The organism is Nannocystis bainbridge (assembly GCF_028368995.1).
GTDB lineage: Bacteria > Myxococcota_A > Polyangia > Nannocystales > Nannocystaceae > Nannocystis > Nannocystis bainbridge.
The window spans coordinates 860,257-1,090,942 of the sequence record NZ_JAQNDL010000001.1 but is presented as its reverse complement, the minus strand read 5'-3'; the positions used below and the strand labels follow the sequence as shown (position 1 = coordinate 1,090,942).

Genomic DNA, 230,686 nt, shown 5'->3' with positions numbered 1-230,686 from the left:
GTCGAGGTCGTGCCGACGGTCGGGTGAGATGCCTCGAAGGGCATGTCCGAAGGGTCATGTTCAAATCGCCATGTGTCGACGACTCGACGGGCGCTGTCGAGCACGTCGGGCGGAGCGAGGCGAAGGATCCGCCCCCGTCTTTGCTGTGAGCCGGGTATAGAGACCGGCGATGCATGTCCGCCACCCCGCATTCGGCGTCGCGTCCCCCACCGTCTCGGAGATTCGGGCGCGCTGTGACCTGGACGCGCGCCGGCTGTGGGACGCTGCGGGGTCGCTCGCGGGCTGGCGGGTGGCGCAGGAGGAGGCGCTCGCCGCTGCGCCGTACGGCGGGCCGCACCCCGAGGCGGGAGCCATCGAGCCCGGTGACCTTGCGCGTGCGATCGTCGCGTTGCACCCCGAGCTGCTCGGTCCGACCGTCTCGGGTGCGCCCCTGGACCGCGCTCACGCGATCTGGCGCCAGAGGATCGCCGGGGCGAGCGACCTGCCGCTGACTTACAGCTGGGGGCGTCGCTGGGCGGCCCACGAGGCGGCCGGCGCGTCTGTGGATGCCGGGGTGCTGCTGCGCAGCCTGCCGGACCGCACGCTATGGACGCTGTCGGCCCTCGACCCGCGGTGCGCCGAGGGATTGATGACGGCCCGTGAGACGTACTGCGCGCTGTTCGACCAACTCGGCGCGCGGGGGCACGTCGGGGTCGCCGTGGAGCCGGCCTGGCTCGAGCGGGAGCCGGACGCCGTCTGGCGCGAGCGCCTCGTCGACGGGCCGGGGTTCGCCATCATCGGCGAGGCGTGTTCGGGGCGACGCGCGCTGATCCGGCAGCTTCGCCGCCTCGCGCCGCAGACGCGCGGGGTGAACGTCGACAACTGGCACGGCGGGGGCTTGCCCGATCTGCGGTACCGCGCCCGACCCGACGCCGTGCCCGCCTCGATCGCGCCGGGCCTCGTGTGCGCGTGGACCCGTGTGCCGGACGACCCGCAGCTGCTGCGCTACGCCGCGGAGATGGCCCTCGATCCGGACGCCGCGTTCCAGCTGATCCTCGTCACGACCGGGGCAGCGTGGGCACGGCTGCGCGAGGTGGCGCCGGACCTCGCGCGCTGGCGGGTCGTGCCGATGCCGCCGCTGACCGACGACGAGCTCCTGCCGATCTGGCTGTGCCAGCGCCCCTACGTCGAGGATGTGCTCGGCGAGCGGATCGACCTGGGCCGCCTCCTGCCGCTGGCGCCGGACCGGCTGCGCCGCTTGCTCGCGAGGATCGATCCGCACGACCTCACCATCCCTGAGCACGGCCACGCGGTGCGGCTCCGCGAGGGGCTGGCGGAGCTGCTCTGCGAGCGGTCGCGGGCGACGAGGCGCCAGCTCCGGGAACACCCCGCGCTCGCGGCGGTGGACGCCGGGCTCTCGGGGGACGGCTCGCGCTGACCACGGCGTCGCCGACACACTCGGCGTCGATGATATGGCTCGAGGTACATGTCTGAAGAGACATGTTTTTGGCGGACCGCGAGCGAGCGTTTCCCGGCCATTCCGAGGCAGAGTGCCTCGGTGCCGAGTGGAACGAGATGTCTTTCGCGCTTTGAATGTCTGAAGAGACATGGCCGTTTAGCCATGTCTAGAGGGTCATGTTCAGCAGTTGTCGCCGAGCGTGCCGTTGGGGCCGCCGGTCGGCGGGAGCTGGAGGAGGTTGCCGTTGAAACAGCCGGGCTTCTCCTCCTCCTCGGTGGTGGCGGGGGCGGTGGTCTCGACCTCCGCGGTGCCGCCGCTGGTGGTGCTGTCGTCCTCGCCGCCGGTCGAGTCGTCGCCGGTGTCGTCGACCTTCTTGTCGCTGTCGGGGTCGTCGCAGGCGACGGTGGCGGTGAGGGAGAGGGCGATGAGCAGGGCTGAGAAGATCTTGGACATGACGCGGGTCTCCGTGACGTCGCGCGAGCAGCGGCTCGCGCGGCGCGATCGAGCTGGGTAGAGGGGCGGACCGCACGAGCGGCCCGGCGATGGGGACGGACGAGGGCCGCGCTCGCAGACGGGCGCGGCCGTCGCGGCGAGGCACGCCCTGGGCGCGTACTCGGTCAGCGGGACGAAATAGGTTAGGGGACGAGCCGCGGCGCACGTGGGCGCGCGCGGCTCGGTGGCGCGCCGGTCATCATCGTGGCGCGGCGGTCGGTGGCGTCAGAGGCTGGCCCGGAGGACAGGTCCCAAAGGACTTGTGCATATCGACGTCCAGTGAGACCGGGCCGCCCGAGCCGGAGTTTTCGCGGTGCAGCGAACTGGAAGCGCGTGCAGGGAGCGGCCGCCTGTGGCAGGATACGTAGCTATGGAGCACCGCACCCGAACAGTCGCGCAAAACGAACAATGCACCGTGCAGCAGTGCACGTGCGGGATGCTGCACGTGAGCGTCGGGTCGGTCACGGTGCGCATGCGTCCGGCCGCGGCGGCCGGGCTGCGCGACGCGATGGCAGCGGCGCTGCAGAAGATCGAGGCCGACGAGCGGGCCCCGCGAGTGACGGCGCGCGGCGAGGAGCTGCCCTCGTGACAGCCGCGGCGGGTCGCGGGCGAGGACCTGCGTTCGTGATGCCCGCGGCGGGTCGCGGGCGAGGGTCTCGCGCCGCGACGCTGCCGCCGGCCCCGCGATCGCGCCGCGGCCCGGGGCTGCATGTACAAGCCGCGGGCTCGAACTCGCGCTGCAGCGGCGGCCTGCAGGCGAATTGGGGCGAAAAGGGGGCTCGTCACGGCTGTGGGGCGGTCCAGGAATTCGAGTAGAGTGGGCCCCGGTAGCCCGCCATGAGCGAAGAGCAGCCTGTCGTCGACCGCAGCCCCAAGGCGAGGATCGGGAACGTCTTCGCCGACGAGTTCAAGATCCTCCAGCACCTCGCGCGCGGCGACGTGGCCGACACGTTCCTGGCCGAGTTCATCGATCCGCCGACGCCGGTGTGGATCAAGATCGTGCGCCAGGAGTTCTCGCAGGACCGCGCGCAGGCCGAGCGGCTGCTGCACGAGGCGCGGGACGCGGCGGCGGTGCTGCACGTCAACGTGCTCGAGGTGCTCGACGCCGACATCGCCCCCGAGGGCGACGTCTACGTGGTGACCGAGGCGTTCGCGGGCGAGGACCTCGGGCTGCTGCTGCGCCGCAGCGGGCGGCAGCCGTGGCCGCGCGTGCGGGCGATCGCGCTGCAGATCGCGGAGGGCCTGCAGGCGGCGCACGCGGCCGGGGTGATCCACCGCGCGATCAAGCCCGGCAACGTGATCGTCGGCGAGGACGACCACGTCAAGGTGGCCGACTTCGGGATGGTCGCGGTCGAGGCGGTGACGCAGGACCGCGAGGCGGGCACGGTGGTGCTCGGCGACGCGGTCCACTTCATCGCGCCGGAGCAGGCGCTCGGCGAGGCGGTCGACCAGCGCAGCGACATCTATTCGCTCGGGGTGTTGATGTACACGCTGCTGAGCGGGCGCGTGCCGTTCTTCGGCCGGCCGACGCAGGTGACGATGCAGCACAAGTTCGCGGCCGCGGCGGCGCTCGGCAGCGTGGCGCCCGAGGCCGAGATCCCGCCGCTGGTGGAGTCGCTGGTGCTGAAGGCGATGTCGAAGCGCCGCGAGGACCGGTTCCAGGACATGGGCGCGCTGGTGGCCGCGCTGCAGCAGATCGACGAGGACGGGGCGCGCGAGGGCGACGCCAGGGCCAAGGCGGCGGCGCGCGGCAAGCAGCAGCCGACCACCGACAGCGCGATGTTCTATTCGCTCGAGGCGCTGCAGACGGCGCTCGGGCAGACGGCGGAGCCGCGGGCGCAGATCGACATCCTGCACAAGATGCAGAAGGCGCTGACGCAATTGGCGGGCGGCGCGGGCGGCAAGGAGGGCCAGGCCTGGCAGCAGTGGATCGCGCAGGGCCTCGACTACGCGTATTACAACCTGGCGGCCCAGCACCTCGCGGCCGAGCAGTGGCAGGAGCTGGTCCAGGCGTACCGCGAGCACGCGGAGCGGACTGGCGACCGCGCGCTGAAGACCGGGCTGTACGGGGCGATGGGCTACGTGCTCGACAAGTCGCTCGGCGAAATCCCGGGGGCGATCGCGGCCTATCGGGCGATGATCCAGCTCGACCCGACGTCGCAGGACGCCGTGCTGGCGCTGGCGCGGCTGTACGAGCGCGGGCAGCAGTGGGACGCGGCGGTGCAGACGCTCGACCACTTCCTGTCGCTGTGCGCCGACCCGGGCCTGCGCACCGAAGAACTGACGCACGTCGGCAAGCTGCTGCACGAGAAGCTGGTGGCCTCGGAGCGGGCCGAGCTGTACCTGCGCGGGGCGCTCGAGCACACGCCCGGGCACGTGCCGGCGCTGACGCTGCTGGCCGACATGTACCGCGGTCGCAAGGACTGGCGCGAGCTGGCGGCGGTGTGCGAGGCGCTGCTGACCCACGCGACCAGCTACTACGAGCGGGTCGAGTTCGGCATCGAGGCCGCGTTCCTCCATTATCGCCAGCTCGGCGACGTCGCCAAGGCGACCGAGATCTTCGCCCGCGTGATCGAGCTCGACCCCGAGAACGTGCGCGTCGGCACCGTGCTTTCGAAGATCTACTACGAGGCCGGCAACTACGTCGGCGCCGCGCCGATCTACGAGATGCTGGTGCGCAAGGCCCCGGGCGCGCCGATCAGCGTCAAGGCCCACGTCGAGCTGTGCCTGCGCGCGGCCCGGGTCGAGCGCCTGCTCGGCCGCTCGACCCGGGCGCTCAAGCTGTTCAAGAAGGCGCTCGACCTCGAGCCCGGCAACTGGACGGCGATGCTCGGCCGCGCCGACCTGACCTTCGAGGCAGGCGAGTGGGAGGCGGCGTTCGGCTACTACGATCAATTGCTGGCGGCGCCCGCCAAGGAGAAGACCGACAAGGTGTCGGCGGCGATCCACGTGCGCCTGGCCGAGGTGTGCAAGCGGCGCGGTCAGACGCAAAAGGCGCCGGGTTACCTGCGCAAGGCGCTCGAGCTCGACGCCAACAACTGGCAGGCGCTCGAGGCGACGCTCGAGCACCAGCTGGCCGCGGAGGACTGGCAGGGCGCGCTCAACACCCGCCGGGCGATGATCAACAGCGCGGGCGACGACGGCGTCAAGTTCGAGCTGTTCGTCGCCAGCGGCAAGCTGTTCAATGGCCGCCTGCGCGACCCGCAGAAGGCCGTGATCGCGTTCCAGCGCGCGCTCGAGCTGCGGCCGCGCGACCTGGTGGTGCTGCACCTCCTGCTCGACACGTTCACCGAGCGCAAGATGTGGCAGGAGGCCGTCGGCGTGCTCGACCGGATCGTCGAGGTCGAGCCCGACGCGGCCCGCCGGGCCCGCTTCCACTACACGGCGGCGGTGCTGCTGCGCGACAACCTGGCCCAGGTCGACGCCGCGCTGGCGCGGCTGGACCGCGTGCTCGACGACGATCCGGGCCAGCTCAAGGCGTTCCAGGCGATCGACAAGCTGCTGACGCAGCGCAAGGAGTGGAAGGGCCTCGATCGCGCCTACCGCAAGATGATCAACCGCCTGCCGCCCGACGGCGAGACGCCGCTGCGGACGATGCTGTGGACCAACCTGGCCGAGATCTACCGCACCCGCCTGGGCGACTTCCGGGCCGCGGCCAAGGCGTTCGAGGTCGCGGCGGCGCTCGACCCGGGCAACGTCGACCGCTGGCAGATCCTGGTCGAGCTGTACGAGGCGCTGGTCCGCAACAACAACGCGCGCGAGTTCGGCGAGCCGCTGATCCGCGCCCACTTCACGCTGCTGCGCCTGGAGCCGCACCGCTACGTCAGCTATCACCGGCTGTTCGACATCTACGTGGCCCGCCGCGAGCTCGACAAGGCGTTCTGCGTCGCCCGCACGCTGGTGTTCCTCAAGCAGGCGACCGCGCAGGAGACGACGCTCTACCACCGCTACCCGCAGCCGGAGTTCCGCCGGATCAAGCAGCGGCTCGGCGAGGAGCTGCTGCGTCGCTGTGTGTTCCACGCCGACGAGGACGCCGGGGTCGGCGCGGTGCTCGGGCTGCTGGCGCCGGTGCTGGCCGGCTGGCGGCCGAAGATGCTGCCGTACCCGCTGCGCCCGTCCGACCGCGTCGACCCCGAAGACGACGGCTCGCTGGTCAGCAAGAGCTTCGTCTACGTGACTTCGGTCTACGGCCTGCCGCAGCCCGACCTGTACTTTCGGCCAGACGAGCCCGGCGACGCGGCGGTGCTGAACGTCGAGCGCGGCGGCAGCGTGCGGCCGACGATCATCGCCCTGGCCGGGGCGCTGGCCGAGAAGTCGGAGAACAACCTGGCGTTCATGCTCGGCCGCCACGCGCTCGACCTGTACCCGCCGCACTACGCGTTCATGATCATCGACCGCTCGCCCGAGAACCTCAAGGACGTGCTGATGGCGAGCATGCACGTGTGCAAGGTCGGGGCGCCGGAGCTGTCCGGCGGGGCGCAGGCGCTGGCGCGCGAGGTGACGAAGCACCTGCCGGCGGCGGCGATCGAGCGGTTGACGGCGGCGCTGCAGCGGCTGGTCAAGGGCGGCGAGGTCGACGTCAAGCGCTGGGCCCGGGCGGCCGAGCTGGCGAGCTACCGCGCGGGGTTCGTGTTCTGCAACGACCTCGCCACCGCGGCCCACGCGATCGGGCAGGAGCAGCGGGTGTTCGGCTCGCTGCTGGCGCCCAAGGAGGCGCTGCGCGAGCTGGTGGTCTACAGCGTCAGCGAGGAGTACTTCGAGGTCCGCCGCGGCCTCGGGCTGCACGTCGCGTGAGGCCGCGCGGGCGAGGACGGCCGCGCGGCCATTGTCGTGAGGCGGGCCCGCCTCGCGATCGCGCCGGCGAATGGCACGAGGGCGACGCTCGCACGATCACGCGCCGCACCTGCAGCCAAACGCGGCGCGGCGCCGGTGCGAGGGCCCGCTGGCGCGGGGGCGCGCTTGCCGGCCCGTGCGAAGGGTGATAGGACCGCTCGATGATGCGAGCGAAGCAGTGGATGCGTTGGCCTCTCGGGTGCGGGCGTGCGGCGGCGTTGGCGACGGTGCTGGCGGTCACGGGCGTGGCCGGCTGCAGCAAGTCGAACGAGCAGGCGGCCGCGCAGGCACTGGCAGATGCCGGCGTGCAGGAGCTGCTGCGCAAGATCCCGGCCGACACGCCGTACGCGTTCATCAGCTTCGGCGGCTCGGCGCGGCAGATGATCGAGAAGGTCTACGCGAGCGTCAGCCCGCTCATGGAGCGCGTCGGGCCGATGATCGAGCAGATGCCGACGGACGACGAGTGGGCCCCGCTGGCCAAGGCGATCTTCGCCGAGTTCCGCGCGGTGGTGAAGGAAGGCGGCATCGATCGCACCGGCATCGACGTCGACGGCAAGGCGGCGCTGTACGGCATCGGCGTGCTGCCGGCGATGCGCGTGTCGCTGAAGGACCCGCAGGCATTCCGCGACCTGCTGGGTCGGGTCCAGACCGCCGGCAACGTGACGATCCCGGTGTGCAAGCTCGGCGACGCCGACTACTGGTGCGGCACCGCCGGCGAGTTCAAGATCGCGGCGGCGATCGTCAGCGGCGAGCTGGTGATGGGCGTCGCGCCGGCGGCGATGGCCGACCGGGTGTTCGAGCTGCTGTTCGGCAAGACGGCGCCGGAGCGGTCGCTGGCCGACTCGCCCAAGCTGCGCGACCTGCTGACGACGTACCAGCTCGGCAAGCACAACGCCGGCTACATCGACGCGCGGGTGATCGTCGAGGGGTTCCTCGGCGAGGGCGACCCGCTCAACAAAGAGATCCTGGCGGCCCTGTCGCCGAAGCTGGTCGAGAAGTGGCCGCAGCTGACCCAGGTGTGCAAGGACGAGGTCCGCGGGCTCGCCGGGGTCGCGCCGATGCTGGTGTTCGGCACCGAGGCGATGGACGCGAGCGGCTTCACGGCCAAGTTCGCGGTCGAGCTGCGCTCCGACCTGGCGCAGGAGATCAAGGCGCTGCGCGCGTCGGTGCCGGGGCTGTCGAAGGAGGTCCGCGGCGAGGCGATGTTCGCCATGGGCGGCGGCATCGACGTCGGCAAGACGATCGAGATGACGCTGCGCAAGGGCGCCGAGGTGACGAAGGCGCCGTATCAGTGCCCGGAGCTGGCGGAGCTCAACCAGATGGCGGCCAAGATCGGGCAGGACACGTCGTCGATCCCGAAGTGGGTGCCGGGGCTGCGCGGCGGCAGCCTGGTGCTGACCGACATCAAGATGTCGGGCTTCCTGCCGTCGTCGATCACGGCTCACGCGGTGCTGGCGGCGAGCGACCCGCGGGCGATCTACGAGGCGGTGCGCCCGGAGCTGCCGATGATCGCGGCCTACGAGTTCAGCGACGACGGCGCGGTCAAGACGCTGCCCGATAACACGATCCCGTTCGTCAACGGCATCGCCTACGGGGCCAAGGCCGGGACCGGCTTCGTGCTGGCGGTCGGGCCGGGCTCGGAGGCCACGGTCAGCAAGCTGCTGGCGGCGCCGGAGGTCAAGGATCCGCCGATGGCGCTGTTCGCCTACGACTTGGCCCGCATGATGGCGCAGCTCGAGCCGCTGCTCGGCATGGCGGGGCAACAGGAAGAGCTCAAGGCGCTCTTCGGCATGTACCAGGTGTTCGGTCCCTCGGGCTACGAGATGTACGCCGAGGACAGCGGGCTCGTGTTCACGGCAGGAATGACGCTACGCTGAGCGCGAGGTCGTTGGCCGCTTGCGTGCGCATGCAGGCGTCGCGCAGGCGGCCGACCACGACGTCGCCGTACCACGCGCCGTGGGCCGGGAGCTCGCGCTCGCGCAGGGCCTCGAGCAGGGCCGGCAGCTCGTAGACGCCGGCGCGCACCAGATCCTCGATCTCGCGCTCGGTCCTCTGCTCGTTGCGATCCTGCAGGACGCGGCGGATGGCGGCGCCGAGGTGCGGCAGGCGCTGGTCGTTGGCGGCCCGACGCAGGCGCAGGGCGATGCCGGCCGGGTCGTTGTCGCAGAAATCGAACCACAAGGCGGCGGCGAAGAACCGCAGCGACTCGGCGTTGCGGCGAGCGACGAAGGCGGCCTGCAGCTCGCTCGGGGTCAGCTCGGTCACCGCCCGGCTCAGCGGCACGATCGAACATGGCCCATCGGACATGTACGCCAGCAGCTCGACGAGCTGGAGCTGCTCCCACGGGTCGGGACCGAACCACAACACACGCTCGCAATCGGACGGCAGCTCCTCGGCCCGCTGGATCTCCGCGAGGTCCGTCTGCCAGAACGCCATGCGGAGGAACACGTGCCGGCCGCGCTCGCGCGAGACCGGTCCGACCGCGGCGCTGTCGCGCCAACCGAGCACTTCGCCTTCGAGGTCGATCTCGCGAGCGAACCCGGCGGCGCAGTCACCTGCATGGATGTGAAGGATCGGTAGCACGACCCGGTAATGGACCTGGTCCCGGGGGGGTGCAACTGGAGCGCGCCACTGTCGGCGCTCCGGTTTCCGATCGTCAGGGAGCGAGACCTCCAGCGTTCTGCGGGGCGACGCGTCCGTCTGTGCCGGTGATCGCCGGCACGCGGGGCTGGATAGGGCGCGAACGCGGCTGCAGGCGGCAAAGAGGCGAAAAACCCGGCCATGATGGATTCTTGATGGGCTGCGCAAAACCCGAAGCTCATCCGGGGGCACCTGGCGGCAGATCGGGGCCCTGGCGGCGTTTCGGCGTGGCGGCGCGCGACCCCGCCGTGGGGCCGGTTCTGGAGGCATGGGAGGGCTGAAGGATCCGCGTACGGAGCGCCGGGTGGGGCGGCGTCACTGTCGCGATGGACGTGTCCTATCAGACATGGTCTTCGTGACAGCCCTGCCGAACGTTCGCGCGCGGAGGTGCGAACGCGAATTGCTCCACCGGCCCGGCCGGGACCGCGACGAGGGGAGGGAGACGGCCGCGGAACGGCCCGGCGCGCGAGCTGGCGCGGGTGAGCGCTCGCAAGGGGCGAGCCACAGGGCGAGTCGGCGGGCCGTGCTCGCGGTCGAGGCCGGCAGCGCGGTTGGTGGTTCGCGCGTGGACCAGCGGGCTCGACAGGGGCGGTGGCAGATCTGCGGGACCCGGGCCGGCCCCGGGGCTCGACGGTCGCGCTCGCTGGGCGCGTATGGCCCGCCGGGTCGCGCCGCGATCTACTCGGCGAGCGTGGCCACCACGGTGTGCGCGCCGGGGCCGAGCTTGAGGCGCAGGGTGCCGCCGAGGTCGCTGCCGTGGAACCAGCCGTCGGGGGCGGCGTCGAGCGCAGGGGCGTCGGGGTGTTGGCTCAGCGGGGCGTCGTCGACGGTGACGGCGGCGATCGGCGGGAGCGCGTGGATCTCGAGGTCGAAGCCGCTGGTGAACACCGCGCCGGGGCTGACCTCGAGGTGCAGCGCGGCCTTGCCGAGGCGCTGGTGCAGAGCTGTCCCATCGTACAGGTCGAAGCGGCTGCCGAGCGGGCCGGGGGCGATGCGGGCGTGGAGGATCCCGGGGTCGCCGACGAACGAGTCGACGTCGGCCGCGGTGGCCTCCGCGAGCGTGTCGATGGTCGGGCGCAGCATCGGCACGATCCCGCCGACCCGCAGGAACAGCGGCAGGGTGGCCAGCGGGGCGGCGACGGTGACCTCCTGGTCGCCCTGCAGGACCTCGCCGGTCCACCAGTCGAGCCAGGCACCGGGCGGCAGGGACAGCTTGCGCGAGGTGGCGCCGCGAGCGACGACGGGCGCGACGAGCAGGTTGTTGCCGAGCAGATAGGCGTCGGACGGGTGGACGCCGAGCTCGGGGAAGGCGAGGCCGAGCGGGCGCTGGAGCGGGCGGCCGCCGGTGGCCAGCGCCTGCGCGTGCGTCCACACGTACGGGAACAGGCGCAGGTGCAGCCGCGCGTATTGGCGGTACCAGGCCAGGCTCTCGTCGTCGAGGCCGTTGGCCGGGGTGAACTCCCACGGCACGTCGGACGAGCCGGTGCCGACCTGCATGACCGGGGTGAGCGCGGTGTACTGGAACCAGCGGACGAAGGTCTCGCGATCGGGCGGCGCGTGGCGATAGCCGCCGGTGTCGGAGGCGAAGAAGGGGAAGCCGCTGGGGCCGAGGCTGAGCGAGGCGGTGAGGGCCGCTGGCAAGCCGCCGACCGCCACGTACGTGTCGCCGTCGTCGTCGACCTGCTCGCGGTGCGCGGCCATGTTGGCGTCGAGGTCGCCGGGCCAGATCACGCTGACGTTCTGCTGATCGCCGTAGGTGCCGGCGCGGCACAGCAGGAAGCCGCCGGCCTCGGGCAGCAGCTCGGCGTAGGCGCGGTGGTAGAGCAGCTGGTAGAGCTTGTGCATGGTCCGCTCGCTGCTGCCGTCGGCGAATTGCCAGACCGTGCGCGCGCCGCCGAGGCCGACCGTGATGTCCTCGGCGTAGTCGAGCTTGAAGCCGTCGATCCCGTGGTCGGTGTATTCGCGGATGTGGTCCTGCCACCATTCGAACGCGTCGGGATTGGTGAGATCGAGCGGCTCACCCCAATCGGAGGTGATGAGGCCGACCTCGGGCGGGAAGAAATCATTGGCCTCGGCCTCGTCGCGCATGGCGGCGGCGGCCGGGACGTCGTCGACGTAGGGCACGTGCCACAGCGCGAGCCGCAGGCCGAGGTCGTGGATCTTGCCGATCATCGCCTGCGGGGCGGGGAACTGGGTCGCGTGCCAGTCGAACACCCCGACGGCGCTCTGGTAGGGGCGATCGATCCAGATCGCCGAGGTCGCCAGGTCGAGCTCGCGGATGGTGGCGATGTCTTCCTCGACCTGGGCCTGGTCGTCGTTCTCGTCGCGCCAGATCCACGGGCCCAGCGCCCACGGGGCCGGCAGCTTCGGCGCGCCGGTGGTGGCGTAGTAGTGGCGCGTGACGTCGAGCGGGTGGTCGGCGGCGTAGAGGTGAAAGACCAGGCCGGCGGCGGTGTCGGGGCCGGTGCCGAAGGTCGCCTCGACGCGGTCGGCGGCGGCGGCGGCGACGTCGAACACCGCGGCGTGCGGGTCGGCGACGAACATGCCCCAGCCGCGCGTGCCGGTGACGAACGGGACCGGCACGTGGGCCTCGTTGTACTGGCTCTCGATCTGGGGGTCGTACTCGAGCTGCATCGCCCGCACGCGCCCGCGGTGCTCGGCGGCGTCGAAGTACTCGCCGAGGCCATAAAAGCCCTCGCCCGGGTCGACGACGGGGCGCAGGCGCATGTACGCGAGGGCCGGTCCGCCGGGCTCGGGGATCAGGCTGGCGGCGAACCGCCCGGGGGCGGCCTCGGTGACGGTCAGGCGCGCGTGCAGATCTGTCCCGAAGGACAGGCGCACGTCGACCGCGGCGTCGCTGGCGAGCTCCTCGGCGGCGGTGACGGTGCGCCAGGCGTCGGGCGCCAGGAACACCGGGTCGTACGACGAGTCGTCGTCGAGGGCCGCGACCACGCCGAGCTGGAAGCCGTCGGCCGGGAAGCGCAGCAGGACGTCGCCGCCGCGGATCAGGCGCAGCTCGAGCTCGGACCACTCGACGGTGACCGGCTGTTCGGGCTCGCTTTCGGTCTCCTCCTCCCAGGCGGTGGTCCCGCTGGTGGTCGGCGCGGCCTCCGAGGTCGCGCTGGCGGCGGTGGTCGTATCGGTGTCGCTGTCGGTGGCGCCGGCGTCGTCGGCCGGTTCATCGCCGCAGGCGACGGCGCAGGCGAGCGCGAGGAGCGGGAGCGGCGAGGGACGGAGGGCGCGGCGCTGCGGCATGCGTGGCGATGATCGCAGGATGGCGGTGAGTCCGGCTCGCTGTCCACCGCGATCGTGCGTCGGCGGGCCGTGGCGATTTCGGCCCGTGGGGGCTGGCACAGGGGGATGCGCGGCCGGTTGTCGGCGCGACGCGGCGGGTCATCCTGATCGATGGCCCCTGGCCCGGAGGATCGCATGTTCGTCGCGTCTCGTCGCTCCGTGATCGCGCTCGTGTGCGCCGCGTCGTGCCTGGTGCCGCTGCCCGCCGCGGCCGCCCCGAAGCAGCCGCGGCGACCTGCTGTCGCCCGGGCGGAGCCGATCGATCCGGTCGCGGTGGCGGCCGGCGAGCGCGACGCGCTGATCGCCAGGATCGGCGAGCTCGAGGCCATCCAGGGCGTCGAGCACTGCGCCCGCTGGCTCAGCGGCCAGGCCTGGGACACGCAAGATCCGTGGATTCATCTCATGGCCGCCAGGACATGGCTCAAAGTACAGACCTCGACCGCCAGCCTCGATCGCGCGGCCTTCCACGCCCGCGAGGCCGTCGCCCTGGCCGACGCGTCGCCGGTGCCGCGGATCGCCGCGGCCGACGTCGCGCGGGTCCACGCCGAGTCGGCGTCGCTGCAGCGGTCGGTGACGCAGCGGCGGGCGGAGATCCGGCGCGCTCGCGCCGATCGCCGCGCGGGCGACCGCCAGATCCGCCGCGGTCGGCGTGAGCTCGTCGCGGGCGGGGCGATGATGGTCGTGGCGGCGCTGGGCGGCGGGCTCGCGCTCGGCGGGGCGAGCTCCAAGCGGCGCTTCGACGAGGCGATCGCGCCGGTGTTGGCGGCCGGGTTGCCGGTCGACCTCGCGCCGCTGCGCGCGCTCGACGTCGAGGGCGACCGCATGCTGATCGCGGGCGCGGTGCTGGCGGCCATCGGCGTGGCCGCGGGTGTGCCGCTGCTGGTGCTCGGCGGCCGCGATGTCCGCCTCGGTCGCCGGCTGCGCGGGGGCCTGTCGCTGCAGCCGGGTCTGGGCAGCCTGAGCCTCGTCGGTCGGTTCGGCGCGCGTTGAGGCTACACTGGCGGCGATGCGCTCCGCTCCGCTGCGCCTGATGCTGTTCGACCGCACCTGCACCGGCAAGCGCCTGCGGCCGGGCCTGTCGCACGCGTGGGGGGCCGGCGCGCACCTGTACCGCGGGCTGTCGCGGTTCGACGCGGCGCACGGGGTGACCTGCTGGGAGGACGGGCTCGAGTGGTTGGCCACGACCCACCCCGGGCGCGAGATCGCCGAGATCCAGTACTGGGGGCACGGCCACTGGGGCGAGCTGTTCGTCGATCGCAAGGGGTTGACCGCCGACGCGCTGCTGCCGACGCACCCGCTGCACGTCAAGCTCGCGGCGATCCGCGAGCGCATGGTGCCCGATCACCTGTGGTGGTTTCGCACCTGCGAGGCGTTCGGGGCGGCGCGCGGGCAGGAGTTCGCGCGCCGCTTCACCGATTTCTTCGGCGGGCGCGCGGCCGGGCACACGTACATCATCGGCGTGTGGCAGAGCGGGCTGCACAGCCTGCGCGCCGGCGAGGTGCCGGGCTGGTCGACGCAGGAGGGCCTGTCCCGAGGGACAGCCGACACTCCGGTCGAGGCGCTGTGGTCGCGGCGGCGCGAGCCGAACACGATCCATTTCTTGAACGGCAAGATCCCCGACGGATACTGACATTCGCGGGCGATGGCCCCAGGCCGGCCGCCGCCGCGCAGGTCCGCGCGCAGGTCAGGTCACGCGGCTCGCGCGGCGCGGGGCGGCCGGAGGTGTCACAATGCGCGGGTGTTCGACCTCGGGACCTTCCTCGACTGGTTCGTGGTGTTGGTGTTCGCCCACGCCGCCGTCACGCTGGTGACGGTGGCGCTCGGTCGCGCGGCCGAGCGGGCGCCGAGCAGCAAGCGGATCCAGGGCGACCCCGTGCCGGACGGCCAGGTCGAGCGGGAGATCCGGGCCAACATCCGCTTCTGCTTGTTGATCCCGCTGGCGCTGGCGCTGGCGCTGCAGGGGCGGTGGATCGTCTGGGGGCCCGACACGATCGGCTGGGCGGTCGCCAGCTTCTTTTTGTGCAGCGTCGTATTCGACGTCTACTTCTACGGCTTGCACCGGCTGCTGCACACCCGGGCGATGATGCGGTTTCACCGGCACCACCATCTGTCGCGGGTGACGAGCCCGTGGAGCGCCCAGTCGGTGTCGACGGTCGAGGCGCTGGGGTGGGCGCTCGGCTACGTCGGCGTTCCATGGCTCTTGGGACATGTCGCACCGGTCAGCCTGATCGGCTACCTCGTGTACCTGTTCTACAACGTGTTCGGCAACGTCATCGGCCACGCCAACGTCGAGCTCGGGCCGCCGGCGCTGACGCGCAGCCCTGCGGTGTGGCTGGCGCACCCGTACACGTTCCACGCGCTGCACCACGCGCGCTTCACGGGGCACTTCGGGTTCGGCTCGACCTTCATGGACCGGCTGGCCGGGACCGAGTGGCCCGACTGGGTGCCCGCGTACGAGCGGGTGATGGCGGGCGAGCCGCTGCGCCAGCACGGGAAGACCGAGCCGCGCGCCTGAGGAACGGTGGTAGCCTGGTGGGGTGAACCCACGACGATCTTTCTACGTGTGCGCGCTGGCGCTCGCCGGCTGCCCCGACGGCGGCTCGGACACGACGGCCACCGGGAGCACCGGCGGGCCGACCAGCACCGGCGCCGAGACCGAGACCGGGCCGACCACGGGCGGCTCCACCATGACCTCGGGGCCAGGTACTTCGGGACCTGTCCCGACGACCAGCACCGGCGACGAGCCGACGACCGGCGAGCCGACGACCTCGACCGGCGACACCGACACCGACACCACCGGCGAGCCCGGCGAGCTGGCGCCGAACTGGGCGCTGGTCGACGTGAACCCCGAGTCGGCGACCTACGAGCAGACGCGGGCCCGCAGCGACTACGCGGGCCAGGTGTCCGGCTGGTACTTCGCGCACGCGACTTGAGGCTATTGCCGTAGCCAGTTCGGCTACCTGAATGACCTGCAGATCGAGCTCGACGGCGAGTTCCCGGCCCTGGGGATCGCGCTGCTGGGAGTGAACGGGATCGGCTACGAGTCGGCGATCCCGCAAATGGCCGGGGGACGGAAGATCCCGCTGCTGCAAGACGTGGCCGAGGTCGACGCGTGGACCCAGTGGGAGGTGGTCTATCGCGATGTCATCATCCTCGACCGCGACGGCGCGCCGGTCGGCGTGTTCAACCTGACCGAGCACGACCTGTCGATGATGGGCGAGTACGCGGCGCTCAAGGGCCTGCTGCTCGACGTGGCGATGATGTGACGAGAGGACATGTCCGTGTGGACATGTCCTTCGGGCCATGGGCTCGGGGACATGCCCTTCGGGGCATGTCCTCGCGGCCATGCTTCAGTTCGCCGTCTCGCGCAGGGCCTTCTGCCACGGGGCGATCTCGAGCTTGAAGCGCTCGAGCGAGGTGCCCTTGAGCGGGGCGCCGACCACGGCGGGGCGGCGGTCGCCGCCGGCGGCCAGCAGCAGCGGGTCGAGCACGCTGGCCTCGCCGTTGTCCTCGCGCCACAGCTCGAGGCGGACGCGGTCGGTCGCGGTCTTGCCGGAGTGGCCGGCGAGGCCGACGAGCTGGGCCTGGCGGACCGGCTGGCCCGGGCGCAGATCGCCGAGCGTGCGCGAGAGGTGGGCGTAGCGGGCCACGGTGCCGTCCTCGTAGGCGAGCTCGAGCACCAGGCCGGCGTCGCCTTGCTCGCCGAGCGAGCGGACCACGCCGTCGCCGAGCGCGACCACGGGCGCGCCCTCGGGGCGGCGGTAGAGCGCGCCGGCGCGGCCGGCCACGACCTCGACGGACGGCGGCATCATCGCCCGCGCGCCGGAGTGCAGCGCGTGGAAGGCCAGCGGCGAGCGCAGCAGGGTGCGGCGCACCGGCTTGCCCTCGGCGTCGAAGTAGGCCGCCTGACCGCCGCCGGTCTGGAAGCGGAACGAGAGGAAGCGGCCGGCCTCGCCGCGGAAGCGCACCGCCAGCAGGCTGCCGTAGCGGTGGAACTGCTTGCCGAGGAAGCGGCGCTCGATGACGAGGTCGATGCGGTCGCGCGGGCGGGCGTCGGCGACCAGGTCGACCTCGAACGCCAGCGCCGCGGCGATCCGGTCGGCGAGCTCCGGCCGCTCGCCGGCCCCGACCACGGCGGCGCGCAGATCGGCGTCGGCCCCGAGCTCGAGGTGGACCGCGACCACGTCGCTGACGGGCGGGTGCTGGATCGCCCGGACCGTGATGCCGCTCTGGCCGCCGGCGCGACAGGCCTGCAGCAGGCGGCCCTCGGCTTGCTCGATCTCCACCGCGAGGATCGCGCCGTGGCGGTCGGTGGCGAAGCGCAGCGGGGCACCTGTCCCGGCGACCAGGCCGAGGTCGATGGTGGGGCGTAGGGCCGCCTCGAGCGCGTCGATCTCGGCCGCGGCGACGCCGAGCTCGAGCAGCGCGAGGCGCAGGGTCCGGCCCTTGTCGAGCGTGGTGGCCTGGTGGATCTGGTCGTGCAGGCCCTCGAAGATGCGCACCGGGTCGCTGCCGCAGGCGGTCTCGGGCGGCTCGGCGAAGGCGCCGAGCGGGCCGTGGCCGCGGTCGTCGTGCTCGACGATCGCGGCGGCCCGCGGGGCCCCGAGCTCGAGCACGCTGGTGCCTTCACGCCACACGAACACGTAGAGGTTGACCACCGCCAGCAGCATCAGCAGCGCGACGGTCCGGTTGCGGGTCTTCCGCTCGACCGGGTCGACGTAGGCCCGCGCGGCCTTTTGCCGCTGCTCCTCGGTCATCCGGCGGTTGCGGGTCATCCGCGTCGCCGGCCGGCTGGAGGTCTGCAGGCCGAGCCACGCGCGCAGACCCTCGGTCCGGCGAGTGGTCTTGCGCCGGCCCGTGGCCATCCGGCGGTTCTTGCTGCTGGGCACCTGGGCGGCGCTATCAGATCGGGCGCCGCGGGGGCAACAATTCGGGGAATTCAGGGGCCTAGGAGCCCGCCTACGGGCTCGCGCGGGCTGAATAACTGTGCAGTTGGCGCCGGTCGCGAGCGGGCCTTTGACTTCCACGAGGCGAATTTGACAGCGCGTGACTGCGCGCTCCGCCGCACGCCCGAGGATGCGGACTCATGGCTCGTGGCCGCGCATGATCCGGGCGGGACCACGCGCTAGTTCACGAGCGCCGCGCGCCCCGCGAGGGCCCGGGTTGGCTTAGCATCCCGGGCAATGGCGAATATCCCGCTCGTGCTGACGTGCGCCGGACGGCGGATCGGCGTCGGCACCGACGAGTTCTCGATCGGCCGCACCCGCGACAACGACCTCCCGATCCGCAGCGGGGCCGTCTCGCGCAAGCACTGCAAGATCGTGCGGCGCGGCGACAATTTTTACATGGTCGACCAGAACTCGACCACCGGGCTCGAGCTGCGCGGCTGCAAGGTCACCAACTACCGCATCGAGGACGGCGACGTGTTCTTGCTGGCCGAGGACATCAACCTCCGCTGCTCGCTGAGCCCGGCGCCGCTGACCGAGCTGCACCTCGACGACCTGCGCGTCATCACCGTCGACCCCGGCCCGCTGCAGGTCCCGGCCCAGGCCGCCGACCTGCGCCACCGCGAGGCCCTGCCGTTCGACGTCCGCGGGGTGTTGCTCGCCGGTCCGAAGGGCGCGACGGTGTTCTGGCGCGACGATAGCACCGGCCGCTCCGGCCTGGCCCGCGGCCTCGAGTCGTACGTGTGGAGCACGGCCGCGTTCCCGCTGCTGCGCGCCGACGCGGCGCCCGACGGCATCACCTTGCGGCTGATGCCGTCGCGCACCGCCGAGCCGGTGACGCTGCTCGAGACGACCACGCGGGTCGAGGAGGCGACCTGGCGGGTCGTGCAGGACATCGTCTATCTGGTGTCGCGGGTGTTCCCCGCCGGCGCCAAGACCGGCGACGAGATCGAGCGCCAGCTGACCTCGTCGCGGCTGTGATCTACGGCGCGGCCAGAGCGTCGAGGTTGCCGCCGCTCTCGGCGATCAGCTTGATCACGAAGGCCTCGCCCTCGCGGCGGTAGTCGGCGACCTTGTCGCGCTCGGCGGCCGCGAGCGCGGCCCGCAGCGCGCCGGCCTCGAGGTCCTTGCAGTAGGCCGGGCTGCCGACCTGCTGCCGCCACGAGTCGGCCAGGGTGCCGCCGTCGACGCCGTCGAAGCCGAGCTCGTCGATCAGCTGCAGGACCCGCCGCTTGGCCTGCTCGTCGTCGCCGGCGGCCGACAGGGCGATCCGCCCGGGCGCGCCCGCCGGCAGGCCGCCGCGGAACAGGGTGCGGGCCACGACGTTGTTGAAGGCCTTGATCACCGGGCGACCGAGCTGACGCGCGACCCACTCGCTGTCGTTCAGGCCGGCCTCGAGCTCGGCGATCGGGCCGTCGCGCAGCTCGGGGTAGTAGTTGCCGGTGTCGACGATGACGGCGCCGGCGGGTGTCGCGGCGAACAGGTCGCGCGGCAGCCTCGGGATCGCCTTTTGCGGGATGGTGACGACGACGAGGTCGCGCGCGCGGGCGGCCTCCTCGACGGTGGCCGCGGTCGCGCCGGTCTCGGCCGCGAGCGCGGCGAGGCTGGCGGGGCCGCGCGAGTTGGCGACGCGGACCTGGTGCCCGAGCGCGGTGAGCCGCCGGGTGAGGCTGCCGCCGATGTGTCCTGAACCGATGATGCCGATGTCCATGCCTGCTCCTGAGGTCGCCCGCGAGGGCGGGCGGGTAACTGTATCTCTTATAGAACTATTTCCGGGCGGCGCCACGAAAATCAAGCGAGCGGGCGCGCGCGGCCCGATGTGTTCTTGTCATGCTTGCAGTTAAAAATGAAGTGAGCTAGTCAATGTCACAGATGGCTGGACAAACTGGTTCTCTCCTGTTGGAACGGCTGCGGCTCGGCGCGCTCGAGCTGCCGAACCGGGTGATCATGGCGCCGATGACCCGGCTGCGCTCCGACGTCGGGCTGGCGCCGACCGAGCTGATGGCCGAGTACTACGCGCAGCGGGCCGGGGCCGGGCTCATCATCAGCGAGGCGCTGGCGGTGCGGCCGTTCGGGGCCGGCTTCCCCGACCTGGCGGCGATCTACACGCCCGAGCAGCAGGCGGGGTGGGGCCGCGTGGTCCGGCAGGTGCACGCGGCCGGCGGCCGGATCGCCGCGCAGTTGTTCGACGTCGGGCTCGCGCGCGCCGAGCGGCCGGGAGCGCCGCCGTGGTGGGCGGTCACCGACGAAGTCCGGCCGGCGATGCTCTCGGATGACGACATCGCCGGCGCGGTCGCGGGCTTCGAGCGGGCCGCGCGGGTCGTGCACGACCTCGGCTTCGACATGATCGAGATGCACGCGAGCAGCGGCAATTTGTTCGATCGCTTCTTGAGGGCGGCCACCAACGCCCGCACCGACGCCTACGGCGGCTCGCTGACGGGCAGGCTGCGGCTGCTGAACGAGCTGCTCGATCGCCTGCAGGCGGTCGTGGGCGCGGGGCGGCTCGGGCTCAAGCTGTCGCCGAGCGCGATGGTCGACGGCAAGCCCGATCCGGCCGGGCAGGCCGAATTCCCGGCGATCTTGCAGGCGCTCTCGCGGCGCGAGCTGGCGTACGTGCACGTGACGCGCACGACCGCCGACGACCGCGAGCGCGGCAGCGGCCCGGGGCTGTCGTTCGCCCAGCTGCGCCCGCACTACCGCGGCACGCTGCTGGGCGCCGGCGATCTCTCGCAGGGCGAGGCCGAGGTGCTGGTGGCGGAGCGGCAGATCGACGGCGCGGTGTTCGGGCGGCTGTTCATCGCCAACCCCGATCTGCCGGCCCGCTTCGCCGCGCGTGCGGCGCTCAACGAGCCCCAGCGGGCCACTTTCTACTCGCCGGGCGCGGCCGGCCTCACCGACTATCCGCGGCTACCGGGCTGAGGGCCCGCGTGCTACACCTCGCGCATGGTGGACGTTCGGTTCGCCTCGGCGCTGCAGCTGATGCTCATGCTGGCGCTCGCCGAGCGCGAGGACGCGGGCTTGCTCTCGTCCTCGGCGCTGGCCGAGGGGCTGGCGACCAACCCGTCGCTGATCCGCAAGCTGCTGGCGACGCTGGCGGCGGCGGGCCTGATCGTCACGACGATGGGGGTCAAGGGCGGCTCGCGCCTGGCCCGGCCGGCCGGGGCGATCACGCTGCGCGAGGTCTATCTGGCGGTGCTCGGCGAGCGCGGCCTGTTCGCCGGCCGCTCCGACATCCCGCGCCGCTGCGTCGTCACGGCCAACATGGAGCTGATGTTCAGCGAGCTGTCGCACGAGCTCGAGCAGGCGAGCCTGGCGGTGCTGGCCGAGCGCACCCTGGCGGGGGAGCTGGCGCGGCTGGAGAAGCGCGGCGGGCCGTGCTCGCACAAGAAGAAGAAGAGCGCGAAGAAGCCGGCCGCGCGGCGGGCGTGAGCGCGGGTGTCCGCCCGGACATGCGCGATCGGGCATGTTCTCGCGGACATGCTGTTTAAAATATGTCCCCGGGGACATGTTCGTCCGTGCGCGCCGACGTCGCCGCCCTGACGCGCGATGACATGGCCCATTGGACATGTCTTAAGAGACATTTTCGCGCGATGTGTTCAGGGGTTCCACGGGGCGACAGGCCGGCGATGGCGGGCGCGAGCGCGCGCGCGTCCGGCCCGCGAATTGTGGTACCAAGTCGCGCCGATGACCGCCGCCAGCCCGCCCCGTCCCGAGCACGTCCCGGCCTCCGCCACCTACGATCCCGAGTCCGCGCAGTGGCGCGAGGACAGCGAGACCGTGGTCCGCCGCTGGTATCGCGACGGCCAGCCGCTGCTCGACGCCAACCTGCGCGCCGGCAAGCTCCACGGCGCGGTCGAGTGGGTCACCAACCACCCCGAGTTCAACTACGGCGAGGAGCCGCGGCGGGCCGCGATCGCGCTGCAGCAGCAGTACGGGCTCCCGATCGGCCCGTCGCTGACCACCCGCATCGAGGCGGTGTACGAGGACGGCGCGATCGTCCGCGCGACCTTTCACGGCTATCCGTTCGGCGCGGTCGCCCTGGTCGCGTCGTGGCGCGGCGGTCGGCTGCACGGCCGCTTCGACTGGCTGAAGATCACCGAGGGCGAGATCCTCCGCTTCGGTGACACGGTGATCGGCGCACACGACGTCAAGCTGCCGAAGCCGCATCCGCACCGCGGGGTGTCCGAGTTCGTCGACGGCAAGCGCAAGAGCACCGCGTTCTTCGACCGCGACGGGCAGGAGATCGTGCAACCGAAGCCGATCAAGGCGTGGGGCCAGGAGGCGACGCCAGCGAGCCTGCCGGGCTACGTGGCGCGCGGCGAGTTCGAGCGCGACCTGGCGGCGTTCTTCCCGAACGGCCGTCGCGTCACCGAGCTGGCCGCCGACTCCCGTCCGCTGGCGCAGTGGATCGACCGCCTGCCGGAGGGGCATCGCGCGGCCGCCCGGGCCTTCGACGCGCTGGTCCGCAGCGGCCGGTTCCCGTGGCTCGGGCAGCGCTTCGACGTGTCGGGCACGTACGGCTTCGACTGCGTGAAGCAGGGGCTGGCGGGCGCGGCCGACGAGCGCTACGTCGGCCTGTCCGCCGACGGCTCCGGCAACATGCACCTGCTCGACACCACCACCGGCCGCGTGCTCGGCTACGAGCACGAGAGCGACTCGTTCGACGCGGAGCGCGGCTTCGCCGACCTCGACGCGTTCGCGTTCGCCATGCCGCGCGTCGAGGCCGCGGCGAGCAAGCGGATCCCCGCCAAGAAGCTGGCCGAGCTGTTCAAGGCGCTGGGCCTGACCGGCGGCCTGGCCGAGCTCGGGTAGGCCGCCGCGCAGGCGCGCGCAGGCTGCTCGAGAGGTCCGCGGGGACATCCTGCCCAGGGCAGGCCCCCGAGATCATGCTCCGCGAGAACATGCCCTCGGAGACATGCCTGTCGGGACATGCCCCCGAGAGCATGCCCGGGAGCATGCCTCGCGAGAACATGTCCTCGGAGACATGCCTGTCGGGACATGCCCCCGAGATCATGCCGCGGGAGCATGCCTCGCGATAACATGTACTCGGAGACATGCCTGTCGTGCCATGCCCCCGAGAACATGCCCCGAGAGACATGCGCGGGCCGGCCGCGTGGAGCCGGTGATCAGCCGCGCAGCAGCGCCTCGATGCGGGCGCGCGGCTGGTTGCCGACGAGCTGGCCGATCGGCTGGCCGTCGCGGAAGGCGACCAGGGTCGGGATGCTGCGCACGCCGAACCGCTCGGCGAGGGCGTGGCTGGCGTCGACGTCGACGTCGAACACCGCGAGGTCGCTGCGGTCGCGGGCGATCGCGTCGAGGGTCGGCTGGAGCGCGCGGCAGGGCGGGCACCAGGCGCCGGCGAACTTGACGAGGACGTAGGGCGAGGCCGCGACGTCGGCGGCGAACGAGGCGTCATCGCTGCGGTGATGGGGCGAGGAATTGGGCGAGGTCGTCATCGAAGAGCGGTCCTTTCGTGGGGCTCGTCGATGCAGTGCGGCCGCGGGCCGGCGGTGTGTCACGATTTTCGAGGGCGGCGCGCAGGACCTTGCGGGCGCGCTTGAGCCGGCTGCGCACGGCGTCGTGTGTGAGCGAGAAGCGCTCGGCGATCTCGACGCTGCTGACGCCCTCGGCGGCGAGCAAGAAGGCCAGGCGATCGGTGCGCGACAGGGTCATGAGCGCGTCGCCGAGGCTGGCGCCGAGCTCGCGCCGCTCGGCGACCTCGGCCGGGTCGTCGCAGGTGCAGGGGACGTCGTCGAGGTCGGCGGTCGCCGCGGCCTTGCGGTTCATCCGCCAGCAGGTGCGGGCGACGAGGGTCGAGAGCCACGCCAGCGGAGAGCCCTCGCCGCGGTAGCCGGTCATCGCCGCGCCGGCCGCGAGCAGGGCCTGCTGCACGGCGTCCTCGGCGTCCTCGCGCAGGTCGCAGCGCCGCCGCGCGACCGCGAGCAGCCGCTCGCCGTAAGCCCGCGCGAGGTGGTCGAGCGCGCGCAGGTCGCCGCGCTGCATCAACGCGAGCAGCGCCTCGACGGACGGAGCGGGCCGGGAGCTGGGCATGTCGGGTGAGTGCGAGCCGGGAGCCCGAGTGTGTCACGAAAAAATGCGCCGCGCGCCTGGCGCGGAATCGGAGCGCGCGGGCCCTGCGCGCTGGGCAAACGCGGACGGTTCGAACGCGGGAATTCAGCGCGCCGCGGGTGCGTCTCTTCTTTGAAGAGGCGGGAGCAGGAAGTCGGCGGCGATCACTCTCGACGACGCGATCGCCAGCATTCGAGCCAACCGTGGGATCGATGAATTTCGGTGAGCGTCTGCTTTGAGCAGAGGTTCGTCGCGTTCACGGCGCCTACGTGAGGCGAACGGGGCCCAGGGTCACCGGCTCACTTCCACGAGCAGCCTGGTGCCCGCGGTGCCGTCGGCGTGGGTCATGGTCTGGACCAGGCATTGCACAACCCGTCCGCGCACTCGGCTCTCCACCTCCACGTCGTCCTCTTCCCAGGGCGGCGTATCGCCTTCGTTGACCCACGGCATGTACACCACGCCGGTCACCAGGTCGGTCAGCAGCTGGTACTTCGCCGTGTGGGTCATGAGCAGCACCTTGCTCGTCTTCGTGTAGGTCACGCACTCGATCTCGTGGCCCACCGGAATGGCCGCGGTGCCCATGATGAAGAGGTTCCTCAGGTCTTTGGTACGCGGAGCGGATGCGTTCATGGCGGCGCGAGCTTGCCGCAAGCATCGCGGGCTGTCTGCGCTGGCGCGCTGCGTGGCGCCGTTCAGGCTCAGGGTCCTGCGGTCGCTCGCGCCGGGCACCGTGGTCGCCGGGCTGAGGCTGCTGACGCGTGGGGCTGTGCTCTTCGAACATGTCGTGAAGAACATGTTCTAAAGTGCATGGCTCTCAGGACATCTGTATCCGCGGCGCTCTCGGGTCTCGCGGACGGCTTCGGCGCGAGCGAGGCGTCGGCGCGGACCTGGGAGCGGTCGCCTTGGCCACAGGCGTGCGGCGGCGAAGATTGACAGGTCGCTCCGGGGGCGGCCATCATGAGGAGATGCGAGCGAGCCGGATGCTGGCGCTGGTGTGGATCGTGGGCTGTGGGCCCGAAAAGGGCGGTGGGACGGACAGCGGCGATCAGGGGTCGTCGATAGCGACAGGCCAGGGGACGACTGCTTCGACGGGGACGACTGCTTCGATGGAGCCGACGACGACGTCGGAGGGGACGACGGCGCCCGAGCCGACGACGGCGCCCGAGCCGGACCCGGAGCCGGCGGTCGACCTGGGCGACGGGCTCGGCCAGCATGGGCCGTGCCCGCAGGGCGACGAGTGCAAGCTGTGCGTGAAGGCGCCGGAGGGCTCGGTATGCGGGCCGTCCTGCGACGAGTTCGGGCCTGGCTTTGTCCGCTGCCCGCCGTCGCCGCTGCAGATGCAGTCGATCTGCCCGTTGGACGCGGAGGTCCCGGGGGTCTGTCTGGTCCTCTGTGACGTCGACGCCGATTGCCCTGACGCCGCGATGCGCTGCGTCGAGTGTCCGGAGCCGTTCGCGTCCGCGTGCACCAATCTTTGGGCGTTCACGGAGACCGGGCCGCGCATGTGCGTGTGGCCCGGGTGACGCTGCCGGCCCGGATCGCCATTCCCGGGAGGTCCGGGGAGGCCGGCGGTGCGACGTAAGAAGGGGCATGTTTTTGAAAACATGCCCCTTCCGACATGCTCTTCAGCACATGCCCCGGAGGGCATGTCCTTCAGTTCAGGCCGAGGTCCTTGAGCGCGGCCATCGCGGCGTTGTGGCCGCCGCAGCCGATCACGCCGCCGCCGGGGTGGGTGCCGGCGGAGGCGGCGTAGAGGCCGGCGATCGGCTGGCGGTAGGGCACGCGCTGGTCGAAGCCGTAGGTGTTGTCGACGTGGAGGATGTGGCCGCGGGTGATGCCGAAGTGTTGCTCGATCTTCGGCGGAGGGAGCACGAACGTGTCGACCACCAGGTCGCTGGTGCCGGGGGCGAAGCGGTCGCAGATCGACAGCAGGTGCTTGACGTAGCGGCTCTCCTCTTGCTCCCAGGTGGTGCCGGCGAGCTCGTAGGGGACCCATGACACGAACAGGGCCGAGTTGTGGTGGCCGTGTTGGTCGCGCATGGTCGGGTCGACGGTGGTGTGGATGTACCAGTCGATGACCGGGAAGTCGGGCAGCTTGCCGGCCTGGACCGCGCGGAACGCCTCGCCGAAGCTGCGGATCACCACCTCCTCGTCGGGCAGCAGGTGGATCGTCGGGCCGTACTGGCCGCGGTCGACCGGCAGGCAGGTGAACTGCGGCAGGCCCTTGAGCGCGAGGTTGACCTTGAGCGAGGTGCCGTCGCGGCGCATCGAGTCGAGGCGGGTGTTGTAGTCGGCGGGGAAGTTGTCGCGGCCGGCCATGTCGCGCATGCGGAACGGGTCGGCGCCGACGAGCACCACGCGCGCGCGCAGCTCCTCGCCCTTGTGGGTGAGCACGCCGACGGCGGCGCCGTTTTCGACCAGGATCTGCTGGACGCCGTTGTTCGTGTCGATGACGGCGCCGGCGGCCCGCGCGGCGGCGGCGAACTTCTGCGACACGGTGCCCATGCCGCCCTCGACCAGCATCCACGTGCCGGCCGCGCCGGGCAGGCGGCACATGTTGTGGACGAGGAAGTTCATGCCGGTGCCCGGCGTGTCCCAGGTGCCGTAGACGCCGGTGAAGCCGTCGGTCGAGGCGTACATCGCCCGGATCAGGTCGCTCTTGAACGGGAAGCGATCGATGTAGTCGCCGACCGGCTTGCGGCACAGGTCGACGAACACCTGGCGCATCGAGCTGCGGACGTAGCGCTCGGCGGTGTCCTCGAGCGACAGCGGCTCGTGAAACCACGACGGCGCCAGGTCCTCGCGCAGCTGGGCCAGCTCGGCCTGCATCGCCTGGTCGGCGTGCCAGTCGGCCTCGGAGGAGAAGGCGGCGTACTGGCGCCGGGTCTCGGCGGCGTCGGAGCCGAGCAGCAGGTAGCGGCCGTCGGTGGTCGGCAGGAAGTAGTGCGGGTCGCGGCGCCGCAGCGGCAGGTCGACGCCGGTGATCTTCAGCAGCTCCGGCTGCATCAGTCCGAGCAGGTAGGCGCCGGTCGAGATCGCAAGGTCGGGAGCGCGCGCGAACGGCTTCTCGGTGCGGACGGCGCCGCCGACGACGTCCTTCTCCTCGAGCACCCGCACTCGCAGGCCGCGCCTGGCGAGCAACAGCGCCGCGACCAACCCGTTGTGGCCGGCGCCGACGACGATCACGTCCGTGTCCGTTTTCATGGCCGGCACGATACTCAATGCCCGCCGCTCGCGCGACCGCCGGCGCTCACCACGACGTGACGCGGCGGCACTAACGCTGTTCGAGCGCGATCTTCCGGGCCGTGGCCGGGCCGCGGGCGGCGATCCACGCGAGCAGCGCGACCGCCACCAGCGCAAGGCCGACGGTGAGGCCCCACCACAGCCCGGCGATGCCGTGGCCGCGCTCGAACGCCAGCCACCACGCGAGCGGCAGGGCGACCGCGTAGTAGCCGAAGAAGTTGATGACCGCGGCGTAACGCGTGCGGCCCATGGCGCGCAGGACCCCGAAGCCGACCACCTGGACGCCGTCGAACAGCTGGAACGCGGCGGCGATCGGCAGGCTGGCCGCCGCCAGCGCATAGACCTCGGCGTCGGCCTTGAACAGCGCCGGCAGCTCGCTGCGCAGGCCGTACATCAGCACCGCCGAGGCGCACATGACAGCCGCCCCGAGACCCAGGGCGACCCACGCCGCGCGCTCGGCCTCGCGGAGGCGGTCCGAGCCGAGCAGGTTGCCGACGCGGGTCACTGCCGCCATGGCGATCCCGACCGGGATCATGAAGCTGACGGAGGCGAGGTTGAGGACGATCGTGTAGGCCGCGAGCGGGGCGTCGCCCAGCCAGCCGGCGAACAGCATCGCCGCCTGGAAGGCCCAGATCTCGAGCCCGAGCTGGAGGCCGATGCCGACGCCGACGCCGGCGATCGCAAGGAGGGCGGTGCGGTCGAGCGCGGCCCGCGACCACGGCACCCACGCGCCGTGGTGCATGCCGCGGCGCACGATCAACCAGGCGAGCGCCGCGGCCATGAGCACGCGCACCACGCCGGTGGCGATGCCGGCGCCGACGGCCCCGAGCGCGGGCACGCCGAGGCCGCCGAAGATGAGCCAGTAGTTGAGGCCGACGTTGACGATGTTGGCCGCCAGCATGACGACCAGCGCCGGGCCGGTGATCCCGCGGCCCTGCAAGTACGAGCGCATGGCCACGTACAGCAGCACCGCCGGCGCGCCGGGCAGCTGCGCGAGCAGGTACTCGTGGGCCTGGACCGCGAGGTGCGGGGCCTGGCCGAGCAGCTGCAGGCCGGGGCCGGCGAGCAGCCACAGCAGCATCACCGGCACGCTCGCGATCACCGCCAGGACCACGCCGCGCTGCAGCGTGAGGCCGAGGGTGCGGCCGTCGCCGGCGCCGTGGGCCTGGGCGATGAACGGGTCGCAGCCGAGCACCATGCCCATGCCGATCGTCAGGACCGCGTAGCCCCACAGGTTGCCGAGCGCCGCGGCGTCGAGGGCCTCGCGACCGACGCGCCCGAGCATCAGCATGTCGACGATGCCGAGCATCATGTTGCCGAGCTGGGTCAGCGCCAGCGGCACGGCGAGGACGGCGAGCCGCCTCAACTCTGCGAGGACCTCGCCCACGAGGAGCAGGCTCTTAGCCCAAGCGCGGCCGGGCCCGCCAGGGCGCGCCTACGTGCTCCTGCGCACGCGCGGGCGCGAAACCGGCGATCTGGGCTAGGATCGCCGCGTGCGCCGCAGCATCCCCGAGCAGGACCACACCACCGGCCGCGATGAGCGCCCGAGCTTCTCGTTCGCCCCGATCGGCGTGGTGCGCTCGCCGTACACCGAGCGGTTCGGGACCCCGCGCCAGCCGACGATCACCACCCAGGTCAAGGAAGATCGGGCGCTGCCCGGCCGCATCGAGGTGCTGCCCGAGTTCGCGGCCGGCCTGCAGGACCTGGCCGAGTTCGAGCGGATCTGGTGCCTGTTCGTGTTCCACCTCAACCAGGGATATGGCCTGAAGGTCAGGTCGCCGCGCGACCCGGGGCGATCGGTCGGGCTGTTCTCGACCCGCGCGCCGCACCGGCCGAGCCCGATCGGGCTGTCGTGCCTGCGGATCACCGCGATCGAGGCCGGCGTGGTCCACGTGCTCGGGCTCGACATCCTCGACGGCACCCCGGTGCTCGACCTCAAGCCGTACGTGCCGTACGCCGACGCGTTCCCCGACGCGCGCGCTGGCTGGCTCGAGGGCCGCGTGCAGGACGAGCCCGACGCGTTCCGCCCGCGCTGACCGATCGTGAATGTCCCTTCGGGCATGTCCCTTCGGGCATGTCTATCCGGGCATGTCCGAAGAAAAATGTTCGATCGGGAATGTCCTCGCGGACAGGTGCCAGCGACGCCGACCGCCGGCCGCGCCGGGGCCACGGTCGAGCTCGCTGCTCGGTGATTGACGACCGTCACAACCCGCGCGGTCCTGCGAGTTCGCGTCCGGGGCCTGCGGCCCGCAGGCGTCGTGTCGCGGCCGCACCTGGTGGGACTATTCGCGGCCGCGCGAAGTCGTCTATCCTCGGCGCCGGAGTTTCGATGACCATGCACAAGCACACAGGAGTTGTCTCCGCCGGCGCCTTCGCGCTGGCGCTGCTGCTGCCGGCGGCAGGACGCGCCGACTTGCCCCCGAGTCCGCCGCCCGTCACTGCCACGACCGCGGCCCCGGCCCCGGCCAAGGCGGGCGCCTCGGCCAACATCAAGGTCTCCGACCAGGAGGCGCTCAGCGACGACATCCTCGCCGTCATCGACCTGCCGCTCGCCGCCGCCGACGCGCGCGCGGCCGGGGTGCCGGAGGCCGACCTGCGGGAGGCGCTGGTCGTGACGCAGGAGGTCGGGCTCGGCGCCGGCGAGGCCACCGACCTGGTCGCCGAGGAGGCCGACGCGACCGCCAAGCGCGGCAAGGCCCACGCGGGCTTCGGCAAGTGGGTGCGCGTCCAGGTGGCCGGCGGGCTGCGCGGGCCCAAGCTGGCCGCCAAGCTCAAGGACCGCAAGGAGGACGCCAAGGAGCTGACGGCCGAGGAGGCCGACAAGCTCAAGGTCAAGCTCGACGCGCTGGCCCTGCAGTACGGCGAGCGGCGCACCAAGCTGCTCGAGAAGCGGCTGGAGCTGGTGGCCAAGGGCCAGAAGAAGGTCCTGGTCGCCAAGGAGCGCCACGACAAGCGCCAGGAGAAGCTGGCGACTTCGACCGAGGCGATCACCGAGAAGAGCGGCCAGGTCGAGCTGCGGCTGCGCGAGGTCGAGGCCAAGCTGGCGACCGCGTCCGGCGACGAGAAGGCCGGGCTCGAGGCGGAGAAGAAGCGGCTCGAGCAGATGGGGGCCAAGCTCGACAAGGCCGAGACGAAGCTCGACAAGGCCGCGACCAAGCTCGAGAAGCAGGACGCCAAGCTCGACGCCAAGGAGAGCCGGCTCGAGCAGCGCGAGGAGAAGGCGGAGCAGCGCCAGGACAAGCGCGACGCCAAGACCGACGCCAAGCTCGAGGCCAAGGCCGCGAAGCAGGACAAGACCGCCCCGCCGCAGTGAAGAGAGGAGCCATCGCCATGCATCACTCCAGCCATTCGCTTCATCGCGCCGGCCGCCTCGCGGCGACCCTGTGCGCCCTCGCCCTCGCGCTGCCCGCTTGCGGCGGCGACACCAAGAAGACCGAGGTCACCAAGACGACCAAGGTCGAGACCAAGACGACCACGGTGACCAAGACCGAGCAGCCGAAGCCCGAGATCAAGGACGCCGAGCCGGCGCCCAAGCCCGAGCAGCCGGTCAAGCCGGACCCGGGCTCGGAGAAGGTCCAGATCGCCGCCGCGGTCGCCAAGGAGATCGCGGCCGACCCCGAGCACGCCGACGACGCGCTCGCCAAGCACGGCCTCGACCGCGCCAAGCTCGAAGCCATGATGTTCGAGATCGCGGCCGACCCGGCGCTGACCGAGGCCTACATGGCCGCACGCAAGACCGCCTAGCGCGGCGCGCGTGGCGAGGGCCGGCGACTCGAGCGACGAGTCGACCGGCCCTCGTGCAATTGGAACATGTGCCAGTGTCGTCGGCGGCGCCGCCGGCATGGCCACCGAAATGGTGTTTGCATCGTCGCAGTCGCGGGCCGGTTGCGTCGGCTGAAACGCGCGGTCCGGTGCGCGCGTGAGCGCGAGGGCCTGCGGGGCGTCCGCCGCTCCGGGCGCGGGCCGGCGGCGGGCTGGCGAGGCGCTCGCGGCTCCGCGGCTCTGCGCTGGATCACGGTCGCGGTGCGCGGCCGGCGATCGCCGATCGGCCGCGGTGATTCGTCGCCCTCGCACGAGTCGCCGCGGACCGGCGCGGCGATGCGGGCAAGCGAGCAAGCGTCCCCGCTCCGGCGCGTGATCCGCCCCACCCGGCGGTGAATCGGGCGACCGGACGCGGCCACGCTGTTCGGAGGCCGCGTCGGAGGGCGCGGAGGACCAGGAGCGCGAGCAGGCCCCATGAACGGACTCCCACGAACGCGGCGACTGCATACGCCGCTCCCCGTCGGATCGGCGCATCGCCGGGCCGATGCGCGGTCCGACCTGCGTCTTCGCGGCGTTCATTCGTGAATGCCCGCGCCGCTCTGACGCGGCCGATTCATCACACCACGATTCGTAGCCTCGCTTAGCCGGCCGCCATTCGTCGATTCGTTGCTGCACCCGCCGGCGGTCCATCGCCGCGGCGACGCGGCCGTGTTCGCCAACCGGGAGTGATTGTCATGAGTGCGACAGCAATGCGCGGAGGCGTGATCGCTTGGTGGAGGGTCGGCTCGCTCGCGCCGTTGGGCCTCGCGCTGGCCTGCTCCGGGGTCGACGTGCACGGCGGCGACGGCCACGGCGGCGGCGAGACCGGGGCGGAGCCGTCGACGCCGGCGATCGAGGCCCCGTACCTGGTCGGCGACCTGGCCTGCGCCGAGCCGTCGCACGTCGGCGCGACCGAGCGCGAGCTCGAACCGGGCGAGTCGACCGAGCTGCCGGTGCCGGCCGGGCTGCCGGAGCTGCTGGCGGACATCCGCGCCCGCGGCGGTCGCCCCGGCCTGCGCTTCGACACCGCCGCGGCGGGCCGGCTGCTCAACGTGCGCGTGCCGGTGCGCGGTCACCAGGTCCACCGCAGCGCCGACGACGTCGACGAGGTCGCGCTCGACCTCGGGGCCGTGACCGTGCACCTGACCCACGCGGCCGGGACGGGCGGCGGGCCCGAGCTGGTGCTGCCGCCGACCTTGCCTTTGGACCAGGTGGTCGTGCTCAAGACCTACGCCCGCGCGCCGACGCCGGGCGGCCTCGGCGGCGCGGCCTTGACGATGGTGTCGGCGTTCGACCGCCGCGACGAGGCCGCGGGCCCGGTGGCGACCCTGGCGATCGACGACACGGTGCCGCAGGCGCGCGAGGCCGACTGCGACGCGCTGGCCTACGAGCTGGCCTCGGAGGTGCCGCCGGTGGCGGTCAGCTTCCCCCCGCTCTCGGGCTGCACCCTCGACGAGTGCGCCAAGACCCGGGCCGCGTGGCTGCGCGCCACCCATGATCTGTTCCGCCTGCGCCAGATGCTCGACTTCGTCGCCGCCAGCCCGCCGGAGGAGCGCGCGTTCCTGTGGGCGGCCGAGGGCGGCACGGAGACCGGCGAGCGGCTGATGAGCTACGAGAGCGAAGACGTCGGCCCCAACACCGCGCTGCAGTTCTACTTCGGGCCCTACGCCGATTACCGGCTGGACGCCATCCGGGTCGCCTACGCGCGGCTGTGGCGGACCTTCCACGACCACGAGGTCGGCGGCCTGACGCTCGACATCGAGTGCACGCCCGACGGCCCCGGCGACATCTGCAACACCTCGCGGCCGGGCGGACACCACGCGGTCAAGAGCAACATGAAGCTGTGCGCCAAGGCCTATTCGACGCCGAGCCAGTCGTTCGACGTGCCGCGGCTGGTGCTCCACGAATCGATGCACCACATGTTCGTGCCGTGGCGGGACAACACGCCGCGGCTGTCGCCGATCATGGACACCCACACCCACGGCCACGGGGCGCTGTGCGCCGGCAAGCTGGTGACCGACAAGGGCTACGGGCTGAAGAAGATCAAGCACCTCGCCGGCTACGAGAACGACCGCGGCGACGATTGCTGGCACAACAACTTCGCGTTCCGCAACAACGACACGTACGCGTACGCGGCCGCGACCCTCGGGACGTACATTCGCTTCGGCTACCTGGGCCGCTGGCCGCTCGAGCAGCCGCCGGAGACCGAGGAGCGCCTGCCGGACCCCGACTGCGGCATGCCGGGCGTGACCACCCCGCCGCCGGGCTTCAGCGACCCGCTGAGCAAATGCTACAAGTCGGGCGGCGAGCTGGTGTGCCCCGGGGCCCACGGCGGACTCGCGCCGGGCGACCTCGACATCGCGGCGATCTGCCCGCCGCTGTGAGGCTCAGCCCTCGGCCTGGGCCTGGAACCGGCCGATCACCCGCCCGAGGTCCTCGCGCAGGCAGCCGATGCAGTCGCGGGCGGTGAACCACTCGCGGCAGCCGTTCTTCGGCGTCTTGGCGACCTGCAGCAGGCCGGGCAGGGCCCGCAGGTCGCCGGCCTCCTCGAGCTTGAGCAGGACCTTGCGCTTGTCCTCGCAGCGCGAGACCTTCTCGAGCCAGGCGAGGTTGCGGACGTACTCGGGGATGCTGGCCTTGTCGGCCTCGCTGGCCCGCGCGATCGCCTCGGCGGCCTTCTTGCGGGCCTTGTGGGTGCCGCCGGTCAGCAGCGTCTGGGCCGCGTCGACGAAGGCCGCGGGGACCTCCGCGAGGTCGACCGGCGGCGCGGCGGGCTCGGGCGCGGGCTCGGGCTCGGGTGGCGCCTCGACCTCGGCCTCCGGCTTGGCCTCGACCTTGCCGGGCTTTGCCTCGACCTTGCCAGGCTTGGCGGGCTTGCTCGGCGCGGGCTTGGCCTCGGGCTCGGCGGCGGCGACCACCGGCTTGGGGTCGGGCTCGCTGTGCCGGCCGCATTGATACACGAGCACGAGCACCAGCAGCGCCAGCGCGGCGGCGACGTTGCGGACCAACTGGGGCCGCTGGATCGCCAGCGCGCGCAGCCGCATCGCCAGCGGCGGCGGCCCCGGCGGCCCGGCGATCAGGGTGCCGCCCGGGGTCGAGAACTCGGGCCGCACGCCGGCGGTCGACCAGCCGCCGGAGGTCGGCGCGTGCGACATGCTGATCGGCGCGCCGCCCCGCAGGTCGGGGCCGGTGCTGAACCCGGCGTCGCCGCTGAAGGCCAGGCGGCGCAGCTCGTCGCGGATCGGCGCGACTTGGGCCGGGCGCGAGGCGGGGTCGGCGGTGATGAGCTGGGCTGTCAGATCGGACAGGGCCTCGGGGACATGTCCCGGGAACAGGTCGCGCAGCGCCGGGGCGGCGCCGGCCAGCTGGCGGGTGAACAGGGCGGTCAGGCTGTCGCCCTGCCACAGCCGCCGGCCGGTGGTGCACTCCCACAGGATCACGCCGAGCGCGTAGATGTCGACCCGCTGGTCGATGGTCTGGCCGACCGCCTGCTCCGGGGCCATGTAGCCGGGCGTGCCGATGATCGCGCCCATGCGGGTGATCGGCTGGCTGGCGTCGACGACCGCGCCGTCACCTGTCTCTCCGGACAGGCGAGCGATGCCGAAGTCGACGACGCGGGCGTGGAACGAGCCGTCGTCGCGCTGCTCGAGCAGGATGTTGTCGGGCTTGAGGTCGCGATGGATGATGCCGGCGGCGTGGCAGGTCGCCAGCGCGTCGGCGATCTGGCCGCCGAGCTCGGCGACCTGGCGCCACGGCAGCGGCCCGCGCTCGAGCCGGCGCGCCAGGTTCTCGCCGCGCACCAGCTGGATCACCAGGTAAGCGCCGCCGTCGGGCAGGTGGCCGAAGTCCATCGCGCTGGCCACGTGCGGGTGATCGATCTGCGCCGTCGCCAGCGCCTCGCGGGCGAACCGCGCCTCGGCCTGCCCGTCGCCGGCGAACTCGGCCCGGATCGTCTTCAGCGCCACCAGCTTGCGCAGCTTGAGGTGCTCCGCGACGAACACGGCCCCCATGCCGCCCTCGCCGAGGACCTCGACGATCCGGTAGCGCTCGTCGATCACGCGCCCGATCCACAGCCCGGACAGCTCGCCTTCGGGGCTCGGCGGGGCGCTCGGCTCGGTGCTCACCAAGGCGCGGCCTCCGGGTGGACAGGGGACATGGCGCGCGGAGTATACCCGGGAGCTCCGTCTCGGGGGCCCGGGCGCAGCCCGTCGACGCGACGTTGAGGCCGCTTCCGGCCCGTTTCCGCCCGGTTTGCGGGCGGCTCGTCCGTCGAGCTCGGCGACCTCCCTACGGGCGAGCTCGAGCTCGCCTAGCGCAGGCTCGTGCGTGGCGAGCGAGCGCATGCAGGCGAAGGGTGCTGCGCTGCGCCGGGCATCGCATGAGCGCGGGTCGTGCGCGGGGAGACCTCCGCTGCAGGCGACGGGCCGGCTCTGCGTTCGCGTGGATCGGGTGTTTGCTCATGCCGTGTTCGAGCCCGCGGACGGGATCGGCCAGCAAGCCGGACATCCGCTCGGGCTGGTGATCGGTTCGGCGAGGGAAGCGCGGGGCATCGCCGGTGCAGGTGTCGTCGACGAACGCTGCGGTCGTCGCTCGAGCCCTGTGCATCGTGTCGCTCCGCCTCACGGGCGCACCAGGGCGAAGGCCGCCCAGTCGTCGCCCGGGCCGTCGCACTCGTACGCGCTCTCGGGGTCGGACAGCCACGAGGCGCCGGCCTGGATCGCGTAAGGACCGAGCGCTCCCGCTTGCAGCGGCAGCACCTCGGTCATGTCGTCGCCGCTGGAGAATTGCAGCGCCGCCGGCTCGCCGAGAGCGAAGCAGCTCCCCTGTCCCTTGGGACAGAAGCCGCCCTGCGCCTCGACGGTGACCGGCGCGAACATGTCCTGGATCTGCCCCTCGCCCTCGACGAACGGCAGCGGGCTGTTGCCGGCGGCCAGGCCGAGCAGCAACACGTCGCGGAAATCGCCGAGCGCCAGCCACTCGCCGCGGTACTCGTAGTCGGCGCGGACGTACCGCAGCGACACCGGGGCCTCGGGCTGCTGCAGAGCCGCGGGCAGCGTCACGACAGCGTTGAGGAAGCGCACCGCGACCTGGACCTCGGTGCCGTCGACGTCGCACGCCAGCTCGACCGCATCCATCGCGTCGCCGATCGAGCCGCCCTCGACGGTGCACGAGGCCCGGACGTGACCCTGAAATTCGTCGCCGAAGCCCTCGACGGCGAACATCACCTCGGGGGTCTGTGCCGCCGGACACATCGGCAGCGGCTCGCCGGTCTCGCTCGCGCCGGTCGTCTCGTCGCCCTCGGTCGTCGTGCTCGCGGAGGTCGTGGTGGTCGGCTCGGCGTCACCGGTCGTCACGGTGCCGGTCGAAGCATCGCCGTCGGTCTCGCCGCTCGGGGTCTTGGGTCCGCAGGCGGCCGCTGCAAGAAAGATCCACGCATAATAAATTCGCATGGGCCATTCGTACCACCTCGGCCGCCGCCGCGCCCCTGGGCCAAACGCGAGCCGGTCACACCACCGCGGTGAGCAGCGGCTCCCCTGCAAAATGCCGCTCGAGGTTGGCGACCAGCAGCGCGCCCATGGCCTCGCGCGTCTGCCGGGTGGCGCTGCCCTGATGCGGCGAGAGCACGACGTTGTCGAGGGCGAGCAGGGCCGCCGGGACCTGCGGCTCGTGCTCGAACACGTCGAGCGCGGCGCCGCCGAGGCCGCCGTTTTGCAGCAGCTCGATCATGGCCGGCTCGTCGACCAGCGAGCCGCGGGCGACATTGACGAGCATGCCCTTCGGGCCGAGCGCTTCCAGCACCCGACGAGAGACGATCCGCTCGGTGCCCTTGCCGCCCGGGGCGATGACCACCAGCCATTCGCTGTCGCGGGCCATGTCCTCGAGCACGTCATAATAGATGTACGGCACGCTCGGCTGGCGGTGGCGGCCGTGATAGACGACGCGCATCTTCATGGCCTGGGCGCGCGCGGCGATCTCCTTGCCGATCCTGCCGAGGCCGAGGATGCCGACGGTCTTGCCGGTCAGCTCGGAGCACAGGCCGAAATTGCCGCGCTGCCACAGGCCGGCGCGCACGTGGCGATCGGCCTGGGGGATCCGTCGCGCGAGGGCGATCATCAGGCCGAGGGTCAGCTCGGCGACCGCGTCGTCGAGGACGTCGGGCGTGTTGGTGACACGAATGTCGCGGGCCCTGGCGGCGACAATGTCGATACTGTCGACGCCCACGCCGAAGCCGGCGATGATCTCGAGGTTGGGCAGTCTCTCCAGCAGGGACGCCTGCACGCCCGCGCCGGCGTGGGCGCGGATGCGCGGGCCGTGAGCGGCGAGCCACGCCCGCGCATCGGGCTGGGCGTGCAGCTGGTGCAGCGTGAAGCGCTGGGCCAGCGCTCGCTCGCATGATTCGGGCAGCGGGCCGGTCTGCAAGATCTCGATCGTCATGCGCGCGACTTCCCTGGGCCGAGTCTAGCAAGCGCGGGCGCGTCGGGGTTCGGGACGCAGTGTCGAGCTCGCCTGCGCTGGCGAGCTCGACGTTTGGACGTGGGCTCAGGCGCGGCGGCGGCGGAGCAGCCAGCCGGTGAGCACGAGCAGCGAGGTGAACGCGATGCCCTGGCCGGGCGCGCGATCGTCGGTGCGGCAACCGCAGCCCGCATCGCTGTCGCCGCTCGCGGGCTCGCCCGCGGTCGCCGGATCGGTCGTGCTGGCCGAGGTCGCGGCGCCGGTCGAGGCGCCCGTGGTGGGCTCGTCGCCGGTCGCGGCGCTGGTCGGGCCCTCGCTGGTCGGGTCACCGGTGGGATTGGTCGCGCTCGCGTCGCTGCTCGCGCTGGTATCACCGCTGGGATCACCGCTGTCGTCGCCGCTGTCGTCGCTGCCGGTGGTGTCGCTGCCGGTGGTGTCCTGGGGGACCGTGCCGGCGCACGGGGCCTCGGCGCGCATCGGCTCGAAATCGGGGCAGGTGGCCGGGTCGGCGCCGAGCGGGAGCAGCGGGAAGCCGAGCGTGCCGGTGGTCGGGTAGAGGTGCTCGACGCCCTGGCCGTCGACGATGTGGAAGAAGTAGCGGTGACAGCCGGGACCAGGCGAGAGCACGGTCTCGTAGGTGCCCAGATCGGGCTGACCGTACCGCAGCGCCAGCGGCTCGCACACGGGCGTGACGCCGTCGGTGTAGTGCACGACCTGGGCGACCTCGGGCGGACCGCCGCCGGGCAGGGCGTAGGTGATGCCGAAGGTCGGGGTCTCCATCGGCTGCATCTTCGGCCCGGGGCCGCCCTCGTGGATGATGTCGCGGAAGTGCACGCCGTCGCCGGCGACCGGGTAGGTTCCACCTGTCCCGAAGACCAGGTGGCGCACCGGCTTGCCGAAGCCCTGCGCCGAGCCGGTGCCGAGCGCGGTGCTGCTGGCGCCGTTGATCGAGCCCCAATGAGCGTCGGACTCGATCCACGCCAGCATGATCAGCTCGGCCGAGGCGCCGCCCTCCGAGCCGTTCTCGGCGTGGGCCCGGTCGGAGAAGTGGCTGAAGCGCTCGCCCATGCTGGTGACGCCGCAGACGGTCACCGGGCCGTCGCAGTGGGTGTCTGCGTCCATACCGGCGAGCACGCAGCAGGTCGAGTGGTCGGCGCACAGCGGACACTCGGTGGTGGCGATGTGCGTCGCTTGAAAGTTGGCGGCGCGCGCGAGGTCGGCGACGAGCTCGAGCGGGGGCGAGGCCGGGGGGATCGGGCGCCCCGACGGGGTCTTGCCGTCCATGCTCGGCAGGGCGTCGGCAGCGGCCGGGTCGCGGCGGATCCGGTTGGTCATGAAGCCGAGGACCCGCTCGTCGTGGTTCGTCAGCATGCCGACCGGCTCGCCGATCGGCACGGCGGCCGCGGCGAAGGTCGGGGACAGGACCGCGGCGACGAGGACGGCGCGTTCCAGCGAGCAAGCGAAGAAGGACATGCGCGCGACGCTATCACGAGGCGACGCCGCGGCGCAGTCGCGTCCGCGCACCCGGTCGCCGACGCGCCGGTGTGGCCTGTCCTTTCGGACAGATCGGGTGCGAGCACCCGCAGGCTCGGTCACGGCCGCGCGCGGGCGTTCGAGCCGCGCGCGCGGGCTCGCGGGCTCAGCCCTTCGACTTCGGCTGGGGCACCAGGCGCAGGTACGGCTTCACCGTGTTCCAGCCGCCGGGGAAGCGCTGACGGGCCTCGTCGTCGCTGACCGACGGCACGATGATCACGTCCTCGCCGTCGCGCCAGTTCACCGGCGTCGCCACCTTGTGCTCGGAGGTCAGCTGCAGCGAGTCGATCACGCGCAGGATCTCGTCGAAGTTGCGGCCGGTCGAGGCCGGGTACGTGATCGACAGCTTGACCTTGTTGTCGGGCCCGATGACGTACACCGAGCGCACCGTCAGCGTGTCGCTGGCGTTGGGGTGGATGAGCCCGTAGAGCTCGCTGACCTTGCGGTCCGCGTCGCCGATCACCGGGAAGTTCACGGCCGTGCCCTGGGTCTCCTCGATGTCCTTCTCCCACCGATGGTGCGACTCGACCGGGTCGACCGACAGGCCGAGGACCTTGACCCCGCGCTTCTCGAACTCGGGCCGCAGCTTGGCCGTGTATCCGAGCTCGGTCGTGCAGACCGGCGTGAAGTCCTTGGGGTGCGAGAACAGGATCGCCCAGCTGTCGCCCTTCCACTGGTAGAAGTCGATGGGGCCTTGGGTGGTGTCTGCCTGGAAATTCGGGGCCGTATCGCCGAGACGAAGCGTCATGGAGTGCCGTCCTTGTTCAGAGCGGTGAAATACTTTTCATCTTCATGAAGTCCTGTCAAGGCTCGCGGAACGCCGGCCAGAGGCCCACAGAGGCCTGCGCCGGCGACGCCCTCGCGTGCAGCGAGCAGAACATCGAACTCGTCCCGACGCGGCGCGGGCCGTGAAGGTCGCGGTGGCGCGACGAACCGCCGGGGCTTCGCGTCGGTTACGCTCGGCCGCTGGATCGAGAGCGCGGATGAACGACGACCTCGATGCGAGGGTGTCGCTCGACCTCGTGTCGGCGCACGCGCTGGCGGCGGGCGGGCGCGGTAGGCTCGCGGTCGCATGCGCATCCTCGTCGCCGCTCGCACCCTCGCATGGCCGCTCGCGGCGCTGCTCGCCGGCTGCAGCGACGAATCTGCGGGAACTGCAGGCACCGCCTCCGAGTCGTCCTCCGCGAGCACCGGCAGCAGCACCGGCAGCAGCACCGGCTCGACGTCCCTCGAGCCGACGACGACCGACAGCGGCGGCTCCGACTCGCTGACCGGCACCACCAGCACCACCGATCCGTCAAGCACCACCGGCGTCGAGGTCTCGACCTCGACCACCGACGAGACGACGGACACGACCACGGACACGACCACGACCACCGGCACGACCACCGGCACCACCGGCGAGCTGTGCGTCGAGGGCATCGTCTGCGACGGCAACGTCGCCATCGTCTGCGAGGGCGAGGTCCCGTCGATGGAGGAGTGCGGGCACTTGTGCGTCGACGGGGTCGGCTGCATCGAGTGCGTCTCGCCCGGGCCCGAGCTGTGTGACGGGCTCGACAACGACTGCGACGGCGTCGCCGACGGCCCGGGTGTGTGCGGTCCGGGCAGCTGCAGCGGGGGCGGCGGCGCCTGCTTCGAGCTGGCGATCCCCGCTCCGCAGCCGCTCGTGTCCGGCTGCCGCCAGCAGTTCCCGCCGGCCCAGGGCTTGCCGTGTCCGATCGCCGAGCCGGGCCCGGTGTTTCACGTCAGCGCCGCCAACGGCGACGACGCGGGCGACGGCACCACCCCCGAGACCGCGTGGCGGACCCTGTGTCACGCCGTCGACGCCGCCCCGCCCGGCAGCACGCTGCGCGTCGCCGAGGGCGACTACGCCTCGGCCGAGGTCTACGTCGGCAAGGAGTTGACGATCAAGGGCGGCTTCGACGATGCGTTCGCCACCTGGGATCCCGACGCGCACCCTTCGATGTTTTACGGCCGGCTCAACCTCGATCACAACAACGCGGTGTTCGGCGGGTTTCGCATGATCGCCAACCCGCTGCACGCCGACGCGTGGAGCTACCCGCATCACTTCGTGGGCGCCGGCACGCTGGTGCGCAACTACGTCGAGATCGTCGCCACCTCCGGCGGCGACATGAACACCCTCAACCTCTACGGCATCATCGCCAGCGCGTGCCCCGGCGGCGTCTCGGTGCTGCGCTGCAACGACATCTACGTCCGCTCCGACGCGCCGCAGACGTTCGTCGTCAGCGCGGTCGAATACGGCAACCACGCCCTGCACGCCGGCCAGGGCGTGCTCGACGCCAACCGGATCTGCCAGGAGGGCGGCGGCTTCGCCACCGACGTCGTCGGCGGCTACGGCTCGTGCGGCGCCGACCCGGTGTCGCTGGTGATGCGCAACAATGTGATCGAAAAGGCCAGCGCCGGCGGCAGCGCGATCGATTTCTACAGCTGCGGCAACGACGACATGGCGTTGACGCTGACCAACAACACGGTGATCGGCGCCAGCGCGGCGATCCACGGCTCCGGCGACCCCGCGGTGACGATGCGCTGGCGGCTGACCAACAACGTCTTCCTCAGCACCAGCGGCGGGCAGGCGGCGGTGCACGCCGGCGACGTCGGGGTCGAGATCACCAGCAGCGAGGGCAACCTCAGCTTCGGCTTCGTCGACAATGCGATCCTCCCGGCGCCGCTGATGAGCGCCGGCGACGACGTGAGCGGCGCGGCCACGCCGACCTCGGTGTTCGTCGACGCCGCGAACGGTGATTTCCACCTCAAGCCGGACGGGCAGGGCGCGGGCACCGGCGTCAACGTGTTCGGGCTGCCCGACCACGGCTTCGTCACCACCGACATCGCCCAGCAGCTGCGGCCGCCGCAGGGATCGTGGGACCGCGGCGCGTTCGCGCTGTGACCTCGCGGCGCGGCGGCCGGCGCGAGCGGGCCCGATCCACACTGTCGGAGATTCGTGCTCCACTGCGGCCGCTTGAACCACGAGGCATGACCTTGACGCGAATCACCCTTGCCTTCACCGCCGGCCTCGCGGCCCTGGGCTCGACCTCGGCCTCGGCCTACCAGCTCGTCCCCGGCGCCCTCGATCCGCAGGCGTGCCAGGGCCAGGGCTGCTGGACCAATTACCTGCGCGTCACCGACGTCGACGGCGACGGCGACCTCGACATCCTGCTCGTCAACTACCCCGACTTTTTCGCCGGCGCCGACGAGCCGGAGCCGCTGGTCGTCTACCTCAACAACGGCGTGGCCGGGTTCAGCAACGAGTCGGCCGCCGCCGTCGCCGATCATGCCGGCAACCACCGCCAGGTCGCTGTCGGCGACATCGACGGCGACGGTGACCTCGACCTCTACGCGCCCGACGGCGCCGGCGGCCCGCACGTCCTCTTCATCAACGACGGCGCCGGCGTGTTCGTCGACGAGGCCGCGGGGCGCCTGCCGGCCGGCTCGTTCCCGCAGGGCGGCGCGGCCCGCATGGGTGACTTCGACAGCGACGGTGACCTCGACATCCTCGCCGGCGACGGCTACTCGCAGGGCGCCGGCGCGGCCCGGTTCGCCCGGCTCTACCGCAACGACGGCAGCGGCCAATTCGAGGAGATCGACGGCGCGCTGCCGGCCGCGCTGCAGGGCGAGGAGGTCGACGACTTCGACCTCCTCGACGTCGACCGCGACTTCGACCTCGACGTGCTCGTCAACCCTCACGCGGACGGCGGCGGCAACTTGTGGAAAAACGACGGCGCCGGTGGCTTCACCGCCGCCGAGTTCCCGCCGGCGGGCAACAGCGGCTTTCATTACAACCCGGGCGTCTGCGACGTCGACGGCGACGGCGACCTCGACGTCTGGATCGACAACATCGGCGGTGGTTACAACGAGCAGCTGCTGATCAACGACGGCGCCGGCGGCTTCACCGACGAGACCGCCGCGCGCGTGACCGGCAATGACAGCGGCAGCGACGACAACGGGGTCGTGTGCGCCGACATCGACGACGACGGCGACTTCGACGCGGTCGTCGTCTCGCTGTCCAGCCCCGAGCGCACCCTGATCAACGACGGCGCCGGCCACTTCACGAGCATGCCCGGGGTGTTCCCCGGACCGACCGATTGCAGCCTGTGGGCCGAGTTCGGCGACCTCGACGGCGACGGCCGCCTCGACCTCGTCACCGGCCAGGGCGAGTGCAGCAGCGCCGACGAGGTCTATTTGGCCGGGGATGGCGACCCGATCGACGCCCAGCCGCCGAAGCTGCTCGCCGTCGAGACGGTCGCCGGCCCGGTCGATTTCGACGCCGCCCCCGTGGTCCGCTTCGCCGTCAGCGATCGCACCGTCACCGACGAGGGCCCGCGGCTCGCTCGCGCTTATGCGGTGATCGACCCGGAGGGCGCCGCCACCGAGGTCGACGCCACCTTCATGGGCGGCGATCTGTTCCGCGTGGTCCTCCCGCCCGCGCGTGGGACCGTGGTCTTTCGCGTATGTGCAGAGGACCCCCGTGGCAACACCGCCTGCGCGGTCGATCAGGCGTATGAGGCGAGCGAGGACCCGGGCACGACCAGCGACGACGGCACCGGCGGCGACTCCACGGCGACGACCGGCGACGACATGACCGGCGCATCCGGGACCACCGGCGGGGCGCCGACCACCGGTCCGACCACCGGTCCGGCCACCGAGGGCGGCTCGTCGGACGGCAGCAGCGGCGACGACTCGGCGGGCAGCGCCACCGGCCCGGGCATGACCGACAGCAGCGGCTGCGGCTGCGCCAGCGACGGCGACGGTCGCTCCGGCTGGCTGGTGGTGTTCGTGGCGGCGGGGCTGCTGCGTCGCCGTGGCCGGCGGCGATGACGGGCGATCCTTCGACTTCTCCGCGCGCGGAGTCTAGGCTCGTGGCAGCCATGGGAGCGGTCGACGAACACGCGGGGGACCTCGCGCTGGCCACGGCGTGCGCCGCCGGTGATGCCAAAGCGATCGCCACCTTCGAGGCGAAGTTCGGCCCGGTGCTGCGGACGGTGACGGCCCGCTTCGCCACCGATCCGCAGCACGCCGACGAGCTGCGGCAGCGGATCCGCGAGCGCCTGCTGACCGGCGCGCCGCCGCGGATCGCCCAGTACACGGGACGCGGTCACTTCGAAAACTGGCTGCGCGTCGCCGCCCTGCGGATCTGCCTCAACGCCCAGCGCGGGCACGATCCGGCGCGACCGGCGGCCTCGACCGGTGGCCTCGCCGAGCTCGTCGACGGCGGTGACGACATCGAGCTGAGGTTCCTCCGGGCGGAGTACCGCGAGGCCTTCCGCGCTGCCCTGACCGCGGCCGTGGGCGCGCTCGACCGGTCCGAGCGCGCGGTGCTCCGCCTCGGGGTCGTGCATCGATTGACGATCGATCAGCTCGGGGTGGCGCTCGGGATCCACCGCGCCACCGCGGCGCGTCGGCTGGCCAGGGCGCGCGAGCGGCTGATCGAGCGCACGATCGCCGGGCTCAAGTCGTCGCTCGCGCTCGACGACGACGAGCTCGCGTCGCTGCAGCGCGAGGTCGACGGCCAGGTCGAGGTCACGCTGTCGCGCCTGCTCGCGGAGACCGGGGCGTGACGACCTGCCCGAGCGACGAGACGATCGCGGCCCTCGTCGAGGGGGCGCTGGTCGAGGACGAGCGCGGGGCGCTCGAGCTGCACATCGCCGGCTGCCCGGCGTGCGCCGCGATCGTGGCCGAGCTGGCCAGGCTGGTCGCGCCGGACGAAGCCGCCGCTGCGACCGCGACGATCGGCCGCTACGAGCTCGCCGGGCCGCTCGGCAGCGGCGGCATGGGCCTCGTGCTCGAGGCGTTCGATCCGCTGCTGGCGCGCCGCGTCGCCGTCAAGATCGTGCGACCCGATCGTCCGCTCGCGCGTGCGCGCTTGCTGGCCGAGGCCCGCGGCCTCGCGCTGCTCGCCGACCCGCACATCCTCACCCTCCACGACGTCGTCGACAGCGAGCGCGGGGTCTGCCTCGTCACCGAGCTCGTCGACGGCGATCCTGCCGACGTGTGGTGCCGGCGCACGCGGCCGACCTGGCCGCAGGTCCAGGCGCTCTACCTGCAGGTCGCGCGCGGGCTCGTGGCGGTGCACGCCCGCGGGCTGCTGCACCGCGACGTCAAGCCCGCCAACGTGTTCGTCGGTCGCGACGGGCGCGCGCGGCTCGGTGACTTCGGGCTCGTCGGCGACGGCACCGCGGCGCTCGGCGGCACGCCCGGGTTCATGGCGCCCGAGCAGGCCGCCGGCGCGCCGATCGACGTGCGCGCCGATCAGTTCGGGTTGGCGATGGCGATGATCCACGCGGTCGCGGGCACGGTCGTGCCTGCGGGCACCGCCGCGGCCGCGCTGCCGCGGACGATCCCTGCCGCTGCGCGCGAGGTGCTGGCGCGCGCCATCGCCGTGCGGCCGAACGATCGCTTCGATCGCGTCGCCGATCTCGCGTCGGCTCTCGAGGCGCCGCAGCGGCGCTGGCGGCTCGCCGCGGCCGGGCTCGGCCTCGCCGCGATCGCAGCGATCGCCGTGCTCGCGTGGCCGGTGGCTCCGCCGGTCGTCGCCGAGCCGGAGGTCGTCGCGCCGGAGGTTGCCGGCGCCGACGAATCGACGCTCCTGGTCGCCTGGACCGAGGCCATGCATGAAAACGACGCCGACCGGTGCGCCGTCGTGGTCACCGGGCTCGTCGCCATCGACAAGGAGAAGTACGAGGGGCACCGAGCGATCTGCGAGATGCTGGCCGGGCGCTGCAAGGCGGGGGTCGCCATGCTGTCGCCCGCGGTCCGGGCCGCGGCCGCGAGCACGGTCTTCGACTATTGCCCGGCCGACGGCGACATCCCCGAGGAGCGCGCCGATCGGGCGCTCGGGCAAGGCAAGCGCGGGCGTTCACCGGCGGCCTGTGCTGACCGCGCGACGTGGGTCACGACGCTCGCCGGCACGCCAGAGGACGCCGAGAAGTTCGCCATGAACGCGATCCAGTGCTTCGCCGGCATCGGTGATTGCGCCGCGGCGCGCGAGCAGGCCGGCGTGCTGGCGAAGCTCCGCGCGACCACGCCGGCGCTCGAACTCGCGCGGGTCGCCGCCGAGTGCGACCGTTGACGCGACATTCCCGAACTGCCTGTGTCCGGTCCCTGCGAGCCCAGGAGACCGACCGTCATGACTCGAATGGTGTGCCTCGCCACGTGCCTGCTTGCTGCCTGCTTTCCCCAGAGAACCATCACGTCGCCCCCGGTGACCGCCGCCGCGTTCGAGGCCGCGGGGTCGAAGGGCGTGTCCGACGCACGGGCCACCACGGCCAGCCTGTTTCCCTTCGAGATCAAGGCGAACAAGCCCACTCTGGGTCCCGACGGCCTGCCGATCTTCGACGGGCGCGACCTCAACCACCAACCCGGCACCCCGTACTTCTGCTTCGAGCACATGACGCGCTCGTCCAACCAGGCCAGCTCGTGTCACGAGGTCCAGCCGTATTGCGCGGACGAGCTGAAGCGCACCAAGGAGAAGGGCATGGACATCCTCGGCGCCTGCAAGGAGCACAAGGAGGTCACGTGCTACACGATCTACCGCGGCGACACGGGCAGGACCTTCTGCTTCTCGACGCGCGAGGAGTGCACCAAGCTCCACGCGCAGCCGATCCAGGGTGACCTGCAGTCGCCGTGCACCACGCTCGACCCATCCTGGACGGCCCCGCCGCGCGGCTGAGCCGATCGCATCGACGAACGCGCGCGGGTTCGCAGGCCGCGAACACGCGCGTGTTCACGCGGGCGTCATGCGCGGACGCTGCGCGCGATTGCCTGCGCAGACGCGATCGCGTCGGCCTCGCGCTATCGTCGGCCGGCGGGCTTCGTTACCCTCGCCGGGATGAAGTCCACCCCGACGATGCTCCTGTGCTGGGGTCTCGCGCTCGGCGCGGCCTGCGGCGACGATGCCCGCGAGTCGGCCACCGAGAACCTCACCTCGACCTCGCCCATGACCGTCGCGACCGAGGCCACCGCGGGCCCGACCGAGGCCGGCACCGACGGCGTCACCGACACCACGGGTGAGCCGACGCCGACCTCGACCACGAAGACGAGCGACTCGGACGGCACCGACAGCACCACTGCGGAGCCGGTGTGTCCGGCCGACTGCGCCGACCAGGGCGGCACATGCATCGGCGGCGAGTGCTGCCCGACCGAGGATCAGGCCTGCGGCGACACCTGCTGCCCCGAAGGCGGCTTCTGCTCGTTCAACACCTGCGTCACCCCCGGCGCCCCCTGCATCGACGCCAGCGAGTGCACCGACGACGAATACTGCGAGTACTCGCTCGGCGAGCCGGAGATGATGGGCGGCATGTGCCAGGGCGGCGTGACCCCGGCGACCGGCAAGTGCTTGCCGGCGCCGCCGATCTGCCTCGACGGCCAGGACCCCGGCGATCCGCCGACCTGCCTCGCCAGCTGCGAGTACAAGCCGCCGCCCGGGACCTTCACGCCGGTGGTCAAGTATCACTGGGACAAGGGCGACGTGATGATGACGCCGATCGTCGTCCAGCTCGACGACGACAACTGCGACCAGATCGTCGACGAGCGCGACATCCCCGAGATCGTGTTCTCCACCTTCGACGGCGGCGACTACACCAACAACGGCACGGTCCGCGTCATCTCGATCGTCGACGGCCAGATCGTCGAGAAGTGGACCTACAACGACGCCGCGGTCGACCCGATCGCGCCCGGGCGCGAGCTCGCGGGCGGGGACATCGACGGGCTGCCCGGCAACGAGGTCCTGGCCACCACCACCACCGGCAAGGTCATCGCCTTCCGCGGCGACGGCAGCATCCTGTGGACCTCGCCGGCGCAGGGCTCGGGCGTGTTCGTCTCGATCGTCGACCTCGACCAGGACGGCAACCCCGAGGTGCTGACCCCGAGCGCCGTGCTCGACGGCAAGACCGGCGCGATCGAGACCATGCTCGCGGGGCACGTCAACACCGCCGCCGACCTCGACGGCGACGGCCAGCTCGACATCGTGCACGCCCAGGGCGCCTACAACGCGGCCGGCGGGGTGATGGCGACGACCGGCCTCGAGGGGGCGTGGAGCGCGGTCGCCGACCTCGACCTCGATGGCAAGGCCGAGGTGGCGACGATCGCCAACGGCGGGGCCCTGCTGCCGCACCACCTGATCATCTGGCGCCACGATCCGATGGCCGCGAACGGGGTCCAGATCATCCGCGCCGGCATCGACATCAACGGCGCGCTGTCGCCGGACCTGTGCCCGCCCGGCTCGGCCGGCAACACCGTCGGCGGCGGCCCGCAGACGATCGCCGACTTCAACGGCGACGGCACGCCCGACGTCGCGGTCGCCGGCGGGGTCGGCTACGCGGTGTTCGACGGCAAGAAGCTGATGGACCCGAACGTGGCCGACGCGGACACCTTCTTGTGGATCAAGCAGACCCAGGACTGCTCATCGGCCGCGACCGGTTCGTCGGTGTTCGACTTCGACGGCGACGGCTCGGCCGAGGTCATCTACTCCGACGAGACGACGCTGCGGGTCTACAAGGGCAGCGACGGGACGGTGCTGTGGAGCACCTGCAACACCACCGGCACGCTGGTCGAGTACCCGCTGGTCGCCGACGTCGACGGCGACGGGCACGCGGACATCGTCGCCGTGTCGAATGATTATTCGGGCATCACCTGCGACGGGACCCAGCAGACCGGGGTGCGCATCTTCGGCGACAGCCTCGGCAGCTGGGTGCGGACCCGCCGGGTGTGGAATCAACACACGTATCACGTGACCAACACCGAGGAGAGCGGCGTCACCCCGAAGGTCGAGGCGACCAACTGGAAGGTGCCGGGGCTCAACAACTTCCGCCAGAACGTCCAGCCCGAGGGCGAGTTCGCGGCGCCCGACCTGATCGTCGACCTGCGCCTGCAGTGCGCGCCCGAGGCCTACGGGCTGACCGCGCGGGTCCGCAACATCGGCGCGGCGTCGGTGCCGGTCGGCGTGCCGGTGTATTTCTTCGAGGGCGACCCCGACAACGCCGGGGTGCCGCTCGGGTCGGCGGTGACGACGAAGGTGCTGTACCCCGCCGAGGCCGAGGAGGTCGTGCTGCTGCTGCCGAACCCGCCGCCGGGGATCGTCGACGGCAGCTCGGTGGTGTGGGTGGTCGTCGACGACGCGATGCCGATGCACGCGTGGCACGAGTGCCGGGTCGACAACAACCGCGCGTCGGGCACAGGCAAGTGCCCGCGCCCGCCGGGCTGAGCGAGGCGAGCGAGGACGTCACTCGAGGTCGTCGATCACGAGCTCGACGTCCTCGCTGTGATTGCAGCTGGAAGTCTCCTGGATCATCGCCTCGGCCTGCGGCTCCTCGGCGTCGGGGTAGACCTTCTTACCCTCCGAGGTCATCCACTGGGTGTCCGCGTTCGGGCCGCACTCGCCGCCGCCGGTCACGGGCTCGATCCAGGCGAGAATCCCGGTGTTCGGGACTTCACCGTCGCCGTAGTTGTCGAGGCGGTAGGTCGTCGTCTCGCCGCAGACCACCGCGGCGGCGCGGTACACCGGGTCGAAGCCCTGCGGGCGAACTTCGACGTAGAGGACCCCGCGCTGTTCCTCGTCGTACCGGGCGACGATGTCGTCGGGGATCTCGATGACGATCTGGAGGCTGTAGCCGCTGTCGCAGGCGAGGGAGAGGGCGAGCGCGGCGGCGTACCGGAAGCGCCGCGGTAGGAAGGTCTGGGGCATGAGCGTCACCGTCCGGAGCTGGAGTCGCCGCAGCCGGCGGAAAAATTGCCGGGGCGCGGAATTTCTCGGCCAGGCGGGGCACAGCGCCCTCTCGCCGGCCCGCGCGACGAGGTTTTATACTCGCTCCCCGAACCATAACCGCGGGCGACCTCCGCGGGCGACACCTCCTGCCGCGGGCGGTCGCCACCAGGCGCATGGCTCGCACGTGTCGACGCAGCCGCCGTTCACGCGAAGCTGGACGCCCTGGGCCTCGACATGCAGCACCGCGAGGTCTGCGGCAACGCCGGGGGAGACCCCGAATGTTATTGCGTCGTCGGATAGGCTCGTACGGCCGCGCGGCTCAGGGGCCGGTGCCAGGGTCGTCGGGCAGACCGCCGCAGAGGCAGTAGCAACGTCCGGCACTTCCTCGAACTCCTCGGGAGGACAAGCGGTCCACGATGTGGTCCAGTCCGCATTCGTCGGCGGGACGCAGCCGCCCGGCAATTGATGCCAGAGCCAGGTCGCGCCGCGCGTCTCTTTAAAATATACATAGAGATCGAAGCCAGGCGCGAGGCACTCCGAAGGGCCGTGGTCGAAGCACCCCTGGCCGCCGCCCGCCGGCGCAGGGGCGCAGAGCGTCTCGGCGGTCCCGAGGACGCATTCGCCGTCGACGACCTCGACCTCGACCGTCTCGCCCCAGATGCACGTCAGCTCTTCGCTGGGCCACAGCGCGACGCACTCGTCGTGGGACTTCGCTTGTGCGCATACCTCCTCGGGCGGTCGAGGAGGCTCGCCCGTGCTCGACGTGGTGGGCTCGGGGCCGGCCGTCGAGGATGAAGTCGTGCTCGTGCTCGTGCTCGTGCCGAGCGTGTCCGACGCGGTCGCTTGGGTCGTGCCACCCGTCTCGCTCGCCGTCGCCGCGGTGTCTTCCGTCGTCTCCTGCGGGGCGCCCGGCGGCTTGCTGCAGCTCGCGCCGACGACGAGGACGAACAACCACGATGTCTTCATTGAACGAGGACCGTACGAGAGGTGTTGACGCGCCGCCATCACGGTGAGCTCGGCTCGTCAGCATAACACCAGCCCGGCAGCGAGGGGCATCGCGTCCGCAGGCCGGGCGACGGTCGCGAAACCCTCGAACTCGCGTGAAGGCTCGCGCGAGTTCGATCCTCGGCCCGGGGCGCGACGCCTGGCATCATGCGGCCATGACGGAGCTGGCGACCACGTCCCCGCGCGTGCTCACCCTGCACCCGCAGCGCGGCTCGACGAGCGTGGTGTTCATGCTCGTGGGCCTGGTGCTCGTCCCGCTGATCTTCGTGTCGGTGGGGAAGTTCTTCGCCGAGCCGTCCATACGCAACCTGTTCGGCACCCTGATCACCGCCGGTTTCTGCGCCGCGTTCGGCGGGCTCGGGCTCGCCACGTGGGTGCTTCGAGTCGAGGTCGCGCTCGTGGGCGACGAGGTGGTGTTGACGTATCACCGGCTGCGCCGCGCGCCCGAGCGGCGGACGCTGCGGCGCGCGGCGATCACCGATGTCGCGGTCGAGACCGACGACGGCACGGCGCGCATCGTGATCGTGCTGGGCGAGGAGCGTCACCCGCTGACCTCGACCTCGACCACCGACGACCTGATCTCCAGGGCCGTGGCGCTGCGCGAATTCCTCGGCCTCGCCGACGCGCAGGCCGGCGGGGCTAGCGAGGAACATGTCCAGAGGGACATGTCGTGATGGCCAGGTCTTGACTCAGCGCCGACGCCGACGCCGACGCCCGAGCCCCAGCAGGCCCAGGACCCACGCGAACCCGGGCTCACCGATCGCGCAGCCACGCGCCTCGCGGGCGGGAGGCTCGGGCTGCTGGGCCGGCTCGTTCGCCGGCCTCGGCGGGGGGGTCGACGCCGCCGGCTGGGCGGGCGCGGCCTCTTTCGCCGGGCACGAGAATTCGACCGTGATCGCCGCCGTCGTGAGCACCTGGGCGTAGTCGGGCGTGGCCACCCGGACCTCGACGCGGTGCGGGCCCGGCTGCGGGAACTGGCGCTGTCTGCCGAGCAACTTGGTGTCGTCGACCGCGTGCTTGTCGCGCGGGCCGCAGACGGCGAACAGCTTGTCGGTGCCGGCCTCGCCAGCCCAGGTGCGCCCCGGATCGATCGAGGCGCACAGGCTGGGCGCGTGGTCCCACGTGAGGCCGTCGACGCTGGTGGTGTAGAGCAGGTAGTCGCGCATCGGCTCGAGCTCCGGCGGCAGCTCGACGCGGAGCGGCTTCTCGACCGCGGCGAACTCCTCCCAGCACGAGCCGGAGGCGGCGACCTTCGCGGTCCCGTTCGTCGGCTCACCGACGCGCAGGCTGACCCCGGTGAGCCGCAGCGGCTCGGCGCCGATCGTCACGCGGGTCGTGAAGTCGATCGGCGGCAGCTCGCTCTTGTCGCGCCAGTACTGCCGCGAGTCGGTGGCCCTGTCGCTCTCGCGCACCGTGACCTCGAAGATCTGGCCCGGTTCGAGCCGCTGCGCCGGGACGATGAATTCGATCTCGCTCTGTTTGACGATCGTGAACTTCACCGGCACCCGTCGCTTGCCGTCGATGCGCACCAGCTTCACGCGCTCGGGCGCGCCGACGAGCGACTCCGGGCCGAACCACGGGAACCCGGTCGCGTCGGGCGGGAGCACGTCGCCGGCCCCGAGGTAGAGGCGCCCGGCGCCGACGATGTCGCGCCCGCACGAGCACGCCCGCGCATAGCCCCACGGCGCGACGAACAGCGCCACGCCGAGCCCCAACCCCGTCCACGTGCGACGCATCGCCGCCAGTCGACCACGCGCGTGCGGGCCCGTCAATCGTGGCCCGCGGCCCCGCAGCGCGCGGTCACGGGCGCGGTGCGGCGCGCCTCGGAGCGAGGGGCGACGGCCCGATCCGCCTGCCGGCGACGGTCCTCGTCTCGCATCGAGTCCCACGAAGTTCGTTGTCAGTCGTTCGACTCGGGGATGTCGGGAGGCTGGGGGACGTCGGGCAGCTCGCCCTGCCGGCGACGCGGTCCTCGCCTCGCATCGAGTCCCATGACGCTCGCTGTCAGTCGTTCGACTCGGGGATGTCGGGAGGCTGGGGGACGTCGGACAGCTCGCAGGGGATCGGCAAGAACGGGTCGAGGGTCGAGAACACCACGCCCGCGTAGCTGTAGAAGCCGCCGTCGTACTTGACCCACGCGTCGCCGAGAGAAGGCACGGCCTGGCCGCCGAGGTCCTGCAGCTGCGACAGGCCGCCGGCGGCGTAGTGGAGGTGCAGCACCATCTTGAAGTTGGGGTCGTCCTTGAACACGTCGAGGGTCGAGCACAGCGACGGCTGGATCGGGGTGCCGAGCGCGATGAGGAGCGAGCTCGGGTCGCCGTCCAGCGGGGCCACGCCGATGGCCTCGACCGCGCCGGTGCTCTGATAATAACAACCGGGCGTGTAGTAGCAATAATAAGGGGGTTCGTAGTAGCAGGGCGGCGGCTCTGGCGGGCAGTAGGCCTCGAGGTTGTAGTAGCGCGGGTCGACGAGGGTAGTGTTCGGCTGGCCGCCGTAGCTGCCGAAATATCCCTGGGCCACGCTGAGGCGGAAGCGCTTGGGGTTGACGGTGCCGACCGGCGCGAGCGGCTCGGTGAAGCTGAGCTGCAGGGTCGAGGGGTCGAGCAGCTTGACGGCGAGCAGCGCGGGCGGTACGTCGGCGGGCGGCGGATCGGGCGGCGGCAGCGGGTTGGTCGGGTCCGGCGGCAGCGGCGTGGGATCGATCGGCGGGCCGGTCGGATCGTCGGTGGTCGAGCCGTCGCTCGCGGTCCCGGTGTCAGTATCGGTGTCGGTGTCGCCCTTGCCGCCTTGCGGGCAGGCGGCGAGGATCAGCGCGCCGCTGGCGATGGCGGCGTGCACGAGCCGGCTGAAGCGTAGTCCAAGCATGGGCCGAGGGTACGCGCGCCGTCCCGATACGCCGAGGTCGGCGGCTGTGGACGGCCGCGGATCAGACCTGTCCTTTGGGTCATCCCCATCGATCCATGGCCCGGGCGATCTCAAGCGCCGTGTCGGCGCCGTCGTGGTCGCGGGCGGCGGCCCGCAGCAATAGCGCGACCAATAGGGGGTGTTCGACCGCAGGCAAGGCGGCGGAACCCACCAAAAAATAGGTGAGGGTGCGGACCAGGAATCCGAGGCCGCCGCTGCGCTCGCGCTCCGCCCTCTCACCCAGGGCCTCGAGGCCGCGAAGCACCCGGGCCCGCAGGTGATCGAGGTCGGCGGCGGCGAAGGCCTCGCGGCTCGGGGGCCACGCGCCGACGATCGTCGCCGCCGGCACGCAGTCGGCCAGCTCGGGCAAAAAGGCCAGCTCGGGCACGGCCCGCAGGACGATCTCGACGTCTTCGTCGTCGGTCGGCGGCGGCGAGCCGGGGTGCAGCGCGGGGTGCATCAGAACAGGCCGCAGGGGATCGGCAGGAACGGGTTGAAGTTGCTGAACGGGGCCGCGTTCACGTAGCTGTAGTAGACGGCGTCTTGCTTGATCCACGCGTCGGACAGCGGCGCGAGCGGCAGGCCGGCGAGGTCGGTGACCTGGGCCAGGCCGCCGGCGGCGTAGTGGAGGTGCAGCACGAAGTCGACGAGGGGATCATCCGGCGCGTTGATGACGTCGCACAGCGAGCGCTGGATCGGGAAGGTCAGCGACAGGATCACCTGCGTCGGGTCGGCGTAATGATTGAAGAGGTCGGCGACCTCGAGCTCCGGGGACGGCTGATAATAACAGTTGCTGTAATAATAACAGTAGGACGGGATCGGCTCGTAGTAGCAGCCAGGCGGCAGCGGCTGGCAAGTCTCGACGAGATTGTAGTAGTGCGGCTCGCGCAGGTAGGTGCCGGGCTGGCCGCCGTAGGTGCCGAAGTAGCCGCGCGCGAGGCTGAGGCGGAAGCGCTTGGGGTTGACGGTGTCGACCGGCGCGATCGCCTCGGTGAAGCTCAGCTGCAGGGTGACCGGGTCGATGATCGTGACGGCCGTGAGCGCCGGCGGGGTGATGTCGCCCGGCGGGGGCGGCGGAGGCGGCGGCGCATCGGTGGTCGGATCGGGCCCGGAAGTGGTGTCGGTGTCGTGCCCGCCGGTGTCGGTCTCGGTGTCGGTGTCGGTCTCGGTGTCACCGGGCGTGTCGGAGCAGGCGCCGAGATAGAGCGCGCCGCTGGCGATCGCGGCGTGAACCAGTCGGCTGAAGCGTAGGCCAAGCATGGGCCGAGCGTACGCCCGACCTTTCGGACAGGTCAACGTTGGCGCGCGTGCAGCCGCTGGTGGGCGGCGTCGAGGGCTCTGGAGCCGAGGCCGAGCAGCTGCATGTCGTCGGCGTCGAGGCCGAGCTTGCGGCCGAGCTGGAGGTTGTACTGATGGACTCCGAGGTCCCACAGGCCGACCTGCGCCGCCGAGGCTACGCCGCGCAGGCGGCCGCGCTCGAGCTCGAGTTCGAACTGGAGCTGCAGCCGGCTGCCGAGGTGCGAAAACGCGGCGGCGATCCGCTGGATGGCCGAGCGGCGGTCGCCGGCCGGCGGCGAGACGCGGAAGCCGGTCAGGTCGAGGTCGACGCGCAGCCGCAATGGGTCGCTCTCGGGGTCGACGCAGGTGACGCCGATGTCGAGGTTGCCGTCGCGCAGCCATCGACCGACGGCGCCGAGCCCGGCCGAGCCCTGCGGCGCGAGCGGGACGGCGCGCACGGTCCAGCTGCCCGGCTCGGCGACAAAGGCGTTGCCGCGGGCGCGGCCGCGGGCCCGCGCGTGACACAGGACATCGACCAGCGCGTACTCGCTGCGCAGCGGCGCGACCTCGAAGTGCTCGAGCGCCAGCGGCAACACCCGCGTGGTCGGGGCGGCGGCCAGATCCTCGAACTCGACCGCGAGGGCGTCGACGACCAACTGCTCGATGACGAAGCCGCGACCGCCCGGCTGACCGACGCCGAGCGCCCGGTTGCGGACGATCGCACCGCGCACCCCGTGCAATTGCAGCGACGTGATCGGGACCTCGCGCTCGAGCAATCGCAGCATGGCGATGTCGATGTCGAGGCGATCGATCGAGAGGGCGAGGTCGGCGCCATTGCGGTGGCGGATCGTCACGCCCTCGAGGTGGACGTGGCCGGTGAAGATATTGCCGCGCGCGCGCTCGAAGCACACGTCGACGCCGCTGGTCCGCTCGACCTGGTCGAGCAGCAGGCGCAGGCCGGGCTCGTAGAGGACCAGGTCGACGAACACGAGGGTGGTGAGCACGAGGCCGAGGACGCCGGTCAACGTCCACACCGCGCGTCGCCACCAGCGCAGCAGGCGGGTCGGCCGCTGGCGACTGCGCCACAGCACCAGAGAGCCCGCGCCGAGGAGCGCCGCGCCGACCAGCTCGAACAACAGGGCCGCCGCGACCAGCAGCGGCACTGCCATGAGCTCGGCGACGACGATGAGCAGCGCCTCCACGCCCGTGGGATTCTCGCACCGGTCGCTGCCGCTGCAAACGCGGCCGGGCGGCCCCACGCGCGCGAAATGTGGGGGTCCGCGCGCGGAGATCGGCGGAGCAGCCCCCGGGGCGTCCACTGAGGGCGTGCTCGGGCCTTCAGTGGCAGGCATCGAGACCAGTCTCAAAGGACAGGTCGGGCGGGGCGGGCGCCGTGTGCCCCGTGGCACGACGAGGCCGGTCCTGGGCGGTGTTCGGCTGCTCCGGCGCGGGCGACTCGCGGTTCGTGGCAGCGAGCGGCGCAGCGGTTGCCGGCGCGCGGGCGAGCCCTGCCGCGGGCGTCCGCGCGAGCGTCCGCGTGAGGACCACCGCGACGGGCAATTGGTGGACCGATCCCACGCGCGGCCCGAGGTCGAGGTCGCCCGCGGCGGCTCACGCGAGCAGGATGCGGTCTGTCTTCAAGGACATGTCGTGGCGGCGGGGGACCCGACAGCGGGCGCTCGCGGCGGCGAGGGAATGGATGTCTCTCGAGACATGTCCTTGGAGTCATGTATCGCTCGGCCCGGGAGCGCTGGCGCGCGAGCCCGCGTTTGCATAGGGTCGCGGCATGCTTGATTTCTACCTTCGTCGCCTCGCCTTCACTCTGGTCGCCACGCTCACGGCCTGCGGTCCGAGCGATTCGAAATCGACCGACACCACCGATTCGAGCACGACGGCGGACCCCTCGACGGGCATCGGGACGACCGAGACGCCGACGACCGCGGCGCCGACGACCGACGCGGCGACGACGGACAATTCGACGAGCACGGGCGATGCGCCGACGCTGTGCGCCGACGCGGGGTCGGAGGCGGAGTGCATGGCGGCGACCGAGATGGACGAGGAGCTCGGGCTGCGCTGCCGCTGGGCGACGGTGCAGCGCTTCGTGGCAGGCATGGGCGGCGAGGGCTGCAGCTTCGAACCGGCCGGCGGGGCGTGCGTGCTGGCCAACTTCGCGGAGGGCGGCGCCGGTTGCTTCGGGTTCTGGCGCGAGCCGGAGCCGGGTGAGGTCGTGTTCGCCCGCTGGGACTGCGGGACGCCCAAGAGCGACGCGTGGCAGAGCTGCTACGAGATCGAGATGGCGAGCCCGGGCCACGAGGCGTGCTTCTGCATGAACGCGGGCGGGTGACGGCAAGGGCGCGACGGCTCACCTCTTTTCGAAAGCGCGGCGGCCGTCGCTGCGCAGCCAGTGATTCGCGTGAGTCGATCCGAGCCAGCGCATTCTGAGACAGAATGCGAGGCTCGCGGGTCGCCGCCGCGGGGTCGTGGCGAGGACCCGTGAGCGACCGTCAGCCGGTGGTGCTGTCGTCGCCGGCGGTGCCGGTGGTGCCGGTGGTGCCGTCGGGCGCGTAGGCGGGGCAGTCGTCAGAGTCGGGCGGGTCGGCGACGCAGCCGTGCCCCTCGGCGACGCAGGGCGAACAGTAGGGCCGCGCCGGGCTGTTGTCGGCGCACCAGGCGTCGCTGTGGACGTCCCGGTGGACGCAGTGGTCGGGGTTGGGGATCCGGCAGGCCCCGGCGAGGAAGGCGAGCACGAACAGAAGCGGCCTCATGGGACAGGTCCGGCGCGGCGCGGGGCCGGGATTGCGGGTAGATGTCTCATGGGACAGGGCGCGCGCCGGCGAGGGGCAGACGCATCGGGCCGCGGGAATGGTGAGACATGGCTCATGGGTCAGGTGCGACGGCGCGCCGAGAGAATGCGAGGAGATGGCTCACGGGACAGCCACTGCGGCGCGCAGGCGCTGGGCCAGGCGGCCGGCCTTGCGGGCGGCGAGCAGGGTGAGGAGCCAGGTGGCGGCCAGGCCGGCGCCGACGGCCAGGAGGGCGGCGCCGGCGGGGCGGTAGGTGACGAGCGCGGTCGGGTCCTCGGGATCGAGCGCGAGCGGTCGGGCCAGCAGGGCGACGCCGGTGGCGATGGCGCCGAGGCCGAGGCCGCCCGCCACGCCGCCGAGGATCAGCAGGCGACGACAGGCGCCCGAGCCGTGGCACAGGCGGCCGCCGGGGGCCGGGGCGGGGCCCTCGACCAGCGGCGGCCCGGCGACGGCCTCGGCGGGCACCGGCGGGCTGGCCGGGTGGACAGCTTCGGTGGGCCTGTCCGAAGGGACAGGCGCAGAGGCGGGGCCGGGCATGCCGGGGGTCGCCAGGCCGGGCGAGGTCGCCGTCGGCGTGCGCGCGCCAGGCCCGGCGGCGGGGCCCGGACCAGGCGGGGGCGCGGAGCCGTTCGCGGGGCCGTTCGCGGGCTGAGCCGCGGGGCCGGGCGGGCTCGGGGCCGGGCGCGGCTGGCCCGAGGTCGCGGGCAGCGGGCCGAAGGGTGTCTCAGGGGACATGTCCACAGCGACAGGTTCCCAGGGACCTGGCGCAGGGGACATGTTCGCAGGGGCAGCCGGCGCGGCGGCCAGCGCGAGCGCGGCGAGGGCCGCGGCGAGGGGGCTAACCGCCATGGGTCGGCTGGGCGCGGGTGGCCAGGCCGGCGGCGTCGGCGACCGGCTGGAGGACGACGCGGGCGAGGCCGCGGAGCAGCGGCTCGTGCTGGATGACGCGGGCCAGCGGCGGGCTGTAGGCGTAGTAGAAGCGGACCAGGTCGATGCCGGTGGGGGTGGTCTTGAGGTAGGCGTCGCGGAACGAGCGCAGCGCGGCGACCTGGGCGGCCCACGGGGCGCCCCAGGCGGCGGTGGCGACGAAGCAGAAGCTGTCGACGGTCTGGAACTCCTGCGCCTGGGTCGTGATCTCGGCGCCGACGATCGGGCTGCGGTTGGTGCACTTGTCCTCGTACACGACCGCGAACTGGTAGGTGTAGTCGCCCCACAGCTCGCCGATCTCGAGCGTCACCAGGCCCTCGGTGGCCGCGAGCTCGGCGGCGCTGAAGGTCTTGAGGAAGGCCGCGCCGAGCAGCTCGTCGGTCAGCGGGTTGTCGCCGGTGATGTGATAGACGTGGATCTTGGTCAGCGAGAAGTCGGGGTCCGGCTGCGCGGGCATGCGGAAGCTGAGCTGGACGCGGTCGAACGACATGCCGGCGAGCGCGAGGTCGTCGATCGGGGCCAGCGGGGCGATCTGGCCGCACTGGCCCCAGCCGTCGCTGTCGTCGCCGCTGTCGCTGTCGGTGGTCTGCTCGCCGGTGGCGCCAGTGCCGTCGCCGGTGCCGTCGCCGGTGCCGTCGCCGGTGTCCGAGCCGTCGCTGGTGGTGGTGCCGCCGCTGTCCTTGCCGTACGAGAACACGCCCCAGCGGAACGTGTCGCCGTTCTTGCTCATGATCCGCAGGCGGTCGGCGCCGCTGCCGTTCGACTCGCTGAGCTTGCCGTCGGCGGGGTGCAGCGAGCCGGTGGCGCCGTTCCAGTCGCCGTAGCCGAGGTACTGGGTGGTGCCGACGAATTCGCGCTCGCGCGGGTCGAACGCGACCTTGTAGACGACCGAGGGCTGGCCGAGGAACTCGATGCCGTAGTTCTCGAGGCGGGTGTCGACGAAGTGGTCGTCCTCGCGGTCGTAGTCGAAGTCGGCGTTCTCGTCGCGCTCGAGGTTGACCTCGACGTAGGCGGTCAGCGGGCCCTTGGCGACCGCCTCGGGCGACAGCAGCAGGGTGGTGAACTCGGCCATGTCGCCGACCGGGGTGGCGGCGGTGACGGCGTCGAGGTCATTGATGTCGGCGTATTGCTTGATGTCCTCGTGGTCGCCGCCGGCCTCGAAGTCGACGAGGTCGTTGCGCGGCGGGTAGAACACCTGGTTGCCCTTGGGATCGAAGCGGCCCTTGTCGGACTGAAAGACCTTGGGCGAGGGGCAGGTCTTGGTGTCGACGGAGATGGTCTCGTGCTCGGAGGCGGTCAGCGGCCGGCAGTAGTAGTTCTCGGCGGAGCTGCTGTTCTCGTGCCAGCCGAGCGACTCGAGGTCGGCCGGGTTGTCGTCGTGGAAGACGATCCGCGGGTACTTCTTGCCGCGCCGGTGCGACCACACCGGCAGCACGTTCTGCCGCGGGCCGTAGGGCGCGCGCCAGCTCGACACGAAGTTCCAGATGCCGGGCCGGTTGCCGATGCCGTACTTGCCGGTGGCCTGCGTGACGAGGACGTCTTGCACAAAGTTGCCGTCCTGATCCTCGAGCCAGATCGCCATCTGGACGTCGGGCACCGGGGTGTAGTGGAACTCGACGAGGATCGGCTCGTCGGCGGCGGCCTCGCGCGCCAGGCCCAAAAGACCGGCTGACACGGCGAGGACGCTCAGGACAGTCCAGGGGCGCGAGGCGGGCACGGCGGCAGCATATCACGCCAGGGTACCGGCCCATCCGCCCGCGCCTGGAGCCGCGCGCGCGTCGGGAACGGTTTTGCGCGGCAGGCGCAATTCGCCGGCTGCGCCTCGTTCGCGCCGATTTCTGGCGGTCCGGGCGCGAGTGCGCCAGATCACCGCTGCATGCGTGGACCGACCGTAGAGTAAGAGGGTCGTGGCTGGCGGCTCCTCCCATCGCCTCGCTCGCGCGGACGCGCGACGCCGCGGCGCGCCCCGCAGGTCGGGCACGCGCGCGGCAGGGGTGATCCTGGCCGGCGTGGCGACGCTGACGTGCGGGCCGCGGCCAGGCACCGGGGCGGCCGTGCCAGCGCTCGGCAGCCAGAGTCAGCTTCCAGGCGGGCCACCGCCGCCGCGCACCGGGCTCGGCCTGCCGAGCCTGGCGGTGGCCTGGTCGCCGCCGACGCTGACGGCCGGCGACGCGGAGGCGCTGGCGACCGCGCTGACGGCCTCGCCGACGGTCGAGGTGCTGCTCGGCCCGGGCCTGGCCGGCTGGGACGCGCGCGTGGGCCCGGCGCTGCAGGCGTTGAGCCCGGCGCTGCGGATCTCCAGCGTGCGCCAGGCCGAGCAGGCGGCGATCGTGGCCCAGCCGGCGGCGCTGACCGCCGCGCGCGAGCCGGGGGCCGGCCGCCCGCGCTACCGGGCCGATGGGATCCTGCTCCAAAGGACATGGCTGCAAAGACATGACCCGAGCGCCATATCGATCGTCAGCGTCGACGCGGCGCCGATCGACCTGACGGCCTGGAAGGCGCTGCCGGCCGCGCGCGTCGGCGGCTGCGAGCCGGCGATCCGGGCCCTGGCGGAGGGCCAGGAGCAGGGGCTGGCGCAGCTCGAGGGCTTCCTCAACCACGCGGACGCGCTGCTGTGGCGCTACTACAGCGCGGAGCTGGCGGCGTTCGTGCCGGAGATCCACGCGGAGCTGCGGGCCTTCGCCGGGGCCGAGGCGCCGAGCGAACCTGACGCGAGGGCCAGGTACGAGTGCGGCCGGGCCTACTGGGAGTACGTGCAGCCATACGCGACCTGCGCGTCGGCCGACCGCTGCCCGGTGGCGCCGCGGGTGGTGCTGTCGGCCGGCGGGGCCCGGGTGGCGGCGCCCGAGCCGGGGCTGGCGCTGTCCGAGCGCTGCCCGATGCTGGTCGGCCGCGATTATCCAGGCGAGCTGCGCCAGCTCGGCCGCGATGCGGCGGAGGCCGCGACGGCGGCGCTCGACCGCGACTGGTCGACCCTGGCCGACCGCCTCGGCGCAGTGGCCGAGGTGCATGCCGTGCTCGAGGATATCTGCACGCCCCGCCGCTGGCGCTTCACCGGCGCCGACCTGCTCGAGGCCCGCAGCCGCCTGGCCAGCGTCGGCGACCTGCTGGCCAGCCCGGAGCTGGCCCAGCCACAAGCAGGCTGGCGCGTGGAGGAGGCCGATCTGTTCGTGCCAGGCGCGGGGCCGATGCACCAGCTGGCCCGCTTCGACCCGGGGCCGGCCGCGGTCAACCAGACGATCGCGACCGAGGCGAGGGCGCTGCGCGAGTTCGTGCTGTCCCGCGCGCAATGCCGTGCAGGTCACGACCCACGGCCGATGTCCGTGCTGGTGGCGGACACGGAGACGGGCCGCGCGCGCTTCTTCGGCTACCTGTACGCGGAAGAGCTGGTGTGCGGCGAGCTGCCTCCGCTCGGGCGCGAGTGAGACGTCGAGCGCCGCGGGCACGGGCGGCGAAGAAGCTTCGCCGTGATGGCGCGAAGGACATGTCGTAAGGGGCATGTCTCATCGGGCATGTGCTTCGGAGCATGTCGAGGCGGACATGTCCCGTTGGGCGCGGTTTCGTGCGGTGAGCGAGGCGCGCGCTTGACCGGCCCCGGGCGGCTTGCGATCGTGCTGGGGTGGATGACGACGCGCTGCTGACGAGCTGGCGGGCGGGGCGGCGCGAGGCCGGGCAGGCGCTGATCGAGCGCCACTACGCGGCGGTGTTCCGGTTCTTCCACGGCAAGGCGCCGCCGCCGGTGTGCGAGGACCTGGCGCAGAAGACGTTCGAGACGCTGTGCCGGCGGCAGGAGGGGTTCCGCGGCGAGGGCTCGTTCCGCGCCTACTTGCTCGGGGTGGCCCGCTTCGTCCTGATGGGCTGGAGCCGCCGCGAGCGCCGCTTCGAGGCGATCGACGACAGCGCATTGCCGGCGGCCGATCCGTCGCCGAGCGGGACGCTGGCCCAGCAAGAGACGCTGCGGCTGGTGGCGACGGCGCTGCGCGGGCTCGACCTCGACGACCAGATCCTCATCGAGCTCAAGGACTGGGAGGGGCTGGCGCAGGCGGAGCTGGCAGCGCTGTTCAAGGTGCCGCAACCGACGGTGGCGCGCCGGCTGCAACGCGCGCGCGGCCGCCTGCGGGCCGCAGTGGACGCGCTGGCGGCCGGGACCTCGCACGCGCCGGCGCTGCGTGACCTCGACAGCTGCCTGGCCAGCATCCGCGCCGACATCGAGGCCCGCTTCGGCCGGGTGCGGGTCGAGGGCGCGTGAAAAAAAGATCGGGGGGCGGGGATCACGAGCCGCCGTCGCGGCACATGTCCAGCGAGGCCCCATCCGACGTGCCCGCGCTCGCACTCCACCCCGACCCCGCGCCCTCGACGGCGATCCGCGAAGCACGGGCGCGGCTGCTGGCGCGCGTCGATCGCCTGAGTGACGCGTCCGAGGCGGCGGACGGGCCGGAGGGCGACGAGCGCTACGCGATCGGCGAGGTGTTCGCGGCCGGCGGGTTGGGGGTGATCCGGCGCGCATACGATCGCCATCTGGGACGCACGGTGGCGATCAAGACGCTGCGGCGGCGCGACCCGGAGGCGGCGCGGCGGTTCGCGCTCGAGGCCCGCATCACGGCGCGGCTGCAGCACCCGGGGATCGTGCCGCTGCACGACGTGGGCTCCTTCGCCGACGGCGAGCCCTATTACTGCATGAAGCTGGTCGAGGGCGAGTCGCTGGCGCGGGTGATCGCCGACGAGCCGAGCCTGCGCGGGCGCATCGGCCTGGTGGCGCACGTGCTCGCGGCCGCCGACGCGATCGCGTACGCGCACCAGCACGGGGTGGTCCACCGCGACCTCAAGCCGAGCAACATCCTGATCGGCCCGCACGGCGAGACGGTGGTGATCGACTGGGGCCTGGCCAAGGACACCCGAGCGGCGCAGCCCGGCGAGTCGGCGGGCGAGGGCGCAGCCGCGGCGGGCGACGCGACGGGCGTCGGGGCGGTCGTCGGCACGCTGCGCTACATGCCGCCGGAGCAGGCCCGCGGCGCGACGGTCGATGCTCGCACCGATGTCTATGCGCTCGGCGCGGTGCTGTTCCACGTGCTGGCCGGGCGCCCGCCGCACGCGTCGCTGGAGGCGTCGCAGCTGCTGGAGCGCCTGCTCGCCGAGGAGGTCGAGGACCTGCGTCCGCTGGCCGCCGAGGCGCCGCGCGAGCTGGTGGCGATCGCACAAAAGGCCATGTCCCCGCGGCCAGGTGATCGCTATCCCGGGGCGGCGGCGCTGGCCGACGATCTGCGGCGGTTCGCGGCCGGGCGGCTGGTCGACGCGCACCGCTATCAGGCGGGCGAGCTGCTGCGCTTGTGGCTCAGGCGTCATCGCGTCGCGGTGACGGCGGCCGCGGCGGTGCTGGTGGCCGTGGCGGCGGGGTCGATCGTGTACGTGCGCGGGCTCGAGGCCGCCAGGTCGCGCGCGGAGGCAGCCGAGGCCGAGGCGCGGCGGCGAGCCAACGACGCGGTGCTGGCGCAGGCGCGCGGCGGCCTCGACGACGATCCGGCCGAGGCGCTGCGACTGTTGCGAGAGGTCGACCTGAGCGATCCGCTCGACCTTCGGAGGGCCCGCGCCGTCGCCGTCGCGGCGATCGTCCGCGGCGCGCCGGATCGGGTGCTCCGCGGGCACGCGCGGCGGGTCGAGCGCGTGGCGCCGCTGGCCGACGGCGGGCTCGTGAGCATCGACGGCGGCGGGGTCGTGCGGCGCTGGAACTTGGGGACAGGTCGCGGCGAATCGGTGATCGATCTGGCGGCGCCGTTCGGCTCGGTGGTCGCCGCCGCCGAGGCGCCCGTGTGGGCGGCGCTGGCCGGATCGCACGGCGTGATCGTCCGCGGCGAGGAGGCGCCGGAGGCGATCGATCTGTCGTCGCTGCCGATCGGCGCCGGGCTCACGTCGCACCGATGGGAGATGTCGCGGGGCGGCGAGACCCTGGCGTCGCTCGGGGTGATGGGACTCGGGTGGCTCGACCCGGCGGCGGCCTACACCTGGGACCTGACGATGCGGCCGGCGCCGATGACCGCGCTGCCGTTCCCGCGGTCCCTCCGGGCCGCGATGAGCCCCGATGGGCGCTCGATCGCCGTCAGCGGTGTGCAGCAGACGGCCCTCCTGGTGACGGGCGACGAGATCACACCGCTCCCTGACCTGCGCATTCCGACGATGTTCGCGCCCAGCGGGCTGTGGCTGCTCGAGCCCGGCAAGGCGCTGTCTCTGCGCGACGGCACCACGCGGCCGCTCGAAGGCCGCCCGCTGGCGATCTCGCGCGACGATCGGGCGCTCGTGCTGCGCAAGCGGCCGGACCTCCCCCCGAGCATGGACGAGCCGCAGCTGGTGCGGATCGATCTCGAGTCAGGGGAGTCGCTGTGGGAGACCGACCTTTACCGCTCCTTCGCGCAGCGGCAGGCGTTCGCCGAGAGCCAGAGCGAGCTCACGGTGGCCGACGCCGGCGATCGGTTTGCGAGCCGCTATGACGGTCGCTGGTTGTTGTGGTCGGTGGAGAGCGGGCGGATCTTCCGCGCGCTGGCCGGCGGCGAGCACGAGCGCGGCGCGTTCACGACTGACGGGGGGTTCGTCGGCACGCGGGGCCGTGATCTATGGTGGTGGCGGCCCGAGCCTTTACCACATGTCCGGAAGGACAGGTGGCTCGCGGCTGCGCCCGACGACAGCCACGCCATCGCCGTCTCGCTCGGGGGCCGCGGCGAGCCCGAGCTCGTGCGGATCCGCGACGGCCGCCGCAGCCGCGTGATGTGTCCCCTGCAGCTCGATCTGGTCCAAGACTATGGGCGGCCGTCACGTCGGGCCTGCGACGGCCGCGGCCGGGCGCTGATCGTCGGCCGCGAGCGTGGCGCCTGCCTGATCGAGGGCGACGGCGTCGGCTCGATCATCGCCGCCGATGACCCGGTCCGGGCGGTCGCGCTGGCCGAGTCGGGGGACACGTACGCGCTCGGATTGGCCGACGGCACCGTGCTCGCGTTCACCGGCGCGGGCCCGCCGGCGCGCTGGCAGCTCGACGGTGAGGTCCTGCAGCTGTGGGCCACCGCGACGGGCACCGACCTGATCGCGCACACGAGCTCGGACATGGTGTTCGGCCTGCACGTCGGCGACGGCGCGCCGGTGCTGATCGGCGGCGTGCGTGGCGTGCGAAGCGGAACCCCGCCGATCGTGGCCCTCGACCCGCGCGGTTCGGCAGCCGCGATCGCGCTGCAGGGGACGGACACCCTGGCGTTCTACGAGGACGGCGTGGTGACGCGCCGGTCGCTGCTATTGGAGCCGTACCCTCGCCTGGCGTTCAGCCCGAGCGGCGCGCTCGTGGCGGTGACGACCGCGGGCTACGGGGTGCAGGTGCTCGCGGGCGCGGACGACCCGGGCCGCGAGCACCTGCTGCCCGCAGGGGCCCAGGAGCTCGCGTTCGTCGCCGAGGACGAGCTGCTGATCCACGACGTCGACGACTCGGTGCTGCGGCTCGACCTCGTGCTCGGCGAGATCGTCGTGCTGCAGCAGGAGCTCCACGTCAGGTCGCTCGGCCTGGGCCTGCTGGCGCCGACCCGTGGGGACGCCCCCGGGCCGTTCACAGAGGCGCTGGGCCGGGCCGCGGATGTCCCGAGAGACAGAGATGGTCTGACGCGCTGGCTGATGGCGCGCACCGAGTAAGCGAAGTAACGAGTCGAGGAGCACGCCGCATTGGGCGGTGTGTGCAATGCATGTTGTTCATTGGAGGTCGATCGATCATGAGAGTGATTCATGCGAGTTTGGGTATCTTGTGGGTGCTGAGCGCGTGCCCGGCGGGGCCGGAGGCGCCAGAGCCGGAGACTGCGTCGGGCGACGAGCCGCAGACGACGGGGACGACCCTCGAGCCGGAGACGGCCGGGCCGGGTCCGACGACGACGACGACGACGGACGAGCCGACCGGGACGGCGGCGACGACCGAACCGGCGGCGCCGTGCCCTGACGGCGACCTCGACGAAGGCGAGGCGTGCGACGACGGCAACGACCTCAACGGCGACGGCTGCAACAACGATTGTCAGCCGTCGGGCCAACTGTTGGTCGAGCTTCGCCCGCCCACCCGCGGTTCGGACGTGGTGAACGCGCTGGCGGTGGACGCCGACGGCAGCATCGTCGCCGGCGGGCTCGATCCCGGGTTCACCCGCTGGGTCGGTCGCTTCAGCGATACGCTCGAGCCGCAGTGGTCGCAGTCCTACGGCGCAGAATTCGGGCTCGTCACCGGCGTGGCGACGTTCGCTGGCGGCATCTACGCCGCGGGCGGATTTGCCACCGACGATGACGCCCACGACGTCTGGCTGGCGCGCCTCGATCCCTCGGGCGCGGTGGTGTGGGAGGACACCCTCGGCAGCGGCCTCGGCGAGGACTATCTCACCGACGTTGCGATCGTCGGCGAGGACGAGCTGATCGTCTCCGGCTTCGTGGTCGGCGAGGACGGCCTCCATGAGCTGTGGGCCCGGCGCTATGCCGCCGACGGGATCGCGCTGTGGACCAGCGGCTTCTCGCTGGGCATCCAGAGCAAGATCTGGCCCCTGGGCCCCGGGCTGGTGGTGACGCCGGAGCACGCGGTGCTCGGCTGGTCGCGGCCCCTCGACGGGACGAGCCCGGGGTTGCTCGTCGCGTTCCCGGTCGGCGGCGGTGGCGACCCGAGCTGGACGCTCGAGTACGCCGGCGAGAACGCGGTGATCCAGGCGCTCGCGCGTGAACCGGGAGGCGACCTGGCGCTCGCCGGCAGGGTCGGCGAGGCGATGACGGTGCGCCGGGTGACGAGCACGGGCGCCGGGGTGTGGTCGAGCGACGCGTGCACGGGCACGTACGGCCGCGACATCGCGGTCGACAGCCAGGGCGACGTGGTCGCCATCGGCGACGGCCCCGGCGCGACCGGCCTTAACATTCGCCTTTGCAAGTTCTCGCCGGAGGGCGAGCTGCGGTGGGGCAAGGACATCGACGGCGGCTTCGGGACCGACATCGGCTACGCGGTGGCGATCGGCGCCGGCGACCGGATCGTCGCCGGCGGCAGCATGGCTTCGGAGACGCAGGTCAGCGATCTGTGGCTGGCCGTGTTCTCGCCGTAGCCGCGGCGAAGGATCGGCCGGAGCCCGGTCGCTGGCCGCACGAACATGTCATAAAGATGATGTTCGAATGAGCATGTTCTTTCGGACATGTCGTGATGGTCATGCCGTGCCGCTCGGGACGGCCCATCACGCCGAGGGCGTGCGACATCGGAGGGGCGCTTCGTCGACCTGAGCGGTCCGGGCTCTGTATGGGGCAACAAGTGCGGGCCCACGCCGGGCCGGCTCACTCGGCGGTCTTGATGATCGTCTCGGCCAGCGCCGTGAGCCCGCGCTTGGCGACGGTGACGACCTTGGGCGAGCGGCGATCGGTGTAGAGCTGCGAGACCTTGTGGTCGAGCAGGGTGGCGCCCCAGACGACGATGCGATCGGCCCAGGCGAGGTCGTGCGCGGCGTCGTGGGCGGTGCGGCGGGCGGTGCCGTCGACGAGCCGGAGATCGATGCGGCCGCCGACGAGCGCCCGCAGCTCGTGGTGGAGCGGGGGCGAGCCGCCGACGACGACGAGGCGATGCCAGTCGCGCCGGGCCATGGCGACGAGGGCTCGCTCCCACGCGCTGCGGTTGGTCGAGCCGCCGCAGAACTCGCACAGGCGGGCCGCGGGCGCGTCGAGGTCGACGACGATCCGGCCGTCGCCCGCGGCGGCCTCGCGACAGTGAGGTCGCGCGCATGTGCGGACGAACTGGGCGGCGATGACCTCCTCGACCCGCGGGCGTTTGCCGGCGGCCAGGTTGCGCTTGCCGGGGCGGGTGAGCCCGGCGCCCTCGAGCGCGGCGCGGCCCAGTTCGCGCGCTTCGCCGCTACGCAGCCCGTGTTCGGCCAGGAGCGCGTCGATGTCGAGGTCGCCGCTCACGCGGGGAAGCGTGGCACACTCCGGGGATGAACACCGCTACGCCGCGGACGACGCGGCCCGTGCTCCCTCGCCTCGACCTCCATGATTCACCGGGCGAGCGGCGTGCGCAGGACGCTCGTGTCGTCGCGCGCGGGAGGAGTTCGTGAAGCCGCGCGCCGCCCTGGTGTGGAATCCCGTGTCTGGCGTGGCCCGCGACGAGCTGCCCGAGGTCGTCGCCGCGCTGGAGCAGACGTACGAGCTCACGGTGTTCGAGACCAGCCCCGAGCGCGACGCGGACGCCTGCGCCGCGGCGGCGCTGGCCAGCGAGCCGAGCGTCGTGATCGCGGCCGGCGGCGACGGTACGGTCTCGCTGGTGGCGTCGCGGCTGATCGGCGGCGAAATTCCGCTGGCCGTGCTGCCGCGCGGTACTGCCAACAGCTTCGCCCGCGCGCTGGCGATCCCGCTCGACCTCGAGGGCGCGCTCGAGAACGCCTGCAAGGGTCAGCCGCACGCGATCGACACCGCCCGCGCGGCGGGCCGTGCGGTGCTGCTGTTCGCCTCGGTGGGCTTCCACGCCGCGGCGATCGGCGAGACCACGCGCGAGGCCAAGAACCGCTGGGGCCTGCTGGCGTACATCGCCACCGGTCTGCAGCGGATCTCCGAGCTCGAGCCGTTCGCGGTCGAGCTCGAGACGGAGAGCGAGGTCATCCGCTGCAAGCTCACCAACGTGGCGGTGGCCAACCTCGCGCCGCTGCACACCCTGTTCGCGCAGGGGCCGACGGCGGTGTGCGGCGACGACGGCCAGCTCGACGTCACGCTGGTCGCATTCGACGGCCTGGTGTCCGGCATCGGCACGGCGCTGCACCTGTACCGCTCCGGGCTCAGCCAGAACGCCGCGACGCGCGACGACATCGGCTACCTGCCGGTCAAGCGCGTGACGATCCGCGCCGACCCACCGCAGCCGGTGCTCGTCGACGGCGAAGACGTCGGCGAGACGCCCGTGACCGTTGAGTGCGTGCCCCGCAGCCTGCGGGTGCTGGTGCCCGCGCCGCCGCCGTCGGGCAGCTGCGACGAGCGCAAGCTCGAGGGGCTGCCGGAGCTCGAGGTCGAGCCGAAGCCGGACTGAGCCGTTCGGCGGCGCCCGGGACATGGCCGATCGGCCATGTCCTCGGGAGCATGTCACCAGTATCAGGGCTCGACGGCGAGCCGAGCTGATCCGTGGCGGGCGAACATGGTCGCCCGGACATGCCCTTGAGGTCATGTCCATCGAGGCATGGCGATTGGAGCATGTCCGTAAGGTCATGCAGAATTGCGGCGGCGAAGGCGCCGATGCGCGCGTTCGCGCGCCGTGACGCAGGGGCGCGGGCGCGCTAGGCTGAGGTCGCGTGAGCGGCGACCGGGCCATCCTGCACGTCGACATGGACGCGTTCTTCGCCTCGGTCGAGGTGCGCGAGGACCCGCGGCTGCGCGGGCAGCCGGTGCTGGTGGGCGGGGCCGGGCGGCGCGGGGTGGTGGCGGCGGCCAGCTACGAGGCGCGCAAGTTCGGCTGCCGCTCGGCCCAGCCGATGGCGGTGGCGCTGCGGATGTGCCCGCAGGCGGTGGTGGTGCCGCCGCGGCACGCGCTGTACAGCGAGGTGTCGCGGGCGGTGTTCGCGGTGTTCGAGCGGTTCTCGCCGCTGGTCGAGGGGCTGTCGATCGACGAGGCGTTCATCGACCTGGCCGGTACCGAGCGGCTGTGGGGGCCGCCGCGCGGGGTGGCCGAGGCGCTGCGGGTCGCGGTCCACGAGGAGGTCGGGCTGACGTGCTCGGTCGGGCTGGCGAGCGTGAAGTTTTTGGCCAAGATCGCCAGCGGGGCCAACAAGCCCGACGGGTTGACGGAGATCCCGGCGGGCACCGAGCTCGAGTTCCTGACGCCGCTGCCGATCGGCGAGCTGTGGGGTGTCGGGCCGCGCACGCAGGAGAAGCTGCACCGGCTCGGGGTGGCGACCGTCGGCGATCTGCGGCGGCTCGGCGAGGCGCGGCTGGTCGAGATGTTCGGGGCGCACGGGCTGCACATGCACCGGCTCAGCCTCGGGCTCGACGACCGCGCGGTGGTGCCCGACCGCGCGGCCAAGTCGCTCGGGCACGAAGACACCTACGCCGACGACATCGTCGGTGTGCCGGCGCTGCGCCGCAGCCTGCTGTCGCAGGCGACCCGCGTGGCCGATCGGCTGGTCGCCCAGGGCCTGAAGGCGCGCTGCGTGTGCCTCAAGATCCGCGACGGTGATTTTGTCACCGAGACCCGCCAGACGACCCTGCCGCGGGGCACCGACGATTATCGCGAGATCCACGGCGCCGCCTGTCGCCTGCTCGAGGCGGTCGACACCGACGGCCGCGGCTTCCGCCTGACCGGCGTCAGCGTGAGCCAATTCGAGGCGCCCGAGCGCGAGGTCCAGCTCGACCTGCTGGCGGCGGCGGCGGTCAGCGAGCCACCGCCGCGCAGCGCGGCCCTGCAGGCGGTGCTCTCGGCCGTGCGCGAGCGTCACGGCCACCAGGCGCTGTTCCCCGCCGAGGCCGGGAGCCAGCGCCGGCTCGGCGACACGGGGGCGATCACCCATTCGCGCCCGAGCGAGCCGGTCAAGCGGCGGCGGTGAGCCGGTCCCGCGCGAACCGGCGTTGAACAGCGTAGGCCGCGGCGTCGCGGGCAGGCGCCGCGAATGGATGTCCGCAGGACATGTTTTGAAGGACATGTAGCGCGCGTGGGCGAGCGTTGTCGGCCGCCCGGCGGTCCGCTAGCCTCGGCGGGATGGATGATGCCGACGAGCCGATCGGGGTGGCGCGCGTCGAGTTCGACGAGGCCGAGGAGCGCGGCCTGGAGCGGCTGGCCACGGCGATGGGGCTCGTCGGGCTGCTGCAGATGTTGCTGGGCGGGATCGGCGTGGTGCTCGCGCTCCTCCTCGTCGTGCAGAGCGGGGCCCATCCGATCCTGCTGCTCGTCGCGTTGTTGGGGGTGATCTACGTCGCGCTGCCGGTGTGGCAGGGGATGCTGCTGCGCGAGGCGGGCGAGGCGATCGGCAAGGTCGCGGGCTCCGACGAGGACGACCAGGAGTACCTCGCGTCGGCGTTTCGTCGCCTGCGCGTGGTGTTCATCGTCGAGCTGATCCTGGCGCTGTGGCCGGTGGTGCGGAAGCTGCTGTGACGGAGGTTGTATGAGCGACGCGCGAACGATCCCCTTCACGGACCCTCAGCGGGCGACGATCCGCGGCTGCGGCCTCCTGATGCTGCCGATCGGCCTGCTCGAGCTGTGGAGCGGCGTGGCCGCGCTGCTCGATCTGCTGCCGATCCTGGCGGTGGTGCAGGCGTGGCCGCTGGTCGGCGCGGCCGTGTTCGCCGCCGTCGAGGTCGCGCTCGGCCTCGGCTTGCTCGTCGGCGGCGTCGTGTTCTTCCAGGTCGCGCGCGCCGGCACCGTCGCCGCGCTGGTCCGCGGGCTGCGGGCGCTGTGCCTGGTGTTCGTCATCAAGGCGGTGCTGCTGCTGCTGCTGACCGCGTCGATGGCGTTCGTGCTGCTCGGCTTGCCGATGTTCGGCCGGTGATGGCCCGGGGGACATGTCCCCGGGGGCATGGTCTCAGGGGCATGTCCTCGAGGGCATGTCCTGGAGGATGGCGACGGCCTCGCGCGCGGCCCGGGCCGGTAGATAGGCGGTGTCGGCGACGCCGGAGATCACGCGGGTGAGGTGGTGGTCGACGCCGCGCGGCCGGGCCCAGGCCAGGCCGTCGGCGGCGCTGAGGTAGACGGAGAAGGCGTGGTGCATGGTGCCGGGGCGCTCGCCGATGACGTGGACGAGGCGCCGCGGGCCGGGCAGATCGGCGAACAGGGCCGCGCCGAGGGCGTAGCCGGCGCGGACGCGGCCGCCGGCGAGCACGAACACGTCGGGCGCGGGCGCGAAGCCGGCGGCGCGCAGCTCGGGGACCAGGACATCGAGGAACGGGAACAGGTGCTCGTCGTCCATCAGCGCGCGGGCGTTGAGGCCGTCGGACACGACCAGGACGGTGTCGAAGCGGCCGGCGTAGCTGTCCTTAAGGACATGTAATTCGGTGAGCGCGGCGGGGCTCAGCGCCTCGCCGGTGGGCGGGTGGAGGATGTATTCGTCGCGGTCGCCGGCGCAGGTGGCGAGGCGCCGGGCGCCGGGGATCTTGCTGACGAACTCGGCGCGCCACTCGGCGCGCAGGCTGTGCTTGGCGTCGTCGCAGAGGCCGCGGACTTCGGCGTCGAGGGCAGGCGGGAGGTCCCAGGGGCGGTCGCCGTGGCCCTCGCCGATCGCCACGCCGCGGGCGCGCACGGCCGCGAGCGCGGCCCGACCCTCGCCGGCGATGACGTCGTCCGGGCGGACGTCGCCGCGGGCGCGGCACAGCTGGAGGTGGACCCACACCGGATCGCCGAAGCGCGCGGTCGGCCGGCCGCGCGCATCGACGACGCCGAGGCGGTCGCGGAAGAACTCCCACATGCGATCGTCGACGCGGGTGCCGAACCGCTCGCGCAGGCGCACGTGGTCCTGAAAGGCGGTGGTGAGGTAGCCGAGCATCGGGTCGCTCTTGGTCGGCAGGGCCATGAGGTAGCCCGGGCAGGCCGGGGCGATCCGCTCGAGGCACCAGTCGAGGTCGTCGAGGCCGATGTCCATGTGCAGGGTGGCGCACACGTCGAGGCCGATCATCAGGCCGTGCAGCTTGGCCATGGCGATGTCCTCGAGGCAGCAGCGCACCAGCTGGTCGCGGGTGCGGAACACCTCGGGGCCGATGAAGCCGGCGACGTCGTTGACGTGGACCCACGGCTCCGGGTAGAGGCCGAGGCGGCGGCGAGCGTCGGCGACGTCGGCCCGCAGCAGGCGGGCGAGGCCGTACTTGCGGGCCTCGTGGACGACCATGTCGACGCCGCGGCCGTGGCCGTTGGTGAAGTCGGCGCCCTGACCTGTCTCGAAGTACAGGCCCCAGCGACCGGTGCGGCCGCGAGCGTGGCGGCGCAGACCCTCGAGGTCGAGGCCGAAGGTGGCGTTGGCGGCGTCGGAGCCGGCGATGCTCTGGAACCAGATCCCGGTGGTGCCGGGGGCGGCGCGCTCGACCGCGGCCTGGACCTCGATGTGGGCGAGCACGCAGTGGGGCAGGGTGTCCTGCAGGCCGAAATCGACCAGGATGTCCCAAAGGACAGCCTCGACCGCGGCCACCGAGCGCGGGTCGGACGACACGGGGTTGGTGCCGAGCACGACGTCGCCGACGGCGTAGGACCAGCCGGCCAGCACTTGCCAGCGGATGTCGTCGGGGTGGTCGGTCGGGCTGTTGGGCTGGATCCGTGCGCCGAGGTAGCCGCGCGCGCCGAGCCGGCTGCCGGGCAGCGGGTGGAACAGCCGCGCGCCGAGAGCGACGAGCTCGGCGTCGCTCATGATCTTGACCAGGCAGGCGACGACGTCGCTGGCGAGGCCGGGCAGCAGCTGGTTGACCTCGGCCTCGTCGGCGGTCAGCACGAAGGTCTTGAGCTGGCCCAAAGACCAGGTCGAGACGTGGGCCGCGGCGCGTGGGTCGAGGGCGGCGGCGAGGGCGTCGTGGAGCCCGTCGCGGAACAGCGGGGCGGCGGCGAGCCGGCCGACGGCGGTGGCGGCGAGGAGCCGGCGCGCGGCTGTCCGCGAGGACATGTCGGCCGCGGCGAGGCCGAGCGCGGCGTCACCCTCCTTGAAGGCGTTGGCAGCGCCGATCAGCTGGGCCCGGCGAACGTCGTCGCCGCCGGTGCGCGCGAGGTAGGCGAACAGGTCGTCGTCGGGCGAGGCGTCGTGGACTCGGACGGCCGGCATGCTCCCAGGAGACGATAGACCGGCCCGGACGCAGGGGCGAGCGCGCGGAGCCGAGAGGGACGGGAAGGGCGTTCAAGAGGGCGCGGGGGCGGGTTCGCGCAGGCGGCGCGGGCCGCTCGCCGGTGGGCGGGAACAGCTGCGAGAGCGAGCCGAGGCGGTGCATGGCTCGCGGGGCGCATGGCGATCAGGACATGTCCGAATGGACATGTCGCGGCCTGGGCGGATCGAGGGCGTATGGCGAGCGGGACATGCGTGACGAGACATCATGGACATGCCCGATCGCCCCGATTTCAGAGGATTCCTTGCTACGCTCGGCGACGCCGTGCCGGTCCCGTCGATGCACATCCCCAGCGCGGTCAGCACCGCGGCCTTCGTCGTCATCGTCGCCGCCGTCGTCGGCGCGCTGGTCGTCGCCACCGCGCGGGCCGGGCAGCGGCTGGGCGAGTCGCCGGCGCGGGTGCGGCGGTGGACCCTCGGCACTGCGCTCGGGGCGATCGCATGGCTGGTGATCACGGGGCTGGTGTCGGCGTCGGGGGTGCTCGCGGCCGACACTCTGCCGCCGCGGGCGCTGTTCTTCTTCGCCGGCTCGCTGGGGGTCGCTCTCGGGTTCGCGCTGACGCGGCCCGGGGCCCGCCTCGCGGACGGGCTGCCGATCGCCGCGCTGGTCGGGTTTCAGGCGTTTCGCCTGCCGCTCGAGCTGGTGCTGCACAGCTGGTACCGCCAGGGCACCGTGCCGATCCAGATGACCTACGAGGCCTGCAACCTCGACATCGTCACCGGCGTGGCCGCGGTGCTCGCGGGGCTGTGGCTGTGGCGGCGCGGGCCCTCGCGCCCGCTGGTGTGGGCCTTCAACCTGCTCGGCACCGCGTTGCTCGTCAACGTCGGCGCGATCGCGGTGCTGTCGTCGCCGGTGCCGTTCCGCGTGTTCACCGACGAGCCGGCGGTGCTGCTGGTGTTCCACTTTCCGTACGGGTGGATCGCGCCGTTCTGCGTCGGGGCGGCGCTCGCCGGCCACGTGATCGTGTTCCGCTGGCTCGCGCGCGATCGGCTACACTCGCGCGCATGAGCGAGAGCCCGCCGCGCGTGATCGTGTCCGTCGACGCCGGAGTCGCCGAAGTCCGCCTCAATCGCGCCGACAAGCGCAACGGCCTCGACCTGGCGATGTTCGAGGCGCTGATCGCCGCGGGACGACAGGTCGCCGCCGATCGGCGCGTGCGCGCGGTGGTGCTGCACGGCGAGGGCAAGGCGTTCTGCGCCGGGCTCGACTGGGGGGCCTTTTTGGCGGCGCCGGAGATCGGGCAAAAACTGCTCGCGCGCGACGCCGGCTCGCCCGCCAACCTGGCCCAGCTCGCGTGCTGGATCTGGTCCGAGGTGCCCGTGCCGGTGATCGCCGCGATCCACGGCGCCGCGGTCGGCGGCGGCCTGCAGCTCGCGCTCGCCTGCGACCTCCGGATCGCCGCGCCCGACGCCCAACTGGCGGTGATGGAGCTGCGCTACGGCCTCATCCCCGACATGAGCGCGTCGAAGACGCTGCTGCGGCTGGTCCGCCCCGACATCGCGCGCGAGCTGATCTACACCGCCCGCAGCGTTTCCGGCGAGGAGGCCGGCCGGCTCGGGCTCGTCACCCGCGTCGAGGTCGACCCGCTGGCCGCTGCCCGCGAGCTGGCGCGCACGATCGCGGGGCAGTCGCCGGAGGCCGTGCGCGCCGCCAAGGCGCTGTGCAACGAGGCCCCCGAGCTCGACACGGCCGCCGCGTTCCGCCGTGAGACCGAGCTGCAGCTGCCGCTGCTCGGCAGCGCGAACCAGCTGGAGGCCGTGCAGGCGGTGCTCGGCCGGCGCGCCGCGGTGTTCCGCGACCCCGAGTAGCGGCGGTTCGAGGAGATGTTTCTTCGGACATGCCCACCGGGGCATGTCCACAGGGACATGTCCACGGGGACATGTCCCCGAGAGCGCGTTCACGTCGCCGCGGGGGTCGGATCGAGCTCGAAGGTGCGGGCCGCCTCGGCGCGCTTGCGGTTGCGCTCGATGCCGACGACGGTGAAGCCGTGAGCGTTGGCGACGGCGAGGATCGTGCCGATGCCGCAGAACGGGACGACGATGCGGGTGGAGGCGGGGGCCAGCCGGCGCACCGCGGTGACGGCGGTCTCGGCGGCGCGCGTGCCGATGCTGTGACTCCACGGCATCACCCCGAGGTCGGGCAGGACGTCGGGCGTCGGGTAGGCCCTGTCGTCGCGGGCCAGGCGAGAGAACGCGAGGATGTGCGAGTAGCCGGGCCGGCCGTGCATGAGGCTGCCGGGCGGGCGGCGGCAGACGATCTTGTGGAACAACAGCGGGACCTCGAGCTCGTCGGCGACCCGCAGGACCATGCCGGCCTTCGAGACCCACCGGCCCTCGTGCTTGATGTCGGTCTGCATGAACACGGTGAGCCCGTCGGCGGGGGTGGCCAGCAGGGCCGCCCGCGCGGCGCCGAGGAAGAACTCGCGCCAGCGCTCCATGCTGACGCCGATCTCGCTCACGTCCGGGATGGTGGCGAGCACCGAGCTGTCTTTTTGGTCAGGTCGTTCGGCGAGCCAGGCGACAGCGTCGCCGTGCACGACTTCGCGCCGCGGAGGAGGTTCGGACACGGGCGAAGGATAGAGGAAGACGGCGGCGGCCGGGCTACGCGATCTCACGGGCGACGCGGCGCGTCACGACGACGGGGCCCGCGGCCCGGGCGGCGACGGCGGCCGGTGAGCATGGCCGAAGGGACAGGCAGGCGGCGGGCTCGGCTCGTGGCGTCGCCGGCGGCGCTGGTGTTTTGGCGGCGCTTGGCGTACGTCCGTGGCGTGCGCGCGACGCCCCCGCCCGACTCTCCGACGCCCGAGCTCGAACCCGACGCGGCGGCGATGCAGGCGCTGGTGGCCGCCGCGATGGCGCGGATCGGGGCGCACATCGAGGCGTTGCCCGGCATGCTCGCCTGCGACGTCGAGGGCGGGGCGGCGCTGGCCCGCGAGCTGCGCGAGGGGCTGCCGGAGAGCGGCAGCCCTTTTGAACATGTCCTCGGGGTCCTGTTCGATCGGGCAGTCCCGTGCAGCTTCAACACCGCGGGCCCGGGCTACCTGGCCTATGTCCCCGGCGGCGGGCTGTTCCTGGCGGCCGTGGCCGACTTGATCGCCGACGCGACCAACCGCTACGTCGGGGTGTGGCAGGCGGCGCCGGGGCTGGTGCAGCTCGAGACCAACGCGGTCCGCTGGCTGGCGGAGATCGTCGGCTTGCCGGCGGGCAGCGGCGGGTTTCTGACCACGGGTGGATCGCTGGCGACCTTCTCCGCGGTGGTGACGGCCCGCAGCGAGCGGCTCGGCGAGCGCTTCGACGACGGTGTGATCTACACCTCGGAGCAGGCGCATCACTCGGTCCAGCGGGCCGCGCGGCTGGCCGGGTTTCGTCGCGATCAGGTGCGGGAGATCGGCGTCGACGGACAGTTTCGCGTCGACGTGGCGGCGATGGCCGCGGCGATCGCCGCCGATCGGGCCCGAGGCTTGCGGCCGTGCCTGATCGTCGGTCACGCCGGCACCACCAACACCGGGGCGGTCGACGACCTCGACGCGCTGGCGGAGCTGGCCGCGCGTGAGCGCCTGTGGTTGCACGTCGACGCCGCGTACGGCGGGTTCTTCTGCCTCACCGGGCGCGGGCGGGCGGCGCTGGCCGGCATCGAGCGCGCCGACTCGGTCACGCTCGATCCGCACAAGGGAATGTTCCTGCCCTATGGGACAGGTTGTCTGCTCGCCCGCGACCCCGCGGCGCTGCGGCGGGCCCACGGCTCGCCCGCCGAGTACTTGCCGCCGATGCAGGAAGACCCCGAATTCGTCGACTACTGCGAGTTGTCGCCCGAGCTGTCGCGGGACTTTCGCGGGCTGCGGGTGTGGCTACCGCTCAAGCTGCTCGGGGCGCGGGTGTTCGCGCGGGCGCTCGACGAGAAGCTCGACCTCGCCGAGGTGTGCGCCGCGGCTCTGCGCGAGCTGCCGGGCGTCGAGATGGTCGCGCCGCCGCAGCTGTCGCTGCTCGCGTTTCGCCACGTGCCCGCGGGCGCCGGCGAGGGGCCCGAGCTCGACGCGCACAACCGCCGGTGGTTGGCGGCGATCAACCGTCGCGGCCGCGTGTACTTGACGGGCACGATGGTGCGCGGCGGCTTCGTGCTGCGGATCTGCGTGCTCTCGTTTCGCACCCACCGGGACCGCATCGACCTCGCGCTCGCGGACATCCGGGCGGGACTTGCGGAGGTCGGGGGATGAGGGCCAGCCCGGCGCGCTGCGCAGGCGCCGCAGGCTTGCGCGATCCCCGACGGAGCCTCCGCCGGCGCTTCGCGGGTTTTGAGCGCGCCATCGAGGAACGGGGTTCGACGCGGCAAACGGGCCTCCGCGCGCGAGCATTAGCGAGGCTCGAAATCAACCCGCGGGGCGGAGCGACGCGCGAGGGCTTGCGTCGCCACCGGCACCTGCGCTGACATCCAGGCACAGAGTTTGACTGCGCGTGCCCTGCGGGGCACTTCACTCCGCGACGCCCCGAGAAGGGGCTGAAAAGGTGCGAGCACCCGATGACCCAGGCCGACCGACTCGAGACATTCATCCGCGGCATCCCCAAGGCCGAGCTTCATGTCCACATCGAGGGCACTCTGGAGCCGGAATTGATGTTCTCGCTGGCGCGCCGGAACGGCATCGCCCTGCCCTGGATGGGGGTGGAGGAGCTGCGCAAGGCGTACGACTTCCACAACCTGCAGAGCTTCCTCGACATCTATTACCAGGGTGCGGACGTGCTCCAGCACGTCCAGGACTTCTACGACCTGACGTGGGCCTACTTCGAGCGAGCGGCGCGCGACAACGTGCGCCACGTCGAGCTGTTCTTCGACCCGCAGACGCACACCCGCCGCGACGTGCCGTTCGAGACGGTGATAACCGGCATCCACGGGGCCCAGGTCGACGCCGAGAAGCGGCTCGGCATCACGTCGAAGCTGATCCTCTGCTTCTTGCGCCACCTGTCCGAAGAGTCAGCCCTCGAGGCGCTCCACGCCGCGGTCCCGTTCCGCCCGTGGCTTGGCGGCGTCGGCCTCGACTCGTCGGAGTCGGGCAACCCGCCGAGCAAGTTCAAGGCGGTGTTCGACGAGGCGCGCGAGGCCCAGTTCCCGGTGGTCGCGCACGCCGGCGAGGAGGGCCCGCCGGCCTACATCCGCGAGGCGCTCGACGTGCTCGGGGCCCAGCGCATCGACCACGGCGTGCGCTGCCTCGAGGACGACGCGCTGGTCGAGCGGCTGGCGCGCGAGCAGGTGCCGCTGACCGTGTGCCCGCTGTCGAACGTCAAGCTGCGGGTGTTCCCGCACCTGGCCCAGCACAACCTCAAGCAGCTGATGGGCCGCGGCCTGCTGGTGACCATCAACTCCGACGACCCGGCCTACTTCGGCGGCTACATCGGCGACAACTACACCGCCTGCGCGCGCGAGCTCGGGCTGTCCCAGGACGACGTGGTCGCGCTGGCCAAGAACAGCTTCACGGCCAGCTTCCTCGGCGAGGACGACAAGCGGCGCCACCTGGCGGCGATCGACGCCTTCGTGGCGGCGCACAAGTAGCTGAACCTCGGGACATGCCCCGAAGGGCCTGTCCCGAGGCTCATGTCTCTGGCGGCATGTCCTTCAGGGCAGGGCGCTGCGGCTGTGCACGGTCTCGCGGTCCATCAGCTGGCGGGCCTTGTCGACCAGCGCGACGAACTCGCGGCGGTGACCCTCGGGGTCGGGCAGCTCGGCCGAGTGGGCCCAGGCGCGGGCGGCGGCGAGGTCGAAGTTGTCGAGGCTCGGCGAGCCGCGCAGCTTGAGGCCGAAGGCGGCGACGGCGGCGGCGAGGCGCAGCTGCGGCGAGGCCTCGGCCCACTCGGTGCGGGCGTCCTGGACGGGGGACTCGAACTTGGTGCTCTTGTCGCCCTCGGGCTGCTTGTAGCGGACCTTGATCGTCAGCAGCTCGGCGTCGGCGGGGCCGGCGGGGCGCTGGTACTTGAGGTTGTCGACCGCGACCCCGGGCACCGGACGGCCGGCGGGCACGACCTCGTACAGCGCGGTGACGCTGTCGCCCGCGCCGAGCTCGCCGGCGTCCTTCTTGTCGTCGTTGAACTGCTCGGCGGTCAGGGTGCGGTTCTCGTAGCCGATCAGGCGGTAGCCGGCCACGCGGTTGGGGTTCCACTCGACCTGCAGCTTGACGTCCTTGGCGACGGTGACGAGCGTGCCGCTCGCCTCGGCGACCAGGACCTTGCGCGCCTCCTTCTCGGAGTCGAGGTAGGCGTAGTTGCCGTTGCCGTGGTCGGCGATCTGCTCCATCGTCCGGTCGTTGTAGTTGCCGCGGCCGACCCCCAGCACGGTCAGGAACACGCCGGTCTGCCGCTCCTTCTCGATCAGCTTGATCAGGTCGTCGTGATCGGTGAGGCCGAGGTTGAAGTCGCCGTCGGTGGCGAGCAGGATCCGGTTGATGCCGCCCTTCACGAAGTGCTTGTGAGCCTCGGCGTAGGCGAGGGCGATGCCGGCGCCGCCGTTGGTCCCGCCGTTGGCGCCGAGGCGATCGATGGCGCGCAAGATCGTCGCCTTGTCGCTGCCGGAAGTGGTCGGCAGGACCACGCGGGTGTCGCCGGCGTAGGTGACGAGCGAGATGCGATCTTCGGGACGCAGCTGCTCGGTGAGCAGCGACAGGCCCTTGCGGACCAGGCCGAGCTTGTCGTCGTCGCTCATCGAGCCCGAGGTGTCGACCAGGAACACGAGGTTGCGCGCGGGCACCTGGGTGGTCTCGATCTTCTTGGCCTGCAGGTGCACGCGCACCAGCTGGTGGCCCTTCTTCCACGGACACGGAGCGACCTCGGCGCCGACGCCGAGCGGATGATCGCCGTCGGGCGCGGGGTAGGCGTAGTCGAAGTAGTTGATCATCTCCTCGACACGGACCGCGTCGGGCGGCGGCAAGTAGTTGTCGCTCAGGAACCGGCGGACGTTGCTGTAGCTGGCGGTGTCGACGTCGATCGAGAAGGTCGAAAGCGGCGCGGCGTGGGTCAGCGTCCACGCGGCCTCTTGCACCTTCGCGTAGCGATCGCCGCCCGGAGCGCCGGCGGTGTCGTGGGCGACGAGGCCGCCCCACACGGCGTCGTCGTCTTTGCCGACGGCGTAGGCGCTGCCGATCGTGCCCTCGCCGGTGCCGCCGCCGCCGCGGCCGGTGCCGACCAGGCCGAGGCCGCCGACGCCGTACGCTTCACCGATCTCGGTGCCCGTCAGGCCGCCCCAGGCGTCCATCTGCGGGATCGCGTCCTTCGGGCCCTTCATCGCGTAGAGGCCCGACTTGTTCTTCGAGGTGGGCCTGCCCATCTTGCCCTCCTCGCCCTTGTGCCGCTGGCCGGTGCCGGCGGCCTCGTCGCCGCTGTTCTCGAGGTCCTGGGGCGGGGCTTCCTCTTCGATCGCGTCGGGCTTGGCGATCGCGCGGAGGAAGCGGTTGTTGGCGTAGCCGCCGTCGCTGACGATCTCGTCGATGGTCGGCTCGGGGGCGCAGGCGGGGAGGAGCGCGCCCAGGAGGGCCACCGCGGCGGGCAGCAAGCGCGCGAGGCGGGCGCGCTGGGGGAGGACGAAGTAGGACGGGGCGACGGGACGGACGGGCGAGGTGCGAAGCATGACGGCTCTCCGAAATCGACGGGGGCCGAGACAGGGGCGATGGCCCCCGGTTCCTCGCGGCAAAAAAACTTCGCGTGGAAGTGCGGGGAAGCAGGTGTCGGCGACGACCTGCGGAGCGCCCGGGAACCTGCTTCGAGGTCGGTTGTCGGCCCGCGGCCGGCCGATCACGGATCGGCGAGGAGCACGGTCGCGCCGGCGCCGAAGGCGTCCGCGGTGACGATGTCGAGCGCACCGTCACCGTCGAGGTCGGCAGCGGCGAGGTCCATCGGCCCGGCGCCGATCTCGAAGCGCGCGATCGTGATGATGTCCTGCAGGCCGAGGCCGGCGATGACGACGAGCTCGCCCCGGGTGTGGTCGACTGCGACGAGCTCGGGCGGGCCGTCGCCGTCGAGGTCGGCGCCGATCACCGCGTAGAGGCCCTCGCCGAGGGCGATCGGGATGTACTCGCCGAACTCGCCGTCGCCCTGGCCGGGCAGGATCGACAGGTGATCGGCGGTGAAGCTGGCGGTCGCGAGGTCGAGCAGGCCGTCGAGGTTGAGGTCGGCGGCGACGAGGCGGCGCGGCTCGGGGTTGACGAACTGCTGCCCGGCGTCGACGAAGGCACCTGTCCCATCGGCCAGGAGGATGGTGACGCGGGCCTGGTTCTGGTCGGCGCTGACGAGGTCGAGGCGGCCGTTGTGATCGACATCGGCGATGACGACGTCGTAGGGCTCGTCGCCGACAGGGTAGACGACGGCGTCCGCGAACTCGCCGCCGCCGGCGCCGAGCAGGACGAGCACGGCGTCGCCGGCCTCGTCGGCGACGGCGAGGTCGAGCAAGCCGTCGTCGTCGAGGTCGGCGGCGGCGAGGGCCCGCGGCTGTATGCCGGCCTTGACCGGCTGCGGCGGGGCGTAGGCGAGGCCGGGGCCGACGTGGCGGTAGACGCCGACGAGGCCGAGGCCCGGGTCGGCGAATGCGAGGTCGAGGCGGCCGTCACCGTCGAAGTCGCCGGCGAGGGCGTCGCGCGGGCGGAGGAAGGTCGGGAGGGACGGGCCAGCGACGAACTGGCCGCTGCCGTCACCTGTCTGAAGGGTCAGCTCGCCGGCCTCGAAGTCGGCGAGCAGGAGGTCGAGGTCGCCGTCGTGATCGAGGTCGGCGATCGCCACGGCGACGGGGCGCGGGCCGGTCGACAGGCGGACGCCAGGGGCGAAGCAGAACTCGCCGGGTTGACGCAGGCCGTCGCCGCACATGGCGACGGGACCGGTGGTGCCGGTGGTGCTGGTGGTCGGCTCGGCGGTGCTGGTGGTGGTCGTCGTCGAGGTCGGCGATCCGGAGCTGGTCCCGGGGACATGTCCCGAAGTGCTCGTGGTGCCGGCGCTGTCAGGCGCGCCGTCGCTGCCGGCGGGCGCGGTCGGGGTGCAGCCGACGAGGAGGGCGACGAGGACGCGCGGCTTCACCAGGGCAGCATACGCCGGGCGGGCGCGGCTGGCCGTCTGACGTCCCTGGGACCGGCGGTTGACAGGAGCGTGGTGCGGCGCGAGGGGCCCGAGCGGCGGTCGAGAGCGCGGGCGATCGTGTGCGCGACAGGCCGCGAGGACGAGGCGGAAGGGCAAGCGCGGTCCTCGAGGGCCTCACGCGGGGCCGAGGGCGCGGGTGATCACGTGCGCGGGCGGAGGCCGGGACAGCGCGGAGCCGACGAGGGCGCCGGCGATGGCCGCGACCAGACCCCAGGCGACCGGGAGGACGCCGAAGGGCGCGGGCAGGATGCCGGCGAAGGCGAGGGCGAGGGCGAGGTTGCCGGCGGCGATCGAGGCGATGGCGCCGGCGGCGGTGAAGCGGCGCCAGCGGACGCCGAGCAGCAGGGTGGGGGTGAGGGTGACGTAGCCGGAGAAGCTGAAGGCGGCGATGTCGAACAGCGAGGCCGGGCGCGCGAGCACGAGGACGAACACGGCCGCCGAGAGCGCGAGCGTGAACAGCCGCGCGGCCACGACCTCGCGCGCGGGGGCGAGGCCGGGCAGGAGGCGGCGCAGGACGTCGCGGGTGAGCATCGAGGAGAGGGTGAGCAGCTGGGCGTCGAGGGTCGACATCACGGCCGCGAGCACGCCGGCGAGCGCCATGCCCTGAAGGACAGGTCCGAGGTGACGCGCGACCAGCAGCGGGAAGATGGCGTCGCTGGCCTTGCCCTGGAGGCCGCCGATCTCGGCGGCACCCCACACGCCGAACAGGACCGCGGGCAGCCACAGAACCACCAGCACGACGGGGTAGAGGCGGCACACGTTCTTGAGCGCGGTCGCGTCGCGGGCGGCGAACACCCGCACGAGCATGTGCGGGAAGGCGATCACGGTCAGCGAGATGGCCAGCGCCCACGAGGCCCACGGACCGGGGGCGAAGGCGCCGGCGGTGGTCTTCTCGAGCAGGTGCGGGGCGCGTGCCTGTACGGCGGTGGTGGCGGCGGCGAAGCCCCCGAGGCGGTCGGCGATCAGGAAGAAGGCGGCGACGATGAAGCCGAGGAAGGTCGCGCCCTGAAACACGTTGGTCCACATGGTGGCCCGCATGCCGCCGAGCGCGGTGTAGGCGATCGTGATGGCGAGGATGAGGGCGGCGGCTGCTCCAAAGGACAGGTGGCCGTCGGTCAGGACCTCGGCGGTGAGGCCGGCGCCGATCACCGCGGTGACCATGTACGGGAGGGTGTAGAGGAAGAAGGCGGCGAACAGGGCCAGGCCGACCGCGGGCGAGGCGAGCCGCTCGGCGTAGAGCTCGGCCGGGGTGATGGCGCCGAGGCGACGGGCGGCGCGCCGGGCAGGTTCACCGATCAAGTAGAAGGTGAGCGGGATGCCGAGGCCGACGATCGCGGCGTTGAGGCCGAACACGGCGACGCCCTGGTGATAGGCGAGGCCGGGGATGCCGAGCAGCACGAACGGGGTGACGTTGGTGCCGAACAGGGCCATGAAGAGGACGAAGGTGCGAGCAGCCCGACCGCCGAGGAAATAGTCCTCGGGGGTGCCGGCGGTGCGGCGATAGGCGACGACGCCGATCACGAGGGTGATCGCGAGGTAGACGGCGACGACCAGGCCGATCGCGGCGAGCGAGCTCATGGACGGTCCTGCGGGCGCGGCGTCCCGGGAGCGAACGGGGATGGTCTTTCGGACATGTTATATGTCCTTGGGGACATGTGCGCGGTCATGGGTCGTCCGGGTCGTCGGGCCAGATCGCGCGCGAGGTCATGTAGAGCACCAGGAGGGTGCCTGCGGCCATCCACGCCAGGTGGTAGGCGAGGTCCCACGGCAACCAGCCGAACAGGAGCGGGCCGGGGCCGGCGTTCCAGGGGTCGATGTGGAGGACGATCAGCGCGGCCGTGAGGACGGCGAACAGCCGCTGATGCGCCACGGGCGACATGCGGCGATGGTACGCGATGCGCCGGCCAGGGTCGTGGGCCGACGCGGAGGCGGGGACGCTCCGCGCTCGGGAGCGGGCGCGGAGCGGCCTCGTTCAGCGGTACAGGCAGTACAGGGGCTCGTCGCTGCAGACGCTCTGCTCGCAGACGCGGCTCTCGCACTGGATCGGGTGGCTGCAGGGGCCGCCGCCGGGGCGGGTCGCCAGGCACACGCCGGTGGGGCTGTCGCTGGTGCTGCACCACGCGCCTGGGCCGCAGATCAGGTCGCGGCAGGGTTCGCCGAGCTTCGGCACGGGCACGCAGATGTCCTGGTCGAAGTCGCAGAGCAGGTCGGCCTCGCAGGCGCCGAGCGCCACGTCGCCGTCGCGGCAGGGGGCGTCCTCGCCGAGCCAGGGCACGGGGCCCGTGCAGGTGCCGCCGTTGCAGAACAGGCGGGGGCCGCACGGGTCGACGGTGCCGGCGATGAGCTGGCATGCGTCGCCCTCGGCGCGGGTGCCGACGAAGTCTTCGCAGAAGCCGCACGGGTCGGCCGAGTCGAGGCCGCAGGCGGTCCACTCGTGGCGCAGGACCAGCTTGCGGGCGCATAGCGGGTCGAACACGCTGCCGGCCGCGAGGTAGACGGCGTTGCGGCCGCGGTTGACCTCGGTGTGGTCGGCGACGCAGGTGTCCGGCACTTCGGTGCAGTCGCAGGCCGCGAGCTTGGCGCAGGTGGCCTGCGCGAGTGTCTCGGCGTACGCGTCGGGGCTGGCGAAAGGCTCGAGGTCCGCCGGACATTCGGCGGGGGCGGTGCCGGTGGCGTCGCCCCCGGTTTCAGGGAGGGGCTCGGTGTCGGAGCCGCCGGAATTGTCGGGGCCGCAGGCCAAAATGAGGGATAGGAGGGCGAAGAAAGGTCGGGGTTGGCGCATGGCGAAGGGTCAGATGGGCGGCCGCGGTCCATGCGTCAGCGCACGGTTTTTCGGTCGGTTCCTCGGAGAAAGGCTCCAGAAGCATGAACAGGGGCCGGTTCGTCGCTATTCCGCGCGCCGTAGGGGGGAACAGGCCTCGCTCGCGGCGAAAATACCTCTTGCGTCCCCATGGGGATCGTGTAGAAGGGGGGCCCGTTCGGGCTCGTAGCTCAATTGGTAGAGCAAGGGACTCTTAATCCCTGGGTTGTAGGTTCGATTCCTACCGGGCTCACAGGAAAATAGAAGGCCAGAGGTCCAAAAGACCCCTGGCCTTCTTGTTTTGGTCGCGCCGCGCCGGAGGGCCGGCGGCGAATGCGACCGCGCGGGCAGGATCTGTTAGCCTCTCCGGTCATGCGTCCGCTCCGACCGACCCTGTTGGCTCTGGCCCTGGCCCTGGCCGGCTGTTCGATGCAGCCGGTGCACGTCGCCGAGATGGAGACGAAGATCCCCCAGCCCGGCGAGCTGCGGCGGATCGAGCACCCGCTGTTCATCATCCTCGACCCGGCCAAGCTGCCCGACACGATGACGGCGCTGGGGCCGGGGGTGAAGCCGATCGAGGTCGACGGGCTTCACACGTTCGTCGAGCGCGACCTGCAGCGCACGATGACGCAGCTGTTCTCGACGGTGACCGTGGGGCCGCCGTCGCTGCCGGCGCCGAGCGGGATCTTCCTCACCGGCGAGGTGCTGGTGAACTCGCTGTCGAGCTTCGTGGGCACGCGCGGCCCGGGCACGCCCTCGGGGGTGTACGTGCGCATGCAATGGAGCTTCCGCATCCGCGCCTACGGGGCCCCGGCCGACGCGTTCATCTACCAGGGCACGGCCGAGAGCACGGTGCCGATCGCGGCCACCAACTCGACGCAGCCGGCCCTGCAGACGCTGTTCGAGGACGCGCTGCGCCGGCTGGTCTCACACTACGACGGCCAGAAGGCGTACGACCGGATGGCGCGCATCGGCGCGTGAGCCGGCCGGGGCGCGCCGGGCTCACTCGAAGGCGGCGACGCGCACGGTGATCTCCTTGGCGTCGCCCTCGGGCACGAGGAAGCGGGCGCGGTAAAGGACGCCGGCGTCGTCCTGGACGTAGAGGACGGTCTCGCCGGCGTCGAGGCGCACCTTCTCGCGGATGTCGTCGCCGGCGCCGGCGAGCTCGGTCGCCGAGGCCTTGCAGCTCGGCTGTACTTCGGGACAGGTGAAGAAGCCGGGGTTGGGGTGCTTGTACTCGGCGTTCGGCGGCAGGTCGTCGGGCGCGACGTAGAACAGGTAGGGCAGGCCGTCGCCGCCGCGGCGGTAGTAGAAGTCGACGGGGCCGTTGTTCTTCCAGTAGTCGCCGAGCAGCAGGTCGGCGATCTTGGGCGCCTGCGCCTGCAAGTAGGGCCGCACCGACTCGGCGATCTGCGGGCCGGTGACGCCGATGTCGATGTCGCGCAGGGTAAAGGCGACGTCGGCCGAGCCCTCGGGGATGGCGATGTTCGGCGGGGTGTGCAGGGCGATCTGGGCGACCTCGTTGATCAGCTCCCAGACGTACTGGTCCTTGGGCGGGTTGCCGAGGTTGAGGAAGATGTCGAACAGGGCCCAGCCGGGCGGGTCGGGGCCGACGTAGACGTGGGCGCCGAGGTTGCAGGAGAACAGCACCTCGTAGCACTTGTCGAAGATGCGGTTTTTGTACTTCTCGCGCCCGCCGGCCACGATCACGCTCTCGAGCAGCCACGGGTCGATGGCCCACGCCGAGCCGGGCCAGGTCGCCTTCACCAGGTCGACGTTCTCCGGCAGGTTCTGCTTGCAGGCGGGGTCGCCGGCGCACGAGTTGATGAAGTCGTCGTGCTCGGAGATGGCGAAGCGCAGGTCGACGCGCGGCGCGTCGGCGACGCCGACGATCGAGAACTTGGCCGGGTCGTTGAAGTCGAACTCGAGCGGGTCGCCGAAGGTCGGGCCGGCCACGTCGACGACGGTCGACATGTAATCTTTCCCTTCGGACAGGTCGATGCCGTCGAGCAGGCGGAGGTTGCTCTCGGCCTCGATGTTCATGGCGAACTCGGGGGTGAGGCACTCGCTGGTGATCGGGAAGCTGGGGTCGACGATGCCGGGGTGGTCGCCCGTGGGCCCGAGCTTGGTGGCGAGGGTGGTGAGGTCCTGCAGCGCGTCGTCGAGGTAGAGCGGCAGCGACTTGCCGTCGCCGCCGATGTGCGGGTGGGTGGCGAGCAGGTTGCGCTGGAGCGCGACCACCAGCTCCGGGGTGGTGATGAACTCCTCGGTGCGCTGGATGCCGAGGGTCTCGGAGAGCATCTGGCTGAAGCCGCCGCCGATCCCGAGGCCGTCGGCGAGGCCCTGCATGCCGGCGATCGAGGTGCCGGCGACCCTGGCGTTGGCCGGGGTCATGGTGAGGATCCGGATCAGCGAGTACTCGGCGCTGGTCTTCCAGGTGTTGTCGGGGCCCTTGAAGTCGGTGCCCGAGCAGTCGTGCTTCGGGTCGGCGTCGTCGGCCTTCCAGCCGGTGCCGCAGGCGCTCTTGATGGTGTCGAGGGTGTTCTTCAGCAGCGTGCCCGACTCGATGTCGAGCAGCTTGATCTCGCCGGCGGTGGCGCCGAACAGCGCGGCGGCGTCGGCCTTGTTCAGGCTGAGCTTGAGCGGCGGCGCGGGGTCGTCGTTGAGCCGGAGGACGAACTCCCGCTCGGGGCCGAAGCCGTCGACGCCGGTGGTGGTCGGCGCGTCGGTGTCGGTGCCGGGCGAGGTCGTGGTGGGGCCGTCGCCGCCGGTGGTCCCGGGCTCGGTGGCAGAGTCGCCGGGCGAGTCACCGCCAGGGCACGCGGCGAGGGCGAGGACGAGGAGGCAGGCGGTCGGCTGCGGCGTGGCCATGGGTTCCCGTAAGCGGTCACCTTATCACAGCCGCACCGCGCCGCGGGCAGGCCCACAAAAGCGCCGCGAGCGGCTCCAGGAGCCCGCTAGGCTCGCTGGACGCCGCTCGCGCCTGGGGGGGCCGGGGCCCGGAGGATCAGGCCAGGAGGTCCATCTCGTCGCCCTTTTCGATGGCGATCGGGTACTGCTTCATGAGGTCGTGGCCGTCGATGCCGGCCAGGCGCCGCAGGTTGGCGTGGACGTGGCGCGGTTCGATGTGGATGCCCGACTCGCTCTGCTTGAGCGACTTGGGGTCCCAGTTGAAGGCGTTGTGGCGGTCGTCGGAGGCGCCGATGACCTTGTCGCCCTTGATGCCCTTGCCCATCATCATGAGGCTGGTGATGGCCCAGTGGTCCTTGCCGTTGGTGTCGTTGTAGCCGGGCGTGCGGCCGAAGTCGGAGCCGCACAGGACGACGAAGTTGTCGCCGATGCCCTGCACCTCGGACTCGCTCCACAGGAAATCGAGGCCGTCGAGGATCTGGGCCAGCCGCGGGATGTGGCTGTCGTCGTGGTTGCCGTGGGTGTCGAAGCCGCCGATGTCGAGGTTGACGGAGATCGAGATGCCGGCGCGGAAGGCGGCCAGCGCGACCTGGATCTGGCGCCGCAGCGGGTTCGGGCCGTTGTCGAGCATGTCCGGCAGGTACTGCTGCAGCTTCTTCAGCTCGTTGCTGCCGGTGCGCGAGGCGTAGAGGTTGCCGATCGCGTTCTGCACGCGCGGCAGCTGCTCGGTGGCGAGGAGCCGCTCCTTGCGCGCCTCCTGGGCCTTCTTGATCAGGTCGCCGGCGACCGGGGAGTGGAACAGGCTGGTCTCGTCCTCGGGGTTGGCGCGGTCGGGGTAGGCGATGCGAGCCAGCGCGGCGGTGTTGCCCGAGCGCGTGCGGGCGACCTGGCCCTGCGTGTCGTCGTAGCCGCCGAAGCTGAGGTAGCTCATCGGCAGGGCGTGGCCGTGCACGGCGGCGACCAGCGCGGCGAGGCTGGGGTAGCCCTCGGCGAGGCGACCCGACCAGCAGTGGCGCGAGCCGCTGTCGTGGCCGTTCGACTGCATGTCGAGGCCGTTGATCACGCGCAGCCGCTTGTAGTGCTTCTGGAAGAAGTCCTGGTACGCGGTCGGGCTGTCCATCGTGCCGATGTTCGGGTAACGGATGTTGCCCGCGGCTTCGATCTGGTCGGTGGTGAAGGCCCGGTTCATCGCCTCCGGGTCCTCGGGGCCCTTGCCGCCCTTCGGATCGCACAGCGAGGTCGGGTCCCAGCCGCCGCCGGCGTTGAGGAACACCCACAGCGGGCCGCCGTAGGTCTCGGCGAGCGGCGGCAGGTTGGGGTTCTTGAGGGTGTCCGGGCGCCGGCCCGCGAACACGGTCGGGGACACGGCCGCGAGGCCCGCGAGGGACATGAGCTTGAAGAAATTACGACGGTCCATGATGTCCTCCTTCGGGCCTATTCGTGCAGGAAGCGGTAATCCGACAGCATGTAGGCGAGGACGCCCATCCACGCGCGAATGGTGTAGTCGTGATCCTGGGTGATCCGGTTCTCTTCCGGCAGCGGGTTGCCGGTCCACCAGTCGTTCTCGACGCGGCACGGCGGGTCGGCCGAGTACGTGCCGGCGGCGAGGCCCGCCTTGCCGTCCTGCCAGATCTCGAAGAACAGGTTGTACGCGGCGTCGACCTCGGGGTCGCCGATGTCGTAGTGCTCGCCCAGCACGTGGTCGTACAGGTGCTGGATGTTGGCCCGGATGGCGTCGTTGACGGCCGGGACGGCGAAGCCGTTGTCGTCCTGGGGGACGAAGCTGGTCTCGACGTACGGGAACAGCAGGCGGTCCGACGGGTCCTTGGCGAAGTCGCGCGAGGTGGCCCGGCAGGACATCTCGTTCGACATGCGCAGGCCGATGTTGGCCATGATGCCGTTCGGCTCGGTGATCCGGTTGACGATCGAGTCGGAGTCGATGCCGCCGTAGAAGATCTTGTACTCGTTGGAGTTGAGCAGCAGGTCGGAGTCGTTGACGCCGTAGCGCCACGGGTAGCCGGTGACCGCCTCGATCTTGCGCGACAGCTGCTCGGGCGACAGGTACTGCGCCGTGCCGAGCTCGGACAGCTCGCGGGCGCGGGACTCGTCGACCTCACCGCGCACGTTCTTGGCGCGGAAGAAGTCGGTCTTGATGATCTCGCGGAACACGACCTTGAGGTTGAAGTTGCTCTCCTTGAACTTCTTGGCGATGCCCTTGATGACGCGGTCCTGGACCTCGAACTCCTTGAGCGCCTCCTCGAAGCCGGGCATGGCGGCGTCGAACGGCTCGCTGAGCGGCTCGTTGCCGGTCAGGCCGCGCCAGATGACGTTGACGGCCGACTGGGCGAAGCGGTCGTCGGCGGTCAGCTGCTTGGCCAGCCACTGCTCCGCAGTGGCGGTGTCGCCCTCGGGCATCTTGGTCTCGCCGAACCCGGGCAGCAACATCTCCTGGTACCAGACCATCGCCTCCTTGCCGGCCCACGGCTCGTAGTCGCCGCGCTCGTTGAAGTTCTGGAAGGCGCCGGCGACCGGGTCGATGACGTTGTGGCAGACGTTGCAGTTGGGGTTGTTCAGCGTCGCGTTCGGCGTCTTGATCGCGGTCGGGTCGATCGGACGCTCGCCGAGCCGCAGCACGTCGGTGGCGAGGAACAGCTTGTAGGCCATCCGCGAGCGGTGACGGTTGCGGTTGGTCGGCGTGGTCGGGAAGCGGTTCAGCCACATCACCGAGGTCAGCACGCCGGCGTGCGGGATGCCGGGGAGCTTGCCGACGGCGAGCTCCTTCCAGTCGTTGGGATCCTTGAAGGTGACGTCGACACCGTAGGCCTTGGCCGAGAACGGCGTGAAGACCATGTAGTCGGCCTCGACGATGTCCTTGTACGAGAGGTCGTTCTTGACGATCCACGCGACCAGGTTGAGCGCCTCGCGGGCGACGCCGGTGTTGGTGTACCAGCGGTACTGCTCGCGCACGTCCTCCGGCTGGCCCTCGAACCAGTAGGCGTTCGGGTACTTCTCGCCGTTGAGCAGCTCGACCGCCCGGTTGCCGCCGATGTAGCGGTCGGTCAGGAACACGTCGTTGAAGATCTCGACGACGCGGTCGACGAACTTGTCCTCCTTCATCACCGCGTCGAGGACCGGATCGAGCTGGTCGATGCCGAAGCCGCGGACGGCCTCGTACTCCTCGGGCGTCGGCAGGCGGCCGGTCAGGGCGAGGGTGGCCTTGCGCAGGGTGTCGACCTCGTCGAGCAGCTCGACGTCGTCGAAGTAGTTGCCGAGGTTGACCGCGCCCTCGCACTCGACCGGGTTGTTGAAGCGCTTCAGCAGCGCCTGGAGGTCGTTGTACTCCTGGCTGTCGGGCTTGAGCTGGAGGCCGCCCTCGTGCTCGACGCGCATCGAAGGCTTGGCCAGGATGAGCGGCAGGCCGTCGACCTCGTAGCGGGCCAGGTCCTGGACCAACTTCATGTTGGCCTCGAGGTAGCCGGGCACCTCCTTGGGGGTCAGCACGAACTTGGTGTGCTTGGCGGCGCCGGCCGAGCTGTGACACGAGCTGCAGGTGGCAGCCAGGGTCGGTGCCCAGACCTTCTCGCGGAAGAACACGTCGGTGGGGACGCACTCGCCGTCGGTGACTTCGGAACAGGCGGACATTCCGAGGCCAGAGCCGACGCCGGTCACGGCGATGAGCGCCGCGCGGGTGACCAGCTCGCTGGTTCGTTTCGGGTGTGAACGGGTCATCGTGCGACTCCTCGTGCTAAGGGGGAGGCGAGACGCATGCTCGCCACGTGGCCATCGTAAAGGCGTTTGCGCAGCCGCTGCAAGCGCTGCAGGCGGGCGAATCCGATCCAGGGGCGCCGGCCTAGGGGCCGGCGGGGGCGCTCGCGGACGAGAATTGCGAGCTGACCGAAAAGACATGTCAACTGAAAGCCCGTGATTCGGGCGCGAAGCGACCGTCACGCGCGCTTGGGGTTGCGCGACCATGACGGTCGAAGGCTCGCCCACGATGCGCTGCGGGCTGGCGACGACGGTGGAGCTCACCGCCGTGGAGATCGTCGCGCTATGTGGTGGACGTGGTCGTCGACGACGACGAAGTGTCGTCGGTGGTCGACGAGTCGTCGGTGGTCGAGGACGTCGTCGTCGAATCGTCGGTCGTGGTGTCGGGACCCGTGGTGCTGGTCGTGGTGTCCGGACCCGTGGTGCTGGTCGTGTCGGGGCCGGTCGTGTCCGGCGGCGGCTCGCCCTGGCACTGGCCCTCGTTGCAGTTCTGACCCTCGCCGCAGCCGCCGCACGAGCCGCCGCAGCCGTCGTCGCCGCACGCCCGGCCGTCGCAGTTCGGCACGCATTCGCAGGCCAGGGCGTCTTCCATCGGCGAGGCGTAGCCGTCGTCGCACATGCACACGGGCGCGCCGCTCGAGCTGTCGCACGCGCCGTGGCCCGAACAGCTCTCGAGGTAACACGAGCCGGTGACGAACGGCAGGTAGCCGACGCTGTGCGCGAGATCTCCGCCGCCGACCTGGACCTCGACCAGCGTCGCGCCCTGGACCTTGCCGAGCAGGAACGGCACCGCGTTGACCGTCACCTGGGCGCTGCTGACGATCACCGAGCCGGTGGCGAGGCCGCCCGAACAGCCAGCGCTGATGCTGCCGCCCTGCACACCGGCGAACTTGAGGCCGCAGTAGCGGCTGCCGTCGCCGTTGAGCGGCCGGTTGGACATGCCCATCGGGTCGTACACGGTGAAGCCGATGTCGAGCATCGAGGTGCCCTTCGGCGAGACCTTGACGGTGGCGATGTCGATGAGCGGCTTGGCGTAGTCGACGTCGCCGGGCGCCCGCGCGAGCGTCGGCTCGTCGACGGCGGCCTTGATCTCGCCGCCGGTCGCGAGGGCGATGACGCCGAGCGCGCCGATGTACGCGAGGGCGCGCTCGTCGGAGGCGGCGTGCGAGACGACGCGGCCCTCGCCGCGCTGCCACAGGATCGAGGGCTGCTTGGGCGCGTCGCCGGCGAAGGTGACCTCGGCGGGGATCCGCAGATCGAGGTCGGTCGGCTCGAGGCGATAGGCGCCGCCGGACTGCTTGAAGTCGCCGCGCGAGAGGTCGTCGTCGACCGGGCGGATGACGATCTGGCGGGTCGTGACCAGCGCGCCGGCGGGGAACTTGATCGTGGGGCCCTCTTCCATCGCCAGCTCGCCGCCTTCGGGCCCGATCAGGGCGTAGACGGCGGACGTGTCCTGACAGCCAGGCACGAGCACGGCCGCGGCGAGGAAGAACGAGCGGACGAGGGGGAGCCGAAGAGAAGCGACCATCACGAACGATCGGTATACCCGAAGTGCAGTCGCTTCAGAAGGTCGGCAGAGGTCGGTCACGGCGCGGCGGTATCGGAGAGGTCGAGCAGCCACAGGTCGGGCCTCGCGGCGAGCACCGGGCCCTCGCGCGACGACGCGTGCGTGGATTCGGTGGGTCCCCGAAGGAGCGCGCCGAGGAGGTCGATCCAGCGCGCGCAGCGATCGAGGATCCAGGCGTCGCTGGTGGCGACGACGCCGTCGTGCTGCGCCAGCAGAGGATCGGGGTGGAGCACCAACTGGACGGTCCACGGCAGCCGACGCTCTTCGGCGCGCGCCTCCAACAACGCGCGGAGACGACCGCTGCCGGCGACAGGTCGGTCCAGGTACCACACGACCTGCGCGGGCGCAGGCGCGCCGTCGCCGTGCAGGAGGCGAGCGATCGCATCGACGGCGAAGCGGGTCTCGAGCACCTGCTCGTAGGCGCCGTGGACGGCGGCGAGGTCGCGCAGCGCTCCGTCACGCCCGCGCAGCACGACGCCGTGCGACAGCGCCGACTCGACGGTGATGAGCGCGTTGAGGCCGTCGATGGCGAGGTGGGTGCCGGCGAGATCGGCCAGGTCGATGCGGGCGGCGCGGCGCCGCGCCTGCGCCTCGTCGCTGCAGGCCGAGCGCAGCACCGCCATGCGCTGCCTGGCTGAAAGGACATGTCTGTCGCCGACCAGCTTGAGCGCCGCGTCGCCGCTGTAGCCGCGGGTCAGCAGCCACGAGAGGTCGGCGACGGCGGCGCGCAGGGCCGGGCGGGCGGGTTCGCCGAACAGGCGATCGTCGCCGGTGGCGCGGGCGCGGCGGTGGAGCTCGGTCATGTGCGGAGGGCGACCAGGGGCGCGGGCGCGGCGGCTTCGGGTTCGTCCCAGCGCAGGCCCCAGCCGCGCTCGACCAGGCACTCGCGCCGCAGCTTGCGGAACACCAGCGGGATGGCGTCGCTCTTGGCGTGGACCTCGCGGCTCATGTCCAAAGGGACAGCTCGTGGCCGCTGCGCCTCGACGATCGGCTGGTCCTCGAGGAAGATCCGGTGGGTCCGCTTGCGGGCGTTGCCGTCGGCCCAGGCGCCGGTGAAGAAGTCGCGCAGCATGATCCAGCGGGTCAGGGTGTGCTCGTCGTCGACCGGGATGTTGCTGTTGAAGACGATCATCTTCATGCCGCCGAGGTCGAGGTCGAGGCGGGTGTAGCAGGGCATGTAAAAGGCGACGCGGGTCTTGACCGGCGGGCGCTGCTTCGGCAGCACCAGCGACCACAGGCCGCTCGGCGGCGGGGCGACCAACTCGACGGAGGCGCTGGCGCCCCACGGGTGCGGCTCGACGGTGTAGTCGGCGACCTCGGGGTGCGCGGGGTTGCCGAACGAGCGCGAGTGGACGAACGGGGCGTGGGCGATGTCCATGCCGTTCTCGACCACGCGGGTGTAGTGCGCGTGCCAGAGGAACTCGCCGTGGATGGCCTTCCAGCCCGGCTGGCCGTACTCGGGCAGCGGCGGGATCGGCGGGCGCTCGGCCTCGGGCAGGTCGCCGACGAACAGCCACACCCAGCCGTGGCGCTCTTCGGTCGGGTAGCTGCGGACCTGGGCCTTGCGAGGGATGCGGGCGTCGCCGGTGTTGGCCGGGATGTGCACGCAGGCGCCGTCGGCGGCGAAGGCCCAGCCGTGGTACGGGCATACGACGTGTCCGTTCGAGCATGTCCCTTGAGACAGGGAGCCGCCGCGGTGCGGGCAGCGGTCGTCGAGGGCGACGACCCGGCCGTCGCCGTCGCGCCACAGCACGAATTCGTGGCCGAGCGCGCGCAAGCGGACCGGTTGGGTGCCGATCTCGGACGCGCGGTGACAGGCGTACCAGAAGTTCTGCAGCACGCCCGCGGTGTAGCACGCGGGCGCGGGCGGGCGCCACGCCGCGCGGCGGACGGGCCGCCGCGCGGGGGAGGGACGCGGGCCTGGGGCGCGCGGACTACATCGGCGCGAACGGGGCGCAGGTGGAGACGCCGGCGCCGACGATGCGGATCGGGGCGGCGTTCATCCGTGATGGCTCGTGTGAAACAAACCCGGACTTGAAGATCTCCGTGCCGGTGACGCTGTACTGTGAAAATCCCTGATCTCTCAACAGGCGGAGGACTCGTAGCGTGGCGCCGGGATGCTCGTCCTCCAAGTGTTCGATGAAAAAAGAGTGAGGCGTTCCGCTCAGATTCTTGAGCCAGAGGAGAAGGGAGTCGATTCGTCCAGCTTGGACGAGCCATAACGGACCGCCTGCCCCAAATTGCAAGACAGCGAGCTCCTCCCCGCTGGATGGAGCGTCTGCCACCCAGAGTTCTCCCTCTTCGTTGTTACGCGCTCGAAGTCCGAGGATGGCAACGATGCGATCGAAATCCTTCCGGTCGCAGACCCCTGATACCGCCCAGACGCTCGTTCGTTCGGCGACGAGAAACCAGATGGCCTCGTCCCGCTCGAGCGGGACTTTCGCCAGACGCGAACGGAACTCCGGGAGCTCGGCGGCGAAGCGGGTCCAAGGCTCGTCCTTCAGGAAGGGACCGCTCTGAAAGGCCTGCAGGCTGGCGAGAGAAATCGGCAGCCGAGAGTCGTAGAGTTTGACAGATACGAGAGTGTCGAGCTCACTCGGTAGCCATCGGAGCTGGGCGAACGACTCGCCGGGGGCACCGCATGTCGGAACGGACTCGGGGGGAATGGGTCTCGCACCTTTGCATCCCCCGAGGAGAAGGGAAAGGATGGCGATCTTGAGGGTGCCTTGCACGGTGAAAGAATACTCTCCGGTCTGGACTCAACCCGTGACCGTGTCGCACCAACAAATTCGTATCCACCGTCCGCCGACCAGGTTGAGCGCCGCCTCGTCGCTGTAGCCGCGGTCAGCAGCCACGAGAGGTCGGCGGCGCGCGGCTGCTTCTGGGTTCGTCCTCGCGCCGCAGCTTGCGGAACATCAGCGGGTTGGCGACGCTCTTGGCGTGGACCTCGCGGCTCATGTCCAAAGGGACAGCTCGTGGCCGATGCGTCTCGACGCTCGGCTGATCCTCAAGGAAGGGCCGGTGGGTCCGCTTGCGAGCGTGCACGTCGGCCCGCGGTGTAGCACGCGGGCGCGGGCGGGCGTCCCTCCCCCGCGCGACGGGGCCGCCGCGCGGGGGAGGGACGCGGGCCTGGGGCGCGCGGACTACATCGGCGCGAACGGGGCGCAGGTGGAGACGCCGGCGCCGACGATGCGGATCGGGGCGGCCATGTTGATGGTGGTCAGCTGCTGCTGGCCATCCATGTCGCTGTCGTCGTAGTCGAGGTGGGTGACCTTGCTGACCAGCGGGTTGGCGCTCTCGGTGAAGAAGTAGAAATCGCCGCCGAAGAAGGCGAAGGCGAAGGCGTTGGTCAGCGGCAGGTTCTGCAGCGGGAAGGTGTCGATCACCGCGCCCGAGTCCTTGTCGCGCTCGACCAGCTTCGAGGGCACGCCGCCGAACGAGAACACGCGGCCGTCGCCGGTGCCGGTCATCTCGGCGCCGTTGAAGTCGGTCGGCGAGATGATGTCGATGAGCAGGCTGTCGGGGTCGACGCTGAGGAAATCGCCGAAGTTCGGGCCCTCGCTGAAGCCGCCGAAGCCGTCGAACGAGTTGCCGTACATGCGGTCACACTGGTCGAACTGGCTGTTCGACACGAACGCCATGCCGAAGTAGCCGATGCCCTGCTGGTTGGGGTTGTAGCCGGGGTCGATGCAGTTGCCGGGGTCGGTGACGTCGATCTTCCAGATGTCGCCGGCGGGGTTGTTGAGCATGACCCACGCGAAGCCGAGGCGGTCGACGGCCATCGAGAAGGTGTTGGTCATGCCGCCGCAGCTGAAACTGCCCAGCATCGTGAAGGTGTTGCTCTCGGGGTAGTACTTCCACAGCTCCGCGTCGTCCGAGAGGACGAAGATGCCGTCGTCGAGCGGGACCTCGATGTCGGGACAGGCGCACAGGTCGGGCAAGTCGCCGGTGGTCGAGGTGGTGTCGTCGGTGGTCGAGGTGCCCTCGGTGGTCGAGGTGCTCGTGGTGGTGTCGGTGGTGGCCGTGGTGTCGGTCGTCGAGGTGGTGGTGCCGGGCTCGGTGGTGGTCGTGTCGACGCCCATCGTCGTGGTGTCAGTCGTCGCGTCAGTGGTGGTCGAGGTGGGCGGGGTCACCGTCGTGCCCTCGCTCGTGCCCTGCGACTCGGTCTGTCCCATGGTCCCCACGGTCGGCTCATCGGTGTCGGTGGCGGGCGTGCTGGGGTTGTTGGTGGTGGAGGTCGTGGTGTCGGTGGTGGTGCCGGTGGCGCCGTCGGTGACCGCGCCGGTGACGCCGCCGTTGTCGCCGCAGCCGACGAGCAGGACGGCCAGAGCCCACGCAGAGCGGTTCATGGGAAGTTCTTTCATGCGCGCAGGGTAACAATTTCGGTACAAACGTGGGTCCGTGCAGGCGCGCGCGGGCGCGCGGCGAGGAAGACGGGCCGCGTGATCCGGTTCACGGCGAGGCGCGGCGGCTCGCGTGACGGTTGCAGGTCAGGGCGGCGACCAGGCCGCGGCTCGGTCGCCGGCGCTGAATAGGATCGGGCCCTCCTGCGTTGGCGCCGGCATGTCGTCCTTGCTTGCGACCCTGTGGGCGGCGGCGCTGGTGACCCGGGCCTCGGGGTCCGTGCCCGCGCTCGCTGCAGAGATCCCTGGAGATGTCGCTGCGAGCGTGCAGCAGCCGCAGATCCGGGCGGTGGTGGTGCTGGTCGTATTGGGAGAATTTCCGGCGGAGCTCGTCGACGGCATCGAGGCGGCGCTGCGCTCGACGTATCAGGTGGAGGTGCAGCGCGCCTCGCCGATCGCACTGCCGAAGTCGGCCTGGTACGCGCCGCGGCGGCGCTACCGGGCCGATGTGTTGTTGGAGCACCTGGGCCAACAGGTGGCCGCGATGCCGCGCGGGACGCGGGTGCTCGGGCTCACGTCGGTCGACATCTCGACGAGCAAGGGCAAGATCGTCGACTGGGGCGTGTTCGGGCTCGGCGAGCTCGGCGGGACCGCGGCGGTGGTCTCGGGGCATCGGCTGTGGCGCAAGACGAAGGATCCGCGGCTGGTCGCGTGGCGGGTCACGAACACGGCGGTGCACGAGGTCGGGCACGTGCTCGGGCTCGATCACTGCGAGGAGCCGCGCTGCGTGATGCTCGACGCCGAGGGCTCGATCGACAACACCGACGCGTCGACGGGCGGACCGGGGCCGGGCTGCACGGCGCTGCTCGACGCGCGCGCGCCCCTGCGTCCGCGCGCGGCGGTGCTCGGCGAGGCGCGATGACGTCATCCGCGCGATCGCGCGGTGATGCGAGGCGCGCATTGACGCGCGAGCGATCGGCAGCGCGCGCGCCTTGACGCGGGCAGGGCCGGCGCGCTACCCCCAGCGACGTGTTGCGCGGCTCGCTGGCGCTGCTTACGGACCTCTACCAAGTCTCGATGGCCTGCGGCTACTGGAAGCTGGGGCGCGCGGACGAAGAGGCGGTGTTCAACCTGTTCTTTCGCCGGTCGCCGTTCCGCGGCGGCTATGCGATCGCGGCCGGGCTGCAGGACGCGCTGCAGTACATGGCCGAGTTCCGGTTCACGCCGGAGGACCTGGCCTACCTGGCGACGCTGCGCGGCAACGACGGCCGGCGGCTGCTCGAGCCCGGGTTCCTGGAATATCTGGGGGCGCTGAAGCTGACGCTCGACGTCGAGGCGGTGCCGGAGGGGACGCCGGTGTTCCCCCACGAGCCGCTGCTGCGGGTGCGCGGGCCGCTGGCGCAGTGTCAGTTGCTCGAGACACCGCTGCTCAACTTCATCAACTTCTCGACGCTGATCGCCACCAAATCGGCGCGCATCTGCGAGGCGGCGGGCGGCGATCCGGTGGTCGAGTTCGGGCTGCGGCGGGCGCAGGGCAGCGACGGGGCGCTGACGGCCTCGCGCGCGGCGTACATCGGCGGGTGCGCGGCGACCTCGAACGTGCTCGCCGGCATGCGCTACGGGATCCCGGTCCGGGGCACGCACGCGCACAGCTGGGTGATGTCGTTCGCCGACGAGCGCGAGGCGTTCGCCAGCTACGCCGAGGCGCTGCCGAACAACTGCACGTTCCTGGTCGACACCTACGACACGATCGAGGGGGTGCGGCGCGCGGCCGAGGTCGGTAAGCAGCTGGCGGCGCGTGGGCACGCGATGGCGGGGGTGCGCCTCGACTCCGGCGACCTCGCGGCGCTCAGCGCGCGGCCCGCGAGATCCTCGACGACGCCGGGCTCGAGCAGGCCGCCATCGTCGCCAGCAACGACCTCGACGAGCGCGAGATCGCGGCGCTCAAGGCCAGGGGCGCGGCGATCGGCGTGTGGGGCGTGGGCACGCGCCTGGTGACGGCGTACGACCAGCCGGCGCTGGGCGGGGTGTACAAGCTGGCGGCGCTGCGCGGGCCGGCGGGCTGGGAGTACCGGATCAAGCTGTCCGAAGAGCCAGTCAAGGTGTCGAACCCGGGCGTGCAGCAGGTGCGGCGCCACGCCGATCCGGCGGGACGTCTGCTCGGCGATCTGATCTACGAGGAGGGGCTCGGGCTGCACGGCGCGGGCGCGCGGGTCGACGCGGCCGGGGAGTTCGCGCCGCCGGCGGGGGCGAGCGTCGAGGACCTGCTGGTGCCGGTGCTGCGCGGCGGGGCGCCGGTCTACCTGCCGCCGCCGCTCGACGAGGTGCGGGCGCGGACGCAGGCGCAGCTGCAGCGGCTCGATCCGGCGGTGCGGCGGTTCGACGCGCCGGCGAGCTATCCGGTCGCGCTCGACCGACCGCTGGCTGACCTGAAGGCCAGGTTGATGGCCGAGGCGCGGAGGGAGCGGTGAGGATGCGGGCGCTGATCCTGGTCGACATCCAGAACGATTTTTTGCCGGGTGGGGCGCTGGCGGTGCCGGAGGGCGATCGCGTGATCGCGGTGGCGAACGCGCTGATGCCGAGGTTCCCGCTGGTGGTGGCGACGCAGGACTGGCACCCGCCGGAGCACGGCAGCTTCGCCGCCAATCACCCGGGCCGCACGCCGGGCGAGGTGGTGACGCTGGCGGGGCTGCAGCAGGTGCTGTGGCCGATGCACTGCGTGCAGGGCACGCCGGGGGCCGAATTCGCGGACGGGCTGCGGCTGGGGCCGGAGGCGCACGTGTTCGTCAAGGGGGTCGATCCGGCGGTCGATTCGTACAGCGGGTTCTTCGACAACGGCCGCCGGCGCTCGACGGGGCTCGGCGAGTTCCTGCGGGCGCGCGCGGTCGTGGAGGCGGTGGTGCTCGGGCTCGCCACCGATTACTGCGTGAAGTTCACGGCGCTCGACGCCCTGTCGCTGGGGCTCACGACCACTCTGGTCGAGGACGGCTGCCGCGGGGTCGAGCTGCAGCCGGGGGACGTGGCGGCCGCGCTGGACGCGGTGCGTGCAGCCGGCGGTGTGGTCCGGGGCAGCGCAGATCTGCTAGGCTGACGCGACGATGCTCGCCGTGCTGATGGCGGCGACGATCGTCGCTGCCGCCGAGCCGCCCCCGGGGCTGGTGCTGGCGTGGACGGCCCCGGAGGGCTGCCCGGGCGAGGCCGAGGTGCGGGCGCGGGTGGTGCGGATGACGGGGCAGGAGGCCGCCGAGCGGGCCAACCTGACGGCCCGGGCGACGGTCCGCGAGGCGAGCCCGGGCCGCTGGGCGCTGACGCTCGAGCTGACAGGGACGAGCGGCGGCGGTCGCCGCGAGCTGACGGCGCCGCGCTGCGAGGAGCTGGTCGACGCTGCCGCGCTGGTGGTGGCGATCGCGGTCGATCCACGCGCGGCGCTGGCGGCCCCGGCGACGGGCGAGACCGTGGTCCCGGCGCCGCCGGTCGACGTGGCGCAAGGGGCAGGCCCGAATGGACAGGTCGTGGAGGACATGTCGCATAGGGAAGGTCCGAAAGGACCGGTCGTGAAGGACATGTCCGAAGGGCCAAGTGAGCCGCCGGTATCGGACGAGATGGAGGCGCCGGTGGCCGTGGCGCCGGATATTGCGGAGCCGGCGGCAGGGCCCGGGCGGCGCGTGCAGGTCGGGGTGCGGGTGGCGGCGGGGGTGAGCTTCGCGCGGCTGCTACCCGGGCCGAGCGCGGCGCTGAGCCTGGCGCTGAGCGTGGGCGGCCGGCGCTGGCGGGCGGAGCTCGGCGGGCTTTACGCGCCGCCAGTGGCGGGCGGGACGGCGGCGATCGGGGGGCTGTTTCAGGCGGGGGCGGTCGAGCTGCGCGGGTGCCCGGTGCTGCGCCGCGGGCAGGTGGCGGTGCCGCTGTGTCTGGGGCTGCAGGTCGGGGCGATGGAGGGCCGCGGCCGCGGCAGCGGGCTGATGACGACGACCTCGGAGCGCTCGCCGTGGCTGGCAGCGACGCTCGGGGCGTCCGTGGTGTGGCACCCGCGCGGGCGCGTGGGGCTGTGGGCCGGCGCCGACGCGGTCGTGGCGCTGCTGCGGCCGAGCTTCGTGACGGCCGGTGGGGTGAGGGTGCACGAGGCGGCGCGCCTCGGCGGGCAGGTGCTGGCGGGCATGGAAGTGCGGCTGCGGTAGGGGCGGGGGGCGGCGCGGGCCGCTGGTGGAGCGGATGAGGAGCACCGAACGGCGCGGACGCTCCGGCACTTCCGCGCGGCGCGCTGCATTTGGAATGAGGCGCACCCAGGGAGCGGCAGGGTCATCGCAGCGGGTCTGCGCTGTGCTTCACCGATAGACGCGGCGGCTGTTCGATCGGAATGGTGGCGAGATCGGGTGTTGCTGGGGCGATGTTCTATGTCCTTGGAGACATAGCTTCATCGACATGTTGTGAAGAACATGTCCGAATGGACATACTCTTTGAGTCAGCCGCCGATCTGCACGCGCACGGCGGCGGGGCGGGCCTTGAGGCCGGTGGCGCCCGGGACGACGCTGGGCTGGCTGGGGCTGTCGCCGACGAGGCGGACGTGCTGCAGCGCGCCGCCGGTGACGTAGACGAGCTCGGCGTCGGCGCCGGCGGCCCCGCGCGCGAGGGCCGGCGGGAGGGTGGTCGTCGCAGGTTCGGCGGCGGTGAAGGGGGCGCCCCAGTCGTCGTGGTCGAGGCCGCGCACGGCGTACACGCCGTCGTCGTCGTAGCCCTTCCAGGCGATGTAATAGGCGCCGTCGTCAACGGCGACGAAGGCGAGCTCGCTGGCGGTGATGGCGAGGTCGTCGACGATGGCCTCGACGGTCCAGGCGTTCTGCGGGGTGAGCAGCTTGACGACGGCGATCTTGCCGTCGGTCGCGCGCACGTAGGCGATCAGCAGGTCGCCGTCGGCGTCGACGAGGGCGGCAGGGGTGAGGCCGCTGACGACGAGCGGCGGCGGGGCCTGCATCGACGACTGCCAGGCGCCGCCCGGCGAGGCCTTGAAGTTGTAGAAGATCTTGCCGTTGTCGCCGGCGTAGGCGGCGTAGGTCTCGGCGGGGCCCGAGGCGAGCACGGCGGCGCTGGGGCCGAAGGCCTGGACCTGCGGCATGCCGGCCGGCAGCGGGCCGAACGTGGCCCAGGTGCCGTCGGTCCACAGGGCGGTGTAGTGCTTGAAGTCGGTGCCGAGGAAGGCGAGCGTGACGGTCTCGCCGACCGCGGCCAGGCCGGGGCCGTCGATGGCGAAGCCGAACGCGCCGACCGGCTGGGCGGAGGTCCAGGTCTCGGGCTGTCCCTTGGACCATGTCGTGAAGGTCAGCTCGTTCTCCGCGTCGGCGTCGGCGGCGGCGCGGCGACCGACGCCGAGCGCGCCGAGGTGGGTGGCGACGAGGGCGGTCTCGCCGAGGTCGACGTCGAGCTCGGCGACGGTCCAGCCGGGGCCGGGCACGTAGCGGGCGGCCAGGGCGGGGGTCGGGCCGGCGCCGGCGAGCACGAGCAGCGCCTGTCCCGAAGTACAGTCGCCGAGGCAGGCGTCGTCGTCGGCGTCGCCGTCGTCGCAGACCTCGCCGTCGTCGACGACGCCGTCGCCGCAGATCCCGGTGGCGGTGGTGGTCGAGGGGTCGCCGGTGGTCGAGGTCGTCGTGGTCGTCGTCGAGGAGGTCGACGCAGCTTCGGTGGTGGTGAGCGCGTCGGTGGTGGTGCCGGTGGTGGTCGTCGGGCTGCCGGTCGTGGTGGTCGTGGCGTCGGCGGTGTCGGTGGCGTCGGGGAAGCTGCTCTGGGGGTTGGTGATCGGCGCGGTGGTGTCCGCGGGGACGGTGGCCGAGAAGCCGCTGGTGGGCTCGTCGGCGCAGTGGGCCGAGAGCAGGACGACCACGGGGAGGACGCGCGCGGGGTGCATCGAAGAGGAGGATGCCCCGGGGGCGGGTGGGTGCGCCAGCGCGCACGAGGGGTGGGGTGACAGAAACCCGAGAAGCTGGACAATCACGCGGGATGCCCGGCGAAAGCCCCTCTGCCGACCCGCTGACGCTCGCGGAAGTCTACCGCGCGCACGCGGGGTTCGTGTGGCGGGTGGTGCGGCGCCTCGGGGTGGCCGAGTCGGCGCAAGAGGACGTGGTGCACGACGTGTTCCTGGTGGTGCATCGCCGGCTGCGCGAGTACGACGGGCGGGCGGCGCTGACCAGCTGGCTGTACGGGATCGCCCGCGGCGTGGCGGCCAACCACCGCCGCAGCAACGTGCGCGCGGAGCGAAGGCTGAGCGTGGCGCCGGTGCCGGGGTCGGGGCCCGATCCGGAGACCGGGGCGGCGCAGGAGCAGGCGGCGGCGTTCGTGCGCGGGTTCCTCGACGGGCTCGACGAGGAGCGGCGGATGCTGTTCGCGCTGGCCGACATCGAGGGCATGCGGGTGCCGGAGATCGCGGAGGCGCTGGGGCTGAACCTCAATACGGCGTACTCGCGGCTGCGGGCGACGCGAGAGCTGTTTCAACGAGCGCTGGCCGAGCGAGACGGGCTGCGCGGAAGGGCTGCGGCAGGATGACGACGGGACCACGGGGGCGCGAGGGGGAGCTCGATCCGCAGGCAGCAGCGGCGTTGCGGGCGTTCCGCGTCGCGGAGGAGCTGCCGGCCGCGACCGAGGCGCGGGTGTGGGCCCGCGTGGCGGCGAGCACCCGGGCCGAAGGGACATGGCCGAAAGGGCAGGTCCGAAGGGGCGTGTCGGAATGGGTGTGGGCCGGGGTGGTGGTCGCGGCAGCGGCGGCGGTGCTACTGGCCTCGCGCGCAGGGGTGCTGGGGCCGCTGGTCGGGTCCCGCCAGGGCGGCGAGGCGGCGGCGTACGCGGAGCGGCAGGCGGCGACGAGCGAGCCGGTGCGGGCGGGCGCGAGCGAGCCTGTCTCGGGGGACATGGTCCGAGAGACAGAGAACCGTGAGGAACAACCGAGCGCGACTTCGTCGAGGGATGATGATAGCGCCAGAGAGCATGTCGTGAGGGACATGTTCAAGGGGACAGATCATTCGCTGCGAGTCGGTCGCGGCAGCGGCGAGGCGCGCGCATCGGAGCGGCGGAGCTCGCCGACGGGCTCGCATGAGGCGAGCGCGGCGGAGAGCGAGGCGAGCGCGGTGGAGGCGAGCTCGCTGGCGCAGGAGGCGGAGCTGCTGGGGCGAGCGCAGGCGGCGATCCAGGGCTCGCGGGCCGCGGAGGCGCTGACGCTGCTGCATGCATACGCGCAGCAGTTCCCGCGCGGGGCGCTGCGTGAGGAGCACGACGCCCTGCGGGCGCTGGCGCTGTGCGCGGGCGATCGCGCGGCGGAGGGCCGGGCGGCGGCGCAGGTGTTCCTGCGCGCGCACGGCGGGTCGGCGCTGGCCGAGCGGGTGCGCCTGGGCTGCGCCGAGCCGTGATGCAGGGGGTGCGGAAGCGCCGGGGCCATGGCGCCGCGAACGCTTCGAAAAAAATCGCGAGGGCGGACACAGATGGGCGGCAGGGCGGACAACTACGAAGCACCCATCTCAGGAACGACCACCATGCGCTTCACTTTCCTTAATGCCCTGAACATCCACCGCAACCTGCTGCTCGTCGGGGCGCTGCTCGGCGCCTCGGCCGCGGCCTGCGACCCCAAGCAGATCGGCGACGAGACGTCCGGCAACCTGACCTGCCAGAACGGCGAGACCAAGCCGTCCGAGGATGGCTGCAACACGTGCACGTGCGAGGGCGGCGACTGGAGCTGCACGCTGAAGGCTTGCGACGATGGCTGCGAAGACGGCGAGACGAAGCCGGCGCAAGACGGCTGCAACACGTGCACGTGCACCGAGGGCGGCTGGGCCTGCACCGAGATCGCGTGCGAGGGCCTCGAGTGCGAAGAGGGCGAGACGAAGCCCGCCGAGGACGGCTGCAACACGTGCACGTGCTATGGCGGGGACTGGGCCTGCACCGAGATCGGTTGCGAGGAGACCGAGGGCACCGGCACGGACGGCGAGCCGAACGAGACCGAGGGGTCGTCGACGACCAGCGCGAGCGTGTGCGGCGACGGGGTGGTCGAGGGCGACGAGGTCTGCGACGACAGCAACACGGTGAGCGGCGACGGCTGCAGCAGCGAGTGCACGATCGAGGGGGCGCTGGCGTGCTCCGATCCGGCGCCGGCCGATCCGTACCAGGTGCTGGACGCGGCGATCGTCGGCGATGCGCTGAAGGTCGAGATCCAGTACGGCGGCGGCTGCGCTGAACACGACTTCGCGCTGTGCTGGGACGGGCTGTTCGCCGAGTCGGAGCCGGTCCAGGTCGGCCTCGAGATCTCGCACGACGCCAACGGCGACCTCTGCGACGCGGCGCCGACCGTGTCGCTCGAGTTCAGCCTGGCCGATCTCAAGGCGTCGTATCAGGCGGGGTACCAGACGCAGAGCGGCCAGATCTCCATCGGCCTCGACGGCTGGAACCAGAACCTCCTGTACGCCTTCTGAGCGGTCAGCGGCGCGCACCGGCCGCGGCTTGCGGTAAGGTGCGCGCCATGACGCAGTTCGACGGACAGGTCGCGTGGATCGCCGGCGCGACGGCGGGGATCGGGCGGGCGCTGGCCCGCGAGTTCGCCCGCCGCGGGGCCGATGTGGCGGTGTCGGGGCGCCGCCAGGAGCGCCTCGCCGAGGTGGTCGCGGAGGTCGAGGGCCTCGGTCGCCGCGCCCTCGCGGTCCCCTGCGACGTGCGCCGCGACGACGAGGTCGCCGCGGCGGTGCAGTCGATCGTGGCCCACTTCGGTCGCCTCGATGTGGCGGTGGCGAACGCCGGCTTCGGGGTGATCGGCCGCGTCGAGGACCTGACCGCCGACGACTGGCAGCGCCAGTTCGAGACCAACTTCTTCGGGGCGATGGCGGTGATCCGCCACAGCCTGCCGGCGCTGCGCCGCACGGGCGGCCGCCTGGGCCTGGTCAGCAGCGTGTCGGGGCTCCTCGCCAGCCCGCGCGTGGGCGCCTACTCGGCCTCGAAGTTCGCGCTGCGAGCGGTGGGGCTGACGCTGGCGATGGAGCTGCGCGGCTCGGGGGTGAGCTGCACGCTGCTGAACCCGGGGTTCGTCAGCACGGAGATCGGGCAGGTCGACAATCAGGGCCAGTTCGAGGCCAGCCGCCGCGACAAGCGCCCGGCGGCGCTGATGTGGACGGCCGACGACGCGGCGCGGGTGATGGTCAAGGCGATCGCGGCGCGCAAGCGGGAGTACACGTTCACGGCCCACGGCAAGCTGGGGGCGTTCCTCGGCCAGCACTTCCCGGGGCTGATGTGCTTGCTGCAACGCGACACGCGCTCGAAGACGAGCAAGCTCGATTGATGGGACATGTCCGAGAGGACATGGCCGCATGGCCATGTCCGAGAGGACGTGTCCCTTCGGTCAGAGGTCGCAGTAGCCGGGGAAGTCGCCCGGCAGGCCCTGGGCGTACGGGGAGGCGCCGACGCCGTAGGGGTGGTCGAAGAAGAACTGCATGACGCTGTCCTGGGCGTCGGGGATCGAGTGGCCGCCGCCGTGGTTGCAGAGGAAGTTGAATTCGTCGTTGTCGTCGAGGTAGGCGGCGTAGTCCTTGCTGGCCTGCTCGAAGCCGACGACGACGACGTCGCCGGGGCCGCCGTGGAAGATCATGGCGGAGAATTTGTTGTCGGGGTCCTGGAATGGCGGCTTGGCGCCGAAGATGAGGCCGCCCGAGTAGGGGGCGGCGGCGGCGATGTAGCCCGAGCGACGGATGCTCATCTGCGCGGTGTTGAGGCCGCCGGCGCTGAAACCAGCGGCGTAGATCCGGCTGGCGTCGACGCCGATCTGCTCGCGGGCGCAGGCGAGGACCTCGTCGGCGAGCTGCAGGTCATCGTCGGTCTCGCTGAGCACGAGCCACCACGGGAAGATGCCGGCCATCGGGTCGTGCGTGGGCGCGATGACGATGCCGCCGAGGTCGAGGATCTCCTGGATGCCCAGCTCGCCGATGCCGGTGAGCGCCTCCTGCGGTGAGCCGCCCGTGCCGTGCCAGTAGAACACGACCGGCCCGTCGGCCTGCTGGGCGGTGTCGAGGTCGACCCAGATCCGCACGTCGCGCGGGCTGTCGAGGCCGGCGGGGTGGAAGCTGACGTCGCCGTCGACGATGTCGGGACAGTCGGCGGTCGGCACGGGCAGCTCGGGACCGACCGGGTCGAGGCCGGTGGTCGAGGTGTCGTCGGTGGTCGAGGTGCCGATGTCGGTGGTGGTCGAGGTATCGGTGGTGGTGGTGGTGGTGGTGGTGGTGGTGAGGCCGTCGGTCGGATCGGGCTCGGTGGTGACGGGGTCGCCCGTGGTGAGTGGATCGGGGGTGGAGGCGGTGGTCGAGCTGTCGGTCGCTTCGCCGGTGGGGCTGGCCGGCTCGGTGGTGGCGGAGCCGTCGCTGGCGCCGGTGGTGGACGAGCTGCCGGGGTCGTCGCCCTCGGTCGACGAGAGCTTCTCGAGGTCGCCGCAGGCGACGGTGAAGAGGAACAAGAAAGGACTGCAGGCAAGGATTCGAGACAAGCGCGACCTCCGGACAGGCGAAGGCCGTCATGACAGCGCGAACGCCGGCCCGCCGTCAAGGCTGGCGGCGAGGGGCGTGGAGGCGACGGAGCACCGAGAGGCCGCGCGTCTGCCAGGGCAGGGCTCTCCGAGGGGCTACGGGCGCAGTCGCTGTCGGCGATCGCCCGGGGGACGCGGAGGCCAGATCTCGTCGCCGCGGAGGGGCCGGGTCGGGCTATGCGGGAGATATGTATTTAAAGACATGTCTCATGGAAAATGTTCTTGAGGACATTTCCCATCAAACATGTCTTCGAGGGCATATGACTCGGGTCAGCGCCGCAGCTGGTCGCCGCCGATGAGGGCGGCGAGCAGCATCAGCGAGAAGACGCCGAGGAAAATGAAAAACAGCGCCTGCGCGCCCTCCGAAGTGGCGCTGGAGCGGCCGCTGAAGCCGAACACGGCGGCGATGACGGCGATGATGAGGAACACGAGCGCCCAGCGGATCATGCGAGGATCCTCCCTGGACGCTCGATACCTCGGCCCCGGGCTGAAGCCAGGCTTTGCAGGGCGGGGCGAGGACGTGGAGGCGACGAGCCGGGCGGCGAGCGCCGTCGGCGGGGCGAGCGACCAGGTCCGCGGCCGGCGCCGAACCGCGCGCAGGAGGCCGAATTCGGCCGAGCTCGCCGGCGCGGGCCCCGGCGTCGCGGGCGAGGTCCCGGTTGCCGTCGGCGCGCGCGCCGGGCAGCATGCGGAGGTGACGACTCCGACCGTGTCTTCGCCGCCTCGTCTGCCGCCGGGTCGCTCCGGCCTGCCGTTCGTCGGCGAGTGGTTCCAGATTCTGTTCAACCCGCGCTTCGGCGCCGACCGGCGGGCGGAGTTCGGGCCGGTGTCGCGCACGCGCCTGTTCGGCAAGGACATGGCGCTGCTGGCGGGGCCGGAGAACAACCTGCTGCTGTTCCGCGGCGAGCATAAATTCGTCGAGGCGACCTGGCCGGCGAGCACGCTCAAGCTGCTGGGGCCGAACACGCTCTCGACGCAGGAGGGCGAGCTGCATATGCGCCGGCGGCGGCTGCTGGCCCAGGCGTTCCGGCCGCGGGCGCTGCTCGGCTACCTGCCGCCGATGGAGTCGCGGATCGCGGCGGCGGTCGATCGCTGGCTCGCACGCGGCGAGCTGGCGCTGTATCCGGAGATCCGCGCGTTGACGTTCGACGTCGCGGCGGCGTTGATGATGGGCGCGCACGAGCGCACCGACGCGGCGCTCGTACACGACTTCGAGACCTTCGCGGCCGGGCTGTTCACGATCCCCGCCGACCTGCCCGTCACCGCGTTCGGCCGGGCCAAGCGGGCTCGCCGGCGCCTCATCGCCCACCTGCACGCGGCCATCGACGCGCGCATCGCCAGCGGCGAGACCGGCCAGGACGTGCTCGGGCTGCTGCTCGCCGCCCGCGACGACGACGGCTCGAAGCTCGGGCGCGAAGAGCTGGCCGAGCAGATGCTGGTGCTGCTGTTCGCCGGCCACGAGACGCTGACCTCGGGGTTGACGAACTTCTGCATGCTGATGGCGCAGCACCCCGAGGCCTACGCGCGCGTGTGCGCCGAGGTCGATCGGGTCACGCCGCGCGGGCCGCTGACGGTCGAGGCGCTGGGCCGGCTGGCGGAGACCGAGCGCGCGCTGGCCGAGACGCTGCGGCTGGAGCCGCCGGTGGCTGCGGCGTTCCGCAAGTGCACGCGCACGTTCGAGGTCGCCGGCTTCACGGTGCCGGCGGGCTGGCTGACGGGCTACCGGATCCGCGACACCCACCGCGATCCGTCCCTGTTCGCAGAGCCAGCTCGCTTCGACCCCGACCGTTTCGCCGTGTTCGAAGAGACATGTCCTCACGGACGGGTCCACGCGCACGCCCACGAGGGCCGCTACCTGCCGTTCGGCGGGGGCGCGCGGATCTGCCTCGGCATGGAGTTCGCGCGCCTGGAGATGCGGGCGTTCGCGGCCCTGCTGGCGCGCCGCTGCGCGCTGACGCTGGTCCCGGGGCAAGACCTGACGATGAAGCAGGTGCCGGTGCCGCGTCCGCGCTCGGGGCTCGAGATGCGGCTGACGCCTCGCACGACGTCGGGCTGAGTTCGTCGGACGCCGCGGAGCCCGACGTCCTGAGCCCCGCGCGCGCCGGCCCGTGCCGGCGCGAACGGGGCTCGCGGTTCACACGCCCATGCGGTTGTCCCGCGGGGCGCGGTCGATGAGCTTGTTGTAAGGATCGATGCCGACGCGCGCGGGCAGCTCGTCGACGACGACCTCGATCACGTTGTCGCCGCCGGTCAGCTTGCGGCGCTCGAAGAACAGCGGCTTGCCGAGGTCGATGTCGCCGGGGGCGGGGGCGGCGAACACGGCGACGTCGATGAAGTCGGCCACCGGCACCTCGGTCTCCTCGCCGAGCTCCGAGGCGCGCAGCTTGCGAGCGGAGACAGTGAAGCGGACCTTGTACTTGGCGCCCTCGGGGGTGACCTCGGCGGACACGACCTTGTTGTCGTAGAGCGTGATCGTCTCGAACATGTCCTCGATCACGTACTGATAGTCCGGCGGGGTGACCTCCTTGAGGATGGCGACCAGCTCCTTGGTGGTGGTGAAGGGCGCGCTCTGGAACGCGACCTGCTTGACGTAGCGGGCCAGGGCGGCGTTCAGGACGTCCTCGCCGATGTAGTCGGCCAGCGCGTACCACACCAGCGAACCCTTCTGGTAGTGGATGTACTGCTGGTTCTCGTTGCGCATCAGCGGCAGCTCTTTCTTCCGCTCGTTGCTGCGGCCGGCCAGGTAGCCCTTGAGCTCGTAGGCGAGGAACTTGTGCATCTTGTCCTTGCCGTACTCCTTCTCCAGGACCTTCAGCGCCGAGTACTGTGACAGCGACTCGGACAGCATGGTGGCGCCCTGGACGTTGGCGCCGATGACCTGGTGGGCCCACCACTGGTGCGCGACCTCGTGGGCGGTGACGTAGAACGGGTAGTCGATGTCCTCGGGGTCGCCGGGGCGGACGCGGGCGATGAAGCCGATCGCCTCGGAGTAGGGGATCGTGTTGGGGAACGACTGGGCGAAGCTGGCGTAGCGCGGGAACTCGAGGATCCGGACCTGACGGTGCTGGTACGGGCTGAAGTTGGCGGTGAAGTAGTCGAGCGACTTCTTGATCGCGTCGACCATGCGGTCGAGGTTGTACTCGTGGCCGGGGTGGTAGTAGATCTCGATGTCGACGTCCTTCCACTTGTCGCGCCGGACCTCGTAGCGGGCGGACAGGAAGGAGTAGAAGTTGAGGATCTTGCTGTCCATCGCGTAGGCGAAGCAGCGCCGGCCGTCCTCGGTCCACTCCTTCTGCAAGTAGCCGGGGGCGATGGCGATCTGGTCGGGGTCGGTGCACACGGTCCCGCGGAAATCGATCCAGTCGGAGTCGTGGCCGATGTACGTGTTGACCCGCGCGGCCTCGTCGTCGATCGAGGGCATGCGCTCGCGCTCGGGCAGGTCGTGCTGCTTGCGGTCGTCGTCGTTGTCGAGCTCGAGGCCGCGGTTGTAGCCGATGCTCGGGGCGATGCCGTCGCTCGACACGAAGCTGCCGTTGGCGACGATGGCGGTGTCACGACCGCGGTTGCCGAAGCCCTCGCGCTGGTCGGCGAACTCGAAGTGCAGGGTCATCTCGGCGCCGGGCGCGAGCGGCTCGGCCAGGCGGTGGATGATGTAGCGCAGGTGCTCGTCGTCGCGCTCGACCTCGGACGGGCGATCGAAGCGGAGCTCGCGGATCGTCAGCTGATCGCGCAGGGTCAGGTGGACGGTGGGAATGGCCACACCTGACTTGTTGGCCAGGCGCAGGGTGCCCTTGAAGACGCCGTGGCCGCGCGCGGGATCGAGGTCGACGCGCACGTCGGCGGCGACGATGCGCGGCTGCGGCAGCTTCTCGTATTGCTTGTACTCGCGCTCGTACCTCGCCTGCAGCTCCTCGTCGTCGTCCTGGTCACGGAAGCGGTTGAGGCCGTGGGTGTTGTGGCGGATGAAGGCGAACAGGCCGATGAAGACGGCCAGCAGGCCGCCGGTGACCGCGAGCCAGCGCGGGTTGATGCGCGCGCGAGCCAGGCGCAGGCGGGCCCGCAGGCCGTGGACCTGGCCGCGCACGAGGAACAGGCGGGCGACCGCCAGCATGAGGCCGGCGAAGGCGAAGTAGTAGGCCATGAACGACAGCCACGCGCCCATGCTCGGGCCGTAGCGGTTCATGTCGCTGTAGACGGGGTCGGGGAACTGGCTGTAGCGGAACAGGTTGTCGTGCACGCCCCAGTAGCTGAGGACCAGCGTCACCACGTAGTAGGCGATGATGAGGCCGTTGGCGACGAGCTTCTGGTCGACGACGACGTGGATGAAGAAGGCGAGCAGGGTGAGGAGGGTGATGCCGGGGAAGGCGACGCCGTAGATGAAGCCGAGGTAGACGTCGAGCTCGAAGTGGCCGTAGCCCTTGAGCGCCTGCACGGCGATGCCGGCGAGGATGAGCGCGCCGCACAGGGTCGCCTCGACGGCCAGGAGCGCGCCGACCTTGCTGAAGAACACCAGCGGGCTGTTGGTCGGCGTGGCGTCGAGCAGCTGGTCGCACTTGAGGCCGCGCTCGCGCCACACCAGCTCGCCGGCGTACAGCGCGGAGATGATGACGAAGAACAGGCCGGCGCCGGCGATGACCTCGACCATGGCGTAGGTCACCGGGTAGACGGTGGTGCCGTACATGAGGTCGGCGTAGAAGGCGTTGATGACGGTCATCAACACGGCGATGACGCCGAGGGCCAGGAAGGCGCGGTCGCGGACGATGCTGCGATAGTGGAGCCGCACGAGGGCGCCGACGCGGGCGAGGTCGGCGCGCGCGCCGGCGATCGGGGTGACGCGCGGGAGCACGGCCGGAGCCCGCACCGCAGGCATGTCGGCCTCGACCTCGCGCGCCTTGCCGGCCTTGCGCGTGCGCGTCGCGGCCTCCATGCGGAACATGCGGTAGGCGACGAGCAGGATGACGACGCCGAGGCCGACCCACAGCAGGCGGTTGAGCAGCAGCACGCCGTCGAGCGGCAGCAGCAGGCTGTTCTTCTCGGCGACGGTCCAGTAGCGGTTGACGAGGTTGGTGGCGTTGAAGCCGAACGGGTCGAGCAGCGCGGCCAGCCGCTCCTGCTCGATGTCGCTGATGATGTTGTTGGCGATCGAGTAGCCGATGAAGAGGACGACGCCCTGGATGTAGACGGCGACGAAGCTGCGGGTCAGCACGCCGACGGCGAAGAACAGGGCGCTGGCGAACAGGCCGGTCGGGACGACGTAGAGGAGGACCGGCCAGACGTAGGTGCCGAGCGGGACGGCGCCGATCTTTTCGGCGTCGAGCCAGGGCATGTGCGCGCCGAGCCACAGGCCGAAAGCGCTGCAGGCGAGCACGAGGACGGTGACGAGGTAGGAGCCGAGGAAGCGGCCGAACACGAAGGCCGGCTTGCGCAGGCGGGTGGTGAACAGCAGCTCGTGGGTCTTGAACTCGAAGTCGCGCAGCACCGCGGTGCCGGCGATCGCCGAGGTGAAGATGGTGCCGATCAGGGTGAAGACCATGACGGCGGTGCTGATCAGCCACGGGGCGTTGTTCAACACCTTGCCGCCGGCGCCGCCGAAGCGGACCACCTCGGTGGTCATGGCGAGGAAGCCGAACAGCGCCATGGCGAACGCGAACACGTAGGTGACCGGCCGCCGCAGGTGGTAGCGGACCTCGAAGCCGGCGAAGCTGAGCAGCTGGCTCATGCCGCCTCCGAGGCGGCGCCCTGGGCGGCGCCGGTGATGTGGTAGAAGTACACGTCCTCGAGGTCGGGCTCGACGGCCTCGAACTCGGGCCCGGGCGAGCCGTCGTGGAACACGTGAATGACGGGGCGCCCGGTGACGAGCCGGGTCGAGATGACGCGGAGCTTGCGCTGCATGTCCTCGAGCTCGGCCCGGGCGACGACGCGGCGCCAGATCTTGCCGCGCAGGCCCTCGATCACGGCCGCCGGCGCGCCGCTGAACTTGACCTCGCCGGCGGCGATGATGGCGAACTGACTGCACAGCTCGCGCACGTCCTCGACGATGTGGGTGCTGAGGATGACGACGACGTCGTCACCGATGTCGGCCAGCAGGTTGAGGAAGCGGTGGCGCTCGGTCGGGTCGAGGCCGGCGGTCGGCTCGTCGACGATGACGAGCTGCGGCTTGCCGAGCAACGCGATGGCGATGCCGAGCCGCTGCTTCATGCCGCCGGAGTAGCCGCCCACGGCGTTCTTGCGCGCGGCGGTGAGGTTGGTCTGCTCGAGCAGAGCGGCGCACTGGGCCTTGCGCTGCTTGGTGTCGACGATGCCCTTGAGGACCGCGAAGTGATCGAGGATCGCCTCGGCGCTGAGGTTGGGGTAGAGGCCGAACTCCTGCGGGAGGTAGCCGAGGACGCTGCGCAGGCGATCTTTTTGAGTGAGGACGTCGATGTCGCCGAAGCGCACGCTGCCGGCGTCGGGATCTTGCAACGTCGCAATTGTGCGCATGAGGCTCGATTTGCCGGCGCCGTTGGGCCCGAGCAGGCCGAACATGCCGGGCCCGATCGTGAGGTCGACTCCGCGCAAGGCACGGACACCGTTGGGATAGGTCTTCGAGAGGTTGCGGATCTGGAGCTGCATGCGCGGTCCTGGTCGTCGAGGGTAACCCCGATGCGGCTTGGAGCGGGCGCCAGAGCCGGCGGTTTCGCCCGCGCACGTGCGTTCTCGACCGGCGACAAGCCGGCAGCTATCGGCTAGGGTGCCCGGCGAATCAACGGAGGGTGGTAGATGCCAAAGGTCAATAAGCGCGATCTGGAGGAGCTGGGCTTCGTCAAGGCTACCGACGGGTACCTGTATCACTTCGGTGACTCGAGCAATAACACGCACCTGCACGTCGGGGCGTACGGGTCGGGCTACAAGCCGCTGGACATCAACTACCTGTCGGCCAAGTTCGCCGACGTGGGCATCGGCAACTTCGGCTACTCGGCCGTCACCAAGCAGTTCAAGACCTACCCGCTCGACGAGGTCAACGGCCACACCGAGGCAGTCGACGAGTTCCGCCGGGTCATCGACAAGCTCAATCGAATCCTGACGAACTAGCCGGCCGCTGGCTTGGGACGCGCCGGCGGCTGTGGTATCGTCGGCGTATCCCTGGCTTATGCGACGCGGCCTCCGTTCCGTCCTGACCTGCGGGCTCGTGCTCGCGGGTTGCAACGAACACCGGTTCGGCTTCTTCCCCGGCACCGAGAGCGACGGCGATACGTTCGACCCGTCGACCGAATCGGAGACCGCCGGGCCGACGCTGAGCCCGACGACGCTGAGCCCGACGACGGTCAGCCCGACGACGGTCAGCCCGACGACGGTCCAGCCGACGATCACGTCGGACACCGAGACGACGATCACGAGCGATCCCACGATCACCGCCACGGTGACGACCGAGGGGCCGAACGAGTGCGGCAGCATCGTCCTGCCGGCGACGGTGCCGATCCATCAGGTCGACTCGCTGCAGGCCAAGGGCGATGACTTCTCGCTCAGCTGCGGCGGGGTCGGCGGGACCGATCTCGAGGTGGTGTGGACGGCGCCGGTCACGGGTCGGTTCCAGTTCGACACCATGGGCTCGAGCTTCGACTCGCTCATCGCCGTGCTCGACGGGGTCTGCTTCGGCAACGAGCTGGCCTGCGACGACGACGGCGGCGGCAGCCTGACCTCGAAGGTCGAGGTCGACCTGGTCGTCGGCCAGACGGTGACGCTGGTGATCGACAGCTTCGGCCAGAGCAGCGCCGACGTGGTCTACAACATCACCCAGGTGCCGGTGGTCGACGAGTGCCCCGATACGGTGTTCGACCCGTTCGTGCCGCTGACGATCGACGGCCAGACGGCCGGGGCGACCAACGTGCGCGGCGGCAGCTGCAACGGCTTCGAGTCGCCGGAGATCGAGGCGCAGTGGACGGCGCCGTTCGACGGGGTGTTCGTGTTCGAGGTGATCGACGCCGACTTCGACCCGGTGCTGTACCTGCTCGACGGGTCGTGCCAGGGCAGCGAGATGGCCTGCAACGACGACTCCAACGGGCTGCTGCCGGCGACGGCGGTGTTCCTGCTCGGCGGCCAGCCGGTGATCGTGGTGGTCGACGGGGTCGGCGGGCAGGCCGGCAAGTTCGTGCTGTCGATCCACGAGGGCTGAAGCCGCCTGTCCGCGGGGACATGTCCCCGCGAACATGGCGCTGAGGGCATGCCCTGGAGAGCATGCCCTTAGGGACAGGTCTAGAGTCCGATGGCGGCGCCGGTGGCGGGGTCGAGGTCCATGTCGACGGCGTTGGGGCGGGCGCCCAGGGCCGGCAAGGTGGTGAGCTCGCCGGTCAGCACGGTGGCGAAGCCGGCGCCGGCGCGGACCAGGATGTCGCGCACCGGCAGGACGAACGGCTTCGGCAGGCCGCCGTCGGCCGGGTCGTGGGTGGTGGCGAGGTGGGTCTTGGCGACGCACAGCTGCAGCTCGCCGAGGCCCCACTTCTCGAGCTGGGCCAGGCGCGTGCGGGCGGCGGGGGCCAGCTCGATGCCGGTGGCGCCGTAGACGTTTTTGGCCAGGCTCTCGAGCCGGGCGGCGAGCGGACCTGTGCCTTCGTACTGGTAGCGCAGGTCGGTGGGGCGGGCGGCCTTGACGACGGCGCGCGCCAGATCCTCGGCCCCGGCGCCGCCGTCGGCGAAGCCGGTGTGCACGGCGAAGCCGGCCCCGAACTCGCGGGCGATGCCCTCGACGACCGCGATCTCGGCGTCCGTGTCGGTCGGGAAGCGGTTGAGCGCGACGACCACCGGCGGGCCGAAATTGGTGGCGATCCGCAGGTGATGCCGCAGGTTGGCGGCGCCCTTCTCGACGGCGCTCACGTCCTCGGTGAGCACGGCCTGGTCGAGCGGCTTGCCGAGCACGGCCTTGGCCAGGCCGGCGTGGACCTTGAGCGCGCGCACGGTGCAGACGACGACGACGCAGGCGGGCCGCAGGTTGCCGAGGCGGGCTTTGATGTGGACGAACTTCTCGAGTCCGAGGTCGCTGCCGAAGCCGCACTCGGTGACGACCCATGGCGAGCGCGTGAGGGCCCAGCGGGTGGCGATCAGGCTGCTGTTGCCGTGGGCGATGTTGGCGAACGGGCCGGCGTGCAGCAGCACGGGCGTGCCCTCGCTGGTGCGCGCGAGGGTGGGGTAGAGGGCGTCGCGCAGGAGCACGCTCATGGCCCCGGCCGCGCCGAGCTGCTCGGCCCGCACCGGCGCGCCGCCCTGGTCGGGCCCGAGGACGATGTTGCCGAGGCGCTTGCGGAGGTCGCCGCGATCGCGGGCGAGGGCGAGGATCGCCATGACCTCGCTGGCCTCGTTGATCTCGAAGAAGGACTCGCGCGGGACGCCGTTGAGCGGGCCGCCCAGGCCGGTGATGACCTTGCGCAGGCTGCCGTCGTTGACGGGAGTGACCCGCGAGAAGGCGATGCGTGCCGGGTCGACCTTGAGCGGGTTGCCGTGGCGCAGATGCGCGTCGAGCATGGCGGCGAGCAGGTTGTGCGCGGCGCCGACGGCCTGGCCGTCGCCGGTGCCGCCGAGGTTGATGCGATCGGCGGGCACGACCTGCGCCTTGCCGCCGCCGGCGCCGCCGCCCTTGGCCCCGAACACCGGGCCGAGCGAGGGCTGACGCAGGCACGCGAGCGCGGGCTCGCCGATCCGCGACAGGCCCATGCCGAGCGAGATCGAGGTGACGGTCTTGCCCTCGCCGAGCGGCGTCGGGGTGACGGCGGAGACGACCACGAGGTTGCCGTGCGCCGAGCCCTCGCCGGCGGCGACGGTGTCGATCTTGGCGAAGTCGTGGCCATAGGGGACGTAGGCGCGGTTCTCGGGGTCGATGCCGAGATCGCGGGCGAGGTCGACGAGGCGGCGGGACATCGTCGGATGGTGCCACACGGGCCGTGATGCGGCGCCGCGCGGGCCGAGGGCGAGTGCGGCGGGTCGCCGGAGCGGTGTTCGCGGAGCGGCGGAGCTTCGCCGCCGTCGCCGAGCCGTGCGGGGCAGCCGTCGGCGCGGCGCGCGGCCGCACGCCGCGGTGATGAGATCTCTCGTGATGCTTCAGCGAGGTCGGAGAAGGTAGCTGGTGCCGACGATCCGCAAGCGAGGGTCGGCCGCCAGGCTTTCCGGCGTGACGACCGGGACTGCTGCGAGCGCCGGCCGACACGCGGCGAGCGAGGGCGCGCCGCGGCAGGCCGGGTGCGCTCGCCAGCGACGCTTCAGCAGTCGGCGCGTGGCCGGGTCGTCGAGTGCGAGATCCCCCAGAGGGCGCCACGTACCCACCGCGACGTCGACGGCGGCGTAGGCGAGCGTCACCAGTTCGCTACAGTAGAGGGCGTCGTCACCTGGCGTAAAGGACAGGTCATAAGGGCGCCCGAGGTAGCTGGTGGCGGCGGCCACCACGGCGGCGCGCGCGGCCGCGTCGAGCCCGGGGTGGCGCACCGCGGTGGCCTTGCCGCCGGCGCCCCGGGCCAGCCACTCGGACAGCGGGGTCCGGCGGGTCGGGCCGACGGCCTCGATCACGAAGGCGTCGTCGCCAATGCGGTCGACGATGCCGACGTGGGTGTAGGGGCTGGCGGTGGCGGCGGCGACGGCGACGGCCTGCGCGCTGCGCGAGGTGTGGAGCAGGATGTCGCCGTCACGCAGCGCGGCGGCGTCGAGCTCCGGGACCGCGAGCAGGCGGGTGAGCAGGGCGAGCCACACGCACATGACGGTAGCAGGGCGGGGAATCGCTGCGCCGTCCCGGACGCGGACCGCGAGGTCGCGGCGAAGCCGGGGAGGTCCCGAAGCCGCGGTCGAGGAAGGACGATGTGCGCTGCGCTCGCCGGTGGGTCGGAGAACGTGCGCGAAAAAGGATCCCACACGGGGGATGCGTCCCCCCTTACAATCCAAGCCTCGTGTCTGACGGCGACACCCAGCGCGCGGCGCGTGGCGAGGAGACGGCGATGTTCGGGGAGCGAGAGCGGGCCTTCGCCAGTTCGAGCTACGCGCGGCTGTTCGCCGCCAGCGACGCGCTGATCTTCGAGCTCGACCGCGAGGGTCGGTTCGCCGCGGTCAACCTCGCGACCGCGCTGGCGCTGGGCCAGCAGCAGGAGCAATTGCTCGGCGCGCGCCTCCTCGATCACGTGCACGTCGACGATCGCGGCGCGGTCGAGGTTGGCCTTTCGAACATGTTCGAAAAGCCAGGCGACGTCCATGCCCTGCGGACCCGCTTCGTCCACCGCGAGGGCCGGACGGTCACGCTGGCGTGGCAGGCGGTGGTCGACGCCGCGGCGGGGCGGGCCTGCGCGATGGCCTCGGACGCCGGCGGGCGCGAGCTGGCGGAGCGGGCCTTCGAGCGCGAGCACGCGGCCGCGGCCAAGGCGATCGCCGAGAGCGAGGCGCGGCTCGGGGCGCTGTGCGACCACATCCCGGCGATCGTCTATCTCAAGGACGAGAGCGGGGCGTACCTCTTCATCAACCGCTTCTTCGAGGCGCTGCTCGGGCGCCGGCGCGAGGAGGTGCTCGGCCGCACCGACCGCGACGTGCTGCCGGCGGCGGCGATCGAGGCGTTCTCCCGCGGCGAGACGCAGGTGCGCCAGCGCGGGGCGACGGTCGAGGTCGAAGAGGTGCTGCACGGCCTCGGCGACGGGGCGCGCACGTTCTACTCGGTGCGGTTCCCGCTGCGCGCGAGCGACGGCAAGATCGCGGCGATCTGCGGGGTGTCGACCGACATCAGCGGCCGCAAGTCGGCCGAGGCGCAGCTCGTCGAGCTCAACGGGTCGCTCGAGCGCCGCGTCGCCGAGCGCACCGCGGCGGCCGAGGACGCCTCGCGGGCCAAGAGCGAGTTCCTGGCGCGCATGAGCCACGAGCTGCGCACGCCGCTCAACGCGATCCTCGGCTACAGCGAGCTGCTCGAGGACGAGATGCGCGAGCGCGGCACGCAGACGTGGCTGGCCGACCTGCTGCGCATCCGCGCTGCCGGCAAGCACCTGCTCAGCCTGATCAACGACATCCTCGACATCTCCAAGATCGAGGCCGGCAAGATGCTGGTCCACATCGAGGAGTTCACGGTCGCGGGGATGATCGACGAGGTGGTGGCGACCAGCCGCCCGTTGATCGAGAAGAACCGCAACACGTTCCGCCTCGAGATCAGCCCCAGCGTCGGGTCGATGCGCTCGGATCCGCTGAAGATCCGGCAGTGCCTGCTGAACCTGCTGAGCAACGCCGGCAAGTTCACCAACAGCGGCCAGGTCGAGTTCAGCGTCGGGCGTCAGATCGTCAACGGCCGCGCGTGGGTGCTGTTCCGCGTGTCCGACACCGGCATCGGCATCGCCCAGGACAACATCGGCCAGCTGTTCCGCGAGTTCTATCAGGTCGACTCGTCGTCGACGCGCCGCTACGGCGGCACCGGCCTCGGCCTGGTGATCACGCAGCGGCTGTGCCACATGCTCGGCGGCGACATCCGCGTCAGCAGCCGCCCCGGTCAGGGCTCGCAGTTCACGCTCGAGCTGCCGGCGGTGCACATCGAGGCCGGCGGCTCCGAGGTCGCGCTCGAGCTCGACGTGCTCAGCGAGAAGGACGTGGCCCGCGCCCGCGTGGCCGCCCGCGAGCTGTGCCAGAAGCTCGGCGCGCGCCCGCTGTCGCTGCAGAAGATCGCCACCATCATCAGCGAGCTGGCGCGCAACATGGTGCTCTACGCGGGCGGAGGCAAGGTCGTGGTCGGATCGGTGGGCGCCGAGCGCAAGTGCGTGTTCATCCGCGCCGTCGACGAGGGCTCCGGCATCCCGGATGTCGACGCGATCCTCGCCGGGCGCAAGGTCAGCCGCAACGGCCGCGGCCTCGGCCTCATCGGCACCAAACGTCTGGCTGACGGGTTCCGGCTGCACACCGGCCCGACGGGCACCTGGATCGAGGCGGAGGTCAACCTGTGACCGATCTGCGAGGCAAACCACCAGGCGCTCCCGGCCTGGACGACGCCGCGCTGGTGTCGGTGCTGGCGCGCTTCGTCGGCACGGCGCGGGCCCAGGGCATCCTGCTGCGCGCGCGCTCCGAGCTGCGCGGGCGGCCGGCGACCGACAGCCAGCTGATCGCGCGGCTGGTCGAGGGCGTGCGCTCGTTCGTCGGCGAGAACGAGTCGCGCAGAGCGTTCGCCGAGCTGACGCGGGCCGCCTCGCCCAAGACGATCGAGGCGATCGAGATCGAAGTGAAGATCGAGGCGGACATCGCCCGCGCTCGCCTGGCCGCGCGCGACATCTGCATGGCGCTCGGGACCTCGGCGTTGATCCTGCAGAAGCTGGCCACCGTGGTCAGCGAGCTGGCGCGCAACCAGGTGCTCTACGCCGGCGGCGGCAGGCTTGTCATCAAGCCGTGCCCGGGCGGCCGCCGCTGCATGCACGTGATCGGCAGCGACAAGGGCGGCGGCATCAAGAACCTGCCGGAGATCATGTCCGGCAAATACAAGAGCCGCAGCGGGCTCGGGCTCGGGATCCTCGGGACCAAGCGGCTGTCGGACAAGTTCGAGATCGAGACCGGACCTACGGGCACCCGGATCGAGGTCGAGGTGAACTATTGATGTGGAAGACCGCCCAGCGGACGAGCCCGAAGACGGGCGAGCGCGAGAACGGCGACGCCGTGCTCGTCCGTCGCGGCCCCGAGGCGATCATGCTGGCCGTGATCGACGGCCTCGGTCACGGGCGCCTGGCGGCGCTGGCGGCCCACGCGGCGATCGACTGCTTGAACCGCCTGCCGGTCACCGTCGACCTCGACGAGGCGATGCGGGCGGTGCACGAGGCGCTCCGCGGCACCCGCGGCGCGGCGGCGGCGGTGTGCCAGCTCGGCGTGACCCCGACGACCAACCCCGCCACCGTGTCGTTCGTCGGCTGCGGGGTCGGCAACGTCGAGATCCGCTGCTTCGGCGCCAAGCTGCCGATCTTGCTCAGCCCCGGGGTGCTCGGCGCGCGCGTGCAGAGCTTCCGGATCTGCCGCGGCGAGCTGCCGGCGGGCGCGCGGCTGGTCCTGTTCTCCGACGGCATCTCGCAGCGGACGCCGCTCGACTCGCTGCGGCACCTCGACCCTGAACCTTTGTGCGACACCCTGATGCGCGAGCACCGAAAACCGGACGACGACGCCAGCGTGCTCGTTTGCGACACCGAGGCTTGAGGCCATGAAGACCTTCGAGAACCGCATCCCCGTCATTCAGCTCTGGCAGCGCATCGTCGTCCCCTTGCAAGGCGACGTGACCGACGAGACCGCCGCGTTCCTGGTCGACGACGTGCTGCGGACGATCCGCGACACCTCGGCGGCCGGGCTCGTCATCGACGTCACGGGCATGTGGACGATGGACAGCCACCTCTGCCACGTGATCGCCAACCTGGCCGCCGCGGCCCGGTTGATGGGCACGCCGACGGTCATCTGCGGCATGAGTGCGCCGATCGCCATGACGCTGCAGACCATGGGCGCCGACTTCCGCCTGGCCCAGACGGCGCTGACCCTCGAGGACGCGCTCGAGCGCCTCGGTGTCAGCGCGGTCGTCAGCGAGCTCGAGCCCGACGACTACGACGACGCGACCCCCGAGACCATCACGAGCGCGGCGTCTTTCGCCAAGTCCGCCGACTGACCGGCGGCGTATCCCTCTCGCCCTCGCCATGACCGCCCGCTACCCGCACAACTCCGTCGTCGTCAGCCACGCGCGGGGCGTCTCTCAACCGGGCCCTTCGGGCCTCTATCGCCGCGCCGCCGGGCGCCGCGCCTCGCGGGCCGTCCGCGACGATGTCGAATGTCCAAGGAGCTGAGCCGATGAGCGCCGAGCCACAGTCCAACATTGCGTCCTTCAAGGCGATGTTCGCCGGCCTCGCGGATTTTGCGGCGCTGGTCGATCCGAACGGGGCGGTGCTGCACGTCAACGCCGCGGGGCTGCGCCTGGTCGACCGCGCGTCCGACGAGCTCCAGGGCCACAGGATCGACCAGCTGAGCCCGCACGCGGCCCAGCTGATCGGTGAGTGGATCCCGACCGCCATCGCCCAGGGCCAGTGGGAGGGCGAGGGCGAGCTGCGGCGCAACGACGGCTCCTCGGTGCCGGTGCAGCTGACGATCGTCCCGATCCGCGACGACGGTCGCGTCAGCGCGGCGGCGATCGTCGCCCGCGACCTCAGCGAGGGCCTGCGGCTCGAGGAGGAGCTGCAGCGGCGGTTCCTGCAACAAGAGGCGATCACGGCCGCGACCTCGACGCCCATCATTCAGGTGTGGGACGACATCGTCACCATGCCGGTGGTCGGCCTGGTCGACAGCGTGCGCGCGGCCGACATGAAGAACACCCTGCTCGAGGCGGTGTCCCGCACCGGGGCGCGCTTCGCCATCGTCGACCTCACCGGCGTCGACACCGTCGACACCGCCACCGCCGACCACCTGCTCCGCGTGATGCGGGCGGTCCGCCTGCTCGGGGCCCGCTGCGTCATCACCGGCATCCAGCCCGCGGTCGCCCAGATCATCGTCGGCCTCGGGCTCGAGCTGCAGGGCGTGGTCACGCTCCGCAGCCTGCGCGAGGGCCTGCGCTTCTGCCTGCGCCGCCTCGGCTTCCGCGTCACCCGCGAGGAGCAAGTCCTCGACCTCGCCGCGATCGCGGCGTCCTGAGCCGCCCGCGGGCGGACCCCGGCGAGCGCGCGACGGCCTCCGTCGCGCGCTCGGTCGCTTTCTGAAGCGGCGCCCTGTTGGCGCGCTTGGTCGTCACGGATGCGCGGCGGTCTTCGGTCGGGCGCTCGGTCCCTCGCCGCGCGGCGAGCTCGCCCGGGCGCGTGGTGATTCGGACGCGTCGTGTACTTCAGGACATGCTCTGAAGGGCATGTCGATGAGGTCATGTCCTCGAGGACATGACCCTTTGGACATGTCTCACAGCCGGCCCGGGCGCACCAGGTAGCGGGTGGCGACGATGCGTTTGCCCCGGGGCAAGGCCTCCTGGACCAGGCGGTCGCTGAGGCGGAGCGCCGCTCCGAGGCCGCTGCCGAGGCCGCGCCGGCGCATCCGCTCCTCCGGCGGGATGGGCCCGTTCGCGGTGTGGCCGTCGAGCATCGCGGTCTCGAGGTCGGCGATCGGCGGGCTGCCGTCGATCGCGGCGACGACGATCGCCGGGCCGTGCGGGCCGTTCGTCATCGCCAGATCGATCTCACCGCCGCCTGCGTGGCGCACCAGGTTCCACGCCAGCTCCGAGGTGACGAGCGCGACCTCCTGCGCCGCCAGCCGCGGGAACCCCTCCTGCAGCGCGAGCCGTTCGGCGGCCACGCGGGCACCGACGACATCGGCCTCGGTAGTCACGCGGTAACGACCCACGGCCTCGATGGTATCACCGTTCGCCAGCGTTGACAGGGTGGTCGGCGCGTGGCCTGCTGGTGGCATGAGCGGAGCTCGCGGCATATGGGTGGCGGTGTCGGTGTGTCTGGCGTGCGGCGGCAGCGACCGCGCCGACACGGACGCAGACAGCGATCCGGGCGCCGCCAGCAGCGACGGCGAGGGCACGGACGCAGACAGCGATCCGGGCGCCGCGAGCGGGGGCGGCGAGGTGTGCGAGGGCGAGGTCCACACCGGCGAGGCGACCTATTATGCGGCGGACGGCAGCGGCAATTGCAGCTTCGCCGCGGACCCCGGCGAGCCGATGGTGGCGGCGATGAACATCGTCGATTACGCGGACTCGGCGGCGTGCGGCGCGTGTGTTGCGATCGACGGACCGGACGGATCGATCATTGTCCGTATTGTGGACAGTTGTCCGGGATGTCCGCAGGGCGACATCGATCTGAGCGAGGCTGCATTCCCCATGATCGCCGCCAAGGAGCTCGGCCGTGTGCCGATCTCCTGGGGCTTCGTGTCGTGCGCGACCAGCGGCCCGATCGTCTACCACTTCAAGGAGGGCAGCAACCAGTGGTGGACGGCCGTGCAGGTCCGCGGGCACAAAAACCCGATCGCCGCCTTCGAATACAAGGACGGCGAGGGCGCGTGGCAGGCGGTGCCGCGGCTCGACTACAACTATTTCGTCGCTGAGGCGGGCATGGGCCCGGGGCCGTACGCGTTTCGCGTCACCGACACTGAGAACAATGTCCTCGAGGACATGGACATCCCGTTCGTCGAGGCCGGCGACGCCGCGGGCGCGGGGCAGTTCCCGGCGTGCGAGTGAGCGGGCCGATCGAGCTGTCCGAAGGGACAGACGCGCCCGCGTGACGCAGATGTCCGGAGGGACAGGCGCCGATCAGACGCCCTTGGCCTGCGCGGCCGCCCGCTTGCGGCTGAGCTGGCCGATGCAGTACTGCAGGGCGTCGCGCAGCTTGGCGTGCACGGTCACGCGGGTGAGGTCGACGCCGAGCGCGACGATCGTCTGGGCGATGAGCGGGTGGATGCCGGTCAGGATGCCTTCGGCGCCGAGCAGGCGGATCGCCTGGATCATGCCGATCAGGTGGCTGGCGGTGCCGGTGTCGACGACCTCGACGCCGGTGAGGTCGAGGATGGCGAAGCGGGCCCGCGTGCGCGCGACCTGCTGCAGCAGGTTGTCCATGATCTCGGCGGTGCGGACGCTGTCGATGAGGCCGACGATCGGCAGGGTGATCACGCCGTCCCACACCTCGATGATCGGGGTCGAGAGCTCGCGGATGACCTCCTGTTGCCGCTCGATCAGCTCGAGCTTGGCCCGCAGCTCGATCTCGTTGCGCTTGGTGTCGGTGACGTCGAGCGAGAGGCCGACCACCGCCACCTCCGTGCCGTCCTTGACCGGGATGTACCAGTGCATCCAGTGGATGCCGTAGGTCTCGGACTGGAGGCCGAGGTGCTGTTGGCCGGCCAGCGCCTGCCGGACCTCGTCGAGGCCCGACTCGCTGGCGTAGACGTCGAAGATGCTGGCGCCGACGAACTGGTGCGGCGTAAGCCCGGTGGCCCGCATCGCCTTGCCGTCCTGGAACAGGAACACGCCGCGCGAGTCGAGCGCCCAGCCGCTGATGTCGAGGGTGTCGAGCAGGTTGGCCAGGATGGTCCGCTCGAGCTGGCCGCGGCGCGCGTCGGTCTCCCGGGCGGTGACGTCGTGGCCGTAGATGGTGACGCCGGTGACCGGGCCGTCGCCGTCGCGGTCGACCTGCCACCACGTCTCGAACGCGAGCTCGCGCCCGCCGACGGCGATCGTGCGCACCTCGGTCGCCTCGCTGTCGCGCGTCAGCGCGGCGGTCCAGGCCGTGGACTGGCCGGCGACCGGCAGCAGCTCGGCGATCGACTTGCCCTCGGCCTCGGCCGCGGACGCCCCGAACAGCTGCTCTGCGCGCCGGTTCCAGCCGGTGACGCGGAGCGCCGCGTCCAACTCGATGACGACGTGGGGGGCCCGGCTGCTGCGCTCGTCCATGGAGCGCCAGGATACCGAGTTCGCGGGGGTGAAAGCACGCATCCGCGAAGGCGGGCAAGCCGCGAGCCGTACATGTCGGTGCATCGGCCCGGATGGTATTTGGGACATGGCCTCGGGGACAGGTGGCGAGGCGCGCGCCCCGTCGCCGTCAGCCGGCCGGCGGCGCGAGGGTGATGACGCTGTAGGCGATCGCGGACGCGCCGCCGGCGTTGCGGTAGCCGTGGGGCTGGTCGCCGCGGAACACCACGACGTCGCCGGGCCCGAGCTTCCACACCCGCCCGGATTCGCTGAGCTCGATCTCGCCGCGCTCGCAGGTCAGGTACTCGCGCGTGCCCGGGGTGTGCGGGATGCCGGACATGCTGGCGCCGGCCGGCAGCTCCATGCGCTCGAGCTCGAGGCCGACGATCGGCTCGGGCAGCAGCCGGCGCACCCGCACCTTGCCGCGCTGGCGGGTCGGCAAGGTCGCGGCGGCGTAGAACTTCGAGGTCGTGCGCGGGGGGCTGATCAGCTCCTCGAGCGAGACCTGCAGCGCGGCGGCGACCTTGATCAGGACCGCGAGCGTGGGGTTGGCGGCGCCGCTCTCGAGGTTGGCCCAGGTCGGCCGCGGCAGGCCGGCGACCCTGGCGATCTGCTGCTGCGTCAGCCCGCGAGCCTCGCGGAGCTGGCGGACGTTGTTGCCGAGGTGCATCGGGACGGTGTCGTCGTCCATGCCGCGACTGTGACCGGGTCGGCCCGGTCGGCGCAATAACCTCGTGACAAGGAAATAGCAGCCGGGTTGGTAAATCGTCCGGGCGACGCCAGGCTGAGGACAACCCAAAGGAGCTGTTCTCATGACCATGAACCTCGATTTTGCAGGCACCGCGGCGCTCGTCACCGGGGCGAGCCGCGGCCTCGGCCTGGCCCTCGCGCGCGAACTCGGCCGGCGGGGCGCCCGGGTGGCGATGGTGGCCCGCGACGCGGCGGCGCTGACGGCCGCGGTCGCCGGGCTGCGGGCGGACGGCGTCGTCGCCGAGGCGATCGTCGGCGATGTCGGCGACAAGCGGGCGATCCACCCGATCGCCCACCAGGCGGCGGCGCTGCTCGGGCCCGTCGATCTGCTGATCCACAACGCCAGCACGCTCGGGCCGACGCCGCTGCGGCTGCTGCTCGACACCGAGTGCGAGGAATTCGAGCGCGCGCTGCAGGTCAACCTGCTCGGGCCGTTCCGCCTGAGCAAGGCGATCGCCGGGGCGATGGCGCTGCGCGGACGCGGCACGATCGTGCACGTGTCGTCGGACGCGGCGGTCGAGGCCTACCCGCGCTGGGGCGCGTACGGGGCGAGCAAGGCGGCGCTCGATCACCTGAGCCGGACCTGGGCGGCCGAGCTCGCGGGCACCGGCGTGCGCGTGCTGGCGGTCGACCCGGGCGAGATGGACACGCAGATGCATGCCGATGCGGTCCCCGAGGCCGATCGCGCCAGCCTGGCCGACCCGGCCGCGGTCGCGCGGGCGATCGCGGCGATCGTGAAGGACGCCGCGGTCGGCTCGGGCGACCGCGTGCGCGCCGAGGGCTGGCAAGGAGGCGGGCGATGAACCCCGCGACCGCTCCCCGCGACGACCGGGCCGGGGCCCGGCTGCTGCTGCTCGACCCGCGCACGGGCGCCCATGTCGACGCCCGCGTGCGCGACCTGCCGCGCTGGCTCGGGGCCGGCGACCTGCTGATCGTCAACGACGCGGCGACGCTGCCGGCGTCGCTGCGCGCCCGCGCCTGGCGAAAAGAACATGTCTCCGGGGACATGTCAAATGCGGAACTCGACGACGGCGCGGGCTCTCGCGGGTGGCCAAAACGACATGTCTCGGAGGACATGTTGTCGGCGGACCTCGAGGTGCGCTTGACGGGCGTCGGCGGGGCGACCTGGCGGGCCGCGCTGCTCGGGGCCGGCGACTGGCGCACGCCGACCGAGCGGCGCCCGCCGCCGCCTGCGCTGCGGGTCGGCGATCGGCTGGTGTTCAGCGAGGCGCTGACGGCCGCGGTCGTGGGCGTGTCGCCGGTGTCGCCGCGGCTGTGCGAGCTCCGCTTCGACCGCGAAGGCGCGGCGCTGTGGGCCGCGCTGTACCGCCTGGGTCGACCGGTCCAGTACGCCCACGTGCGCGAGCCGCTGGCGCTGTGGTCGGTGCAGACGGTGTTCGCGGCGCGGCCGTGGGCGGCGGAGATGCCGTCGGCGGGCCGGCCGCTCGACTGGGACACGCTGCTGGCGCTGCGCCGCGCGGGCGTCGAGATCGCAGCGGTGACCCACGCGGCCGGGCTGTCGTCGACCGGCGACCCCGAGCTCGACGCGGCGCTGCCCCTGGCCGAGCGCTTCGAGGTGCCGGCGGCCACCGTCGCCGCGATCGCTCGCGTCCGCGCCGGCGGCGGGCGGGTGATCGCCGTCGGGACCACGGTGGTGCGCGCGCTCGAGGGCAGCGTGCGCCGCTTCGGCGGGCTGCAGGCCGGCAGCGGCGAGACCGACCTGGTCCTCGGGCCAGGTTTCGTCCCGCGCGTGGTCGACGGCATCGTCACCGGGATGCACGGGCCGGGCGAGAGTCACTTCGCCCTGCTGCAGGCGTTCGCCGGCGAGGCCGCGCTGCGGGCCGCGTTCGAGCACGCGATCGGGGCCGGCTACCTGGCCCACGAGTTCGGCGACGCGGCGCTGATCGTGCCGGGCCTGCTGCCCCCGGTCGCGCGGGCGGCCTGACGAAGGCGAGTTCACATGTCTTTCGGGACATGTCACGAGGAACGGCGATCGCTCGCCGCGGACCGCGGCTCGGCTCGCTCGTCGGGGTGATGGATCATGTTCTTGAGGCCAGCCTGTCACACCCGCGTCGCGCGGCCGTGGTGCAGCGAGCGGGGGCGCGGGAGGGGTTGACGGGCTGGCGCCGGGGCGGTACGCAGGAGCGAACTCGCGCACGGAGCACGACCATGACACAGCGGACCGGATATCCCGACGGGGCCCCTTGCTGGGCCGACCTGAACACCCCCGACCTCGACGGCGCCAGGCGCTTCTACACGGGGGTGTTCGGCTGGAGCTTCGACGAGCCGGTGGCCGAGTTCGGCCACTACACGACGGCGCGGCTCGGCGGTCGCAGCGTGATCGGCATGGCGCCGAAGATGCCCGACCAGCAGGACATGCCCTCGGCGTGGAGCGTGTACCTCAAGACCTCCGACGCCGACGCGACGGTGCGCCGGATCGAGGACGCCGGCGGCAAGATCCTGGTGCCGCCGATGGAGATCCCCGCGCAGGGCCGCATGGCGTTCGCGTTCGACGCCGGCGGCGCCGCGTTCGGCCTGTGGGAGCCGGCGGCGCACACCGGCGCGCAGGCGTTCGACGAGGACGGCGCGATGTGCTGGCACGAGGTCAACGCCCGCGAGGGCGACAAGACCGACGCGTTCTATCGCCGCCTGTTCCCGTTCGAGCAGCAGCAGATGGGCGACGGCAAGACCTTCGACTACACGGTCTACAACCTCGAGGGCAAGGCCGTCGGCGGGCGCCTGCAGATGACGGCGGAGTGGGGCGAGGCGCCGCCGCACTGGATGACCTACTTCCGCGTCGCCGACCCCGACGCCGGGGCCGAGCGGGTGCGCCAGCACGGCGGCAAGCTGCTGCACGGGCCGTTCGACTCGCCGCACGGGCGCATCGCCGTGGTCTCCGACCCGTACGGGGCGGTGTTCTCGATCGTCGGCCCCGAGCCGACCGCGGCCTGAGACGGCCCGCCTGGCGCTCGCGGCCGCGCGGGCGCGAGGTGGCGCTTCGGACATGCTCGCTCGGGCATGTCGCACGGGACATGTCGTAGGAGACATGTCTCTGAGCGCAACGGGGGCGGTCGGCCCGCTCCCGATCGCGTGAGGCCCGGCCGTCGGGCCCTCGAAGTCGCCGCGGTCACTCGTAGTCGTAGATCGTCGGCATGGCCTCGGGGAACGCGGCCGCCTCGACCTCGCCGTGGCCGAACAGGGCCGTGAGCCGGGCGCAGCGCTCGGGCTGGGCGGCGGGATCGCAGCGCTCGTACTCGCCGCGCAGGTCGGCGAACGAGACCAGCTCGAAGTCGGGGAACCGCAGGGCGTCGGAGGCGAAGGCCTGCGGGTACTCGGGCGCGGGCGCCTCGCTGCCGTGGCACACGCCGCAGGAGGTGCCGCCGCCGCCCGGGTCGCGGAGGACGCGGGTGAACGGGGCCTCGATGCCCATGATGTCGGTGAGCGGGAAGGAGACCTCGGCCTTGATCGATCGCCACTGCCCGACGGGCTCGCCGAACTCGAGCAGCTGGAAGCCGTGGCCGTCGACCGCGACCGACATGACGAACTCGCCGAAGAACAGGAACAGCCGCGGGCTGCTCGCGCCCTCCGCCGGCTGCAGGCTGATCACGCTCTTGGTCGCGGCGATCGCCAGCGGCCGCTCGAGCCGTTCGAGGAAGCAATCGAGCGTGAGCGGCTGCGGCAGCTCGTTGATGAAGGCGACGGCCTCGGCGATGGTGCGCGGCGCGGCAGAGAGGGTGGTCGGCTCGGCGCAGGCGGTCGGCGGCGGCGGCGGCTCGCCGGTGGTCGAGGAGGTGGTCGGCGTCGTGCCGCCGGTCGTGAGGGTCGAGGCCTCGCCCGTCGCGGTGCCGCCGGACGTCGTGCCGCTGCCGGCGGGCTCCGATCCGCCCGTGCACCCGGCCGTCAGCGCGAACAGTCCCCGCACGATCGCGCGCGACCACCAACTCCGCGCTGCTGCTTGCCTCGCCACGTCGGCGGTGACCTTACCGCGCGAGCGTCGGTCGCTCAATCAGCCGCGACCGGACGCCGCGAGGTCCCGCGTCCCCCATGCCGACACGTCCCGTCACCGCCCGGCGGCGACGCGGCGCTCCGCCTGCGCAGGGGCCACAGCGCGCGCTGGCGCGAGGGCCGACGCCAGCGGCCTGGAGCTCCGGGCAGGTGCCAGCACGCATCGACGGGCTGTCCGAAGGGACAGGACGTGGAGCTCGGGCGCGAATCGCGGGGGACGCACGCGAAGCGCGGTGCGGGAGCGGACGCGCGGCCGTGGGCACGCAGCGCTCCGCGGCCGTGGGCCGGATCGCAGCGATCTTGCGGGGCAAGCGGAGAAGATGTCTCCCAGGACATGCTCTTCAGAGCATGTCCCGGGGAGCATGTCTCATGGAGAATGTCCGGAGGGACCTGCCTGCAAGGGCAGGTCGGGGACCGTCGCGGCCAGCTCGTCGACCAGGCGGCAGGCGCGGGCCAGGTCGACCTTTTTATAAAATTCGATGTCGGGCCAGGTCGCGGCGAGCGGGCCCTTTTTGCAGATGTGCAGGCAGCCGACCAGGGCCACGCGCACCTTGCCGCCGGTGGCCGCGGCGTAGGCCCGGGTCTGGTCGGCCAGCAGGCGCGAGACCTCGCGCGGGGCGCACGACTTGCCGACGCAGATCACCAGCGCCGGCTGGTCGTCGATCTCGCGCTTGTGCAGGTTCTTGCGGAGCTTTCGCTTCTTGCCCATGAGGTCGGTCCGCGCCGCGGTTGGGCGCGCGCGAAGTCTAGCCGCACCTCGCCGGACGGCCGCCGCAGACCGCCCCCGGGCCCGGAGGTGCGGGCCTGGGACCGCTGCGGACGAGCCCGGCGCGGCCTCGGCGTCATTTACGCGAGCCCGGCCAGCTTGTCGGGGTTGCGCATGATGTAGATGCCGGTCGCGGCGCCTCGCTCGTCGTAAGCGAACGAGACGGCGGCGATCGCGGCGCCGTCCCCGGCGCGGAACACCAGCGCGCGGGCGCCGTTGAGGTCGGGGGACTCGCACGTGAAGGCGCCCCAGAAGCGGTGCAAGGTGGCGTGCACGAACGCGAGCACGGCCGCCTTGCCTTGCAAGGTCTCGCGCAGGGCCGGGACCTTGCCGCCGCTGTCGGCCCGCAGCTCGACGTCGCTGGCCAGCAGGGCGGCGAGCCGCTCGGTGTGGCCGCCGGCGATCGCGGCCTCGAAGGCGGCGAGCAGCTCGTCCTGGCGATCGCGCGGGGTGACGTGACGAACGCGGGTCTGCTCGAGGTGGCCGCGGGCCCGCGAGACCAGCTTGCGGCAGTTGACCTCGTCCATCGCCAGGGTCCGCGCGGTCTCGGCGTAGGAGACGTCGAACACCTCGTGCAGCAGATAGGCGGCCCGCTCCTTCGGGGTCAGCCGCTCGAGCACGAGCAAGAACGCGACCGTCAGCGACGAGCCGAGCGAGGCCCCGACGTCGTCGTCGTCGGTCGGCAGCGGCTCGGGCAGCCAGCTGCCGACGTAGTCGATCCGCGCCTTGTGGCCCGAGCGCAGCATGTCGATGCAGCGCCGCGTGCACACGGTGGTCAGCCACGCGCCGGGGTTCTCGACGGCGACGGCGGCGGCGCGCCACTTGAGCCAGGTGTCCTGGACCGCGTCCTCGGCGTCGGCGCGCGAGCCGAGCAGGCGATAGGCGAGGCCCAGCAGCATCGGCCGGGCCGCGGCGAACTCGTGGTCGTCGTCGTCGTCGAGAAGCTTCATGTCAGTGGGTCGAGACCTGGAGGCGGTTCCAGGAGTTGATCATGCCGATGGTGGCGGTGAGCGCGGCGATGTGCTCGTCGCTGAAGTGCCGGCGCAGGCGCGCCCGCAGCGGGCCGTAGTCGGTCTTGCGATCGAGCACGGTGAGCGCCTCGGTCCACGCGAGGGCGGCCTTCTCGCGCTCGCTGAAGTCGTCGACGTGGTCCCAGACGACGAGGCGGTCGAGCCGGTCCTGAGTCTCGCCGTGCTCACGCGCCTCGCGGAGGTGTATCTTGAGGCAGTTGACGCAGCCGTTGATCTGCGAGGCGCGGGTGACCACGAGGTGATGGAGGGTACGATCGAGGCCGTGGCCGTCGAGCACGCGGTGCAGTTCGATGGCGGCCTTGACGACGTCGGGGAGTTGCTGGTCGAGACGGACGGGTTGGCTGTCGCTCATTGGTTGGCTTCCTTCGTAGGCTTGTCGAGCGAGCAGGCCGGGTTGTGACACGCGATCGAAGATTTTTTCGCTCGCTCGAAAAGCGGGGCACGGCCGCATGAGGGTGAGTTGCGCGCGCTGCGCAGGTGAGGCCTGGGGGCCGCGCGGTACGGGGTGGTCCGAGAGACATGTAGGAAGAGACATGTCCAAAAGACAATGTCATTGCGCGAGCCGGTGCATGCAGCGGGCGCGGTTGCGAGCGGGCGACCGCGTGCTAGGTTGCCGGCATGGCACCGACCTTCCCCGGCGAATCGCAAGCGTACAGGGCGGCCCGCGACCGCCTGCTGGCGCGAGAGATCGAGCTGCGCCAGTTGACCGAGGCGGTTGCGCGCGAGCGACGAGCGCTGCCGCCGGGCGGCGTGGTGCCGGAGGACTATGTGTTCGAGACGAGCGTTGGCGGGGCGTCGCGACCGGTGCGGCTGTCGGAGCTGTTCGCGCCGGGCAAGGACACGCTGGCGATCTACAGCTACATGTTCGGGCCGGAGCGCGCGGGGCCGTGCTCGATGTGCACGCCGCTGCTCGACGGGCTCGACGCGGCCGAGCCGAACATCCGCCAGCGACTGACGCTGGTGGCGGTGGCAGAGTCTCCGGCGGCGCGGCTGGCGGCGTTCGCCGCGGAGCGCGGCTGGCGAAACCTGCGCGTGCTGTCGACCGCGGGCAACCACTACAACCGCGATTATCACGGCAAGGGCCGCGAGGGCGGCGACACGACGATGCTCAACCTGTTCCGCCGCGAGGGCGCAAAGGTCCGCCACTTCTGGGGCACCGAGATGGCCCACACCAGCGGCGAACCGGGACAGGACCACCGCGGGCTCGACATGCTGAGCCCGATCTTCGCCATGTTCGACCTCACGCCCGCAGGGCGCGGCGACTTCTACACGAAGCTGTCGTATCCGTGACCGCCGTGGTGGCGCGCCCGCGCGTAGCCTGGCCCCAGGGGCCTCGCTTGCCGCGCAAGTCGGCGCGCTGATATGGTCGCGCGGTGCCGCCAGCCCGCGCGACGTGGATGATCGGGCCGGCGTGGGACGTGGCCGCGCTGGCGTTCGGCTGGCTGCCTTTTTACCTCTGGCTGGTGATCGGGCTCGGGCTCGGGGCGCAGGCGTTCGGCGGGGCGCCGCTGGCGAAGCCGCAGCTCGAGGAGGCGACGGCGCTGGCGGTGCTGGCGGCGCTGGCGATCAGCTATGTGCATCGCCACTACACCTTCGTGGTGGTGTACGGCGACCGCGACGTGTTCACGCAGCGGGCCCGCGCGTACTGGCTGGCGCCGACGCTGATCGTGGCGATCGTGGCCCTGGCGCGGGCGACGTCGGGGCTGGCGCCGGCGACGGTGGCGGGCATCAAGCTGTCGCCGTGGCAGATCGCGCTGTTCGTGACCGGGGCGTGGAACATCTGGCACACGCTGCAGCAGCGCTACGGGATGTTGCGCATCTACGCGGGCAAGCTCGGCGGCGGGACGGAGCGGCCGGAGCAGGCGCGGCGCGACCGGGCGCTGATCTGGCTGGCGACGGCGTGCGTGGCGGTGGCGCTGCCGCTGCTGCGGCCGCAGCTGCTGGGCGGGCACGTCAATGCGCGCAAGCTCGGGCGGCTCCTGGCGCCGTTGGCCGGGGCGTGGTGGGCGTGGGCGCTGCTGCTGGCGGTGGTCGGGGCGTTCGCGTGGGTGCTGCTGCGCTGGCTGGCGCACGAGCTGCGGGCCCCGGCGACGCCCGGGCAACGCGCGCCGCGGCTGGCGATGATGGCGTCGACGCTGCTGCTGTTCGCGGTGTTCCTGATCCACGGGCCGGTGGTCGGCTACCTGTGCTTCGGGACCGCCCACGCGGTCGAGTACATGGCGTTCGTGCACCACTTCGGGACGAAGAAGTACGGCCGCGGCGAGCGGCGCGGGGCGGCGGCGCGGGTGCTGGGCGACGCCCGCCTGGCGGTGCCGGCCCTCGCCGGGGGGCTGCTGCTGGTGTTCTGGCTGATCCAGGGGCAGCGCCGCACCGATGTCTACCTGGTCTATTACACCGCGACGTCGTGGCTGCATTTCCTCTACGACGGGTGGATCTGGAAGGTGCGGCGGCCCGAGCTGGCGCGCACGCTCGAGCTCGGGGCCCACCCGCCGGCTAGTGCTTGAGGACATGTCCTTCGGGGCATGCGCATGAGGACATGTCGTGATGGACATGTCGTCATGGGCATGTCGCAACGGCCATGCGACGAGGTCCGCGCGCCGTGACGGGCGGGCCGGCGTGCGCGGGCCTTCAGGCGCGGTGTTCGACGTGGTGCGGGGCCGGGACCGGCAGGCCGCCGGTGACCTCGGCGATGACGCGCTGGACGTCGTCGGCGACCTGGTTGTAGTGGAGGTTGTTGCAGAACGGTCGCACGTAGAGGAGCGTGCCGGCGGCGTTGAACTCGAGGATGCCGACCTGCGGGGCGGGGTTCGCGGCGACGTTGGCGATCTGCAGCAGCCGCGCGGCGAGGGCGGCGGCGACCTGGGTGGCGTCGACGCCGTGGGCGAGCTGGGCCCGCATGTCGACGCGGCGCACCGGGTTGGCCGAATAGTTGATGATGTTGTCGGCGAACAGCTTGTTGTTGCCGATGAACACGCGGACGTTGTCGCCGGTGTCGACGGTGGTGGCGAACAGGCCGATCTCGCGGACGTCGCCGGTCACGCCGGCGCCGTGGATAGCGTCGCCGACCTTGAACGGGCGCAGGACGACGAGGAAGATGCCGGCGGCGAAGTTGGCGAGGAGGCCCGCCCACGCCATGCCGATGGCGACGCCGGCGGCCGCGAGCACGGCGGCGAACGAGGTCGACTCGACGCCGAAGATGCCGAGGATCGCGACCAGCAGGACGACCTTCAACAGCACGCTGAGCGCCGAGTTGACGTAGTGGCTGAAGGTCGGGTCGATGCCGCGGGCGGTCATGGCGTGGCGCACGACCCGGCCGGCGCCGGAGATGAGGATCCCGCCGATGATCCAGAGGACGAGCGCGCCTGCGGCCTTCCACAGGAACGGGATCACGTACTGTTGAAGGACGGCCGAGACGTCGGGGAGGTATTCAGTTGCGACGAGCATGGGGCTCCGGAGAGGGAGGAGGTTCGCGGCAAGCGTCGTCGGTTCTCCGGTCCGGCACAATCACCGCGGAATGCTCGCTGCCAGGCGGAGAAATGGCGCGGGCGCCCGGGCGGGCGCCCGTGGCCCGACAAATCGCTGTTGCACGCAGGCGGACGCGGGCGACCCCGCGAGAGGGCCGGCGACGGCCCCGGCCTGGCGGCGTCTCGCGGCGAGATCGCCGACCCGAGGCGGGCCGCGGCGAATGGGCGGAGATGTCCGAAAGGTCAGGTCCCGAGCGCGCGCGCCAGCACGACCAGCGCCGGGACACACACGGCCAGGACCACGAGGGTCGAGACCAGGCCGAAGCGCAGGTACTCGAAGAAGCCGAGCTCGTGGGCGTCGGCGGCCTTCTCGGCGACGATGATGTTGGCGACCGAGCCGATCAGGGTGAGGTTGCCGGCGACGGTGGTGACGAAGCCGAGCAGCACCCAGGCGAAGGTCGAGCCGTCGGCGGCCACGTGTGGGGCCGCGAGCAGCACCATCGGCACGTTGGAGACCAGGTTCGAGCCGACCAGGTAGAGCAGCGTCAGCGCCGACACGCCGGCGGGCCCGTCGTGGCCGAGGCTGGGCCCGAGAGTGGCCCAGGCGGCGTCGACGAGGCCGGTGGTCTCGAGGCCGGCGACGACCACGAACAGCGCGGCGAAGAACACCAGCAGGGTCCAGTCGACGCGGGCGAACACGGCGTGGGGGTCCTCGCGCTCGCCGAGGAACAGCGCGACGACCCCGCCGAGCGCGGCGTAGCCGAGGTGGGCGCCGGCGAAGAAGGCGACGACGACCCCGAGCACGACGGCGACCACGCGGGTGAGCCGGCCGCGGTCGAAGCTGGCCGAAGGGACATCCGCGAGCGGGGCGTCGCCGAGCGCGCGGCGGTAGTAGAGCAGCAGCAGGCCGGTGTTGATGGCGAGCGCGAGCGCGGCGACGGGCGCGGCGAGGACCGAGAAGGCGGTGAAGGACAGGCCGCTGAGCCCGCCGACGATCATGTTCTGCGGGTTGCCGACCAGGGTGGCGGCGCTGCCGAGGTTGGCGCTGGTGGCGGTGGCGATCAGATAGGGGCCGAGCGGCAACCTGGCCTTTTGGCAAGCCACGACCACGAGCGGGGTCAGGAACACGCACACGGCGTCGTTGACGAACAGGGCGCTCATGGCCCCGGCGAGCACGGCGACGGCGACGAGCAGGCCGACGGGGGTGCGCGCGCGGGCGATCGCGCGGGCGGCCGCCCACTCGAAGAAGCCGGCCCGCTCGACGTAGGCGACCAGCGCCATCATCGCGAACAGCAGCAGGATGGTGTCACCGTCGATCGCGGCGTAGCTGTCGGCCGGCCGCAGCGCGCCGATCGCCACCATGAGGAAGGCGCCGAGCAGGGCGCCCGCAGGCCGCCCGATCGGCAGCGCGCGCAGCCGCCGGGCGGCGATGAGGACGTAGGTGAGGCCGAAGACGGCGACGACGACCGCGGTCACGCGCGCGGAGGGTCGCACGGGCGCGGGCGATCGTCGAGCCGCGCCGGCGGGTTCAGCGGCCACGACAGGAGCTCAGCCGGGCTCCGCGGTGACCGCGAGTGATTGTAGCGGGCGCCGAGGAGCACGGGTCGAACGGCCGTGAGCGAGGGACGTCGTCGGCGAGGAGCACCGCTCGAACGGCCGCGCTGCGGCGCTCAGCTCTCGGGCGGCAGGCCCTTGGCCTCGGCCTTGATCGCGCGGCGGCGGCGGGCGTCCTCGCCGAGCTTGCGCTGCCACCCGGCGATGCGCGGCGCCACCAGCTCGTTGGTGTGGTTCAGCTTCTCGAGCATCGGCGCGGTCAGGCCCTTGCCGGCGTGCAGGGCGGCGTAGAACTCGTCGAACACCGCGGCGACCTCGGGCTCGACGCTGTCGGACGGCGGCCGGTGCTGCGTGCGGTGCTCGGGCTTGACGGCGGCCAGCGCGGCGTCGGCGTCGCCCTTGCCGATCCACTTGAGCACGTCGCGCACGACCCGCTGCGGATCGGCCAGCAGGCCCTCGTACGACTGCACGTGGACCGGGTAGCGGCGGATGGCGATGTCGCGGACGAGGGCGAAGTTCTCGGCCCACCACTCGAGCGCGCCCGGCATGCGCAGCGGCACCAGGTCGTCCTTGCCCTCCTTGCGGCGGTTGTCGTCCTCCATCGCGTAGAGGCGGCGGATCGACGACTCGTACTCGCGCCACTCGCGGACGGTGGCGATGACCTTGGTGATGAAGGCGCGGTCGCTGCGGACCAGGCCGGGGATGAACACCTTGACCGCGTGGTGTTGGACCTGCTCGGGGAACAGGTAGGCGCCGGTCTTGGGGTGCGGGTTGGTCTTGAAGTAGATGCCGCGGCGCAGGTGCGACTCGTAGAAGCCGTCGGGGTTGGCGGCCTTGATCGTCTGCTCCCAGCGGCCGCTGAACTGCTCGCCGATGTACGTAAAGCCGGCGCCGATCAGGATCTGCATCCACATCGAGGTGCCGGAGCGCTTGGTGCCCGTGACGATGATCATGCGAACAGGAGCTCCAGGGTCGCGTGCGGGGCGGCTGCGGTCAAGCCGGCCAGTCGAGGCCGGCGACGAGCGCGGCGAGGCGCGTCAGGTGCTCGGCGTCGCGAGCGTCGAAGTTGTCGAGGCGGTCGCTGTCGAGGTCGATGACGCCGAGGACCTGCGCGCCGCGGACGATCGGCACCACGACCTCGCTGCGCGAGTCGGCGTCGCAGGCGATGTGGCCGGGGAAGGCGGCGACGTCGGCGACCACGAGCGCCTCGCGGCGGGCCGCCGCGGTGCCGCACACGCCCTTGCCGGGGCCGATGCGGGTGCACGCGAGCTTGCCCTGAAATGGCCCGAGGACCAGGTCGTCGCCGACCCGGCGATAAAAGCCCGCCCACGACACGCCCGGCAGCTGCTTGAGGCACGCGGCGAGGTTGGCCAGGTTGGCCACCAGGTCGGGCTCGCCCGCGACGAGCGCCTCTGCCGTGGCGATCAGCTCGGTGTAGATCTCGGCCCTGTCCGCGCCGGCGGGGAGGTCGAATGTATGCATTGCAGCGACGCTATCACGCCGGCCGGCGTGCGGCCGGCGGCGCACGCGGACCGGACGCTCGCCCCGCGCGGGCCGCGACGGCCGTGGACGGGCCCGGCGAGCCGGCGGCGGTCGTGGGGGGCCTGGAGGACAAGTGAGCCAGCGCGCGCCTTCGCGCGGCAGATGGCCGGCGACGATTTGATATCTTCCGCCCGCTCATGACTGCCTCGACCCGCAAGCGCGACCCCTTTCACGCCAAGGACACGATGACCACGCCGATGGGCCCGCGCGCCGTCTACCGGCTCGACCGGCTGCGCGAGCTCGGCCCGGTCGACACGCTGCCCTACTGCATCAAGGTCCTGCTCGAGGCGTGCCTGCGCAACGTCGACGACTTCATCGTCACCCAGGATCACATCAAGGCGCTGGCCGCCTACGACCCGAAGAACGTCGGCGAGGTCGAGATCCCGTTCATGCCGGGCCGCGTGGTCCTGCAGGACTTCACGGGCGTGCCGGCGGTGGTCGACCTGGCGGCGATGCGCGAGGCGATCGTCAAGCTGACCGGCGACGTGAGCAGCGCCGAGAAGGTCAACCCGCTGGTGCCGTGCGACCTGGTGATCGACCACTCGGTCCAGGTCGACGCGTTCGGCACGCCGCAGGCGCTGCGGATCAACAGCAAGCTGGAGTTCGAGCGCAACCTCGAGCGCTACCAGTTCCTCAAGTGGGGCCAGCGCGCGTTCAACAACTTCCGCGTGGTCCCGCCGGCGACCGGCATCGTCCACCAGGTCAACCTCGAGTACCTGGCGACCGTGGTGTGGGACGGCGCGGGCGAGCAGGCCGGCGCGATCTACCCCGACTCGCTGGTCGGCACCGACAGCCACACGACGATGATCAACGGGCTCGGCATCGTCGGCTGGGGCGTCGGCGGCATCGAGGCCGAGGCGGTCATGCTCGGCCAGCCGATCTACATGCTCATCCCCGAGGTCGTCGGCGTGCGCCTGTCGGGCCAGCTGCCCGAGGGTTGCACCGCCACCGACCTGGTCCTGCGCGTCACCGAGGTCCTGCGCAAGCGCGGCGTGGTCGGCAAGTTCGTCGAGTTCTTCGGGCCCGGCCTGTCGCACATGCCGGTCTCGACGCGGGCGACGATCGCCAACATGGCGCCCGAGTACGGCGCGACCATCGGCTTCTTCCCGGTCGACGAGCACACGATCACGTACATGCGGCTGTCGGGCCGCGACACCGGGCTGTGCCAGCTGGTCGAGGAGTACTCCAAGCAGCAAGGGCTGTGGCGCGACGACAGCCGCGAGGTCCGTTACACCGAGGTGATCGAGCTCGACCTCGGCACCATCGAGCCGTCGCTGGCCGGGCCGAAGCGCCCGCAGGACCGCATCGCGCTCGGGGCGATGAAGAAGCAGTGGCGCGCCGACCTGCACGGCAAGACCTTCGGCCGCCCCGAGGACGCGCCCGGCCTGCAGGTCGAGCTCGACGGGCAGAAGTTCGCGCTCAAGGACGGCGCGGTGGTGGTCGCGGCGATCACCAGCTGCACCAACACCTCGAACCCCGAGGTCATGCTCGCGGCCGGCCTGGTCGCGCGCAAGGCGGCCGCCCTCGGCCTCACGCGCAAGCCGTGGGTCAAGACCTCGATGGCGCCGGGCTCCAAGGTGGTGACCGAGTACTTCCGCGCCGCCGACCTGTGGAAGGACCTCGACGCGCTCGGCTTCAACCTGGTCGGCTACGGCTGCACGACCTGCATCGGCAACTCGGGCCCGCTGCCCGACCCGGTTTCGGCGGCCATCCAGCAGGGCGACCTGGTGGCGACCTCGGTGCTGTCGGGCAACCGCAACTTCGAGGGCCGCATCAACCCCGACGTCAAGGCCAACTACCTGGCCTCGCCGCCGCTGGTGGTCGCCTACGCGATCGCCGGCACCGTCGACATCGACCTGCAGAACGACCCGATCGCCACCGACAAGGACGGCAAGAAGGTCTACCTGCGCGACATCTGGCCGACCCAGGCCGAGGTGCAGGCGCTCGTCGACGAGTGCGTCACCCGCGAGCAGTACATCGTGCAGTACTCCGACGTGTTCAAGGGCTCGGAGGAGTGGCAGGCGATCGCCGACGTGCAGAGCCAGCTCTACGCGTGGGACGAGGCCAGCACGTACATCCAGAACCCGCCGTTCTTCGCCGAGCTGACCCCGGAGATCCGGCCGATCCGGCCGATCCAGGGCGCCCGCGTGCTGGCGGCGATGGGTGACTCGGTGACCACCGACCACATCTCGCCCGCGGGCTCGATCAAGCGCGACTCGCCGGCCGGCAAGTTCCTGCTGGCGAACGGCGTGACGCAGGAGATGTTCAACCAGTACGGGGCGCGCCGCGGCAACGACCGGGTCATGACGCGCGGCACGTTCGCCAACACGCGGATCCGCAACGCTCTGGTCGAGCTGCAGGTGCCGGGCGGCAAGGAGGGCGGCTACACCGTCGACTTCCTCGACAACCAGGTCAAGTTCATCTACGACGCGGCGCTCCACTACCAGGAGGCCGGCGTGCCGCTGGTGGTGCTCGCGGGCAAGGACTACGGCATGGGCAGCTCGCGCGACTGGGCGGCCAAGGGCACGTTCCTGCTCGGGGTGAAGGCGGTGATCGCCGAGAGCTTCGAGCGCATTCACCGGTCGAACCTGGTCGGCATGGGGGTGTTGCCCCTGCAGTTCAAGGCCGGCGAGTCGCGGACGTCGCTCGGCCTGCGCGGCGACGAGGTGTTCGACATCGCCGTCAGCGACGACGTGCGGCCGCTGCAGGAGGTGAAGGTCACCGCCCGCAACGCCGCCTCCGGGGCCGTGGTGCGCGAATTCGCGGCGATCGCCCGCATCGATACGCCGGTCGAGGTCGAGTACTACCGCAACGGCGGCATCCTCCACACCGTGCTGCGCAAGATGGCGGGCTGATGCGCGGGGGCCTAAGCTCGGGATCGCCGTGGTGATGGACGACGACGACGAGCTGCCCCCGCTGTACACGCGGCGCGCCGCGTGGTTCCACTTGCTCACGGCCCCGGCCGACTACGTCGACGAGGCCGCCGAGCTGGTCCGCATCATCCGCGAGTCCGGCTCGGGGCCGCTGGCGAGTCTGCTCGAGCTCGGGGCCGGCGGCGGCAACATGGCGTCGCACTACAAGCGCGACGTCGCGGCCACGCTGGTCGACCTGTCGCCGTCGATGCTGGCGCTGTCGCGCACGATCAACCCCGAGTGCGAGCACCTGGTCGGCGACATGCGCACGCTCCGGCTCGGGCGCAGCTTCGACGCGGTGCTGGTCCACGACGCGGTGATGTACATGACCAGCGCCGAGGCCCTGCGGGCGGTCATGCGCACGGCGCTGGCCCACCTGCGCCCCGGCGGGGTGGCCGTGTTCGCGCCCGACTGCACCCGCGAGACGTTCGCGCCCGGGACCGCCCACGGCGGCGACGACGACGGCGAGCGCGGGCTGCGGTACCTCGAGTGGACGGTCGACCCGAACCCCGAGGACTCGACCTACACCGTCGACTTCGCGCTGCTGCTGCGCGAGGGCGACGAGGTGGTGTGCGAGCACGAGCGCCACACCTACGGGCTGTTCGCCCGCCGCGAGTGGCTCGACATGCTCGAGGAGACCGGCTTCAAGGCGGTCGCGCGAGAGACCGAGCTCGGGCCGCTGTTCGTGGCCGTGCGCCCGCGCGGGTGAGCGGGGAGGGCGCGAGGGCTCGCCGAAGGGCGAGCTGCGGCGGGCCTCCGCGGTGGCGCGGGTGACGGTCCGGGGGGCCCAGCCAGGGCATGTCGGAGAGGACATGGCACGAAGAGCATGCTCTGAGGAGCATGTCGATATGGACATGCTCTGAAGAGCATGTCCATAAGAACTTTAAAACAGATGTCAGGGAGGCGGGCCGAGGCGGGCCGCGTAGCCGGCCAGGGTCGCCTGCATGTCGCTCACCGTCGAGGCGCCGCTGCCCGCCAGCGAGCGGACCAGCAGGCTGGCGGGCAGGGCGTCGGGCTGTTCGGGCAGGGTCTGCGTGGCAGCCACGGCGCCGAGGTCGTCGCCGGCAGCCGCGGCCGCGGCCACGCGCTCGCCGAGGTACCAGCGGGCCATCGCCAGCTCGCGCTCGGGGCCCACCCACGCGCTCGACCAGCGGGCGACCACGCCGGGCTCGACGGGGGCGGCCTCGCTCGCGCCGCTGTGAAACGCGGCCTCGGCCATGCGCAGCGAGCAGACCGCCTCGCGGGCGAGGATCGGCAGGACCTCCTCGCGGCGCGGGGCGAACGCGACGAAGGCCGGGCCGGCGGGCAGGTTGCGGGCCTCGGCGACCTGCAGGGCGTCGCGGGCGATGGCGAAGCCGACGGCGCCGGCGAGCAGCGGGCCGCGGCCGCGCAGGTAGGCGCCGAGGCGCAGCGCCGCCGCGAACGCGGGGTCGGTGTCGTCGCGGCCGTGGCGGAGGGCGAGGCGGGCCAGGCGGAACATCTCGACCGTGCGCGGCGGTCCGGCCGTGAAGTCGGCCGGGTCGACGATGCAGAGCTCGTCGCCGAGGCCGCCGCCGTCGGCCCATACGATCAGCCCGGCGAGGGCCTGCTGCGCGGCGGGGTCGGTGGCCGGCTCGGGCGGCCGCGTCGGGTCCCACGGCTCGTCGGTCGCGCCGGCCCGCTTGAGGGGCGCGAGCGCGGCGTGCAGCGGCTCGATCGGCCCGCTCGCCTGGCGCGTCTCGGCGGCCCACGTCTCGACCCGGGTCCACGTGCCGGCGATGTGCTCGGGCGCGGCGGCCGGCGGGGCCAGCCACGGCCGCGCGGTGAACCAGGCCGCTGCCGCCAGCGCCAGCAGCACCAGCAGCAGCGCAGCGAGCCAGTGGAGCCACGCGGACACGGCCGGACCATCCCACGCGCGCCGCCGGCGGTCAACGGGCGCGGGCGGTCAGAGGGGTGGTCTGGCCTTCAGGACATGTCGCAGCGGTCATGCGCGGCGGCTCGCGGGGCTGCGCCCGAGACCGGGTGGCGAGTCCTGCGAGCCGGAGAATTCAGATATGGCCCGGAGGACATGTCCGAAGAGTCATAGGCCCCGAACGGGGGATGGTGTCTTTGGGGACATGTCCGAACAGTCACAGGTCCCGCGGCTCGCGGGCGACGGAGACCCTGTCCCGCAGGACATGTCCGGACGGTCAGGGGCTTTGTTTCCCGTCGTCGGCGCTGTCGAGGCGTTTGCCGTCGAGTTCGGCGGTCTGGCGCTCGAGCTCGACCTGCACGGCCTGCTTCTCGGTCCGCGTGCGTCCGTGGCGGACTCGGTTGGCCTCGGCCTTCTGCTCCTTCTCGGCGCGGGCTTTGGCCTTGCGATAACGACTCAGATTGATCACATCGCCCATGGGTATGCCACGACAGTAGCGAGGCCGCGATCGAGACGCCAGCAGGGGCTCTCTCAGCGCCTCGGGCGCCACGTTCGACCTTTGCGGAGGCGGGGCGCGGCGATTGTGCGGCGCTGGGCGGGGGCGCCGGCGGCGGCGCGCGTCGATCCGCCGGTGGCACTTTCGGGCGGCGTTCGGGTCCGGTGCGCGGCCACGGCCGGCGCCGACGTCGCTGTGATCGACCGATCGCAGCGACATCCCCCTGGAGTCACGGGTCGTCGACGCTCGCTCGCGGGCTGCGAGCCGCAGGCAAGCGCACGTCGCCGATCAGCGGCGGAACTGCCAGGTCCGCACGCCGCCCGCGGTGTCGCCGTCCCAGTGGTCGGGGTGCGGGATCAGGGCCAGGAACACGCGGCCGGTGCAGCGCGCGGCCGCGGGCTCGAGCGTGCGCAGCAGGTTCTCGGGCTCGGGGACCATCGCGGCGACGAACAGCTTGTGATGCGCCGAGCCGAGGACCAGCTTGTTGAAGTCGTGGACCGCCTCGCTGGTATCGAGCGAGAGCTCCGACTCGACCTGCCACAGCACCTCGGTGATGTACCAGTGCTCGCCGATCTGCACGCTGCGGGTGATGGTGACGTCGTGCAGCAATTCGCCCTGGCCGATGTGCGGGCGGACGTCGTCGTGGTAGCGGCTCATGGCGTCGACATCGCCGCCCTCGTGCTCGCGGAACGCGTCGGCGAGGGCGAGCACGAAGTGGCGGGAGCGAGCCTTGTGACGCTCCTTGCGGCTCGCCTCGGCGGTCGGGTGGGCCTGCGCGGCGCGCAGCGCCTTCTCGACCAGGTCGTGCAATTCACTGAGTTCGTGAGACGGCGCGTCGGACAGTGCCAAGGTCGTCTGAGGATGCCGGAGGCGGCGCGCGGCGACAATCTCCGGCGTGCGCGCGCCGGCGCGCCGGCGCTCTCGCGCTCACGAGGGCTGGGCGTACAGGGCGTCCAGCCGCCGCTGCATCTCGGGCAGCGCGACCTCCTCGACCCGGGCGTGCGCGGCCCAGGCGTGGCCGAACGGGTCGCGCAGGCGGGCGACCCGGTCGCCGTAGAACTCGTCGGCGACCGGCCGCTCGAGCGTGGCCCCGGCCGCGACGGCGCGCGCCGCGAAGGCGTCGACATCCTCGACGTTGAGGACGACGGTGGCGGCGGTGTGGCCAGGGGTGGGGGGACGGAAGCCTAGCGAGGGCCACTCACTCCCGAGGTAGACCACCCCGCCGAACAGCGAAAATTCGGCGTGCTCGACCCGGCCGCCGGGTCCGTGCAGGCGCAAGATCTCCTCGGCGCCGAAGGCCTTGACGTAGAAATCGAGGGCGGCGCCGGCGTCGGCGACGACGAGGGTGGGGATCAGGCGCGGGCCAGGGGGGATGGGGCTGGGCTTGACGGTCATGGGTCGCTCCTTGCCCGCGAAGGCTAGGCGGCCGCGCGGGCCCGGTCTTGAACAAATTTTACCTGCGAGGCAGCGGGCTCAGGCGATCACGAGCTCGCCGAGCAGGGCCCGGACCCCGGTCGGGGTGACGCCGGTGAAGCCGCGGACCTCGCGGGTCAGGTGGGCCTGGTCGGCGAACCCGAATTCGGCCGCCAGGGCGGCCCAGGTGCTCGCCGGACCGGTCTTGAGGCGGTGGATCAGGCGGTCGAAGCGGACCAGCCGCGCCAGCAGCTTGGGCGGCACGCCGACGCGGTCGCGGAACAGGGCGACCAGGTGCTTGCTGCTGTAGCCGAGCTCGCCGGCGAGGCGGCCGATGTCGACGGCGCCGGCGCTGGCCTCGATGCGCTGGCAGGCCCAGGCGACGGTGTCGACCGCGACGCGGGCGGCGGCCAGGCGCGCGGCGATGAAACTTTCGACCATGTCGAAACGGTCATCCCAGTCGGCGCACGCGGCCAGACGCGCGGCCAGGCCCCGGTGCGTGGGTGGCAGCAGGTCGTCGAGGTGCACGATGTGGCCGGTCAGCTCGGACAGCGCCACGCCGAACACCAGGCGCGCGCCGATCGGCGTCAGGTTGAGCTGCATGCCCGCCTGCGCCCCGTCGTGGCCGGTGTCGCTCCAGGCGTCGGAGAGGCCGGCCACGAACCCGCCGGCGTAGCGCGACGGCACCCCGGCGCCGTCGTGGACGCGGATCGGTGGGCCGAACTCGATGATGACGACGACCTGCGGCAGCGGGAACTGCCGCTGCACGCGCGGCAGCACCGACGCCTCGCCGTAGCCGAGCAGCTCGCGCACGTGCGGCCGCAGGCCCGCCGGGAGCTCGCGGGTGGCGACCTCCCAGCGTGAGCCGCCCGCCTCGCTGCGGGTCACGCGGGCGCGGCGGGGCGGCTCCACGGCGACCTGTCCTTCAGGTCAGCAGCGAGAGCGGGCTCTCGAGCAGCTTGCGCAGGGTCTGCAGGTACTTGGCCGACTCGGCGCCGTCGAACACGCGGTGGTCGCTGCACAGCGTCACGCGCATGCGCTTGCGGGCGACGATCTTGCCGTCCTCGACCACGGCCTCGTCCTGGACCGCGCCGACGGCCAGGATCGCGGCCTCGCCCGGGTTGACGATCGCGCAGAACTCCTCGATGCCGAACATGCCGAGGTTCGACACCGTGAAGGTGCTGCCGGTCATCTCCTCCGGCTTCAGCGTCTTCTCCTTGGCGCGGGTGCCGAGGTCGCGGACGTCGATCGAGACCTGCTTGAGCGTCTTCTGGTCGGCGAAGCGGACCGGCGGGACGATGAGGCCGTCGTCGAGCGCGACCGCCACGCCGACGTGGACATCGCCGCGCTCGACGATGCCGTTGTCGGTGAAGTGGGCGTTGACCCGCGGGTGCTTGCGCAGCGCGCGGGCGGCCGCGAGGATCACCAGGTCGTTGAGGCTGGCCTTGGTGCCGTCGACCGAGAGGTTGAACTCGGCCCGCAGCGCGACCGCCCGGTCCATGACGATCGGCATCGTCAGGTAGATATGCGGGATCTCCCGCTTCGCCTGGCCCATGCGCTTGGCGATCGCCTTGCGCATCTGCGACAGCTTGACCGAGCGGTCGGGCCGGCTGATGTACGGCCGCCCGTGCTCGTCGACGTCGGCCGCGGGGCTGCCGGCCGGCTGGCTGGCCGAAGGGACATGTGCCGAAGTACCGGTCGCCGCGGCCGCGCGGGTCGGGCCCTTGGCGATCGCCTGCTCGACGTCGGCCTTGACGATCCGGCCGTGCGGGCCGGAGCCCTGGATCTGGCCCAGCTCGAGGTCGTGCTCGCGGGCCAGGCGGCGGGCCAGCGGCGAGGCGGGGATCCGGCCGCGATCGGCCTGTCCTTCGGGACCTGTCCCCTGGGACGTGGCCTTCGGGGCAGGTGAATCGCCGCCGGCGGCCGAGGCCTCGTTGACGGCCTCGGCGTGCTTCACCTCGGCCACGCTCTCGGGCTGGGGCTTGGGCGCGACCGGCTTGGCCGAGGCCTTGGCCGGCTTCTCGTCGGCCTCCTCGTCGGCGTCGGACTCCGACGCTTCGTCGGCGGGCTTGTCGGTCGCCGGCTTGTCGGTCGCGGGCTTGTCGGTCGCGGGCTTGTCGGCGGGCTTGGGCTTCGCGCCGCCGTCGACGGCGTCGGGGTTCTCGCCCGGCTGGCCGAACACGGCGATCGTGGCGCCGACGGGCAGCGCCTCGCCCTCGGGGGCGACCAGCTTGAGGACGGTGCCGGCGTCGAAGGACTCGAACTCCATCGTCGCCTTGTCGGTCTCGATGTCGGCGATGACCTGGCCGCGTTTGACCTTGTCGCCGACCTTGATGCGCCACTTGGCGATCACGCCCTCTTCCATCGTGTCGCTGAGGCGGGGAAGTGTGACCACGGTTGCCATGGGGTCTGTCTCCTTGACCAGGTGCGCTCAGCGCTTGTAGGCGACGCGTCGGACGGCCTCGAGGGCGCGCTCCGGCGAGGGGAGGATCAGGTTCTCGAGGTTCTCGGCGTACGGCATCGGCAGGTCCTCGTAGCAGACGCGCAGGACCGGGGCGTCGAGGTCGTCGAACGCGAGCTCCTGGATGCGGGCGATGATGTCGCCGCCGACGCCGCCGTTGGGCCAGCCGTGGTAGACGATGACCGCGCGGTTGGTCTTCTTGACCGACTTGATGATCGCGGCCTCGTCCATCGGCCGCAGCGAGCGCAGGTCGATGACCTCGCACGAGATGTCCTCGGCGGCCGCGAGGTCGGCGGCCTTGAGCGCGACCGGCACGCCCTGGCCCCACGTGATCACGGTGACCGCGTCGCCGGGGCGCTTGATGTCGGCCTGGCCGAACGGGATGAGGTACTCCTCCTCGGGCACCTCGCCCTTGACCGAGTACATCAGCTCGCTCTCGAGGAAGAGCACCGGGTTCTCGTCGCGGATCGCCGTCTTGAGCAGGCCCTTGGCGTCGTAGGGCGTGGCGACCGCGACCACCTTGAGCCCGGGGATGTGGGCGTAGAAGTGCTCGAAGGCCTGGCTATGCGTCGAGCCGAGCATGTGCGCGGCCCCGTTGGGCCCGCGGAACACCATCGGCACGCCGAACTGGCCGTGCGTCATGTGGCGCAGCTTGGCGGCGTTGTTCAAGATCTGGTCGAACGCGACCGCCGAGAAGTTGAAGGTCATGAACTCGATGATCGGCCGCAGGCCGCACATCGCGGCGCCGATGCCGATGCCGGCGAAGCCGGTCTCGGTGATCGGGGTGTCGATCACGCGCTTGGCCCCGAACTGGTCGAGCAGGCCCTCGCTGCACTTGTAAGCGCCGTTGTAGTAGCCGACCTCTTCGCCCATGAGGAAGACGCGCTCGTCGCGCTCCATCTCTTCCTTCATCGCGTCGCGGATCGCCTGGCGGATCTGCAGAATCGGCATGGTCTTACTCCACTCCCGCCGGCCGCGTCGTCGCGCTGTCGCCGTAATAAGGGCCCTCGGCCATCACGTTGTCGAACCGCGCCGCGGGCTGGGGCACGGGGGCCTTGTCGGCGAACTCGTAGGCGGCGTCCATCTCGGCGACGATCGTCTCGTCGTCGGCGTCGAGCTCGGCCTCGGGGACCTTGTGGATCAGCTTGAGCGCCATCAGCGTCCGCTCGAGCGGATCGTTGAGCCGCCAGCGATCGACCTCTTCCTTCTGCCGGTACTTGGCCGGGTCGCTCATGCTGTGGCCGCGGAACCGGTAGGTGATGAGCTCGACGAGCGTCGGCTTGCCGTCCTTGCGCGCGCGCTCGACGGCCTCGCCGAGGCGGCGCCGGGTCTCCTGCACGGAGGTGACGTGGAAGCGGTCGCTGGCGAACCCGTAGCCGGCTGCGCGCGCCGTGATGTCCTCGACCGGCAGGGTGCGCTTGAGCGGGGTGCCCATCGAGTACTGGTTGTTCTCGACCACGAAGACGATCGGCAGCTTCATGATGCCGGCCATCGTCATGCCCTCGTGCACCGGGCCGATGCCGACGGCGCCGTCGCCCATGAAGCAGAGGGTCACGCGGCCGTCGCCGGTGTACTGCGAGGCGAACGCGTGGCCGGCGGCGACCGGGATGTGGTTGCCGACGATCGCGTAGCCGCCCCACAGCCCGCGCGCCTTGTCGAAGAAGTGCATCGACCCGCCGACGCCGCCGACCAGGCCCGCGGCCTTGCCGAACAGCTCGGCGGCGCACGCCTTGGGATCGGAGCCGAGGGCGATGGCGAAGCCGTGGGTGCGGTAGGTCGAGACGACGCGATCGCCGGGCTCCATCACCTGTTGGGTGGCGATGGCGATCGCCTCCTGACCGATGTAGAGGTGGAGGAAGCCGCTGATCTTGCCGCGCGTGTAGGCGCGAGCGGCCGCCTCCTCGAAGCGGCGGATCCGCAGCATCTCGCGGTAGTCTCGCAGGACGTCGTCGCGGCTCTGGCCGTCGTAGTCGGCGCGGAGCTTGGCCTCGTAGGCGGCGTCCACGGCGTTGTCCGTGTCGCCTTGCGGGGCGGGGTCTGGTGCGGCTTCTGATTGATTCATGGGCGAGCCTTCTCGCGGGCGCGGGGAGGTTACCACCGGCGACGGAGCGGTGAAAGCGCGAGATCCGTCGAGCCCGCCGCGCACGCGCGCGGGGACGCGAAGGGCGGTGCACGGCAAACCTCACTCGCGGACCACGGGGGGATGGAGCGCGGGAGATGCGGCGGACGGGCGAGCGCGCACGACAGGCGCACAGCCGGTCCCTGGCGCACGTGCTTGCGGTATACCTCGCCGCATGACGAGCACCGACGGCCGCCCCGCACTCCCCGCTCCGCACGCCATCGCCGAACGGATCCTCGGCGGCGAGTGGGATGCGCTCGACGGGGCGACCCTGGTCCGCTACCTGCGCGGCGAGGGCGAGCTGGGCGATCTGATGGGGGCCGCGGATCGCCTGCGCCGCGCTCGCTTCGGCGACGAGGTCCACCTGTGCTCGATCGTCAACGCCAAGATGGGCGGGTGCCCCGAGGACTGCGGCTTCTGTGCGCAGTCGAAGCACTTCACCACCCACATCAAGGCCGACAAGTTCCTCGATCACGCCGACATGGTCACCGCCAGCCGCAAGGCTCAGGGCCAGGGCGCGACGGCGCTCGGGCTGGTGACGGCCACGCGCGGCTACGCCGACGGCTCCAAGGGCCTCAAGCACATGGTCGAGGGCATCCGCCAGGTCCGCGCCGCCGGCCACACCGAGGCTCACGCGTCGCTCGGGATCGTCAGCAAAGAGGCGCTCCGCGAGCTGCGCGACGCCGGCATGACCGAGTTCAACCACAACCTCGAGTCGGGCCGCAGCTACTACGAGCAGATCGTCACCACCCACACCTACGACGATCGCCTCGCTACGATCCGCGCGGCCAAGGAGCTCGGGCTGCGCACCTGCGTCGGCGGGATCTTCGGCATGGGCGAGCAGCCCGAGCACCGCGCCGAGCTGGCGCTCGAGCTGCGCGGCCTCGACGTCGACGAGGTGCCGATCAACTTCCTCGTCAGCATCGAGGGCACGAACCTCCAGCACGTCGACCCGCTGCCGCCGCGCGAGATGCTGCGCATCATCGCCTGCTTCCGCCTGGCCCTGCCGCGCCCCAACATCTTCATCGCCGCCGGCCGCCAGCACCTGGGGCAGCTGCAGCCGATGATCTTCGCCGCCGGGGCGTCGGGCATGATGATCGGCGACTTCCTGACGACGCCCAATCGCTCGACCCAGGACGACCTCGACATGCTCGAGCAGCTGGGCCTGCACGGCCGCGTGTGCGCCACCGGCGAGGCCCCGCCGCCGCGCCCGGAGATGGCCCCCCGCGTCGAGCGGCGGGGCGGGGCGATGCACTTGCCCGTGCTCGCTTGAACCTGTCCTTCGGGACATGTGAAAGCCGGCGGCGGTTCGCGCGGCGCGCGGACTGACGGCGGGCGATCCGGCGCGCGAAGCCTCGAGAGGCGCGCGCCTGGCCCGGTCGGCGACGAATTGGCGTTCGAGCGAGATCTGGCCGCACAATGCGGCGGCGACCGCCATGAGCCCGACGATCTCCGCCCTCGCCTCGCTCGTCCCGCTCGTGCTCGCCGCACCGGGCGAGCCGACGAGCGGGGCGCTGGCGCTGCCGCCGTGGACGCCGACGCGGGCGATCGAGGTGCCCGAGCCGACGTTCGAGGCGGGGCCCGTCGCGGCGAGCGAGGCGTCAAAGGGTGTCGCGGCGAGCGAGACACCCGTCGTGCCGTCCTCGCGACCCGCGAGGCCGCCCGTGCGCCCGGTGAACCCTGCGACCCTCCCGGCCGAGGAGGACCGCGTCGAGGAGGCGCTGCCGGGCACCGACGCGGCGGCGGTCAACAACCCGGCGCTGGCGGCCGGTGAGCACATGGACCCGCACCTGCCCGGCTTCAAGCCGTGGGAGGTCGGCGGCTTCATCGACGTCAACTACGGCTACAACAGCAACAACCCCGACAACCACGTGTATCGCGGCACCAGCGTGCAGCCGCGGACCGGCGAGTTCACGCTCAACCACGCGGTCGCGTACGTGCGCCGCGACGCCATCCCCGGCAAGTTCTCGCCGCTGTTCGAGTTCGCGGCCCAGGGCGGCCCGGCCGCCGACGCGCTGGTGGCCTACGAGCCGAACCCCGGCGGCGCCAACGGCAAGTTCGCCGGGCCCGAGGTGTGGAAGCACCTGTCGCGCGCCAACATCGGCCTACGCACCCGTCACGGCACCGAGGTGACGGTCGGCCTGCAACTGAGCCCGGTCGGCATCGGCGTCCACTGGAGCCCTTACAACTGGAACTACACGGTCACCTGGCAGCTCAACAGCGTGCCGTACTACCTCTCGGGCCTGAAGCTGGCGCAGACGATCCGCGATCGCCATCAGGTGCAGCTGTGGATCGTCAACGGCTGGCAGCTGCTGGCCGACAACAACAAGGCGCCGAGCGTGATGCTCGGCTACACGTTCACCGCGAGCGAGAAGTTCAACTTCGGCGAGTACGTGTGGATCGGGCCCGAGCAGGCCGATATGCGGGCGCGGGCCTGGCGGCTGTTCTCGGACACGCAGGCGGTCTACAACACCGAGCGCTTCGGCGTCGGCGCGCTGTTCGACGTCGGCGCCGACCCACGCACCGACCTGCCGCTGTCGCCGTGGCAGATGTGGATGAACGGGGCGGTGTTCACCCGCTGGCGCGTGCTCGGCAAGCAGCGCACGTGGGACATGGCGCTGCGGCCCGAGTTCTTCTGGGACCGCGACGGGCGGATGTTCGGCGTGCCGCAGACGCTGGTGTCGGCGGCGTTCACCAACAACGTGCGCGTGTTCAACAACCTGCTCGTGCGCCTCGAGTATCGCTACGACCACTCGACCAGCGCGAACGGGTTCTTCTACCGCGGCCCGGCGATCATGGACGGCGGGCCCGGCCTCGCCCGCGACCAGCACACCGTGTTCTTCGCGATCGCGGGGGTGTTCGCGCACCGCTTCGGCGGCAAGCGAGGTTGACGCCGGCGCGGGACCGATCGCCCGCCGTGACGGTCGCGCCCGCAGTGCGCAGGTCGGTTCGACCGCGGCGAAGACGTCGACTATCCTGAGCTGCGATGGACGCTCCCGCGCGCGTCGCTCCGGTCGATCCCGCCGCGCTGGCGCGGGTGCTGCGGCCGTTCGGCGAGGGCGAGGGCCTGCCGAGCGAGGCGTACGTGTCGCCGGCCGTGCACCGGTGGGAGCTCGGCGCGTTCCTCGACGATTCGTGGGTGTGCGTCGGCCGGGCTCAGGCGCTGGGGCCGATCGGCGCGCAGCGGGCGATCCGCGCCGGGCGCGAGGCCGTGCTGCTGGTGCGCGACGGGGCCGGCGAGCTCCGCGGCTTCTTCAACGTGTGCCGCCACCGCGCCCACGAGCTGGTCCAGATCGGCGAGTGCGTGCACGGCGGGCAGATCCGCTGCCCGTATCACGGCTGGGTCTACGGGCTCGACGGGGCGCTGCGAGGCCAGCGACGCGAGGCCGAGCCGCGCGGGCTGGTGCCGGTGCGCGTGGCGCTGTGGGGCGGGTTCGTGTTCGTCAACCTGTCCGGCACGGCGGAGCCACTCGAGCGATGGCTCGGCGACCTCGACGCCTTGACCGCCGCACACACGCTCGAATCGCTGCAGATGGCCGCGACGCATACGTACGAGCTGGCGGCCAACTGGAAGCTCGTGATCGAGAACTACCACGAGTGCTACCACTGCCCGCAGATCCACCCGCAGCTGTGCCGCGTCAGCCCGCCCGCCAGCGGCCGCAACTTCGCCGGCGCGGGGGCGTGGATCGGCGGGCCGATGCAGCTCATGCCCGGGGTCGAGACGATGTCGTTCGACGGCAAGAGCGGCGGCCTGCCGCTGCCGCGACTGTCCGCCGAGCAGCGACGCAGCGTGTTTTATTACGGGGTCGGCGCCAACCTGCTGATCAGCCTCCACCCCGATTACGTGCTGACGCACCGGCTCGAGGCTCTGGCGCCGGACCGCACCCGCGTCGAGTGTCAGTGGTTGTTCCACCCGGAGGCGATCGCGGCGCCGTCGTTCTCGCCCGCGTATGCGACGGAATTTTGGGACATGACCAATCGCCAGGATTGGTGCGCGGTCGAGAGCGTGCAGCGCGGGGTGTCGTCGCGCGGCTTTCGGCCCGGAGTGTTCGCGCCGCGCGAGCAGGCGGTCCACGAGTTCGTCACCCGCGTGGCCCGCGGCTACCTCGACGGCGGCTGGTCGCAATCGCCGGAGTCGGCGTGAGCCCCGGTCGGGGCCGCGAGTCCCCGCGGCGCGGATCGGTCACCACGACCTGTTCTTTCGCACATGTCCCGCGATAAGCGCGGGCAGCGGCGATGCAGGCCAGCGCCCGCCCGGATCGGCCGAGTTCGCGCCCGCCGCTCGCTCCCGGGGCAGATCGTCCCCCGCGTCTCGCGGAGCCGGCTATCCTGCCGGCACATGCGAGACCGCCTCCATTCCGTGTTCACCGCGTCGATCGTCGCCGCTCTGGCTTCGGCCGCCTGCGAGAAGAATTCGACAATCCCGCCCGAGCCGGCGCCGACCGACAGCAGCACGCCCGCCGAGCCGCCTGCCGAGCCCGCCGAGCCGCCCGCGCCGGCGCAGCCGTCCGGGCCGGCGGTCGCCGAGTTCGCGGGCGACACCTGCGATCCGGCCGCGCTGGTCGCCCGCTTCGGCGAGGCCAAGCTCGCCAAGTCCTATGATTACGTCGAGCTGCGGGTCTCGCAGCTGCAGCCGGACAAGGGCGAGCAATGGAAGGTGCTCAACTCGCAGGTGGTGGCCAGCTTCGGCGCCAGCTGCAAAGATCCGAAGACCGCCAAGGCGTGCACCAAGGCGCTCGCCAAGGCGACCTCGCCCAACTCGTTGTTCCCGCCGGGGGCCGGGCGCATGCCGACCTCGACGTACCTGGTGGCCCAGTCTGGCGCCGACGTCACGACGATCACCACCCGCGCCGAGCTGGTGGCGCTCTTCGGCACCGTCGACGCGCCGGTCGAGGCGATGTTCCTGACCACGCTCGACGGCTACGCGCCGCTGTGCGACGCCAGCAAGGTGCGCGAGGTCGAGGGCGGCTACGAGCTGCTGGCGAAGAAGAACTTCAACGAGTGCCTCAATCAATTCCACGGCCACCTGGTGACGGTGAAGGGCGATGCGGTGACGTCGCAGGCCGAGGTCGACCTTACCAAGCCGGACGACGGCTGCGCGGTCGCGGGCCGCCGCCCCGAGGGCTTCCGCCCGGCGCCGCGCACCCCCGACAGCGCGCTCGTGGCCTACCTCGACGAGATGCACCACCTCGAGGCGGCCAGCGTGCCGGCGTTCGAGCGCCTGGCCTGCGAGCTGGCGCATCACGGCGCCCCGGCGGCGCTGATCGAGCGCGCCGAGGCTGCGGCGCGCGACGAGGTCCGCCACGCGGCCGGGTTCGCGGGCCTGCGCGAGCGGCTGGCGGCGACCGACTGCGGTTCGCCGGCCATCGAGGTGCCGACGGAGGTGCGCTCGCTCGAGGCGCTGGCGCTCGAGAACGCGGTCGAGGGCTGCGTGCGCGAGACGTTCGGCGCGCTGGTGGCCCGCTACCAGGCGTCGGTGGCCGCGGACGAGCCGCTGCGCCGGCTGTTCGCCGCCATCGCCGAGGACGAGCTGGACCACGCGGCGCTGGCGTGGGACGTCGCGACCTGGCTTTACGGTCAGCTCGACGAGGCGGCCCGTGAGCGGGTGCGCGCGGCCGAGGCCGCCGAGCTGGCGCGCATGACGGTCGCACTGGCGACCACCGAGCCCGACGCCGAGGTGTCGCGCCTGTGCGGCGTGCCAGGGCCGGCGATCGCCACGGCGATGTTCGAGCGCTGCAAGGCGTCGCTCTGGGCGGCGTGATGTCGCCTGGATGCCGGGCCTGACGTTCGCGTCAGGCGCCGGCATGAGCGTCCGCGCATTCGTGGCAGCGCGGACGAGGGGCTCCCGGCCGCATGTTGGCGGCCGGGAAGCCCTCGGCTTCGCTCGCGTGAGGCGAGCGGCGCTGCGTCGCTCGTGCTTGTCGCGGCCGGCGAGGTCGTGGCACCGTCGCGCATGGGCATCGCCCACGATCGCTTCTATTTCTTTCCCGCCGCCACACCGGGCGCCATCGCATTGCTGGTCCGCGTGGTCCGGCCGTCGGCGCCGAACGCCGCCGAGCCGGCGGTCGTGTTCGCGGAGAAGCTCGCGGACGCCAAGGCCCGGGCGCTCGCGTGGGCGTGCTCGGGCACAGCCAGGCCGCCGGTCCCGCTCGGTGATTTCGGCCCTTACCTCGACGGGACGAGCCCGACGGACGCGGCGCTGCTGGCGTTTCATGGCCGCGAGCTCGAGCTGTGGTTCACCGCGATGGAGGCGCGCCCCGACGCCTTGGCGATGGGCCCGGGCGGCGACGAGGAGGCGTTCTGGGACTGGCTGGAGGCGTCGCTCGACGACGACGCGTTCGTCGCCGGTCTGCGCCGCCCGGCCACGTCGATGCGGGTCCGTCTCGTCACCGAGGCCGATGCGCGCCTGATCGACACGCCGCTGCTGCTGATCGACGACGTCGATTGGCTGACGGGCGAGGAGTTCGCGCGGCTCGAGGACGGCGGCCTCGCGGCCCTCCTGGCGAAGCCGCCGGCGACCAGCCCGACGGTGACGGAGGCGGAGTTCCGCGCGGTGAAGCTCGGCCTGGTCGAGCGTGCCCTCGCCGACGACTTCAAGCGGGGCGACCGCCGGGCCGCGGCGTTCCGGGTCAAGGAGCTGGGGCGCTTCGATCCGCCGGCGGCGCTGGCGTCGATCGAGCGCATCGCGGGCTCGCTGAAGTGGCGCGACGATCGCAAGAGCATCACGTGGGCGCTGGCCTACGCGCTTCACGGGATGCGCGGCGAGCCGGGCCGGGCCGCGCTGCTGGAGCGCTGGCAGGCCGCCAGCGATGGCCTGCGGAGGGACGTGCTCGCGGAGCTCGACAAGCTCGACCGGTCCCCGTGAGCGCAGGGGTCAGGGACGCGCGCGTTTAGGACATGTTCCAGGAGACATGCGCATCAGGACATGTCCATGGGAGCATGTCCGAAGATGCACATGGAGGTTGTGCCGCGCGTCGCGGGAGGGTCACGGTGCGACGTTGGTCGCGGTGCCGGCGAGGAGGTCGGCGACCCATTCGCGCAGCAGGACGCCGTCGGTCTGGGCCGAGTAGAAGCTCGGCGTCAGCCAGGTGTGCTGGCTTCCGGCCAGATAGAACGCGCCCCACGTGCCGGCCGGATCCTCCATCCAGTCGTCGCGCAGGTCGGCGAGGCCGGCCGTGAAGGTGGCGCCGCTCATCTGGCCGCCGGCGCAGTCGTCGAGGCCGAAGCCGAAGAAGTAGCGGATGGTCTGGTCCTGCAGCGACGAGACGAGGCCGAGGCGCTGGTCGCTATGCTTGGCGGCGAGGTAGGGGATGATGTTGGAGATCCCGCCACCATCCGGCTGGAAGCACTCGGCGCAATCGGCGGGCAAGGTGGCCTCGAAGTTCCAGATGTCGCGCCAGTGCTGCTGCAGGCAGGGGGACATGAACGCGTCGGACATGACGGGGCCGGAGTCGTCGAGGAGGGTGACGGGCCGGTCGGGGAAGGCCTCGACGATGCGGTCGTAGTTGAAGGCGGAGCCGAAGCCGCCGGCGCTCTCGCCGGTGACGAGGACGTGCTCGGCGGTGCCGAGGAAGGTCGGGACGACGCGGTTCAAGTAGTGGGTGACGTTGGTGTAGCCGACGAACTGCTGGGTGCCGGCGATGCCGTCGATCTCGACGTCGGGCTGGGCGCCAGCGTGGACGTCGCCGGTGCAGTAGGGCACGAACACGACGCTCCAGTCGCCGACCGGGTTCTCGGGCGCGTCGTCGTCGAAGATGCCAGCGCCGCCGGCGTTCTGGACGAAGTTGTTGTAGCTCGCCATGCCGAAGCTCTTGGCGTTCTGGTTGCACGTGGCGGCGTTGAAGCAGGCGCCGCCGCTCTGGAAATAGATCATGAGGCCGGGCCCGGAGCCGTAGCGCACGGCGATGCCGGCGCTGCTGCCATCCCTGCACTGCGACTCGGGGAACGGGACCCACTGCCACTCGCCGTCCGGCGCGTCCGGCAACGGCTCGCCGTCCCACGGCGAGGGCTCACCGGTGGTCTCGGTGTCGGTGTCGCCGGTGGTGGTGGTGGTGGTGGTGTCGCCAGTCGTGGTGGTGGTGGTGCCGTCCGTGGTGGTGGTGGTGGTGGTGGTGCCGTCAGTCGTGGTGGTGGTGGTGTCGTCAGTCGTGATGGTGGTAGTGTCGACGCCCTGCGTGGTGGTGTCGTCGGTGGTCGAGGTCGTGGTGCTCGCCTCGGTCGTCGGCTGTTCGGTGGTGGCGACGTCGGTGGTGGCGACGTCGGTGGTGGCAGCGTCGGTGGTGGGCCCGGCGGTGCTCGTGGAGGTCGAGGGGTCGCTCGTCGCCTCGGTCTCGGTGCTCCCGTTGCCGGGGTCCTGGCAGGCGAACAGCGCGAAACAGGTGGTCGAGAGCAGGGAGGCGATGCGAGTCATCGCGCCAATCTAGGCGAACCGCAGCGGGGCTCGCATGCGGGATCGCCGGGGGGCTGCGCTGGTGAAGCTGTCGCTCGTCGTGATCTCGACCGCGGTCGCGGGCACACAGCGGGCGCGACCGATCGCGGCGCGGGCGCGACCTGTCCTTCGGGCCATTTTTGGTCGATCGCGGGCGAGCTCTGGCACGTAGCGAGCGGGCTCGCGTGGGCGAACGAGCGCGGCGGACTCGCCGTGCGCCGACCGCCGGCTGCGCGTCAGTCGGCGCGGGGGCGCAGGGCCGCGGGCAGCGGCTTGCCGTGGCGTGCGAGCTCCTCGGTGTACAGCTTGCGCTCGGCGTGGAACGCGGCGGCGACGCTCGGTCGCGCGTGCAGGCGCCTGGCGTAGGCGGCCAGCGAGGGCCACTGCTTGAGGTCGATCGGGGTCACGAGCGTCCACGCCAGCACGGTGACGAGGTAGGCGTCGGCGACGCTGAAGCGGTCGAGCAAGAACTCGCGCCCTTCGAGGTGACGCGCCACGTAGTCGAGGCGCGAGGTGCCCTTCGCGAGCGCGTAAGCGCGGACGGCCTCAGGCACGTCGGGCGCGAACAGGGGCGCGAACAGGCCCTTGTGCAGCTCGGTGCCGATGAAGCCCAGCCACTGCTGCAGGCGCACCCGCTCGAGGCTGCCGGCGGGCGGCGCCAGCTCGGCGGCCGGCAGGAGGTCGGCGACGTACTGCAGCACGGCGGCGTTCTCGATCACGATCTGGCCGTCGTCGGTGCGCAGCGCGGGGACGAGCCCGAGCGGGTGGATCTCGCGGTAGTCGGCGCCGCCCAGGGTGCGCTTGGTGGGGCCGTCGACCTCGACGTACTCGAACGGCGCGCCGGCCTCGAGCAGGGCGATGCGCGTGGCCAGGGAGCAGGAGAGGGGGAGACCGTAGAGCTGCATGGCGGGCAGGATGACGCACGCGGACGCATGCGTCCAACGCATCCTCGGTATAGAATCGATGCGTGACGCGCATTGCCAGCATTCCCCGCCCGCGGCTCGATCTGCGCGACCTCCAGGTGGTCCTCGCCGTGGCCGCGGCGGGCACGACGGCGGCGGCCGCCGGGGCGCTGCACCTGTCGCAGCCGGCGGTCAGCCGGGCGCTGCTGGCCGCGGAGGCGCGGCTGGGGGCGCGACTGTTCGAGCGCTCGCCGCGGGGGCTGCAGGCGACGGCGGCGGGCGAGCAGGTGGTGCGCGGGGCGACGCAGCTGCTGGCCGAGCTGGTCGAGCTCGAGCGGCAGGTGCGGGCGCCGACGACCCGGCCGACGCGCGTGCGCCTGGTGTGCGAGTGCTACACGGCCTATCACTGGCTGCCGTCGGCGCTGGCGCAGCTGGCCGCGCGTTCGCCCAACCTCGAGTTCGCGCTGGCGGTCGAGCATACGCGCGCGCCGGTCGAGGCGCTGGTGGCCGGGAAGCTCGACGTGGCATTGCTGACGACTGGCGAGGTGCCGCGGGAGATCGGGACGCAGCCGCTGTTCGCCGACGAGATCGTGTTCGTGGTCGCGCCGACGCACCCGCTGGCGCGCAAGCCGACGCTGTCACGCGACGATCTGCGGGAGGCGAGGCTGATCACCAGCGAGACGCCGGAGGCGGAGACGCGGTGGTTCTTGCAGCGGGTGTTCGGCCGCGGCCGCCCGCCCCGCCGCGCGCAGCGGCTGCCGCTCACCGAGGCGATCCTCGACGTCGCCCGCGCAGGCATGGGGGTGGCGGTGCTGTCGGAGTGGATGGCCGGGCCGCACCTCGGGCGCGGCGATCTGGTGGTCAAGCGCCTGGCCTCGGGCCCGCTGCGCCGCCCGTGGCGCATGGCGTGGCGCCGCGAGGCCGAGGAGGCGGCGCGCGGCCTGCTGGCGGCGCTCAAGACTTCGGCGCCGGCGCTGCGGCGTCCGGCGTGACGTCGCGGCGCGGAGCAGCAGGTCAATCCGGCAGGGCGAACGCGAGGATGCCGTCGGCGCCGTCGTCGTGGCAGCGGGTGCACGCGTGCGGGTCGCCCGAGTAGACGACCTCGCCGTCGGTCTCGTACTCGGCGAAGAACCAGGCGTCACCGCGCTTCTGCATGGCGACCACGATGTGCGGGACGCCGGCGGTGAAGCCGTCCTTGACCACGATCGCGCCGTCGGGCCAGGCGGCGAGCGGGCCGCCCGCGAGCGCCTCGACGAACACGTCGTTGATGAAGATCTCGACCTCGTCGCCGTGGACCGTGGCGCTCGGAGTGCGCGCCTCGTAGCCCGGCGGGCGCGCCCAGGCGTGGTAGTCGGCGGACTCCAGCTCGTCCCACAGCGCCTCGGCGCTCTCGGGGTTCTGGTTGCTGCACGCTGCGAGGACGGAGAACCCCGCGAGGACGGAGCGACGGGCTGGCATGGCGCGTCTACGCCGCCGGGCCGGCGACGTTACGGGCGGTGGCGCGAAATGTGATCTGTCCTTAAAGACAGGCGGACACGGGCGCAGCGGATGCAATTCGACGACCTGGCCCGAGGGACAGGCGGTCATGGGTCCAGCGGAGCAGGCCGAGGACCTGACCCCGAGACAGGCAGCAGGCCGACGACCTGGCCCGAAGGACAGGCGTATAGGAGCGCGCAGCGGCGCGGAGCGAAGACCTGCCCCGAGAGACAGGCAGTGCGCCGGTCAGCCGGCGCGCGGCGGCGGAAGATCGGCGAAGGCCTGGCCGAACCGCTCCAGGCCGTCGCGCAGGGTCCGCTCGGCGGCGGCGTACGACACGCGCAGGTGGCCCGGAGCGCCGAACGCGGTGCCCGGCACGGTGGCGACCAGCTTCTGCTCCAAGAGCCATGTCGCAAAGGCAATGTCGTCGGCGAACGCGGTGCCGGGGCCGAGGTGGCGCGAGACGTCGCAGAACAGGTAGAAGGCGCCGTCGGGGGCGACGATGTCGAGGCCGGGCAGGGCCTTGAGGCCGGCGAGCATGAACTCGCGGCGGCGGGTGAAGGCGGCGTGCATCTCCTGCACGGCGGCCTCGCAGCTCGGGTCGGTGATCGCGGCGAGGGCGGCGATCTGCGACACCGTGGCCGCGCCGGAGGTGACGTGGCCTTGCAGGCGCGAGGCCGCGGACACCACCTTGCTCGGGGCCAGCATGAAGCCGATCCGGTAGCCCGTCATCGAGTAGCTCTTGGACACGCCGTCGACGAGGACGATCTGCTCGGTGACGTCGGCGAGGGTCCGGACCGCGCTGACGTGCTCGAAGCCGCCGTACACGAGGCGGCGGTAGATGTCGTCGACGAGCAACCAGCAGCGCGGAGCGACCCGCGCCATGACCTCGCCGAGGGCCCGCAGCAGCGGCGCGGGGTAGCCGGCGCCGGTCGGGTTGGTCGGGTTGCCGAGCACGATGAAGCGCGTCTTCGGGGTCAGCGCCGCCGCGAGCGCCTCGGGCTGCAGGCGCCAGCCGTCGTCGCGGCTGGTGGGCACGATCACCGGCACGCCGTCGCCGAGGCGCACCATGTCGGCGTACGAGACCCAGTACGGCGCGGGGATCACGACCTCGTCGCCGGGCGACAGCGTGATCATGAACAGGTTGGCGAGGCTGTGCTTGGCGCCGCACGACACCAAGATCTCGTTGCGGGCGACGTCGCGGCCGTGGTAGCGCGCGAACTCGGCCGCTGCGGCGTCGCGCAGGGCGGGCAGGCCAGGCACCGGGGCGTAGTGCACCGGGTGCGTACGCAGGTACTCGATGACGGCCGTGGTGACGCCGGCAGGCGGGTGGAAGTCGGGCTCACCGGCGCTGAAGTCGAGGACCTCTTTGCCCTGGGCCTTGAGCTCCTTGGCGCGGGCCGACATCGCCAACGTCGGCGACTCGCTCAGCACCTGGGCTCGTGCATTGGTCTCAAGTTCGCGCCTTAGCACAGCTGTGGGGCCCCCGTGGTCGTCGTCTTAGTATGACGGAGGAACTCGACCGCCGTCTGGCCGTAGTGCCGGGTCGTCTCGACGACCAGCCCCTGCGGCCATGCGGGCGGCCTGCGGCCTCCAGCGCGGTCATATTCGCATACAAGCGCGGCGCTTTCAGCCAGCCAACCACCGGCGACCAGCGCGGGCAGCACCGCCGCGAGCACGACCTCGGTGTCGTCGTACGGCGGGTCGACGAACACGAGGTCGTAAGGACCCGCGAGCTCGGCCGCGCTCGGCGAATGTCGGCGCAAGAACGTCGTCGCGTCGCCTTGCCACAGCCGCGCGCGCTCGTCGAGCGCAAGCTCACGGATCTGAGCCTGCAGGTGGCGCGCGACCGCAGGATTGCGCTCGACGAGGGTGGCCCGCGCGGCGCCGCGAGACAGCGCCTCGAAGGCGAGCGCGCCCGAGCCGGCGAACAGGTCGAGCACCACTGCGTCGCGCAATTCGTGCTGCAGGCGGTCGAAGATCGCCTCACGCACGCGCGCGCCGGTCGGGCGCAAGCCGGGCACAGTCGGCAGCGACTTCAACACCCGCCCGCGCAGGCTCCCTCCGCTGATCCGCTGCACGCCCGGGCATATACCGCACGTCGCGGCGCGCGCCCAGGGCTCATGGATGACCTGTCCTCTGCGACAGGTGCGACAGGTGACGATCAGGCCGCGACCGGCGCACGCAGCGCGGCGTCTTCGGCCTCGAGGCGGGCCCAGCCCTCACGCACGTGGCGGCGGCGGCGGATCGCGGCGACGAACACCAGCGGGAACGCGAGCGCCATCGGCAGGCCGTCGCCGCTGACGATCGGGAACCACATGAAGCGACCGGTGAGGCCGCCGCGCCAGTCGGTGTCGAGCTCGGCGAGCGAGCGACCGAAGCCGCTCTGGAACGCGGCCTCGAAGCCCTTGCCCTGCTTGATCTGCGCCAGCGCCTGCCGCATGTCGGAGCCGTTCTCGTCGTGCCAGCGGAGGAAGTTGACGAAGTCTCGCGCGGCCGCGTAGCTGACCGTGGCCGTGATCGCGTCGGTGCTGCGGAAGTTCTGCTCGAGCTGCTCGAGGCGCGGCACGCCGGCGCCGAAGATCGCCCCGGCCAGCGTCTGGCTGCGCATCAGATCGATCTCTTCGCCGAAGCTCTCGGCCACGCCCTCGTGGAACCACCGCGGCAGCGGCTCGCCGCCGGTGGCCCGGAACAGCGCGACGTGGGCCATCTCGTGGCGCAGCAGGCCGTCGAGGTCGGTCAGCGAGCCGTCGGGGGCGTGGGCCGCGATCGCGATCTCGCCGGTCGGCGGGTGGGCGACGCCGGCGGCCCACTGCGGCATGCCGGTGCCTTCGGCGATGCGGCCCGAGTGGGCGACGAAGTGGATCGTCAAGGCGTCCTCGAGATCGCCGGCCAGCGCGTGCTCGATCTCCGACCAGGCTCGCGGGATCTCGCGGGCCACCGCCAGCGCCTCGTCCTGCAGGCGCGGGTCGTAGCGCAGCGTCACGCGGCCGACGTGCACCTGCGACGTCGCGCTCGCCAGCGACCACCCGACCGGGCGGCTCACGTCGGCGCGGGCGGCCTGCGGCGCCACGAACAGGAACAACAACGCCGCGAGAAAGAGGCCGAGCGCCGCGCGCCAGGGACGGGTCATGGACTGACTGTGAGCACGACGATCTCACGGCGCAAGCTGGCCGCGACCACGAGACCGATCGCCAGGCCGACGGCCAGGATCGCCCCGCCGGCGATGAGACCCGTCCTCACCTTCGGACCCAACCGGGTCCGCCGCCGCTCCTTCGCCCCGTCGCGGACCAGCGCCTCGTGCTCGCCCCACAGCGTCGCCACCAGCTCCGGGTGATTGGCGGCGTCGGCCCCGCGCACGCCCAGGGCGCGGTCGAGCCGGCAGTCGTGCGGCAGCAGCACCGGGTCGGGGCGATCGGCGAGGTACTCGACGAGGATCACCAGATCGTCGCGGCGCTCGCGGCACACGAGCTTGCCTTCGCCGACCCCGGCGCGCAGCCGGCGGACCGTGGTCCTGGGGGCCGCGGACGACCGCACGGCGCGCTCCAGCGCGTCGACCAGGGCGACCTCGGGCTTCGTCCCCGGCGCTGTCGGGCCGAGCCCGACCGCCACGGTGATCGCGTCTTCGGGCTCGCCGAGCCCGGCCCCGGGGGCCAGCGACGGCGGCGGCGGCGGAGCTGGCCCTTCGACCCTGGCCTCGGGGACCTGTGCTTCGGGACCTGTGCTCGGAGACATGTCCGAAGAGACAGGTTGATCCGGCACCGGCACCGCGCTCAGGGGCCTGTCCTTCGCGCCAGGCTGCGCGTCGGGCCGCTCCGGCACCGGGACCTCGACCGGGGCTTCGACGGGCCGCAGGTCGGCCGCGCGCGCCGGCGCCGGCAGGGCGAGGAGGCCTGCCAACACGAGCGCGCCGCATCGCCGGGCTTTCCGCATGCGCGCCGGTTCTTGCGCGTCCGCGGCCGCGTGTCAACGGCGGCGAAGTCATGGCGACCGCGGGAATCGGGCGGCAGCGGCGGTGGTTCGTGTCGCGGCCGCGGGTCGCGTGCGCCGCTCGAGGGCGGAGCTCGGTCGTCGCGGGGCCGAAGCAAGGGGACGCGCGAGCGGCCGCGCTGGCACATTCATGGCGATGTTGCAGCGCGGCGAGCTGTCGCGCCGTCGTGGCCACGCAGGACGTCTCGTGCTCGCGGTGCCGCGAGCACGACGCGTTCGCGTCGCGGCGATCGGCGAGACCTCGTTGCGACGATCGCTGCAACGATCGGCTGGACGGGGCTGCCAATGACTCGGACTCGGCGAGCGCGGGGGTGCGTCTCTCGCGGGGTCATGGGCCCAGGTCGCCGATGCGGACGGGTCGAAATCGCGCCGGTAACCCGGGCTGCGTGATCCTCTGCGGCGAGAGACCGCAACGCAGCCTGAGGCCACGGAATGACGTTCTCGACAGAATGGGTCGAATGTTTCACGGTCTTCATGAAAGAAGACGAGAGAAAAACCACTCGACTGTTGCAGCGGCTTTGGCGGTTATGGCATCCTCGGGGAATGGATGGGGCTCGCTCGAGGGCGCCCCTCCCGGAGGGGAAGAGATGCCAGTGATGACGATGCGATGGATACCGTGTGCGCTCGTGAGTGTGCTCCTGTCGGCGTGCGGCGACGACGGCGGCAAGGGCAACGCGACGAACACCCCGACCACCAACAACAACAACACCACCGACGACGAGACGAGCTCGGGCGGGTCCGAGGGCAACACCTCGACGGGCGGGCCCGGCGGGACCACGACGAACCCGACTTCGACGACGACGCCGGGCGATCCGACCGAGACCACCGAAGGCGAGAGCACCACCGACGGCTCGTTCATCACCCCGCCCGACGGCGGCGGCGGGGCCAAGGAGTGCGATCAGTGGACGCAGGACTGTCCCGAAGGACAGAAGTGCATGCCGTACTCGGGTGACGGCGACAACGCGTGGGAGTCGCTCAAGTGCACGCCGGTGATGGAGAACGCCGGCCAGGTCGGCGACCCGTGCACCGTCGAGGGCAGCGGCGTCAGCGGCATCGACAACTGCGACAAGGGCAACATGTGCTGGGACGTCACCGAAGGCGTCGGGACGTGCGTGGCCCTCTGCGTCGGCTCGCCCGACGCGCCCGACTGCGCCCAGCCGATGACCTCGTGCCTGATCTCCAACGACGGCGTGCTGACGCTGTGCCTGCCGTCGTGCGATCCGCTGCTGCAGGACTGCCCGGGCAACAACCTGTGCATCCCCAACCCGCAGAACCCGGACGCGTTCCTGTGTGTGCTCGACGCCTCGGGCGAAGAGGGCCAGGAGTTCGACGCGTGCGAGTACATCAACGCGTGCGACAAGGGCTTCACGTGCGCCAACCCGGAGATCGCGGCCGAGTGCGACCCGATGGCGATCGGCTGCTGCATCGCGTTCTGTGACATGACCGAGGCCGGCGTGTGCACCGGCCAAAACGCCGAGTGCCTGGCGTGGTACGAGATGGGTCAGGCCCCTCCAGGCTTCGAGAATGTCGGCGTCTGCGGCATCCCGCAGTGATGCCGCGTAGCAAGACCTTGCAGCCCTCGGTGTCCGTGGGTAAGCGGACAGACGAGGGAGCAGGGCGTAGCGAGCGCATCAATCAAAAGTAAGAGGCGACAGGCCCGCCGGCGGGAGACAGCCGACGGGCCTTTTCGTCTGTCTTTTTCGACATGTTTTTAGCGACATGTCCTCATGGACATATCTGGCGCCGGCTGTCGCGTCCTGCTCGGGCGGCGCTCCGCCAGCGGAGGGCCAGCGAACACGAGGCGCTCGGCGTTCACGATATTGAGGTGGGTCGCGCGCACGACAGGCAGCGGCTTGTGCTTGTAGCGATCGGTCATCACCGCGACCGACGGCTCGGTGGCGGCCCGCTGCGCCCGATGCCCCTACGGCCGCTAGCGCGCCACCTGCGCGAGTGTTCGTTTGTTCATGTCGAGAGCGCCGAGCGAGACAGGGTCGAGCGCGCCGGCGACTTTGGCGTCGCCCCCGAGTTACAGGGCTATTGCGCGAGGAGCAGGGCGAAACGGCGCGCGGCGTTCTGCCCGCGCTGGCGGCCTGCGTCAGTGCCGGTTATGTTGCGTTCAGTGCTGAAGAAGCAGGTCCCATCGTCCCGGCTCATCGGTGGTCGCGTCGCCGACTCGGGTGCGTTTCCCGATACGCACGACGCTTACCGGGACATGACGCCTGCCCAGCGGATCGCTCTGATGCGCGAGCTGAGCCGCCGAGTCTATGCAATCTTGCAGCGAGACAGCGATGGCCGAGAGCGACATTCAAGACTTCCTGATCGCCTTGTCGGCGGCCGGCGTTAGGCACATCGTCGTCGGAGCCCACGCCCTCGCGGCGCACGGGCACGTACGGGCCACCGGCGACATCGACATCCTGATTGAACCCGCACTCGCGAACACTCGCCGGTTGGCGTCGGCGGTCCGCGATTTTGCGGATGTATCGCTGGAGTACTTCGGCGTGACTGCGGAGGAACTGTCGCAGCCCGGGGTCGGCTTTTTCATGGGGATCGAGCCGGACCGTATCGACGTGCACACGTTCGATCAGGCCTGGGGCGAGCATGTGCTGGTCAAGATCGCCGACGTCGAGGTGCCGGTGCTCGGGCTTTCCTCCCTCATCTCCGCCAAGCGAGAGTCGATTCACCGCCGTGAGCCAGGCTCGGCCAAGGAGCTGCAAGATCGCGCCGATCTGGCTTGGCTGCTCGTCGAGCAGCGACGCCGAGAAAAACGCTAGGAGCGGGTGGTGCCCGGCCGCGTCGCTCGGAGCTTGACATACCACCGCGGCCGACGCCTCCAGTGGCGCGAGGACGATTCAGTCGTTGCTATCGTGCATGGAGCCGCCCCAGCGACGGCGAGCGCGTCGCCGCCGTCACAGGCCCCAGAAGGGGCCGTGGAGGCCCGCCTCGCGGAATAGGCCGCGGCGCTCGCGGGCTCGCGGCGCTGCTACCCGCGCTCCAGGCGGCCCGCGTACCAGCCACGGGCGAGTCGCCAAAGCGTCGGCAGGTCCATTACGTAGCCCTCCGAGTGGTCGGTGCGCGCGAGCCAGGCGTGGAGCGCCCGTAGGCTTCGCTCACCGCCAGGGGTGATGCACCGAGCTGCGCGGCCAGGTCCTCCACGCTCGGGGCCGACCCCGCACATCCTCGCTGTCCACGGGTCACCTCGGCGCGCGCTCCTCATGAAAACTACGGGTGGCGGGCGGCGATCACCGAGGGGCTCATGCGCACGGCCGGGGTGGCGTCCGCCGAGGAAGTCACGGCGCTGATCGACGCCGGGGCCGACCTCGAGTGCAGCCGCGAGAGCGGCGGTATCGACGGTTGGACCGCGCTGCACGCCGCCGCGGCGCAGGGCAACGAGGAGGCGGTGCGGGTGCTCCTGGCCCGCGGCGCGACCGACCGTCGCGGGCCCGAGGGCAGGACGGCGCTAGCGCTGGCGCGTCGCTCGTCGGCCCCCGGCTCGCGCGCCTGCAGCACCATGCTGGCTGCCGCGGCGCCGCCGAAGCCGCCGCCGCCGCAGGTCGTCGAGCCGCACGCGGTGGGCGAGCGAGTGACCCACGCGAAGTTCGGCCTCGGGACGATCGTCGCCACCGAGCCGTCTGCGGACGGGCAGCGCAAGTTGACCATCGATTTCGGCGGGACCCGGCGGGTGCTGCTGGCCAAGTTCGTCACCCCGGCGTGACAGGCCGCGCCGCTGTCACGAGCCCGTGACTGGCGATTGCGGCGAACTTCGCCGATGATCGTGATATGTCTTTGGGGACATGTGCTCTCGGGGCGCCTGAGCCGAGGAACTCCGCTTTCTTCGGTGCCCGATCCGTGATGTGTTCGCCCGGCATGAAGCGGCGCCTCAAGTCCCCCCCGAGCAAGCTCGAGAAGCTGAAACCGGCGATCGCCGCCGTCCTCCCTGGCGGCCTGCCCCGCGCCGTCGCGCGCTTCTACGCCGAGCGCGACGGCCTGAAGGTCGCCTGGGACGGTGAAGAGGCGGTGCTCGTCGGCCTCGTCGAGATGTTCGGCGGGCTCGAGAAGCGGGCGTTTCGTCCCCACGTCGTCGTGAAGAAGGCCGACCTGGACGAGCTGGAGTGGTCGGACCTGCCGTTCTACGAGCGGTTCTTCAACGAGCACGGCGACGTCACCGACAAGAAATCACTCGACCGGCTCAACCTCCGCATGCGGCTCAAGCTGCTGGTGAGCGTCGCGGGCGAGTCGACCGAGCTCGCCATCGACTACTTCGCCGACGAGCCCACGATCTACCTGGTGGACCGCGCCGACGCGGCCTATCCGCTGAACGACCTCGACTTCAAAGAGTTCGTCGCGTGGTTCGAGAAGTTCGGCACGCGCCGCTGGTACTACGCGTTCCTCGACAAGAAGGCGGAGGCGAGCCTCAACATCGATCTGCGCGCGGAGCTCGAGGCCTCGCTCGCGGACTTCCCGGCGGAAGAGTGGGCGCCGCTGCTGGAGCGCCTGCCGAAGAAGAAGGCGCCGAAGGCCACGCGCGTGCAGGTGCTGGCCCCCGCGAGCGACGGGCCGAGCGCCCATTCCCCCTTGCCGTCGCTGAAGCAGCCGCCCGTGGTGGTCGCCGACGACAACCCGCGCCGGGCGGTGTTCAGCGCCGACGGCCAGCGCCTGGTGGTCTGGGGCGGCGACTACGGGCTGTTTGTCCTCGACGTCGGCCGGCGCGAGCGGGTGTGGCAGCAGAAGCACGCCCATGCGATGGACCTCTCGCAGGACGGCCAGATCGTCGCGGTGCTCGAGCACAAGGGATCGGGCGAGCCCGTCGATCGGCTGGTGCTGCGCTCGGGCGCGACCGGCAAGCCGCTGCAGCGCGCGCCGTGGCGGCCGGGCGGCGAGCTGACGACGCTGGCCTGCATCGGCGGCGGCCGGGTGGTCGTGGCCGACAACGCCGATGCGCTGCACGTGCTCGATCTGGCCACCCAGGGCGTGGTGAAGACGGTGCCCAAGGTGAAGCACGTGCGCCGGCTCGGGGCCGTCGGCGGCGACCCGGGCCGCGTGCTCGTCCATGTCCAGGCCTTCGACTTCGGGGCCATGGCGCTCACCGGCCCGTCCGCGGTGAAGCTGCTCGATCTCGACACGGGCAAGGTGGTGACGACCTGGGCCGATGCGTCGATCTTCGCCGCCTCGGCCGACGGGACCCGCGTGGCGCTCGGATCGACCGGCGAGCGTACGCGCGTGCAGATCGTCGAGGTCGCGTCGGGTCGCGTCCTTCACGAATTCGTGGGCGGGCCGACCAACCCGGCTTACGATCCGCACGCCGGCTTTCGCCTCGCGCTGGCGCCCGACGGCGCGCGGCTGGTCGTCAGCGAGCTCGTGTTCGACGCGGCCAGCAAGACGGAGACCAGCACGCTGAGCCTCTACGACGCGAACGAGGGCACGCTCGTCGAGCGCGTCGACCTCGGGCGCGACCCGGAGCGCTCGCGCCTGACGATCGACGCCGAAGGGCTGGCGCTCTCGCGCGACGGCGTGCTGGGCGTCGCCGCCGACGCGTACGGGCTGCGCCTGTGGCAGGTCTGACGTGAGCCCGACGGTCACAGCCGGATCACGCCGAGCATCGCGTCGATCTGCTGCCCGAACGCGTGGGTCGCATCGGAGTCGAACGCGTCGGTCTGGGCGCGGGGGGCGTAGCAGCGCAGGCGATAGATCTCGGGCCCGTCCGGCTCTGCGTGCATCAAGCCGCCCTCGAACTCGAACAGCTCGGTGGCGCCGATCCGCGACGCCACGACGGGGCTGGGCGAGCGGTCGCACAGGCGCTCGAGCGTCGGCTTCGACGCGCGTCGCTCGAGCTGCAGGCTCCGGCTGAGGTGCAGGTAGTCGACGATGAACTCGAGCGCCCAGGTCGAGACGCGCGAGGCGACCTGACGGCCGCGCTTGAATCGTTGCTCGTCGCGCTCGTAGTCGGGCACGAACTCGCGGACCGGCGGGTCCTCGCGCGCGAGGTCGCGGAATAACGGGCCCCAGTGACGGTCGCCCTCGCCGGCCGTCAGCAGCGAGAAGGCGGCGCAATTCGGCACCTGCTTCAGCCCCCAGCTGTCGCGCAGGACGTACTTCCAGCCGTCGATGCGGGCGAGGTCGTCGAGCAGGACGATCCACTCGCGCACCGCGAGCGGGAGCGGCTTGTCGACGCGCGCCTCGGCCTCGCCGACGCGGTCCACGGTCCGCCCGACCGCGCCGGTGTCGAGCCCGTGCCACCGCAGCAGGAATTCGCGGAGGACCTGGAAGCGCCCCGAGGTGTCGTCCGGGAAGCGGTGGAGGGTCGGCCGATAGGAGGTCACGCGGCCAATCTACGCCGGATCGGCGGCCGCGATGAAGCGGGCGTCGCGCTGGCGCCGTGATGGGGCATCGCATCACGGGGAGGGCGCGGGGGCTCCTCGTTCGGGTCGAAGCGGATCTCGAAGGGATACGGCGCGACGCCGGTGTCGTCGAGGATGTCACCGAGCGCGCGGCAGCGACGGACGCTGCCCTCGATGCTGCCGCGCAGGCGGCCGGCCACGAACGCTTCGAGGTGGGCGGCGCGGTTGTCCCGGCCGCAGACGATCGCGTCGGCCGGTGGCGATTGGCGCATGTACGATGAGACATGTGCGAACGAACAGGTTACGTCGGCCGCCCTGCTGCGTCCTGAACGATCTCCGCGGAGCGCAGAGGAACGATGGGACACGGGGGGCGACCGCGAAGTCGCTGGCGGCCGCGCGAGCTCGTCGACATGTGGGACTTCGACCTCGACCGGCAGCGTCGGTGCTTCGCTGGGCGAGGCTCGCGCTCGCAGGGGCAGCGTGAGGGGTCTGCGATCCGGCGTCCGTGCGGCCCCGACGATCGCGTGGAAGGGGGTGCGCAGCGCCGGCTGCGCTGGGAGTGCGAGAACAGAGACGAAGCGCGTACGACTCCGCCGGGGTGCGAGAACGTCGGCGGACGGGGCCCTTCGCCGCGAGCGCGGCGCGAAGGGTGGTGCAGCGCGGCCTGAAGTCGGGTCGCGGAGGCGCGCGCGGACGGGTGCCCGGCGCCACCGGCGAGCTTGCGCCGCGACGGCGATGGAGCGACGCTTCGAGGGCCCATGATCATCGAGCTCGAACGTGGCAGACAGTCAACTCTCGACCAGATCCGCGACCTCGCGGTGCGCTTCGGCAACCGTGTCGAACTGAGCGAGGGCACGGGGGTCTACGACACCGTCCACATCATCGGCGACAGCCGCGAGTTCGCCAGCCGCGAGAGCTACATCCTCGGCCTGCCCGGGGTGCGCGCCGCGTGGCAGCCGACCGGCGGCTACAAGAACATCGCCCGGGTGGTCCGCGGCAACGAGGGCAAGGCGCTGCACCGCGAGCGGCGCGTGGTCGAGGTCAAGGGGCTCGACGGCAAGGCGCGGCGGTTCGGCGGCGGCAAGCACATCTTCGTGTGCGGCCCCGACTCGCCGCAGACGCTCGAGCAGACGCTGGCGACCGCGCGGATGGCCCGCGAGGTCGGCGAGAAGTTCGGCATCCTCGACCGCGTGATGCTGCGCGGCGGCGCGTTCAAGCCGCGCACGCGGCCGACCGACTGGCGCGGCCTCGGCATGAAGGGCATCGCCATCATGGACGCCGCGCGCGAGGAGACCGGCCTGCCGTACGCGACCGAGGTGATGGACCACAACCTGGTCGAGCAGATCGGCGCCCACGCCGACATGCTGCAGATCGGCACCCGCAACGCGCAGAACTTCGACCTGCTCGAGTCGGTCGGCCGCTTCGGCAAGCCGGTCATCCTCAAGCGCGGGTTCGGCAACGAGGCCGAGGAGTGGTTCTACTCGGCCGAGTACATCGCCAACCAGGGCAACCTCGACATCGTCCTGTGCGAGCGCGGGATGAAGACGCTGTACACGAAGGGCGGCTACTGCCGCAATCAGCCCGACCTCAACGCCTGCACCTTCGCCCGCAAGCAGACGATCCTGCCGATCATCTTCGACCCCAGCCACGTCGCCGGCGACCACCGCATCGTCGCCGAGAACCTGATGGCCGCCTGCGGCCACCTGGTCGACGGCTCGATCACCGAGACGGTCCACACCGAGGCCTGGCGCCGCGAGCAGCTGTGCGACGCCGGTCAGGCGCTGGTGATGGACCAGTACTCGATCCTGGTCGAGGCCGTGCTCGAGTACGAGACCCACGTGGTGCCGAAGATGCGGACGATCCTGCGCATGCTTGGCACCGACTGAGCGGCCGGCCGGACCTGCGCGAAGGGACATGCTCGAAGGAGCATGTCCCTTTGAACATTTCTGATGGGCATGTCCCTTCGGACATGCCCATGCGGCGGGCCGTCACGAGATCGGCAGGGCGAACGACAGGGCGACCGGGTGGCCGGCGAGGCCGGCCGGGAACGAGGCGCCGATCTTGAGCTCGGGGCCCGACTCGCCCTGGTTGAGGGCGGCGCCGAAGCGCGGGCGGAGCGGGGTGCCGGGCAGCAGCATCAGGGCCGCGGCGCGGGTCACGGCGTCGGCGGCCTGCTCGGGGCTGGCGCCGGCGGGGATGCGATGGCGGACCCACAGGGCGAAGCGCACGGTGCGTCCGACGAGCAGCTGACCGGCCAGGCTCGTCGGCTCGTCGCTGCGATGGACGACGGGGCAGGCGGCGAGGGTGAGCAGGTCGCTCTGCTGCGGGCCGCCGAGCGCGGTCAGGCCGCGGCGCGCGAGCGCCAGCTGGTCCTCGGCGGAGCACCGCTCGGCGGTGGCGATCGGGATGTCCTCCTGGCCATGTCGGAAGGACCAGGTCGCGGGCGCCCGCAGGTCGGCGTCGCGGCCGATCTGGGCCAGGGTGCCGCCGAGGCGCAGGCTGGAGGCGATGAGGGCGGCGACGGCCAGGGCGGCGCCGCCGGCGAGCACGCGCTCGCCGGCCGGGGTGGCCTCGGCGGCCAGGACGGGGCCGTTGACCGCGAGGGTGAGCCAGCGGCTGGCCGGGTCGTCGCGCAGCGCCTCGAACTCGTCGCCCAGGCCCAGGTCCTGGGCGACGCCGGCCGCGATCGCGGCCGTGCCGGCGCGCCCGAGGGCGGCGGGGTCGAGCTCGGCGCACACGGGCGCGTGCAGGTCGGCCGCGACCTCGGCGATCGCGGCGGCCTCGGCGAGGCTAGCGAGCGGGTCGAGCAGGAAGATGGCGTCGGGGCGGGCGAGCGGGTCGAGCTCGGCGAGCTCGGCGAGGGCGGCAGGCAGGCCGGCGGGGTCGACGTCGAGCAGCTCCACGTCGAGCTCGGGGTCGCGGGGGCACTGGCTCAAGAACAGCCGCAAGCTCCGCCAGCGCAGCTCCGCGGCCCGCAGCTTGGGATCGGCGAGCACGGCGGTGGCCGCTCGCGCGAGCGCGGCCGACAGCGCGGCGTGGGCAGCCCGCGACGGCTCGACGCCCGCGCCGGCCGGGGTGCTCTGGACGCCGCCGCGGACCAGGGCGTCGATCGCCGAGCTTGCAGCGCTCTTCGGCGGGGCCGAGCCGCGGGCCAGCAGCTCGTCCACGAGGTCGCCGCCGCCCGGATCGGCGGGCTTCTCGGGCGGGGGGGCGAAGCAGGCCGCGATCTCGGCGTGCAGCGGGCCGCGACCGGCGATGCGGGCGACCTGGGCCAGCAGCTCGTCGCTGCGCGGGCGACCGCTGGGGGCGAGCAGCCGCTCGCGCAGGCGGTGCAGCTCGCCGAGGCTCTGCTGCACGACCTCGGTGACCGAGAAGTCGCGGAAGCGGGAGAACTTGGCCTTGATCTTGAGCTCACCGGCGGCGCCGAGCGCAGGGCCGACGTCCACGTCGAGGGCCAGCGAAGACTGCGTCAGGCGCTCGGCCAGCTCGGCCAGCAAGATCCGCCCGCGCCGCCCGCCCGGTCGCGGCGACAACGGCCCGGCGACGAGGAAGCGGAGGCGCGGCGAATTGAAGGTCGAGGGCTGCATCGCCCGCACGCTACCCAAGCCGCAGGGCCCGCGACAATGCATGTCTCCGCGCGGCGCGATCGCGGCGCGGCGAGCCGATGCGCGCAAATGCGAGGCGAGCCCGGGCGCGCGACGAGGGGCCCGCCGAGGAGGCGGGCCGAGGGCCGGTCGGGCCCACGCATGAAAAACACGAGCGCGCGCATCCCACGATGCGCGCGCCGATGACTTCGATCTCGATGTTCGCTCGCGGTGCGAGCGAACCCGCGGTTACGGGTACACGCGGGCGCGGGCGCGCGCCAGCACGCGCTGGGCCTCGTCGAAGATCTCGCCGTAGTTGCCGGCGAGGTTCGACAGGGCGATGGCTTGTTCGGCGCTCTTCATCGCGGCGGCGTAGCGACCGAGCTGGCACAGTTCACCGGCGGCGCTGCTGTGGAGCCCGGCCAGGGACGGGTGTGAAGCGCCGAACCGAGCCTCGATGCGAGCGATCGACCGCTCGTAATGCGCGAGGGCGGCTCCATGGTCGAAGGTATGGAGCATCTGGATGGAAGGCACGGTCACGCGGCATAGTGTTGCCGGGACGGAGGCGGTGTCCGGTCACTGTCCGGTAGCGCCCTCGCGACGAGGTTCGGCGCCGTCGCGCGCACGAGGGCCGCGGATGTGCGTAGGGTGCGCCATGTCGGAGGGGCGCCACCGGCGCCTCGACCGGGATATCCTCCCCGGCCATGACCCACGTCCGTCTGTTTCGCCGCTTCGCCTTCGTGCTCGCCCTCGCCGCAGCGCCGCTCGCCGCCACCGCCTGCAAGCCCTACGCGGTCGTGCAGCAGTCGGGGCCGCCCTCGGCCCTCAAGGGGATGACGGGCATGACGGTCGGGTTCGACTGGTCGCAGGTCACCGTGCTCGACAAGAGCTCCGAGGCGGAATACCTGGCGACCAAGAACGACGAGGAGAAGGCCGACTTCGCCAAGATCAAGCAGGAGACCGACGCGGCGATCCTCGAGGGCATGCGCGACCGGGGCGTCAACGCGGTGCCCGTGGCGGCCGACGCCAAGCCCGACCTGGTGGTCGCCTACGTGCACGTGACGACCGGCATCTACACGCCGGTGTACAGCGTGCCGTCGAAGGTCCAGGCCCGCTTCTCGTGGCAGAAGGACGGCACCGTCACCGACATCATCGACACCAAGACGAGCGTCGGCGCCAGCCTCACCACGCCGTCCGACCATCAGCGCATGGAGATGGCCGGGCGCAACCTCGGCAAGGTCGCCGCCAAGTACGTCTCCGACTCGCAGGGCAAGTGACCCGCCGCGCTCGCCGCTGATGGAGGCGGGCGCGCCGAGCACCGACGGCTCGCGGAGCGGGCGCCGGTCGTTCGCGGCGTCACGGTCCCGACGGGCGGTGTCAGATCGGCGGAGGACCCGCGATAGGATCGCTGCGTGTCGTGGCCGCTCACCGTCGTCGTCGTGGTCGTCGGGCTGTTCGTGGCCGACCGCCTGCTGCTGGCGCTCGAGCGCCGCGGGTACATCTATTATCGGGTCCGCAAGCCCTCGACCACGGGGGCCGGCAACGCCCTGGCCGAGCTGCAGCAGATGCTGGCGCCCTCGACCCAGCACGTGATCGTCGCCAAGAAGGAGCAGCGGCCCGAGCACGTCGACGACGGCGGTCCGCCCGATCCAGGCGGCCGGCCGCCGCCTCGTGATACCCTGAGGCCGTGAGCCTGCGTGACAATCGCCGCCGCCTGCCGGTGGTGGCCTCGCTGCCGCGGCCCGACGATCGCCGCGCCCTCACGCGAATCGCCGGGGAGGTGCCCACGCCGCGCTATGCGGTGTGGGAGCTGACGCTGAAGTGCGATCAGAAGTGCCTCCATTGTGGGTCGCGGGCCGGGGCGGCGCGTCACGGCGAGCTGACCACCGACGAGGCGCTGGCGCTGGTCACCGACCTGCGCGCGCTGGGGATCGGGGAGGTCACGCTGATCGGCGGCGAGGCGTATCTGCGCGACGACTTCATCCTGATCGCGCGGGCGATCCGCAGCGCCGGCATGGACTGCACGATGACGACCGGCGGGCTCAACCTGTCCGAGGCGCGGGTGGCCGCGCTGGCAGAGGCGGGGATCCGCAGCGTCAGCGTGTCGATCGACGGGACCCGGGCCGCGCATGACGCCCTGCGCGGGGTCCACGGCAGCTTCGATCGGGCCTTCGCGGCGCTGGCCCGGCTGCGCGCGGCGGGGGTCGGACGGGCCGTCAACACCCAGATCAACCGCCTCACGCTGCCGACGCTCGCGGCGCTGGCGGAGCTGCTGATCGCCGAGAAGATCGGCGGCTGGCAGCTGCAGATCACGGCGCCGTTCGGCAACGCGGCCGACCACCCGGAGATCCTGCTGCAACCATTCATGATGGTGGAGGTCTTCGCGGTGATCGAGCAGCTGATCGCCCGCGCAGCGCCGCACGGGCTGCGGCTGTTCCCGGCCAACAACCTCGGCTATTTCGGGCCGCTCGAGGCCGAGCTGCGCGGGCGGCAGAAGGCGGGCGGGCACTACAAGGGCTGCATCGCCGGCCGCCACGCGCTCGGGATCGAGGCCGACGGCACGATCAAGGGCTGTCCCAGCCTCGGCGGCCCGGCCAACGTGGCCGGCAACGTGCGCGAGCGGCCGCTCGCGGAGATCTGGGCCGACGCGCCCGAGCTGCAGTTCACCCGCGTGCGCACCGTGGACGATCTTTGGGGGTACTGCCGCGACTGCTATTACAATGATGTGTGCCTGGCCGGCTGCTCGGCCACCAGCGAGCCGCTGCTCGGCCGCCCGGGCAACAATCCGTACTGTCATCACCGCGCGCTCGAGCTGGGCCGCGCCGGCCTGCGCGAGCGCATCGAGCCGGTCGCACCGGCCCCCGGGCTGCCGTTCGACCACGGTCTGTATCGCGTGGTCCGGGAGGCGACCGATCCGGAGGCCGCTGCCCGCGGGCCGGTGGCGGTCGACGACCCGCGCGTCGGTCGCGACGTGATGCCGTTCGGGCCCGGCGTGCCGGTCGCGTGAGCGCCTGTCCTTCGGGACGGTTTATTCGCGCGCCAAAAGGACATGTCCTCGAGGACATGTCCATGCAATGAGTCGACATGTCCCGGGGGACATGTCGCAGCGTCAGGTCGGCAGCGCGCAGACGCCGACGTTCTCGAGGTCGGGCGGGGCCGGGCTGTCCTCGTGCCACGGCGTGCACTCGGCCCCGGCGCCGCTGCACGTCGGCGCGCTCAGGTCGCAGTAGGTCAGGCAGCAGCCGGAGGCCAGCGGATCGCACTCGGTGGCCAGCGCGGAGTCCAGGCACGCGAGGCCGAGGTCGCAGGCGTTGACGAACTCGCACGGCTCGAACTCGGCGCCGCCGTCGCCCGAGCTGTCCGCGACGCACACGAACAGCGCGTTGGCGTCGAAGGAGTTGGGGGCGCACACCTCGTCCGGCGCGCAGGCGGGGGCCAGCGGGTCGCAGGTCGGCAGGCACAGGTGCAGCGCCTCGTTGAAGCGGACGCAGGTGGTGGTGGCAGGGCACGCCGGGTCGTCGGGCGTGCCGGCGCACTGGCTCACGCAGGTGCCCGCGAGGGTCTGGGCGTCGACGTGCCAGCACATGCTGCCGAGTTCACACGAGTCGAGGCCGGAGTTGGGCGAGCCCTCGACCGTGCACGGCTGGCCCGGCTGGTCCGGGTCGCGCGCGATCGGGACGCACTCGGTCGCGTCGAAGAACTGATCGCCGACCTGCTTCGAGCTGCACTTCTGGCCTTCGGGACAGTCCTGGGCGAAGGTGCTGCACTCGATCGTGTTGGCGAAGTCGGCCGGGCAGCCGCCATAGAAGCTGCAGCCGGTGTCGCTGGTGTCGATGTCGCCGGTGCTCGAGAGCTCGCCGGTGCTGCTGGCCTGGGTCGCCGATGGATCGCCGGTCGAGGTGACGGTCGCGGTCGTCGTGGTCGTGGTCGTGGAGGACGAGCTGGTCGGCGCGCTGCTGGAGGTGTCGCTGCTGCTGCTGCTGGTCGGCGCCGTCGTGTCCCCGGCGGTCTCCTCGACCGGCCGACCGCTGCACGCCGTCTCCAGCGCGCCGAGCAAGACGACCGCGCCGAGGCGGGTGGCCGCGGTGGTGCGCAGGCAGCGACCGCAGAACGGACAGGCGCCGTCGCTCGCGCGCACGTGACGATGACAGGCGTCGCAAAGCTTCATAACCTGGCGAAACTATCATGTCGCGGGCTGGCCCGTCCAGGGATCCGCCTGCCACCCATCGAGGAAGCCCGGAGCCCAACGATCGGGGGCTACGAGGGACAATCGGGGCGAGCGAAGGTCCGCGGGGCGTCTCCGGGCGTCGGTGAGCTCCAGAGTCGGCCCGGAAGCCTTGCCAGGAGTGCGCGGGATGCGGAGCTCGCCGGTCTCGGCAAGATGGGTGAAATCGCGCAGTCGGCAGGTCCGGCTGGCCACGGTCCGGCAGAGGCGGCCTCTTGGGATCAAGAGGAGCGAATCGCCGGCCGGCGAGCGAGGGCCTGAATGATGTTGGTCGGAGTGGCGCGAGCGCGGGGGTCGACGCTCCGGCGATTCTCACCTGGCCCTCGGGACAGGCGGTGCCGCGGCCGTTCGGCTCCGGCGCACGATCCCGGGGCGCCGCGCTTCTCCGCCGCGTGCAGCACTATTAAATCCTTGATGCGGAGGCGATCCGATCGCCGCTGCCGATTCGTGGATCCAGGGCCCGAACCTCGGGCGTGGGGCCGCGGCGCCGCAATGGGTCGTCTCGCCGTCGGAACGGCGGCTGGCGACGGTTCGGCGGCGAGAACATCGTCACGATTGAGACTTCGGGACATGTCTCGAAGGACTGTTGAGGCGCGGCCCTGCGCCGATGTGCAGCCTCGAACCTCACGCTTCCGCGCAGCGCGGTTGCGCCCGGTCGGGGTAAGCTGGGGACGTGCGGGGAATGAGTGCAGTCGTGGCCGCGCCGGCGGCCAGCGAGAGCCCAAACCCTACCGTATTGCCACTGGAACTGCCCGCCGCCGCGCTCACCGCCGACGGGGGAGGGTCTTCGGCTGTCCTTGCGGACATGTCCGCGGAGCGCCGGCGCAGCCCCGCTCGGCTGGCCCTGGCGAGCCTGCTGCTGACGGCGGCCTGCGAGGGCCCCGATCCGGCCGCGTCGTCGTTCGCCGTCCCGCCGGCGATGACCGCCCCGGCGTCGACGGGCGAGGTGCCGGAGCTCTCGACGAGCACCACCTCGACGACCACCGGAGAGCCTGTCCCCGAGGACAGCTCGACGGGCACCACCACCGGCGAGGTTTCGACGACCACGCCGCTGCAGGACCTCGGGATGCCCGACCTCGGCGATCCGCACCCGGTCGGCTGCCGCGGCAAGATCGATTTCCTGTTCGTGATCTCGCGCCTCGGCTACATGGAGAACATGCAGGCGCGGCTCATCGACGCGTTCCCGCACTTCATCGCCACCATCGAGAGCAAGTTCGCCGACTTCGACTATCACATCATGGTCGTCGACGGCGACGAGACGTGGGGCAGCGCCGCGTGCAACGCCGCCTGCCAGGCGTGCCCGTACCCGGGTTATCCGTGCGACGCGGTCGCCGAGGCCTCGGCCTGCGACGCGACGATGGGCGCCGGCACGGTCTTCCCCGCCGGCGACGCGGCGACCAATGAGAGCTGCGGGGTCGTCGGCGGGCGCCGCTACCTCACCCGCGAGCAGCCCGACTTGCAGGGGACCTTCGCGTGTCTGGCCCAGATCGGCCTCAGCGGCGACGACGAGCTCGGCGAGGCGGTGACGGCGGCGGTGTCGCCGGCGCTCAACGAGCCCGGCGGCTGCAACGCGGGCTTCCTCCGCGACGACGCGCTGCTGATGGTCACGTTCATCTCGAACACGCCCGACACCGACTCGGAGGGCACGCCGAAGCAGTGGGCCGATGCCATTACCGGCGCCAAACACGGCGACCCAGATTCGGTGGTGATGTTCAGCATTCAAAAGCCGGACTGCAACCCGTGGGACACGGTGTGCGATCTGGTCAAATACTACTTCCCGTACTGGCACATCGCCGACAACGACGAGACGGACTACCGGCCCGCGTTCGACGTGGCGACCGACCGGATCAGCCAGGCCTGCTCGGCCTTCATCCCGCAGTGAGCGGCGCTCGCGGATCCCTGTCCCGAGGGACAGGTCCGATCGCGGGCCCGCTTCACGGGGCGATGATGGCGACGGCGGGGTAACCGCCTGCCGTGATTCCGCCGGCGTAGATCTGGCCATAGGGGCCGATGGCCAGGGCGGTGGGCGTGTGAATCGTGGGCCCGTCCTGATGCTCGTAGGTCCACAGCGACTGGTTCTTCAGCGGGAACCACGCCTGCGCGAAGAACGAGGTGACGTCTTTCTCGAGCTGGCGCGAGGCCACGAACACGACGTAACCGGCCGGGTGCCAGGCGAGGGCCCGCGGGTCGAGCAGCAGCGGGTCCAGCGAGCGGCGCCAGACCTGCTGGCCGCCGGCGAACATGCGCAGCTCGGAGAGCGGGTCGCACTGATCGCCGCAGAAGTAGCCGCCCGTCATCACCTGCGAGTCGCCGTCGGTGGTGATGACGCGGCCGCCGCCCTGGCTGAAGCCCGAGGCCGCCAGCTTCCAGATCGGGTCCTCGCCCGCGAAACCGGACTCGAGCAGGAAGTGCTTCACGCGGATGACGTTGTCCTGCTCGTGCTTGCCCTTGACCTCGCCGGTGATGAACAGGCGATCGTCGAGGAACGTGCAATCGTTGGGGGTCTCGCTGAATTCGAGGGGCAGGGGCGGCTGGGTGGGGGGCAAATAATCGTAGGTGACGATCGTGCCGGCCCCGCCGCCGGAGGCGAACATCCAGGCGGTGGCGGTGACGGTGTTGCCCTTGGGCCGGGTGCCGCACACGGCGGCGCGGTCGCCGGTGCGGGCGAGGGCGCGGGCGCGGTCACCGACGACGCCAGCGCCGACGTTGACGGGCTGGCCGGCCCAGGCGTCGTACTTGCCGAGCCACCAGCGCAGCTCGCCGCCCTCGAGCTTGTCGACGAGCACGAGCAGGGCGCCGTCGTCGTCGACCGCGAGGTCGATGGCGCTGCACTTGAGGCCCGGCTTGACCTCGAACAGGTCGCCGTCGGCCCAGGTGCCGCCGAGGCTGCGGCGGCGCAAGTAGCAGCGCGCATCGCCCTGGGGATAATAAGTGCCGAGCTCGATGAGGTGGTGCGAAGGGGTGACGGCGAGGGCGATGACGGTGCCCTGGCCGATGGCGTTGTCGCCCTCCCAGAACAGCTCGCTGCCCATCGGCGGCAGGGCCACGGTGAACGGCAGCTCGAGCGCCTCGCTCTCGAGCTCGCCACGCCAGGCGACGAAGGTGGCGAAGTGCGGGCCGTTGTCGAGCGCGGTGTAGACGACGATCTCGCCGGTGAAGGCGTCGGCCTCGGCGGGGCCGAGCTCGATCACCGGGCCGCCGTCGACCTGCATGCGCACGCCGTCGGCGTGCGCCGTGTCGATGGTGACGCTCACGGGTCCGGGCTGCTGCAGCGGATCGGGGCCGAGACCGCCGTCGACGATCGCGGGCGGCGCGGACGGATCGTCCTCGGTGGTGGTGCTGCTGCCGCTCGAGCTGCTGCTGCTGCCCTCGGTGGTGGTGCTGCCGACGGCGGTGGTCGCGGGGTCCTCGCTGGTGGTCCCGGTGGGCGGCGCGGGCTCGCTGGTGGTCGCCGGGCCGTCCTCACTGGCGCTGCCGCTCGCGCCCGTCGCGGACTCCTGCGCCGGCGGGTCGTGGGTGAGGTTGCCGAGGCCGGGCGCCGTGCAGGCCGCGACGCCGAGCACGACGATGCCCGGGAGGCTGGGGAAGGCGCGCCGCTGCATCTCCGCGAACAACAGGGTAGCCGAGCCTCGCGAGTTCGCGGGCCGACGAGCGCGTGACTTCGAGGGCGCACACGAGTTCGTCGGCGGTCCATCGCGCGGCAGACCCGTGTTCGACGCCGCTTGGCGGTGCTCCGGCGATTGACCGCGCGGTGTCAATGTCGGGCCCGCGCGGCGGGTCGCGCCGCCGGACTCGTGGCAGGCCGCGCTATCGACATCTCGCGCAGAGGTGCGCGGCCGCGCGTGTCATGATTTCGCGCGGCGCGGAAATGCTCCGACGGGGGATCCTGGGGACACGCGGGGGTCACCGGCGCGCGCGGGCGAGCGGCCGCAGGGGCGATTCGCGCGGGGGGCGCTCATGCTGTCCGAAGGGACATGTCCCTTGGATCTGCAACGTCGTGTCGCCAATGTCACGAGGCGCGGCGGATCGACTCATGCCATTCGCCGCGCCGGCGCGGCTTCAGAACCGGCCGGTGATGGTCAGCATCGCCGACCACGGGCTCGCCGACACGCGGGCGGTGGCGCGTCGGCGCTGCGGGACGGCCAGCAGCACCACGCCAGTGACGGCCGCGATGCTGGCCACCGCCCCGGTGACGCCGGCCGCGGGCGTGAGGTCGCGGTAGACGTCGGCGAGGTGGTTGGCGCGCGCGAGCTCAGCGTCGGTGGGCCATCGATTCTGGGCGGACACGGTCTCGCCGATCTCGACGATCTCGCCGTTGGCCTCGCTGCGGCGCAGCAGCATCACCGCCGTGCCGGCGCCGAGGCCGAGGCCGGCGACCAGCAGCAGGCTGCCGGCGAGGATCCGGTTGCGCGGGCTCGGGGCCGGGTCGGGCTGGGCCGGCGGCACATCGGGGGTCGGCCGCGTGGGCGCAGTCGCGGGCGCGCTGGCGGGTTTTGTCCGCGAGACGGCGAGCAGCGGCGGCTGGCCGTCGTCGACCGCGGGCGGGGGGGCCGGCTTGCGCTGCACCGGCAACAGCTGGGCCGGCGTCGTCGGCGGGGCGCTGGCGGCAGCAGGTCGCGGCTTGCCGCAGGGATCCTTGGGGCCCTGCCTGGCGAGGTCGGTCTCGGTGACGTCGCGCAGGCGGGCGGCGATCGCCGCGTCCTCGCCGAGGCCGACCTCTCGCTCGACGCGACGCAACAAATTGCGAGCCCGGCACAGACCCGCGGGCTGACCGGTGGCGGCGAACACCCGGTGGTAGCCGCGCAGCGCGTAGAAGGCGAGCTCGCGGCGCTGCCACGGCTCCAGGTCGACCCGCGCGAACGCCGACTCGCCGTCGCGCGCAAGCTCTTCGAACCTCTCCTGTTCGACGAGCTCTTGCATGCGCCGCTCGAGCTGGCCAAACGAAGGCGACGACGCCGTGGGGGCCGGGCCTGCGGCGATCTGGGCGGCCAGGACGATGCACAGGCAAGGATTCATCGCGCCCCGAAGACATACCACAACCTCGCCACGCGGCGACGCAACACAGCGGCCGCCGCGCGCCGGCAATTGCGTTCGCGGGTCCGACCGGGCACGCTCCGGGGATGTCCGTCGCGCCCGATTCGCCGCGGTTCCGCCTGGTCGAGCGGATCGACGAGGAGCCGGGGCGCAGCGTGTACGTGGCGCACGACGAGCGCGAGCGGACGCGGGTGCAGGTGGTGTCGCTGCAGCACGCGCTCGGGGCCGCGGCGGCCGAGCGGTTCGGGCGCGAGGCCAAGCTGCTGGCGGCGCTGCGCCACGCGTACATCGCCCCGGTCGTCGATCACGGGGTCGGCGGCGACGGTCACCCGTACTTCGTGCGCGAGGACGAGGGCGGCGTGTCGCTGGCGCAGCGGTGGACGCAGGCGCCGCTGGCGATCGACACGTCGTGGCAGGTCGGGCTGCAGATCGCCGAGGCGCTGATGTGCCTGCACGAGCACGGGCTCGCCCACGGGGCGGTCACGGCCCGCAACATCCGCTGGAGCGACGCCGGCGTGGCGCGCCTGCTGACGGCGCCGCAGACCGATGCGGACGAGGCGAGCGGGGCCCGCTCGTCGCGCGCCGATCTGGCCCAGCTCGGGCGCACGCTCAAGGCGCTGATGGACCGCGACGATCCGGCCGAGCCGGTGCCCGAGCCGCTGCGCCGCGTGCTCGGTCTCGCGGCCGACGTCGAGGGTCACCCGCAGCTGCGCGCCGACGAGCTGCGCGCGGCCTGGCTGGCCGCGGGCATGGAGGTGTGGCCGCACAAGCTGGCGGCGACGCAGCCGGTGCTGCTGCCCGAGCCGCAGGTGTGGCCGCTGGCGCCGGACCTGACGCCGGCGCCGCTCGAACAGCCGGGCTGCAGCGACGCCGGCGACACCCGCTGCAGCGCCACGGCGCCGCCGCGGCTGTACGCGCGCCGGCTCGAGCTGCGCACGCTGCTCGGGCAGGGCAAGTGCGGGCAGACCTGGCGCGCGCATCACCACATCCTCGGGCGCGACGTCGCGGTCAAGATCTTGCCGCGCGCGCTGGCCCGCACCCCGGTGCTGGCCGATCTGTGCCGCGAGGCGATGGCGCTCGACAAGCTGAGCCATCGCGCCTTCCCGCGGATCTACGAGTGCGACTACAACGACGACGGCTCGTGGTACCTGGTCGAGGAGCTGATCGACGGCGAGCCGCTGGCGCGCACGATCCAGCGCGGGCCGATGGACCCGTTGGCGGCGGTCGAGCTGGTGATCGAGCTGGCCGAGGCGCTGCACGACGCGCACGCGCGCGGCATCCTCCACGGCGACATCAGCTTCACCAACCTGATGCTCGAGCGCAGCCTGCCGCCGCGGCCGCGCATCATCGACCTCAGCGAGTGCCGCTTCCTCGACGCGTTCTACGCCGCGACCGACCAGCGCTACGCGCCGACGCCCCGCCACCGCGGCGACGACGGCCGCGCGTACGGCCACCCGGCCTTCGCCGCGCCCGAGCTGTTCACCGGCGGCGCCAAGTCGGAGCGCAGCGACGTCTACTCGCTCGGCGCGGTGCTGTTCATGCTGATCACGGGGGCGCAGATGCCCAACGCGGTGATCCGCGAGCTGCTGGCGGCCGAGCCCGGCGAGGGCGCCGAGCGCCTGCGCGAGCACGTGGTCGTCGCCGCGCCGCAGCTCGAGGACACGTTCCTGGCGGCGGACTTCCAGGACATCCTGGCCCAGGACCCCGAGCAGCGGGTCGGCTCGATGACGGGCCTGCTCGAGCTGCTCCGCGCCGAGCGCGACGCGCTGCGCAGCCTCCACAGCGATCGCGGCGAGCGGGCGCCCGGGGCGGCGGCGACGGGCTCGCGGCCGCGCGCGGCCGCACCGGTGGCCGCGTCCGCGGCTGCCTGGAGGGACATGTCCTCGAGGACACCCGCGAGGCGAGCCGGCGGCGCCCGCCTGGGCTGGGGGCTGGGGCTCGGGGCGGCGGCGCTCGCCGTGGCTGGCTTCTTCGCCATGTCCTTGTGGACAGGTTCGACGCCGCCGGCGAGCCCGGACCCGCCGACCAGCGCCGCGCCGCCGGCGGTCGCCCCGTCGCCGGCCGTGACGCCGAAACCGGGGCCGACGCGGGCCGAGGTGGTGGCCGCGGTCGAGGCCCTGGCGCCGCGCCTGCGCGCGTGTCCGGGGGCGCCGAGGCGGCTGGTGCTGTCGCTCGAGGTCGGCGGGCCGACGCGCCTGCTCGAGGTCCAGCACGTCTCGGTCGACGAGCGGCACCCGCTCGACCGCTGCATCCGCGAGGCAGTGACATCGCTGCAGTTCGCCGGCGCGCCGGTGCGCCACGCGCTGACGATCGCGCTCGGCGGTTGAGCCGGCGCTCGCGGTCAATCTGTCTCGCGGGACAGATTGACTGCGACTGATGAATCGCGGGACACGCCGGGAGCGCGGCGCAGCCACCCGTCCTTTAGGTCATGTCTTTGGGGCCATGTCGACGCCGGCCTCGCGCAGCAGGGCGAGGTGCGTCGGCGTGGCGATCGCGTGCTCGGCCGCGGCGGCGACGAACCAGCCATTGCGCCACCGCCAGTCCTTGACGGCGCCGCGGTACGTCGGGATGGCGCGCGAGTAGGCGCGCAGGCGCTGCAGCAGCGGGGCGGCCGCGAGCTCGACGCCAAGGGCGGCGCGGCCGACGGCGAGCAGCTCGTGGACGAGGGCGGCGAGGGTCTCGTCGTGGCGCTCCAGCACCTCGCCGACGCTGCAGTCGAACCGCTGGCACAGGAGGCCGAACGCGCTGTTCCAGATCAGCTTCTCGAGCATCGCCGCGGTGAACGCCTCGCGGGCGACGACCTCGACCGGCAGGTCCATCGCCCGCATCCAGGTCGCCAGCGCCTCGGCGTGCGGCCCGGTCAGCACGCTGGTGCCGCCGGGCTCGATCGCGGCGCCGCGGCGCGGCACGGCGAAGTAGAGCAGGGCGCGGGTGCTGTCCTGAAGGCCATGTTCGAACAGCCACGGCTCGAGCACCCCGTTCTGCACGAACACCAGGTCGGGCCGGCGCGCGGCCGGGACGCGGGCGAGCGCCGCGTCGAGGCCGGCGTTGTCGACGGCGACGACCACGGGCGCGCCCGCGGGGCCGTCCAGGGCCTCCCAGCCGGCCTCGCGGGTGACGAGGTCGGCGGGGATCGGGCTCTGCGCAGCGAGGGCGCCGCCGACGCGGCCGGCGCCCAGGATGGTGATTCGGGGCAGGTCGGGCACGGCGAGCGCGAACGTATCACGATCGCCGCGCCTGTCGAGCCGGCGTCAGTTGGGCTGCACGCCGGGCTGCGAGGCCTGGACCGACCACACAAAGTCGTCGAGCAGGACCAGCGAGTCGTAGACGCCGTCGGCGGTGTCCCAGATGGCGAACCGGATCTCCATGACCTCGCCGCCGTTGACGTTGCCCGCCATCTTGAGCCAGCCGGTGCCGCCGCCGGTGGTGTTGTTGTTGCCGCAGCCGCCCTCGAGGATGTCGAAGCCGGTGCCGGCGAGCCCGGCCTGGCTCAGGCAGCCGTTGTAGTTGCCGCCGTTGCCGCCGCTGCAGCCGAACGTGCCGTTCTTGCACTGCGTGAACAGGCCGGTGGCGGCCTTCACCAGGTTGACGCCGACCGGGTACTTCTGGTTGTTCGGCGTGGTGTAGATGGCGATGTTGCGGTCGGCCGGGTTGCCGGCGGCGTTCGAGTTGACGAGCGTCACGAACATGTCGTTGTAAGCGGTGCAGGTCCACTCGGGCCACTCGGCCGAGTAGAAGTACATCTGCACGTTGAACGACTTGGCGTTGGTGGGCACGCGGACGCGCAGCTTCAGCATCGCGCTGTTGTTGGCCGCGTTGCTGCCGGCGCCCGGGCAGCCCGGGGCGTTGGGGAAGTTGCCGCCGTTGGCCGCCAGCCAGTCGGCCGGCGCGGCACTGTTGGCGCCGTTGTCCTTGCCGGTCTGGAAGTCGGCGTAGGGCGGGTTGGCATCGTTCGAGTCGGCGGCGTTGCCGGTCGAGAGGATCGCCAGGCGAGCGTTCTGCTGCGGGACCACGTTGGTGCCGAAGCCGGGACGGATCGACCGGGCCTGGGCGTCGATCGCACCGGACCCGTCGGCGCGGGTGAGCGTGCCCGAGATGACGCCCCACTTCTTCTGGTTCTGCGGCGGGTTCTCGGTCGTGGTCTGGCACAGGTCGATCGCCTTGGCGTAGTCGATCGGGGTGCCGGAGTTGCTGGCGAGGCCGCCGTCGCACGAGGCGACCGGGTTGTCCTTGGTGCCGTCGCAGTCGTCGTCGACCATGTTGCCGCCGACCTCGAACGCGCCCGGGTTGACGAGCACGGGGTTGAGGCAGCTGGGGCCGACCTCGTCGCAGCAGTCGCCGCCGCACACGGTGTAGCCGTCGCCGTCCTTGTCGGAGTCCTCGTCGGTCTGGCCGTTGCAGTTGTCGTCGAGGTTGTTGGCGCAGATCTCGGTCGGGTTGGGCGTGACCTCGCCGGTGCACGGGCCGAAGCCGGTGCCCTGCGGGTTGCAGGTCTGCACGCCCTCCTTGCAGATGCCGACGCCCTGCGTCCCGTTCGGGCCGGTGTAGCAGGCCATCTGCGCGCCCGGGGTGCACTGACACTGGCCCTGGTTCTCGCAGCCGTTGGCCGGGTCCTTGTCACAGTCGTTCCACGGCGCCTTGCAGGCCCCGAGTCCGCACTGGCCCATCGCGCAGGTCGCCGCGGCGTTCGGCGGGACCGGGCAGACGTTGCCGCAGGCCTGACAGTTGTCGACGTCGACCAGCAGGTCGAGGCAGGTGTTGCTGCAGCAGGCGAGGCCGTCCTGGCACGGCTGCATGTCGTTGCAGCCGGGCGTGCACTCGCCGGCGTCGCACACGGTGCCGAGCGGACAGTCGCCGTCGCCGAGGCAGCCCTTACAGGTGTTGCTGCCGACGTCGCACTTGGAGGGGGCGTTGCAGTCGGAGTCGTCGTTGCAGCCGGGGATGCACTGATCGCTGACGGGATCGCAGAACTGGCCCATGGGACAGTTCGCCTCCTCGCACGGCATCGTCATCGTCGAGGTCCCGGGATCGGTGGTCGTGGTGCTCGGGTCGGGCCCGGTCGTGTCGGTGTCGGTGCCGCCGGGATCGGTGGTCGAGGTCCCGGGCGTGCCGGTGGTGTCGGTGCCGTTCGACTCGGTGCCGAGCGAGCTGGTGCCGGGCTCGGTCGGCGTGCCGGTGGTCGGATCGGTGTCCTGCGGGCCGCTGGTCGACGAGACCTGGTTGGTGGTCTGGTTGGTCGCGGACGTGATCTGCGGGGTAGTATCAGTGGAAGTGACCGGCTGATCGTCGCCGCAGGCCGCGAGCAACACGGCGCACGACACGAGAGCCACGACATCGGGACGGATGTAACGCATTTCAGCCACCCTACCAGGGGCCGCGCTACTCAGCAATCATGCCGCGCGCGCGAGCACCTCGCTCGGGAGCTGCGTCCGCTCGCCTGGACCGCGCAATGCGGCGCGCAGCCGGGGCCGCGCAATGCGGCGCGCAGCCCCGCACGTCCGGCCCGCCGGCTGGCGTCCTCGTGCGCCGATAGGGGCGCTCACGCCAATGGCCGCGCCGACAGGGGCGCTCCGCATTCGACGAGCGCCTCGCGCCAATGGCCGCGCCGACCGGGGCGCCCGCGATCGACGAGCGCCCCCGCGAATGGCCGCACCGACCGCCGCTGGCGATCGGGCGAATGCACCGAGCCCATCAGGCCGGCTTGCAGTAGTACTCGACGCCGGCCTCGCCGGTCTGCTTGAGCGAGTTGCAGGCGGTGCCGCACAGCTCGATGGCGACGTACGGCGGCGCGGGGTCGGTGTACTTCCAGCCGTTCTCGTTGGCGCAGTTATTGATCTTCGGCACCTCGACGTCGCCGATCTTGACCTTGGTGAACTGCGGGAACCCGGGCTCGTCGTTGAGGGCGATCACGCAGCTCTGGGCGTCGGTGACGATGGCGTTGAGCGCGGCCTGCAGCTCGACCTGGTTGTCGGCGCTGTAGAACTTCTCGGGCCCGGGCTTGGCGGTGCCGCCCTGGGTCGCCAGCTCGTTGAGCTTGACGTACGGGTTGGTGCTGTCGGGGCTGCCGTCCATCTGCACCGGCGAGACCGAGTTGGCGATGGCGATGCCGATGACGTAGGTCGGGATGGTGTCCTGCGTCCAGGCGTTGCCGACCAGGGTGTGCAGCGATTGGTCGTAGTTCTCGAACAGCGGCGGGGGCTGCAGACCAGTGGTGCAGTTGGCGGCGCCGTCGGTGATGAGCATGATCGCCCGCGGGACCATCGGGTCGAGGGTCTTGAGGTGGGTCAGCGCGGCCAGGACGCCGGCCTGGGCCGGGGTGCCGCCCTTGATGGTGTTGTTGTTCTGCGCCGGCAGGGCGTTGAGGATCGGGTTCTTGTTGAACGGCGCGACCGGGACCTCGACGTTGCCGTTCACCGGACAGGCGCCGACGACGTAGGTGTCGACCGCCTGCTTGTTGGGGAACAGGTTCATGCCGAAGTTGAACTTGGCGTTGAAGTTGGTGAGCACCTGGTCGACGACGGCGTAGAGGCTGTACCAGCGGCTCACGGTCGGGGTGTTGGCGTTGGCGTCGTGGTCCCACAGCGACAGCATCGAGCCGGACTTGTCGAGCACGAGCATGACGTTCGGCACGACCGGGGTCAGCGTCACCTGCATCTCGTTGCAGGGCGTGTCCTCGGTGGTGGTGCCCGGGTCGCCGGTGGTCGTGGTCGTGGTGTCGGTGGTCGAGGTCGTCGAGGTGGTGTCGACGGTGGTGCTCGTGTCGCTGTCGCTGTCGCTGGTGCTCGAGGTCGCCGTCTCGGACGGGTCGGTCGCCAGCGTGTCGGTGACGGTCTCGGTGCTGCCCATGGTCGCCGTGACCATGCCGGTCGAGGTGCTCTCGCTGGTCGAGGTCGGCACGCCCGAGCTGTCGCTGGTGGCGCCCATGGTGCCCTCGGTGGTGGTCGGCGGGGTGCCAGTGGCGGATTCGGTGCCGTCCATGGTGGCGACCGTGTCGACCGTGGTCACCAGAGTCGACATGGTGCCCTGGGAGGCGGCGCCGGTCTGCGACGTCGCGTCGCCGTCGTCACCGCAACCCACGACGAGGCCGAGCGAAGTCATCCATACGAGAGAAGTTTTGCGTGCCATAATTTTCACCGCGCGAAGAGTCGAGCCGATCACGACTATCGCCCGGCGACGCTTCGGCTTTCAAGCTGCGCGAGCGCCGGTGCGGCGCCGCGTCGGCGCCGCAGCGACGTCGCGCTCACGGCAGCGCGATCACGCGCGGTGTGGTGACGACGTCCCACGTGCGCGTGATCGGTGGCGGGAGAGCCTGGCCCCAACACACGACGCGCTCGCCCTCGCCGGCGCACGCAGTCTGCGCGCCGACGGCGAGCAGCGATGCGGGGCCGAGGTCGACGCGCTGGGGCGTGAAGCGACGGCCCGCGGCCGCGCCGTCGCCCCAGCAGTGGATATCGTGCGCCTGTCCGATCGAACAGGTGGCGTCCTCGCCCGCCGCGATCGCGCGCACGCGACCGAGCTCGGCGACGCGGGTCGGGGTCGGGCGACCTGCCCGCGTGCCGTCGCCGAGCTGACCCATCAGACCGTCGCCCCAGCACACGACGTCGCCGCCGCGCCGCAAGGCGCAGGTGTGGAGGCGACCGGCCGCGAGCGCGACGGCGTCGTCGAGCCCGCGGACGGCGACGTCGGCGTCGCGGGACTCGGTGGTGCCGTCGCCGAGGCGACCGCTGTGGTTGGTGCCCCAACAGCGGACGCGGCCGGTCGTGTCGCGCGTGCATGCGTGCGCGGCGCCGACGGCGATCTCGACGGCGCCGGCGATCGTGCGCGCGTGGTCCAGCGGCTGGTCGGCGAAGGCGTGCCAGCACACCACCGCGCCGTCCCGCCGCAGGGCGCAGGTGCGGTGCTCGTGGACGGCGAGGTCGACGATGTCCGCGAGCCCGGCCACGGGGCCCGCGCGCGGTCGACTGCGGGCCTCGATCGGCGGCAGCGGCAGCGGTCCGCGATGTTCGTCGATCGGCTCGCCCCGCGGGACGCCGCGACCGGCCAGCTGGCCGAAGCTGTCGTCGCCCCAGCACATGACTGTTCCGCCATGTTCCAAAGCACAGGTGTGACGCGCGCCGACGACCAGCTCGCGCACGCGGCCGAGGCCGGGCACCGCGGTCGGGACGTCGCGGCGGTCGCGGGCGCCGTCGCCGAGCTGACCGTAGGTCCCGTCGCCCCAGCACCAGGCGCCGTCGGCGTTCCAGGCGCAGGCGTGGGAGTCGCCGACGGCGAGGCCGGCGGCGGCGAGGGCGTGCACGGTGGGGGCAGCAGCGGCGGTGGTGCGCTCGCCAGCCTGGGCGAATTCGTTGTAGCCCCAGCACACCAGGTCGCCGCGGGTGCGCCGGGCGCAGGCGTGCGCGGTGCCGGCGACGAGCTCGACGGCGTCGTCGAGGTCACGCACAGGCGAAGGACGATCGCGGGGGATCTGGCCGCCGTCGCCGAGCTGGCCGTCGCGATTGCCGCCCCAGCAGGCGACGCCGCCGGAGCGCCGGAGCGCGCAGGCGAATTGATCGCCGACGGCGGCGGCGGCGACGTCAGTGACGTCGGCGACCTCGGCGAGCCGCGGGCGGGCCATGGCGACCCCGTGGGGGCTGCGCGGCGGCTCGATCGCCGGCGGGCGGCCGTCACCGAGCTGTCCTTCGGAACCTGTCCCGATGCACAGGAGGCGATCGTCGCGGCCGACGGCGCACAGGTGGTCGACGCCGGCCGCGAGGCTGACGGCGCCGGCGAGCGCGGGCACTTCGGCGGGTTCGGTGCCGGCGCCGTCGCGCAGCGGATCGCGGCCCCAGCAGGTGACGAGGCCGTCGGCGAGGGCGCAGGCGAACGGCTCGCCGACGGCGATCGCGTCGGCGGTAGGGGCGCCGGGCACCGCGGCCGGGCGCACGATCGGCGCCGCGCCGGGGCCGGACTCGCCGCGGTCGTTGGAGCCCCAGCACAGGACCTTTCGGACAGGGTCGATCGCGCAGGTGTGAGAACCACCGGCGCCGATCGCCACGGCCCGCAGACCGGCGACGGGGCTCGGGCGCGGGCGGGTGCCGAGGAGGCCGTCGCCGAGCTGGCCGAGCGAACCATCGCCCCAGCACAGGACCTCGCCGCCGCGCCGCAGGGCGCAGGTGTGCCAGGTGCCCGCGGTGACGGCGACGACGTCGGCGAGGCCGGGCACGCGCGTGGGCTCGCTGCGATCGCTGCGGTCGCCGAGGCCGAGCTGACCGTGACCGCCGAAGCCCCAGCAGTACACCTCGCCGCGTTCGAGCGCGCAGGTGTGGCTGACGCCGAGCGCGAGCGTCGGACCCGGTGCGTCGCGGTCGCCGGGCGTGGACGGTGGATCCGCCGGCTCGCGCCCGCGGTCGGCGCAACCGGCCAGCAGGGCGAGGAGAGACCAGAGCGAGCGCGTCCGCATGCCGGCGACGATAGCGTAGGACGTGCGGGCGGGTGCGAGCGGGCGACGCCGGAGTCACAGGGTCGCATGTCCCTCGGGACATGTGGTCGGCGGCCGGCCGGCGCTGAACGTGGTATATTGACAGTATGAGGCTTCAGGGCGGACGCGCGCGGCTGGCAGGGTGCCTGATGGCCGCGAGCGGGTGCCTGATCGAGAACCCGGCCTACGACGGCGTGCCCGGGTCGACCCTCGGGACCGCGGTGGCGGGCTCGACGGCCGAGCCGACGACGATGCCGGAGCCCGGGACGAGCACGAGCACGAGCACGAGCACGAGCACGACGACGAGCACGAGCACGACCACCGGCTTCATCGGCGGCACCGACTCGAGCACGACCACGACGATCGCGCTGACCACCGACGACACGGACACGACCACCGGGGGGCCGCAGACCGCCGAGCTGCACCACTACGAGCCGGCCAACTGCGTCGAGCCGCTGTGGTGCTACGGCGCGGGCAACATCCTGAACGGGCTCGCCGGCGAGGTCCGCGGGGCGGAGTGCTACGACGCTCCGGTCGCCCCGCCGTTCCGCGTGCGCCGGATCGACTACACCCTGGTGGCGGCGACCGGCCAGGCGCGGGTCCGGTTCCAGATCCGCAGCGGCGATCTTCAGGAGGTCCTCTACACCTCCGAGACGCTCGGCCTGCCGGCCTCGAGCGGGTCGCTGCAGATCGCCGAGGCGCAGCAGCCGGTGATCGAGACGGGGCGCTTCTGCGTCGGCTTCGTCGGCGGCGATCAAAAGTCGACGGTCGGCTTCGGCGCGGACCCATCGTCGCTGCCGCCGCCGCAGCAGAGCCACTTCGGCTCCGACGCGTGCGACGAGCCGGGCCTGCGCGACGTCAACCTGTTCACGCCGAAGATCGACCCGTACGGTTCGTGGTGCCTGGGGGCCGAGATCGCGGCGCTGTGAGCGGGTGGCCCTCGGGGCATGTTCCCGGGGCCATGTCCCGCAGGGCATGGCCGATCGGGCATGTCCGAAGGTTCATGTCTGACAGGCGGCGTTGGCCTGGCTGACGGCGCTGGCCTCGGCCCGGCCGGGGGCCAGGCGCGCGCGCAGCTGGCCGAGGTCGCCCTGGAGGAACGGGTTCTGGCCGGCCTCCTCGCCGATGGTGCCGCGGCCGCGGCCCTCGAAGTCGTGTAGCGGCCACACCTCGGTGTGGGCGGGCAGCCCGCGCAGGCGCAGCAGGCTGGCGGCGAGGGCGGCCGGGTCGCCGGCGAGGTCGCAGCCGCCGGTGCCACCGAGCCACAAGGTGTCGCCGGTGAGCACGCGATCGGGCAAGAGGAGGCACAGGGAGTCGGGGGTGTGGCCGGGGGTGTGCCAGACCTCGAGCGCGAGGCCGCCGAGCGCGATGGAGTCGCCGTCGTCGAGCGGGCGATCGACGCAGGGAGCGGCGGCGGCCCGGTGCATGGCGATCTCGCAGCCGAGGAGGTCCTTGAGCCGCTTGGCGCCGGAGAGGTGATCGCCGTGGGTGTGGGTGTCGAGCACGAGCTCGAGGCGCAGGCCGTGGCGCTGCAGCTCGGCGAGGTAGCGGTCGACCTGGTCGCGCCGCGGATCGACGAGCATGGCGGCGCCGGTCTTGCGATCGGCGACCAGGTAGGAGCGCGTCGGGCCGCTCGGGTTGAGCTGGGCGAACAGCAGGGCGTCGCCAGGGTCGCCGTCGACGTGGGCGGGCGGGCTCGGAGCGTCGGCCTCCATCCAGCGGTCGTTGCAGCGGCCGGCGAATTCGGCGGTGACGCCGGCGGCGCGGACGCGGTAGCGGCCGACCCATCGCCTGTCCTGAAGGACAGCCACGCCCTCGAGCAGGCGGTCGACGTCGGCCTCGTCGTTGTAGAGGCCGAACGAGGCGCGCACGGCCCCGGGGGCGCTGCCGGGCTCGGGGGTGGCGCCGCCCTGGCTGGCGAGCAGGCGGTCGACGTGGACGTGGGCGCAGAAGCGACCGTTGCGGACGGCGATGCCGCGCTCCTCGCTGAGCACGGCGGCGGCCAGCGGATCGGAGACGCCGACGGCGTTGAAGCTGAGGACGCCGAGGCGGGCGTCGGGATCGGCGGGGCCGTAGAGGGTGACGCCGAGCGCCTGCATGCCGGCCATGGCCCGCCGCGTCAGCGCGAGCTCGTGCTGGCGCACGTGGGCCATGCCGATGCCGTCGAGGAAGCGCAGGGCCTCGGCGAGGGCGAGCACGCCGCCGATGTTGGGGGTGCCGCCCTGGTGGCGATCGGGGGCGCTGACATACTCGACGCTGTGCGGGCCGACGCGTGAGGCGGTGCCACCACCGGGCAGGTAGGGCGGGGCCGCGTCCATGATGCCGCGCGGGCCGTAGAGGAAGGCGGCGCCGAACGGGGCGTAGGCCTTGTGACCGGCGGCGGCGACGAAATCGAGGTGCTCGGGATCGCCGGCGGGCCTCACGTCGATGCGCTGGTGCGCGAGCAGCTGGGCGGCGTCGACGAGGATCAGCGCGCCGTGCTCGTGGGCGAGGCGGGCGATGGCGTGGATGTCGGGCATCCAGCCGGTGACGTTGCTGGCGCCGGTGACGGCGACCAGCTTGACCTGGTTGTGCCGCAACAGCTGGGCCAGGTGGTCCATGTCGAGGCGACCGTCAGGGGTGATCCGGGCGCGCAGGACGGGGCCGCGGTTGCGGTGCGGGAGGTCGTTGGAGTGGTGCTCGAGCTCGGTGACGATGACCTTGCCCGGCAGCGCGGCCATGACGTGGGCGGCGAGGTCGACGGCCTGGGTGGTGTTGCCGAGGAAGACCACGCAGTCGCGCTCGAGGTCGCCGCCGATGAAGTCGGAGACGACGTAGTAACACTCGTCGAAGTGCTCGGTGGCCTTGCGCGAGAGCAGGTGGGTGCCGCGGTGGATGTTGGCGTACTCGCCGGCCATGAAGCGGGCGTAGCGATCGAGGACCCGATCGGGGGCGTGGGTGGAGGCGGCGTGATCGAGGTAGAGGAGGGCCCGCTCGCCCTCGCCCATGACCGGGACCTGGCGGCCGACGATCGGGAAGGCGGCGCGGATGTCGGCCCAGGTCGGGGTGCGGACGCAGGCGGACGCCGCAGCGGCGCGCGCGGCGGCGCAAGCGGCGACCGGCAGACCGGCGGCCTGCCAGGCCAAGAGGCCGCCCTCGAGGTACTGGGCGCGGGTGTAGCCGAGCAGCTGCAAGACGTCGGCGACGAGCACGGCGCGGTGCCCGGAGGCGCAGACGACGACGATCGCGGCGTCGAGGTCGGGCAGGATGTCGGCGGCCAGCTTCTCGACGAGGCCGCGCGGGACGTGCACGGCGCCGGCGAGGGTGCCCGAGCCGGCGAATTCTTCAGGCTCGCGCACGTCGAGCACGACGCTGCGATCGCCGGTGGCGCCGCGCCGCGCCGCGAGCTCCGCGGCAGTGACCCCCGAGACGCGGGCGCGGACGCGATCGACGAGCTGGTGGTAGCTGAGGCGCATGCCAGGACGCTACCTGACGCCCGCCGCGGGTCCAAGGCGCGAGGCCGCCGACGCGCCGCCGCTGCAGGCTGCGGAGCGGAGTTCTGACCGGCCATGTGAGCGCGCTCGCCCGGCGGCGAGCTCGCCGCGCGGCGGCGAAGGCGGGCGCAAGCCCGACCGCGGCGGGGATGATAGGGAGGTGTCTCTAATCCATGGCTGCGAGCAGAGCCCGACGACGAGGTGTCCCGGAGGACATGGGTGTCGCCGATCGGGCGAAATTAGATGTCCGTTTGAACATGCTCCTTCGAGAATGTTCTTAAGGACATGTTTGAAGAGAAATGTCCCTTGCGCCAGGCTCACTGCGGCCGGCCCTGGGCGATCCAGGTGTCGACCAGCTGGATGTCGGCCAGCGGCACCGGCGTGAGGCCGAGCGGCATGCCGCGCTGCTCCGGCGCGCCGCCCTCGACCTCGGCGTGGCGCGCGAGCAGGTGGGCGACGATCCGCGGGGTCCCGTCGGCCAGCGGGGCGAACACGCTGCGCCGCTTGCCGTCGTCGCCGACGCTGCCCGAGCTGATGCCGGTGTAGGAGGCGAGGTCGAGCCGGCGCGGCGTGAAGCCGTAGCCGCCGCTGTTGCCCGGGCCGCCGTCGCCGCGGGCGAAGTCCGGATCGGAGTGGCAGTGCCAGCAGGTTTTTTTAAACACTTGGGCTTCGACCTCGGCCCAGGTGACGCGGCGGTCGAGCAAGGGGAGGCGCTGCACGGGCTTCGGAGCGGGCGGCGGCGCGAGCGGGACCTCGACGAGCCAGGCCGCGAGGGCGCGCGCGTCGGCCTCGGTGAGCGGGATCTGGGGCATCGGCGTGCCGGGCTTGTGCCGCGGCGGATCGATCAACCAGGCGACGAGCGCGGCGGGGCGCATGCGCTCGCGCGTGAACCGGAGGTCGGGGGCCTGGGCCAGGCCGCGCTGTAGCTGGGCGTCGTCGAGCGGGACGGGCAACCGGGGCGCGGGGGGGATGGTCGGGGCGCCGGTGAAGCGGTGGCACAGGGCGCACGACTTGAGGCCGAACAGCTCGCGGCCGCGCTCGAGATCGCCGGCGATCGGGGCGGCGGCCTCGGCGTCGGGGATGAGCGCGGCGGCCAGGTCGGCGGCCTCGGCTGTCCCGAGAGCCAGGCGCGGCATGGTCGTGTCGAGGCCGGGGCGCAGGTCGTGCGGGGCATGCAACCATGCGGCCAGCCAGGCCCGGCGGAAGCGATCGAGGCCGCGCAGCGCGGGGACGTCGGTGAGGTGGTGGATATGACCCTGCCACTCGCGCAGGGTCTCCGGCGGGGCCGGGAACCGGCCGGCGAGGATGTCCTGGTGACAGCGCACGCAGTGCTTCTCGAGCGGGGCCGGCTCACGGCCGGGGATGTCGTGGCAGCGTACGCACTCGAAGCGGTCGACGAGGAGCTGCCCGCGCGCGACGGCGGCGGGGTCGGCGGCCGGCTCGAGCACGGCCGCGGGGACGGCGGATGGCATGGCGGGGGCGGGGATGTCGACCGGGTCTTTTGGACCTGTCCCGCACGACATGAATAAAAGGACAGTCAGCGAAGCGACGGCGAGGCCGCGGGGCTGCGCGCCCGGGCCGGCGATCACAGGGTGACGTCGCACCGAACCCCCTTGGCCGCCTGCTGGCGGCAGCGTTCGAGGGCGACGGCCCCGGCTTCGAGCTCGCCGCGCTGACGGTGGAGCGCGGCGAGCACAGCCCAGCTCTGCGCGGTCGGCATGAGATCATGGTCGCCCAGATCCTTGAGCAAGCGGTAGGCCTCGGGGCGCGAATCCTCGACGAGCGCCAGCGCTTCGGCCAGAGCCCCCGTGTAGGCCGGGTCGTCGAGGGTGCGGCACTGGCCGAGCTCGCACGCGAGCTGGCCGGTCCTCGGCGAGATGTCGGCGCGCATCGCCGAGATCGCCCAGGTGATCGCGGCGCTGCGGTGCTCCTTGCGCTTGCCACCGAGGCCCGGGGCGATCGTCACGGCGCCGGCGCTGCGCGCCACCGCGAGGGCGAGCAGCTGGCGGGCCCGGTTGTGAACCCATGGATCGGCGCCCGCGACCGGCGAGGCCGACTCGGCGGCCGTCTTGACGGTACGACGCACCTGCGCGACGGCCTCGCCATGACGACCGCGCTCGATCGACCTGGCGGCCTGGTTCAACTCGTCATGCTCGGGGCCCCACAGGCCCTTGCCGCCGCAGGCGCGCGTGGACGCGGGAGAGAGGAGGGAGACCGTCGAGACGAGGATGACTGTGGCGATGGCTTTGCGCATGCGAAGAACCTGCTCCGCCGTGACGGCGGGCCTGTCGTGAGATGTTTTCTCTAATAGCGACATGTTCGAATGGACATGTCGCGCCGGGGAGCGGTGACCGGCGCTGGGCCAGGTCCCGTCGACGGCTTCAGGCGTGAGGAGCGAGATGTCTAACGGGACATGTCCAAAGAGTCATACATCGGCAACGCCGGTGCGGCGCGCTAGGCCTGCTCGGCGACTTCGCACTGCACGCCGCGCGCGTTCATCTGCAGGCAGCGCGCGACGGCCTGCTTGCTGCGCTCGACGTCGCCGTTCTGCTTGCTGAGCTCGGCGAGCAGGGCCCAGCCGTGGGCGGTCGGCATGAGGTCGCCGTCGCCGAGGCCCTTGAGCAGGTCGAAGGCCTCGGCGCGGCCGCTGGCCTGCCGGGCCAGAGCTTCGGCCAGCTCGGCGGTCTGCATGGGGCTCGGCTGCTCGCCGGCCTGCAGCCGCAGAGTGAGCACGGCCCAGGCGATCGCGGCGTCCTTGCGGCCCTGCGCGGGGCCGCCGAGGTCCATGCCGATCGGCACGTCGCCGCCGCTGCGCGCGACGGTGAGGGCGAGGATCCGCTGGGCGCGCGCGTGGAGGTGCGCGCCCGGTCCGGCACGGTGGGCGGCGATGGCCCGGTCGCCGAACACGTCGCGGACCGCCCCGACGGCCTTCTTGTACTGACCCTTGGCGAGCAGCTGTTCGGCGCGCTGGAGGTACTCCTGGGTGCGATCGACGACCCGCCGCACGCTGTTGCCGCAGGCGTCGGCGGCGTTCGGGAGGCTGACGACGAGGCCGGTGACGACGAGGGACAGGGCGAGCGCGAGTCGGGACATGCTGACCTCGAGGACAGGGTGGAAGAGACAGGTTCGTGAGCGAGCGCGAGGCCGGTCGGGGGAGCGGGCGCGATCGTGGCTACGCGCGAGCGAGCGGCGATCTTCCCTTCGCAGCTTCTGTTCGCATCTTCCCGCGATCCGCGAGAAACTCAAGGTCGTCGCCGGGCGTGGCCCGGTTCGCCCTGGAGGAGGATCGATGTCGCGCTCGCGCCCCTGCACCTTGCTCTGCCTGTGGCTCGTCGCCTGCACCGCGCCGGAGCCCGCTCCGCAGCCGACAGCGAAGCCCGAGGCGCAGCCCGCAGCGAAGCCCGCCCCCGAAGTGGTGCCGCCGACCTTGCCGGCGAGGGTCGAGGCGCCCGCGCCGACGCCCGAACCCGCGCCGCCGGTCGCGGTCGCCGACGGGAACACGGGCGTGCCGGCCTGCGACGCCTACGCCGATCGCTACCGGACCTGCATCGCCGACAAGCTGCCCGCGGACAGCCGCGAGGCCCACGCGCGGGTACTCAAGGCCCAGATGGCGGCCTGGCTGGCCGCAGGGGCCGACGCGAAGCTGACGCCCGCGCTCGACGGCGAGTGCACGGCGGCGGCCGTGGCCGCGCGCGCGAGCACACGGGTGTTCGGCTGCGTGTGGCGCGACGGCGACGCCCCCGAGCCCGAGCTGCCCAGGGCCGGCAAAGTCCAGCCCGAGGTGGTCCACACGTCCCGCCGGATCGATCCGGACCTGATCGACTACTGAGAGTCGCTTTCGGGACATGCCCGAAGGGGCATGTCCCTGGAGACCTGTCCGGGAGCGCATGCCTCGTGGGGCATGTCCTCGGGGACAGGCTTCAGATCGCGTCCTTGAGGGCGATGGCGATCCCGACCACGGCGAGGCACATCTCGTCGAGGGTCTCCTCGCCGAGGCGGACGTCCTTGGGCGCGTCCAGACCCTGCTGGGCCAGCGCCTGGACCACGAACGGGTTCGACATGCTGTTGTTGTAGGTGCAGCGCAGGTACAGCTGGTCGCCGGCGGTGACCTGCGGGACGGCGTCGAGCGCGGCGTCGTAGCTGTAGGTGCGCTGCCAGTTGAAGTCCCAGCGCGGGGTCTGCAGCAGGCACTCCTCGGCGGGCTCGTCACCGTCGGGGCTCGGGCGCTGGAGGCCGACCAGCATGTCGGTGCCGACGTAGTGCATGTGCGTGCCGACGGCGAACACGCGCAGCGGCGGGACGTCGTCGAGCTTGAACAGCATCTGCTCGACGTGGTTCTCGACGCCGGCGGGGATCCGGAACTCCGGGTAGCCCTTGTCGTCGTGCTCGCTCGGCAGCAGCTGCGGGCCCTCGCTGTTGCCGATCAGCGCCAGCATGCCGACGAACTCGGGCACGGTGTCGTGGATCCGCAGGTCGAGCGAGGTGTCGCTGTCGAGCTCGGGCTTGCCGGTCGGGTGGTAGTGGACCTGCATGACGATCCGCGAGCCGGCGGCGACCCGCGAGGCGACCTTGGGCGGCATCTCGAACGGGGTCATGCCGGGAGCCCAGGCGGCGATCAGGTTGGCGGTGTTGATGCCGGGGCCGCCGAAACACGGGTAGTAGCCGTCCTCGTTGACCTTGTCGGCCGAGGCGCCGCTCTCGTCGACGTAGGCCAGCACGTGGTGGACGACCTGCGGGTTGCCGGCGCTGATCTGGACGGCGTCGATCCAGGTGTCGTCCTCGAAGCCGGGGTCGAGGCTGAAGCAGAGGAACAGGTCCTTGTCGCCGTCGACCGACACGGGGGTCGGGATGGCGACGCGCACGTCGGCGTCGTTCAGCGCGACCTCGGGCGGCTCGGGCAGCGGCGCAGCGGTGGCCGGGTCGCCCTCCGGCGCGCCCTGGTCGACCCACGCGCGCAGCAGCTCGAGCTCGTCGTCGCTGAGCCGCGGGTCGTCCTGCCAGCCGTGGCGCGGCCGACAGTCGGCTGTCTCATCGGCCAGGAACGGGGGCATGGTGCCGCGCTCGACCGCGTCGAGGGCAGGGGTAGCGAACGGCTTGGCGGCCTCGTAGCTGGTCAGCGAGAACGGGGCGATGCCGCCGTCGCTGTGGCAGCCGCTGCATTTCTGCACGAAGATCGGGGCGATGTTTTGATGCCAGGTGACGGGCTCGGCCTCGGGCGCGTCGGTGGTGGTCGGCGCGGTGGTGCCGGTCGTGCTCGCGGTGGTGGCTTCGGTGCCGGCGTCGGCGGTCTCGCTGGCGCTCTCGAGGCCGGGGCCCGGGTCGCTGCAGCCGATCGTCGTCACGCACGCCAGCACGACCGCCGCAGGTCCGCACATCTTCTGGATGAACATCGTCCGTCGACCCTCTCCGGGCCTGGGCCCGCGAGATCGAGGGTTACTTCAGCGGCGACGAATTGTCACGGAACGAAAGGTCACGGCTGCGCGTCAGTCTTCGACCTCGACCTGGATGCTGGCGAGGGTCCACGTGTTCTGGCCGTGGTTGTGCAGGTGGAACACCACCGGCTCGCCGGCCGCGAGCGCGAAGTCGGCGACGAGGTCGATGTCGTAGACCATGGCCTTGCCGGGGATCTCGACCTCGCGCTCGAGCACCACGTGGTCGCCGATCATGATCACGGCGTGCGCGGTCGCGGGCTCGGCGGCGACGAGGTCGAAGTGGTAGAGGTTCAGCGAGATCTGCGCTCCGGGCACGATCTCGCGGAGCGTCGGCTGGGTGAACGCGCCGTAGTTGCAGCCGCCGGTGTTGACCTCGAAGCCGGTGACCTCGACCAGCCAGCCGGCGCCGAGCGGGCACTCGACGCTGGCCGGTCGGTGGTCCGGCAGCGGGTCGGCGTCGGCCCCGAGCTGCAGCCACAGCTGCGGCTTCACGAGGTCGACCATGGTACCGTCGATCTCGACGACCGAGCCGGTGCTGGCGGAGCCGCCGTCACTGCCGGGGCCGCCGGCGTCGCCGCACCCGGCCGCCAGCGCGCACGCGAAAAAGAGCCGACGAGAGGTCACGCGGGGACGATAGGGGGTCGCGGCGAGGCTGTCACGCGGGAGGTTGCGCTACAGTGCGGCCGGTGCGACGAAAGGCCCGCCGCGGGAGCGCCCTCGCGCTCGTGATCGTCCTCGCGGCGTGTCGCCGCGGCGATCCGTCGCGCTCGCCCGGCGAGGCCGCGACTTCGGCCCCTCCGGCGGGCCCCGGCGCGGCGAAGGCGAGTACCGGTCCTTTGGGACAGGTCGTGACGATCGGCGGCGAGGCGCTGCCGCCCGCGCTGGCGCGGCGGCGGGCCGAGGGGGTGGCGGCGATGGACGGCGGTCGCCACGACCTGGCGCGCCAGGCGTTCGCCGAGGTGCTCGACGCGGCGCCCGACAACCTGGCGACGCAGGCGCTGTTCGACGCGGCGACGGAGGCGTTGCTGGTTACGCAGGCGCGGGTCAGCGAGTGGTTCGCGGGCAGCACGGCGACCGTGCTGCCGGCGCCGCCGTGGGCCCAGGTGACGAAGAGACCGGCGCCGATCGAGGCCGGTCCGCCGCCGACGCTGACGCTGGTGTCGGAGCGGACCGACGCGAGCGGCGACGCCGAGTGGTTGACGCGCAACGGCCTGGCGCTGCCGGAGTACGCGGTGCCAAATCCGATGCGCGGCGACCCGGGCGCGCTGCCGCCGACGATCCCGCCGACGTTCGGCAAGTTCCTGCTGGTCCAGGCGATCCACCAGGACGGCTTCAACATTTTGTTCTACGGGGCCGATTACGCGGGCGGGCGGCTGGTCGCGGTCCAGCGCGAGGACACCGCGGAGATCGTGGCGCTGTTCGACTTCGAGGCCTACGCGCTCCCGCCAGGGACGGCCGCGGGCGAGCGGACGAGCGCGGCTCAGCGCGCGACCTGGGCCGCGATCGCCGGCCCGGTGCTGCTGGTCGGCCACGCCCATGCCGCGGAGGCGCGGGGCGATGACGGCTTCATCACCGCGCTCGACGTGGACAGCGGCGAGCTGCTGTGGCGCAGCGCGCCGCGGGTGGCCAACGCGGCCGACTTCGTGGTCCACCGCGGCCACGTCTACAGCGGCCACGGGACCGCGGGCGGGCCCGGGCAGCTCTACGTGCTCGACGCGACGACCGGCAAGACGGTGAGCACGACGCCGCTGCGGCGCGGGCCGGACTACCTGTTCCTCGAGGCAGGTCGTCTGCGGGTCCGCGGCGGCGGCACCGACTACGTGTTCGAGCTGCGCGACGGAGGAGGCTGACGATGGCAGGGTTCTTCGCCGACGACGGGAAGGGCGCGCTGCGCCGGGCGATCGAGGCGTTCGAGGCGGGGACCTCGGCGGAGCTGGTGATCGCGGTGCGGCCGACGTCCGAGCGCTACGCCCACGTGCCGGCGCTGGTCGGCGGGCTGGCGGCGACGGTGACGCTGGCGTTCCTGCTGTACGGCGAGCCGGCGTTCGGGCTGCACTGGTTCTTGATCGATCCGCTGCTGGCCGGGCTGGTGGCGGCGTGGCTGGTCCGCCACGCGCACGCGCTGGCCCGGCTGCTGACGCCGCGCGCGTGGCGGGACGAGGCGGTGCTGCGCGCGGCCAAGGCCGGGTTCCTCGACCACGGGGTGATGGAGACCCGCGGTCGCACGGGGGTGTTCGTGTACGTGTCGCTGACCGAGCGGGCGGCGGTGGTCCTGGCCGACCGCGGGGTCCGCCGCGAGGTCCCGCGCGCGCCGTGGGACCAGGCGGTCGCCGGGCTGCAGGCCGCCGTGGCCGCGGGGGCGCGCGCGAGCGAGCTGGCGCCGCACCTGCAAGCCCTGGGGGCGCTGTGCGCCGACGCGCTGCCGCGCGGCGAGGACGACGTCAACGAGCTGCCCGACGAGGTGCTGGCATGAAGGACATGTCGCAAGGGACATGCTCTCGGGGGCATGGCGCGAAGGGCATGTCCTGGCGGACATGGTCCAGGGGCCTGGCGATCGCGGCGGCGGCGGTGCTGTTGGCGCTGGCGGCCGAGGCGGCGGCGCGCCCGGGCGGCGGCCACGGCTACTCCGGCGGGGGCAGCAGCGGCGGCGGCGGCTTCAGCGGGGGCAGCAGCGGCGGCGGCGACGGCGGGGTGATCCTCTACTTGCTGGTGCGGCTGGTGTTCGAGGTGCCGCAGCTCGGGGTGCCGCTGCTGGTCATCGTCGGCGTGGTCGTCTACTTCCACTACCGCAGCGATCGGAAGCGTCAGGCCGAGGAGACGTGGGACAGCGCGCCGACGACGGCGACCCACGCGGGTCGCCGCGGCGACCTGGCGGCGATCCGTCGCCTCGATCCGGACTTCTCGCCGGTGCTGTTCGCCGACTTCGTCTACGCGCTGTACGCCCGCGCCCAGGGGGCCCGCGGCGACGCGCGGGCGATGGAGGCGCTGGCGCCCTACGTCGGGCCCGAGACCCGCAGGACGCTGATGAAGCGCGAGCCGACCGGGGCGCCGATCCGCGGGGTCGTGATCGGCTCGATGCAGGTCGAGAAGGTCCAGCTGCCGGCGACGCCCGACGGGATGATCGAGGTCGAGGTCGCGTTCGAGGCCAACTACAGCGCCGCGCTGCCCGACGGCGAGCGCGGGTTCTACGTGCGCGAGGCGTGGCGGCTGCAGCGGCGCGCCGACGCCAGGAGCCGCACGCCGGAGACGGTGACGGCGCTCGGCTGCCCCAACTGCGGGGCGCCGTTCGAGCGCAGCGACAGCGGCGCGTGCCGCTTCTGCGGCCAGCAGGTCGAGGGCGGGCGGTTCGACTGGTCGGTCCATCACGTGCGCGTGCTCAGGCTCGAGTCGCGCCCGCCGCCGCTGACGCACCACGCGGAGGAGGTCGGCACCGATGACCGCACGCTGTTCATGCCCGGCATCCAGCAGGCCCACGCGGCCCTGATCGCCGAGGACCCGTCGACCTCGCCCGAGCGCATCGACCAGCGCGTGCGCACGATCCACGCCGAGCTCAACGCCGGCTGGACCGCGCTCGACCTCCGCCGCGTGCGGCCGTTCGTGTCCGACTCGCTGTTCAACTACCTGCAGTACTGGATCGACGCCTACCGGGCCCAGGGCCTGCGCAACGTGCTCGCGGGCACGCAGGTGCTGCGGCTGGTGATCGTCAAGCTCGAGCGCGACCGCTGGTACGACGCGCTGACGGTGCGCGTGTGGGCCCGCGGCCTCGACTACACGGCGCGCATGAACGGGGATCACGTGTCGGGCAGCGCCAAGTACCCGCGCACGTACAGCGAGTACTGGACGCTGATCCGCGGGGCGAAGGTCCGCGGCAAGCCGGCCGCGGACGCGAACTGCCCCAACTGCGGGGCGCCGCTCGACCGCGTCTCCATGGCCGGCGCGTGCGAGTACTGCGGCGCTCACCTGACGCGCGGCGAGTTCGACTGGGTGCTCAGCAAGATCGAGCAGGACGAGGCCTACGCCGGATGAATCGAGATGATCGCGGACGCCAAGAACTTCGCCCGTAATACCTTCCTCGCCGGGGTCTTCGCCGCGATCCCGCTCGTCGTCACGGTGTTCGTGCTGTGGTACGTCGACCACCTCACGCGCGACCCGCTCAAAGAATGGGTCGGGCTCGACGTGCCGTTCGCGGGCGTGGCTCTGGCCCTGGTCGGGATCTTCGCGCTCGGCCTGCTGGTGCGCAGCCTGATCGGCCGCTACCTGTTGGCGGCGATCGATCGCCTGCTGCTGCGCGTGCCGGTGCTGGCCGAGCTTTACAAGGCGTGGAAGCAGATCTCGCTGACGCCCGGCGGGAGCAGCGGCATCTACTCCAAGGTCGTGCTGGTCCGCCTCGACGGCGACGCGTGGCACCTCGCGTTCACCAGCGGCGAGCCCATCGGCGCCGGCACCGACGCGGTCTGTGTGTTCGTGCCGACCACGCCGAACCCGATGGTCGGCCGGGTCCTGTTCGTGCCGCTGTCGCGGTGCCGGCCGACCTCGCTGGCGGTCGACGAGGTGTTCAAGTTCCTGCTGTCGGGCGGCAATTACGTGCCCGAAGAGGTCGCTGTCGCGACGCGCGGCGAGGCGGTGGCGAGCCCTCCGCCGCTGGTGCCCGGCGCATAGATCATGGCGATCGAACCTTTCGTCGTGGTCAGCGACGCGGCTGCAGATCTGCGTCTGGAGGCGTTTACGGGCAGATCTCGGGCGAATGCGACGTCTGCACGATCGCCGTCGCGGCTGCCGGTGGTGTCACGCCGCGGCCCTCGAGGTGAATAAAAGTCACGCTGCGGCGAAAGCCGCGCGAGGGCTCGTACGCGCGGAGGGCATGATCCAAATGTCGCGCTCGGCCATCCGTCCGGCCCAGCGACGTGGTCCCGCGGCCGCGAAAAAATGCTGATTTGTTGCGTGGTCCGGGGCCGCTCAGTATGGCTAAATATCCACATGAACACGTACTTAGCGCGTTATTGGGCACTCTCCGGCCTTGCGCTGCTCAGCCCCGCGCTGGCCGCGTGCGGCGACGCCACCAACGTCGCAACGGGCACGGACACCGACACGTCGACCGGTGACACCAGCACCAGCCCGACGACTTCGACGACCGCCCCGAGCACGGACACGACCCCGACGACCGAGGTCACCGACTCGGGCATGACGGCGTCCGGCACGACGACGACTTCGACCACGGTCGAGCCGACGTCGACCACGAGCACGACGGTCGACACGACCACCGATGGCACGACGTCGACCTCGACGGGGCCGGTGGGCGAGACCCTCGACATGTGCATGACGATCCTCTGCGGCGAGCCGGCCCAGTGCTGCGCTGCCGCTGAAGAGTGCGTCGACGGAGCCTGCCTGCCCGAGTGCCTGAGCGGCATCCGCTGCGGCGAGGACAAGTCGATCTGCTGCGACGAGGGCGCGGTGTGCCTCGGTGACGTGTGCGAGCAGCCGGCGGGAGAATGCGCCGACTCGTACGACTGCGACCCGGGCTTCTACTGCGAGCCGCTGTTCGGTCAGTGCCTGCCGCAGCCCGACCCGCTCGACTGCGAGGTCGTGCCGACGTTCGACGACATCGATGTCCAGCTCGAGTGGGCGTGGACCGCCAACGAGGTCATCACGCTGCCCGTGATCGCCGACGTCGACGGCGACGGCGTGCCCGACGTGGTCGTCAACACGACCCGCATCGACAACATGCCCGGCAGCTACCCGCTCGGCGAGATCGTGCTGATCGACGGCGCGACCGGGCAGGAGAAGTGGCGCATCAGCCACAACCCGGCGATGATGAAGTTCGGCTCGCACGGCCGCGCCTCGGTCGCGGTCGCCGACGTGAGCGGCGACGGCCTGCCCGACATCATCTACGCCGGCCGCGAGGAGGGGAACAACCACATCTCCCCGGTCCACGCGGTCGACGGCATGGGCGCGCTGCTGTGGACGGCCCGCACCTCGAACAACGCGGTGGCCAAGGTCCGCATCGAGAACGCCGCCGCGGCGGTGGTCAACCTCGACAACGACCCCGAGGCCGAGATCGCGTTCGGCGGCACCATCTTCGACGACGACGGCCTGATGGTGTGGAACCAGCCGTGGGGCCCGAACAACCAGCCGTGGGGGGCGATGTACGGCACGCCGATGAACGGCAACACGCCGATCTACCCCGGCGGCGTGGCGACCTTCGCCGACCTCGACGGCGACAACAAGGCCGAGCTCATCACCGGCCGCGACGCGTGGAAGATCGAGTGGGTGCCCGGTAACCCGCCGTCGGTGACGATGACCCTGTTCTGGTCCAACAAGACCAACCCGGGCCCCAGCCACAACAACGACGGCTGGCCGTCGGTCGCCGACCTCGACGGCGACGGCAAGCCCGAGGTGGTGCTGGTCGCCTGGCCGGCGATCCGCGTCATCAACGGCCAGACCGGTACGCTGTGGTGCGGCGTCGATCCGACCGACGCGATGTGCCAGCAGAACCCGGCTCTGCGGACCCAGCCGATCCAGATCAAGGGCGCGAACCTCGGCGGCCCGGCGACCATCGCCGACTTCGACGGCGACGGTCGCCCCGAGGCCGGCGTCGCCGGCGGCGTGGCCTACGCGGTCTACGACTTCAACCGCTCGGGCGAGACGGTGGTCAAGCTGCCCGCCGACCCGGCGCCGGTGGCCGGGGCGATGTACGCCCGCTGGACCGCTGCGATCCAGGACAACTCGTCGGCCGCCACGGGCTCGTCGGTGTTCGACTTCCAGGGCGACGGCAAGGCCGAGGTCGCGTACCAGGACGAGTGCTTCGCCCGCGTGTACGACGGCGCGACCGGGGCGGTGCAGCTGCAGATCATGAACTCGAGCGCGACGATCCACGAGTACCCGCTCGTGGCCGACATCGACGGCGACGGCAACTCCGAGTTCGTGGTGGTCGCCAACTTCGCCGAGGCCAAGAACGTCACCGACTGCCAGGCCAAGACGCCGGGCTTCACCGCGCGCAAGGGCGTGTTCGTGTACGGCGCCGGCGGTGACAACTGGGTCCCGACCCGCCGGGTCTGGACGCAGCACACCTACCACGTGACCGACGCCGACTCGGCCGGCAACCCGCCGATGACCGAGGAGGCCAACTGGGCGTCGCCGGGCCTGAACAACTTCCGCCAGAACGTGCAGGGCGAGGGTGTGTTCAACGCGGTCGACCTGACCATCTCGCTGGCGGCCGACCTCAACAAGTGCTCCGACGAGCTCGTGCTGGTGGCGACCATCTACAACGAGGGCGCGCTCGGCATCACGTCCGGCATCGATGTCTCGTTCTACGAGGGCGTCGACAACACGGGCGTGAAGCTCGGCACCAAGCCGACCGCGGCGTCGCTGCTGCCCGGCGCTTCGACGCAGCTGACCTGGACCGTCCCCGGCCCGACGAAGAACAACAAGAAGAACTTCTTCGTCGAGATCGATCCGGGCATCAACAACGGCCTGGTCCAGGAGTGCAGGGAAGACAACAACGGCGCGCTCGTGACCGAGGCGTTCTGCCCCGAGGCAGGCTAGTCGTCCTCGCGTGAGCCCGAGCGGGCCGGTCGGCGCAGCGCCGATCGGCCCGTCGTCGTTTCGGTGACGCTCCGGTGGCAGATTCGTCGAGCGGGCGGCGCGCGCTTTACAAGCGCGGGGCTGGTTGCTACGTAGATTCGCCTTGGATCGCAGCGCCTACGACAAGCTGTTCGAGCTCGAGAAGCGCCACTTCTGGCGGATCGGCCGGCGCGGCGTGATCCTCGACGTGCTGGCGCGCTGGGCCCCGGACGGGCCGCTGCGGCTGCTCGACGTCGGCGGCGCGTGCTCGCTGGTGTCGCAGGAGATGACGCGCTTCGGCGAGGTGACAGTGATCGAGCCCGACCTGCCGACCGCCGAGTTCGCGGCCCGCGAGCTCGGCCTCGACGTGCGCCCGGGCAGCCTGCCCGACGACCTGCCGGTCGAGGGCCAGTTCGACGTGGTGACGCTGTTCGACGTGCTCGAGCACATCGACGACGAGGAGCCGGCCATGGCCGCGGTGGCCCGCCTGGTCCGCCCCGGGGGGCTCCTGGTGGTGACGGTGCCGGCGCTGCCGATGCTGTGGAGCGACCACGACGTGGCGGTGCACCACCGCCGCCGCTACACCAAGGCGACGCTGCGGCCGGTGCTGGAGCGCGCGGGCTTCCGTCTGGAGCGGCTCTCGTACCACACCTGCCTGCTGTTCCCGCTCGTGTTCGCCCAGCGCGTGGCGAGCCGCCTGCGCGGTCTCAAGGCCAGGCCCGAGTACGACGTGAAGGTCCCGGCCGCGCCGATCAACCAGGCGCTGCTGGCGGTGATGGAGGCCGAGCGCCGGCTGCTGCGTCGCGTCGACCTGCCGATCGGCTCGTCGCTGGTGGCGGTCGCGTTCCGCGAGTGAGCGTGGTCGCATGGTCGCCGGGACATGCCTTCAGGGGCATGTCTGCGAGGACATGTTGTTGAGGGCATGTGCCGAGAGACATGCTGTCTGCCGGCGCTCCTGCGGCGGTGGGCGAGCCGGACGAGGACGGCCGGGTCTGCCGCTCTGCCGGGGACCTCGAATGCACCCGCGAGGGGGTCTGTCGGCGCCTCGGCGGGCCGGTTAAATGCGAAGAGCGCGACGATGGCTCGTCGCGCTCTGCTGCGGCCCGGGGGGGCCGGCCCGTCAGAAGCGGGCGGTGAGGGTCAGCTGGCCGCCGCCGAGGCGGCCGCCGGCGTTGACGTTGGTGTTCTTGGCCACGCGGACGCCGTACTCGTTGAGCACGCGGTTGCGGTACTTGTCGCGGTGGTACTGCACGGTGCCGACGATGCCCATGATGAGGCCGAGGCCCTGCAACGAGCCGGACACGGCCAGCGAGAAGTCGTCGGTGGCGTACTTGGCCTGCTCCATCGCCAGGAACGGGCCGACGACCGGGATGAACATGTTCTCGGCCAGGTCACGACAGCGGCCGGGCTTGTTCATGCCGGGGCAGCGGTCGTAGAGGTCGGCCGCGTTGCTGGCGGTGATGAGGTACGAGACGCCGAACAGCACCCAACCGGTGACCATCAGGCCCTTGCGCGGCGGGGGCGGGCGCTTGAGCACCGGCGGCGGAGCGGCGTGCGACGGCCGCGAGACCACGCGGGTGACGATCCGCGGCGGGGGCGGAGGCGGGGCGTAGCGCGTCTGCGGGTAGCGCTGCTGCGGCGGGGCCACGTACACCGGCGGCTGCGTGGTGCGGGTGGAGGTGGTGACCGTCGGCGTCGTGTTCGAGCTGCTGTTCGAGTTGGTGTTGGTCGCGATGTCGGCGCTGCTGGTCGGCGAGGCGTTGCCCTGCGGCTGGGCCTGGACCTGGATCTGCGGCTGCACGAGCACCTGGATCTGCGGCTGCATGATCGTGCTGCCGGGCGGCACGACGAGCGGAGCAGCACCCGGCGCAGCGAGGGTCTGGCTCTGGCTCTGCGGCCCGGCGACGCTGCCCGGCGGCGTGGCCTGGGTCTGCGCGCCCGGGGCCTGGACTTGGGTGTTCACCGGGGCGACCGGCGTTTGCCCGGGGATGGGCTGAGCGAGGGACTCGCCGCCGGGGTCCTGCAGGCCGAGGAGCGGCACGCTGCGCGCGTAGGGCGACGCGACGGCGACCGACGGCATCAACAGCGACGCGGCGAAAAGGGGAGTGGCGACGGAGACGAGCAGACGAGACCGCAACATGACGTGGCTACCTCGAACGGGATGGCTTCTAGATTGGCAGATGCTCCACGTGCCGACCAGTCGGAAAAGTCAAATATTCCGACCCGCGTCGGTCGCCCGGCGCGACAATTCCCCGTCCGCGATCGGACGCGCCCCGGCGCGCCGTGGACTGCGCGAGAGGCGGCCTACCGGCCCGCTGTGCTGCGGGAAACGTCGTTCGAACTCGAGCCTGGGGTCGACGATCGACAGCGCGAGTTCGGCGCCATGGGTGGGGATGGTCATTGGCTACGCATCACCTGCACGCGCCGGTCCGGTCGCAAACGATTGGAATGACAGCCGGCGAGGCAGCGTCGGGCGAGGCGTCCAGTGGCCGGCGATGCGATTTGCGACGCTCGCCTGTCACACTCGCACGCCGCCGGTCGGGCCGCTCCGACGGGGATCCCCTTTCGCCGCTCCAGTCGGCGGAGCCGAGAGCCGGGGTCGCGGTCTGCGTGGCGGTCGCTCGTCGCGGGCGGAAGCCCGTCGCAAATGTCATCCGTCGCGCAAGGTCGACGGGTCGGCCGTGAGTTGGTCGAGCGCAGCGCGCGGGGACGAGCCGGCCGAGCGCGGGTTCAGGCGGGCGATCGAGAGCGGCCCGCCATCGAGGCGTGAAAGCTCCCGAACCGGCGCTGGAGTGGCGCGCGGCCAGCAGCGGGATCTGCCCGAGCTCGGTGGCCGCGATCACCTCGGCGCTTCGCGGTGGCGCTGTGACAGGAGGAGATGACGGCAGTGCGGAGTCGGTGAGGCTCACGGGCCGCGGCGGCGGTCGCGGCTGAGAGCGCTGCAACTTGCCCGGTGTGCGCGCGCGGGTGTATGGCGGTCGCATGTCGCTGGCGCAGGTCACTCCTCTACTGCGCTCCGTGCCGCTCGGCGCGACGCTCGGCGACGCGGTGCTGTTGAAGATGGAGGCGCTGCAGCCGAGCGGGTCGTTCAAGCTGCGCGGGCTCGGTCGGCTGTGCGCGATCCGGGTGGCAGCCGGGGCGCGGCGGCTGGTGTGCGCGTCCGGCGGGAACGCGGGGCTGGCGGTGGCCTACGCCGGCCGTCGACTGGGCGCGGCGGTGCGGGTCGTGGTGCCAACGACGACCAGCGCGCGCTCGCACGAGCTGCTGCTGGCGGAGGGCGCCGAGGTGGTGGTGCGCGGCGACGACTGGCTCGCGGCCCATCAAGCGGCGCTCGCGGAGCTGCCGGAGGACGCGACCTACATCCATCCGTTCGACGATCCGGAGATCTGGACCGGTCACGCGGAGATCGTGGTCGAGGCCGCTGCGCAGGCGGAGCGCCCGGGCGCGGTGGTGGTCGCGGTCGGCGGAGCGGGCCTGCTGTGCGGCGTGCTGCAAGGGATGCACGCGGTCGGCTGGACCGATGTACCGGTGCTGGCGGTCGAGACGGAGGGGGCGGCTTCGTACGGCGCGGCGCTGGCCGCGGGCGCGCCGGTGATGCTCCCGGCGATCACCTCCCTGGCGACGACGCTCGGCGCCCGCGCGGTCGCGGCCGAGGCGGTGGCGTGGTCGCGCCGCCACGAGATCGTGCCGTGGACGGTCAGCGATCGCGCCGCGGTGCAGGCGTGCCTGCGCTTCCTCGACGATCACCGGGTGCTGGTCGAGCCGGCGTGCGGAGCTGGCCTTTCGGTCATCTACGATCGCGCGCCGCCGATCGTCGGCCGCGGGCCGGTGCTGGTGATCGTGTGCGGCGGAGCTGGGGTCAGCCTGGCGCTGCTGCGCCAGTGGGCCGAGAGCACCGGCGCGGGCTGAAGCTCGACGCGTCAGCGTGCGGCAGGCCGCGCTCGAGCAAAATGAACTGGCGCCGGCGGGTCGCTGGGTGAGCGCGGGCCGGTCACGACAACGACGAGGCGGCGCTGGCACGAACGGCGACCCCCTGCGAGCTCGCTGGCAGCAGCCACGGGCGCAGCGCCTGGCACGAACGGCGACCCCCTGCGGGCTCGCTGGCAGCAGCCACGGGCGCAGCGCCTGGCTCGAACGGCGACGCGCCCGCCTGCGGGGATCGAGCAAGGCCGGTCGTTCGCCGCGCCCGACCGCGCGCCGACCTGTGCGAAGCTCCGGCCCGTGAGCGATCCGAGGCCGGTGCCGGCAGCTGCCCCCTGGGCCGAGGACATGCGCACGTTCGGCGTGACCGGCACGAACGGCAAGACCTCGACGACGACGATGCTGGCCGCGATCGTGCGCGCGGCTGGCGAGCGCGTGTTCGCGGCGACGACCCTCGACTACTCGCTCGACGGGACGCCGCTGGCGGTCGAGCGCAGCTGGCCGGGGTTCCTCGCCGCGGCCGAGCAGTCGCGCGCCGCCGGGGCCCGCCACGCGGTGGTCGAGATCACCAGCCAGTCGCTGGCCCGCGGCTACGCCAGGCGCTGGCGGTTCGATCACGCGGTGTTCACCAACCTGTCGCCTGACCACTTCAAGAGCCACGGCTCGTGGGAGCACTACCTGGCCAGCAAGGCCCAGCTGTTCGTCCACACCTCGCCGGGCGGGGCGGCGATCCTCAACGCCCGCGACCCGGCGGCGCTGCTGCTCGACCAGGTCACGCCGGCCGACGTGCGTCGGGTGTGGTATGGGGTCATGTCCCGAGGGGCATGTCTCAAAGAGCATGACCTGGAGGCCATGTCCGTGAGGACATCCGCCGAAGGGACCGCGCTGACGCTGGCGCCGTCGCCTCTGGCGGAGGCGCTCGGCGGGGCGCTGCAGGTGGCGTACGTCGGCGAGGTGTTCGCCGAGAACGCGCTGGCGGCCGCGGCCGCGGCGCTGGCGGCCGGGTTGCCGGCGGCGGCGGTGCGCGCCGGGCTGGCGTCGTGTCCGGTGGTGCCGGGCCGCTTCGAGGTGATGAGCCGCGCGCCGGTGGTGGTGGTGGACTACGCGCACACGCCCGACGCGCTGGCACGGACGTGCGCGACGGCGCGAGCGCTGGCGGGCGCGGAGCGGGTGATCGTGGTGTTCGGCGCCGGCGGTGACACCGACGCCGGCAAGCGCGAGCCGATGGGCGAGGCGGTCGGCACCGCGGCCGACATCGCGGTGCTGACGACCGACAATCCGCGCCACGAAGATCCGCGGCAGATCGCGGCGCACCTGCGAGCGGGGCTGGAGCGCGGCGGTCGGGCGCGGATCGTCGAGGAGGCCGATCGCCTGCGGGCGATCGGGCTGGCGATCGAGCTGGCAGCGCCCGGTGACGTGGTGGTGATCGCCGGCAAGGGTCACGAGTCGGGACAGACGATCGGCGACGATACAGCGCCGTTCTCGGACCGCGCGACGGTGCAGCGGCTGCTCGGGCTGGAGGTCGACGGTGACGGGGCCTGAGGCGCGCGGCGAGGGGGCGGCCGCGGTGGACGGGGCGTGGGCCGGGCGAGAGTCGTGGGAGGTCGTCGTGCAGGCGGGGCGACTCACCGGGAGCGAGGGGTCGGCGTCGCTTGCGATGCTCGAGGCCCGGATCGCAGGGGCGCTGGCCGAGCGGCGGCGAGGGTTGGTGCGGCGGTTCGGCTGGGCCGGGCCAGGGTTGCGCTGCGCGTTCGAAGCGCGGCGGCGGACGCTGGTGGTCGAAGGCGAGGCGCTGAGTCAGAAGGCGCTGGCGGCGACGCTGGACGAGCTGCGCGCGGTGTTGCCTGCGCGGTGGGCCGTCGATGCGAGGGGGACGCAGATCGCGGCGCCGCGGGAGTGGCTCGCGCTGCCTCCGGGGGTGACGCGGCTGTGGCGGGCGCCGGTCGGAGTGGGGTTTTGCATGTCTCGAGAGACATGCGCTTCGGGACATGTCGTTCGAGATCTGCGATCGAGCACGTGGCGCGAAGAGAGCGCCCCTGGGCCTGCTCCCTTGAAGAAGAGGCGGGGCTCGCCGGATCATGACGCGAGGGACTTGATTGGGTCGGCGGTCGGTCTCACGCCCGAGGGGCTGCTCGAGGTTCAGCGGCCGTGGTCCGGGGCGGAGCCCGATCGGCGCGGAGCCGCGGCTGCTCGCGAATGGACGGACGCAGCGGGGCGGCGCGGTCACGAGTCATGGTGTCCCGAGGGACATGTCCGTGAGGACATCGAGCTCTGCACCGAGCTGCTGCCGGGCGACGGGCCGGTCGGGGTGCTCGCGGCGGTGGGCGGTTGGTTGCTCGTGCGCGCGAGCGACGGGACGATCGGCTGGACGCGGAAGCGGCTCGGGCTGCCGGTGGCCTCCCCGGCACTGGCAGTCGCACCGGCGCGCGCTGGGGCGGCCGCGTTGACGCGCGCGCTGCGGGGCTTCCGTGGGACGCCGTATCGGCTGGGCGGGACCACGTCGCTCGGGATCGACTGCTCGGGGCTGGTGCAGCGGGCGGTGCGGGCGGCGCTGGGCGTGGTGCTGCCGCGGCACTCGAGCGATCAGCTGGCGCTGGCGGCAGCGCCGGCGCGGGCGCTCGGCGAGCCCGGCGATCTGCTGTTCCTGTGGGGGGCCGGCGAATCGCCGTGCCACGTGGGCGTGGTGCTCCGCGGGCCACGACCGGGGACGCGCACGCTGCTCCACGCATCGTCGCGGCGCGGGCGGGTGATCGAGGAGCCGCTCGAGCTGGTGCTGCCGCGCGCGGCGCGGCTGCGGCACATGGAGCTCGAGCAGGTGCTGGCGCTGCGACCGTGACATTGCCGCGTTCGCCCCGTCCGCGAGGACCGCGGCTGTGAGGTTCAGGGGGTCGTAAGATCGTCTGAACAGACGATGCTTGAGTGGGCCACGGGATGGATCGCCCCGCGTCGGCAGCAACGAGGGCGGGCGGCGGGCCCATCGATGTCTCTCATGGCGATGTAGCGAGCGTGAATCGAGACATGTCGCATCATACATGTCCCGTGCGACATCCAAGGCTGCTGCGATGCGAGCCCCCTCGCACGGGTCCGCCGCGGTTGGAGCATCCGGGCCACCGTGCGCGACGCTTCGCCGGTCCTGCCGAGCCCGGCGACGGGCCTGAGAATGCGCATGAGCCCGCTGTTGCCGCGACCCACGCATTCGAGCGCCGGTCGATCCTCGCGCGAATGCGGCCCGGGCACATTCACCGCGAAGTGAGACACCGAGCCTCGGTCGCCGCTATGTAGACTCGAAGCCCGAACGACATAACGAAGATCTTGCCGGCATTCGTGCGGTTGTGACTGCTGACAAATTAATCCGCGGGAGGGGCTATTCTATGGAAGACGCGGACGTGATAGGGTGCCGCTATGGTTGCACGCAATGGTTGGAGTATGTTCTGTCTCGCGGCCACGCTCATGGCGTGCGGGGACAGCGGTGCCGGCGAATCGGCGACAGTGCCCGGTCCGGACACGACGGGCGGCCCCGGCGACACGACCCAGGGGGCGCCGACGACCGGCAACCCATCGACGATATCCGACACCGGCTCCGGCGGCGCCAGCGAGTCGGACGGCACCACCGATACCACCACGACCACCGGCCCCGCCACGACCACTACCGACACCGGCGATACCACCGACACCACCACCGGGACGGTGACCACGACCCCGGTCGACACCACCGGCGATACCACCACCCAGGCCGACACGGACACCGGTGATTCGACCACCGGCGAGCCCGAGTTCTGCGCCGGCGAGGGCGGCATCCTGCTCCCCGGCGACGGCGACAAGTGCTCCGGCGACCTCGGCAAGAACATTTTCACGTTCGCCCTGTGCTCCTGTACGAACTTCACGACCGCCGGCATCTTCACAGTCGACGCGTTCAACAGCGACGCCAACATGCCCCAGCCGCTCCACGGCGGCTCGGTCGGTATCAACGGCAACTATACGACCGTCGCGCTCGCCGACATCGGCGGCACCTTGTGGGTCGACGGCAAGGTCAGCACCGTGGCCGTGCACGAGGTCGGCGAGATCTTGCAGTGCGGCGGCGACGTCTCGGCCACCGTGCTCTCGCACGTCAACGACGATGCGTTCGTCGAGGGCAACATCGGCGGCCTGCTCCCGCTGATGACGATCGACGGCGACCTGCACCAGCCGGTCGGCAAGGTCAACGCCGGCGCCAACGTGCTCGGCCAGACCATCAAGGGCCCGGTCTCGGTCGATACCCCGTGCGACTGCAGCGACCCGATCGACATCGCCGGCATCGTCGACGGCTACGCGCAGGACAACGACAACGAGGCCGCCGGCATCGACGCCGACGAGCTCGCCGACGTGATCCTCCCCAAGGTGATCGAGCTGCCCTGCGGCGTCTACTACTTCAATGACATCGAGCACCTGCTGGCGCTCAAGATCAAGCTGACCGGCCGCACCGTCATCGCCGTCAAGGGCGACCTCACCAGCATCGGCCTGTTCGACATCGAGCTCGGCCCCGACGCCGAGCTCGACCTGTTCATCACCGGCAACGCTTCGTTCGCCGATCTCGCCACTCTCGGCGACACCGAGCGCCCCGCGGCGTTCCGCATGTACGTCGGCGGCGTGGTCTCGTTCGTCAGCCTGTTCACCTTCGGCGGCAACCTCTACCAGCCCAACGCGGTGTTCAACGCGGGCGGGCTCGCTAGCATCTGGGGCTCCCTGTTCGTCGGCGGCATCAACCTCGTCGGCGCCTTCGCCATCCACTACGACGAGGCCATCCTCGACATCGACGGCTGCGAACCGCCGGGCGGCTCGTGCTTCGACGGCGACGACTGCGGCAACCCGACCCCGAAGTGCAAACAGGGCGAGTGCGTCCCCTGCGAGACCAATGCGGACTGCGGCCCGCCGCTCACCTGCCAGCCCGGCGGCGTGTGCTACCCGCTGCCCGGCTGATCGATCGCCGACCGGACCGAAGTCATGCTCGCGCTTCGCAGCGGGGCCGTGCGTCCGCTCGCGGCGTGGTCGTCGGCCGCGCCGCGCGTGCGATGTTCGCTTCGCTCGCGCATGATTACGTCGTTCTTCGATTCGCCTGCTCGATCGCGTGGAAGCGACGTGGGGGCCTCGTGGACCACCCGTGGGGTCACTTCGCTCCAGCAAGCTCGTTGCGCCCCTGGAACGGCGCCTCGTGGCTCTCTTCGCGCGGCGCGGCGCGAGGCGTGACAAATGCGGCGGCTACATGTCGCAGTCTGTGACGCCGCGGCGCCGGAGCGCCTGGCGCAGATGTCACTTGCTGCGCCGCGAGCGGCGGCATAGCGTCCGCGCGCATGCCGAGCGACGAGCGCAGTCGGAGCCCGCACGCGCCGAAGTTTCGTCGGCTCGCGGCCGTCGGCCACGGCGGGATGGCCGACATCTACCTCGCGGCCGCGCGCGGGGTCGGCGGGGCGCTCAAGCTGCTCGTGCTCAAGGACCTGCGGCCGGCGCTGGTGCGCGACCCGGAGTACCGGGCGATGTTCCAGCGCGAGGCGAAGATCGCCACGCTGCTGTCGCACCCCAACGTGGTCCAGACCTACGAGGTCGGCAGCGAGGACGGGCGGCCGTTCATCGCCATGGAGTACCTCGAGGGCCAGGCGCTGCACCGGATCCTCCGCCGCGTGCACCAGCCGCCGCCGCTGCCGCCCGGGCTGCCGCTGGCGATGCACCTGCGGATCCTCGCCGAGCTGCTGGCCGGGCTCCACTACGTCCACGAGCTGCGCGACTACGAGGGCCGGCCGCTCGGGCTGGTGCACCGCGACGTGTCGCCGCACAACGTGATCGTCACCTACGACGGGCAGATCAAGCTGGTCGATTTCGGCATCGCTCGGCTCGCGGGCGACGGCGACACCGAGGTCGGGACGTTCAAGGGCAAGGCGGCTTATTCGTCGCCGGAGCAGGTGTGCGGCGAGCAGGTCGATCGCCGCAGCGACCTGTTCTCGGTCGGCGTGATGCTGTGGGAGGCGCTGGCGCAGCAGCGGCTGTGGGGCGGGCTCGACGAGCTGACGATCGCGCGCCGGCTCGAAGAGGGCGACATCCCGCCGCTGCCCGCCGAGTCCGCGGCGACGCCGGCGCTGCGCTCGCTGGTGGCCTCGGCGCTGGCGATCGATCCATCGGCGCGCCCGGCCTCGGCCGAGCTGTTCCGCGAGGCGCTCGAGCTGCACCTCGGCAAGAGCGCCCCGTCGCCGCGCGCGATCGGCAGCGCGCTCGGGGACATCTTCGCCGCCGATCGGGCCAGCCTGCGCGGGCTGGTCGAGGCGCAGATCCGGCGCGCGCGCCAGGCCCACGACGACCTGCCGGTACTCGACCTGTCCGACCCGGCGACGCTCGTGGAGCCCGGGCCCGGCGACCTCGCGCACCCCGACGAGCCGACCCGCCGCGACGCCCCGCGCGCCGCCGAGGCCCCGGCCGAGTCGAGCCCGGCGCGCCCGAGCGGGCCGCACGACGCCACCTGGTCGGTGGTGGCGCCGGTGGTGCGGCGGCCGCTGCAGGTGCCGCGCTGGTTGCCGGTCGGGCTCGGGGCGGCGGCGTTGGCTGTCTCTTTGGCCATGTTCTTCAAGGCAGGTCCGGAGGAGCATGTCGATTCGGACATGTCCGCAGAGCCAGCCGTGGTGGAGCCGTGCGCGCGGGCCGACAAGCCGGTGGTGGAGCTGTCGGGGGAGATCGAGCACGCGGCCCGGCTGACCTGCGACAAGGTGTACCGGCTGCGCTTCGTGACGTTCGTGCGCCCGGGGGCGACGCTGACGATCGATCCGGGGACGACGATCGTCGGCGACCGCGACACCCGCGGGACGCTGGTGGTCCAGCCGGGCGCGAAGCTGGTGGCCGAGGGCACGCGCGAGCGGCCGATCGTGTTCACCAGCGAGGCGCGGCCGGGCGAGCGCAAGGCGGGGGACTGGGGCGGGCTTATCATCCTCGGCAAGGCGCCGACCAACCTGCGCGACGCCGAGGGGCGCGCGACGGTCGGGCGGGTCGAGGGCATCGCCGACGGCGGCGAGTACGGCGGAGAGGACCCGGAGGACAGCTCGGGGTCGCTGCGGTTCGTGCGGGTCGAGTACAGCGGGACCGAGCTCGGGCCCAACAACGAGATCAACGGGGTCACGTTCGCCGGGGTCGGCCGCGGGACGCAGGTCGATCACGTGCAGGTGCGCCACACCGCCGACGATTGCTTCGAGTTCTTCGGCGGGACCGTCGACGCCAAACACCTGATCTGCCAGGACCCGGGCGACGACGGGTTCGACTGGGACCTCGGCTACACCGGCCGGCTGCAGTTCCTGCTGCTGCGCGACGGGGCCGAGGCGCTCGACACCACGGCCGGGCTCGAGGGCGACAACGACCCCGGCGGGTCGCTCAACACGCCGCGCTCGGCCCCGACGATCTTCAACGCGACGCTGTGCGGCCGCGGCCACGGAGCCGAGCACGAGCACTACGGGATGTTGCTGCGCCGCGGCACGGCGGCGACGGTCGGCAACGCGGTGGTGGTCGGCTTCGAGGCGCCGCTCGACGTGCGTGACCGCGACACCGCCGTCGACCTGCGCGGCGGGCTGTGGCTGGCGCGCAACTTCGCCGCGCCGCTGGCCCACGCCGAGGTTCCGGGCGGCGAGCTGGCGCTGGCAGACGACGACTTCGGCCTCGACGAGGCGGCGCTGTTGACCCGCGCCGGCGCCCGTGTGGCAGATCCGGATCTCCCTGGCTGCGCCGACCCGGCCGGCCCCAATCGCTACAAGCCGCGGGCCCCGCTGACCGCCGGCGCGGCCGCGCCGCCGGACGACGGGTTCTTCGCCGCCGAGGCCCGGTTCGCGGGCGCCTTCCGTGACGAAGCCGACGCGTGGGACGCCGGCTGGGCCGTGTGGGCCGATGCGCCGGAAGATGTCTGAAAAGACATTGCTCTCGGGACAGCTTCGGGCCTTGCGGGTCCGCGCTCGGGTACAGTAGAGGATGCGGGTGCGCCTCGCGTCCTGCCTGCTCCTCGCCGCTGCCGTGTCCGCCTGCCCGGCCCCGAAGTCGAGCGAGACGGCGCCGCCGATGATCCGCGGCGAGTCGATGCCGGTCGGGGGGATGCCGCCGGGCTCGCACGCGGGCGCGGGGCCGGTGTTCGGCGGCGACAAGCCGTCGCTGCCGTCGGCGACGGCGGTCAGCGCGACGACGCCGCGGGTCGACGAGCTGCCGCCGGTGTTCGTCGACGCGGCCGAGCGGCTGACCGCGGCGGCGCTGGGCCGCACGCGCGCGTGGGAGCTGCTGGCTGTCCTTTCGGACACGTTCGGTCACCGCCTGAGCGGGTCGCGTTCGCTCGAGAAGGCGATCGACTGGACGATCGCGCAGATGAAGCGCGACGGGCTCGACAATCCGCGGCGCGAGAAGGTGATGGTGCCGCACTGGGTCCGCGGGGCCGAGCGGGCGCGGGTGGTGGCGCCGATCGAGCGCGACCTGGTGATCCTCGGGCTCGGCGGGACGGTCGGCGGCAAGGTCCGCGGCGAGGTCGCGGTGGTCGAGTCGCTGGCCGAGATCGTGACCCGCGGGGCCGAGCTGCGCGACAAGATCGTGGTGGTGAACCAGGCGATGCCGCGCTTCGACCACGCGCGCAACGAGACGCACTACGGCGATACGGTGCGGATCCGCGGCAGCGGGGCGACGGAGGCGGCCAAGGTCGGGGCCAGGGCGGTGCTGGTCCGCTCGGTCACCGCCAACAGCCTGCGGAGCCCGCACACCGGGGCGCTGCGCTACGAGGACGGGGTCAAGAAGATCCCGGCGGCCGCGCTCACGCTCGAGGACGCGGAGCTGCTGGCCCGCCTGGCCCGCCGCGGCAAGACCACGGTCGAGCTGTCGCTCGGGGCCAAGACGTTGCCCGACAGCGTCAGCGGCAACGCGATCGCCGAGCTGCGCGGGCGCGAGCTGCCCGACGAGATCGTGGTGATCGGCGGGCACATCGACTCGTGGGACGTGGGCGACGGCAGCACCGACGACGGCGGCGGCTGCATGATGGCGATCGAGGCGGCGGCGCTGCTCAAGGAGCTGGGGCTGGTGCCGCGACGGACGATCCGGGTGGTGCTGTTCACCAACGAGGAGAACGGCCTGCGCGGGGCCAAGGCGTACCACGCGGCCCACGGCAAGGAGAAGCACGTGGCGGCGATCGAGGCCGACACCGGCTCGGGGGCGCCGCGAGGGTTCGGCATCAGCGGCACGCCGGAGCAGGTCGCGGCGCTGCAGCGGTTCGCGCCGCTGTTCGACGGGCTCGGGGCCAGCGTGCTCGAGGCGGGCGGAGGCGGGGCCGACATCTCGCCGCTGACGAAGGACGGGGTGTTGAGCCTCGGGCTCCACCCGGACGTCAGCGCGTACTTCGACCTGCACCACAGCCCGGCGGATACCTTCGACAAGATCGATCCGGACCACCTCGAGCGCAACGCGGCCGCGATGGCGCTGATGGCCTTCGTGCTGGCCGAGCGCTGAGCGCTCGCGGGGCCGAGAGGGCGCCCGCGCGAGGGCGCGGCATGGCGGCCAATTCGATGGGACCCGCGCGGATGCGCGGCGGTTTCATTTAAAATTAGCGGGCCGCTCGCTGCGCCTTCACGTCGCTTCGCTGCAACCACTCGGGCCGCGGTCAGGTCGTAAGGGCCGAGGTCTCGCGCATGGAGCATCGCCCCGATTCGGCCGCGCCGTCACACGGCTCCCCTGCGAGGGGGATGGCCGCGCGTGGCTGCCATGCGGGCCGATCGCTACCGTGGCTCCATCTCGCCGCGGCCGCCCGAGTTTCACGCCTCTATTCAGCCGAGCATCGATTCGAGCTCACGGCAGCGCGTGGCTGCGGAGCCGCGGTGTCGCTGCAGATCCCCCCAGCCTTCGAGGAGCCGATGTATGTTGGAGCGTAACCCTACAATTAAGACCCTGATCATCGACGACGAACCCCTGGCCCGCGAGGGCATCCGCTTGCTGCTCGGTCGGGACGCCGACATCGAGGTCATCGGCGAGGTCGCCTCCGGGCGCGAGGCGGCCAGCCGGATCGAGGCGCTGCGGCCCGACCTGGTGGTCCTCGACGTGCAGATGCCGGAATGTTCCGGGTTCCAGGTGCTGGCCTCGCTGCCGCCGGCGAGCGTGCCCGGGGTGGTGTTCGTGACCGCGTTCGACCGCTACGCGGTGCAGGCGCTCGAGGTCCACGGGCTCGACTACCTGCTGAAGCCGTTCGACGACGAGCGCTTCGTCGAGGTGCTGCGGCGGGCCAAGGCCCAGCTGCAGGGGGCGGAGCTCGAGGGCTTGCGGCGCCGGCTGGCGGCGCTGCTGGCCGATGTCGGCGAGCCGCGCGGGCCGGTGCCGGTGGTGGCGCAGCCTGCCGATCGCCTGGCGATCAAGGACGGCAGCCGGGTGGTGCTCCTGCGCGCCGACGAGATCGACTGGATCGAGGCGGCCGACTACTACGTGCAGATCCACGCCGGGCCCAAGAGCTACCTGCACCGCGAGACGATGCAGAGCCTGGAGCGCCGGCTCGACCCGTCGCAGTTCGTCCGGATCCACCGCTCGGCGATCGTCAACCGCCGGCGGATCCGCGAGCTCCGCAGCGGCGGCCGGCGCGAGGCGGTGGTGGTGCTCGAGGGCGGCGCGACGCTGAAGGTCGCCCGCAGCCAGCGCGACAAGATCGCTTCGCTGCGGGCCTGAGCGAGCTGCGCGAAACGACATGCCCGTGAGGGCATGTGCGAAGGGGCATGTCCTGATGGGCATGTCTCTTCGCGCATTTCTTTTAAAAGGGGGGCTCCGGGCGGGGGATGGGGCGCGCTTCGTGATGCTCGGACGGACGCGCGGGGCAGGTGACCGGCGGGCGTCACAGTCAGGCGCGTTCGGGCGGCCTCGTGCGGGGGCGTGGCGGTTCAGGCGGGTTCGGGGGGCTCGCCGTGGGTAGCGAGCCGGCAATCCTCGGTGACCGGGTCGTAGCATTGCTCGCCGCACGGCTTCTGCGAACCGGCGCACTCGACCTTGCCGGTGCTGCAGCGCTGATAGAACGGGTCATAACATTGGCCGCCGCAGGCCCGCTGCGCGGCGCGGCAGACCAGGGCGCCCGGCTGGCAGCTCTCGGTGAAGGGGTCGTAGCATTCGTCGCCGCACGGCCGCTGGGCGCCGTGGCAGGCCTTGCGAGGGCTCGCGCCGGCGACCCCGCCGAGGGCGAGGCCGGCGCCGAGAGCCACAGCGAGCGCGAGGGTGAATCGTCGCATGCCCAGGAGTTGGGCGGTGAATGAGGGGCCGCCAGTCAAGAGGCGATCAATTGCGGGGAGGAGGGGGCTGCGGGGTCGGGTCGGGCGGTGTCGGGCGACCTCGCGGAGGGGCGTGTATGCGCGCACTCGCAACGTGCGGGGGCGTCGACAGCCGCCCGGCTGGGGCGATCGGGCAGGCGTGTGATCGACGAAGGAATGGACGGAGACGTATGGAATTTGAGATGTCTTGAGAGACATGTCGATGCATAGGCCGGGCGCACGCGAGAGCCGCGGATCCGGGCTGCTGCGGGGTTGACGTGGGGAGGGTGCGCGGCGTCGACGTGGGCCCGGAAGTGCTGCGGGGCCCGAGGTGCTCGCACGCCCGGGAGCGCCGCGGAGATCGGGATGCTCGTGGGCCTTGAAGCGCCGCGGAGCACGAGGTGCTCGCGCGTCCAGGAGCGCCGCGGAGCACGATGTGCGGGCGCGCCCGGGTGCTCGTGCGCTCGGGCGCGCCGCGGGGCACGAGGGGTGCGCGCGCGGGCGGCGGTGACCGCGAGTCGGGCCCGGGTGCGCATGCGGCATCGCAATGGATGTCCCGAGAGACAGCATCGCCATTGCCGGCGAGCCGAGCTCTCGGCGCGCGAAATCGGTGGCATTCGTCATCGCGCTCGGGTCGGTGGATGGATCGGGCCCGGTGTGGCCCGGATTTGCGAACGCAGAGCGCGCTGGAACGTCGGTTTTGCCGCGAAAACGCCCCGGGCGGCGCACAGAGGTGGCTCACGCGGGGGTCCGGCTCCAGGACGCCCGCGCCTTGCCGGAATGTGACAGGTATCGTCGCAGGATGCGGGGCATGGCAGGGCGACGGGCGGCGGTGGTGGCGGGATGCGGGCTGGTGCTCGCCGGCTGCTGGAAAGACAACCCTGCCTTCATGGTCACCGAGGGGCCCGGCAGTTCGAGCGGCGGGCAGGCGAGCGGGGCGACGGTCGACGGGCCGGACACTTCGACGACGACGACGACGGACTCGACCACCAGCGAGGAGACGAGCACCTCGGAGGATCCGAGCCCCTCGACCTCGACGACTTCGACCAGCGGCAACGTGGTGACGAGCGGGCCGGACCTGACGACGACCTCGACGACCACGAGCTCGGGCGATACTTCGAGCTCGACGAGCACGACCACCGAGGACGCCCTGCCCGCGTGCGGTGCGACCGCGTACGGGCCGGCGGAGCTGCGGGCGCGGCAGTGGAGCGGCCTCGTGCCGCAGGCCTGCCTCGACCTCCCGGGGCGCAACTACCGGATCATCAGCGTCGAGGGCGGGTTCGTCACGGCCGTCGCCTGTTCGGCCGATCCGGGGGCGGGCTGCAGCGGCTGCAACTTCTCGCAGACGCTGCAATTCGGGTTCTCCACCCCCGAGCCGGCGGAGGAGATCGAGCTCTCGATGTGCGTGTACCTGTCGGCTCACGGGGCGATCGACGTGCCGGCGCCGCAGCCGTGCCAGTTCAAGCAGATGGCGCTGTGGTCGGACAACAGCAACGCGCCGGGGAAGAAGGCGCCGCTGGTGATCCTCGGCCACGACACGGTGTCGGTCGACCCGGCGGTGGAGAGCATCTCGGCGGCCAAGCTGGCGGTCCAGCTGGTGCCGGCGGGGGTCGAGTGCGGCTGCGCCGACCCGGGCGACTGCTGCCCCGACAAGGCGGTCGAGTACCGCCTGCGCTTCGTCGGCGAGGAGCCGGTCGAGGTCGAGCAGGGGTCGCACGCGTCGGTGAAGCTGGCGAGCGCGACGTTCGAGGCCTATAACGGCCAGTCGTTCGAGCCGGGCGCCTGCGCGCAAGAGCAGCGGTTCGACTGGTGGCTGCTGCGGCAGTGAGCGGGCGCGGTCGCTGACGGGCCGGGGAACGCGGGTGCGGGAGCGACGAGCGCGACGCTCGCGGCCCGACGGCGGAGCGCGGCCTGAACGGAGGGACACGCTCTCTGGAGCATGCTCGAAAGGACATGTCCCGCAGCGCATGTCCGTGGGGACATGCCCGCGCAGACAGGTCGTTCAGCGGCTGGGGAAGCCGGGCAGGAGCGCGCGGGTCATGCGGTCGGGGCGGCGCACGCCCTGCTCGCCGAGGGCGATGTCGGCGGCGGCGATCAGCTCGGCGCCCTTGTCGCCGCCGGTGAGCTCGCCGAGGCGACGGCGGGCGGCGGCGGCGTAGAGCGCCATGTCGGCGCCGCGCAGGCCCGGCTCGGCGGCGCGCAGGCCGGCCAGGGCGCGCTCCCGCTGGCCCTGCACGGCGGCCAGGCCGGCGCCGACCAGCTCGCCGAGCGGGCGGGCCCACGGGGCTGTCTCGAGGGCCAGGCGCGAGGCCTCGTGCTCGACCAGGCGGACCAGGCCGGCGCGCTCGCTGTCGCCGTGGTCGGAGACGAGGCGCAGCAGGGCCGCCTGGGCCCGCAGGAAGCCGAGCACGACGTGGGCCCACTGGCTGTGGAACAGGAACGAGGTCTCGAGGTCGGCGAACTCGCGCTCGACGCGGCCCCACGGGGCGGCCGGGTCGTCGCCGTAGAAGTCGACCAGCAGGCTGCCGACGAAGGTCCACAGCCGCGGCGCGCCGAGCGACTCCTCGGGCAGGCGCTGCTGCACGTAGCCGATCTCGGCGCGGGCCCGCAGGAGGTCGTCCTCGGCCAGCCAGTAGGCGACCTGCGGCCCGCCGCGCAGCAGCGCGTCGGACCAGCTGTCGTCGCGGTCGCGGGCCTCGGCGATGAAGGTCGCCAGCCGCTGGCCGACCACGCGCAGGTCGCCGAGCAGGAAGTGGGCGATCAGCCGGTGCGACTGGCCCGACACGATCTCGAAGTTGGTGCCGGTGCACTCGCCGCGCAGGATCTGCTCCGACTGCTCGAGCAGGACGATGCTCTCGCGCCAGCGGCCGAAGTGGAACGCCGCGACCCCGCGCGACAGCGCCAGGAGGCCGCGCGGCAGCGCCTCGGGGGTGCGCTGCAGCATGGCCTGGGCGGCGCTGGCGAGCTTCTCGGTGCGGGCGCGGTCGGCCTCGCCGCCGGACGAGACGAACGCGACCTCGGCCGCGAGCGCGCAGGCGGCGTGGAAGATGTTACCTGTCTTGTAGGCCAGGTTGAGATAACGCGCCTGGAACAGCGCGGTGAGCGGGAGGTCGTGGACCGACAGGCTCGACGACAGGGTCCGGCACACGGCCAGGCGCACGAGGTCGTCGGGGTTTACGGTCTTGGGGTCGCGCTCGCGCAGGCCGAGGCCGCGCAGGCGCCAGCGGGCCCGCTCCCACGCGAGGCTGGTGTGGAGGGCGCGGCTGGTGGCGGGCAGGCTCATGCCGGCGGCGGCCAGGACCTGGCGGATCGTCGTCATGCCCTCGGGGAGCTGGCCGGCGCGCAGGAACTGCTCGCCGGCGCGGCGCCGCAGCTCGAGCGCGCGGGCCGGCGGCTCGGAGGCGGCGGCCTCGAGGTAGAGGCGGGCCGCCTTGACGCCGCGGCCGGCGTTGGCGAGCGCGTCGGCGAGGCGGACGCTGAGCTCGGCGCGGCCCTTGTCGCTGTGCGGCTTGAACTCGAGGGCGAGGCGGTAGAGGCGGGCGGCGCGGTCGAAGGCGAGGGCGGCGGCGGCCTGGTCGGCGGCCATCTGCGCGTAGTCGCCGGCGCGCTCCCACTCGCCGGCCTCGCGGTAGTGCAGCGCGAGGGTGTCGCTGT

The 230,686-nt window shown here is 72.0% G+C and carries 189 protein-coding genes, 1 tRNA gene and 3 pseudogenes (2 of these 193 running past the window's edge); 98 read left to right on the top strand and 95 right to left on the bottom strand.

The genetic code is table 11. The features are described from left to right. Together POL25_RS04370 and POL25_RS04365 are read left to right on the top strand one after the other, a co-directional pair. Positions 1–27, top strand: partial view of an efflux RND transporter periplasmic adaptor subunit gene (locus tag POL25_RS04370; RefSeq protein WP_272084564.1) — the end only. 1,113 nt of this gene lie to the left of the window's left edge; 27 of the gene's 1,140 nt are visible here — the last part of the coding sequence; its start codon lies off the left edge, out of view; the stop codon is at positions 25–27. 142 nt (positions 28–169) lie between these two features. Next, entirely contained in the window at positions 170–1,417 is a 1,248-nt protein-coding gene (locus POL25_RS04365) for a hypothetical protein (RefSeq protein ID WP_272084563.1), read from the top strand. Between the two features lie 201 nt (positions 1,418–1,618). On the opposite strand, the gene POL25_RS04360 is transcribed toward POL25_RS04365, so the two are convergent. Next, a complete protein-coding gene (locus POL25_RS04360) occupies positions 1,619–1,891 on the bottom strand; it encodes a hypothetical protein (RefSeq protein ID WP_272084562.1) in 273 nt (90 codons plus the stop codon). Positions 1,892–2,345: 454 nt separating this feature from the next. On the opposite strand from POL25_RS04360, the gene POL25_RS04355 reads away from it, so the two are divergent. The 3 genes from POL25_RS04355 (at position 2,346) to POL25_RS04345 (ending at position 8,640) form a co-directional block, all read left to right on the top strand. Next, positions 2,346–2,519 carry a hypothetical protein gene (locus POL25_RS04355; protein ID WP_272084561.1) on the top strand — a complete coding sequence of 58 codons (174 nt, stop codon included), beginning with the start codon at positions 2,346–2,348 and terminating at the stop codon, positions 2,517–2,519. 248 nt (positions 2,520–2,767) lie between these two features. Continuing rightward, positions 2,768–6,724, top strand: coding sequence for a serine/threonine-protein kinase (locus tag POL25_RS04350; RefSeq protein ID WP_272084560.1), 3,957 nt, complete (start codon positions 2,768–2,770; stop codon positions 6,722–6,724). A 221-nt stretch (positions 6,725–6,945) separates the two neighbouring features. Further along, positions 6,946–8,640, top strand: coding sequence for a hypothetical protein (locus POL25_RS04345; protein ID WP_272084559.1), 1,695 nt, complete (start codon positions 6,946–6,948; stop codon positions 8,638–8,640). Here POL25_RS04345 and POL25_RS04340 read toward each other — a convergent pair. Both POL25_RS04340 and POL25_RS04335 read right to left on the bottom strand, forming a co-directional pair. Beyond that, a complete protein-coding gene (locus POL25_RS04340) occupies positions 8,615–9,346 on the bottom strand; it encodes a hypothetical protein (RefSeq protein WP_272084558.1) in 732 nt (243 codons plus the stop codon). The genes POL25_RS04345 and POL25_RS04340 overlap by 26 nt on opposite strands. A 735-nt stretch (positions 9,347–10,081) precedes the next feature. Next, positions 10,082–12,658, bottom strand: coding sequence for a TIM-barrel domain-containing protein (locus tag POL25_RS04335; RefSeq protein ID WP_272084557.1), 2,577 nt, complete (start codon positions 12,656–12,658; stop codon positions 10,082–10,084). Positions 12,659–12,832: 174 nt separating this feature from the next. Between POL25_RS04335 and POL25_RS04330 the strand changes: the two genes are divergently transcribed. The 5 genes and pseudogenes from POL25_RS04330 to POL25_RS04310 all read left to right on the top strand — a co-directional run. Next, positions 12,833–13,687, top strand: coding sequence for a hypothetical protein (locus POL25_RS04330; RefSeq protein ID WP_272084556.1), 855 nt, complete (start codon positions 12,833–12,835; stop codon positions 13,685–13,687). 16 nt (positions 13,688–13,703) lie between these two features. Beyond that, positions 13,704–14,327, top strand: coding sequence for a hypothetical protein (locus tag POL25_RS04325; protein WP_272084555.1), 624 nt, complete (start codon positions 13,704–13,706; stop codon positions 14,325–14,327). Positions 14,328–14,435: 108 nt separating this feature from the next. Next, the gene (locus POL25_RS04320; RefSeq protein ID WP_272084554.1) at positions 14,436–15,212 is read left to right on the top strand and encodes a sterol desaturase family protein; all 777 of its coding nucleotides are present in this window, start codon (positions 14,436–14,438) and stop codon (positions 15,210–15,212) included. A 22-nt stretch (positions 15,213–15,234) separates the two neighbouring features. Further along, a complete protein-coding gene (locus POL25_RS04315; protein ID WP_272084553.1) occupies positions 15,235–15,630 on the top strand; it encodes a hypothetical protein in 396 nt (131 codons plus the stop codon). A gap of 12 nt (positions 15,631–15,642) precedes the next feature. Continuing rightward, a pseudogene (locus POL25_RS04310) lies at positions 15,643–15,963 on the top strand (TUGYCR motif thioredoxin fold (seleno)protein); the annotation flags it as partial. An 84-nt stretch (positions 15,964–16,047) separates the two neighbouring features. Here the strand turns inward: POL25_RS04310 and POL25_RS44145 are convergent. Next, positions 16,048–17,586: a M23 family metallopeptidase gene (locus POL25_RS44145; protein WP_272084551.1), complete on the bottom strand. Its 1,539-nt coding sequence runs from the start codon at positions 17,584–17,586 to the stop codon at positions 16,048–16,050. Between the two features lie 294 nt (positions 17,587–17,880). Between POL25_RS44145 and POL25_RS04300 the strand changes: the two genes are divergently transcribed. After that, the gene (locus POL25_RS04300; protein ID WP_272084550.1) at positions 17,881–18,624 is read left to right on the top strand and encodes an FHA domain-containing protein; all 744 of its coding nucleotides are present in this window, start codon (positions 17,881–17,883) and stop codon (positions 18,622–18,624) included. Between the two features lies 1 nt (position 18,625). Here the strand turns inward: POL25_RS04300 and POL25_RS04295 are convergent, their stop codons facing one another. Next, complete coding sequence (locus POL25_RS04295) at positions 18,626–19,405, bottom strand: NADPH-dependent F420 reductase (RefSeq protein WP_272087234.1); 780 nt, start codon at positions 19,403–19,405, stop codon at positions 18,626–18,628. A 137-nt stretch (positions 19,406–19,542) separates the two neighbouring features. Here POL25_RS04295 and POL25_RS04290 point away from each other — a divergent pair, with 137 nt between their 5' ends. The 3 genes from POL25_RS04290 (at position 19,543) to POL25_RS04280 (ending at position 22,455) form a co-directional block, all read left to right on the top strand. Beyond that, the gene (locus POL25_RS04290; RefSeq protein ID WP_272084549.1) at positions 19,543–20,562 is read left to right on the top strand and encodes an oxidoreductase; all 1,020 of its coding nucleotides are present in this window, start codon (positions 19,543–19,545) and stop codon (positions 20,560–20,562) included. Between the two features lie 24 nt (positions 20,563–20,586). Next, positions 20,587–21,072, top strand: a complete 486-nt coding sequence (locus POL25_RS04285; protein ID WP_272084548.1) for an Rrf2 family transcriptional regulator — start codon at positions 20,587–20,589, stop codon at positions 21,070–21,072. A gap of 255 nt (positions 21,073–21,327) precedes the next feature. Then, the gene (locus POL25_RS04280) at positions 21,328–22,455 is read left to right on the top strand and encodes a hypothetical protein (protein ID WP_272084547.1); all 1,128 of its coding nucleotides are present in this window, start codon (positions 21,328–21,330) and stop codon (positions 22,453–22,455) included. 314 nt (positions 22,456–22,769) lie between these two features. On the opposite strand, the gene POL25_RS04275 is transcribed toward POL25_RS04280, so the two are convergent. The 3 genes from POL25_RS04275 to POL25_RS04265 form a co-directional block, all read right to left on the bottom strand. Continuing rightward, on the bottom strand, positions 22,770–23,099 hold the full coding sequence (locus tag POL25_RS04275) for a thioredoxin family protein (RefSeq protein WP_272084546.1): 330 nt from the start codon (positions 23,097–23,099) through the stop codon (positions 22,770–22,772). Further along, complete coding sequence (locus POL25_RS04270; RefSeq protein ID WP_272084545.1) at positions 23,056–23,694, bottom strand: RNA polymerase sigma factor; 639 nt, start codon at positions 23,692–23,694, stop codon at positions 23,056–23,058. Before POL25_RS04270 ends, POL25_RS04275 begins: the two co-directional genes overlap by 44 nt. A 309-nt stretch (positions 23,695–24,003) precedes the next feature. Further along, positions 24,004–24,507 carry a hypothetical protein gene (locus POL25_RS04265; RefSeq protein WP_272084544.1) on the bottom strand — a complete coding sequence of 168 codons (504 nt, stop codon included), beginning with the start codon at positions 24,505–24,507 and terminating at the stop codon, positions 24,004–24,006. A 170-nt stretch (positions 24,508–24,677) separates the two neighbouring features. Here POL25_RS04265 and POL25_RS04260 point away from each other — a divergent pair, with 170 nt between their 5' ends. Continuing rightward, positions 24,678–25,235: a hypothetical protein gene (locus POL25_RS04260; protein WP_272084543.1), complete on the top strand. Its 558-nt coding sequence runs from the start codon at positions 24,678–24,680 to the stop codon at positions 25,233–25,235. Between the two features lie 130 nt (positions 25,236–25,365). Here the strand turns inward: POL25_RS04260 and POL25_RS04255 are convergent, their stop codons facing one another. Together POL25_RS04255 and POL25_RS04250 are read right to left on the bottom strand one after the other, a co-directional pair. Continuing rightward, complete coding sequence (locus POL25_RS04255) at positions 25,366–26,916, bottom strand: phytoene desaturase family protein (protein WP_272084542.1); 1,551 nt, start codon at positions 26,914–26,916, stop codon at positions 25,366–25,368. Positions 26,917–26,986: 70 nt separating this feature from the next. Beyond that, the gene (locus POL25_RS04250) at positions 26,987–28,342 is read right to left on the bottom strand and encodes an MATE family efflux transporter (RefSeq protein ID WP_272084541.1); all 1,356 of its coding nucleotides are present in this window, start codon (positions 28,340–28,342) and stop codon (positions 26,987–26,989) included. A gap of 106 nt (positions 28,343–28,448) precedes the next feature. Between POL25_RS04250 and tsaA the strand changes: the two genes are divergently transcribed. From tsaA to POL25_RS04230, 4 genes are all read left to right on the top strand, one after another. Then, positions 28,449–28,991: a tRNA (N6-threonylcarbamoyladenosine(37)-N6)-methyltransferase TrmO gene (tsaA, locus tag POL25_RS04245; protein ID WP_272084540.1), complete on the top strand. Its 543-nt coding sequence runs from the start codon at positions 28,449–28,451 to the stop codon at positions 28,989–28,991. Positions 28,992–29,290: 299 nt separating this feature from the next. Further along, a complete protein-coding gene (locus POL25_RS04240; RefSeq protein WP_272084539.1) occupies positions 29,291–30,268 on the top strand; it encodes a hypothetical protein in 978 nt (325 codons plus the stop codon). Positions 30,269–30,285: 17 nt separating this feature from the next. After that, the gene (locus POL25_RS04235; protein WP_272084538.1) at positions 30,286–30,699 is read left to right on the top strand and encodes a hypothetical protein; all 414 of its coding nucleotides are present in this window, start codon (positions 30,286–30,288) and stop codon (positions 30,697–30,699) included. Between the two features lie 752 nt (positions 30,700–31,451). Continuing rightward, on the top strand, positions 31,452–33,140 hold the full coding sequence (locus tag POL25_RS04230) for a hypothetical protein (protein WP_272084537.1): 1,689 nt from the start codon (positions 31,452–31,454) through the stop codon (positions 33,138–33,140). Between the two features lie 3 nt (positions 33,141–33,143). Here POL25_RS04230 and POL25_RS04225 read toward each other — a convergent pair whose 3' ends face one another. The 5 genes from POL25_RS04225 to POL25_RS04205 all read right to left on the bottom strand — a co-directional run bounded on the left by POL25_RS04225 (position 33,144) and on the right by POL25_RS04205 (position 39,490). Continuing rightward, positions 33,144–34,880 (bottom strand): serine/threonine-protein kinase, encoded by a 1,737-nt coding sequence (locus POL25_RS04225; protein WP_272087233.1) that lies wholly within the window; start codon positions 34,878–34,880, stop codon positions 33,144–33,146. Between the two features lie 495 nt (positions 34,881–35,375). Further along, positions 35,376–36,206 carry a hypothetical protein gene (locus tag POL25_RS04220; RefSeq protein ID WP_272084536.1) on the bottom strand — a complete coding sequence of 277 codons (831 nt, stop codon included), beginning with the start codon at positions 36,204–36,206 and terminating at the stop codon, positions 35,376–35,378. Between the two features lie 55 nt (positions 36,207–36,261). Further along, positions 36,262–37,191: a 2-hydroxyacid dehydrogenase gene (locus tag POL25_RS04215; protein ID WP_272084535.1), complete on the bottom strand. Its 930-nt coding sequence runs from the start codon at positions 37,189–37,191 to the stop codon at positions 36,262–36,264. Positions 37,192–37,296: 105 nt separating this feature from the next. Then, complete coding sequence (locus POL25_RS04210) at positions 37,297–38,682, bottom strand: MYXO-CTERM sorting domain-containing protein (protein ID WP_272084534.1); 1,386 nt, start codon at positions 38,680–38,682, stop codon at positions 37,297–37,299. Between the two features lie 166 nt (positions 38,683–38,848). Further along, complete coding sequence (locus POL25_RS04205) at positions 38,849–39,490, bottom strand: peroxiredoxin (RefSeq protein WP_272084533.1); 642 nt, start codon at positions 39,488–39,490, stop codon at positions 38,849–38,851. A 324-nt stretch (positions 39,491–39,814) separates the two neighbouring features. Between POL25_RS04205 and POL25_RS04200 the strand changes: the two genes are divergently transcribed. The 6 genes from POL25_RS04200 (at position 39,815) to POL25_RS04175 (ending at position 48,961) form a co-directional block, all read left to right on the top strand. Then, positions 39,815–41,650 carry a right-handed parallel beta-helix repeat-containing protein gene (locus tag POL25_RS04200; protein ID WP_272084532.1) on the top strand — a complete coding sequence of 612 codons (1,836 nt, stop codon included), beginning with the start codon at positions 39,815–39,817 and terminating at the stop codon, positions 41,648–41,650. Positions 41,651–41,736: 86 nt separating this feature from the next. Further along, a complete protein-coding gene (locus POL25_RS04195; protein WP_272084531.1) occupies positions 41,737–43,578 on the top strand; it encodes an FG-GAP-like repeat-containing protein in 1,842 nt (613 codons plus the stop codon). Positions 43,579–43,628: 50 nt separating this feature from the next. Further along, positions 43,629–44,318, top strand: coding sequence for a sigma-70 family RNA polymerase sigma factor (locus POL25_RS04190; protein ID WP_272084530.1), 690 nt, complete (start codon positions 43,629–43,631; stop codon positions 44,316–44,318). Continuing rightward, entirely contained in the window at positions 44,315–45,829 is a 1,515-nt protein-coding gene (locus tag POL25_RS04185; RefSeq protein ID WP_272084529.1) for a protein kinase domain-containing protein, read from the top strand. The genes POL25_RS04190 and POL25_RS04185 overlap by 4 nt, the downstream gene beginning before the upstream one ends. A 132-nt stretch (positions 45,830–45,961) precedes the next feature. Next, the gene (locus tag POL25_RS04180; RefSeq protein WP_272084528.1) at positions 45,962–46,429 is read left to right on the top strand and encodes a hypothetical protein; all 468 of its coding nucleotides are present in this window, start codon (positions 45,962–45,964) and stop codon (positions 46,427–46,429) included. A 159-nt stretch (positions 46,430–46,588) separates the two neighbouring features. Beyond that, positions 46,589–48,961, top strand: a complete 2,373-nt coding sequence (locus tag POL25_RS04175) for an FG-GAP repeat domain-containing protein (protein ID WP_272084527.1) — start codon at positions 46,589–46,591, stop codon at positions 48,959–48,961. 18 nt (positions 48,962–48,979) lie between these two features. Here POL25_RS04175 and POL25_RS04170 read toward each other — a convergent pair whose 3' ends face one another. Further along, on the bottom strand, positions 48,980–49,441 hold the full coding sequence (locus POL25_RS04170) for a hypothetical protein (RefSeq protein WP_272084526.1): 462 nt from the start codon (positions 49,439–49,441) through the stop codon (positions 48,980–48,982). A gap of 775 nt (positions 49,442–50,216) precedes the next feature. Between POL25_RS04170 and POL25_RS04165 the strand changes: the two genes are divergently transcribed. Both POL25_RS04165 and POL25_RS04160 read left to right on the top strand, forming a co-directional pair. Beyond that, positions 50,217–50,456, top strand: a complete 240-nt coding sequence (locus tag POL25_RS04165) for a hypothetical protein (RefSeq protein ID WP_272084525.1) — start codon at positions 50,217–50,219, stop codon at positions 50,454–50,456. Between the two features lie 166 nt (positions 50,457–50,622). Next, on the top strand, positions 50,623–51,141 hold the full coding sequence (locus tag POL25_RS04160) for a hypothetical protein (RefSeq protein ID WP_272084524.1): 519 nt from the start codon (positions 50,623–50,625) through the stop codon (positions 51,139–51,141). Positions 51,142–51,156: 15 nt separating this feature from the next. On the opposite strand, the gene POL25_RS04155 is transcribed toward POL25_RS04160, so the two are convergent. The 5 genes from POL25_RS04155 to POL25_RS04135 all read right to left on the bottom strand — a co-directional run bounded on the left by POL25_RS04155 (position 51,157) and on the right by POL25_RS04135 (position 55,851). Further along, positions 51,157–52,203, bottom strand: coding sequence for a hypothetical protein (locus tag POL25_RS04155; protein WP_272084523.1), 1,047 nt, complete (start codon positions 52,201–52,203; stop codon positions 51,157–51,159). Between the two features lie 268 nt (positions 52,204–52,471). Continuing rightward, on the bottom strand, positions 52,472–53,332 hold the full coding sequence (locus POL25_RS04150; protein WP_272084522.1) for a hypothetical protein: 861 nt from the start codon (positions 53,330–53,332) through the stop codon (positions 52,472–52,474). A 79-nt stretch (positions 53,333–53,411) separates the two neighbouring features. After that, complete coding sequence (locus POL25_RS04145; RefSeq protein WP_272084521.1) at positions 53,412–53,831, bottom strand: hypothetical protein; 420 nt, start codon at positions 53,829–53,831, stop codon at positions 53,412–53,414. After that, positions 53,831–54,631 (bottom strand): hypothetical protein, encoded by an 801-nt coding sequence (locus POL25_RS04140; protein ID WP_272084520.1) that lies wholly within the window; start codon positions 54,629–54,631, stop codon positions 53,831–53,833. The genes POL25_RS04145 and POL25_RS04140 overlap by 1 nt, the downstream gene beginning before the upstream one ends. Positions 54,632–54,663: 32 nt before the next feature. Then, positions 54,664–55,851, bottom strand: a complete 1,188-nt coding sequence (locus POL25_RS04135) for an AsmA family protein (protein ID WP_272084519.1) — start codon at positions 55,849–55,851, stop codon at positions 54,664–54,666. A gap of 584 nt (positions 55,852–56,435) precedes the next feature. On the opposite strand from POL25_RS04135, the gene POL25_RS04130 reads away from it, so the two are divergent. Continuing rightward, positions 56,436–56,993: a hypothetical protein gene (locus tag POL25_RS04130; protein ID WP_272084518.1), complete on the top strand. Its 558-nt coding sequence runs from the start codon at positions 56,436–56,438 to the stop codon at positions 56,991–56,993. Between the two features lie 160 nt (positions 56,994–57,153). On the opposite strand, the gene POL25_RS04125 is transcribed toward POL25_RS04130, so the two are convergent. From POL25_RS04125 to POL25_RS04115, 3 genes are all read right to left on the bottom strand, one after another. Then, positions 57,154–57,414 carry a hypothetical protein gene (locus POL25_RS04125; protein ID WP_272084517.1) on the bottom strand — a complete coding sequence of 87 codons (261 nt, stop codon included), beginning with the start codon at positions 57,412–57,414 and terminating at the stop codon, positions 57,154–57,156. A gap of 159 nt (positions 57,415–57,573) precedes the next feature. Continuing rightward, positions 57,574–58,188 carry a hypothetical protein gene (locus tag POL25_RS04120; RefSeq protein WP_272084516.1) on the bottom strand — a complete coding sequence of 205 codons (615 nt, stop codon included), beginning with the start codon at positions 58,186–58,188 and terminating at the stop codon, positions 57,574–57,576. 103 nt (positions 58,189–58,291) lie between these two features. Then, the gene (locus POL25_RS04115; RefSeq protein ID WP_272084515.1) at positions 58,292–60,097 is read right to left on the bottom strand and encodes a CFI-box-CTERM domain-containing protein; all 1,806 of its coding nucleotides are present in this window, start codon (positions 60,095–60,097) and stop codon (positions 58,292–58,294) included. A gap of 292 nt (positions 60,098–60,389) precedes the next feature. Here POL25_RS04115 and POL25_RS04110 point away from each other — a divergent pair, with 292 nt between their 5' ends. From POL25_RS04110 to POL25_RS04095, 4 genes are all read left to right on the top strand, one after another. Further along, the gene (locus POL25_RS04110) at positions 60,390–61,805 is read left to right on the top strand and encodes a hypothetical protein (RefSeq protein ID WP_272084514.1); all 1,416 of its coding nucleotides are present in this window, start codon (positions 60,390–60,392) and stop codon (positions 61,803–61,805) included. A gap of 194 nt (positions 61,806–61,999) precedes the next feature. Then, entirely contained in the window at positions 62,000–62,629 is a 630-nt protein-coding gene (locus POL25_RS04105) for an RNA polymerase sigma factor (protein ID WP_272084513.1), read from the top strand. 68 nt (positions 62,630–62,697) lie between these two features. Continuing rightward, positions 62,698–66,042 (top strand): serine/threonine-protein kinase, encoded by a 3,345-nt coding sequence (locus POL25_RS04100; RefSeq protein WP_272084512.1) that lies wholly within the window; start codon positions 62,698–62,700, stop codon positions 66,040–66,042. A 113-nt stretch (positions 66,043–66,155) separates the two neighbouring features. Beyond that, positions 66,156–67,466 carry a hypothetical protein gene (locus tag POL25_RS04095; RefSeq protein WP_272084511.1) on the top strand — a complete coding sequence of 437 codons (1,311 nt, stop codon included), beginning with the start codon at positions 66,156–66,158 and terminating at the stop codon, positions 67,464–67,466. A gap of 223 nt (positions 67,467–67,689) precedes the next feature. Here POL25_RS04095 and POL25_RS04090 read toward each other — a convergent pair whose 3' ends face one another. Next, positions 67,690–68,313, bottom strand: coding sequence for a hypothetical protein (locus POL25_RS04090; protein WP_272084510.1), 624 nt, complete (start codon positions 68,311–68,313; stop codon positions 67,690–67,692). A gap of 142 nt (positions 68,314–68,455) precedes the next feature. On the opposite strand from POL25_RS04090, the gene POL25_RS04085 reads away from it, so the two are divergent. The 4 genes from POL25_RS04085 (at position 68,456) to POL25_RS04070 (ending at position 71,864) form a co-directional block, all read left to right on the top strand. Next, complete coding sequence (locus tag POL25_RS04085; protein WP_272084509.1) at positions 68,456–69,418, top strand: YegS/Rv2252/BmrU family lipid kinase; 963 nt, start codon at positions 68,456–68,458, stop codon at positions 69,416–69,418. Positions 69,419–69,677: 259 nt separating this feature from the next. Further along, on the top strand, positions 69,678–70,925 hold the full coding sequence (locus tag POL25_RS04080) for a DNA polymerase IV (protein ID WP_272084508.1): 1,248 nt from the start codon (positions 69,678–69,680) through the stop codon (positions 70,923–70,925). A 152-nt stretch (positions 70,926–71,077) separates the two neighbouring features. Continuing rightward, positions 71,078–71,470 (top strand): hypothetical protein, encoded by a 393-nt coding sequence (locus POL25_RS04075; protein ID WP_272084507.1) that lies wholly within the window; start codon positions 71,078–71,080, stop codon positions 71,468–71,470. 10 nt (positions 71,471–71,480) lie between these two features. Then, positions 71,481–71,864 (top strand): hypothetical protein, encoded by a 384-nt coding sequence (locus tag POL25_RS04070; protein ID WP_272084506.1) that lies wholly within the window; start codon positions 71,481–71,483, stop codon positions 71,862–71,864. Positions 71,865–71,897: 33 nt separating this feature from the next. Here the strand turns inward: POL25_RS04070 and eutB are convergent, their stop codons facing one another. Continuing rightward, positions 71,898–74,111 carry an ethanolamine ammonia-lyase subunit EutB gene (gene eutB / locus POL25_RS04065; protein WP_272084505.1) on the bottom strand — a complete coding sequence of 738 codons (2,214 nt, stop codon included), beginning with the start codon at positions 74,109–74,111 and terminating at the stop codon, positions 71,898–71,900. A gap of 322 nt (positions 74,112–74,433) precedes the next feature. On the opposite strand from eutB, the gene POL25_RS04060 reads away from it, so the two are divergent. Then, positions 74,434–75,177 carry a DUF8737 domain-containing protein gene (locus POL25_RS04060; protein WP_272084504.1) on the top strand — a complete coding sequence of 248 codons (744 nt, stop codon included), beginning with the start codon at positions 74,434–74,436 and terminating at the stop codon, positions 75,175–75,177. Continuing rightward, positions 75,174–75,977: a crotonase/enoyl-CoA hydratase family protein gene (locus POL25_RS04055; protein WP_272084503.1), complete on the top strand. Its 804-nt coding sequence runs from the start codon at positions 75,174–75,176 to the stop codon at positions 75,975–75,977. Before POL25_RS04060 ends, POL25_RS04055 begins: the two co-directional genes overlap by 4 nt. 89 nt (positions 75,978–76,066) lie before the next feature. On the opposite strand, the gene POL25_RS04050 is transcribed toward POL25_RS04055, so the two are convergent. Further along, a complete protein-coding gene (locus POL25_RS04050) occupies positions 76,067–76,735 on the bottom strand; it encodes an SAM-dependent methyltransferase (protein WP_272084502.1) in 669 nt (222 codons plus the stop codon). Positions 76,736–76,936: 201 nt separating this feature from the next. Here POL25_RS04050 and POL25_RS04045 point away from each other — a divergent pair, with 201 nt between their 5' ends. After that, positions 76,937–78,382, top strand: coding sequence for a pyridoxal phosphate-dependent decarboxylase family protein (locus POL25_RS04045; RefSeq protein ID WP_272084501.1), 1,446 nt, complete (start codon positions 76,937–76,939; stop codon positions 78,380–78,382). A 302-nt stretch (positions 78,383–78,684) separates the two neighbouring features. Beyond that, entirely contained in the window at positions 78,685–79,710 is a 1,026-nt protein-coding gene (locus POL25_RS04040; RefSeq protein ID WP_272084500.1) for an adenosine deaminase, read from the top strand. Positions 79,711–79,773: 63 nt separating this feature from the next. Here POL25_RS04040 and POL25_RS04035 read toward each other — a convergent pair whose 3' ends face one another. The 5 genes from POL25_RS04035 to POL25_RS04015 all read right to left on the bottom strand — a co-directional run bounded on the left by POL25_RS04035 (position 79,774) and on the right by POL25_RS04015 (position 86,052). Next, positions 79,774–81,774 carry a vWA domain-containing protein gene (locus tag POL25_RS04035; protein WP_272084499.1) on the bottom strand — a complete coding sequence of 667 codons (2,001 nt, stop codon included), beginning with the start codon at positions 81,772–81,774 and terminating at the stop codon, positions 79,774–79,776. Positions 81,775–81,938: 164 nt separating this feature from the next. Continuing rightward, the gene (locus tag POL25_RS04030; protein WP_272084498.1) at positions 81,939–83,210 is read right to left on the bottom strand and encodes an FG-GAP repeat domain-containing protein; all 1,272 of its coding nucleotides are present in this window, start codon (positions 83,208–83,210) and stop codon (positions 81,939–81,941) included. A gap of 174 nt (positions 83,211–83,384) precedes the next feature. Then, on the bottom strand, positions 83,385–84,848 hold the full coding sequence (locus POL25_RS04025) for a sodium:solute symporter family protein (protein ID WP_272084497.1): 1,464 nt from the start codon (positions 84,846–84,848) through the stop codon (positions 83,385–83,387). Between the two features lie 85 nt (positions 84,849–84,933). Next, positions 84,934–85,149, bottom strand: coding sequence for a hypothetical protein (locus tag POL25_RS04020; protein ID WP_272084496.1), 216 nt, complete (start codon positions 85,147–85,149; stop codon positions 84,934–84,936). 93 nt (positions 85,150–85,242) lie between these two features. Beyond that, positions 85,243–86,052 (bottom strand): hypothetical protein, encoded by an 810-nt coding sequence (locus POL25_RS04015; RefSeq protein ID WP_272084494.1) that lies wholly within the window; start codon positions 86,050–86,052, stop codon positions 85,243–85,245. 198 nt (positions 86,053–86,250) lie between these two features. On the opposite strand from POL25_RS04015, the gene POL25_RS04010 reads away from it, so the two are divergent. Both POL25_RS04010 and POL25_RS04005 read left to right on the top strand, forming a co-directional pair. After that, positions 86,251–86,323: transfer RNA gene (locus POL25_RS04010), tRNA-Lys, on the top strand. Positions 86,324–86,442: 119 nt separating this feature from the next. Next, a complete protein-coding gene (locus tag POL25_RS04005) occupies positions 86,443–87,051 on the top strand; it encodes a hypothetical protein (protein ID WP_272084493.1) in 609 nt (202 codons plus the stop codon). 21 nt (positions 87,052–87,072) lie between these two features. On the opposite strand, the gene POL25_RS04000 is transcribed toward POL25_RS04005, so the two are convergent. The 8 genes from POL25_RS04000 to POL25_RS03965 form a co-directional block, all read right to left on the bottom strand. After that, complete coding sequence (locus POL25_RS04000; protein ID WP_272084492.1) at positions 87,073–88,941, bottom strand: hypothetical protein; 1,869 nt, start codon at positions 88,939–88,941, stop codon at positions 87,073–87,075. 136 nt (positions 88,942–89,077) lie between these two features. Beyond that, positions 89,078–90,397: a DUF1501 domain-containing protein gene (locus tag POL25_RS03995; protein ID WP_272084491.1), complete on the bottom strand. Its 1,320-nt coding sequence runs from the start codon at positions 90,395–90,397 to the stop codon at positions 89,078–89,080. Between the two features lie 17 nt (positions 90,398–90,414). Beyond that, positions 90,415–92,709 carry a DUF1588 domain-containing protein gene (locus POL25_RS03990; RefSeq protein WP_272084490.1) on the bottom strand — a complete coding sequence of 765 codons (2,295 nt, stop codon included), beginning with the start codon at positions 92,707–92,709 and terminating at the stop codon, positions 90,415–90,417. A 319-nt stretch (positions 92,710–93,028) separates the two neighbouring features. After that, the gene (locus POL25_RS03985) at positions 93,029–94,273 is read right to left on the bottom strand and encodes a hypothetical protein (RefSeq protein WP_272084489.1); all 1,245 of its coding nucleotides are present in this window, start codon (positions 94,271–94,273) and stop codon (positions 93,029–93,031) included. 56 nt (positions 94,274–94,329) lie between these two features. After that, positions 94,330–95,115, bottom strand: coding sequence for a DUF434 domain-containing protein (locus POL25_RS03980; RefSeq protein ID WP_272084488.1), 786 nt, complete (start codon positions 95,113–95,115; stop codon positions 94,330–94,332). Further along, the gene (locus tag POL25_RS03975) at positions 95,112–96,152 is read right to left on the bottom strand and encodes an aromatic ring-hydroxylating dioxygenase subunit alpha (protein ID WP_272084487.1); all 1,041 of its coding nucleotides are present in this window, start codon (positions 96,150–96,152) and stop codon (positions 95,112–95,114) included. Before POL25_RS03975 ends, POL25_RS03980 begins: the two co-directional genes overlap by 4 nt. Positions 96,153–96,246: 94 nt before the next feature. Next, positions 96,247–97,044, bottom strand: coding sequence for a hypothetical protein (locus POL25_RS03970; RefSeq protein ID WP_272084485.1), 798 nt, complete (start codon positions 97,042–97,044; stop codon positions 96,247–96,249). Positions 97,045–97,455: 411 nt separating this feature from the next. Next, positions 97,456–98,661 carry a hypothetical protein gene (locus tag POL25_RS03965; protein ID WP_272084484.1) on the bottom strand — a complete coding sequence of 402 codons (1,206 nt, stop codon included), beginning with the start codon at positions 98,659–98,661 and terminating at the stop codon, positions 97,456–97,458. Positions 98,662–98,875: 214 nt separating this feature from the next. Here POL25_RS03965 and POL25_RS03960 point away from each other — a divergent pair, with 214 nt between their 5' ends. The 4 genes and pseudogenes from POL25_RS03960 (at position 98,876) to POL25_RS03945 (ending at position 102,830) form a co-directional block, all read left to right on the top strand. Beyond that, entirely contained in the window at positions 98,876–99,577 is a 702-nt protein-coding gene (locus POL25_RS03960) for a matrixin family metalloprotease (protein ID WP_272084483.1), read from the top strand. A gap of 155 nt (positions 99,578–99,732) precedes the next feature. Next, a pseudogene (locus tag POL25_RS44825) lies at positions 99,733–101,126 on the top strand (nicotinate phosphoribosyltransferase). Between the two features lie 2 nt (positions 101,127–101,128). Continuing rightward, positions 101,129–101,746 (top strand): bifunctional nicotinamidase/pyrazinamidase, encoded by a 618-nt coding sequence (pncA, locus tag POL25_RS03950; protein WP_272084481.1) that lies wholly within the window; start codon positions 101,129–101,131, stop codon positions 101,744–101,746. 7 nt (positions 101,747–101,753) lie between these two features. After that, complete coding sequence (locus POL25_RS03945; protein ID WP_272084480.1) at positions 101,754–102,830, top strand: hypothetical protein; 1,077 nt, start codon at positions 101,754–101,756, stop codon at positions 102,828–102,830. A gap of 284 nt (positions 102,831–103,114) precedes the next feature. On the opposite strand, the gene POL25_RS03940 is transcribed toward POL25_RS03945, so the two are convergent. Beyond that, positions 103,115–104,551, bottom strand: a complete 1,437-nt coding sequence (locus POL25_RS03940; protein WP_272084478.1) for a hypothetical protein — start codon at positions 104,549–104,551, stop codon at positions 103,115–103,117. Positions 104,552–104,643: 92 nt separating this feature from the next. On the opposite strand from POL25_RS03940, the gene POL25_RS03935 reads away from it, so the two are divergent. The 4 genes from POL25_RS03935 (at position 104,644) to POL25_RS03920 (ending at position 107,956) form a co-directional block, all read left to right on the top strand. After that, entirely contained in the window at positions 104,644–105,186 is a 543-nt protein-coding gene (locus tag POL25_RS03935; protein WP_272084477.1) for an RNA polymerase sigma factor, read from the top strand. Further along, positions 105,183–106,043 carry a hypothetical protein gene (locus POL25_RS03930; protein WP_272084476.1) on the top strand — a complete coding sequence of 287 codons (861 nt, stop codon included), beginning with the start codon at positions 105,183–105,185 and terminating at the stop codon, positions 106,041–106,043. Before POL25_RS03935 ends, POL25_RS03930 begins: the two co-directional genes overlap by 4 nt. A gap of 123 nt (positions 106,044–106,166) precedes the next feature. After that, positions 106,167–107,099 (top strand): DUF4215 domain-containing protein, encoded by a 933-nt coding sequence (locus tag POL25_RS03925; RefSeq protein ID WP_272084475.1) that lies wholly within the window; start codon positions 106,167–106,169, stop codon positions 107,097–107,099. Positions 107,100–107,146: 47 nt separating this feature from the next. After that, complete coding sequence (locus POL25_RS03920) at positions 107,147–107,956, top strand: SDR family NAD(P)-dependent oxidoreductase (protein WP_272084474.1); 810 nt, start codon at positions 107,147–107,149, stop codon at positions 107,954–107,956. A gap of 60 nt (positions 107,957–108,016) precedes the next feature. On the opposite strand, the gene POL25_RS03915 is transcribed toward POL25_RS03920, so the two are convergent. Together POL25_RS03915 and POL25_RS03910 are read right to left on the bottom strand one after the other, a co-directional pair. Continuing rightward, positions 108,017–109,150, bottom strand: coding sequence for an alpha/beta hydrolase family protein (locus POL25_RS03915; RefSeq protein WP_272084473.1), 1,134 nt, complete (start codon positions 109,148–109,150; stop codon positions 108,017–108,019). Between the two features lie 309 nt (positions 109,151–109,459). After that, positions 109,460–109,618, bottom strand: coding sequence for a DUF1328 domain-containing protein (locus POL25_RS03910; RefSeq protein WP_272084471.1), 159 nt, complete (start codon positions 109,616–109,618; stop codon positions 109,460–109,462). 280 nt (positions 109,619–109,898) lie between these two features. Here POL25_RS03910 and POL25_RS03905 point away from each other — a divergent pair, with 280 nt between their 5' ends. Beyond that, positions 109,899–111,245 (top strand): cytochrome P450, encoded by a 1,347-nt coding sequence (locus POL25_RS03905; protein ID WP_272084470.1) that lies wholly within the window; start codon positions 109,899–109,901, stop codon positions 111,243–111,245. 78 nt (positions 111,246–111,323) lie between these two features. On the opposite strand, the gene POL25_RS03900 is transcribed toward POL25_RS03905, so the two are convergent. Continuing rightward, entirely contained in the window at positions 111,324–114,908 is a 3,585-nt protein-coding gene (locus tag POL25_RS03900) for an ABC transporter permease/M1 family aminopeptidase (protein WP_272084468.1), read from the bottom strand. Beyond that, positions 114,905–115,801: an ABC transporter ATP-binding protein gene (locus POL25_RS03895; protein WP_272084467.1), complete on the bottom strand. Its 897-nt coding sequence runs from the start codon at positions 115,799–115,801 to the stop codon at positions 114,905–114,907. The genes POL25_RS03900 and POL25_RS03895 overlap by 4 nt, the downstream gene beginning before the upstream one ends. 147 nt (positions 115,802–115,948) lie before the next feature. On the opposite strand from POL25_RS03895, the gene POL25_RS03890 reads away from it, so the two are divergent. Then, entirely contained in the window at positions 115,949–116,260 is a 312-nt protein-coding gene (locus tag POL25_RS03890) for a hypothetical protein (RefSeq protein ID WP_272084465.1), read from the top strand. Between the two features lie 58 nt (positions 116,261–116,318). Further along, positions 116,319–117,341 carry a hypothetical protein gene (locus POL25_RS03885; RefSeq protein WP_272084464.1) on the top strand — a complete coding sequence of 341 codons (1,023 nt, stop codon included), beginning with the start codon at positions 116,319–116,321 and terminating at the stop codon, positions 117,339–117,341. Positions 117,342–117,421: 80 nt separating this feature from the next. Here the strand turns inward: POL25_RS03885 and POL25_RS03880 are convergent, their stop codons facing one another. Both POL25_RS03880 and POL25_RS03875 read right to left on the bottom strand, forming a co-directional pair. Further along, entirely contained in the window at positions 117,422–119,077 is a 1,656-nt protein-coding gene (locus POL25_RS03880; protein WP_272084463.1) for a formate--tetrahydrofolate ligase, read from the bottom strand. 180 nt (positions 119,078–119,257) lie between these two features. After that, positions 119,258–119,899, bottom strand: coding sequence for a YiiX/YebB-like N1pC/P60 family cysteine hydrolase (locus POL25_RS03875; RefSeq protein WP_272084462.1), 642 nt, complete (start codon positions 119,897–119,899; stop codon positions 119,258–119,260). A gap of 194 nt (positions 119,900–120,093) precedes the next feature. Between POL25_RS03875 and POL25_RS03870 the strand changes: the two genes are divergently transcribed. From POL25_RS03870 to POL25_RS03850, 5 genes are all read left to right on the top strand, one after another. Beyond that, a complete protein-coding gene (locus POL25_RS03870) occupies positions 120,094–122,109 on the top strand; it encodes an ATP-binding protein (protein WP_272084461.1) in 2,016 nt (671 codons plus the stop codon). Beyond that, positions 122,106–122,750, top strand: a complete 645-nt coding sequence (locus tag POL25_RS03865; protein ID WP_272084460.1) for an ATP-binding protein — start codon at positions 122,106–122,108, stop codon at positions 122,748–122,750. Before POL25_RS03870 ends, POL25_RS03865 begins: the two co-directional genes overlap by 4 nt. Next, a complete protein-coding gene (locus tag POL25_RS03860) occupies positions 122,750–123,337 on the top strand; it encodes a SpoIIE family protein phosphatase (RefSeq protein ID WP_272087232.1) in 588 nt (195 codons plus the stop codon). The genes POL25_RS03865 and POL25_RS03860 overlap by 1 nt, the downstream gene beginning before the upstream one ends. Positions 123,338–123,341: 4 nt before the next feature. Continuing rightward, positions 123,342–123,794 carry an STAS domain-containing protein gene (locus POL25_RS03855; protein WP_272084459.1) on the top strand — a complete coding sequence of 151 codons (453 nt, stop codon included), beginning with the start codon at positions 123,342–123,344 and terminating at the stop codon, positions 123,792–123,794. A gap of 179 nt (positions 123,795–123,973) precedes the next feature. Next, a complete protein-coding gene (locus tag POL25_RS03850; protein WP_272084458.1) occupies positions 123,974–124,807 on the top strand; it encodes an STAS domain-containing protein in 834 nt (277 codons plus the stop codon). Positions 124,808–125,062: 255 nt separating this feature from the next. Here the strand turns inward: POL25_RS03850 and POL25_RS03845 are convergent, their stop codons facing one another. Further along, on the bottom strand, positions 125,063–125,500 hold the full coding sequence (locus tag POL25_RS03845) for an ATP-binding protein (RefSeq protein WP_272084457.1): 438 nt from the start codon (positions 125,498–125,500) through the stop codon (positions 125,063–125,065). A 64-nt stretch (positions 125,501–125,564) separates the two neighbouring features. Between POL25_RS03845 and POL25_RS03840 the strand changes: the two genes are divergently transcribed. Continuing rightward, a complete protein-coding gene (locus tag POL25_RS03840; protein ID WP_272084455.1) occupies positions 125,565–126,338 on the top strand; it encodes an expansin EXLX1 family cellulose-binding protein in 774 nt (257 codons plus the stop codon). Positions 126,339–126,410: 72 nt separating this feature from the next. Here POL25_RS03840 and POL25_RS03835 read toward each other — a convergent pair whose 3' ends face one another. Together POL25_RS03835 and POL25_RS03830 are read right to left on the bottom strand one after the other, a co-directional pair. Next, positions 126,411–127,544, bottom strand: coding sequence for a PAS domain-containing protein (locus POL25_RS03835; protein ID WP_272084453.1), 1,134 nt, complete (start codon positions 127,542–127,544; stop codon positions 126,411–126,413). A 148-nt stretch (positions 127,545–127,692) separates the two neighbouring features. After that, positions 127,693–128,253 carry a helix-turn-helix domain-containing protein gene (locus POL25_RS03830; protein WP_272084452.1) on the bottom strand — a complete coding sequence of 187 codons (561 nt, stop codon included), beginning with the start codon at positions 128,251–128,253 and terminating at the stop codon, positions 127,693–127,695. Positions 128,254–128,374: 121 nt separating this feature from the next. Between POL25_RS03830 and POL25_RS03825 the strand changes: the two genes are divergently transcribed. The 3 genes from POL25_RS03825 to POL25_RS03815 all read left to right on the top strand — a co-directional run bounded on the left by POL25_RS03825 (position 128,375) and on the right by POL25_RS03815 (position 131,264). Next, complete coding sequence (locus POL25_RS03825; RefSeq protein WP_272084451.1) at positions 128,375–129,115, top strand: SDR family NAD(P)-dependent oxidoreductase; 741 nt, start codon at positions 128,375–128,377, stop codon at positions 129,113–129,115. Next, positions 129,112–130,257, top strand: a complete 1,146-nt coding sequence (locus POL25_RS03820; RefSeq protein ID WP_272084450.1) for an S-adenosylmethionine:tRNA ribosyltransferase-isomerase — start codon at positions 129,112–129,114, stop codon at positions 130,255–130,257. Before POL25_RS03825 ends, POL25_RS03820 begins: the two co-directional genes overlap by 4 nt. Before the next feature lie 224 nt (positions 130,258–130,481). Beyond that, complete coding sequence (locus POL25_RS03815; RefSeq protein WP_272084449.1) at positions 130,482–131,264, top strand: VOC family protein; 783 nt, start codon at positions 130,482–130,484, stop codon at positions 131,262–131,264. A gap of 175 nt (positions 131,265–131,439) precedes the next feature. Here POL25_RS03815 and POL25_RS03810 read toward each other — a convergent pair whose 3' ends face one another. From POL25_RS03810 to POL25_RS03795, 4 genes are all read right to left on the bottom strand, one after another. Beyond that, the gene (locus tag POL25_RS03810; RefSeq protein ID WP_272084448.1) at positions 131,440–132,234 is read right to left on the bottom strand and encodes a hypothetical protein; all 795 of its coding nucleotides are present in this window, start codon (positions 132,232–132,234) and stop codon (positions 131,440–131,442) included. 450 nt (positions 132,235–132,684) lie between these two features. Next, on the bottom strand, positions 132,685–133,026 hold the full coding sequence (locus POL25_RS03805; RefSeq protein WP_272084447.1) for a (2Fe-2S) ferredoxin domain-containing protein: 342 nt from the start codon (positions 133,024–133,026) through the stop codon (positions 132,685–132,687). A 137-nt stretch (positions 133,027–133,163) separates the two neighbouring features. Then, positions 133,164–134,033: an RNA polymerase sigma factor SigJ gene (gene sigJ, locus POL25_RS03800; protein WP_272084446.1), complete on the bottom strand. Its 870-nt coding sequence runs from the start codon at positions 134,031–134,033 to the stop codon at positions 133,164–133,166. Between the two features lies 1 nt (position 134,034). Further along, positions 134,035–134,466 (bottom strand): carboxymuconolactone decarboxylase family protein, encoded by a 432-nt coding sequence (locus POL25_RS03795; RefSeq protein ID WP_272084445.1) that lies wholly within the window; start codon positions 134,464–134,466, stop codon positions 134,035–134,037. 266 nt (positions 134,467–134,732) lie between these two features. Here POL25_RS03795 and POL25_RS03790 point away from each other — a divergent pair, with 266 nt between their 5' ends. Both POL25_RS03790 and POL25_RS03785 read left to right on the top strand, forming a co-directional pair. Next, entirely contained in the window at positions 134,733–135,404 is a 672-nt protein-coding gene (locus POL25_RS03790) for a DUF899 family protein (protein ID WP_272084444.1), read from the top strand. Between the two features lie 83 nt (positions 135,405–135,487). After that, entirely contained in the window at positions 135,488–136,618 is a 1,131-nt protein-coding gene (locus POL25_RS03785; RefSeq protein WP_272084443.1) for a hypothetical protein, read from the top strand. A gap of 124 nt (positions 136,619–136,742) precedes the next feature. Here POL25_RS03785 and POL25_RS03780 read toward each other — a convergent pair whose 3' ends face one another. The 4 genes from POL25_RS03780 to msrC all read right to left on the bottom strand — a co-directional run bounded on the left by POL25_RS03780 (position 136,743) and on the right by msrC (position 140,614). After that, a complete protein-coding gene (locus tag POL25_RS03780; RefSeq protein ID WP_272084442.1) occupies positions 136,743–137,558 on the bottom strand; it encodes a mechanosensitive ion channel family protein in 816 nt (271 codons plus the stop codon). Positions 137,559–137,821: 263 nt separating this feature from the next. Further along, positions 137,822–139,054, bottom strand: a complete 1,233-nt coding sequence (locus tag POL25_RS03775) for an SLC13 family permease (RefSeq protein ID WP_272084441.1) — start codon at positions 139,052–139,054, stop codon at positions 137,822–137,824. 194 nt (positions 139,055–139,248) lie between these two features. Beyond that, a complete protein-coding gene (locus POL25_RS03770; protein WP_272084440.1) occupies positions 139,249–140,085 on the bottom strand; it encodes a sulfotransferase family protein in 837 nt (278 codons plus the stop codon). Between the two features lie 40 nt (positions 140,086–140,125). Beyond that, positions 140,126–140,614: a free L-methionine (R)-S-oxide reductase MsrC gene (gene msrC, locus POL25_RS03765; protein WP_272084439.1), complete on the bottom strand. Its 489-nt coding sequence runs from the start codon at positions 140,612–140,614 to the stop codon at positions 140,126–140,128. Positions 140,615–140,811: 197 nt separating this feature from the next. Between msrC and acnA the strand changes: the two genes are divergently transcribed. Together acnA and POL25_RS03755 are read left to right on the top strand one after the other, a co-directional pair. Continuing rightward, a complete protein-coding gene (acnA, locus tag POL25_RS03760) occupies positions 140,812–143,529 on the top strand; it encodes an aconitate hydratase AcnA (RefSeq protein WP_272084438.1) in 2,718 nt (905 codons plus the stop codon). A 34-nt stretch (positions 143,530–143,563) separates the two neighbouring features. After that, positions 143,564–144,295, top strand: coding sequence for a class I SAM-dependent methyltransferase (locus tag POL25_RS03755; RefSeq protein ID WP_272087231.1), 732 nt, complete (start codon positions 143,564–143,566; stop codon positions 144,293–144,295). A gap of 186 nt (positions 144,296–144,481) precedes the next feature. Here the strand turns inward: POL25_RS03755 and POL25_RS03750 are convergent, their stop codons facing one another. The 8 genes from POL25_RS03750 to POL25_RS03715 all read right to left on the bottom strand — a co-directional run bounded on the left by POL25_RS03750 (position 144,482) and on the right by POL25_RS03715 (position 151,771). Then, positions 144,482–145,462: a hypothetical protein gene (locus POL25_RS03750; RefSeq protein WP_272084437.1), complete on the bottom strand. Its 981-nt coding sequence runs from the start codon at positions 145,460–145,462 to the stop codon at positions 144,482–144,484. Between the two features lie 292 nt (positions 145,463–145,754). Further along, positions 145,755–145,955 carry a DUF4169 family protein gene (locus tag POL25_RS03745; protein WP_272084435.1) on the bottom strand — a complete coding sequence of 67 codons (201 nt, stop codon included), beginning with the start codon at positions 145,953–145,955 and terminating at the stop codon, positions 145,755–145,757. Positions 145,956–146,261: 306 nt separating this feature from the next. After that, on the bottom strand, positions 146,262–146,822 hold the full coding sequence (locus tag POL25_RS03740; protein ID WP_272084433.1) for a hypothetical protein: 561 nt from the start codon (positions 146,820–146,822) through the stop codon (positions 146,262–146,264). A 78-nt stretch (positions 146,823–146,900) separates the two neighbouring features. After that, a complete protein-coding gene (locus POL25_RS03735; protein ID WP_272084432.1) occupies positions 146,901–147,368 on the bottom strand; it encodes a VOC family protein in 468 nt (155 codons plus the stop codon). 78 nt (positions 147,369–147,446) lie between these two features. Then, positions 147,447–148,298: an AraC family transcriptional regulator gene (locus POL25_RS44135; protein WP_272084430.1), complete on the bottom strand. Its 852-nt coding sequence runs from the start codon at positions 148,296–148,298 to the stop codon at positions 147,447–147,449. Positions 148,299–148,311: 13 nt separating this feature from the next. Beyond that, positions 148,312–149,790 (bottom strand): dihydrolipoamide acetyltransferase family protein, encoded by a 1,479-nt coding sequence (locus POL25_RS03725; RefSeq protein ID WP_272084429.1) that lies wholly within the window; start codon positions 149,788–149,790, stop codon positions 148,312–148,314. Between the two features lie 27 nt (positions 149,791–149,817). Continuing rightward, positions 149,818–150,798 carry a pyruvate dehydrogenase complex E1 component subunit beta gene (locus POL25_RS03720; RefSeq protein ID WP_272084428.1) on the bottom strand — a complete coding sequence of 327 codons (981 nt, stop codon included), beginning with the start codon at positions 150,796–150,798 and terminating at the stop codon, positions 149,818–149,820. A 4-nt stretch (positions 150,799–150,802) separates the two neighbouring features. Then, positions 150,803–151,771 (bottom strand): thiamine pyrophosphate-dependent dehydrogenase E1 component subunit alpha, encoded by a 969-nt coding sequence (locus tag POL25_RS03715; RefSeq protein ID WP_373372081.1) that lies wholly within the window; start codon positions 151,769–151,771, stop codon positions 150,803–150,805. A 370-nt stretch (positions 151,772–152,141) separates the two neighbouring features. Between POL25_RS03715 and bioB the strand changes: the two genes are divergently transcribed. The 5 genes from bioB to POL25_RS03690 all read left to right on the top strand — a co-directional run bounded on the left by bioB (position 152,142) and on the right by POL25_RS03690 (position 158,831). After that, entirely contained in the window at positions 152,142–153,239 is a 1,098-nt protein-coding gene (bioB, locus tag POL25_RS03710) for a biotin synthase BioB (RefSeq protein WP_272084426.1), read from the top strand. 163 nt (positions 153,240–153,402) lie between these two features. Beyond that, complete coding sequence (locus POL25_RS03705; RefSeq protein WP_272084424.1) at positions 153,403–154,857, top strand: outer membrane beta-barrel protein; 1,455 nt, start codon at positions 153,403–153,405, stop codon at positions 154,855–154,857. A gap of 95 nt (positions 154,858–154,952) precedes the next feature. Next, positions 154,953–156,110 (top strand): aromatic ring-hydroxylating oxygenase subunit alpha, encoded by a 1,158-nt coding sequence (locus POL25_RS03700; protein WP_272084423.1) that lies wholly within the window; start codon positions 154,953–154,955, stop codon positions 156,108–156,110. Between the two features lie 195 nt (positions 156,111–156,305). Further along, positions 156,306–157,727, top strand: coding sequence for a ferritin-like domain-containing protein (locus tag POL25_RS03695; protein ID WP_272084422.1), 1,422 nt, complete (start codon positions 156,306–156,308; stop codon positions 157,725–157,727). Between the two features lie 153 nt (positions 157,728–157,880). After that, positions 157,881–158,831 (top strand): hypothetical protein, encoded by a 951-nt coding sequence (locus POL25_RS03690; protein WP_272084421.1) that lies wholly within the window; start codon positions 157,881–157,883, stop codon positions 158,829–158,831. A 120-nt stretch (positions 158,832–158,951) separates the two neighbouring features. Here the strand turns inward: POL25_RS03690 and POL25_RS03685 are convergent, their stop codons facing one another. Continuing rightward, positions 158,952–160,376, bottom strand: coding sequence for a pectin acetylesterase-family hydrolase (locus tag POL25_RS03685; RefSeq protein WP_272084420.1), 1,425 nt, complete (start codon positions 160,374–160,376; stop codon positions 158,952–158,954). A gap of 254 nt (positions 160,377–160,630) precedes the next feature. Next, entirely contained in the window at positions 160,631–161,299 is a 669-nt protein-coding gene (locus POL25_RS03680; RefSeq protein ID WP_272084419.1) for a glutathione S-transferase N-terminal domain-containing protein, read from the bottom strand. A 62-nt stretch (positions 161,300–161,361) separates the two neighbouring features. Between POL25_RS03680 and POL25_RS03675 the strand changes: the two genes are divergently transcribed. Next, positions 161,362–162,288 carry a LysR family transcriptional regulator gene (locus POL25_RS03675; protein ID WP_272084417.1) on the top strand — a complete coding sequence of 309 codons (927 nt, stop codon included), beginning with the start codon at positions 161,362–161,364 and terminating at the stop codon, positions 162,286–162,288. A gap of 22 nt (positions 162,289–162,310) precedes the next feature. On the opposite strand, the gene POL25_RS03670 is transcribed toward POL25_RS03675, so the two are convergent. The 5 genes from POL25_RS03670 to POL25_RS03650 form a co-directional block, all read right to left on the bottom strand. Continuing rightward, positions 162,311–162,754 carry a hypothetical protein gene (locus POL25_RS03670; protein WP_272084416.1) on the bottom strand — a complete coding sequence of 148 codons (444 nt, stop codon included), beginning with the start codon at positions 162,752–162,754 and terminating at the stop codon, positions 162,311–162,313. Positions 162,755–163,018: 264 nt separating this feature from the next. Next, entirely contained in the window at positions 163,019–164,206 is a 1,188-nt protein-coding gene (locus POL25_RS03665; protein WP_272084414.1) for a pyridoxal phosphate-dependent aminotransferase, read from the bottom strand. 32 nt (positions 164,207–164,238) lie between these two features. Beyond that, the gene (gene rsmD, locus POL25_RS03660; protein ID WP_272084413.1) at positions 164,239–164,853 is read right to left on the bottom strand and encodes a 16S rRNA (guanine(966)-N(2))-methyltransferase RsmD; all 615 of its coding nucleotides are present in this window, start codon (positions 164,851–164,853) and stop codon (positions 164,239–164,241) included. 83 nt (positions 164,854–164,936) lie between these two features. Then, positions 164,937–165,905 carry a peptidase MA family metallohydrolase gene (locus POL25_RS03655; protein ID WP_272084412.1) on the bottom strand — a complete coding sequence of 323 codons (969 nt, stop codon included), beginning with the start codon at positions 165,903–165,905 and terminating at the stop codon, positions 164,937–164,939. Further along, the gene (locus POL25_RS03650) at positions 165,902–166,675 is read right to left on the bottom strand and encodes a hypothetical protein (RefSeq protein WP_272084410.1); all 774 of its coding nucleotides are present in this window, start codon (positions 166,673–166,675) and stop codon (positions 165,902–165,904) included. Before POL25_RS03650 ends, POL25_RS03655 begins: the two co-directional genes overlap by 4 nt. Before the next feature lie 713 nt (positions 166,676–167,388). Here POL25_RS03650 and POL25_RS03645 point away from each other — a divergent pair. After that, positions 167,389–168,315: a ribulose phosphate epimerase gene (locus POL25_RS03645; RefSeq protein ID WP_272084409.1), complete on the top strand. Its 927-nt coding sequence runs from the start codon at positions 167,389–167,391 to the stop codon at positions 168,313–168,315. A gap of 735 nt (positions 168,316–169,050) precedes the next feature. Beyond that, positions 169,051–169,533 carry a hypothetical protein gene (locus tag POL25_RS03640; protein WP_272084408.1) on the top strand — a complete coding sequence of 161 codons (483 nt, stop codon included), beginning with the start codon at positions 169,051–169,053 and terminating at the stop codon, positions 169,531–169,533. Between the two features lie 135 nt (positions 169,534–169,668). Here the strand turns inward: POL25_RS03640 and POL25_RS45155 are convergent. Further along, a pseudogene (locus POL25_RS45155) lies at positions 169,669–169,847 on the bottom strand (organomercurial lyase); the annotation flags it as partial. Positions 169,848–170,015: 168 nt separating this feature from the next. Here POL25_RS45155 and POL25_RS03635 point away from each other — a divergent pair. Beyond that, entirely contained in the window at positions 170,016–170,474 is a 459-nt protein-coding gene (locus tag POL25_RS03635; RefSeq protein ID WP_272084406.1) for an ankyrin repeat domain-containing protein, read from the top strand. A 152-nt stretch (positions 170,475–170,626) separates the two neighbouring features. Next, positions 170,627–172,321 carry a WD40 repeat domain-containing protein gene (locus POL25_RS03630; RefSeq protein ID WP_272084404.1) on the top strand — a complete coding sequence of 565 codons (1,695 nt, stop codon included), beginning with the start codon at positions 170,627–170,629 and terminating at the stop codon, positions 172,319–172,321. A gap of 14 nt (positions 172,322–172,335) precedes the next feature. Here the strand turns inward: POL25_RS03630 and POL25_RS03625 are convergent, their stop codons facing one another. Next, on the bottom strand, positions 172,336–173,079 hold the full coding sequence (locus POL25_RS03625; RefSeq protein ID WP_272084403.1) for a hypothetical protein: 744 nt from the start codon (positions 173,077–173,079) through the stop codon (positions 172,336–172,338). Further along, the gene (locus tag POL25_RS03620) at positions 173,076–173,369 is read right to left on the bottom strand and encodes a hypothetical protein (protein WP_272084401.1); all 294 of its coding nucleotides are present in this window, start codon (positions 173,367–173,369) and stop codon (positions 173,076–173,078) included. Before POL25_RS03620 ends, POL25_RS03625 begins: the two co-directional genes overlap by 4 nt. A gap of 486 nt (positions 173,370–173,855) precedes the next feature. Here POL25_RS03620 and POL25_RS03615 point away from each other — a divergent pair, with 486 nt between their 5' ends. Further along, complete coding sequence (locus POL25_RS03615) at positions 173,856–174,983, top strand: hypothetical protein (protein WP_272084399.1); 1,128 nt, start codon at positions 173,856–173,858, stop codon at positions 174,981–174,983. 102 nt (positions 174,984–175,085) lie between these two features. Here POL25_RS03615 and POL25_RS03610 read toward each other — a convergent pair whose 3' ends face one another. Further along, complete coding sequence (locus POL25_RS03610; protein ID WP_272084398.1) at positions 175,086–176,684, bottom strand: hypothetical protein; 1,599 nt, start codon at positions 176,682–176,684, stop codon at positions 175,086–175,088. A gap of 246 nt (positions 176,685–176,930) precedes the next feature. Continuing rightward, entirely contained in the window at positions 176,931–177,221 is a 291-nt protein-coding gene (locus POL25_RS03605; RefSeq protein ID WP_272084397.1) for a tetratricopeptide repeat protein, read from the bottom strand. A gap of 164 nt (positions 177,222–177,385) precedes the next feature. Between POL25_RS03605 and POL25_RS03600 the strand changes: the two genes are divergently transcribed. The 3 genes from POL25_RS03600 to POL25_RS03590 all read left to right on the top strand — a co-directional run bounded on the left by POL25_RS03600 (position 177,386) and on the right by POL25_RS03590 (position 179,688). After that, complete coding sequence (locus POL25_RS03600) at positions 177,386–177,958, top strand: hypothetical protein (protein WP_272084396.1); 573 nt, start codon at positions 177,386–177,388, stop codon at positions 177,956–177,958. A gap of 135 nt (positions 177,959–178,093) precedes the next feature. Beyond that, a complete protein-coding gene (locus POL25_RS03595) occupies positions 178,094–178,372 on the top strand; it encodes a hypothetical protein (protein WP_272084395.1) in 279 nt (92 codons plus the stop codon). Beyond that, positions 178,369–179,688, top strand: coding sequence for a radical SAM/SPASM domain-containing protein (locus POL25_RS03590; protein WP_272084394.1), 1,320 nt, complete (start codon positions 178,369–178,371; stop codon positions 179,686–179,688). The genes POL25_RS03595 and POL25_RS03590 overlap by 4 nt, the downstream gene beginning before the upstream one ends. Before the next feature lie 102 nt (positions 179,689–179,790). On the opposite strand, the gene POL25_RS03585 is transcribed toward POL25_RS03590, so the two are convergent. Beyond that, the gene (locus tag POL25_RS03585; protein ID WP_272084393.1) at positions 179,791–180,849 is read right to left on the bottom strand and encodes a hypothetical protein; all 1,059 of its coding nucleotides are present in this window, start codon (positions 180,847–180,849) and stop codon (positions 179,791–179,793) included. A gap of 862 nt (positions 180,850–181,711) precedes the next feature. Here POL25_RS03585 and POL25_RS03580 point away from each other — a divergent pair. Further along, positions 181,712–182,788: a hypothetical protein gene (locus POL25_RS03580; protein ID WP_272084392.1), complete on the top strand. Its 1,077-nt coding sequence runs from the start codon at positions 181,712–181,714 to the stop codon at positions 182,786–182,788. Between the two features lie 52 nt (positions 182,789–182,840). On the opposite strand, the gene POL25_RS03575 is transcribed toward POL25_RS03580, so the two are convergent. After that, a complete protein-coding gene (locus POL25_RS03575; RefSeq protein WP_272084391.1) occupies positions 182,841–184,508 on the bottom strand; it encodes a hypothetical protein in 1,668 nt (555 codons plus the stop codon). Between the two features lie 457 nt (positions 184,509–184,965). Further along, a complete protein-coding gene (locus POL25_RS03570) occupies positions 184,966–185,922 on the bottom strand; it encodes a hypothetical protein (protein ID WP_272084390.1) in 957 nt (318 codons plus the stop codon). A 104-nt stretch (positions 185,923–186,026) separates the two neighbouring features. Between POL25_RS03570 and POL25_RS03565 the strand changes: the two genes are divergently transcribed. Continuing rightward, positions 186,027–188,267, top strand: coding sequence for a protein kinase domain-containing protein (locus POL25_RS03565; protein WP_272084389.1), 2,241 nt, complete (start codon positions 186,027–186,029; stop codon positions 188,265–188,267). Positions 188,268–188,366: 99 nt separating this feature from the next. Here POL25_RS03565 and POL25_RS03560 read toward each other — a convergent pair whose 3' ends face one another. The 4 genes from POL25_RS03560 to POL25_RS03545 all read right to left on the bottom strand — a co-directional run bounded on the left by POL25_RS03560 (position 188,367) and on the right by POL25_RS03545 (position 195,379). Then, positions 188,367–189,146, bottom strand: coding sequence for a ketopantoate reductase family protein (locus POL25_RS03560; protein WP_272084388.1), 780 nt, complete (start codon positions 189,144–189,146; stop codon positions 188,367–188,369). A 45-nt stretch (positions 189,147–189,191) separates the two neighbouring features. Next, on the bottom strand, positions 189,192–191,294 hold the full coding sequence (locus POL25_RS03555) for a choice-of-anchor L domain-containing protein (RefSeq protein WP_272084387.1): 2,103 nt from the start codon (positions 191,292–191,294) through the stop codon (positions 189,192–189,194). A 337-nt stretch (positions 191,295–191,631) separates the two neighbouring features. Further along, complete coding sequence (locus POL25_RS03550) at positions 191,632–193,038, bottom strand: vWA domain-containing protein (RefSeq protein ID WP_272084386.1); 1,407 nt, start codon at positions 193,036–193,038, stop codon at positions 191,632–191,634. Positions 193,039–193,180: 142 nt separating this feature from the next. After that, positions 193,181–195,379, bottom strand: coding sequence for an RCC1 domain-containing protein (locus tag POL25_RS03545; RefSeq protein ID WP_272084385.1), 2,199 nt, complete (start codon positions 195,377–195,379; stop codon positions 193,181–193,183). 125 nt (positions 195,380–195,504) lie between these two features. Here POL25_RS03545 and POL25_RS03540 point away from each other — a divergent pair, with 125 nt between their 5' ends. Then, positions 195,505–196,326 (top strand): hypothetical protein, encoded by an 822-nt coding sequence (locus tag POL25_RS03540; RefSeq protein ID WP_272084384.1) that lies wholly within the window; start codon positions 195,505–195,507, stop codon positions 196,324–196,326. 72 nt (positions 196,327–196,398) lie between these two features. On the opposite strand, the gene POL25_RS03535 is transcribed toward POL25_RS03540, so the two are convergent. The 4 genes from POL25_RS03535 to POL25_RS03520 all read right to left on the bottom strand — a co-directional run bounded on the left by POL25_RS03535 (position 196,399) and on the right by POL25_RS03520 (position 201,963). Continuing rightward, positions 196,399–198,852 (bottom strand): aminotransferase class V-fold PLP-dependent enzyme, encoded by a 2,454-nt coding sequence (locus POL25_RS03535; RefSeq protein WP_272084383.1) that lies wholly within the window; start codon positions 198,850–198,852, stop codon positions 196,399–196,401. Between the two features lie 335 nt (positions 198,853–199,187). Next, entirely contained in the window at positions 199,188–200,474 is a 1,287-nt protein-coding gene (locus tag POL25_RS44130) for a c-type cytochrome (RefSeq protein ID WP_272084382.1), read from the bottom strand. Beyond that, positions 200,456–201,124, bottom strand: a complete 669-nt coding sequence (locus POL25_RS03525; RefSeq protein WP_272084381.1) for a hypothetical protein — start codon at positions 201,122–201,124, stop codon at positions 200,456–200,458. The genes POL25_RS44130 and POL25_RS03525 overlap by 19 nt, the downstream gene beginning before the upstream one ends. 200 nt (positions 201,125–201,324) lie before the next feature. After that, the gene (locus POL25_RS03520; protein ID WP_272084380.1) at positions 201,325–201,963 is read right to left on the bottom strand and encodes an outer membrane protein assembly factor BamD; all 639 of its coding nucleotides are present in this window, start codon (positions 201,961–201,963) and stop codon (positions 201,325–201,327) included. A gap of 196 nt (positions 201,964–202,159) precedes the next feature. Between POL25_RS03520 and POL25_RS03515 the strand changes: the two genes are divergently transcribed. Further along, positions 202,160–202,699 carry a hypothetical protein gene (locus tag POL25_RS03515; RefSeq protein WP_272084379.1) on the top strand — a complete coding sequence of 180 codons (540 nt, stop codon included), beginning with the start codon at positions 202,160–202,162 and terminating at the stop codon, positions 202,697–202,699. Positions 202,700–202,790: 91 nt separating this feature from the next. Here POL25_RS03515 and POL25_RS03510 read toward each other — a convergent pair whose 3' ends face one another. Together POL25_RS03510 and POL25_RS03505 are read right to left on the bottom strand one after the other, a co-directional pair. After that, the gene (locus POL25_RS03510; RefSeq protein ID WP_272084378.1) at positions 202,791–204,260 is read right to left on the bottom strand and encodes a hypothetical protein; all 1,470 of its coding nucleotides are present in this window, start codon (positions 204,258–204,260) and stop codon (positions 202,791–202,793) included. Positions 204,261–204,353: 93 nt separating this feature from the next. Beyond that, entirely contained in the window at positions 204,354–204,926 is a 573-nt protein-coding gene (locus POL25_RS03505) for a hypothetical protein (RefSeq protein ID WP_272084377.1), read from the bottom strand. 62 nt (positions 204,927–204,988) lie between these two features. Here POL25_RS03505 and POL25_RS44125 point away from each other — a divergent pair, with 62 nt between their 5' ends. The 6 genes from POL25_RS44125 to POL25_RS03475 all read left to right on the top strand — a co-directional run bounded on the left by POL25_RS44125 (position 204,989) and on the right by POL25_RS03475 (position 212,718). After that, on the top strand, positions 204,989–206,152 hold the full coding sequence (locus POL25_RS44125; RefSeq protein ID WP_272084376.1) for an outer membrane protein assembly factor BamB family protein: 1,164 nt from the start codon (positions 204,989–204,991) through the stop codon (positions 206,150–206,152). Positions 206,153–206,154: 2 nt separating this feature from the next. Then, positions 206,155–206,775 carry a hypothetical protein gene (locus POL25_RS03495; RefSeq protein ID WP_272084375.1) on the top strand — a complete coding sequence of 207 codons (621 nt, stop codon included), beginning with the start codon at positions 206,155–206,157 and terminating at the stop codon, positions 206,773–206,775. A gap of 47 nt (positions 206,776–206,822) precedes the next feature. Next, on the top strand, positions 206,823–208,328 hold the full coding sequence (locus POL25_RS03490) for a TIM44-like domain-containing protein (protein WP_272084374.1): 1,506 nt from the start codon (positions 206,823–206,825) through the stop codon (positions 208,326–208,328). Between the two features lie 6 nt (positions 208,329–208,334). Beyond that, positions 208,335–208,961, top strand: coding sequence for a DUF502 domain-containing protein (locus tag POL25_RS03485; protein ID WP_272084373.1), 627 nt, complete (start codon positions 208,335–208,337; stop codon positions 208,959–208,961). A 318-nt stretch (positions 208,962–209,279) separates the two neighbouring features. Further along, complete coding sequence (locus tag POL25_RS03480) at positions 209,280–211,844, top strand: FG-GAP repeat domain-containing protein (protein WP_272084372.1); 2,565 nt, start codon at positions 209,280–209,282, stop codon at positions 211,842–211,844. A 142-nt stretch (positions 211,845–211,986) separates the two neighbouring features. Further along, the gene (locus POL25_RS03475) at positions 211,987–212,718 is read left to right on the top strand and encodes a class I SAM-dependent methyltransferase (protein ID WP_272084371.1); all 732 of its coding nucleotides are present in this window, start codon (positions 211,987–211,989) and stop codon (positions 212,716–212,718) included. 264 nt (positions 212,719–212,982) lie between these two features. On the opposite strand, the gene POL25_RS03470 is transcribed toward POL25_RS03475, so the two are convergent. Together POL25_RS03470 and POL25_RS03465 are read right to left on the bottom strand one after the other, a co-directional pair. Beyond that, complete coding sequence (locus tag POL25_RS03470; RefSeq protein ID WP_272084370.1) at positions 212,983–214,002, bottom strand: hypothetical protein; 1,020 nt, start codon at positions 214,000–214,002, stop codon at positions 212,983–212,985. 69 nt (positions 214,003–214,071) lie between these two features. Beyond that, complete coding sequence (locus POL25_RS03465; RefSeq protein WP_272084369.1) at positions 214,072–214,263, bottom strand: hypothetical protein; 192 nt, start codon at positions 214,261–214,263, stop codon at positions 214,072–214,074. Between the two features lie 581 nt (positions 214,264–214,844). Between POL25_RS03465 and POL25_RS03460 the strand changes: the two genes are divergently transcribed. The 7 genes from POL25_RS03460 (at position 214,845) to POL25_RS03430 (ending at position 226,463) form a co-directional block, all read left to right on the top strand. Further along, entirely contained in the window at positions 214,845–215,771 is a 927-nt protein-coding gene (locus POL25_RS03460) for a pyridoxal-phosphate dependent enzyme (RefSeq protein WP_272084368.1), read from the top strand. A gap of 312 nt (positions 215,772–216,083) precedes the next feature. After that, a complete protein-coding gene (locus tag POL25_RS03455) occupies positions 216,084–217,325 on the top strand; it encodes a Mur ligase family protein (protein WP_272084367.1) in 1,242 nt (413 codons plus the stop codon). Beyond that, positions 217,312–218,619, top strand: coding sequence for a C40 family peptidase (locus tag POL25_RS03450; protein ID WP_272084366.1), 1,308 nt, complete (start codon positions 217,312–217,314; stop codon positions 218,617–218,619). Before POL25_RS03455 ends, POL25_RS03450 begins: the two co-directional genes overlap by 14 nt. 653 nt (positions 218,620–219,272) lie before the next feature. Further along, positions 219,273–220,739 carry a DUF7305 domain-containing protein gene (locus POL25_RS03445; protein WP_272084365.1) on the top strand — a complete coding sequence of 489 codons (1,467 nt, stop codon included), beginning with the start codon at positions 219,273–219,275 and terminating at the stop codon, positions 220,737–220,739. A 371-nt stretch (positions 220,740–221,110) separates the two neighbouring features. Then, positions 221,111–223,693 carry a serine/threonine protein kinase gene (locus tag POL25_RS03440; RefSeq protein WP_272084364.1) on the top strand — a complete coding sequence of 861 codons (2,583 nt, stop codon included), beginning with the start codon at positions 221,111–221,113 and terminating at the stop codon, positions 223,691–223,693. A 67-nt stretch (positions 223,694–223,760) separates the two neighbouring features. Then, positions 223,761–225,263 carry a M20/M25/M40 family metallo-hydrolase gene (locus POL25_RS44120; RefSeq protein ID WP_272084363.1) on the top strand — a complete coding sequence of 501 codons (1,503 nt, stop codon included), beginning with the start codon at positions 223,761–223,763 and terminating at the stop codon, positions 225,261–225,263. Positions 225,264–225,668: 405 nt separating this feature from the next. Then, positions 225,669–226,463, top strand: a complete 795-nt coding sequence (locus POL25_RS03430) for a LytR/AlgR family response regulator transcription factor (protein WP_272084362.1) — start codon at positions 225,669–225,671, stop codon at positions 226,461–226,463. Between the two features lie 209 nt (positions 226,464–226,672). Here the strand turns inward: POL25_RS03430 and POL25_RS03425 are convergent, their stop codons facing one another. Beyond that, positions 226,673–227,014: a hypothetical protein gene (locus POL25_RS03425; RefSeq protein ID WP_272084361.1), complete on the bottom strand. Its 342-nt coding sequence runs from the start codon at positions 227,012–227,014 to the stop codon at positions 226,673–226,675. Positions 227,015–227,843: 829 nt separating this feature from the next. Between POL25_RS03425 and POL25_RS03420 the strand changes: the two genes are divergently transcribed. Further along, the gene (locus tag POL25_RS03420) at positions 227,844–228,860 is read left to right on the top strand and encodes a hypothetical protein (protein ID WP_272084360.1); all 1,017 of its coding nucleotides are present in this window, start codon (positions 227,844–227,846) and stop codon (positions 228,858–228,860) included. A gap of 174 nt (positions 228,861–229,034) precedes the next feature. Here the strand turns inward: POL25_RS03420 and POL25_RS03415 are convergent, their stop codons facing one another. Further along, positions 229,035–230,686 carry the end of a serine/threonine-protein kinase gene (locus tag POL25_RS03415; RefSeq protein ID WP_272084359.1) on the bottom strand. It continues 2,155 nt past the right edge of the window, so 1,652 of the gene's 3,807 nt are visible here — the last part of the coding sequence; the start codon falls outside the window, past its right edge; it ends in the stop codon at positions 229,035–229,037.

What these genes read in the sequence shown, in the direction of transcription:
- POL25_RS04365 (WP_272084563.1), top strand. Translation starts at nt 170, where the DNA reads ATGCATGTCCGCCACCCCGCATTCGGCGTCGCGTCCCCCACCGTCTCG.
- POL25_RS04360 (WP_272084562.1), bottom strand. Translation starts at nt 1,891, where the DNA reads ATGTCCAAGATCTTCTCAGCCCTGCTCATCGCCCTCTCCCTCACCGCC.
- POL25_RS04350 (WP_272084560.1), top strand. Translation starts at nt 2,768, where the DNA reads ATGAGCGAAGAGCAGCCTGTCGTCGACCGCAGCCCCAAGGCGAGGATC.
- POL25_RS04345 (WP_272084559.1), top strand. Translation starts at nt 6,946, where the DNA reads ATGCGTTGGCCTCTCGGGTGCGGGCGTGCGGCGGCGTTGGCGACGGTG.
- POL25_RS04335 (WP_272084557.1), bottom strand. Translation starts at nt 12,658, where the DNA reads ATGCCGCAGCGCCGCGCCCTCCGTCCCTCGCCGCTCCCGCTCCTCGCG.
- POL25_RS04330 (WP_272084556.1), top strand. Translation starts at nt 12,833, where the DNA reads ATGTTCGTCGCGTCTCGTCGCTCCGTGATCGCGCTCGTGTGCGCCGCG.
- POL25_RS04325 (WP_272084555.1), top strand. Translation starts at nt 13,704, where the DNA reads ATGCGCTCCGCTCCGCTGCGCCTGATGCTGTTCGACCGCACCTGCACC.
- POL25_RS04300 (WP_272084550.1), top strand. Translation starts at nt 17,881, where the DNA reads ATGGCGAATATCCCGCTCGTGCTGACGTGCGCCGGACGGCGGATCGGC.
- POL25_RS04285 (WP_272084548.1), top strand. Translation starts at nt 20,587, where the DNA reads ATGGTGGACGTTCGGTTCGCCTCGGCGCTGCAGCTGATGCTCATGCTG.
- POL25_RS04280 (WP_272084547.1), top strand. Translation starts at nt 21,328, where the DNA reads ATGACCGCCGCCAGCCCGCCCCGTCCCGAGCACGTCCCGGCCTCCGCC.
- POL25_RS04275 (WP_272084546.1), bottom strand. Translation starts at nt 23,099, where the DNA reads ATGACGACCTCGCCCAATTCCTCGCCCCATCACCGCAGCGATGACGCC.
- POL25_RS04270 (WP_272084545.1), bottom strand. Translation starts at nt 23,694, where the DNA reads ATGCCCAGCTCCCGGCCCGCTCCGTCCGTCGAGGCGCTGCTCGCGTTG.
- POL25_RS04265 (WP_272084544.1), bottom strand. Translation starts at nt 24,507, where the DNA reads ATGTTCTTCACGACATGTTCGAAGAGCACAGCCCCACGCGTCAGCAGC.
- POL25_RS04260 (WP_272084543.1), top strand. Translation starts at nt 24,678, where the DNA reads ATGCGAGCGAGCCGGATGCTGGCGCTGGTGTGGATCGTGGGCTGTGGG.
- POL25_RS04255 (WP_272084542.1), bottom strand. Translation starts at nt 26,916, where the DNA reads ATGAAAACGGACACGGACGTGATCGTCGTCGGCGCCGGCCACAACGGG.
- POL25_RS04240 (WP_272084539.1), top strand. Translation starts at nt 29,291, where the DNA reads ATGCACAAGCACACAGGAGTTGTCTCCGCCGGCGCCTTCGCGCTGGCG.
- POL25_RS04235 (WP_272084538.1), top strand. Translation starts at nt 30,286, where the DNA reads ATGCATCACTCCAGCCATTCGCTTCATCGCGCCGGCCGCCTCGCGGCG.
- POL25_RS04230 (WP_272084537.1), top strand. Translation starts at nt 31,452, where the DNA reads ATGAGTGCGACAGCAATGCGCGGAGGCGTGATCGCTTGGTGGAGGGTC.
- POL25_RS04220 (WP_272084536.1), bottom strand. Translation starts at nt 36,206, where the DNA reads ATGCGAATTTATTATGCGTGGATCTTTCTTGCAGCGGCCGCCTGCGGA.
- POL25_RS04215 (WP_272084535.1), bottom strand. Translation starts at nt 37,191, where the DNA reads ATGACGATCGAGATCTTGCAGACCGGCCCGCTGCCCGAATCATGCGAG.
- POL25_RS04210 (WP_272084534.1), bottom strand. Translation starts at nt 38,682, where the DNA reads ATGTCCTTCTTCGCTTGCTCGCTGGAACGCGCCGTCCTCGTCGCCGCG.
- POL25_RS04205 (WP_272084533.1), bottom strand. Translation starts at nt 39,490, where the DNA reads ATGACGCTTCGTCTCGGCGATACGGCCCCGAATTTCCAGGCAGACACC.
- POL25_RS04200 (WP_272084532.1), top strand. Translation starts at nt 39,815, where the DNA reads ATGCGCATCCTCGTCGCCGCTCGCACCCTCGCATGGCCGCTCGCGGCG.
- POL25_RS04195 (WP_272084531.1), top strand. Translation starts at nt 41,737, where the DNA reads ATGACCTTGACGCGAATCACCCTTGCCTTCACCGCCGGCCTCGCGGCC.
- POL25_RS04190 (WP_272084530.1), top strand. Translation starts at nt 43,629, where the DNA reads ATGGGAGCGGTCGACGAACACGCGGGGGACCTCGCGCTGGCCACGGCG.
- POL25_RS04175 (WP_272084527.1), top strand. Translation starts at nt 46,589, where the DNA reads ATGAAGTCCACCCCGACGATGCTCCTGTGCTGGGGTCTCGCGCTCGGC.
- POL25_RS04170 (WP_272084526.1), bottom strand. Translation starts at nt 49,441, where the DNA reads ATGCCCCAGACCTTCCTACCGCGGCGCTTCCGGTACGCCGCCGCGCTC.
- POL25_RS04160 (WP_272084524.1), top strand. Translation starts at nt 50,623, where the DNA reads ATGACGGAGCTGGCGACCACGTCCCCGCGCGTGCTCACCCTGCACCCG.
- POL25_RS04155 (WP_272084523.1), bottom strand. Translation starts at nt 52,203, where the DNA reads ATGCGTCGCACGTGGACGGGGTTGGGGCTCGGCGTGGCGCTGTTCGTC.
- POL25_RS04150 (WP_272084522.1), bottom strand. Translation starts at nt 53,332, where the DNA reads ATGCTTGGACTACGCTTCAGCCGGCTCGTGCACGCCGCCATCGCCAGC.
- POL25_RS04145 (WP_272084521.1), bottom strand. Translation starts at nt 53,831, where the DNA reads ATGCACCCCGCGCTGCACCCCGGCTCGCCGCCGCCGACCGACGACGAA.
- POL25_RS04140 (WP_272084520.1), bottom strand. Translation starts at nt 54,631, where the DNA reads ATGCTTGGCCTACGCTTCAGCCGACTGGTTCACGCCGCGATCGCCAGC.
- POL25_RS04130 (WP_272084518.1), top strand. Translation starts at nt 56,436, where the DNA reads ATGCTTGATTTCTACCTTCGTCGCCTCGCCTTCACTCTGGTCGCCACG.
- POL25_RS04125 (WP_272084517.1), bottom strand. Translation starts at nt 57,414, where the DNA reads ATGAGGCCGCTTCTGTTCGTGCTCGCCTTCCTCGCCGGGGCCTGCCGG.
- POL25_RS04120 (WP_272084516.1), bottom strand. Translation starts at nt 58,188, where the DNA reads ATGTCCCCTGAGACACCCTTCGGCCCGCTGCCCGCGACCTCGGGCCAG.
- POL25_RS04075 (WP_272084507.1), top strand. Translation starts at nt 71,078, where the DNA reads ATGGATGATGCCGACGAGCCGATCGGGGTGGCGCGCGTCGAGTTCGAC.
- POL25_RS04070 (WP_272084506.1), top strand. Translation starts at nt 71,481, where the DNA reads ATGAGCGACGCGCGAACGATCCCCTTCACGGACCCTCAGCGGGCGACG.
- eutB (WP_272084505.1), bottom strand. Translation starts at nt 74,111, where the DNA reads ATGCCGGCCGTCCGAGTCCACGACGCCTCGCCCGACGACGACCTGTTC.
- POL25_RS04055 (WP_272084503.1), top strand. Translation starts at nt 75,174, where the DNA reads ATGAGCGAGAGCCCGCCGCGCGTGATCGTGTCCGTCGACGCCGGAGTC.
- POL25_RS04040 (WP_272084500.1), top strand. Translation starts at nt 78,685, where the DNA reads ATGACCCAGGCCGACCGACTCGAGACATTCATCCGCGGCATCCCCAAG.
- POL25_RS04035 (WP_272084499.1), bottom strand. Translation starts at nt 81,774, where the DNA reads ATGCTTCGCACCTCGCCCGTCCGTCCCGTCGCCCCGTCCTACTTCGTC.
- POL25_RS04025 (WP_272084497.1), bottom strand. Translation starts at nt 84,848, where the DNA reads ATGAGCTCGCTCGCCGCGATCGGCCTGGTCGTCGCCGTCTACCTCGCG.
- POL25_RS04020 (WP_272084496.1), bottom strand. Translation starts at nt 85,149, where the DNA reads ATGTCGCCCGTGGCGCATCAGCGGCTGTTCGCCGTCCTCACGGCCGCG.
- POL25_RS04015 (WP_272084494.1), bottom strand. Translation starts at nt 86,052, where the DNA reads ATGCGCCAACCCCGACCTTTCTTCGCCCTCCTATCCCTCATTTTGGCC.
- POL25_RS04005 (WP_272084493.1), top strand. Translation starts at nt 86,443, where the DNA reads ATGCGTCCGCTCCGACCGACCCTGTTGGCTCTGGCCCTGGCCCTGGCC.
- POL25_RS04000 (WP_272084492.1), bottom strand. Translation starts at nt 88,941, where the DNA reads ATGGCCACGCCGCAGCCGACCGCCTGCCTCCTCGTCCTCGCCCTCGCC.
- POL25_RS03995 (WP_272084491.1), bottom strand. Translation starts at nt 90,397, where the DNA reads ATGGACCGTCGTAATTTCTTCAAGCTCATGTCCCTCGCGGGCCTCGCG.
- POL25_RS03990 (WP_272084490.1), bottom strand. Translation starts at nt 92,709, where the DNA reads ATGACCCGTTCACACCCGAAACGAACCAGCGAGCTGGTCACCCGCGCG.
- POL25_RS03985 (WP_272084489.1), bottom strand. Translation starts at nt 94,273, where the DNA reads ATGGTCGCTTCTCTTCGGCTCCCCCTCGTCCGCTCGTTCTTCCTCGCC.
- POL25_RS03980 (WP_272084488.1), bottom strand. Translation starts at nt 95,115, where the DNA reads ATGACCGAGCTCCACCGCCGCGCCCGCGCCACCGGCGACGATCGCCTG.
- POL25_RS03965 (WP_272084484.1), bottom strand. Translation starts at nt 98,661, where the DNA reads ATGAACCGCTCTGCGTGGGCTCTGGCCGTCCTGCTCGTCGGCTGCGGC.
- POL25_RS03960 (WP_272084483.1), top strand. Translation starts at nt 98,876, where the DNA reads ATGTCGTCCTTGCTTGCGACCCTGTGGGCGGCGGCGCTGGTGACCCGG.
- pncA (WP_272084481.1), top strand. Translation starts at nt 101,129, where the DNA reads ATGCGGGCGCTGATCCTGGTCGACATCCAGAACGATTTTTTGCCGGGT.
- POL25_RS03945 (WP_272084480.1), top strand. Translation starts at nt 101,754, where the DNA reads ATGCTCGCCGTGCTGATGGCGGCGACGATCGTCGCTGCCGCCGAGCCG.
- POL25_RS03940 (WP_272084478.1), bottom strand. Translation starts at nt 104,551, where the DNA reads ATGCACCCCGCGCGCGTCCTCCCCGTGGTCGTCCTGCTCTCGGCCCAC.
- POL25_RS03935 (WP_272084477.1), top strand. Translation starts at nt 104,644, where the DNA reads ATGCCCGGCGAAAGCCCCTCTGCCGACCCGCTGACGCTCGCGGAAGTC.
- POL25_RS03930 (WP_272084476.1), top strand. Translation starts at nt 105,183, where the DNA reads ATGACGACGGGACCACGGGGGCGCGAGGGGGAGCTCGATCCGCAGGCA.
- POL25_RS03925 (WP_272084475.1), top strand. Translation starts at nt 106,167, where the DNA reads ATGCGCTTCACTTTCCTTAATGCCCTGAACATCCACCGCAACCTGCTG.
- POL25_RS03920 (WP_272084474.1), top strand. Translation starts at nt 107,147, where the DNA reads ATGACGCAGTTCGACGGACAGGTCGCGTGGATCGCCGGCGCGACGGCG.
- POL25_RS03900 (WP_272084468.1), bottom strand. Translation starts at nt 114,908, where the DNA reads ATGAGCCAGCTGCTCAGCTTCGCCGGCTTCGAGGTCCGCTACCACCTG.
- POL25_RS03895 (WP_272084467.1), bottom strand. Translation starts at nt 115,801, where the DNA reads ATGCAGCTCCAGATCCGCAACCTCTCGAAGACCTATCCCAACGGTGTC.
- POL25_RS03890 (WP_272084465.1), top strand. Translation starts at nt 115,949, where the DNA reads ATGCCAAAGGTCAATAAGCGCGATCTGGAGGAGCTGGGCTTCGTCAAG.
- POL25_RS03885 (WP_272084464.1), top strand. Translation starts at nt 116,319, where the DNA reads ATGCGACGCGGCCTCCGTTCCGTCCTGACCTGCGGGCTCGTGCTCGCG.
- POL25_RS03880 (WP_272084463.1), bottom strand. Translation starts at nt 119,077, where the DNA reads ATGTCCCGCCGCCTCGTCGACCTCGCCCGCGATCTCGGCATCGACCCC.
- POL25_RS03860 (WP_272087232.1), top strand. Translation starts at nt 122,750, where the DNA reads ATGTGGAAGACCGCCCAGCGGACGAGCCCGAAGACGGGCGAGCGCGAG.
- POL25_RS03855 (WP_272084459.1), top strand. Translation starts at nt 123,342, where the DNA reads ATGAAGACCTTCGAGAACCGCATCCCCGTCATTCAGCTCTGGCAGCGC.
- POL25_RS03850 (WP_272084458.1), top strand. Translation starts at nt 123,974, where the DNA reads ATGAGCGCCGAGCCACAGTCCAACATTGCGTCCTTCAAGGCGATGTTC.
- POL25_RS03840 (WP_272084455.1), top strand. Translation starts at nt 125,565, where the DNA reads ATGAGCGGAGCTCGCGGCATATGGGTGGCGGTGTCGGTGTGTCTGGCG.
- POL25_RS03835 (WP_272084453.1), bottom strand. Translation starts at nt 127,544, where the DNA reads ATGGACGAGCGCAGCAGCCGGGCCCCCCACGTCGTCATCGAGTTGGAC.
- POL25_RS03830 (WP_272084452.1), bottom strand. Translation starts at nt 128,253, where the DNA reads ATGGACGACGACACCGTCCCGATGCACCTCGGCAACAACGTCCGCCAG.
- POL25_RS03825 (WP_272084451.1), top strand. Translation starts at nt 128,375, where the DNA reads ATGACCATGAACCTCGATTTTGCAGGCACCGCGGCGCTCGTCACCGGG.
- POL25_RS03820 (WP_272084450.1), top strand. Translation starts at nt 129,112, where the DNA reads ATGAACCCCGCGACCGCTCCCCGCGACGACCGGGCCGGGGCCCGGCTG.
- POL25_RS03815 (WP_272084449.1), top strand. Translation starts at nt 130,482, where the DNA reads ATGACACAGCGGACCGGATATCCCGACGGGGCCCCTTGCTGGGCCGAC.
- POL25_RS03805 (WP_272084447.1), bottom strand. Translation starts at nt 133,026, where the DNA reads ATGGGCAAGAAGCGAAAGCTCCGCAAGAACCTGCACAAGCGCGAGATC.
- sigJ (WP_272084446.1), bottom strand. Translation starts at nt 134,033, where the DNA reads ATGAAGCTTCTCGACGACGACGACGACCACGAGTTCGCCGCGGCCCGG.
- POL25_RS03795 (WP_272084445.1), bottom strand. Translation starts at nt 134,466, where the DNA reads ATGAGCGACAGCCAACCCGTCCGTCTCGACCAGCAACTCCCCGACGTC.
- POL25_RS03790 (WP_272084444.1), top strand. Translation starts at nt 134,733, where the DNA reads ATGGCACCGACCTTCCCCGGCGAATCGCAAGCGTACAGGGCGGCCCGC.
- POL25_RS03780 (WP_272084442.1), bottom strand. Translation starts at nt 137,558, where the DNA reads ATGCTCGTCGCAACTGAATACCTCCCCGACGTCTCGGCCGTCCTTCAA.
- POL25_RS03770 (WP_272084440.1), bottom strand. Translation starts at nt 140,085, where the DNA reads ATGATCATCGTCACGGGCACCAAGCGCTCCGGCACCTCGATGTGGATG.
- msrC (WP_272084439.1), bottom strand. Translation starts at nt 140,614, where the DNA reads ATGCATACATTCGACCTCCCCGCCGGCGCGGACAGGGCCGAGATCTAC.
- acnA (WP_272084438.1), top strand. Translation starts at nt 140,812, where the DNA reads ATGACTGCCTCGACCCGCAAGCGCGACCCCTTTCACGCCAAGGACACG.
- POL25_RS03755 (WP_272087231.1), top strand. Translation starts at nt 143,564, where the DNA reads ATGGACGACGACGACGAGCTGCCCCCGCTGTACACGCGGCGCGCCGCG.
- POL25_RS03745 (WP_272084435.1), bottom strand. Translation starts at nt 145,955, where the DNA reads ATGGGCGATGTGATCAATCTGAGTCGTTATCGCAAGGCCAAAGCCCGC.
- POL25_RS03735 (WP_272084432.1), bottom strand. Translation starts at nt 147,368, where the DNA reads ATGACCGTCAAGCCCAGCCCCATCCCCCCTGGCCCGCGCCTGATCCCC.
- POL25_RS03725 (WP_272084429.1), bottom strand. Translation starts at nt 149,790, where the DNA reads ATGGCAACCGTGGTCACACTTCCCCGCCTCAGCGACACGATGGAAGAG.
- POL25_RS03720 (WP_272084428.1), bottom strand. Translation starts at nt 150,798, where the DNA reads ATGCCGATTCTGCAGATCCGCCAGGCGATCCGCGACGCGATGAAGGAA.
- POL25_RS03715 (WP_373372081.1), bottom strand. Translation starts at nt 151,771, where the DNA reads ATGCTGCGGATCCGCCGCTTCGAGGAGGCGGCCGCTCGCGCCTACACG.
- bioB (WP_272084426.1), top strand. Translation starts at nt 152,142, where the DNA reads ATGACGAGCACCGACGGCCGCCCCGCACTCCCCGCTCCGCACGCCATC.
- POL25_RS03705 (WP_272084424.1), top strand. Translation starts at nt 153,403, where the DNA reads ATGAGCCCGACGATCTCCGCCCTCGCCTCGCTCGTCCCGCTCGTGCTC.
- POL25_RS03700 (WP_272084423.1), top strand. Translation starts at nt 154,953, where the DNA reads ATGGACGCTCCCGCGCGCGTCGCTCCGGTCGATCCCGCCGCGCTGGCG.
- POL25_RS03695 (WP_272084422.1), top strand. Translation starts at nt 156,306, where the DNA reads ATGCGAGACCGCCTCCATTCCGTGTTCACCGCGTCGATCGTCGCCGCT.
- POL25_RS03685 (WP_272084420.1), bottom strand. Translation starts at nt 160,376, where the DNA reads ATGACTCGCATCGCCTCCCTGCTCTCGACCACCTGTTTCGCGCTGTTC.
- POL25_RS03680 (WP_272084419.1), bottom strand. Translation starts at nt 161,299, where the DNA reads ATGCAGCTCTACGGTCTCCCCCTCTCCTGCTCCCTGGCCACGCGCATC.
- POL25_RS03670 (WP_272084416.1), bottom strand. Translation starts at nt 162,754, where the DNA reads ATGCCAGCCCGTCGCTCCGTCCTCGCGGGGTTCTCCGTCCTCGCAGCG.
- POL25_RS03655 (WP_272084412.1), bottom strand. Translation starts at nt 165,905, where the DNA reads ATGACCCGTCCCTGGCGCGCGGCGCTCGGCCTCTTTCTCGCGGCGTTG.
- POL25_RS03640 (WP_272084408.1), top strand. Translation starts at nt 169,051, where the DNA reads ATGGCCGAGAGCGACATTCAAGACTTCCTGATCGCCTTGTCGGCGGCC.
- POL25_RS03635 (WP_272084406.1), top strand. Translation starts at nt 170,016, where the DNA reads ATGCGCACGGCCGGGGTGGCGTCCGCCGAGGAAGTCACGGCGCTGATC.
- POL25_RS03630 (WP_272084404.1), top strand. Translation starts at nt 170,627, where the DNA reads ATGAAGCGGCGCCTCAAGTCCCCCCCGAGCAAGCTCGAGAAGCTGAAA.
- POL25_RS03620 (WP_272084401.1), bottom strand. Translation starts at nt 173,369, where the DNA reads ATGCGCCAATCGCCACCGGCCGACGCGATCGTCTGCGGCCGGGACAAC.
- POL25_RS03615 (WP_272084399.1), top strand. Translation starts at nt 173,856, where the DNA reads ATGATCATCGAGCTCGAACGTGGCAGACAGTCAACTCTCGACCAGATC.
- POL25_RS03610 (WP_272084398.1), bottom strand. Translation starts at nt 176,684, where the DNA reads ATGCAGCCCTCGACCTTCAATTCGCCGCGCCTCCGCTTCCTCGTCGCC.
- POL25_RS03600 (WP_272084396.1), top strand. Translation starts at nt 177,386, where the DNA reads ATGACCCACGTCCGTCTGTTTCGCCGCTTCGCCTTCGTGCTCGCCCTC.
- POL25_RS03585 (WP_272084393.1), bottom strand. Translation starts at nt 180,849, where the DNA reads ATGAAGCTTTGCGACGCCTGTCATCGTCACGTGCGCGCGAGCGACGGC.
- POL25_RS03580 (WP_272084392.1), top strand. Translation starts at nt 181,712, where the DNA reads ATGTCCGCGGAGCGCCGGCGCAGCCCCGCTCGGCTGGCCCTGGCGAGC.
- POL25_RS03575 (WP_272084391.1), bottom strand. Translation starts at nt 184,508, where the DNA reads ATGCAGCGGCGCGCCTTCCCCAGCCTCCCGGGCATCGTCGTGCTCGGC.
- POL25_RS03570 (WP_272084390.1), bottom strand. Translation starts at nt 185,922, where the DNA reads ATGAATCCTTGCCTGTGCATCGTCCTGGCCGCCCAGATCGCCGCAGGC.
- POL25_RS03565 (WP_272084389.1), top strand. Translation starts at nt 186,027, where the DNA reads ATGTCCGTCGCGCCCGATTCGCCGCGGTTCCGCCTGGTCGAGCGGATC.
- POL25_RS03555 (WP_272084387.1), bottom strand. Translation starts at nt 191,294, where the DNA reads ATGCGTTACATCCGTCCCGATGTCGTGGCTCTCGTGTCGTGCGCCGTG.
- POL25_RS03550 (WP_272084386.1), bottom strand. Translation starts at nt 193,038, where the DNA reads ATGACTTCGCTCGGCCTCGTCGTGGGTTGCGGTGACGACGGCGACGCG.
- POL25_RS03545 (WP_272084385.1), bottom strand. Translation starts at nt 195,379, where the DNA reads ATGCGGACGCGCTCGCTCTGGTCTCTCCTCGCCCTGCTGGCCGGTTGC.
- POL25_RS03540 (WP_272084384.1), top strand. Translation starts at nt 195,505, where the DNA reads ATGAGGCTTCAGGGCGGACGCGCGCGGCTGGCAGGGTGCCTGATGGCC.
- POL25_RS03535 (WP_272084383.1), bottom strand. Translation starts at nt 198,852, where the DNA reads ATGCGCCTCAGCTACCACCAGCTCGTCGATCGCGTCCGCGCCCGCGTC.
- POL25_RS03525 (WP_272084381.1), bottom strand. Translation starts at nt 201,124, where the DNA reads ATGCGCAAAGCCATCGCCACAGTCATCCTCGTCTCGACGGTCTCCCTC.
- POL25_RS03520 (WP_272084380.1), bottom strand. Translation starts at nt 201,963, where the DNA reads ATGTCCCGACTCGCGCTCGCCCTGTCCCTCGTCGTCACCGGCCTCGTC.
- POL25_RS03515 (WP_272084379.1), top strand. Translation starts at nt 202,160, where the DNA reads ATGTCGCGCTCGCGCCCCTGCACCTTGCTCTGCCTGTGGCTCGTCGCC.
- POL25_RS03510 (WP_272084378.1), bottom strand. Translation starts at nt 204,260, where the DNA reads ATGTTCATCCAGAAGATGTGCGGACCTGCGGCGGTCGTGCTGGCGTGC.
- POL25_RS03495 (WP_272084375.1), top strand. Translation starts at nt 206,155, where the DNA reads ATGGCAGGGTTCTTCGCCGACGACGGGAAGGGCGCGCTGCGCCGGGCG.
- POL25_RS03490 (WP_272084374.1), top strand. Translation starts at nt 206,823, where the DNA reads ATGTCCTGGCGGACATGGTCCAGGGGCCTGGCGATCGCGGCGGCGGCG.
- POL25_RS03485 (WP_272084373.1), top strand. Translation starts at nt 208,335, where the DNA reads ATGATCGCGGACGCCAAGAACTTCGCCCGTAATACCTTCCTCGCCGGG.
- POL25_RS03480 (WP_272084372.1), top strand. Translation starts at nt 209,280, where the DNA reads ATGAACACGTACTTAGCGCGTTATTGGGCACTCTCCGGCCTTGCGCTG.
- POL25_RS03470 (WP_272084370.1), bottom strand. Translation starts at nt 214,002, where the DNA reads ATGTTGCGGTCTCGTCTGCTCGTCTCCGTCGCCACTCCCCTTTTCGCC.
- POL25_RS03465 (WP_272084369.1), bottom strand. Translation starts at nt 214,263, where the DNA reads ATGACCATCCCCACCCATGGCGCCGAACTCGCGCTGTCGATCGTCGAC.
- POL25_RS03460 (WP_272084368.1), top strand. Translation starts at nt 214,845, where the DNA reads ATGTCGCTGGCGCAGGTCACTCCTCTACTGCGCTCCGTGCCGCTCGGC.
- POL25_RS03440 (WP_272084364.1), top strand. Translation starts at nt 221,111, where the DNA reads ATGCCGAGCGACGAGCGCAGTCGGAGCCCGCACGCGCCGAAGTTTCGT.
- POL25_RS03430 (WP_272084362.1), top strand. Translation starts at nt 225,669, where the DNA reads ATGTTGGAGCGTAACCCTACAATTAAGACCCTGATCATCGACGACGAA.
- POL25_RS03425 (WP_272084361.1), bottom strand. Translation starts at nt 227,014, where the DNA reads ATGCGACGATTCACCCTCGCGCTCGCTGTGGCTCTCGGCGCCGGCCTC.
- POL25_RS03420 (WP_272084360.1), top strand. Translation starts at nt 227,844, where the DNA reads ATGGCAGGGCGACGGGCGGCGGTGGTGGCGGGATGCGGGCTGGTGCTC.